The following is a 197,971-nucleotide window of genomic DNA, read 5'->3' on the forward strand; positions in this document are numbered from 1 at the left end:
TTACAGTGCCCGCGAGTCTGGCCGGTAACTTTCCCAATACCACTTTCGATTCCAAGCTGCCTTTGCCCGAGATCCTTACCGTAGGCCTGGGTTATAAATTCACCAGCGACTTGATGGTACAGGCCGACGTGGTGCTTGCTGGCTGGAAAACCTATGATTCGCTGAGCTTCGATTTTGCGGAAAATAAATCAGTGCAGGACACCCACGATCCCCGCTCTTATAAAAATACCGTGGCCTTCAGGCTGGGTGCGCATTACCAGATCGATAACCAGTTTGCGATCATGGCCGGTGGCGCCTACGATCCCACGCCTACACGCGATAACCTGCTGTCGCCCGATGCCGTAGACGGCAACAGGCTTACTTTGTCCTGCGGCGCTACCTACCAGCCCCTGCCAAGGCTCAGCATTATGGCGGCGCTGAATTATACGACTACGCCCAAACGAAATACTTCCTATGATCCCGCAGGAATGCAGGGCGCTTACCAGGTGAAAAGCCTGCTGCCCGCTATCGGCGTATCCTATACTTTTTAACCGCTAATCCAACCAAAGATGAAAAAGTCATATCTTCTTATAGCAGCCTCAGCTGCACTGCTGACCTTCTCCTGCAAATCCAAGATTGATCCTGAGATGCCTTCGGCGGGCCAGGCCGATTTCTCCACTTATGTGGCGATCGGGAACTCGCTCACTGCAGGCTTTGCCGACGGTTCGCTATACCGCAGCGGGCAGGAAAATTCCTATCCCAATATGCTGGCCGGCCAGTTTAAGCTGGTTGGCGGCGGCGACTTCAGGCAGCCCCTGCTGCCCGGCGAATCGGGCTGGCCCATAGCACCGGCAGCAGGTCGCTTTCCCAAGCGGGTACTGGATATCGTGGTGGATTGCAAAGGAGTGGCCTCGCTGGGTCCCAAGCTGTATTCAGGTCTGCCCGATACTGCAGGCAGTGCTGTCAATATCGCTGCCGGAGGTCCCTACAATAACGTAGGCATTCCCGGTATCCGTTGCATCGACTACGATGTAGCAGGTTACGGTATGGCTAATCCCTATGCCGGCCGTTTCTTTTCCAGTCCCATGCAACGCCCGCTTGAAGCGGCATTACAACCGGTGCCCACCTTCTTTACTATGTGGCTGGGTAGCAACGATGTGCTGGGCTATGCCACAGCCGGCGGAGAAGGGGCTAACGGCGGTATAGGCCTGAGCGATATTTCGCCCCTGCCTGTGTTTACGGCCACCTACAACAAAGTAGTTGAAAGTCTGGTCAACAGCGGCAGGAGTCCGAAAGGCGCACTGATCAATATTCCCGACGTAACCGCGATCCCTTATTTCACCACTATCAATCCTAAAGGACTGGTGCTGGATGCTACGCAGGCAGCGCAGCTGAGCGCATTGTATGCCCCGTTGGGTATCTCTTTTACAGAAGGTCCTAATTATTTCATCATCGAAGATTCTACGGCTCCCGGCTTGCGTCGCCAGATAAAGCCGGGTGAATACATCCTGATCACGACACCGGGTGATTCGCTGAAGTGCGGCGGTTGGGGTAGCGCGAAGCCCATTCCCGAACGATTTGTGCTGGACGCTGCTGAAGTGAATAATGTAAAGGTGGCTACTGCTGCTTTCAACCAGGTGATTGCCGACAATGCCAACCGTCATGGCCTGGCCCTGGTCGATGCCAACACTTACCTGAAGAGCCTTCAGTCGGGCATTACCTGGAACGGCGTGACCTATACACCGGCATTTGTGACCGGCGGGGCGTTCTCGCTGGATGGTATTCATCTGACCCCGCGTGGCTATGCGCTGGTGGCGAACGAGATCATCAGGATGATCAACCAGACCTACCAGGCATCGATCCCGAATGTGGATGTCAACAAATATGGCGGTGTCCGTTTTCCGTAAACCGATAGAAACCCCGGGGAGCCACTATACCGGCTCCCCTGCTTTAAATATGGATAAATTCTTTTTGGAAGCGAAAGTATTATGGGCCCAGGTGGATGCCAATATGCATCTGCGCCACAGTGCCTATGCCGACTTTGCCGCGCAGGCAAGGCTGGAGATGCTGGAGCGGCTGGGCATGGACATCAAAGTAATGCAGGAGGTTAAGATAGGACCGATCTTGTTCCGAGAGGAAACTGTCTACCTGCGGGAAGTCTTGCTGGGCCATAGTGTCAGCGTGACCTGCTTGCTCAGCAAGTGCAGGGAAGATGGCTCCCGCTGGTCATTTCTGCAGGAGATCATCCGTAACGATGGAGTACTGGCTGCAAGGGTACAGGTGGACGGCGCCTGGATCGATACCTTGAAGCGAAAGCTGACGGCACCGCCTGAGGCCTTCCGGGAACGCTTCCTGAAGGAGTTGCCCCGCACCGGCGATTTTGTACTGGAACCCGTACCCGATAAAACCGCACAGCAAGGATGAACCGCTTACAACAACAGGTAGCGAAAGCGCGGCATTCCGCTTTTCAGCTATGGCTGCTCAACATGGGCCTGCTGCGTACCGTGCCCTTCAATAAGCCGCATGGCCTGAAGGTGACACGCATCGGCGACGACAGCCTGACGATCACAGCCCGGAATGTGCGCTCCAACCGCAACCATATTAAAGGGATTCATGCCTGCCTGCTGGCTACTTTATGTGAATACGTTTCGGGATTAAGCTTGCTGCTGAAGCTCGATCCCGCTGCTTACCGGATCATACTGAAGAACATTCACATGACTTATCACTACCAGGCGAAGAAAGATGTGTCGGTGACGTTCAGCCTCCCGGAAAGCGATTTTGCGCGGGATGTGCTGCAGCCGCTGGAGCTGGCAGAGGTAATCTTTAAAGAATTCCCGGTAGAGGTGTACGACACGGAAGGTAACCATATCTGTACCGGGCTGATCAACTGGCAGATCAAATCCTGGAAGCATGTGAGGACCAAAACAGATTAAGTAAAACGCTTTTATTCACGTATAAAATGGAGCTTTATGTTTAGAAAAATAATCTTGCTGTCGGCGCTGCTGCTGGGCGTGCTGCTATTCGGAGCCAAAGCCACCTATGCCCAGAAAGACAGGGTGGAAGGCTTTTGGCTGAACCAGGAAAAAGAAGCGAAGATCGAGATCTATAAAGCGAAGAACGGAAAGTTTTATGGTAAGATCGTATGGCTGAAAGAGCCCAATAAGGACGGTAAGCCTAAAACAGATGTCAATAATCCCAAGGAAAGCCTGCGTTCGCAGCCGATCATAGGGTTGCTGATCCTGAAAGCCTTCAATAAGGACGGGGAGAAGACCTACGAAGATGGTACGATCTACGATCCCAAGAACGGGAAGACCTACAGCTGCAAAATTACCTATGAAAACGACAACCAGTTGTCGATACGTGGTTATGTGGGCATCTCGATGCTGGGGCGCACAACCACCTGGACCCGGAGTCCTAACTAATAACTGTAAACTATTTTCTTATTTATCTAATTGAACCGATTATGGCGACCACAGCCGAGTTTGAAGCCGCAGTGGCGGCCAGCAAAAACTTACCTGAAAAGCCGGATAACGATACGCTGCTGCAGCTGTACGGCTTGTATAAGCAAGCCACTGCCGGCGATGCTCCGGAGAAAAAAGATTTCGGTACCTTCGACTTTGTAGCCAGGGCCAAACATGAGGCCTGGGCGGCACAACTGGGTCTGGACAAGGAGGCAGCAATGCAGCGATATGTCGACCTGGTGAGCCGGCTGGCAAAAAAATAACAGCCCAGCCCGGCCGGTGCAATAATGCCCCGGCGAAGAAAATGACAACATATATGGCAATAAGGATAAGCGGCACTGGAAGCTATATTCCGGAACGGATCATCGGCGAAGATGAATTTTTACAGCACCAGTTCTACGACGCATCGCATCGCCTAATTGAAGCCGACCCTGCTGAAATCATCCGCAAGTTCAGGGCCATTACCGGTATAGAAGAGCGGCGCTACGTGCGGCCCGATCAGCAGTCTTCCGACATTGCCACACTGGCTGCGCAGGAAGCGGTCGCGGATGCCGGCATAGATCCCGAAACACTGGATGGCATCATTATTGCCCATAACTATGGCAATATACCGTATGGGCAAAGACAATCGGATACTGTGCCGTCCCTGGCCGCAAGAGTAAAGCACAATCTCAGGATAAAGAATGCCGCTTGTGTGGCTTTCGACGTGCTGTTCGGTTGTCCCGGATGGATACAAGGGATGATCATTGCCAGCCAGTTCCTCAAAACCGGTGCCGCAAAGCGATACATGGTGATCGGTTCCGAGACCTTGTCGCGGGTGCTGGATCCGCACGACCGCGATTCCATGATCTACGCCGACGGCGCCGGTGCTGCAATCATAGAGCGGGGCGAAGGCGACGCCGGTATCTTAGGTATGGCCAGCCGCTCGTATACCTATGATGAGGTCTACTATCTCGATTTCGATACTTCGCTGAAACCCGGCGTAACGCCCGATACAAGGTATATCAGAATGCAGGGAAGGAAGATCTACGAATTTGCGCTCGGGCAGGTGCCGCTGGCGATGAAGGCCTGTATGGACGAATCGGGCGTTGCTATCGATGAAGTGAAAAAGGTATTCCTTCACCAGGCCAATGAGAAGATGGACGAGGCGATCATTAAACGCTTTTTTGCACTTTGCGGAAAAGATACTGTTCCCGAGCATGTGATGCCTATGAGCATTCATAAGCTGGGCAACAGCTCAGTCGCTACGGTACCCACATTGCTCGACCTGGTCCGTAAGGGAAAGCTGCCGGAGCATCAGCTGCATCCGGGCGATGTGATCCTGCTGGCCTCCGTAGGCGCGGGCATGCACATCAATGCCTTTGCTTACCGGGTGTAATACCCCCGTGGCAAGCTTCTTAAATCCTTATAATCTCTAAGATCTTATGTCCCTTTTCCAAAATAGAACCTTCCTGATCACCGGCGGGAGCCGGGGCATCGGGAAAGCGATTGCGCTGAAGCTGGCAGCTGCCGGCGCTAACATTACTATCGCTGCCAAATCGGTAGAAGAAAATCCCAAGCTGGGCGGAACCATCTTTTCCGCCGCGGAAGAGATCGAAAAGGCCGGCGGCAAAGCCTTGCCCGTACCTTGTGATATCCGTAACGAAGAAATGATACAGGATGCTGTAGCCCAGACGGTATCGGTATTCGGCGGCATAGATGGCGTAATCAATAATGCTTCGGCGATATCGCTTACCAATACCGAAGACACGGAAAGCAAGCGCTTCGACCTGATGCACGATATTAATGTGCGGGGCACTTTCCTGGTAACCAAACATTGTCTTCCGTACCTGCTGCGTTCCAGGAATGCCCATATCCTTACTTTATCGCCGCCGGTAGACCTGCAGCCCAGGTGGTTGGGCGCACACATTGCCTATACGCTGAGCAAATACAACATGACCATGATGGCCATGGGTTGGGCCGAAGAATTTAAGCAAGATGGTATCTCCTCCAATTCGCTATGGCCGGTTACAACTATTGCCACGGCGGCCGTGAACAATCTGCTGGGAGGTGAATACCTGATGCAAAGAAGCCGTAAACCCGATATCCTTGCTGATGCAGTATTCTATATCCTGCAGCAGGGCCCGGGCAAGCTCTCCGGCAGGCAGCTGCTTGATGAGACCATACTGAAAGAAGCGGGTATAACCGACTTCGATACCTATGCCGTCAATCCCGGTGGCAGCCTGCAAAAGGACCTTTTCCTGTAACGCTTGCTGCTTTAGTGAAAAAGGGTACATTTACACCCTCAAATCAATAATCATGTCGGTACACAGTGAAATAAAACGCGTAACGACCCACACGTTACAGAAAATGAAAGAGCGTGGAGAAAAGATCTCCATGCTGACCGCCTACGACTACTCGTTCACCAAAATATTCGATGAAGCAGGTATCGATATCCTGCTGATCGGTGATTCGGCCTCCAATGTAATTGCCGGTCATGAAACCACCTTGCCCATTACGCTTGACCAGATGATCTTCCTCGCATCGAGTGTTGTACGGGCAGCCCGGCGCTGCTTCGTGATCTGCGATCTGCCCTTCGGTACTTACCAGGGAAACAGCAAAGAAGCGCTGAATTCTTCTATCCGTATTATGAAGGAATCGGGAGCGCATGCTGTGAAGCTGGAAGGCGGCGCTGAAGTGTGCGAGTCTATTGCCCGCATCGTATCGGCCGGTATCCCGGTTATGGGGCACCTTGGTCTTACCCCGCAATCCATCTACCAGTTCGGTACCTACAGTGTGCGGGCCAAGGAAGAAGCGGAAGCTGAGCTGCTGATCCGTAACGCGCATGCGGTACAGGAAGCCGGCGCCTTTTCGCTGGTGCTGGAAAAGATACCCGCGGCACTGGGCAAGCGTGTGGCCGAGGAGCTGAAAATACCGGTGATCGGCATTGGCGCAGGGATGCATGTCGATGGGCAAGTACTGGTGATGCACGACATGCTGGGCATTACCAAAGATTTTTCGCCGCGTTTCCTCAGGCGCTACCTGAACTTGTACGATGAGATCAAAGCCGCAGCAGGCCAGTATATCGCCGATGTGAAGAGCAAAGACTTTCCCAACGAGCAGGAACAATATTAAAATGAAACAGGTCCGCACGCATCTCCGCTGCGGACCTGTTTGTTTAGCTTGCCTGGTCTAGCCGTGATATACCCTGGAAGCGATGATACCGCCATCGCTGACCTCCAGCACTTCGGCAATCCGCATATCCTCCTCTCCCGGTACCTGCCTGATGTATTCCATAAATACCCTGTCTTCGTTGGCAGTAAGCGAAGTGACTTCATAATGCAGGCCAGGGAGTCGTTCAAAAGCATCCTGCCACCAGGCACGCAAGGCGGCTTTACCTTTGATCAAGCCTTCAGTCTCCGGTTGCCGCTGCTTTAGCTTGGGGCTGTAGTGCTGCGCTTCTTCATCATATAGTGCCAGCAATTGCTCCAGCGCATGCGTGTTGAACGCAGCGAACCATTGCCGGGCAATATGCTCATGTTGCAAAGCCTTAGTCATTTTTTTTTGAGCGCAAAGCTATCCGTTAAAATCCATTTTACCTTTTGTGTTATCACTTTTTTCAGATACCCAATCCACGGCGACATCGATATCCAGCTTATCAAAGCCCCTGAATTCACCAGGCATCAATGCGCTGAATACCTGGGTGAAATGCTGGACGCCGGAAGAGTCGGTGATAATAGCGGCCCGGTTCCATTGCGTAAGGTGCTTGATGCCCAGCAGCACATCCTGCATCCAGGCACCGAAAGTGAATTCCTTCAGCGGTGTATCGAGGATCAGCAGGTAATTCAGTTTGCCGGTCTTTTTAATCAGCCGTTCTACTTCGGGCATCACTACCTGCTCAAAATCCTCCCGGGTCACATTGCCCGTTGCCCTGAAGTCTACTACATTCGACGGCAGATTCATCAATCGCTCTATCATAGAATATGTTGTGTTTCGAGTATATTATCCTCAAACAATCGAATAGATCAATTGTTTGAAATTAAGATATGACAGGACGGTAGTAATGCTATTCACCACTGTCCTGTCCCTGTCGCCAAACACCATTCTTTCAACATAAAAAGGAAAGTTATGAACATCGCACAGCTAGCCGGCGCCCTGTGTATGGTGTTACTGGGAAGTAATGCTAAGTCTTATGCACAAACTCCGGTCAATTTCTACGACCAGCCCTACAAAGAGCGTAATAACGGTACATTCGACCGTGGTACCCAGATACTGACCTTCGGCTATGGCCTGGGCAATACTTCCGGAACAGGCTATCTCAATGTCAACCTCGAAGAAAAGATCAGCCATACCAATATCGGTCCTATATACCTTAAGTACGAATACGGCCTGGCCGATGCTATAGGCCTGGGCGTCTATGGCGCTTACGCCTATGCGAAAGACCAGATGAACAAGGCAGCGCCCAAAGATTACCGTACCAACGCATTGAGCTTCGGGGTCAATGGCTTTTACCACTTTAATAAGCTGATCGAGGTGGAGCATCTCGATTGCTATGCTGGCATTGGCCTCGGCTTTAAAACGGTGAGCGTAAAGTCGCAGCCCAGCGACGGCACCGGTACGGAAACGAAGGTGAGCGACAATACCGGTGTGTTCTCGCTCAGGCTGGGCGCCCGTTACTATATCGTCAAGGGCTTTGGCGCTTACTTTGAGTTCGGACCTGATAAGATGAGCGCGCTCAATGTGGGCCTTTCATATAAGTGGTAGCGGCTATTGCTCGTAAAATTCAATGGGCAGTTGGTCAGGGTCGGCGATAAAGGTAAAACGTCTGCCCGTAAGGGCATCGGTACGTACCGGTTCTGCTGTTATTCCTTGCTCTTCGAGCAGCGCTACGGTATGCTCCAGGTCTGTTACCGCAAAGGCCAGGTGCCGCAGTCCCGCGGCTTCGGGCCGGCTGGCCCTGGGCGGCGGATCGGGAAAGGAGAACAGCTCCAGCACATAAAGGCCGTTGAGCGCCAGGTCCAGCTTATAAGATTGCCTTTCGGCGCGATAGGTTTCATTAAGGACCATAAGACCCAGTATCCGGGTATAGAAATGCTTCGACCGTTCGTAGTCCGAACAAATGAGCGCGATATGATGAATACCTTTGAGGGGGAGCATAAATTTTATTGATTATCTGCATATAGGAAACAAATACGCATTACCGGTCATTATGGTTGACCTGGTTGTTGGTGAAAACACCAACAACGGCGGGTACTTCAAGATAACAGGCGCTTGTTTCCTTCATGCGGACATCCAGGTAATCTTTATTTCCAGAACAATATATTGACACCGGCCTGTAGCACATCGCTGCGTATCATAAAATACGTGTTGCCCGAGGTGAAGTAGGCGCCTGTATTATACTGGACGTAAATATCGAACTTTTGTGCCAGTATAACACCTGCCCGGACAGGAAAGCTTGCCCATAGCGGACTGAGCTTAACTTTCTCCTCCCTGGGATATATGGTGTTGTAGGCATACACCGGCTCGTTTTTGTAAGCCGAGAAATTCATGGCAACACCCACGCCGGCATTGACTTTCAGCTTATCGGTATTATAAATATTAAAGAGCACCTGTGGCGACAGGGAAAGCGAGTATTGGGAAAAATGATGGGAGGAGATTTTGCCGCTGGCCTCCGGGTGGGTAATGCCCATCTTCGCCGCGGTAAGGCTAAGGTCGGCACGGAAAATAATACGCTTGATACGGCTCTTGTTAAAAAGGTCCATCCCCGCCGATAGCTTGGGCATATAAGAGGTCTTTGTGGAAGAACCGTCGGCAAAAAAATAGCCGTTCTTATATACCCCATGACAACGGCTGATGCCAAGACCCGCATAAAAGAAAAGCTTCAGCTTTTGTTCCTTCGCTGTTTTCCCATTAAGCATGTCGATGATCGCGCTGAGCGAGGCCGGAGTATACTCGGCGGTACTCAGCTTCCGGAGCAGCTTTTGCCGTGTAGCTTGCGGTGCTGTTGCCGTAAAGGCCTGCAACTGGTTGCGGAAAAGATTATTGGTAATGACACGGGGCGGCTCATGATAATCGTAATACCTTTGATAGGTTAGCTCCGTGTAAATATTCTTCTCTATGTTCAGCACATAGTACCGGGTCTTGACGGCATCGGTATATCCATACAAAGCAAAGGAAGGGCCGGTCCTGAGCTGCTGGAGAAATACAGTGGCCGTCCTGGAGCTCTTTTCGGGTGGCCCGGTCTGCATGCCCGCTTCTACACGCACGCGCTTGTCCATACTGATCGTCACTAATGCCCTGCGGTAATAAGCTATACCATCCACTTCAAAAGCACTGATATCATCTGCGCCGTAAGTAAGCGCCGCTGCCCCTTCCTGCGCGCGGAAGCGGATGTGCTCGGGGTTCAGCTCCCATTCCCGGTAGTCGATCCAGCCGTTCCCCACGCTGCCGTCGCTGCGGGTAACAGAGCCTTTCAGAAAATGGGACTGGGCTTGTGTGTTGAGGCCGAGGCCCAGTAATACGAGTAATAGCAGATAGGGTGGTGTTTGTTTCATGTGCTAAAAATAATCAATGGGATCTAAATGTCAATAGGGTATCGGGATATACCGGAAAGATGGTATGCGGTAAAGAGCCGTTTATCACAAGCGCGGGCCGGTATTTTTAAATATCTTTATGCAGATACTCTAATACTTTTTCAATTGCTCCGAATCTGTTCACCAAAGCTGAAAAGAACAAGCGGTGAGTGGTCGCCTGTTAATTTAATGCCTCATGAGCTTTCACCTGCTGTTGAAGAACCTGTTTTGCGTTATACTGCTGTTTCTCCCGACGATGGCATCGCTGGCGCAACCGGATGTGACCCATTACGATTGCAGCCGCCAGAAGCGCCTGGATGCCACCCGCGGCAAGGAAAAGCCCATGGTCGCCGACGCGCGCGAGGAGGGCTATGACCTCCGCTATATAAAGCTTGACCTGGCGCTCGACAACCTTAGCCCGCAGCTGAGCGGCAGCGCCTATACAAGGGCTGTGGTGGGCGATGCACCGATGCAGCATTATGTGTTCGAGCTGTCGGAGGGTTATACCGTCGACTCGCTGCGGCTCAACGGGGTGCTGCTACCGGTAAGCACTACCGGTACTGTACGCGAAGTCACACTGCCCACGGCATTGCCTGCCGGGGCCGCATTGGAGGTGCAGGTGTATTATCGGGGACAACCGGCTGCCGGGGCAGGTTTTTTTTCTGCCGGTATACGAACAGAAGTCTCCCCGGAATGGAAGCAATCCATTACCTATACCTTAAGCGAACCTTACTTTGCCAGCGACTGGTGGCCGGTGAAGCAATCGCTGCAGGATAAGATCGATTCTTCAGATGTATGGATCACTGTACCCTCCGGTCTGAGGGCCGGGAGCAACGGCTTGCTGGAACAGGTGACCCCGCTGCCCGGTGGCCGTTCGCGCTTTGAATGGAAGAGCCGTTATCCTATCGATTACTATCTGATCTCGATGGCGGTGGGGCCTTACGACGAATACGCGTACTACATGCATTTTGAGAACAGCAACGACTCAATGCTGGTACAGAATTATATTTACAACGATACAGCGGCCTTTACGCAATACAAGCCGGGCATGGATGCAACGGCAGATATGGTCAGTTACTTTTCAAGCTTGTTCGGCCGCTATCCTTTCTGGAAAGAAAAATATGGTCATTGCACCACGCCGCTGGGCGGTGGGATGGAACACCAGACTATGACCACCCTGAACAATTTCAATACCTCCCTGGTAGCGCATGAGCTGGGACACCAATGGTTCGGCGATCATGTGACCTGCGCTTCCTGGGCCGATATATGGCTTAATGAGGGCATGGCCACCTATCTTGATTATCTCTACCGGTCGCATAGCGAGGGAGAGGCCTCCGGCGCTGCGATCATGAGCGGGCTGCACGATCAGGCCAGGAGCGTACCGGAGGGCTCGGTGTACTGCGCCGATACGACAACGACCGGTCGTATCTTCAGCTACCAGCTCAGCTATGCCAAAGGTGCTGTGATCGCCCATACGCTACGGTATATTTTTGATAACGATACCTTGTTCTTCAGTATGATGAAGCATTACCAGGATCAGTACGCTTACCGGACTGCGGGCACAGAGCAATTCAAATCGGTGGCCGCCGCCTTCCTGGGCCGCACCCTGGACACTTTTTTTGCGCAATGGATATACGGGCAGGGCTTCCCGGTGTACCAGGTGCGGTGGAACCAAACCGGCGGCCAGGTATTCGTGCACCTGGAACAATCCGGCTCTGCGCCGGCTTCCGTGCCTTTGTTTCGTACAAGGCTGCCCATAAGGCTTTACAGCGCGGCGGGAGATACGGTAGTTCATGTTGATAACCGTAACGCTGAAGAGACTTTTGCTTTTGCCTGGGACCGGCCTGTAGACAGTATTGCGCTCGATCCCGGCCATCATGTATTGCTGCGTACCGACAGCACTCGCCGCGATCATTCGCTGCTGTCCGTACAGGGTTCTGATACCACGTTATTCCTGGTTTATCCCAATCCTTCGGCCAGCTCCTGGCTGGTGGAAGGTATGCCGGCAAACTGCAGCCTGGCATTGTTCGACATATTGGGTCGACGCCTGTGGCAGGGTAGTAACGGCAGGAGTAATACGGCACACATTAATGGCCAGATCCTCCCCAAAGGAATTTATTTCCTGCGGGTAACGGACAAGCAGCGCACAGATAAGGTACTCCGCCTGGTAAAGGGATATTAAGACAAGCGCCGGGACATGCGTCAGCATGCGCTATGGGCTTCCCGGTCCGGTAGCCTGCGCTCATTTTTTTACACATTGTTTTTAATAATATTTCAAATTCATAAAAAACTATTGCCTGATACCGCTTAATTTGCATCTTTTCCCTTCTTCCCCAAATGGATAAAGATTACGAGTTAAAGTATCATCAGCAGGAGCACGGTAATTGGTGGTTTGTGAGCAGAAGACGTTTGATCGTTGCCTTCCTGGAAAAATACCACATAGCCAAAGATGCCCGCATTATAGATATAGGCTGCTCCGGAGGTGAGCTCCTGGCGGATCTTATGCAGCTGGGATATGATAATCTTTATGCGCTTGACTATAGTGAAGAGGCAATCAGGATTTGCCGGGAGAAGGGTATCAGCAATGCCTATGTTATGGACGGACACAATCCGGAATTTCCCGAGGGGCATTTTGACCTGATCATTGCGTCCGACTCGCTGGAACATCTGAAAGATGATCAGCTGGCCCTGGCCAACTGGAGCCGGATACTGAAGCCCGGCGGCCTGCTCTTCGTTTTTGTGCCGGCCTTCATGTTCCTGTGGTCGCATCATGATGATATCAACTACCATTACAGAAGATATACCCGCAAAGAACTGAAAACAAAGCTGCGGCAATCCGGCCTGGATATTGTGCAAAGTGGCTATTGGAACACGGCTGTTTTCCTGCCTACCCTGGCTGTAAGGATGCTGGAAAAGATAACAGGACGAAACAAAAAGGCGGCAGAGAAAAGCGATGCCATCGTTGTTATGCCCGAGGCGCTGAACCGGCTGATGATAAATGTGATCAGCGTTGAGAATTTCTTCTGTAAAAACGGTTTGCTTCCGGTCGGTGTAAGCACCTTTGCGATTGCACGCAAATAAAGTTCGACTTCCCCCGTATGGTACAAGGTAGCTTCCGGTCTGATGTGATGTCCTGCGGCGGGCTCCCTTATTGTCGGACGCCGGTAAAAGTATAATGGGTCAGCTTTTCACCGGCAACTACCGAAGCTCCCTCATCTGTCCAGAATTCTATGGTCACCTGGTCGCCGTTAAAGAAGCCGGATGAGCCTTCACTGCGGATATACCGGTTATTGCCCATGAATGACCGGTCCTTTATGGTGAACACCCTTGGATCCTGGGCATTCAGCTGCAGTACCAGGTCGGGAGCCATGCTCAGCTGCCCGATCTCTGGCCCTGCCTGCATTTGCCATTGGGTAATGGATTCCTGTTTATCATCCATTAGCGACGTACCCCGGTATAGTCCGAAAAACCGTGCCCGTTCGGGCGTGTGACAGTCGGGGTATTGCCAGTAAGGGGGGCAGGTTGTCTTGGTGCAGGAGCCGGCAGCCACTGCCAGCAGGAGCAGGAAACCGATAGCAGGAAATCGTTTCATGGGGAGGCTTAGGTTTTACTCTTAATGAATATGATTTTAAACGTATGATGGTCTGATAAAATTATAGACGACATAAAAAAGCCCGCTGTTGGTTCAGCAGGCTTGGGAAATTTTTTTATAAGCGGAGGATTCTTTTCCTGAACTACTCCCCGTCATCAGGCTTGGCGCCGGGAAGCCTTTTCTTGAGAAAGGTGATCTGCCCGCGATGATTGGATTCATGCTCGCATACATGGAACCATTTCCAGTAAGTATTGACCGGTTGTCCGGGCTTTGACCATACCGGGTCTTTAGCCAGCAGCCATGCATCATCCCTTTTCCTGAATTCTTCCAGCGTATGCGTCCTTACCGAGCCAATGAGGTCAAGGTAGTATTGCGCGTCTTTTCCCTTGATTGTTGTCCGGCCTTCCTTGCCGAGGGACATGCCGGCATGCCATAGCTTGTGCTCTTCTGCGTTAAATTCCTGCCGGCCTTCGAAGGTATTGATCTGGTAATATTTTTCTACGGCGCCCAGGTGCATCACCAGCGCGCCAATGGTATTGGCATGACCGTCGTGCAGGTAATCCAGCTGTTCCTGCGTCAATGATTTGATTGACTTGATAATGGTATCCCGGTTATAGTTGAGCATCGATACCAGCGTGCCGATCTGCGGTGTATAGCCTTTTAAAGGGCCGATCGTCAGCAAACCCTCCTCCTGCTCTTCGGGTAGTGCGGCAAGGGTACGGTTTCCCAGCCGACCGAAGAGCGTAAGGCCAAGGGTGAGCGCAGCCGAGGTTTTGAGAAAATTTCTGCGACCGGATGGATGGTGTGTGGTCATAATGGGTGTTTTAGATGTGCGGCTAAGGTAAGGCATTCCCATGTTCAGAAATTCTTAAAAGAGCAAAGGCCCCGGATCGCCGGGGCCTTTGTATTGTATATCAAGTATGAGGACCGGATTAATATCCCATGTCCATACCACCGGGCATAGCGGGAGCGGCGGGAGCGCCTTTAGGCTCGGGCTTGTCGGCGATCACACACTCGGTAGTCAGCAGCATGGAAGCGATAGAAGCAGCGTTTTCCAGGGCTACGCGGCTTACTTTGGTCGGATCGATTACACCAGCAGCAAACAGTTTTTCGAACTGCTCGGTACGGGCGTTGAAGCCGAAGTCAGCTTTGCCTTCCTTGATCTTCTGAACGATGATAGAACCTTCCAGTCCGGCATTCTCAACGATAGTACGGATGGGAGCTTCCAGCGCACGGCGCACGATAGCGATACCGGTTTCCTCGTCGTTATTGGCGCCTTCCAGCTTGGCCAGTGATTCGATAGCGCGGATGAAGGCAGTACCACCACCGGCTACGATGCCTTCTTCCACGGCAGCGCGGGTAGCATGCAGGGCGTCGTCAACGCGATCTTTCTTTTCTTTCATTTCTACTTCGGTAGAAGCGCCTACATACAGTACGGCTACACCGCCGCTCAGCTTGGCCAGGCGTTCCTGCAGCTTTTCGCGGTCGTAATCGGAAGTAGTGGTTTCGATCTGGGCTTTGATCTGGGATACGCGGGCATTGATGTCCGCTTTCTTGCCTTTACCGCCCACAACGGTAGTGTTGTCTTTGTCGATAGTGATACTTTCGGCTTGTCCCAGGTAACTGAAGTCAGCATTTTCGAGCTTGTAGCCCAGATCTTCGCTGATCACGGTACCGGCAGTCAATACCGCGATATCCTGCAGCATTTCCTTGCGGCGGTCGCCGAAGCCGGGAGCTTTAACAGCAGCTACTTTCAGGGAACCACGCAGCTTGTTCAGCACCAGGGTAGAAAGGGCTTCGCCTTCTACATCTTCAGCGATGATCAGCAGCGGACGGCCGCTTTGTACCACTTTTTCCAGGATAGAGATGATATCCTTCATAGTGCTGATCTTTTTGTCGAAGATCAGGACGAAAGGATTTTCCATTTCTACCTGCATTTTTTCTGTATTGGTAATGAAGTAAGGGTTCAGGTAACCGCGGTCAAACTGCATACCTTCTACTACTTCTACTTTGGTATCGGTAGTCTTGGATTCTTCTACAGTGATCACGCCTTCGTTACCTACCTTAGCCATTGCTTCAGCGATCAGCTTACCGATCTCGTTGTCGTTATTGGCGGAGATGGTACCAACCTGCTCGATCTTCTGGTTATCGTTACCTACCTTCTGCGCTTGCTTCTTCAGGTTAGCGACTACAGCGGTTACGGCTTTGTCGATACCACGCTTCAGGTCCATAGGGTTGGCGCCTGCGGCAACGTTCTTCAGGCCTTCGCTGATGATGGACTGTGCCAGTACAGTAGCGGTAGTGGTGCCATCGCCGGCGATGTCGGCAGTTTTGCTGGCCACCTCTTTCACCATCTGGGCGCCCATATTTTCAATGGGATCTTCCAGCTCGATCTCTTTAGCTACGGTCACACCGTCCTTGGTTACGGAGGGCGCGCCGAATTTCTTTTCGATCACTACGTTACGGCCTTTGGGGCCCAGGGTTACTTTAACGGCATCTGCCAGGGTGTCAACGCCTTTCTTCATCCGGTTGCGGGCGTCGATATTGAAAAGGATTTGTTTAGCCATTTTTATTTTAATTCAGAATTTAAAAGGGAAAATTCAAAAAAATGAGATTGAAATGCAGAAAGACCTTTGGTCCTATTGCATTTTTTAATTTTTCATTTTGCGTTAAACAATTGCCAGGATGTCGCTTTCGCGCATGATGATCAGGTCTTCGCCCTCGATGGTGATCTCGGTGCCGGCATATTTGCCGTATAGCACAGTGTCGCCGGCTTTAACGGTTACGGGCTCGTCTTTTTTACCAGGACCTGCGGCTACAACAATACCACGTTGCGGTTTTTCTTTAGCGGTATCGGGGATGATGATGCCACCTGCAGTTTTCGTTTCGGCGGCAGCCGGTTTTACGATCACTCTGTCGTGAAGCGGGGTAATGCTAGCTTTCTTAGCCATAAGAAGATTGATTATAGATATTAAATTGTTTGGAAATGTATCGTGCAGCGGCTGAGCTTACAGCCCTGCAATACTTGTCGCCCACCAAAAATGTGCCAACCAGGAAATCTTGCCAATTTTTCAGGAATTGCCGTCACTATGTGAAAATGACAGTCAAATTTACACACCAATATCCGCTAACTGACAGAAGGAAGCGTTTTTCTTTTTTCTGCCGACAAATAACCGGCCGGGATGCGCGTATGTGAAAGCGAAATAAGGTTCTGGAACGGCATCGTTACTTTTACACCGAATACAAACGACCATATATGAAAAAAAGCATTTTTATCCTTGCTGCGGCGATCCTCTGCCTGATGGCCTCCTGCAACCAGATGAGCGAAAAGAAGTATAATGATACAGTGGCAAATATGTATCAGGGGTACGCCAGCGCATTCACAGCAAAAATGTCGACTTTCGGCAGCAGTGATAATAAAGAGCAGGCTATGGCCGACCTGAAAAGCATGGCGAAAACCACCGATAGCTGTATCGGGGTGATGAACGGCCTTAAGCCCTCCGAAGATGCGAAAGATTTTCACCAGAAAGTGCTGGGTATGTTCCAGCTGATTAAAACAGACTATGTGCCTGCGGCCGAAAAGCTGGTGAGCCTGAAGGGCAGCCAGGATATCGACGCTTATAACAATGCCGTAGAGCAATTCAATCATGTGCTGACCCGTATCAATACCGAAGAGACCGCAACCCAGGCCGCACAGCGGGCCTATGCCTCCAAGGTGGGTATGAAGATCCAGTAAGAAATCAGGGATATAACAGGAATAGGTACGGCCAAGCCGTGCCTATTCCTGTTTAAGGACCCGGCCTTCACTACCGGTTAAGGCCCCATTACGGCATTTCGCTTATCTTTGCGCCGCACTAAATAAGAACCATGCTTTCCAACGATATATTACTGAAAGCTTACCGCCTGATGATGACCGCGAGGGCGATGGCAGATATTTATGAAAATAACCGGCCGGTTTGCAAGTATGTACACTCCACCTCAAGGGGACATGAAGCGATACAGCTGGCAACAGGCTTCCTGTTGAAGTCCTACGATTATGTGAGCCCTTACTACCGCGACGAAAGCCTGATGCTGGGCATGGGCTGGAGGCCTTATGAAATGATGCTGCAGCTGCTGGCCAAAGGCGATGACCCTTTTACCGGCGGACGGGCTTATTACAACCATCCCAACAGTCGCAGGGACAATGTGCCGCAGATCATTCACCAGAGCAGCGCTACGGGTATGCAGGTGATCCCCACCACCGGTGTGGCGCAAGGAGTGGCTTATATCGAATCGCAGCAGCTGAAGGAATTCCCGCAGCCGCCGGTAGTGGTCTGCTCGCTGGGCGATGGCAGTGTAACGGAAGGTGAGGTGAGCGAAGCGTTCCAGTTTGCTGTGCTGAAGAAGCTGCCGGTGATCTACCTGGTGCAGGACAACGACTGGGGTATATCCGTCAGCAGCGACGAAGCGCGTACCATGGATGCTTACGAATATGCTGCCGGCTTTAAAGGCCTGGAGCGGGTGAGGGTCGATGGCAGCGATTTCGAGGCTTCTTATCAATGCATGCAGGATGCGATCGAATGGGTACGGAAAGAACGCAAGCCGATCCTGGTGCATGCCAGGGTACCCCTGCTGGGTCATCACACTTCGGGCGTACGCAAGGAATGGTACCGTACCGAAGAAGACCTGGCCAAGCATTATAAAGATGACCCCGGGCCTAAGCTGAGAGCGCTGCTGCTGAGCCGTGGCGTCAGCGAGACCGAACTGGATAAGATAGAAACAGAAGAGAAAGAATTTATACAAAGAGAATTCGACATGGCCGTAGCGGCGCCGGAGCCCGACCCGGCCACGGTATCCGACCATGTATTTGCACCTACACCGGTTACAGAAGAGAAAGGCAACCGCAGCCCTGCAGGCAAGGAACGGACTGTGATGGTAGATGCTGCGCTGCATGCCGTGGAAGAGATACTGCGCAAATATCCCGAGGCGTTGTTCTTCGGGCAGGATGTAGGACGCAGGCTGGGCGGGGTGTTCCGCGAGGCGGCCACACTGGCCGATAAGTTCGGCGACGCGCGGGTGTTCAACACGGCGATCCAGGAAGCTTATATTATCGGTTCTACCGTAGGCCTGAGCGCGCTGGGATTGAAATCGATCGTGGAAGTGCAGTTTGCCGATTACATTTATCCTGGTCTGAACCAGCTGGTGACCGAGATCAGCAAATCCTGCTACCTGAGCTGCGGCAAGTTCCCTGTGAATATGATCGTCCGGGTACCGATAGGCGCCTATGGCGGCGGCGGCCCTTACCATAGCGGCAGCGTGGAAAGCACACTGGCTACGATCAAAGGCATCAAGATCGCTTATCCTTCCAATGCTGCCGATATGAAAGGACTGATGAAGGCTGCTTTCCTCGATCCCAACCCCGTGGTGATGCTGGAGCATAAAGGTCTTTACTGGAGCAAGGTGCCTGGCACCGACGAAGCACGGACCATAGAGCCCGACGAGGATTATGTGCTGCCCTTCGGCAAAGGCAACGTGGTGCTGGCGGCCGATGAAGAGCAGGTTGCCAGCGGCAACTCACTTTGCATCATTACTTATGGTATGGGCGTTTACTGGGCCAAGGCCGCGGCCAGGCACTTCCCCGGCAGCGTGGAGATCATCGATCTGCGCACGCTTTATCCCCTGGACGAAGCGCTGGTGTATGAAACGGTGACACGTCATGGCAAGTGCATTGTGCTTACCGAAGAACAGCTGAACAACTCTTTCTGCGAAGCGCTTTCGGGCAAAATCGCACAGCATTGCTTCCGCAACCTGGATGCGCCGGTACAGACCATCGGCGCGCTGAACCTGCCGGCGGTACCCATGAATACCGGCCTGGAAGCCGCAATGCTGCCCAATGCCGATAAGGTGAAGGAGAAAATAGAATGGTTGCTGAATTATTAAAAGCAAATAGATAGCAAATGCCCCGGTCTAAACCGGGGCATTTTTTTGGATTCAGATGCTGTCGCATCGGGCTGTGATACCTTGATAAATTAAAAGCCTGCGGTCCTCCGCAGGCTTTTATGTTGATTATGATTTATAGTGAGATCACTGTACCACGATCTTCTTCACCGCCGAAGCATTGCCGCTGCTCATGCGCATCAGGTAAACGCCGGCAGGCAGCTTCGTGGTGCAAGGCACTTTAGTCATGCTGCCCATGCAGCTTACTTGCTGCGACCATACCTTCTGCCCCACAGCATTGGACAGCTCCAGGTCTACTTTACCGTTGAAGCCCTGCATCTGCACCGTGAAGCTTCCGCTGTTGGGATTGGGATAAACCAGCACATCCCTGTTCAGGTCGATCTCGGGCAGGCTAAGGCCGAATACAACAGTGAATGCATAAAAGACCTGTGCGCCAAAATCGGCCTCAAACTTCTTGAGTTCTGTGCCGTTGGTACCATCGATCAGGGACAGGCTGCCTTCGCCCTGGTTGGGATTGGCCCACCATTTCAGCCCGTCATTACCGGCATCGTCCAGCACCAGGGTATAGCAGCCCCAAGGCAGGGTAAGGGTATCGAGATAAGTGGTATTGGCCGTCAGGCCGCTGCGCTCGAGCACCACATTGCCGTCGCTGCTGCGGATACGCAGGGTATTTTCCTGGGGCGCAGCATTGGTAACGAATTTCACCACCACCTTATCGTTAGGTAGTATATCGGGTATGTTGTAAGCGGAGCTGGCTTCATCGTTGCCGGCATATTCGTCGGTACCGCCATTGGCGCCGGCGATGCGGGCGATGAATCGGTTGCCCTGGTCGCCGTTCCAGAAGGCAAGGCTGCTGATGGGTAGGTCCACTTTAGCAGTATCCAGGAACTTAAGGTTGCCGGTCCAGTTAAGGGTTTCTTCCATGCCGCCGGACACTTTGTATTTGATTACCGCAGAAGTAAGCGGGTTCTTACCCGCATTGCGGATGATGACCTGCGGGGTATGGCAAATGGGGTTGATCCTTGACAAGGCGAACGCATCGCTGGGCTTGAGGATGTCGTACAGCTCTGCGTCATTGTTCCTGCCCGGTGTTTTGTATTCGATCACCTGGAGGCCTACATCGTAAACACCGTTGCCCAGGTTGGGGTTACCGGCCGGAACAGGCGCGATCGCATAGTCGAGATTGATAGCGCTGCCGGAAATATTTTCAGTTACATTATAGTCATGGCCCACGATAATATCGCCGGGACACCAGCCTTCCCTGTCATACACCCAGGTGCCGCCCTGCGGATAGATGGGGTTGAGCCCACAATCGCTGCGCTGGATGCGGAACGGATGGATGACTTGTCCGTTGGATTTGTAATAATGGTCGTTGTACATGAACTCGCAGCAGCCGTTGGGGTAGTTGGGCCCGCTGTTCTCGGCGCCGCCATGGCCGGTAATGTAGGACCGGAACTTTACCTGTCCTGTATTGGCGTCCAGCGGTATGGTCAGCGGCCTGAGCGCCGTATCTGCCGCCAGGGCACCGTATTTGTACTGGTTCCAACCCTTGCCCCAGGGTTGGTTGATGCGGTTAACCACTGCTGGTGGGTCGCCTTTAATAAACGCAAACTTCACATCCTGTATCTCCTGGGTGCCACCTACTTCGAGATCTACTGTATCCTGCAGCAGGGGATAGTAATCGGTAACATCATAGATACGGGTGCGGCCGCCGCCGAGATCGAGCCGGATGCCGTAGGGCGATATGCTGCGGCCGATCTCGTATTTTACCGTATTGCTGTACCAGCGTTTGTTCCGGTTGTAATAAACAGAATCCATAATGTTGGGTACCGAATCGGTAAGCACACCGTTGGTATAACGGTAGCTGTAGGGATGTGTCCAGAGGTAACGGGTACCGGTAATCAGCGCAGGATTGGCCGGGTCTTCATCATTGATGACATAATCACCATCGGGATTACCATAGAAATTAACAATGCTGGGCTGATTATAGATCGTATCGGTTACCAGCACTGAATCCAGGTGGGCGTTATAGGTGTATTGCTCTACCTGGATCTGGGGCCGCCAGTACAATTTCTGAGCATTGTAGTAATAATCGGCAGGTTTTACCGGTCGCCACCACAGGTTGCCATGCAGGTGTCCCGGCGGCTGCGACGCTGCCGAAAAATCAGGTACGTCAAGGCCGGCGCCGCCATTGAGGCGGTAATCGCCTTTCAGGTGGGCATATTGCGGATGCGCCGGAGTAACATCCTGGCCGATCCATACCTGTAGCTCGGCCTGGCTCAGCACCTTATCCCATACCCGCAGGTGAGAAAGACGGCCCAGGAGGTTGGCGCCATTATCGCCCCATTGTCCCAACAGGAAATCCCGTGTGGCAGGTGTATTGATACTGGTCTTACGGCGCTGCTGAATCAGGACGCCGTTCACATAGACCCGTATGGTATCGTTGCCGAAGGTGACCGCAAGGTGCTTCCATACCTTCTTCAGGTTAGGACCAGTGAAGGTAAAATCGTTGGAGCCCCAGAAGTTGAACTTGTAATTATTGTCAGGGCTGGTGGTCAGGAAGCTGAAGTCCTTGTTGTTGCTCCAGAGGCTGCCAGCGCTGAATACCGCGCCCCAGCCGGTCTGGAAGGAATCAACCCTTACCCATACTTCATAGGTGCGGGCACTGTTGCCGCCGGACAGGTTCAGGGCCTTGTCAAATTGCACATTGCCTCCCATGTTCTGAAAAGCGCTGATGCTGTAGTTGCCTGTAGTGCTGAATAAGCCGCTGGCCTGGGGCGTGGTATTACCCATCAGCATATTGGCCGTACCGGGAGCCGGGTTGTTGTAGGAGAAGTCGATGAGCAGGTTGCTGGTGCCGTTCCATGCAAAAGGTTGATTGAACCGGAAGTTGTTCCAGCCTGCAGCAGTGATTACGCTATTATAATGATAGCTTTTGGTCAGCGTGTCTTCCGTCATGGCAGTTACCCCAAAGCTATCCACCGGTACTTGCCTGATGCGGATACGCAGGTCATTGAGCATAGCACTATTGCCCTGGAAATTGAGCTTAATACCGGTAATGTTACCGGCGGTAAGCCCGGCTGCCGCCAGCTCACCGGCTTTCCATATAAACTGGCTGCGCTCATTGCCTGCCGCCAGGTTGAAGGGATGAGGCATGGCCGTAGTCGCGGTGCCAACCGTAAAACTATTGCCGCCGGTGATGTTATCGATCACCGTATTGTACAGGTAATAGCGGTTAATATCGTATTGCGGCTGCGGACTATAAGGAAGCGTATCTACATTGCCCCGGCCTTCTATTGTGAAGTACCTGCCGTTTTGCAATGTAGAATCCAGCTTGCCGCGATGGTCGTAGATGCTGTTGAAGTAGATATAATCCCATTCGCCGCAGGCATAGTTGCCATCGCCCGATTTATTGGGATAACATTTGATGTTGAAAAACATCAGGATCTTCCGGTAGCTTTCGTCTGCCGTAGGGAAATGGAATTTGGCCCTGCGCGTCCACAGGGAATCGAAGGTGTAAGTTTGCACCCATGTGGTATCCTGGGCTTTTACCTTCATGGAAGGCAGCAGGAAGAAGATACCGGCCGCCAGTAGAAAATAGTTGAGCTGCTTCATCATTTGATTATTTATCGATCGTTATCCCGAGGGAATAGGAAACATCGAATTTAAAAAAACCGGATGATGTAAAAAGCAAAAACAGCACCTACATAAAGGTGCTGTTTTTTTGTAACAATATATCTTTTGATTTTACCAGCCCAGGAGCCAGGCAAAGATCAGCGGTGCAACGATGGTTGCATCGCTTTCCACTATGAATTTGGGTGTATGAATATCGAGCTTACCCCAGGTGATCTTTTCATTAGGCACCGCGCCGGAGTAAGAGCCGTAAGAGGTGGTGGAATCGGAGATCTGGCAGAAGTAAGACCAGAAGGGCACATCATGCCACTCGAGGTCCTGGTACATCATAGGCACTACGCAAATGGGGAAGTCTCCTGCAATACCGCCGCCGATCTGGAAGAAGCCCAGGCCTTTGCCGGTGCTCATTTCGCGGTACAGTTCGGTCAGCCATACCATATATTCGATGCCGCTTTTTACAGTGCTGGCTTTCAGCTCGCCTTTGATCACATAGCTCGCGAAGATGTTGCCGGTGGTGCTGTCTTCCCAGCCGGGGACAACGATGGGAATATTTTTTTGTGCAGCGGCAACAATCCAGCTGTCTTTGGGATCGATCTCGTAGTACTGCTCCAGCTCGCCGCTCAGCACTACTTTATACAGGAATTCATGTGGGAAAAAGCGTTCGCCTTTGGCTTCTGCTTCTTTCCATGCTTTCTCCAGGTGCTGCTGCAGGCGGCGGAAAGCTTCTTCTTCGGGGATGCAGGTGTCCGTTACACGATTATAGTGATTCTCCAGCAGATCCCATTCGTCCTGGGGGGTAAGGTCGCGGTAGTTGGGGACCCTTTTATAATGCGAGTGGGCCACCAGGTTCATGACATCTTCCTCCAGGTTGGCGCCGGTGCAGGAGATCAGGTGGATCTTATCCCGGCGGATCATTTCGGCCAGCGAAATGCCCAGCTCGGCAGTGCTCATGGCGCCGGCCAGGGAAACCAGCATTTTGCCGCCTTCGGCCAGGTGCGCTTCATAGCCCAGGGCTGCGTCCATCAAAGCAGCCGCATTGAAGTGGCGGTAGTGATGTTGTATAAACTGGGAAACGGGGCCTTTACTCATATGTCGTCTTTAATTTTGAAGGGTGATTGTTTAAGCGCTGCAAAAGTAAGCTTTTCCGGGAGGAGTATGCAGGAATAAGCTTAAAACCTTATCCGGTGCGGAGGACGTTTTCAATGAAAAAGCTGCCGGGATGGGCCCGGCAGCTTGTATCGTTTTCGTTTCCGGCAGGATCTTATTTCACCATAGCTTTAATCGCACCGAACTCGGTACCGTTAGTGATACGGATCACATAGGTACCTGCGCGCAGACCTGTATTGGCCAGGGTGTACACACCGTGTCCGTTGCTGGCGTTCAGCGCCTGGCTGTATACCATACGGCCGGTCATATCGAAGATCTGGGCAGTCAGGTTGGCTGATTTTTGCAGGGAAATACCCAACTGGATCGCATCAGGTGTAGCGTCGCCCAGTACCTGCAGTGCGAGCTGTCCGCGTTGCGTACCAAAGATGCCTACTGTTTTTTCCTGTACTTTGATGTCGTCATAAGTGAGCTCGTAAGCACCGCTGGTGTTGCACTCGTAGGTGAAGGCAAGGTAGAAGTTCGAACCTTTGTAAGGGGTAAGATCGATACCGCTGATCTGCTCCCAGGTATCCGTAGCAGGCATGTTGCTCATAGCAGGTACGCTCACTGTTGTCCAGGCGGCGCTGCTGGGGTTGGTGCCGGCCACGTAGTTGGTAGAAACCTTAACTGTGCGGGTAGCGGCACCATCATAGTGGCGGTATTGCCACAGGCTCAGCTCAGGAGCAGTCATAGCAGAGAAATTGAACGGCGCGTTAGAGATCAGCCAGTCTTCATTCGCTTCTGATGTACCGGGTGCAGAACCGCCGTTAATGTACACGGAGAAGGTATCGGTAGAACCGTGAACGTTACGGCTGGAGCACTTCCAGGTTTTGGTGCCGGCTACACTATACTGTACGAATACGCCCATGGCAGGAAAATTGCAATTAGCAAAGGTTTCGTTCAGTGTGGTCATCGGGGTGGGGGCTGGGGGTGTAGTGGTATCTACTGTGCTGAAAGTCCAGGCGGTATTGCTGGTAATCGCTTCATTAGGTAAGGTACCTCCAGTCTTGGTGAAAGCGCCTGCAGGCATTTTTACGAAATAGCTGGTGTTGTTTTCCAGCGCCAGGCCGTTGATGGTAACAGAAGAATCGGTGTTGATCGTGGCAGCGGTAGTCACATTAAAAGTAGCTACAGGTGTGCCGGGAGCAGATGCTTTATACAGCTCAACATTACCGGTGCCGATGGCCGGCGGATTGTCATATTTGATATGCAGTGTATTGGTAGCCAGGGGAACGTTGGTGCCTGTAGGTGTCTTAGACACTACCTGGATGTTGGTTGCAGTAGCGGCGCCGGTCCAGGTCAGGGTGTAATCGTCAATGCCGGTAGTGGTCCTGTTGCCGGTTCCTGTAGTGTTGTTCAGCGCTACGATACGGATATATACCGGACCTGACTGGTTATCTAATGCCGTGCCGAAATTCACCGTTACAGTGTGATTGGCAAAGGTATTGCCACCTGTGGTCATGGTACCTGTGGTCGTAGCCGGGGTAAAAGTAGTAGGAGTGCTGCCGAAGCCATAATCCACTTTCCAGGTGGTTACTCTTGCAGAGGTTGAATCAAGGGACTGCAGCTTGAAGGAAAGATTGAAGCTGTTCAGGCCGGTAGTATTGGCGAGCTGCAATACAAAAGCGGCGCCGGAATCTGAATTGGGGAAGCTGGTGCTGGTAGCGCCAACCTGCCTTACAGAAAGGGACCTGTTGGTTTCGGACGCCTGCAGCGCAGATGTACCGGAAGCATAATAAGCAAAAGGAGTAGCGGAAGCCGAATTCCTGAAACCGCCTGAGAAAGTGGACCATTCTGTTGCCGTACCCACTGTTCCCGTATATTTGGTCGCCGTAACATCGGTACCCAGTATAGTAGCAGTTGCTCCGGTACGTACGGTCCAGCCTATAGGCAGTCCTCCGGCTATATTATTGAAATCCTGTGTGTAGCTGGTACCCGTCAAGCTCAACTGAGCATTGGCTTCCGTTCCTGATGCAGCTGTCAGCGCCAGGGCCGCCAGACCTGCGGTCAATGTTCTCTTGTTCAATAGTGATGATCTCATACGCACCGTTTTTTGAATATTTAATTATATTATAAAAATAAGTCGGGCAAAATTAGAGAATCCCCTTAACCCCAACCATGGATGCCGGTAGATTTCATATACAGTTAATGTACATGGTTATGTATTTTTTGTAATAATGCGTTACAGCTTAACTATAACCCGCTTTCCGATCACGCGATCATTTCCTTATTTTTGCACGGCTTAAAAGGTAATTCAGAACTCTTATGGCAGAAGAAAAAGTAACAGCAGAATATAACGAAGACAGTATCCGGTCGCTCGACTGGCGCGAGCACATACGCCTGCGCCCCGGTATGTACATCGGCAAGCTGGGCGACGGCAGCAGCATGGACGACGGCATCTACGTGCTGCTGAAGGAAGTGGTGGACAACTGCATCGATGAATACACTATGGGTTTTGGCAAGCAGATCGAAATATCCGTAGCAGACGGCTCGGTGCTGGTAAGGGACTACGGCCGGGGCATTCCCCTGGGAAAAGTGGTCGATGTGGTGAGCAAGATCAATACCGGCGCCAAATACGATAGCAAGGCCTTCCAGAAATCGGTAGGCTTGAATGGTGTGGGTACCAAGGCGGTGAACGCGCTCAGCAGCAGTTTCAGGGTAACTTCTTACCGTGATGGTAAGGCCAAGACCGCTGAATTCGCAAAAGGCCAGCTGGTAAAGGAGTATAAGGAAGTGCCCACGACCGAGCAGAACGGTACCGAGGTCAGCTTTACGCCCGACGATTCGGTGTTTAAGAATTACCACTTCATCCAGGACTACAACATCAACCAGATCTGGAATTATTGCTACCTCAACGCCGGCCTGGCCATTTATCTCAACGGGAAAAAATTCCTCTCCAGGAACGGCCTGCTTGATCTGCTGACGAATAAGACCAATCCTGAAGAGCTCCGTTATCCCATTATCCATCTGAAAGGCGAGGATATAGAGGTGGCGCTGACCCATACCGGCGATTACGGCGAAGAGATCTATTCCTTTGTCAACGGACAGCACACTACGCAGGGCGGTACGCACCAGGCGGCTTTCCGGGAGGCTTTCGTGAAGACGGTAAGGGATTTTTATAAAAAGGATTACGATGCTGCCGATATCCGGCAAAGTATCTGCGCTGCGATCTCGGTGAGGGTGCAGGAGCCGGTGTTCGAATCGCAGACCAAGACCAAGCTGGGCTCGCTCACTACTTATGAGAATGGCCCTTCGATGAAGAGCTTCGTCCTGGATTTCCTCTCCAAAGAGCTGGACAATTACCTGCACAAAAACGCTGCTGTAGCCGAGGCGCTGAAAAAGCGTATCGAGCAGAGCGAGCGCGAGCGCAAAGAGCTGTCCGGCATCCGTAAGCTGGCTAATGAGCGGGCCAAAAAAGCCAACCTGCATAACAAAAAGCTGAGGGACTGCCGTATTCACCTGAACGACGAGCCCCCCGCTAAGAATAAAGACGTGTTTCAGCAACGTCAGCTGGAGTCGACGATCTTCATCACGGAGGGAGACTCGGCCAGCGGATCGATCACCAAGACCCGCAATGTAGAGTCGCAGGCAGTATTCAGCCTGAGGGGGAAGCCGCTCAACTGCTTTGGCCTGACCAAGAAAGTCGTTTATGAAAACGAAGAATTCAACCTGCTGCAGCATGCGCTCAATATCGAGGAAGGCATGGAAGGGCTGCGCTACAACAATATTGTGATCGCCACCGATGCCGATGTGGACGGGATGCACATCCGCCTGCTGATCATGACCTTCTTCCTGCAGTTCTTTCCCGACCTGGTCCGCAATGGTCACGTGTATATCCTGGAAACGCCTTTGTTCCGGGTGCGCAACAAGCAAAAGACCATTTACTGCTACAACGAGGAGGAAAAGCAGAAGGCGATTGCCGAGCTGGGCAACCGCCCCGAGATTACCCGCTTTAAAGGTCTGGGCGAGATCTCACCGGAAGAGTTCGGCAAGTTTATCGGTGAAGACATGCGCCGGGAGCCGGTGATGCTGACCAAGGATGCGCATATCCAGAAGCTATTGCAGGAGTTTATGGGCAAGAACACACCCGAACGCCAGAAATTCATTATCGAAAACCTGATCGTAGAAAAGGACCTGGCCGAAGAAGCCGCTGCCTGATCTGCCTCTATAAAATACAAAACAGACCGGTCGCCGGTCTGTTTTGCTTTTATCCTGCTTATGCTGCATCAGATCACACCGGGCATGGCCCTGGTATTCCTGTTGGGAATGGCGGCCTTAGTGCTTTCCCTGCTCTGTTACCGGCAGGCCAGCCGCAAGCGCCGGCTGGGCGAACCTTTTGAGAAAAAGGCGGCTATAGCCTTTTTTACCTTGCTGCTGGCTGTGGTGTTATTGCTCACCAGCCTTTTTCAGCTGGCGCTTCTTGTCAGGGCCTGACCGAGATACTGTATTAAAGTCTTCGTGTGGACAAAGTCCTTATTCAACGATAGCATTATTGGGTCGGAGGGCAACCGGTTGTTTCCGGCGTATTGCATAAGGGAAGGGCGCAGCTATTCAAACATTTGAGGGTTACGCAGGATGGTAGCAATGTTCCTCCCGCTATTATGGCAATTTTCTCTTTTGATGTCAGTGGCGCGATAGCTTCTTTGTGCAGCACCAGTTTTGGGACGAATGTCAGTTTCGTTTTTTTCATAGCATGTAGTTGAAAGGTAATCTCCCCTGTCTTAACCGCCATGGGGAAAATTCAGCGTTAATATGAAAGGTGCAATATGTTCCCGGCGTTATGTCCTATTTATCCTCATCAGCTAGCCGATGGGGCCGCCGCCTCCGGTACATTTCTGATAGGTAACGACCACATACAGAGATGCCGAGGTTGAGGTAGTGGATACAATAATATCCGGCTTGTACTCGATATAGCGGATAGTATAGCCTGTGGGATTGTTAGCGTTGGCCCAGGTATTGGCTGCCTGGATGATCTGGTTTTGTTCTGCAATAGTAATCGTTTGGTTGCTGCTGATGATCCACAATAACGTTGGCAGGGAAAGATGGGGGCTGGTTAAAACAATGGTCGTAGATGTTCCTGTGCACTGTGGCCGGTCGCAATTGCCTACAGCATTAAGCTCGCTGCAAAGCGCAAGGTAGCCGATAACATTCCTGTCGGGTGCACAACGTAGAGGGAGCGTCTGGGTTACCTGTGCAGGGCGTGGTTGCTGTACAGTAGTCTCTTTCTTGGAGCAGCCGGTCGCTGCGAGCAGCAGGATGGGAAGGGTGCATAGTACACTTGATCTGAATCGTAGCATAGATATTGGGATTTGGAAGTGGATGATTGCGTGTCGGGTTTATGTAAAGCTAACTTATCCGTCATATGACCAAGGTCCCTGCTTTGTAGCGTAGTGCAATGGATTTGTAGCCTGAGGTATTTAATTTGTGGCATCTCATTGGCTTAACGTTCTTTTTAGCAGAAATAAAAATCCCTTCCCGCCGGGGAGTCGTACCTTTGTCGTCAAAAATAATTCCTTGTCCTTCTCCGATACCTTCTTACAGAAGAATCCCGCGCTCGCGGTTAAAGAGTTCCGGTATTACCTCGCTATCCGATTCGGCCTCATCTTTGCCCTGGCCATGCAGTTCTCTATTGTCAGCTACTGGGTGTACCACATTACAGGCCAAAGCAAGCTGGCGCTGGGCTTTGTGGGCCTGGCCGAAGTGATCCCTGTCATCAGCTGCTCCCTGTTCTCGGGACATATCGTCGACCAGCGGGAAAAAAGAGGCATGCTGCTGAAGGCACTTACCGGCTATATCCTGCTGGGCCTGGGATTATTGTACCTGTCCACGCCTTTTGCTATGCAGCACCTGGGCCATAACCTGCGGCTGGGCAGCATCTTCTTTCTTATTTTTATCGGCGGTATCCTGCGCTCTTTCCTGGGGCCAGCCTCCTTCTCCCTGCTGGGCCAACTGGTGCCCCGCAGCGATTATCCCAACGCTACCAGCTGGTCCAGCATGGCCTGGCAGATCGGCGCTGTATTGGGCCCATTGATCGCTGGTACTACGATCGCTGTATTCAGTCCCGCCATACCCGAGTCGACGATCAACGATATGCAGCGTGTGAGTGATCTTAAAGCGAATAGCAGCGGTATTATCATCGCTTCTGCCCTGGTCTTCTTTATTGAGTTGCTGCTGTTGGTCCCCCTGTTGAAAATACAGCCCAAGCCCATATTGAAGCAGACCCGTGAGCCGATATTCAAAAGCATCGGCGAGGGACTGAAATTTGTCTTCAAAACGCCGGCTTTGCTGGGCGCACAATGCCTCGATATGTTCTCCGTATTGTTCGGCGGCGCAGTGGCATTGCTGCCGGCGGTGCAGCAGGAATTTTTTCCGGACAACGGCACTTTCTTCAGTGGCGCCACCGCTTTCGGCTTCCTGCGGGCGGCGCCTGGTATCGGCGCCTTGATCACCCTGGGTTTGCTGGCCTTTATTCCCCTGCGTACGCATCCCGGCAAAAAGCTGTTTGCCTGTGTAGCAGGGTTCGGTGTGAGCATTATTATTTTCGGGCTTTCACGCAATTTTTTCCTGTCCTTCGGTGTGCTGGTGCTCTCCGGTATGTTTGATGCCGTAAGTGTCGTGATCCGGGGCACCATCCTGCAGCTGGTTACTCCCGACGATATGCGGGGCCGGGTAGCCTCGGTCAATACCATGTTCATCAGCTCCTCCAACGAGCTGGGCGATTTTGAAAGCGGTGTGATGGCCAACTGGCTGGGTACAGTGCACGCGATCGTGCTGGGCGGATGCCTCACCCTGGCGGTAGTAGCGCTTACTTTCTGGCGCGCGCCGCAGCTGCGGCTGTTTTCCTTCGCTGAAGAAAGAGGAACGAAGAAAAAAGAAAGCGGAGCTAAAGAATGATACTGAGAAAAGCTTCATACAGAGCACTGTATTCTCTGTGCGGAAGTGTATCGCTGAAAGATTCCTATGGAAACGTTGCACTGCAACGTCTCCACAAATCATTGCTGAAAGAATCAAATAATTTCCCCCACGTGCTTCTTGATATTGGCGGCCATCTTATCCATGGGCAGATCATTGGGATCGAAGCCGAAGGGATCTTCAATTTCCTCGGCCACCAGCTCCAGGCTTGCCAGCACATAGAAGACGAAAGTGACGATAGGGGCCACATAATAACCCAGCAGCACCACATAGCCGAAGGGTAAGGTCATCACATAGATGAAGATGAACTTCTTGATGAAGGAGCTGTAAGAGTAGGGGATGGGTGTATTCTTAATGCGTTCGCAGGCGCCGCAGATATCCGTAAAGGAGGAGAGCTCTCCATTGAGCGTGATCAGCTGGTCGCCGGTAAGCTTACCATGCTTGTATAGCGTATTGATCCGCTGCATCATGAGACCTGCTACCTGGTTGGGCACATGCTTACGGGTATCGATATTGTCCAGCTCAGGATGATCGGTTTCGTCCAGCGCTACGCGCGTTACTTCCGATTGCAGGTGGTCTTTCAGCACCGAAGCATACAGAGGAATAGTTTCCCGGAAGAAATTCCTTGAGCTCTTGTCTTCCGTATCCAGCATCACATCCAGCTTCAGCGCCAGGTTACGGCTGTTGTTGACCAGGGAGCCCCATAGCCTGCGGCCTTCCCACCAGCGGTCATAGGCCGTATTGGTACGGAATACCAGCAGCATCGATATGGCAAAGCCCAGCAGGGTATGCATTACAGGCACATTCTTGACCCAGCTGTTCTGGCTCAGGTGCAGGTATTCGATCTCCCAGAAAGCAATGCCCAGCGAAAAGAGCGCCACAAATACCATATAGGGAAAGAGCCGCCTGAGCGTATCCGATTTTTGGATATGGAACAAGACATTGTACCAGTCTTTGGGATTGTATATCTTCATCGATGCTATGGACTTATAGGCGGCAAATATATACGATTTGCGCTGAAACAGGTTACCGGCACATTAATGTTTTCCGCGAACGATTCTCCCCGGTTATTTCCCTTGTATTATAATTAACATATTCTGATGTTCTGTTTGTCATATGCTTATGTATCTGATGCAGATAATGTGTTTGAGAGCGATAAAAAGAAAAGCGGCTTTTGCTAATTTTAAGTTCACCCCAAACTACCATTCTGATATGAAGAAGAAAATGCAATCTCCCAGGCTGAGCCTGTCTAAAAAGGCAATCGTTAGCCTGAACACGCGCGAAAGCCGCCAGGTTCAGGGCGGTCTCAACACCAATGCGAATTGCCCCCCTTCCGTAGGCTGTACCAAATATCAGCCTTGCATAACCTGCAATTGCCCCGACTGGTAAGGGATGTTTTTGCTCATAACTAAAACCAAAATGATGAAAAAGAAAAGCGCAAGCACCCGTCTGTCTTTAAAGAAAAAGACCATCGTTTCTCTTGGTGAACAGAAAATGCACGTCGTGCGCGGAGGAAGCTCCGATGTCGATCCGTTTACCTGTCTCAGCCAGGTAATGTGTTCTGACTCCAAACATTTGTTCACCTGCAAATGCTGATAAGTACATAAAAGAAAACCTCCGGTCGCTAAGACCGGAGGTTTTCTTTTTATCAAAACAAGCTTGATTAGTCGTTAGTCAGCTCGCCTGCGCGGGCCAGGTATTTATCCACTTCCTGCGCCTGCTGGCTGTAGGGATACTTGGCTTTCAGCTCAAGATACAGCTTCTTAGCCTCATCCGTTTTACCGGTTACATCACTGGCCAGGGCTGCTCGGAACAGGTACAGGGGAGAGATGAAGTTATCTTTCTCGTTAGCGGATGCTTTCTTGTACATTTCGATGCCTTTGGCACTGTTGTTGGTTTCCATGTATGCATCTCCCAGGGCGCCATAAGCCAGGTATTCCAGCGGTGTGCCCTTACCATCAAACTTTTCCAACTGTACGATCGCGTTCTTAGCATCTCCGGTACGCAGGTAGCTCATGCCGGCATAGTAGCGGGCCAGGTTACCGGCTTTGGTATCGCCGTATTTTTTGATCACGCTCAAAGCGCCGCCATGCTGGCCGTCGCCATTGAGAGCATAGTTCAGGGAATCCATACCAAACCATTGCTCTGCGCTGAACAGGGCGTTGGCAGCCTTTTCCTCGTTAGGCTTTTGCACCATTTGCTTGTATCCGAAATAACCGCCTACCAGCAACACCACGGCAACAACAGCACCGACAATTATTTTTTGATTCTTTTCAAAAGAAGACTGCATTTTTTTCAGGGAGTCGCCACCCTTATTCTCTGTAATTATCTGGGCTTCGCCTGGATTCGTTCTGGTAGTATTTGCCATTTGGGGTAATAAAGTAATATAAAGTGAGCGCAAAGGTAAAATATTTTCTCAATTTGTCAAGTGTTGCTCAACAAAAAGAGGAGCCTTTGCCGCAATAAATTATGCTTGAAAGCGGGACGCGGTCCGGGAACGTTTCCCGGACCGCATCAGTCCGGAATAGTTTAGTCTTTGATAAAGGGGTAATCGGCCTGCATGTAGATATCTTCATACAGCGCGCTGTCTTCAGGATAAGGGCTTTCTTCGGCAAAACGTACCGATTCTTCCACTTCCTCTTTTACCCGCTCATTAATGGCCTCGATCTCTTCGTCGGTGGCCCAGTTGTTCTCTTTGATCCTGGCCAGTGTCTTTTCGATCGGGTCCTGCTCTTTGTATTCTTCTACCTCTTCTTTAGAGCGGTATTTGGCCGGGTCGCTCATGGAGTGGCCGCGGTAACGGTAGGTCTTGATCTCCAGGAAGGTTGGTCCGCCTTTTTCGCGGGCGCGTTTGGCAGCACGCTCGATCGCGATGTGTACGGCTTCAGGGTTCATGCCGTCAACTGAGTCGCCGGGCATATCATAAGCGTCGGCCAGGCGGTAGATGTCCAGCACCTTAGAAGTGCGTTCTACCGAAGTACCCATCGCATAATGGTTGTTCTCGCACACGAAGATCACCGGCAGCTGCCATAGCACGGCCATGTTGAACGCTTCGTGCAGCATGCCCTGGCGGGCGGCGCCGTCGCCAAACATACATACAGTCACACGGTCATTGTCATTATACTGGTCGGCAAAGGCAATACCGGCGCCGAGGCCGATCTGCCCGCCCACGATACCGTGGCCGCCGAAGAAACGTTTCTCTTTGGAGAAGAAGTGCATGGAACCACCTTTGCCGCCGGTACAGCCCGTGGCTTTGGCGTACAGCTCGGCCATACAAGCATTGGCAGTGATGCCCTTGGCAATGGCAAGGCCGTGATCGCGGTAAGCCGTGATCAGGTTATCGTCTTCCCGTATAGCCGACATAATGCCCACCGATACGGCTTCCTGCCCTATATATAAATGGCAAAATCCGCGGATCTTCTGCATCCCGTACAACTGCCCGGCCTTCTCTTCGAAGCGGCGCTGCAGCAACATGCTCTCATACCATTTCAGATAAATCTCTTTTCCGAATTGTGTTTGCACAGTTTAGCTATTTTTGTGCGAAAATATAAAAACTTTGCAGAATTGCTTGACGCAGCCGGGAAAAATGACGCCGCCTTTTACCGCCGGCAATTTTGCAGCGTAATTATTGACTTATATCATGCCGGGAAATCGCGCTCCCGGCTGTAACAGCAGCCGTATAGCCAACCACAGCCTTTGTCTTTTTTAGAAAAAATATCAGTTACCCAGTTCCGGAACTTTACAGCCGATACCTTCACCTTTCAGTCGCCTGCAGTGGGCATTACCGGCCTGAACGGGGTGGGGAAGACCAACCTGCTCGATGCAATATATTACCTCTGCTATACCAAAAGCTATTTCCAGAGCCGTGAGCTGAACAATGCGCAGCGCGGTACGGCAGGCTTCCGTATCGAGGGCCGCTTCGGAGAGGAGCAGATCGTCTGCAAATGGAAGGAAGGTAAAAAAACGCTGGAGCACGATGGCGCCTTGTATGAAAAAGTAACGGAGCACATCGGTAAATACACCGCGGTGATGATCGCTCCCGACGATATCGAGCTCATTAACGAAGGCAGCGAGCTGCGCCGCAAGTTCATCGACGGCCTGCTGTCGCAGAGCGACCCCTTCTACCTGGAGCAATTGCTGGCCTACCAGAAATACCTGGCGCAGCGCAATGCGCTCCTGCGTCAGCAGGGCGGACAGCAGCAGCACATCCACAGCCTGCTCGATGTATACGATCAGCAGCTGGCGCAGCATGGCGCCTACCTGGTGCAGGAGCGGGAAAAGCTTTCGGCACAGATACCTGCGCTGGTGCAGCAATACTATGCTGCTGTCAGTGGCGATGCTGAACGGGTAGGGCTGCAATACCGCCGCTGTGCAGGGCCGCAGCAACTGTTTGCTTTGCTTCAGGGCTCCCGTCGGCGTGATATCGAGTACAAGCGCACGCTTACCGGGCCGCATACCGAAGACTGGCTGTTCACGATCGAAGACTGCCCTTTAAAGTCGTATGCCTCGCAGGGGCAAAAGAAATCCTTCCTGGTAAGCCTCAAGCTGGCCCATATCAGCTGGCTGCAGGGCCTGGGTAAAAAGCCTTTTCTGCTGCTCGACGATATCTTTGAAAAGCTGGACCGCCGGCGCTTGCTGCACCTGTTTGCCCTGTTGCAGCAATGTTCCCTTTCGCAGGTGTTTATGACCCATACCTCAGCTGAAGACCTGACGCAAACCGTTCATCCTTACTATAAAGACATGCAGCTGGTACCCTTAGGGTCTTAGTTCCGGCAGTTGTCTCATTGTAAAATAACATAAGAAATAGCCGAATCATTAGGCCAGGTGCCCTGTTTTCGTTATTCTTGTACACATTTTATTGCCTTACAAAATAACAGCGATGACGTTTTTATCTCTTTTTGGTGCAGAAAAAATACCGATGGACCTGATTCACAGCGTGGAGAAAAATGCACCTAATCTGATAATCTGGGCCGTTCCTGCTATGGTTTTTTTCTCCGCACTGGAAATGCTGATCTCTTATCTCCAGGACCGTAAATTTTACGAGAAAAAGGAAACGATCGGTTCTATACTGGTCGGTGTCGGCAACCTTATTGTGAGTGCCGGTGTAAAAGTAGTGCTGCTCTACCTGGTAGTGGGCATTTACAACCTGGTGCCCTGGCGCATGGAGCTCAACTATAAAATGGCTCCCTGGCAATGGACGTCCTACTGGTGGACCTTTATCCCCTGCTACATCATTTACGATCTGTGCAGCTACTGGGCGCATCGTATTTCCCACGAGCAGCGGTTCTGGTGGGCGACGCACGTAGTGCATCACAGCGGTGAGAACTATAACCTGGCGGTATCATTCCGCCTCAGCTGGATACAGCATATCAAAGTCATCTTTTTTCTGCCCATTGCGTTTATGGGCTTTCATCCCATCATCTTTTTCGTTACCAACCAGGTGGCCGTGCTGTTCCAGTTCTGGGTGCACACCGAATACATCCGGAAATGTCCGCGCTGGATGGAGTATATTTTTGCAACACCTTCCAACCACAGGGTACATCATGGCTCGCAGGAACAATATATCGATAAGAACTACGGCGCTACTTTCATTTTCTGGGACCGTATCTGGAAGACATATGAACCGGAGGGCGAAAAAGTGATCTACGGTATCACCACCAATATTGATAACAAAGCCAATCCCTTCTTTATCAACTTCCACGAGGTGAAGGACATGATCAGGGATGTCCGGCAGGCCAAAGGTTTCCGGCGTAAGCTGTTCTTCCTCTTCGGCAGCCCGGTGAAGATCATGCAGGAAAAGGAAAAAGCAAAGGCGGAAGCCCTGGAGCGGCAGCAAACCGGTGAAATGGCGGTGGAAAGCGTCGCCTGAAAATAGTATAGGCAAGGTCCCGGTCCTACCGGGACTTTTATTTTGGGTGCCAGCCGACGTGCCGGAACCATGCAAAAATACTACCGCCGATATTTTACCGTTATTTATTTTTACCTCATTTTTGCGTATATGCAATTGAAACGTTTACGTAGCTGGTTGTTCCCTTTGGCGATACTGGTGCTGGTGATCGCCCTTTCCTCTTCCTGCCGCAAGGAGAAATTCCTGACCTCCGGAGGAGAGATCGCCTTTTCGCTGGATACCCTCACTTTCGATACGGTGTTTACCCAGCAGGGCAGCGCTACACGCAGCATACGCATCTTCAATAAACAGAAGGACAAGATATTGCTGAGCAGCATCCGCCTGGGAAAAGGCGAAAAATCGCCCTATCGCCTCAATGTGAACGGGCAGCCCGGCAAGGAGATCAAAGATGTGGAGATCGCCGGCAACGACAGCGTGTGGGTATTTGCAGCCGTTACCATCGATCCGACCAATGAGAATGATCCCTTCATAGTCGGCGACGACCTGGTAGTGACCCTTAACGGACGGGATTTCACCATACCCCTGATGGCATATGGCCAGAATGCCCATTACATCAGGGACAGTGTGCTGCAAACACAGACCTGGCTTAATGATAAACCTTATGTGATCCTGCATAATGCCCTGGTTGCTGAGGGACAAACCCTTACCATACCGGCAGGCGCCAGGATTTATGTTCACCGGGATTCCCGGCTGTACGTGCTGGGGACCCTGAAGATCAACGGTACCGCTACCGATAGCGTAACCTTCCTGGGCGATCGCCTGGATCCGTTGGTATGGATCGGCGACTACATCGATATTCCCGGACAATGGGGCGGCCTTTATTTCTTCAAGCAAAGCTACGGCAACGTCATCAGCCATACCGTATTCAAGAACGGTGGCGCTGTTACCTCATTGAACGGGCAGCCGGTACAGGGCGCTACCATCCAGATCGACCCTGATACAGTAAAGAATGGCACACCCAAGCTCACCATAACCAACTCGGTCATCCATTCGTCGCTGGGCTACGGCATCCTGGCCTTCAACAGCTCGCTGCAGGCCGACAATTGCCGGATCACCGAATGCGGGGGAGAAAATGTCATGTTCTTCGAAGGAGGCAACTATAAGCTGCGTTTCTGCACGATCGGTACCTATGGAAGCGCTTATCTGTCGCATAGCGAGAACCTGAGCATGGCCGTGCTGAACTACCGACCCACGGGCCAGACCACTTATGTGAGCGCGCCGCTTACGGCCGACATCCGGAATTGTATCATCTACGGTTCCCTTACAGATGAAGTGTTTTTCGATGCCAAACAGGATAACCCGGCAAACCTTACCCTTGCCAATTGCCTGCTGAGGTCATCGGAGCCTATACCAGCTTTCGTAACGCAAAGCAGCAATAAGATCAACCAGGATCCGCTGTTCGTCGACTACAGCAAAGTGAACTACCGTTTGCAGGAAGGCTCCCCGGCCCGGGCGGCGGGCGTGGCTGTTCCCGGCCTGACTGTCGATATAGAAGGCAAGCCCAGGGCCAATCCGCCTTCCATAGGATGCTATGAGTAGCTATAGTAAAAATGTTTTACTTTTGTGAGCCTTGCAGCATGTCTGCAAGGTTTATCGTTATTGTTCACAGCATAGCATCGGTTTGATGCTTCCGGTATTTTATGAAAAAGATTTTTGGCCTGCTGGCCCTTACCGTTTCACTCTCTTTTACAGCGAAGGCACAATACGTAAATACAAAGATGGCTATAGGTCAGCCGGTCCCTGAGCTGGCATTCAGCAATCCCGAGGGAAAAGTGATCTCTCTTAAGGAAGTGAATAAAGGCCGCTATATATTGCTCGATTTTTGGGCCAGCTGGTGCGGCCCCTGCCGTATGTCCAACCCCGAGCTGGTGGCTACCTACAACCGCTTCAAGAACGAGCAGTTTGTTAATGCCCCGAACGGCTTTACCGTATTCAGCGTATCGCTCGACAACCGCAAGGAGTCCTGGATACAGGCGATTGCCGCCGATGGACTGGTATGGCCTTACCATACCAGCGACCTGAAAAAATGGAGCAGCGATGCTGTAGAGATTTACGGCTTACAGTTCATTCCGCAGGCTTTCCTGCTGGGACCCGATGGCAAGATATTGGGTAAATACAACAGCTCTTCCCAGGCCCTTGCCGACATCAGCAAATACCTCGATAAAGGTAAGGTCGCCCCGGTAAAGAAAGCGAAGGCAGCTGCCGCTAAAAGTGGAAAGACCTCCAAGTAATAAAGGCCATTTAACCATAGCAATTGAATAAGATCATTATTATTACCGCACCCTCGGGCTCGGGCAAAACGACCATTGTCAGGCAGTTGCTGCAGCGCTATGCCGGTAGTCTGGGCTTTTCAATTTCGGCCTGCACACGCAGCCCGCGCCCGGGCGAAGTTCATGGCAAAGATTACTATTTTCTCGAAGAGGCCGACTTTAAGCAGAAGATAGAAGAAGATGCCTTCATCGAATGGGAGATGGTCTATACCGGTAAATATTACGGCACCCTGCGTTCCGAAGTCGACCGTATATGGTCGGAAGGGAAGGCGCCGCTGGTCGATATCGATGTGCTGGGCGCTCTGAACATTAAAGCGCAATATGGCGAAAAAGCCATATCCCTGTTCATACAGGCGCCTTCGATCGAAGAGCTGCGGCGCAGGCTTTTGGCAAGAGGAACGGAAACCCCCGAAACCCTGGAAGAACGGCTGGACAAGGCCGCTTACGAGCTCAGCTTTGCCGATCGCTTCGATCGCATTATCGTTAACGACAACCTGGAAAACGCTATAGCAGAAACAATGACCGTAATCAGTAATTTTTTGCAAAAGGGTGTGCTGGTATAAGAAATTATTGCATTTTTGTCGCTCTAAAACATTAAGCTCATGAAAAAATTAAGCCTCGTATTTGCAGTTGTCGCTGCCATCTCCTTTACAGCCTGCAATTCTGAAACGACCACAACAGAGACGACAGACACCACAACGACGCCGGAGGGTACCACAACCACAACAACGACTACCGAAACGACTACTACCGAGCCGGGTACAGTAGGCCAGAACGTAGATACCGCAGTTAAAGACATCAAAGAGACCGCTAAAGATGCCAAAGAAGGCATTAAAGAGACCGCTAAAGATGTGAAGGACGGCGCTAAGGAAGCGGCTAAAGATGTGAAAGAGGCGGCTCAGAAAGGCGCTAAGAAGGTAGAAGAAAAAGCCAAAGAAGTAAAAGAGGACCTGAAAAAATAAGCAGGTTGCTTTAACAAATGCAAGGCTGTCCGGAAGCATCCGGGCAGCTTTTTTCATGGTTTACCAGGCCATCCTCAGGTCGTTCGCCTGCTGCTGCCGATAATGACCAGCAGCAGCGAATGCAGCAACAGCAGCGATACCAGGAAACCCACGGGCTTGTGGTGGATCGCTCCCTGTGTAATGCGCGTCACCGCCAGAAGCCAGGTCAGGGCCAGGAGCCAGTTGCAGAGCATTTGTACCGGGAGCGATCGCTGTTTCAATACCTGCAAGGTGCTGTATCCCACAAGCATGTGCACAAAGTAAAATACCAGGAACTGGGAGCCTTTCAGGAAGAAGGGAAGAGCTTGTCCGAAGAGCAGCCACGCAGCCAGGCAGGGTAACAACAGGTAGGCCAGGCAGCAAAGAAATAAGGCGGCAGAGTTCAGCGGCGTTTCAGGAATCGAGTGCTTCATACAAGTATATTTAGGATTATTATTCAATCGCCACCACCACAGCCACCACATCCGCTGCTGCAGCTGCTGCCACAACTACTGCCGCATCCGCTGCTACTGTATTCTCCGCTGCTGTTATCGCCTTTCTTGTCGCTGGCTTTATGCTTCTTCGAAATATGGTCTGAGAGTATGCCTACAATTATGAAAATAATAAGAGGTAGCGGGTTAAAGTCAAGACTATCACCATTGCACCCGGTAAGGAATAAATAGGGAAGAAAGAAGAGGGAGAAAAAGGAGAAGCGCTTTAACGCATCCCGCCATTTGCTGCTCCGGGAGGGAGGTGAACCGGGCTTGGCGCTCCAGAAAAGCTCAGGCGCCTCATAGCCGAAGGTACGGTGATAAAGGGTCAGGGTATCCGTTTGCCACTGCTCGTGCTTCTTGCTTTCTTCCGGGCCGCCGTTTGACGGATGGTGGTGGATGTCCTGGCCCAGCGTGTCCCGGCAAAACGCCTGCCAGTAGTTTTGTGTGTAAAGGAGATGCAGGTGCCATACTTCGTCGATTACTTCTGACGGGGAGGCGCCGTGCGGCGAAATGCAGCAGAGGAAAATGAATTTCCGGTATTCCTCAATGGCTTCCTTGCTGAAAGCATAGGTCCAGCCGTTTTCACGGGCCAGCTTGCGGGAAAAAGGGAAAGAAGCGCCGCGCTCATCGAACCGGAAGGCAGATATCTTTTGCCATAGTGCCAGTTGTTCCCGGCTGCAGCTGTAAATTGTTACTTGTTCCATAATTTATCTTTTTAGTCAGGACAAAGCTCCGGCAAGACCATAAGATGAACGTCTTGCAATAATCCTGTGAAGCCTTATTTTCGTATTAAAATCGTATTATGAGCAAAGAGGAGCTGGCACACCTGGAACGGCTGATGAATTATATCGCACATCATTTTATCCGCAAGAGTACCTGGGAAGAAGTATCCAAGGCGGAATGGCTGTATATCTCATCAGAGTTCAATAAGCTGCAGCAAAAGCACAAGCACCTGCAACAGGAGGCGGCTTTTCTCGGGGATAATTATTTTTATGAGCATCTTGTCATTAAGCGGCTGAAAGCGGCCAGAGCGGGGAAAGGGCTGCAAGGTATCAGCAGCCCGAACTTTGGTAAGATGAATACGATTGCCGTCCTGCTGGGCTACGACAGCTATATGGACTTTCTCAGCAACGCCGCAGCCAGCTTCAGTTTTCACGAGCTGAAGATCAACATACCTTTGGGAACCATCAACAGAAGTCTGCTGGATCACCTGGTTGGCTATTGGTATTGCTACAACAGCAACCTACCCCTGAGCGGACCGGGTCATAAGGAAGAACGGGTGCGGCGATCTGCCATGGAGATCTATAAATCGGGCGATGAATACCTGGTCGAACGCTCGGGGAAGGATAATCACCTGTACTACGGGAAGATCACAGCCTATGCCGATTATATCTTCATCATCATGAACAGCACCACCTTTATCCGGCAACGGCACTTTATCGGGCGACTCAAAGATGCAACCAGCAAGCTGAAACAAACAGGATTCAGCATAGACCAGATGAATTTCGTGAGCACCTGCGTCAGCTTTAACGGAGACCCGGTAGCCCTGAACGAATTGTTCGACCGCGTGCCTGCCAAAGCTTTTGAGAAAGTATCGGTAGACCTCGCCCTGAGCAGCCCCGAGCTGCCGCCGCATGTGCTGCAGCAGCTGAAGGATAAAGGCTTGCAGCAGATCAGCGACTATTAAGGTGTTAACAGCCAGTCGAGGGTTCCGAAGACAAAACGTTCAATGCCTTTATGGGAAAGCAGGACCAGCTGCCCTTCAGCATCTACTTCCTGCACATAGGCGTCAAAAGACCTGCCGCTTGCCCTTTCGGTAAAACGGGTCTCCTTGCCACAGCGGAACAGCAGTTGGTTATAGCCGGCCAGCAGCGCGGGGCATTGATCAGGGCTAAGCCGCTGCAGTTGGTTGAGGATGCCCGAGCGGATGTCGGTAACGATCTCAAGCAGGTCGAACTGCTTACCAGAGGCGATTGCCAGCGAGGTGGCCAGGGTCAGCTCCGGCGCAAAAGCAGACTGGTTCACATTCAGGCCGATCCCGACTACAGCATAGGCCCAGTGCATGCCCCTGAATACGTTCTCAATCAGTATGCCGCATGTCTTTTTGTCATTAAGGTAAATGTCGTTGGGCCACTTTATGGCAACTTGCCATTGATCATAAAGTGTTTGTAAATATTTAGCAACTGTAAGGGCAACAGCCGCACTCAGCATAAACTGCCGCTCTGTAGGAATTACCGGCTTCAGTATCAGGCTCATCATCACATTCCCGGCATCATTTTCCCATTTTTTGCCCCGCTGCCCCTTTCCCTGCTCCTGGTGCGCCGCCCATACCACCTCGCCCTGCTGTGCCAATCCGTCGTCGATCCGCTGCATGGCATAATTGTTGGTACTATCTATAGTATCAAAGTAGTGAAGCCACTTGGGAAATGTATTTTGTACGTTTTGTGCCAAAAAGATTCCTTAATTTTGAACGCAATATAATTCAATAACGCATATTCGCATTAAGCATTGGAGAAAATCATCAGTTCACTGAAAAACCGTACCAAGTCTGATATACGCCTCAACCGCAACAGCAGATTATTCAAAACCATCATCAAGGCCATCCAGGATAAAAAAGGGGAGCAGATCGTTTCGTTGGATCTCAGGAAGATCGATGAAGCGGTGGCCGATTTTTTTATTTTGTGTGAAGCGCAGTCGCATATCCAGATCAATGCGATAGCCGCCAATGTGGAAGAGGAAGTAAGAAAAGCCTGCGAAGAAAAGCCCTATCATATGGAATCGGGTCAGGCGTGGACCCTGGTTGACTACGTCAACATTGTGGTGCATGTTTTTCAGCGGGACGAACGTAAATTTTACGACCTGGAGGGATTGTGGCTGGATGCTGAAAAAATGGAACATCCTGCTACGGCATAACATTCCCCCTTCAAGACCGGCAATTTTAATTTTAGATAGCGCCCCTCCTGTTCCGGACCAGGAACAGCAGCCGGGCAGAGGAGTGCAATACCGCTTGCTGCTTCCGGCAAAAAAGAAACGGAGGCAATAAGCAAAGTTTGGAGACTATGGAAGATAATAAAAACAGACAGGGTGGTGGGTTGCCACCTGGTTATGATAATAACAACCCTAAACGGAAAGGCCCTAAATTCAACATGTACTGGATTTATGGCCTTATTGTCGTTGCCTTGCTGGGATTGAACATTTTTGGCAGCAATATCCAATCTTCAGAAAAGAAAACCTCTTTCCTGGAGTTTAAGCAGAATTACCTGGACAAAGGCAATGTGAAGAAGGTAGTGATCGTGAACAAGGAGATTGCAGAAGTGTACCTGATCCGTCATGAAGCGCCGGCCAGCAACAACCAGCGCAACCCGATGTTCAACAACCGCAGCGCCGATGAGCCTGATTTCAAGTTCAACATCGGATCCTACGATGTGTTCGACCGCAATTTCCAGGAAGTAATGAAGACCTATGCCGCTGAAGGCAAGCCCCAGGTACCCGTTGAGGTAGAGAACAGAGGCAGCTTCTTCCGCGACTTCCTTAGCACTGCTTTGCTGCCGCTCATCATCCTTATCGCCATGTGGGTGCTCATTTTCCGTAAAATGGGACCTGCTGGTGGTGGCGCCGGTGGCGGTATCTTCAGCATCGGCAAAAGCAAAGCGCAGCTGTTTGAAAAAGGTACCAAAGTCAATATCACCTTTAACGATGTTGCCGGGCTGGATGAAGCCAAGGTAGAAGTGATGGAGATCGTCGATTTCCTGAAGAATCCCAAAAAGTATACCACGCTCGGCGGTAAGATACCCAAAGGAGCTTTGCTGGTAGGCCCTCCCGGTACCGGTAAGACCTTGCTGGCCAAAGCCGTTGCCGGCGAGGCCCAGGTGCCTTTCTTCTCCATGTCGGGCTCCGACTTTGTGGAGATGTTCGTAGGCGTTGGCGCCAGCCGTGTACGCGACCTGTTCAAGCAGGCCAGGGACAAGGCGCCCTGTATCGTATTCATTGACGAGATCGATGCCATAGGCCGCGCCCGTGGTAAGAATGCCGTAATGAGCAACGACGAGCGGGAAAACACGCTGAACCAGTTGCTGGTAGAGATGGACGGCTTCAGCGGCGACAGCGGTATCATTATCCTGGCCGCAACCAACCGCCCCGATGTGCTGGACAGCGCCCTGCTGCGCCCCGGCCGTTTCGACCGCCAGATCTCTATCGATGTGCCCGATGTGAACGGAAGGGAAAAGATCTTCAACGTGCACCTGCAGCCCATCAAGAAAGCTGCCGATCTCGATATCAAAAAGCTGGCTTCCCAGACCCCCGGCTTCGCCGGCGCCGATATTGCCAATATCTGTAACGAAGCCGCGCTGATCGCTGCCCGTAAAGGTCAGAGCGAAGTGCGGATGCAGGATTTCAACGATGCCATCGACCGTGTGATCGGCGGCCTGGAGAAAAAGAACAAGATCATCTCTCCCGAAGAGAAAAAGATCATCGCCTTCCACGAAGCCGGTCACGCCGTATGCGGCTGGTTCCTGGAGCACGCGCATCCGCTGGTAAAAGTATCGATCGTACCCCGTGGCGTTGCGGCCCTGGGTTACGCCCAGTACCTGCCTAAAGAACAGTTCCTGTATACCACCGAGCAGATGAACGATCAGTTGGTGGGCCTCTTCGGCGGCCGTGCTGCAGAAGAGCTGATCTTTGGCCGTATATCGACCGGTGCGCAGAACGACCTGGAGCGTATCACCAAAATGGCCTATTCCATGATATCCATCTATGGTATGAACGGCAAAGTAGGTAACGTTTCCTTCCACGATTCGCAGCAGGAATATTCCATGAGCAAGCCTTATTCCGAGGCAACAGCTGAGATGATCGACCGTGAAGTGCGTACCATGATCGAGACCCAGTATGAAAGGGCTAAAGACCTGCTGCGCCAGCACATGACCGCATTGAACGACCTGGCACAGGAGCTGCTGAAGAAAGAGGTGCTGTTTAAGGACGACCTGGAAAGGTTGATCGGTAAACGTCCCTACGACGATAACCAAGCCACAGATGTGCTGCCCGCTGCCGACAGCCTGCCTGTAAGCGAAGCGTTGAAAAATAAGGAGAGCGCTTCTGCGCATTCACAGGACGGCACCGCCGCTGCAGATGCCACCGCAGACAGCTAATCGAAATAGAAAAAATAAACAACAAAGGCCGGCATTTGCCGGCCTTTGTTGTTATGGCTATCTCCGAAGCTGCGCCATCCCGGCCGGCCTGGGGGAGATAGCAACGATAGCTATGAATCCTTCTAGAACACGTAATCACTAGGTTGGATTGTGGAAGCATAAATATTATTGTTTATCGCTATGCTCTACAAAATGATAATCGTTTGAGAAGCCTAAAATCTTCTTTCTTATAGTAATTAAGTCATTAAAGTCGTCATCAATCTCCATTTTATCTATCAAGTCAATGTAGTGATCTTTTTTAGGTGATTTGACAATGATCAGTTCTCTAGTATAGTTTAATATTGCTGAAATTCTCATGTGATCGTTCTTCAATAATTCAGCGCTTCTGATAGATTGTTCGTAAAAACTTTCGCCAATATCGATTTGACCACTTCTAAATGCCACCAAGCCAAATGTTGCCTGAACTGTAATTTTATTTTCATCCGACAGGCTATGGAAGTCGATGTTTTTTAGGCTATTAAAATAATGTATAGCTTCATCCATCAAATTCGAAATTACGTGGTAGTAGGTAAGATTATTGAGAAGGATAGGGTCGAAAGGATTAGCGTTCATTCCAGCTTTTAGTAAAAACAGTGCGGTTTCATTATCGTCCAAAAGCGATCCCACTATATAGGCCCCAAGCTGCACTGGTCTTTTGGAATAAGGAATATCAAGAAACCATTTAAGGCAATTATTAAAAGCTTCTTTCCAGTTACCCTTTTGGAAATGATCCAATGCAAATGCTTCAAATGGGTTAATGACATTGGTAAAACTCTGCGGATCTATTATTATACGATTGTCCTCTTTCGATAACCATTCCAATTGCGCTAAACTATTGTCATTAGGGTCAAGGGTCGCCTTTTCTATAAAAGGCTTCGCTTTCTTAAACGATCCGTCTTTTAGTTCTAGTGTAGCAAGTGTGCTTGAAAGCTCAGTCAAATCATAGGAAGAAAAGTTACCTCCGATGACAAGGCTTTTTCCTGAGTTAATTAACGTAGAAAATCTTCCCATTATAGAAGATGTCGCGATATGAGCTGATGTTAGCCAAGGGTCAGATTTAGTTCGCGGGCTTTTCTTCAAAAAGTATAAAGCTTTGTCGAATTTCTCGTTATGAATGAATAACCTTGTTGCTGATCGAAGCACAAATCTATTATCTGGTGCTAGATTTAAGGCGACAGAAATTGCTTTTTCTGCCTTTTCTTCTTGTCCTACTATCGAATGAAGCCTCGCTAATTCAACCCATACGATTGGGTTGTTAAATTCGTTATGCGCTTTAATCCTGGTTTTATGTATTAATTTTGGTAAAGTTTTTTTATCTATAAAGGCTTTGAACTCTTCTACCGTTTCAATATCCAATTCAAGTAATGATTTCTGACTATTTGATTTCTCTTCAGCAAAAAAACTATTAGCTAGATCTAACAAACTAGCAGAAGCCTGGTCCCTATTGGCTCGAATAAATTCGACTGCATCTAATACATCCTGTGAGCTTTTTAGTCCTGAGACGTAGGCAGAGTTCACTAAATCGGCTGCATTTCCAATATTGGAATTTGTTTTCCAATCGGAGACTGCTCTCTCCAAATTAAAATTCAGAGGCTTATTGGTTGCCCTTAATGAAGAATTCAATTCACCCAACTGCCAAGTTCTTTTGAAATCTCGCCAATTTGGAATTACCCTCCTCTCATTAATTTCAAATATCATTTTGTAATTTAATTGTATATAAGTGTAAATTTAGCTCTTCGCATAAACAGGTCAAATGTACTTACAATGCGTTCGAAATCATATTGATTTCGAGATACGGTGGTATTCTTAGGGTGACCTCTCTTGTCTGGGTAAGGAAAACAGCAGTATTCAAGAACAGTACCAAGTTCGTCTGCAAGCTTTTTATTTGATAGGCAAGACTTAAATTCTTTAATCCCGACATAAAAGCTATTAATAAGATAATCTTTCACATCCCAATAATCTCCTGACCATTTGTCCCATCTAAAGTCGATATTCATGTTTTTTGAAATGAGAGAAGTCATTGTTGCACCGGTAAAATAGAAAACGATCAAACTTCCAAAAAGGTATAAATCCGTAGCCTTAACTCTTTTGTTCCAGTTCGGCTCAATATATCCGTACAAAAATTCCGGAGGAGCATAATTAATATCGCCCGTGAAACCGTTACCATCATCGTGTGGAGCGGGGATATCTCTACAAAGGGATCTTCCAAGATCACCAATTTTTGAAAGTTCTTTATTGTCGTATAATAATATATTAGATGGTTTTAGATCTTGATGGCCAATCTCGACACTGTGTAGCTGGTTAAGGCCAACGGCGACGTTATGTAGCGATTTAAGCTTCCAAACTACATCAACATCTCTGCTGAAATTGAGGTGTGAACGTATATCTCCTTCAGCCATTTCGAATATTAGGTACGGAACATTTCCAATTATGTAACCTTCTATATTCTCTTCCCCCTCATCCAAGATCATTGAAATTTTTGACAATCGGCTGTTTTTGCATTTTGTCAATAAGTCTTTTTCAAACTGATATGCGTTTGTTTGCTCATTCAATATTTGTACAATTGATCTTCCCGGATGCATCTGAAAAAATGATTGGAAATTTAGTGCTTTGAGAAAAGCAGTAACACCTTCTCTTTCAACAATATAACAGACGCTAAAAAAGCCACCTGTTGATCCAAGAGGTTGTTCTATTCTTTTAATGACCGTCCAGTCATTTTTTAATTTTCTTCCGACAAGGTCATATGCAGCACTTTGTTGATTTATATTCATACGTCATGGAATTGGATTTTCAAAAAAACTATCAAGAAGATCAAAGTTACATCATGTGTTTTTTTAAATGCTTTGATTAATCCACATGTATGTTGATAAGCTATTTGCTTTTTGCTGTAATTTGAGTTGTGTCAGTCTTTGGGTTTGTCTAATGTAATCAACTTAAATCCTTTGGCATATTGTCAAAGATTATACCATGGGAGGCAAAACCTTTACAGCTTGCACGCTTGGATATATCGGCCGGAACCGCCGATTCCACATTCGGTTTTTCATAACCTGTCCTGATAAAAGCAATAGATATCCTGCGGACAAACCAAACCCCGGCGCAGAACGCCGGGGTCTATGAGATGGTTGAACAATCGTATTATTTGCCGGCGGGTTAATGCAGGGAGGACGACAGATCTATTGCTGAACGCGCGCAGCCAGTGCTTTTTTACGCTTATGATAGAAAATATAAGAGCCGAAGATCAACCCATAACCCAGGATGATCGTGAATACCCAGGCTGATGGCGGGTCGCCTACGGCTATGCTGGAATAAACCGCGCCGGTAATATCGAAGGTAAAGCCGGCATAAGCCCACTCCTTCAGCCGCGGGAAGCCGGGTACCAGTATCGCAATCGCACCAAGAAGCTTGGCTACACCAATGAAAGGCAAAAAATAGGCAGGATAATGCAGATGGCCGCAAACCATCTGCACCGCATCGGGCGTGCTCAAAATGTCGGGTATGGCGCCGGCGCCCATAAGTGCTGCCAGCAGCAGCGTAAAAATCCAGTAACCGATATTGATCTTTTTCATAGAAGAAGAATTGAAGTGATCCATGCTTTTTGAGTCAGGGATGGTTATGCAGCCTGTGCCAGGAGCGCTACTTTCCTGTTGAAGAAATAAACCAGCGCCAGCAATGCCAGGGCGATGATGGGGAACACCACATTGCTTGCCTGGCCTACTGCAGCCCAGGAAAACAAGGCGCCGATGAAGTTGAAGGCAAAGCCGGCAAAGGCCCATTCGCGCAGCCTCGGAAAACCCGGTACCAGTATCGCGATCAGGCCGAGTATTTTTAGCACGCCGAAAAAGCGAAGCAGGTAAACAGGATAACCCAATTGATGAAGGGCATCGATGCCGGCCTGTTGCCGGGTAATGCCGCCAATGGCATCCATAAGCATCAGCAGGGAAAAGAGCAGGGCAAAGATCCAGTAAAGGGTTCGGACTGTTTTGGGTTTCATATGCTTTGTTTTAGATTTGATGGGATTGTTGCCGGTATCGGGCAGGTCGCGCCGCCCGGTTTGGTGTAATATTTCTTGCTGTTAAAAATGTCTAAACAATATGCGCCAATGATTATCCGTTTATCGCTTCCGGCGGTTGTTGGCTGGCCTTCTCCGACGGCAGGCCCTGTCTTTTCCGGGCGGCTGGCAGCTGTATATCTCCGTGACAATTTCATTTTGTTTGATTAATTTCGTTGATTATTATCAACACAAAAGTACCACCAATAACCATTTAAAGAAGGGTGTCCGCACGGCAATCTCAGGCGGTGATTGCGACAGCCTTTAACCCATTTGAACCCTTATGAAACACATTTCAATCCTTGTTCCCGATGGAACATGTAGTATTACCAACATCGAGGGGACGCACCAGATCCTCTCTGAAGTCAATGCTGCGCTGCGCACGATGGACAAAGAACCCTTGTTCAATATCCGCTTTGTAGGTCTCGATCATGAAGCCAGCCAGCGCAACGGGCTCTTTACCATTAAGCCCGACGACCTGGTGTCGGAAGTCAGCAAAACAGATATCATTATAATTCCCGCGTTATTTGGCGACCACAGCCAGGTCCGGGAACAGAACAAAGCTTTCCTGCCCTGGATCGTAGAGCAGTACCGGCAGGGCGCCGAGATCGCCAGCTTTTGCGTTGGCGCGTTCTTTCTTGCTGCGACGGGATTGCTGGATGGCCGTCAATGCGCTACTCACTGGCGTTTTGCCAACGAATTCAGGGCAATGTTCCCCGATGCCCGGCTGGTGGATGATAAGATCATGACGGAATCGGAAGGCATCTATACCAGCGGTGGCGCTTATTCTTACCTGAACCTGCTGTTGTACCTTGTCGAGAAGCATGCCGGCCGCGATATGGCGATCCTGATCTCCAAAGCATTTATGATCGATATCGACCGGGACAGCCAGTCTCCCTTTATTATTTTCAGCGGCCAGAAAGCGCATGAAGACGACTCGATCAAAAAGGCACAGGAGTATATCGAACAAAACTTCGAAGACAGGATCACAGTCGATCAGCTCGCCAGTATGCTGGCGCTCGGACGCCGCAGCCTCGAACGCCGCTTCAAGAAAGCAACGAGCAATACGGTAACCGAATACATTCAGCGCGTAAAGATCGAAGCTGCGAAGAAAGACCTGGAAACCGGCCGCAAGAACGTTAACGAGGTGATGTATGATGTGGGCTATGCCGACGTTAAGGCCTTCCGCACAACCTTTCGCAAGATCACCGGCCTTTCTCCTATCGAATACAAGAATAAGTACAACAGGGAAGTCGTCGCTGTATAGCAGGCGTCTTCTGTAATGCCTATACTCTAGAATGCCTTGCGGGTTGCAGGACCGGCAAGGCATTTTGCTTTTTGCGCGGCTTAAAGATCGGTCCACATGCGCATCAGGTTGCTGTACACCTGCATCAGGAGCAGGTTTTCTCCCGATTGCAGGTCTTTGGCCGCGATCCTTTCCTGCACATGCTTCAGCTGGAACAGGAGCTCTCTGCGTTCCGTTTCCCTGATAAGCGATTGCATCCAGGTTACGCAGGCGATGCGCTCGCCTGAAGTTACAGGATTCACCCGGTGCAGCCGGGTGGTGGGATAAATGATGGCGTCGCCTTTTGCCAGCTTGTAAGGAACATAACCGCTGGGCGTATGGATCACCAGCTCGCCGCCCTCATAGCTTTCCGGTGCGGTAAGGAACAAAGTCATGCTGAGATCCGCCCTTATGGTATAATCGATGGTCATGACCGGGCTGTCGGTATGCCATCCATATTCCATGCCATTGTTGTATTTGCTGATCATCGGCGGCAGGATATTTTTAGGCATCACTGCCGACTGGATCAGGGGATGATTGGCCACTGCCTGGAAAACGAGCTGCTGTAAATGACGCTTATGCGCATTCTCTTCGCGGCTGGCCTGCAGGTTGTTCTTGACCTCCCGGGCGGCGCCGGAAGCCGTATTTTTCCCATCTTCAAAGGGGATCTGGGAAAGAAGGAAATCGATCTGGGGGAGATCCTGCTCGGGCAGCAGATGCGGTACTGCTATGATGGACGAAGGGATAGACAGCATTATCGTCTGGATTTGGTTAATGGACAAATCTACATAAAAGGGCGTTCTGGAACCGGCGTTATCATGCGGCTGCCGGAAAATCACGTGATTCTACCTGCTGAAATGACGTATATGTACTGGTGTGGTAAGGTCGGTGTGGTGAGACCTTTGTGGCATACATTTTTTTATTCATCAAAACACTATGCACGATGGCAAAACAATCCAAACCAAAAGCAGGAGGGCGTAAGCTTACCCTCTCGCTGGCGCCGGTAAAGGGTAGCATTACACTGTTCTACGCATTCGTCAACGACGTAAAGGTACTTTGGGACGATGGCACAGCAAAGCGTAGCTGGACCGGCATTATTCCCGACACGCAGGTCAGGATCAAAGTAAGAGTAGTCGGTATCGGTGCAGCGGAATACGGGCTGAACATCGATCTGCCGGGTATCGCAAACGATCAATCTTTAAATTTACAACTCCAGGGAGGCTATCATGAAACAGAAATTACTCTTTAGTTTGTGCTGCCTGCTGCCTGCAGTGATATGGGCACAAAGCACCCGGTTCGAAATACTTCCTTTCGTGAATGGAACAACGACAATTAAAGAAGGACAGCTGGAAGCCGGTCCTTTTTTCTCCTGGAAAAACGTAAGCGCGGGACGGAAGCTGGCGATACAGCCCACTTTGCGGCTGCCATTGACGGATAAAGATAATAACCTGCTGCAGATCGACCGTTTTACCAAAACCTGGCGCAGCATCGTTGCTTTTCAGTATGCGCGCGACTTTACGACGGCGGCCTCGCCTTTAATAACAGGTTATATCCTCTCTTTCCAGGGCGAATACGGGTTTTCTGAATTCAAGTATTATCCGACAGGGAAAAAGACGGATGCGCTGAAAGAGGGGAAGCATTCCTATGCTTTTGAATTGAAGTATATCCGTTACAGGAATGTAGGTGCAGCTCATGGCAAGCAGATCTCCCCTCAGTTCAGATTGCGGTACAGCTATGATTGGGAGGCGGCAGACAAGGTAGGCGTGGTGCGGCCCCCGAATGGCAACGGCCTGGCCACAACCACTGATATGGTAGTCGATCGTCCCTCTGCGACACCGACGCTTTCACCCGCAGCCGCTTTGCAATATTATCCCGGCCAGGGCAATTTTAGTTATGCCCCGGCCCTATACTATGATATGAGCGGCAAGAACAGGCAAAGCAATCCTTTTAACGACCTGCACCGGTTGCGGGTTGAAGCCTGGGCATTCTTCTATCCCCTGGCGGAAGGGAATGTCAAAATAGGACTGTCACCCTTTTTAAGCATACGTACCAAAGGCGATGATGATTATCGTACACTGGAATATGGTGGATTGATTACAGTTAAATTCGGGACAACATTCCTGCAATTTCTATAGTCGATGCAGGCATAAAGCCAACGGGCAGTACTGCAAGGTACTGTCCGTTCTCCATAATCTGAAAAACATGCAGGTGTTGCAATTGTAGTCTGTATTTCCAATATTTGTAAAAAATACCCAGACACCAGACATGAAAAAGATGCTCACCTTTCTGCTGCTCGCCGCAGCAACCTTCAACGCTATTGCCCAGGACAATGGCGTTCCCCAACAATTCAAGCCTGCTAAGGCAGAAGACTATGCCGCTTACAACAAGAATGTGCTGCAATGCGTCGATTGGCTGATGAAGACGCCTTATGATCCGGCTTCTGCACAGCAGCAGGCGGCTAATGCCTTTCTGATGCAATGGATTACCGGCAGCCCCGATGTGAAGATAGCTCTGGCGCCGGGCATCATCAACTTTGTAGGCGAAAACCCCAGCCTGCTGATGATCTTCATGGGCGGCTGGGCGCAATATGCTTTGGAAAGCAAAAAGCCGGAGGATAAGCTGAACGGTAACCTGCGGGGGCTGGAAAAAGTGATCAGCTATTACAACAAGAATAAAGACAAGCTGAAAGAAGATAAGCAGGTAGAAGCCTATGCCGATATGCAGCAGAAGAAGACGCTGAAGCAATATGTCGAAACTCATTTGTAGCAGGGCTGCTATAATCTAAAGTCCCAGCTCTGAAGTAATGAATGGCTTTGTTCCTTCGGGTCCGCTCAAATGGAGCCAGATGAAGGAAGCATCAGCTTGCACCTGCACGGTGAAGGTGAAAAAGCTGCAGCAAAGCCGTTCCGTTTGTATAAACTGCGTCAGCATGTTTAATGTTGCGTCGCTGCCGTCAAACTTAAAGGCAAAGCCATCGGGCAGTTCCTTTTTCTCCAGGACCTGCCGTTGTAAGGCGGCAATCACCGTTGCTTTCCGCATCCGGAGTTCGGGTGCGGTCAGCTTGCAGTTCAGGTTTACAGGAGTGTTATTGGTTGCCTCATGTGCCATAGCATAGAAGTGTGATCATTGTTGTAACGAGATGCAGAAGAATAAAGCTCCTGTAAAAGTAGGGCAAAAAAATAATGGCTGCCGGAGCACTGGCAGCCATTATCAGTAAGATCATTAACGTTTATACAACCGTCAGCAGCGCATAGGTATAGGAGAAGCGCGCGCTCTCGGGTACCATGAGGAATACTTTCTGTCCTTTCTTCAGCTTGCCCTGGTTCATCAGCTCTTCCAGCATAAAGTAGGCTGAAGCGGAACCTACATTACCGAGGCGGTCAAGGTTGGTGTACCAAAGGTTAAGCGGCAGCGGTATGTTACGGCGTTCCAGCTCTTCGGATATCTTTTTACGGAAAAATTCGGATGACAGGTGGGGTAGGAACCAATCGACCTCGCGGGTATCGAAATTCCTTTTCTTCATTACCTGCTCGAGGAAGTCGACACCACGGGGCACAATGTGCTCGCCCAGCAAACGGGTGTCCTGCTTCATAGAAAATACGCTTTGGGTAAGCCAATCGCTTGTCGGAAGCTCATTGTAGCCGATCAGCCGTTCGCCGTCTTTAATGCCGCCGCTGTACATGCAGGTATCGATCTCACCGGCGAAAGAGGTCATGTCGATCCATTCTACTTTAAGCGAAAGGCCGTCTTCACTAGGTTTGTTTTGGAAGAAAGCCGCACCGGCGCCATCGCTCAGCATCCAGCGCAGAAAATCTTTTTCAAAAGCGATATAGCCGTTTTCTTCTATTTCATGCACTTTGTCGATCTCGGCCTGGAATTTATCGGAGGTCAGGTATTTGGACATACGCTCCGAGCCGGTAGCTACAGCATTGTCGGTATCGCCCGAAGCCACGGAGAGATAAGCATATTTGAACGATTGCATCCCGGTATTGCAGGCTCCGGAAAAAGAGAACAACGCCAGCGGGGGAAGGCCCAGCTGCCCGTGCACCATAGAGGCATGCGAAGGCAACGTCTGGTCGGGAGAGGTAGTGCCGCAAGCCAGCAGCTGCACCTGCTCCAGCTCTTTATCATTGTCGAAAAGTGCTTTTACCGCTTCGGCCGTCAGCTCAGCATTCGAAAACGATTTCTGTCCTTCCCGGAATGCATAATATCTTGTTTTGATCCCGTTGTTCCTTAAAATCAACGCTCTTACCTTGGAAGGCTTCCCGTCGACCATGCCCAGTACCGACTCCATTTCGTCATTGCTCACGGGGTCGTAAGGCAGGTATTTTGCCATACGGGTAATATAAACTTCTTGCATTTATTGTTTCCTGGGGTTTTCTGTATTGCTGTTGAACTGGTTCAAGTTCGGAATAACTATCCGGTTCCGGCTGCCCGGTTGAGGCGGCAAAGATAAGCTAAAGCCGTTTAAAAAAGCTATGGCCTCAATTGGCAGGCTGCTGCTTCACCTGCCTCATGTAATCTTCCGTCATTTTCTTATAATAGGGCCGTAGTGCAGGAGGTACGGTCTTGTACAGATCGAGCAGGGCTTGCCTGCTTTGCAGGTATTGTTGCAGCTCTGGCGGCATAGGGCGCTGTTCGTCCCTGCCCGCATTAGCATTGCGTTTGTTGTCTTCTTCCTGTTCGCGGATGGACTTTTCCGCTTCCAGCAGCCGGGTCATGATCTCCTGCTGCCTCCGGAACAATTGCGAGCTTAACCTGCGGTTAACCAGGTCGGTCTCGTTTTTGTCCATTTCCTCCTGGATGGCCCGCAGCTCGCGCGCGTTGCCGCTCATTCCCTTGCTGTTGAGCAGGCTCGACAGCTCCTGGATCTGCCGGCGCAGGGCGGCCTGCTGCTGTGCCAGCCGGGCCAGCTGCTCGGCATCGGAAGGATTACCTTCGTCGCCCTGGCCATTCCCACCATTGCCGCTGCCGCTCTGCCCCCCGCCGGGTTGTTTTCCGCCCTGCTGCCCCTTGCCCTGCTGTTGCCCCTTACCTTGCTGCATGCTGCGGCCCATCTGCTGCTGACCGGTGATGATGTCCTGCATCATTTGTCCGGCGCTGCCGCCTTTGCCAGGTTTGGGGCTCATACCACCGGGCTTGGAGCAGCTGCCGCTGCCCGAAGACATAGCCTGGGCCTGCTGTTGCAGCAGGTTTTCCAGCAGCTCATTCAACATCAGCGCCAGGTTGTTGGCGCTGGTCATGGCATATTGCTGCCGGGTTACGGCTTCGCCCAGCCGCCGGGCTTCCAGTGAGGCCAGGGTGCTGTTGATGTTCAGCTCCATATCGGTGGTCTCTTTGTTGATGCCGGCAGCAATCTGGAACACGCGTTTGCTTAAGGCAAACAGGCTGTCCCTGATCATGCGCGCATTACCCTTCAGGCGGTTCTGCTCCCGGGAATTGGTAATGTAGGCAGGGCTCGACATGGGCGTCTGCTTCACCTTATTCATCAGCTTTTCCTGGTCGAAGGAGAAACGGATAAGATTGGTCAGTATCTGCCGGGTAGCCTTGATATCAATATCGATCTGTTCGGCGTCCATACCCGCCGACATTTTTTTCATGGACGCCGCCATTTGCTGCAGGTTTTGCTGGGCCTTGCTTTGCGACTGGCTGGCCTTTTGCTTCTGGCTTTTCTGCAGCTGCTGATCGCTTTGCTCCATTTGCTGATCTGCTTCTTTGCCCATCTCCTTTACATCGTCGGTCTTCTCCGGCCGCTTTTGTTCATTGTTCAGCTTATCGATTGCTTTCATGTCCTGCTGCATCGCTTCCTTCAGGCTGTTGCGGATATCTTTCTGGTCTTTGGACAGGGCGTCGTCGCTTTTGCTTCCGGCGTCGGTATTTTGCTGCAGCTGCTGTTCCTGCTTGGCAAGCCCTTCCAGCTTATTGGCCAGGTCTTCCATTTTCATCTGCATTTCCAGCTTCTTCATCAGCTCCTGTATCCGCTCCAGGTCCATATTGAACAGCTTGTTTTGCTGATCCATCTGTTGCAGGTTCTGGAAAGCATTGTCCCGGTTCATCTGCTTCATCATTTCCTGCAGCTTGCGCAGCTGCTCGGCCAGCTCCTTGTTCAGCAGGTTGTCGAGCTGCTTCTGCACAGCATCCTGTTTCTCTTTGATCTCTTCGCTGTATTGCTTCTGCTCGCTTTGCTTCTTCTGCTCTTCAAAGCGTTTTTTGATCGACTCCACACGGTCTTTCAGCTGTTCCTGCTTATCGGCCAGCGATTTCAGGTTCTGCTGTTTTTCCCAGCTCATGTTTTCCGACTGCAGCAGCTGGCTCTGCATATCCTGCATTTCCTGCTGCAGCTTACGCGCCTGTTCAGCGCTAGAGCTGAGCCCCTGGTTGATCTGCCTGGAATGCTGATCCATGGCCGAATCCACCTGCTTCAGGTCGTACATGCGGTAGGTATGCACCTCGCTGCGGCCGCTCTTGCTGCCATGTACGGCGTCATTATCCCAGGCTTCTACATAATAGTTTACCTCCTGTCCGGGCAGCAGGTTTAAGGTGCCGAGGTCAAAGTATTGCTGGAAAGGGATCACGGCGCCGCCGCTCTTTATGGCGATGTTCTTTTCCGAAACCACCTGCTTACGGGCATCCAGCACTGTATAGTGAAAGTACAGGCGGGCTATACCGTAATCGTCGCTGGCATTGCCGGTGAGTAATATCTGCTGCCCGCTGATGCTGTCCTTCATTTCCTGGAGCTGCACCTGCGGATGCATATCGGGGATTACCTGCACCATATAACGGAACGAATCGGCCCTGGGCATCTGTCGGCTTGAAAGTAGCAATGTATAGGCGGTGTCGTTCAGGAAGCGGGCGCTATGGGTCCAGGTATCTTTGGCGGTTTGCCGGAGGGGTAAACCATTGCCGGCATTGCCCATACGGATGCTGATGGCATCGGTATGGCGGGCTTTCAAGGTCCAGCGGAATACTGTTCCCGCCGGCACGGTCATATCGCTCAGGCTTTGGAGCACTTCATTCTTCCGGCCGGTATGGGCGGGGTATTCCACGCTCACCCCGAAAGCTTGCAGCTGGGGCTTTTCGATCACGGACAACTTGTAGCGGTCAGAAGATATGCTGGCCGCCGTAAGTCTGAAATCGATCGGCCGGCCGACCCGGCTGAAGGTATAGCTGTACTTTGTTTTGCTGATCTTCTGCATTTCCAGCTGCTCCGAGCCGACCTGTACATAGACCTGGTCGGGAAGCTTATCGCCCTTTACTTCGGCTTCCAGGGTGTAGTCGCCGTAAAGCGGCACGCGCAGGTCGCCGGAAGTGACTTTAAAAGCAAAGGGCGCCGGTGGCGCAAAATCTCTGGAAGGCTGCATCAGGCGGTCGGAGGCATCGCGGAATACATGTGGCGCGAGCCAGAAAATGGCAATCACCGCCAGCACAGGGACCAGCAGGTAGGGAAGGTACCGGCGGTTACGGCGCAGGTCGACAGCCTGGGTAAAGGGTACTATCGCAATCTGGCCTGCTTTCTGATCGATGCTGGCTTCGATCAGCTCACGGCTTTCGGCGCTGCTTTGATTCTGACGCAGCTGCAGGATATTCAGCAGCTTGTCGCTTACTTCGGTAAAATGAAGGCCAATAATGCGTGCTGCCTGTTCGTGGGAAATAATCTTTCCCATCCTGCTTATCTTCAGCAATGGGATCACGATCCAGGCGACCAGGCTCAGGCTTCCGGCCACCAGCAAAACGCCGATAATCCCCAGCTTCAGCCAGGCGGGGAAATACAGGAAGTACTCGCCTACACTCACCAGCAATATATAGATCAGCAGGCAGGACAGGAAAATAAGGCTACCCCTCATCAGCTGATTGAGGTAGTATTTCCGGGTGAAGGCGTCCAGCCGCTGTATCAGTAGGTCGTAATTGTTCATGGGTAGCTCCTTTGCCTGGCTGTCACGGCTTCCTGCTAAAATTGAAGGTATATCGGATCGGTTTGGACGGTATTGCTTTTGTTGCCCGCATCGTCCTGGATGTATATGGTATAGTGAAGCGTATCTTTGCGCAGGGCCAGGTGCAGGGAATCGGTAATGGAAAAGAACTGCCGGCCCAGGTTAATGGTAATGAAGCCCTCCAGGCCACCTTTTGTAGGCCTCATGTAATCTTCGATAAACGGGAAAGGCTGGCGTATGGTAAAAGGTGATGCGCTGGTATCCCTTGAATCCTTGAGGAAGATGTTTTTATTTTGTGCAGAAGCGTCGGTGCCCAGGTCCCCATCGCCGTCGGTAAACTTCAAGGCGATCTGTACCCCTGCGGTATCATTAAGATCCAGCAGCTGTGGTCTCACATATTGATAGTAAATTTGCGGCTCCGGCGGATAATCTTTGGGCTGCTTGGTGCAGGAAACTAAAAAAAGGGCCAGGCTGAACAACAGGAATATTTGCCTTTTCATCTTTGATAATTGCTTTAACGCGGCTCCCACCGGATGCGGCTTCCCTAAGAAGCCGGTCTCTGGCTTCAGCCGCCCGGTAACCGATCTCATTCTTCTCCAAATTTAGTAAATGTCGCTCAATATTGAACATATTATTCAGCAGGATAACTGGTTGCAACGGGTAACAGCGCAAAATTTTGATACTTATGCGCTGGCTTTGTTCCGTTACCAGTACGAGCATTGCGCCGTGTACCGTGCCTTTACCGATGCGATCGGCCGAGATCCGGCCGGCATAGCCACCTGTGCTGCTATTCCTTGCCTGCCCATTTCCTTTTTCAAAACCCATACCGTTGTATCCGGAAGCTTTGTCCCGGAAACGATCTTTGAAAGCAGCGGCACTACTGCCACACAGAACAGCCGGCACCTGGTAAAGGATGCAGGGCTGTACCGGCAAAGCTTTCTTAAGGGCTTTGAACAATATTACGGGGCGCCGGAAAATTATGTTTTCCTTTGCCTGCTGCCTTCTTACCTGGAACGGGGCAACTCTTCGCTGGTGTATATGGCCGATGAGCTGATCCGCCGCAGCGGCCGGTTTGAAAGCGGCTTTTACCTCAATGAATGGGAGCAGCTCGCCGGCTTGCTGCAAAGCCTGAAGCAGCGCGGTACGCCGGTGATCCTGCTGGGCGTCACTTTTGCCTTGCTGGATTTTGCTGAGCATTATCCTATGGACCTTTCCGGTGTCATCGTAATGGAAACCGGGGGCATGAAAGGGCGACGGGAAGAATGGACGCGTGACCAGGTACATCAATACCTGTGCGGACAATGGCAGCTGCAGCAAATCCATTCCGAATACGGCATGACCGAACTGTTGTCGCAGGCCTATTCGAAGGGCGGTGGTGTTTACCAGGCGGCATCGACCATGCAGGTGAAGGTACGCGACGAAAACGATCCTTTCGATATCAGGACTACAGGAGCCGGCTGCCTGAATGTGATCGACCTGGCCAATGTACACTCCTGCGCCTTCATCGCTACCGATGATATTGCTAAAATAGTGGCAGACGGCAGCTTTGAAGTGCTGGGAAGGCTTGACCATTCGGCGCTGAGAGGCTGCAGCCTGATGGTGGTATAAAAGTTTATCAAGCGTCACCGGTGAAGCGTAATAACATCTGTAATTTCTTTTAGTGGTGCGGCGGATATAATACCAAAAGAGAAGTCTTCTTTTCGAAAGAAGACTTCTCTTTTTTTACCCTTCGACTGCGCTCTGGGTGACGATGCGTTATAAGGTATTTACTCTTCCGCGGCCCGTTGCACCGTTTCGGGGAAAATAAGTTTGCCCTTGGGGGCGCGTGCCTGCGGGGATATACATCGCTATCAATAAGAGTAAGGTGGCTTTTTTGTTTCTTGCTGTCTCGTTATCCCTGTTTTTCTACTGAAAGTAATTTGCAGTGCACTCAACGACTTTTACGGATCAAAAACATAGAACTAATGAAAAAGAAAAAAATTGATCTTGGTAGGAAATTGATCCTTGTTAAAGACCAGATAGTCGATTTAAGTCAAGGGGCCAGGGTGACAGGTAGAGGAGATTCAGCAGCAATAAATTGCGCAACAAATCCCCCGGCTGAATCATGCGCCGCCAACTGCCCTACGCTCCAAGACTCACTTGTGGTGGCAAATTGTGGTACCAAGCCGTTTACTTATTATCCGGGGCAAATTTGTCAATCACCTGAGTCGAACAAATGCCAGCCATTTACTCAAATATGTTTAGACACATATACCTGTCTATACTGTATGTAAGGGAGGCTTTTTAATTCGTTACTGCAAATTTTCTGCAGTGCTAACGGGTAATTTAGCAGCACACTAAAGAAATCAGATCCATATGAAAAAGAGAAGCCTCAACCTGGCCCGGAAGCTTATGCTGCAAAAGCAAACGATCACTACATTGGATAACGGCCAGCAGCACCTTGTCGCTGGCGGCGCCACGATCACCGGCGTATGCTGTTTAACGGAGACCTGTCCTGCTAACAGCAATCCTTGCGGCTGTATCGAAACTATAGCTTGTCCTCCTAATACAAACCCGACAGTGGGAAATCCTTGCTGTGCACCTGGATCAATTGCTATAGACTCACGGTGTCCAGGCATTTGCTAAATGAATATCGCCTCTCAGAGGCTAAGCTGAATAAAAAAAGCTACCCTGGCAAAGGGTAGCTTTTTTTGCTTTCGTCAGTTCAGGTACTTAATGGATATGTCGTCAATCTTTAAGGCGCTATCTTTGGCTACTTCAATCGCGAGCTCGTCGCCAGGCAGTTTCTCAAAGCGCAATCTCCGCTGCCTTTTGCCGTTAATGAATATGAGGTATTCGTCTGCTACCTTCCGGATTGAAAGATGAATGGGCGTATCAAGCTTCAGGCGCGGGTATGCAAACACGCTCTTATGCTTATCGTTCTTGTGATCGCCACCCCGGCAGTAAGTGAAGGAGAAAAGTTTTGTTGATAGTCCTACCCAGGTGCCTCCAAGCGAATCAGAAAAGCCCCAGAATAGCCGGCCGGCATTATCGTACTTTCCGGGCTGCTTCAGCACAGTATAGGTTATCTCTATTTCAAAGTCCTGGCTGTTATCGATCTGCTTGGTTATGCTGGTTGCGTGTTTCCCTTTGGTTCCATCCATTATAAGGTTGCCGCCCTCAATCTTTAAACCGGTATTCTCGGTCGTGTCATCAGACAACCAGCCGCTGCGGTTGTCGTCAAAGTGGTCGGAGTAGATATCTCCCGATTGCGCTGCGCAGTTTAAGGATAGGCAGGCCAGGACAATAGCGATTGTGTTTTTCATAGGGTATTTTGTAAAGTTAACAATTGAGTTCCATTTCGCTACGGATTTGCAGAACATAGGCATGCCCGGCCTGTACGTTGAGCAGTATGGCGGAGCTATGGTGTACCCGCGATCGGATCCGGTGCAGAATCCGGTATTATTGCAGACTTTGAAGCCGTAAACGCTCTGGGCCGATACTTTATAAATGACGGCCACACTCTAAAGAAACGGGGATGCAGTCATAGGGGCGCTACATTGCGCTGGCTGGCACGCGCGCTCCGCGTGTGCCCATTAGTAATGATGTGATCTGTATTTTGTCCTACAGCGATAAATGCCAAAAGAGAAGTCTTCTTTCGAAAGAAGACTTCTCTCTTTTCACCCTTTGACTACGCTCAGGGTGGCGACGCGTTATAAAGCAATACTGCTTGTCATCGCTCAAACATATTTCTTGCCAAACAAAGTGCAACAGAGATGCTTCCATTGCTTCGCAGATGTCAGCATGACAATGGGATGTTTATAACCTTGTGCTAACGGCATCCCAGGTATGTGGCTTTATTGTTGCGTTTATCGGAGCCCGGCTACCGTATCAGCGTCACATTGCCTTCCCGGGTAAAGGGCTTGCCCGAGTCGGTTACGGCTTCGATGGTATAGATATAGACGCCCATAGGCTGCGGCTTATCATTGTAGCTGCCATCCCATCCTTTGTCGATGTTGCTGCTCTCAAATACTTTCTGTCCCCAGCGGTTATAAATGTTGAACGATTTCAACCGAGCAATGCCACGTTTGGCAGGCTTGAAGACACCGTTGGAGCCGCCGGGATGGAACGCGTTGGGCATGTCGATCACGGTTTCTTTAACCAGCACATCGATCGAGTCGCGCAGGGTACAGCCCCTTTCGGTTACGGCATTGACAAAATAGCGTGTCCTTACTTCCGGTTGCGCTACCGGGTTGGCGACGTTGGTCGCGCTGAGGCCTGAAGGCGGAAACCAGGTAAAGTAATGGCAATTGGTCACGGGATCGATAGTGTAGCTTTCGCCGGGATAGATGCTGATGCTGTCGGGTATACCCAATATCGCTTCGGGGTATACGGATACCTGCACAAACTGTGTATCGGTACAGCCATGGATATCTTTGGCGATCATGCGGTACTGCGTGCTGGTCTGCGGCGAGGCAACAGGATTAACAATATCCGTGGCGCTGAGGCCATAGGCCGGGTCCCAGGAATAAGATACGCCGCCTTCGGCCTGCAGCTGCACCTGGCCGCCGGGACAATAGCCGGTGTCTGTCGTATTCAGCGCAGCGAAATCGCCGGGAAACACCGTAAGCTTTACGCTGTCTTTTGCCGAACAGCCGATAGGGGTCGAAGCCGTAACCGATACATAAACCGAAGTGTCGCCGGTATAAACATTATTCGGACCGCTGCTGTACATCAGGTCCCCGGCAGGTGTCCAGCTATAGCTGAAATTAAAACTAAGCGGCTCGGCCAGGGCATGAAGCGAAATGCTTTCACCACGGCACATTTCTGTGCGTTCGGCCTGCAGCTTGATATTGGTCGGGTTGGGCTGCACGTCGATCACGATTATATCCGCACTGTCGTTACAGCCGGCATGCGAAGCTACCAGGGTATAGGTGGTGGATGTAGCCGGCGTCAGTACCGGGTTCTTGATATTCGGGTCGGACACGCCTGTAGTAGATGTCCATACATAGGTATACTCGTCGCTGCCGGCCACATTGATGCTTACGGAAGCACCCTCACAGATGGTCGTGTCATTGTTGAGGATGCTGAAGCCCATCAGGTTGTGCACAAACACCGAATCTTTTGCCGTACACATAGAAGGATCGTTGCTGCCTACTGTAACCACGTACCGGGCATCGCCGGCAGGATTGGCGAGGGGTTGTGCTATGGCAGGATCGCTGAGCCCGGCTGCCGGTGCCCATTGGTAAGTATAGTTCAGGGCAGGGTCGTTATTGGTGATTACGAGCGGCAGTACCACACCGGTATTGCTGCAGGTGACGAGGGTATCGCTCAGCTGCAGCCGCGGTTGCGCTTTGGCATTGAAGCTAATGCTGTTGCCCACAGCCTGGAAGGTACCGCAGCTGTCTTCGAGGGTATTGCCGTCACTACCATTCTGGGCCGTCAGTGCGTACACACCCGAGGCAGTTATAGGTCCTGCAAGTTGGAGCGTGATGGTACTGGTATAGCCGTTTACACAACCCACTGCTGTAGCGCTGGTAATGGCCGCCGGGGCCGGGCCGCTGATCCCGAAGTCGGAACCATTGGCGCTGACCGATGCACATTTAATAGGAACATTGGTTTGCACCGTCAGTGTGGTACAAGCCAGGCTGGTGTTGCTGTATTGCGCTGCCGGCGGTACTGTAAAGGTAATGGAGTCGGGCAGGGTCAGGGCAGTATTGCAGAGGTTCAGCAGGGTATTGTTATCCGTGCCGGTCTTGGCGCGCAAGGTATAGGTACCGGGTGCCAGGGCCGGGGCAAAATTAACGACCACATCCTGCGTATAGCCATTGGTGCCGGAGCAATTGATGCCCGATGCGCTGGCAATGACGCCGGCGGGGCTGAGCTGGAAGTCGGAACCGTTCGCCGCAATGGAATTGCAGGCAATCTGGGTATTCAGGTGTACCGTAACCTTATTTTTATACGTGCAGGGCGAGGCCGGTTGCAGGTTGCTGAAATGGGGTGGGGTATTATCGAAAAAGGTAGCTGTTGATCCTGTAAAGTCGATGGTAAAGCCGGAGCTTGGTCCGCCGCCGGCGCCGAAGTTATTGATCATGATCAGGTACACATCGCCGGCTGCCGCGGTAATCTGCTGCAGGAAGGAGCTTCCGGTAGTGCCGCCGGCTACCTGGGTGAGCGTGGATGTGCTGTTAAGGCCCACAACGCCGCCATTGAATACGGGAGCATTGTTGTTGAAATTGCATCGGATCACCTGCGCCTGGGTAATATTGTTACAGTTGCCGTTGGTGATATTGGCGATCGCAAAATCGTAGTCGTCTGCCGTGGCCACGGGTGTAATGGTAAACACAATGGTGCCGGGCGCACTCACCACCAGCTTCAGCCATACCACGTTATCCTCGCCGCAGGGATTAAAAGTGCCGGCACCGCAAGGCGAGCTGGACAGGTCGCTTACAACGCCTATACCCTGGTAGCTGTAGGGGGTAAAAAAGGAATTGCCGCAAAGCTGCAAAGCGCCGCAGGCATCCTGCTCCGGTTGATTGGGCGGAAGCAATTGCGCCCTGGTAGTGCCGAAGGAGAACACAAGGATCGCTGCCCATACCCAGGCGTTCAGAAATGACTTAGACATAGTGTTAATAAATTAGTATGCAAATAAGCAAATATGCCGGAAGCTGAAATATTGTTTACATTAATTAACAAAGGCACAGCATCACGATGTAGTATCCTCTGCGTTGGCAAACGTTAAAGATCAGGCTTTAGTATGATATTGCTTTGCAAAATGTTGTTCTTTTTGTGTATCGTTTTTCTGGTCTGCTTCCGGATGCGCAAATGGCATTCCCTTTTACATAAATCAGCAATATCCTTTCCTCGTTCTTACTATAATCCTGTTCATGTGTATCCTGGTCAAAAAAGCATAAGACATCCGGTGCAGGCGGAAGAGGCTCAGGCAGGAGGCCCCTTGTTTGCAGAATGGGAATGACGCAGTTCCGGGGATTGGCGATGCCCGGTGATGATTGTTTTGCAGAAGACGGCCTGTCGCTGGCTTTCGGTTGGATATGTAAGAAGAAAACATTCCTGCTGCACTCCGGCTTATGCTTCCGGCGGCTTATACGGACAGTGTATAAAAAGACCTTAATTTTTACCGTTTCCGGCTTCTTTCGTTTATTTGTAGCAGGGTTGCACTTACAGCCCGTTTACGTTTTAAAGTATATTCATGCGCATACTGATTGAAAAGATAAAAGAGCTGGTGCAAACCGAGCCCGGCGCTCATCGTAAAGCCAGGGTAGCGGGCAAAGACATGGCCAGCCTGCCTTCTGTAGAACAAGCCTGGCTGCTGATCGAAAACGGCCTTATTCACAGCTTCGGCAGCATGGATCAGATCCCTGACGACCTGCGGGCCGATGAAGTGATCAATGGCGAAGGAAGGATCGTATTGCCCGCCTGGTGCGACTCCCATACCCACCTTGTTTTTGCAGCGCCGCGCGACCGGGAGTTTGTCGACCGCATCAAAGGACTGAGCTATGAAGAGATTGCCAGGAGAGGCGGCGGCATACTCAATTCTGCGAAGAAGCTAAACGAAACTGACGAAGCTATCCTGTACGAACAATCGCTGCAGCGGCTCGAAGCGGTGATCGCGCAAGGCACCGGCGCCATAGAGATCAAAAGCGGCTACGGGCTTTGCCTGGAAGGGGAGCTGAAAATGCTGCGGGTGATCCGCCGCCTGAAAGAGCAGGCTGCAATACCCATTAAGGCCAGCTTTCTTGCTGCTCATGCTTTCCCTCCCGAATTCAGGGAAGACCATGAAGGCTATCTCCGGCTCATTATCGACGAGATGCTGCCCAGGGTTGCCGCAGAAGGTCTTGCCGATTATATGGACGTTTTCTGTGAAAAAGGATTCTTTTCTGTTGAAGAAACAGCACGCCTGCTGGAAGCCGGCTGGAAATACGGGCTGAAGCCCAAAATACACGCCAACCAGCTGCATCGCTCGGGTGGGGTGCAGGTAGGGGTGCAGCACCGGGCCGTCAGTGTCGATCACCTGGAAAGTATGGGCGAAGAAGAGATCGAAGCCCTAAGGGGAAGCGACACCATTCCTACTTTATTGCCCGGGGCAGCCTTCTTTCTCAATATGCATTATCAGCCGGCCCGCATGCTGATCGACGCTGGTCTGCCTGTGGCCCTGGCCTCTGATTATAATCCCGGTTCCTGCCCTTCGGGCAATATGAACTTCCTGTTGTCACTGGCCTGTACGCAGCTGCGGATGACACCGGAAGAGGCGATCCATGCACAAACGATCAACGGTGCTGCCGCTATGGAGCTGGAGCCGGAAATGGGAACGATCGCCGTGGGCAAAAAGGCGAGGCTCATTCTTACCCGGCCCGTACCCTCGGTGGCTTACCTGCCGTATAGCTTCGGCGAAAACTGGATCGAAAGGGTGATCGTATAACCGTTCAACCGAAGGATAGTGGGGCAACCGCGAATCAGTTCCGGTAGATGTCCGTTCCTGGACAAGGGTATGTATTGGGTCGCGCTTCGCTCGGACAAGATAAAAAGACAAGGGCGATTTGTAGTGCAATAACCGTAGCCCGGATCACAAAGACAAGAGGCCATTCCCTGCGGATGGCCTCTTGTCTTATCTTATTATAATCTGGTCCCGATGGAATCTTTATGGACTTAGCGAAGGTCTACTACTTCCACACCAGGGTTCTTTTTTGCATCCCAGGTAAATTCGGTATCTGCTACTTTGGCATTGGGCGTTACGCCGGAAATGGAATAACCATAAGAACCGCCGTTCTTGTCGTACATGGTACCGCCGGTGATCATGGTAGAAGCTTTATCTACATACAGCACCACTTTTTTGAAAGCGCGTGCGCTTACCGGGGTCATTTCAATAACATCGACCTTCTTGCCGCCAACGGTCTTCTCGCCGCCATAAACACTTTTATACTCGCTGTTATAAGAACCGGAGAACAGCTTGGCAGGAGAAATGCTCTGGGCATTGGGGTCATAGGAAGCTACCTGTACCTCTTTGTTGGCCTGCAGGTAAGTCCACACCGTTTTACCATCGCTGATGATCTGCTGTCCGGGCATGTTCACACGGTATTTGTTGCCTTTCATCAGGAAGGTGCCGCTTTTGGTACCTTTTGACTTGCCTTTGGCATCATCCATATTCAGGGAAAAATTGGCTTTCAGGCTGCTCATGCCTTTGAATTTGGCGCTCACCTTGTCCAGTATGGCCTTTGCTTTGGCATCCTGTGCGCTTGTGGTAAAGGAGAGGAAGGTAGTCGCGGTCAACATTAAAGCAAGGAATTTTTTCATATTTGTTTGTTGTTTTAAGACAGTAACATTAATTAGATCTGACGGTATTGTCAGGGGCTGCAAATTGCAGAATAAAGAACAAATACCGGGCCAAAAGTTTAAATAATTTCGACCTAATAACGTTTTATTATGAAAAATAGTTGGCTTTCAATACCGGCGCACATATCGGCGGTCTTTGCTTGTAAAGCCCACAATGCCATAACCCGGCGCTAGGTATACTTTGCGAATGACCCTGCCGGCGGTGTCGGCGATGCTGCGTGTCTGGATCAGCACTCGTTCATAGGTCCTGCCGCCAAGGGCTAAGTTATCGACAATACTGTCGCGGTCCATCTGGGCATTGGCTGCTGTACCGGACATACTCAGTGTTGGAAAGAGCCGGAAACCGCCACCAAAGTCGCCGAGCTGGTACTTTAAGCTGCGGAACTGCTCCTTATCCTCTGTAAATTCGGAAGTGATCGAGAGGTAGTACTCGGTTACCCAGGTCGATTGATTATCTGAAGCCGCCAGGCTGATATTGGCGTCTGCCTCACAATCCCGGGTATAGTAACCGATACCGTAATTGGCGGGTTCCTCTCTATAAGCTTCGCTGGCTTTATTATAGGTTACCGTAAAGCGGATAAGGGAATGGTCAGTCTCTTCTTCAAAAGCGATTGTGCTGCCTGTTTCCTGGGGAAGCCAGCTGCTGCGTGCCGCTTCATCGAAAGGAGGGCATTGAAGGGCCTTACTGCAGGCGCAGAGAAAAACGGGAGCGATCAAAAGGAGGATGTATTTTTTCATGGATATTGGATTGTATGGTTGATTGTGGTTACTCGCTCCAGTACACATCGCCGTTAGCCAGGGCAAAGCCGATAAGGCCCCCGGTATCCCAAAAGGTTTTTACAATGGCATCGCTGCTGCCGGTGGCTTTCCGTGTCTGGATCAGCACCCTTGGATAGACTTTCAGCCCGGTATTCATTTCCCGCAGCGTATCGGCATACCAGGTACCGTCTTCCGCGGTGTGCCCGGCTTGCAGGTCCGGCTGCAGAATGAAGGTGCCTGCCATATCGTTCAGCACATAGTGCATGCGGGTATTGCTGAAGGTTTTGCCCTGGTAATAGCGGACAAGGTTCAGTGTCAGGCTTACCGGCGGTGCACCGACTGTCATTGTTGTGGCGGCGTTAACTTCAGCTGTAGCCATGCAATCATGCTGACAGGAAAATGCCAATACTGTCTCGTCCTTGCCGTAAGATTGGGAAAGATTTTTGTTACGTACTTCGATGGTAAGGGCTGTTCCTGTCTGTGCATTACGGAAACGAAAGCTTCCGCCCGTGGGCGCCGGGTCATGGTCATAGCCGGGACACTGGTGGCGTTCGCATTCGCATGAGGCAAAAAGGCATAGCAATGCCACTGCCAATATGGAGATTTGTTTAGGCATGGAGGAGGATTTGTATGATAGACGGAGCACGCTTTTGATAGCTTGGGTGCAGCCCCGAAGCACAAAAAAAGCTCCCGGTATTACCGGGAGCTTTTACGCATTGCAGGAGCATTACCTGCATGCGCTGGAATAAGGATCGGATTAGGCTTCGGCAGCTTTTTTGCCTTTAGCTTTAGTCACTACTTCTTCCTCGATATTCTTAGGCGCCTGTGCATAGTGGCTGAACTCCATGGTAGAGGAGGCACGGCCGGAAGACAGGGAGCGCAGTTGGGTTACGTAACCGAACATTTCGCTCAGGGGCACTTTGGCCTTGATCACCTGCAGGTTGTTACGGGTATCCATACCTTCCAGCATAGCGCGACGACGGTTAAGGTCACCGGTCACATCACCCATGTATTGATCGGGAGTCAGCACTTCTACTTTCATGATCGGCTCCAGGATGATGGGCTTAGCCATACGGCCTGCTTCACGGAAGCCGGATTTGGCGCAAAGCTCAAAAGACATGGAGTCGGAGTCCACCTGGTGGAAAGAACCGTCGAAGATGCGCACGCGCATATTCTCAACCGGGAAGCCGGCCAGCACACCGCTGGTCATGCAGGACTCAAAGCCTTTCTGGATCGCAGGAACAAACTCCTTAGGGATAGATCCACCGAAGATGTCGTTTACGAACTGGAAGGTGCCTTTGCCTTCTTTCAGGAATTCTTCTTCAGCAGGTCCGATCTCGAACTGGATATCGGCGAATTTACCGCGGCCACCGGATTGTTTCTTGAACACTTCGCGGTGCGTTACCTGCATGGTGAACGCTTCTTTATAGGCAACCTGGGGAGCGCCCTGGTTTACTTCTACTTTGAATTCGCGCTTCATACGGTCAACGATGATCTCCAGGTGGAGCTCACCCATACCGCTCAGTACGGTCTGGCCGGTGTCTTCGTCGGTTTTTACGCGCAGCGTAGGATCTTCTTCCACCAGCTTGGCGATAGCCATACCCATTTTATCCACATCGGCCTGAGTTTTGGGCTCGATAGCGATAGAGATTACGGAATCCGGGATAAACATGTTTTCCAGAACGATGGGATTTTTCTCATCGCAAAGGGTATCGCCGGTCTTGATATCTTTAAAGCCTACTGCAGCTCCGATATCGCCGGCTTCGATGAAGTCGATCGGGTTTTGCTTGTTGGCGTGCATCTGCATGATACGGCTGATACGCTCGTTCTTGCCGGAACGCACGTTCAGTACATAAGAGCCGGCATCCAGGTGACCGGAGTACACGCGGAAGAACGCCAGGCGGCCAACGAAAGGATCGGTCATGATCTTGAAGGCCAGGGCAGCGAAAGGCTCTTTAGCATCAGGCTTACGTACCAGCTGCTTTTCGGCATCATCGGGATCGGTACCGTTGATTGCTTCGATATCCAGGGGAGAAGGCAGGTAGCGGATAACGCAGTCCAGCATCTTCTGTACACCTTTGTTCTTGTAAGAAGAACCGCACAGCATCGGGATGATGCTCAGGTCGATGGTTGCTTTACGTACCGCTTCGTGGATCTCGGCTTCGGAGATGGAATTGGGATCTTCGAAGAATTTCTCCATCAAAGTATCGTCATATTCTGCAACGGCTTCTACCAGCTCGGCGCGGTATTGATTGGCTTCGTCCAGCATATCGGCAGGCACTTCACCTTCGGTATAAGTCATGCCCTGGGTGGAGTCGTCCCAAACGATAGACTTCATAGTGATGAGATCAACCACACCTTTGAAGTTGTCTTCAGCGCCGATAGGCAGCTGCAGGGGAACGGCTTTGGCGCCCAGCATGTCGCGTACCTGCTGAACTACCATCAGGAAGTCGGCGCCGATACGGTCCATTTTGTTGACGAAACCGATACGGGGTACACGATAGCGGTTAGCCTGACGCCATACGGTCTCAGATTGGGGCTCAACGCCGTCAACTGCAGAGAACAGGGCAACCAGGCCGTCCAGCACGCGCATAGAACGCTCTACTTCCACGGTAAAGTCCACGTGGCCCGGAGTATCGATAATGTTGAATTTATATTTTTTAGAATCAGCAACGGGCTTGCCCTGTACGGTAGGGAAGTTCCAGAAGCAGGTAGTGGCGGCAGAGGTGATCGTGATACCACGCTCTTGTTCCTGAGCCATCCAGTCCATTGTAGCCGCACCTTCGTGTACTTCACCGATCTTGTGGTTTACACCGGTATAATACAGAATACGTTCTGTGGTAGTGGTCTTACCCGCATCGATGTGCGCGGCGATACCGAAATTGCGCTGTAAGCGTAAATCTGCCATGACAGTTTAGATTAAAAAACTTAAGATTAAATTTGAGGGTGCAAAGGTAAGTTTTTTATATGAATGTTTGAAATTGATTTTAAGCCTGCATAAATGATCTTTTTGCTAAATTTTTTCCATGTATTGTTTTTGAAATTATTTGAGGGAAAAGCATTGGGGCCGGCAATAAATTACGGTATTTTTGAAGGCATAACCCTGCAAATATGATAAACAGAATTACTGGTCTGGCCTTGCCCTTGCTCTGCTTAGCGGCCTGTACTTCAGCGATCAGAAACGAGGACAAAGATCCTGCCACGGAAACAGCTGCCACAACGGCTCCGGCTGCCGAAACGCCGGCAAAGAGATTGGAACGCCCGGGCAATACCAGCCTGGTCGCCGGCAATGAGGCCGATCTGCCCGGTTACTGGGTGGGTATGTTCGAACCTGACACCGATGCCGGGCATGTTTCGGCGGGGGAAGGCTTTCATTGGGACTATGCCAATAAGATCAATATCGTGATCGAGAAGGCGGACCATGGAGTGGTGACCGGCCACAGCGTGGTCGCCGGCAACGACCGTCCTTTCGAGGGAACGGTGGTGCTGAAGGAAGGCCGGTACATTTTTGCGCTGAAGGAGCCCGGCGATGACAAATACGACGGTGTGTTCTCATTCTCTGTTGCGCAGGGCGATTCGGTGGTCTCCGGCACCTGGGAGGCTTATAAAAAAATAAGGATTCCGCGCCGGAAATTTGAGCTGACGAAAACCCTGTTCCGCTACAATCCGGAGCTAATGCCCGATTACCGCCGCTATGTCGACTGGAACAAGAAAGGCAAACGTATCGAATACGAGCTGGACGAAGACGTGACGGAATACGACTACAGCTACTTTACCACTACCGATGAGGTGAGCCGCTACAATGCATCCACCCGGCTGCTGACGGCAGCAGAAGTGAGCAATATGACCAAGGCCGACCTCTTTGTGCTGCGCAATACGATCTATGCCCGTCACGGCTATTCCTTCCGCAACCAGCAGCTGCGTGCTTATTTCGATGTACAGCCCTGGTATGTGCCGGTAAGCAACGACGTGAAAAGCGAATTTACCGAAACTGAAAAAAAGAATATACAGCTGCTGCTCCGCTATGAAAAGAATGCCCGCGAATATTATGATGTTTTTGGCCGCGGCTAGCATTTTCGCTGCTTGTATAGATCCGGACGTGCAAGAGGCTATCGTACAGAAGGCTTATGAAAAGGCGCTGTCGGGGTCGTCAGACGATAGTCTTGACATACCTGAGCGGCAGGAGGAATGGGTGGAGATCGATGCGGCAGCAGAAGGCTTCTTGCTCAGGATGGCTTATGCTGATACTGCCAATTTTACCCACCGCAAGATATACGATTGCGCCCGCTGCCTGCTGCGCCCTGAAGCTGCCTCGGCCTTAAGCGCTGCAGGAAAGCAGGCGAAGGCCGCAGGATTCAGGATCGTTATCTTCGATGCCTACCGGCCGCTGCCTTACCAGCAAAAAATGTATGATGTGGTGCTCGACAAGCGCTTTGTTGCCGACCCGGTAAAAGGATCGATGCACAACCGCGGGCTGGCCGTTGACGTAGGCCTGGCCGACAGCGCCGGGGTATTGCTGGATATGGGCGGGCACTTCGACGATTTTTCCCCACGCGCAGCTTACCATTTCGCGGCCCTCAGCATGCGGCAGCACAGCAACCGCGTATTGCTTCGGGCCTTTATGCAGAAGGCCGGATTTACCCCTTACGATGCCGAGTGGTGGCATTTCAACTATCGTAAAAAAGATTACCCTTTATCCAGCTATCTATGGCCCTGCCCCTGACCGCATCTTCCCTGCGCTCCCGCCTGGTACGCCTTACCGGGTATGGGCTGCTCCTCTTTTTCGCCTGGCTCATGCTGCTTATCACCTGGCAATATGTGCCGGCACGGCCCGATGTGGCCTTCCTGAGGGTAAAACAGGAAGTAGCCGGCAGGTGGTATTACCAGCTGGCTTTCTTTACCCATGTCTACAGCAGCATCTTCGTATTGCTCGCCGGCATGCTGCAATGTTCGCCGGTGCTGCGTCGCCGTTCTCCATTGGTGCACCGCTGGAGCGGCCGGGTATATGCGGGGCTCATCCTTGGGCTGGCCGGACCTTCCGGCCTGGTGATGGGCTATTACGGCAATGGCGGATGGATCGCGCAAACGGCCTTTTGCCTGCTGGCCCTGTGCTGGCTGTGGTTTACCTTTATGGGCTGGCGGGAAGCGGTGAGAGGACACATCGGTACCCACCGGCGCTGGATGTACCGTAGCTATGCGCTCACCTTGTCGGCAATCAGCCTCAGGCTCTGGAAATGGGCGCTGGTGCTGCTGTTTGCCCCTAAGCCAATGGAGGTGTACCGGCTGGTGGCCTGGCTGGGCTGGGTAGGGAACCTGCTGGTGGCGGAAGGAATTATTTATTATTACCTGTTCAGGAAAAAAGCTGCTCCCCCTGTTTCCTGAAGAAGAATGAAAGTACTTTTTGGGCTGATCAATGTTCATTTTCGTTACCTTTACCCCCTCAAATTATTTTAGATCTGCTATGGCTAACCAATTATTATCTGGTAAAAAGGGAATTATTTTCGGCGCGCTGGACGAGCGCTCTATCGCCTGGAAAGTAGCATTGCGTGCAGTGGAAGAAGGTGCAGAGATCGTGCTTTCCAACGCACCGGTGGCTTTGCGTATGGGTACCATCAAAGAACTCTCCGCCCTGTGTAACAATGCACCCGTGATCGGCGCGGATGCTACATCAGTTGCCGATCTTGAAAGTCTGTTCAACCAGGCTACCGAGCACTTCGGTGGTAAGATCGACTTCGTGCTGCACTCTATTGGCATGTCGCCCAATATGCGCAAAGGCTTTGCCTATGACGGCACCAATTATGATAATTTCCTGAAGACCCTCGATATCTCTGCATTGTCTTTCCACAAAGTGATGCAAACCGCTAAAAAGCTGGACGCCCTTAATGAATGGGCTTCCGTGGTGGCGCTCAGCTATATCGCTGCACAGCGTACTTTCCCCGGCTACAATGATATGGCAGATGCGAAAGCCCTGTTGGAAAGCGTTGCCCGCAGCTTTGGCTACTATTACGGCATGGAAAAGAAAGTAAGGGTGAACACCGTTTCGCAGTCGCCGGTACCCACTACCGCCGGTTCCGGCGTAACGGGCTTCGACGGCTTCTACCATTATGCCGAGAAGATGTCGCCCCTGGGCAATGCCAGCGCCGGCGATTGCGCCAACTATTGCATTACCCTGTTCAGCGATCTTACCCGTATGGTAACGATGCAGAACCTGTTCCACGATGGCGGTTTCTCCTTTACCGGAGTCAGCCACCAGATCATGGAAGAGATGGAAAAGGCGAAGGGCTAAAGGATGGCCCTGCGTCGGAGACACTAAGTTAAAAGGCAAGGGAAGGCTCCGTAAACGGAGGCTTCCTTTTATACAATATAAGTACTGTTATCCCGTTCTAAGGTTTATGAGTAGATTTATACGGCTGGCTGCTGGTCTTGCTATTACAGTTTCGTTCGGTTTCCAGGGCTATGCCCAGATCACGGGCGGACAGCATGCTTTCGAATACCTGCGGATGAGCAACAGCCCGCATGTATCGGCCCTGGGCGGTTATGTACCGGCCAGCCCGGATAAGGATGTTACTTTCACCCTGCAGAACCCTGCACTGCTGAATCCCGGCTATCACAACCAGCTGGCGCTGAACTACAACCTTTATTATGCGGGGATTGGTATCGCCAACCTGCAATATGCCTATCACGTGGCGCCGCTGAATACCGACTTCGGTTTCGGTGTGCAATATTACAATTACGGTTCCTTTCAGAATACAGATGTACAAGGCAACAACCTGGGTGATATCCGGGCCGCAGATTATTCAATCAACCTGTCGGCTTCGCGCCGGTACCTGGAGCGCTGGCGTTATGGCGCTACCCTCAAATGGGCACAATCAATCCTGGGCGACCGATCGGCTATGGCTGTGCTAGCCGATGTAGGCGTGGTGTATGAAGATACGGCTAACCTCTGGACTATTGGTGTCGTAGCCAAGAATATGGGTGTGATGCTGAAAAAATACAATCCCGAAACCCAGTCGGAGCCCATGCCTTTCGACCTGCAGATCGGGGTAAGCAAGCAACTGCGCAACCTGCCCTTACGCCTGTTCATTGTCGGTCATCACCTCTATGAATGGAATGTGCGCTACAATAACCCGGCCGATAAAGTAAACAACAGCCTGCTGCCGACAGCGGACGACACGGCAACCAATAAAAAGTATATTGCCGATAAGCTATTCCGGCACCTGAACTTTGGTGTCGAGCTGATCCTGGGTAAACGTATCACGGTTTCGGCGGCCTACAACCATATCCGCCGCAGCGAGCTGGGCGCGCAGGATGCCAAGGGTCTGGCGGGGTTCTCCTTTGGCGCAGGTGTTAACCTCAATAAGCTGCAGGTACATTACGCACGGTCCTATATGACATCGGCAGGCGCCTACAACGAGCTGGGACTAAGCTTTCAGCTGAATAAATTCTTTGCTATCGGCAAAAAGACCGAAGCCTGGGGTTGGGATAAAACGTATTGATCCGCTGGATCAGAAAAAGAACAAAGGGCTGCCGGAAGGCAGCTCTTTGTTTGTGACATGGTCTTGTTGGTACTCCCTGGATCCGGGTATATTCCAGCTACATATCATCGGGCAACCAACGGGCCATCGCCGCAAGGATGTCTTTGTCGGAAATGGCTTCTATGAAAAGTACTTCCATTCTTCTGCTCTCTCTGGTCCTTTCTTTATCTGCGGGTGCGCAGCAGTTCAGTGTTATCGATTCGCTACCGATAGGGGCCTATGGTACCGCCGCATGGGGCGACTACGATGGTGACGGCCGCAAAGACCTGGTATATATTGCCCAAACCATGACCGAAGGTCAGCCCGATATTTTCCGTATCTATCACAATACTGCATCCGGGATGATCGGTGTTGCAGATATGGGCTTTTTATTCAATCCTGCTGCCCACTGGGCCGATCTGGACAATGATGGCAAAGACGACTTGCTCGTATCCGGGTTTGCGGCCGACACCTTCGCACCTGTTTTCAGGATATATAAAAGTAACGGCAACGGTAGCTTTCTGCTCGTGAACGATACCCTGAAGCGACTTGCAGAAGGGGGCATTGATGTCGCGGATTATAACGGAGACGGTTTAAAGGACATTGCCGCTTCCGGAACAGACACGGCTGGTGAACCCTACTCGCTGATCTGGCGCAATGAAGGCGGATTCCGCTTTTCAGATATCGGCGCCGGGCTTGCCGGTATTCGCGGCGGTGAATTGAAATGGCAGGATTATGATGGCGACGGCAAATCCGATCTGGCCATGAACGGAGTCAATTGGAATGCTTCAAGAACCTATATCTACCATAATGAAGGTAATGACAGCTTTCGCCTGGCCAGCCCTTATATGAAAGGTGGCTTTGGTACCGTCGATTGGCTCGACTATGATGCGGATACGCACCCCGACTTGTTGGTGACCGGTGTCGATAGTGCCGGCCAGCACAACTTTGTTGGGCTCTATCGCAACAATGGCGACGGTACGTTCAGTCAGGTCAACACCAACCTGCCGGCATTCGGGGAGCCCTCGGCGGTGGATATCGCCGATTTTGACCGGGATGGCAAGCCGGATATCTGTTTTGGTGGAGGCAACGACACTTTCTTTAGTTTCTCCGCCATGGCCTTTGGGAATACAACACCTGCTTTTGACAGGATGGGAAGCTTCCGGCAGATGGATGTGACCAATTGTATTGTCGCCGCTGCCGATATCGATAATGATGGTGACTCCGATCTCCTGTTCAGCAACTTCCTGCTACGAAACGACGGGCCTGCCAGTATCGGCAGTCATGAGTTGCCAGGCGTAGTCGTCTATCCCAATCCTGTCCGGAAGCTTCTTCTGCTGCAGCACAGCGAGCCTGATGATGTAGCGCTGATCCTCTCCGATATAAGCGGAAAGGTCGTGTATCAGGGCAAGGCGCCTTCAGGTATCCATATGCTCGACATCAGCGGTTATGCTCCTGGTATATACCAGTTATTCATGCGCTCGGGCGAAAGACAATCGGTAAAGCGCCTGGTGTTCACCGGCCGCTGATCTCTGTTCTGCGGTGGAGCGATATACGCTATTGCAGATCCGTTTTTTTCTGCGCTGTTGTCGCCTTCAGCACGCCGGCGTCCACGATACGAGCCTTGATCACGAAGGTAATCACACCTTCGTCGGTAACCATATCGATCTCCTGGCTATAATCGCCGTAGCGATCTTTGGTGTCAAGTGTGGCAAGAATTTTGCCTGTTGCCAGGTCAAAGCTCCGGATGCCGCTTTTTTCCGGGATGAGGATAGAAGAAATCCTGAACCCGTTCATGAACAGATGATTGGCGGGATAGGCTTTGGGGTCTCCTGTATTTACCCCGAACTGATAGAATTGTCCTTCTGCTATATCGCCAAGATCGGTGATCGTTCTGTGGATCGTTGACTTACTGCGGGGATTGAGGGTAGGATCGATATTGCGCTGTAGCCGGGCTTCTGCTATGGGGTCGTACAAAGGATCATAAACTAACCTGCGGTTTTGGGCCATGGGCCGCCCCTGTCGGTAATTTTGAGCACCTGCTTCCTGCCACAGTAGTGGCAGCATAAAGCATAGCAAGAATATCTTTTTCATAGGATATTTTTTGAAAGAAAAATGATGGGAAATGGATTTTAATGTTTAGCCCTGGCATACCCGAATGAATACTTTATCCAGCTGCTGTCTTTCGATCGCTGATCTCCGTACTGTAATGGCGATATCTTATTGCAAATCCGTTTTTTTCTGAACCGTTGCAGCCTTCAGCACACCGGCGTCCACGATATGCGCGTTAACCACGAATACGAGATTGCCATAGGCGGTAGCGACAGAAAACTGCTGGCTATAGTCGCCGTAGCGGTCTTTAGTATCGAGGGTAACAATAAACTGGTTGTTAGCCGATAAAGACACACTGCTGATGCCGCTGCTTTCGGGAATTGAGATAGACGAGACATCGCTTTGACGTACATATAAATAATCCTGTGGGTAATAATGCCCTTTCGTCGGGCTGGCCTTAAACTGGTAAATCTGTCCTTCTGCGATTTCACCGAGATCGGTAATCGTCTGGTGCACAAGCGCATTATTCGTTCTTGCCGTCGCGTCAGTATTCCTGGACGCAAACGCCCGTTCCATAATTTCAAACGGCTTGTCCGGAGGCCTGTGGTATTGGGCACCGGCCTCCTGCTGCAGGAAGGTCAGCAAAAGCGGTGAAAGCAATATTTTTTTCATAGGATAAATTTTTTATGGTAAGCTTAGCTAAAGATAGGACTTATTTTTATCTCCGGGGTTTAAAACGCAAAGGATTTTCTTTAAGGGATTGTCAAAACGCGCTACCTCGGCACGAAAAGGCTATCTACAATTAGTTGGAAGACCGACTGAAGCAGCCGTTGGCCTGGTCGCGATGACAAGCCTGAACCTGGTGGATACAAAAGAGCTGCTCCGCACAGGAACAGCTCTTTTTATACAGGCCGCAAGCGGCATCTCTATTGCTTTTGCCTAGCCCATTTCGGGGTAGAGGCTGAAGCCGTTCATATATTCGTTCACCTCTCCCTTCACAGCGGCGATCACTTGTTCGTCGTCGGGCGACATCAGCACTTGATCCAGCCAGGATACCACCTGCACCATATCCTGTTCTTTAAGGCCACGGGTGGTAATCGCCGGTACACCCACACGGATACCTGAAGTAACAAAGGGTGACTTATCGTCGAAAGGTACCATATTCTTATTGAGCGTGATATCGGCTTTCACCAGCGTATTTTCTGCTTTTTTACCGGAGATGTTCTTGTTGCGCAGGTCGATCAGCAACAGGTGGTTGTCGGTACCGCCCGAGATGATGTCGTAACCTTTGGCCAGGAAAGCCTCCGCCATGGCTTGTGCATTGCTTTGCATCTGGCGGGCATAGGCTTTATATTCGTCCTGCAGTATCTCGAAGAAGGATACGGCTTTTGCAGCGATCACATGCTCCAGCGGGCCGCCTTGCAAGCCGGGGAATACCGACAGGTCCAGCAGCTGGCTCATCATGCGGATCTCGCCTTTAGGACCAGTGATGCCCCATGGGTTTTCAAAATCCTTGCGCATCATAATGATGCCGCCACGGGGACCGCGCAGGGTCTTATGGGTAGTAGAGGTTACAAAGTGGCAATGGTCGAAGGGGTCGTTGAGCAATCCTGCAGCGATAAGGCCGGCAGGGTGAGCGATATCGGCCAGCACCAGTGCGCCGATCTTATCGGCAACGGCGCGGATACGGGCATAGTCCCAATCGCGGCTGTAGGCCGAAGCGCCGCAAATGATCAGCTTGGGTTTTACTTCCAGGGCTTTTGCCTCCAAAGCGTCGTAATCGACAAGGCCATCTTCCTTGCGCACACCATAGTGATGTGCCTGGTACATCTTGCCGGAGAAGGTAACGGGCGAGCCGTGAGTAAGGTGTCCGCCCATGCTGAGGTCGAGGCCCAGCAATGCGTCTCCATGCTTCATTACAGCAAACTGTACGGCTGTATTGGCCTGGGCGCCGCTGTGTGGCTGTACATTTACATACGCAACGTTAAAGATCTGTTTGGCCCGGTCGATAGCCAGCTGCTCGCTCTTATCCACTACCTCGCAACCGCCGTAATATCGTTTGCCGGGATAGCCCTCGGCATACTTGTTGGTCATCACATTGCCCATGGCCTGCATTACCTGCAGGCTGGTCAGGTTTTCGGAGGCGATCAGCTCCAGGCCGCGGCGCTGGCGGTCCAGCTCTTCCCTGATGAGGCCGAATATTTCAGTATCTTTTTGCATCGGTATGAATTGAAATTTTTAAGCAATCAAAAGTAGGGTGCCAGTCTTTCGTAAAGCACCTCTGGCATCGGGATCTTTCTCCTGGTTTTCGGATCGAAAAAGACCAGGGTTACTACGCCTTCATTCAGCAGCTTGCCTGCCTCATTGTACAGCTCCGAATGAAAGCTGATCTGTGGGTTTTCTTTATCAAGCACTTTCAGGCTGGTCTTTACCGTAACGAGATCATCGTACAATGCAGGGCGGAAGTACTTTGCATTCATTTCGATCACCGGCATCATCACCCCGGCTTCTTCCAGCTGGCGGTAAGTAAAGCCCAGCTGCCTGATGGCTTCGGCCCGGCCCTGTTCATAATAAAGTGCGTAGAAGCCGTAGTAGAGATAACCCATCTGGTCGGTCTCCCCATAGCGGACCCTTATCTGCGTAGTGGAAGTGTACATGTGTCGGACCCTGTATTTCTGCAGCGGGATACGACGTACGGGTACTGGCGCCTGTATCCTGCCTGCCGGTATGCTGTTATGCCATATTGTGGAACACGCGCTGCACGTCGTCATCCTGCTCTACACGCTCGATCAGCTTGAAGACCTCGTCGGCCTGCTCTTCGCTGACTTCAACGGTATTGAGGGGCAGCCATTCCAGTTCGGAAGAGATGGGCGTAATGCCTTTTTCTTCCAGGGCCTTCTGCATATTGCCGAAGTCGGCAAAGTCGCAGCGGATGATAAGATTGCTTTCGCTGTCCTCGCCCAGCTCATCGAGACCCGCGTCGATCAGTTCCAGCTCCAGCTCGTCGGTGCTGAGACCTTCGGGGTTCAGCTTGAATACACCGAGATGGCGGAAGGTAAAGGCTACAGAACCGCTGTTGCCCAGGGTGCCGCCGCCTTTGTTGAAGTGTGAGCGTACATTGGCTACGGTACGGGTAGTGTTGTCTGTGGCAGTTTCTACCAATATTGCTACGCCATGCGGCGCATAGCCTTCATATAATACTTCGTCGTAGTTGCTGGTATCTTTACCCAGGGCATTCTTGATCGCAGCTTCAACGCGGTCTTTGGGCATGTTGATGCTCTTGGCGTTCTGCATGCAGCGGCGCAGGGCAGGGTTGGTCGCCGGGTCAGGGCCGCCTTTCTTTACCGCGATCGCGATTTCTTTACCGACCCTGGTAAAACCTTTTGCCATACGGTCGTAGCGGGCAAACATCTTGGACTTACGAACTTCGAATATACGTCCCATAAATTTGGAAAGAATTGATTTAAAAACTGGTGGCGAAATTACTCAAAATTTACCGGGTTCAAACAGTTTTGTTATAATGAAACCCGCCTGGAACAAGGTCCCCTTTTAAACCTTACATTTGCAGGTAATTTGCAACATCTGATGAATAAAATCAAGATCAACGATCATACAGAGCTTGAAGTGGCTGCAACGGACGAAGCCGTTACCGTAAATGAAAAGGTGATCGGCTGGAACATGAAAGAGTTGCCTAACGGCACTTTCAGCATCCTGGCCAATGGTAAAAGCTATCTTGCCGTGGTCGACCAGGTGGACCGTGCCACCAAGCAGCTTAAGGTAAAGGTGAATGGCAACAGCTACGCTATGGCGGTAAAGGAGCCCATTGACCAGCTCCTGCAGAAAATGGGCCTGAATATAGGAAATGCCCGTAAGGTGGAAGCGATCAAAGCACCTATGCCCGGCCTGGTGCTGAAGGTAATGGTGGAAGAAGGGCAACAGCTGAAAAAAGGTGATCCGGTGCTGATACTGGAAGCCATGAAAATGGAGAATGTGTTCAAAGCCCCGGCCGATGCTACAGTAAAGGCGATCAAAGTAACCGAGCGCAAAGCGGTGGAAAAAGGCGAAGTGCTGATTGAGCTGGCCTGATCCTGATAGAGAACGATTTTAATGCGACTGTCCATGAAACATATCATCAGCCTTATATGCGGTATCGGGTTGCTGCTGCAAAGCGCTTATGCCGGTAATTATTCCTACATCTATATCGAGGGCGACAAGCAAACACCCTTCTATGTCAAGCTGGAAGGGCAGATGCAGCCACGGTTGGGCAAGAACTACTGTATCATCCCCAACCTGGCGGCAGGAGTAAGCTATGTCGAGATCCTCTTCCAGCAGAATGCCTACCCTCCGCAGAAATTTGCGATCAACATACCGGAGTCGGGTAGCCGGGGCTTTGTGCTGCAAAAGGTAAACGACCGGCAGTTTGCGCTCTATGATATCCAGCAGAAAAATTATATCGTATCGGGTAATAAGCCTGAAGAAGACCATATCCCCGATCTGGCGCAACAGCAGGATGCGCTTGCACCAGTCGTAAGCAATACACCGGTAGCTGTTGCAAGTACTCCGGCTGCTACTACTACACCTGTGCCCAGCGCAGGGGATGAAGGTATACCGGCTTTCCGGCCCGAAAAGAAGAAGAGCAAAACCAAGCCTGTAAAGACAAGCGAGGAAGCGACGGTTACGCAGGAATCCAAAAAGGACGACCGGTTTCTCGATAATATAGAGCTGAACAGCGATGGTACGGCCGTGGCTGGCACTGCCACTGGTGCTGCCGTTGATCCGGTGCCGCCTATGCCCAAGCCGGCAAAGAATAAAAAGAAAACACCTAAGAAACCGAAGACAGAGGAGACCAACCTGGCCGCCATCAACGAGGATACCGATTTCACCGATCATGCTGCTGCCAAAGAAGAGGCCGGTGATCCGGGGGTGCCCAACAGCGATTGCAAGACGGCGATGAGCAGCGATGACTTCGAAGATTTCGCGCTGAAGATCCTTGATAAGACCGATGATGATGCCCGCATTAAAGTACTGTCCAGAAGCAAAGGGCGCCATTGCTTTACGACGGAGCAGGTGCGTATTATCGCAAACAACCTGGAAACGCAATCGGGTAGGCTGGATGTGGTGAAAATGCTATACCCGCAAACCAGCGACCAAGGCAATTATCCCAGGCTGGAGAGCCTGTTCAAGACCAGCTTTCTGAAAGAAAAATTTCGCCAGATCATTAATCCTAAATAATAGGAGAAGTTAAGTTTAATAAAACAGAGAAGTCAAGTTTTCATCAAAAAAACCTGACTTCTCTGTTTTATTGACGCTCGGCTACAAAATTGAGCCCGAAGAAAAAATATTCCCTTCGAAACCGGCTCCTGCGCTGTATTTCAGCTTCCCTACGCAACAATGCTTCCGGATCGGCATTGCGGTAACGGTGGGGCAGGTAATACCGCACATATTGTACCGATGCCGGATCTATGTTGAAATGTGCTTTATCCATCAGCGCTGTCCATGCAGCCAGGCTGCGGATGTTCTCATTCCCGATCAGGATATCTTTTTGCAACTTCTCATCCCATTGCTTGATGATCCGTTTGTTGCCGCGGTATTTGTACAGCTTGATGTTCTGGATCACATTGCTGCCATTCTCTTCTATGGCGATCAGCTGTCCGCCGGGTTTCAATGCCTTATGGAAAATGGCCAAGGCGTCGCCGATCGGTTCGAGGTGATGCAGCGTATCCTGCACGATCACCGTATCGTAGCTGCCTGCAGCAGGAGGGTTGTCGAAAAGGTTTTCATAAGAGCAGGTAAACAGGTTGGCGTTGCCAAACTGGTTCCAGTATGCATATCGTCCCGCTACCGTTTCAAAATAAAATTCCAGGGTAGTGCCATGTGTGCTGATGCCATTCATCGCGAGGAAGAGTGCGGTTGTACCATAGCCCGAACCACAGTCCCATACCTTTTTTGAGGGATCATTGATGCGGGCGGCAATGTACCGCAGGCGTTCCAGGAAATAGTTTTTGCGAAAATGAAAGGACGAGGCTTTGCCGAGAAATTTGTAATAACGATGCATTTCTTCGCGCTGCTCCAGCTCTTTAAGGAATAGCTCAAAAAAATGTTCGGGGGTCATCTGCATGGTTTGCTACTGATTTCTGCAAATCTAAGGAACAACGGTAACTAAACCTTAAAAAAGCAGGCGATCACAATACTAGCGGGTGTGGATCATCAGGGGCAGGGTATAGACACAGCGCACCGGCCGGCCCCGAAGCTTTGCCGGCTGCCACCGGGGCATTTTCTGGAACAGGGCTGTCACAGCAGTATCCAACGCGGGATGCATTGACCGGGTTACCTTTACCGTACGGGGATAGCCTTGATTATCGATCTCAAAATACAAGATCATCCTGCCGGCCGTTTCTCCAACGGCTTCGGGGATACGCAGGTTTTGCCAAAGAAATTGCAATGAGGCTGATGTTCCTCCGGGATACACTGGTAAAGTTTCCACCTGTCCGCAGGAGAATAGGGTGTCTGCTGTCGGCAAACGATGTTCCTGCTGCACAGAAGCGGCAGGGTAAAAGCAGGACAGCCAGAAGAAGGAAAACAATAGGCGCATGATCCGGGGGCTTTGACAGAAGACGGCTGCCGTCGCTGATTCCACAAAAACAGGCAACACGGAAAGGTGCTGCCTGTTGTATGGAGTAGCTTATCGTTCTTATAAATGCTTGCCGTGACAGGCTTTGTACTTTTTGCCGCTGCCGCAGGGGCAAGGATCGTTGCGGCCGATCTTAGGCTCTACCTGTACGGGCTGGCGTTTTACCGCGGGCGGTGCGCCGGGCTCCTGGTAGTAATCGTTCTCATCGGCGGCATAGTCTTCGCCTGCCGCTTCGATCTGCGCTTTGTTGTCGTGCAGCTGGCTCATGTCGGTACGCTGCGGCGGCATCTGCGCTGCCTGGGGTGGCGCTTCCTGCATGGGAATACCGGCGCGCCACAGGAACGAAATAATATGCTGGTTGATCTCGAGCAAAGCTTTCTTGAACAGCTCGAAGGCCTCGAACTTATAGATCAGCAGCGGATCTTTCTGCTCGTAGGAAGCCATACGTACCGATTGACGCAGGTCGTCCATAGCCCTCAGATGGTCTTTCCAGGTCTCATCGATCATGGCCAGGGTAATATTCCTTTCGAGGGTATCCACTACCGGTCGGGCTTTCAGGTCTACAGCCTCACGCAGGTTGATGTACAGCTGCATGCCGCGTACGCCATCGGTAAAGGGGATCACGATATTTTCCACGCGGTCGCCCTGCTGCTCCAGTATCTGTGCAAATTGGGGATGGATGTGCTCACAAAGGCTTTCCATCTTGCGCTGGTAGAAATCTTTAGCCTGATGGTACAGCTTGTCCCCAAGCAGGTCGATGCTTTTGAGGTCCTCGTCGCTGAATTCCGGCTCGATGGCGAGCTGGCGAACCACTTCGATCCTGAAGTTCTCCGGATCGTTGCCAAACTCGGCAGCCAGGTTGGCGCACACGTCAATGAGCGCATTATCGAGATCGATTGCAAGGCGTTCTCCGAACAAGGCATGACGACGGCGCTTGTAGATCACATCGCGTTGAGTGTTCATCACATCGTCGTACTCAAGCAGGTTCTTACGGATGCCGAAGTTGTTCTCCTCTACTTTTTTCTGAGCTCTCTCGATAGATCGGGTAATCATGCTGTGCTGCAGCACCTCGCCTTCTTTATGTCCCATACGGTCCATCATGGCGGCAATACGTTCGGAACCGAACAGGCGCATCAGGTCGTCTTCCAGCGATACAAAGAACTGGGAAGTACCGGGATCGCCCTGCCGGCCGGAGCGGCCACGCAGCTGGCGGTCCACACGACGGCTTTCGTGCCGCTCGGTACCGATGATGGCCAGGCCGCCGGATTCTTTTACGCCGGCGCCGAGCTTGATGTCCGTACCACGGCCCGCCATGTTGGTGGCGATCGTTACGGCGCCGCTAAGGCCTGCTTCCGCTACTACCTGGGCTTCACGGGAGTGCTGCTTCGCATTCAGTACATTGTGCGGGATCTTTTTCTGCTGCAGCATACGGCTCAGCAGCTCCGAAACTTCTACCGAGGTGGTACCCACGAGCACCGGGCGGCCTACGCCACGCAGGGCCTCGATCTCATCGATAACCGCTTTGTATTTTTCACGCTTGGTCTTGTAGACCAGGTCTTGCCTGTCGTTACGGGAGATGGGCAGATTGGTGGGGATAGACACCACGTCCAGCTTATAGATCTGCCAGAACTCGCCGGCTTCTGTTTCGGCCGTACCGGTCATACCACACAGCTTGTGGTACATGCGGAAATAGTTCTGCAGGGTAATGGTAGCAAAGGTTTGCGTCGCCGCTTCTACGGTTACATTTTCTTTCGCTTCGATTGCCTGGTGCAGACCGTCGCTGTAGCGGCGGCCTTCCATAATACGGCCGGTCTGCTCGTCGACAATCTTTACTTTCTCGTCGATCACGACGTACTCTACATCTTTTTCAAAAAGGGTATAGGCTTTCAGCAATTGCTGTACAGAGTGGATACGGTCGGCCTTGGCTGCATATTCCTGCAATACGGCATCTTTACGCGCGGCCTGTTCCTCTGCCGGGAGACCCATCCTTTCTATCTCAGCCAGCTCGGAACCGATATCGGGGAGGATAAAGAAGCTGGCATCTTCACCGGTGCCGGTGATCAGCGCAATGCCTTTCTCTGTAAGGTCTACGCTGTTTTGCTTTTCATCGATATAAAAAAACAGCTCTTCATTCACCTTAGGCATATTGCGTTGCTGCTCGCCTATAAAGTGATTCTCCGCTTTCTGCAGGATCTGTTTGTTACCCTCTTCACTCAGGTATTTAATGATCGCCGTATTCTTGGGCAGGCCGCGATAGGCGCGGTAGAGGTGCAGGCCGCCGTTGTCTTTGTCGGTTTTGCCCTCGGCGATCAGCTTCTTCGCCTCGGTCAGCGATTGGTTCACGATCCGGCGCTGGGCCTCTACCAGCTTTTCAATACGGGGCTTCAGGATGTGGAACTGCTGCTCATCGCCTTTGGGTACCGGGCCGGAGATGATCAGCGGAGTACGCGCATCATCGATCAGTACGCTGTCCACCTCATCGACCATGGCGAAGTGGTGTTTGCGCTGCACCATCTCCTCAGGGCTGTGCACCATATTGTCGCGCAGGTAGTCGAAGCCGAATTCATTATTGGTTCCGTAAGTAATATCGGCCAGGTAAGCGTTGCGGCGTTGCGGAGAATTGGGCTGGTGCTTGTCGATGCAATCGACAGTAAGGCCCAGCCATTCGAAGATAGGGCCGTTCCATTCCTGGTCACGACGGGCCAGGTAATCGTTCACGGTCACGACGTGTACCCCGCGTCCGGCGAGGGCATTCAGGTAAGCAGGCAGGGTAGATACCAGCGTTTTGCCTTCACCTGTGGCCATCTCGGCAATTTTGCCCTGGTGCAATACCGAGCCGCCGATCAGCTGTACGTCGTAGTGCAGCATGTTCCAGTTCACCTCTACTCCGGCGGCAGACCAGGAATTATTGTAGATCGCCTGGTCGCCCTCGATACGCAGATAGTTACGTGAAGCGGCCAGCTCACGGTCTTGTGGAGTGGCGGTAGAAACGACCTCTTTATTTTCTTTGAAGCGGCGGGCGGTCTCCTTGATCACCGCAAAGCCTTCGGGCAGCAGTTTTTCAAGAATCTCTTCCAACTGCTCGTTACGCTTCTTGTCCAGCTTGTCTACTTCGTCGTAGATGGCTTCGCGCTGATGCAGGTCGAGTTTGGCATCGGTATCGGCCTCTGCCTTCTTCGCCGCGATCTGCGCATCGATATCGGTAAGGTATTCGGCGATACGCTGACGGAATTCTATGGTTTTGTGACGGAGCTCGTCATTGGAAAGCGATTGGTAGCTTTCAAAATGACCATTGATCTCTTTGACCAGGGGCATGATCTTTTTTACGTCTTTTTCAGACTTGCTGCCCCCGAATATTTTAGATATGAAACCTAACATTGCTTGAATTTTAAGGATGGAAAATAGATATGGAATAAGCAATTGCAACGGGTCTTACCCCGTATTCCATTTCTATTCCAGGAGGATGCGGCTTTTACGTTCGATATCGGTACGTTGATCGAACACAAAATCGGTGAACCGGGCCTGACCGCTGCGGGTATCCAGGCTGACCGCTGTTCTGCCATATTCCTGGTCTTTACTGTCAAAAATCCTGGCGGAAACAGGCCCCTTGTAGTCCTTATCGAAAATGAGGTATACACTGACCACATTCTCGTGACCGTTGCTATCAGTAGTGATCTTGAACTTACCTCCTTTGACCCCTTTGCTCTGCAGCACTTTGGCGAGCTCCACAGTACAGTCAAAAGTCTGGCTCACGCCCTCGGCCACGCCTTCAAAAAATTCGGAGGAGCCTTTGCCGACAACCGTTCCGGCATAGTTGACCGATTGTTTTGCTTTCTCTTTCGCCCGGTTACAGGAGCTCACGGTCGCTATTGTTGTGATAGCGACGATAAACGTGAAATAAGAGATCCTCCTTACGATCATCGGTTTATAAAAGATTGACCTTGTATGAAAAGCAAATTTCGTGCAAAAAATCCCCCGCCTGCCATATCGGCATAGCAAAAGGGCTACAAAGGTAAACAATTTCCCCAAAACCGTCTGGGAAACGCTCTGGCCGGTAAGGGATGAAATAACGGATTCCCATGATAGAATACCCGGAAATAAGGCGTGAACTGGCTTGGCGTGCCCCGATTCATTAAACCGGACATACATTTGCGAAAATAACGGCTTTTAAACCTGGGATTTTTCAATGATCTATAGTTCGATTTAAAACTATTTTGCTTCTGCCGGTTAAGCGAGGAATGAGCTCAACTTGATATAAAAAGTTTCAGTCCTAATAGTATATTAGCATCACGGTTTTACTATATTTGTGAAAACATTTTAACAAAAAAACAAAGAAGTTATGAAAAAAATCTTGACAAGCGTAGCATTAGTAGCAATTGGCGCCAGTGCCAATGCGCAAGGGCGGGAAATAGATCTGAAACCCTTTGCCATTATGATTCAAAATCAGGTGCTTTTACCTGGTAAACCCATCTCAAACACCGGGGTGATCAATAACCTTCCAGCTCCAGCTGACAGTATACAGGGAGCGATTATTTATGGTATCGATTCTGCCGGTGGCGTGCTATTACCAGAAGATACTTTCATATTCTTTGGGCCTTGGGTAGCTATGGGTACGGATGGTACTATGGGCTTTTACAAGGGATTCCGGTCAAATGGAGATGAAGTTGACGCCACTGATGGCTATGCCGTTATCTCTTTTTTGGGAAATGATTGGGTAGCCACTACTGACTCTATCAAAACGTTATTGAATGTTCAATATTTCGAAGAGCATGGTGTGGGTAATCCTTTCGAAGACATGTTATACCGCCGTTCCGAGCTGGTTGCGGGGCAGACATATGGCTGGTATACCCATATGCGGCCTTACCCGAGTTGGGATGAAGCTTCTTATACTGATCCGGACCGGACTAACAACTGGTCGTATACGCCGGTTATCTGGCAGGGCGGTGTCGGCATCAAAGAATTATTGTCCAATACCCGCTATACGGCATTGGACGTATATCCCAATCCTACGGTTGATCAGCTGAACTTCAAGCTCGAATTTGCCAAAGCCAATAAATCGACTGTGGTACGTGTCCTGGACATTTCCGGCCGCGCGCTGAGTTCAAAAGCAATGGGCGCTTCTGCTACAGGTACACAGCAGTTCTCCTACAATGTGGCACAATTGCCTGCTGGCAGCTATTCCCTGCAGGTGATCACAGACCATGCGATCTATGTTTCAAAGTTTGTAAAGAAATAAAGCATTAATTTTTTGAAAGAATGGGGGCTGCCGAATGAAAAGGCAGCCTCTGTTGTTTTTTGACATCCGGGTATAGGGCGCTCTTTTAAAACGCTGCATTTCCTAAGTGAAGAACAGTAAAAACAATTTTTTTCGCTTCTTGTATTTAAAGGCCATAAATTTGGGTAAAATAATTTTTAACCATAACCACACGAATTATGAAACGTATTCTGACATCTATTGCTTTTTTGAGCAGCTTCTCGTTAGCCAGCCAGGCCCAATCATCGACAGGCCCGATCGATCTGCAGGCGCTGATCGCTCTTCCAGCTGCCAACAGTACTTTAAACGGTTTTGGTACCTTGGATACCAACAATATTCTGTGCGGTATTCGCTGTAACACAAACGACTCCATTACCAATACCCAAAGCATTATCTTCTATTCCTCTTTCAATAATTTCCCTACTCCCACTACGGTAAACGCCAGTGGGTTCAGCTTTACCGACGATCAGTTGTTTGAAGACTCAGCCATCATCTTTATATTCCCTAATGCAAACGAGCTTGGCGCGGGGCATGTCAGCCCGTTCAAACTTGGTGCGGATTCCATCAAAGCTTTGTGTAACTGGGCAGATTGGGAAAACGACATATTTACCACGATTAACCGCGCCGATCTTGTGGCCGGGCAGGAATACGGTTTTTTCTTTAAAGTGCTTGGGATACAAGACGAAGAATCCGGTACAGATGAATACCGTGAAGATCCTGTACAGGGTGGCGGTGCTCACAATGGCAACAACCGTACTGCGGTAAAAGTAAAGTGGAATCCTAATGCAACCGGCATTGGCGAAATGTTGGTTAAAAAAGATAAAGTCAATATCAGCGTTTATCCAAACCCTGCCAGCGACCAGATTCACTTCACCTTTAACTTCCCCAAGAACTCCCACGCTACTGCTGTAGTAAGAGATATTACCGGGAAAATGGTGTTTTCCAATAACTATGGCCGGACAATGGCTGGAAAGCAGGAGTTTTCAATGAATACTGCTCGCCTGAGCAAAGGTGTTTATATTCTGCAGTTCGACACGGACGACCAGGTAGCGGTGGCTAAGTTTACCGTGAAATAAGATAAGTTTGATTCTTATAAAAGAGAGTGCCCCGAATTTTTTCGGGGCACTCTCTTTTATAACAGTAGCGGAGGGGATTATTGCTTTACGAATTTGAAGACGGCCTGTTCCTCGTTGGCGATAAGTTTCAGCAGGTAAACGCCGGCTTTCAATTGTGTAAGACCGATGGTCACATGACCGGAACGATCTTTAAGCGTAAAGATCCTGATGTTGCGACCGGTAATATCCATGATCTCTGCTTTGTCGAAAGGCAAAGCGCTGCTGTAGCCGATGTTCAGCTGACCAGAAGCCGGGTTGGGGTACAGTTGGATATGTTTTGCAAATGCAGGCTGCACGATACCGTTCAGGTTTACGTTCTGGCACATTGAGGTATCGCTGCAGCCATTAAGTGTTACTACTACTTTATAGTCGCCGGAAGCGGTGGGGCTGAAGCTTTTTCCATTGGCGCCGCTGATCTCGGTATTGTTGCTGCAGTCAAGCCACTGGTAAGTTGCACCGTTCGCGTTCGCAGTAAGAGTACCACTGGTCTGTGCAACGGTAACATCGATCGATACGGCAGAAAGCTCAAGAGATACGACAGAATCGCAGTCGCCGCCCAGGCTGATCTGCTGAACATAGCTTCCTGGTGCACTTAGGGTTTGTGTACCGAACTGGTACGTGGCCCCGGGACACAGCGCTGCTGTCGTAGCCGTGTAATTTTCAGGGCATGTGTTATATTTTACCAGGAAGCCGGATTGGCTGCTGGTAACAGGCGGCTGCAGCTCACCCAGTGGTGTGAACGGATCGAAGTCGTAGCCTTCGTGGAGGAAGCCCATGAAATAAACCTCATTATTATAGGCTTTCAGCTTACTCCAGCCCATATGATCGTAATCGGCAACAGAAGTGATGCTCTTATATTGCAGCAGGTTGGCAGCCGTATCATACAAGGTAATAAAACGCCCGTTGGTATCTACCGTGTTGTTGACAATATCCAGGGGACCATTGGAGATAAAGGGCATTACGGTACCGATGCCGGTATGGCACACCAGCCGGTTGCCGGCATCGATGGCCAGGACCGTAACGCGGCCGGGCCCCGAATTGCCAACCTCTTTAGCCCACATAAGGCTTCCGTTATTATTATACTTGGCCAGGAAACCGTTGCCGCCGTTGATGGAGGTCGGTGCGCCATTGATCACAGCGGTTCCGGCTCCGGGATCGAAGTCGATAAAGCCGCTCATAGGTATAGCGCCGTCAATGTAAACCTTGCCGGCCTGGTCCAGGTGAATGCCGTCGATATGTGCAATGATCGGTGATCCGGCGTTGGTCGTTGCAAGCGAGTCGAACCAGATGGTATTGCCGGGATTATCGACCTTGGCCAGGAAAATGTTGGAAGTATTGGTAACAGAAATGTGCTGGGTGCCGGCAATGTAAGTAGCCTGCAAAGAAGGGTCGATCTGAAGGCTACTTACATGTGCATCGCCGATAGCGGAGCCGCCGATCAGGTTGTAGCTGTTATCATATTTCAGTACGAAGCCGGCGCCTGTTCCCATATCATACACATTGGTAAAATCGCCGTTCAGGTCGAGATCGACATAACCCGAAAAGCTGCCGCAGAGATAGATATTACCCAGGTTATCGACATCAAGCGTATTGCTGCCTTCCATCACCATACTGCCGGGAAATGAAGAAGCATTTTCAACCGTCTGGAATTGCTTTGCTGAAACAAAAGAACCGTCGGCGGCAGAATAGCTCACCAGCACCAGGTCGTTGCCGTAAGCGGTAAGCAGGACAGTGCCGGCGCCGGGATCCAGGTCAATACTGTTACCGCCGTAATTGCCGGCCATCAGGAGGTTCCCACCGGGCGTTACTTTGATCTTGTTATAAACGAGATCCAGCTGCTTTGCCCATATAAAATGGCCGTCAGCATCATACTTGGCATAAAAGCCGATACCCTGGACGGCGTTCAGGATGTGTGTTCCGGGGCCCGGGTCGAGATCGACAGTACCGTTGGTCTCAAAAATACCCCCGATAATATACTTATTGCCCGCATTATCAACATCAAGATCGTTGACCGTTACGGAGCTGCCGTTGAACAGGTCGCCCCATTTGTACTGCTGTGCTTTAACCGTCAGGGTCGCCAGGGCAGCCATGGATAGGAATAGGATTTTTTTCATAGAATAGTTGATTTTTCTTTAACAATTTGCTTTTGGGCGCGCAAAGTTCTTAAAAAGATAATAAATACCGCGACTTTCCTTTTTAGCGGTAAGAAAAAGTTTATAAAAGGTATTTAACCGGATAAACGACTCAGCGCAGCTTTACCCGGGGATCAATGCGGGTATAGAGAAGGTCGGTGAGGAGGTTGACGATAATGAAAATGGTGGCTGTGACCAGGATGGCGCCCATCACTACCGGGAAATCGAATTTGTCAAGCGAATCGACGGTAAGCTTGCCGATGCCCTTCCAGCTGAAAATAAATTCCACAAAGAAAGAGCCTGCCAGTAGCTCAGCCAGCCAGCCCGAGATCGCGGTCACTACAGGATTCAGCGCATTGGGCAATGCATGCCGCCAGATCACCTGCCGCTTTTTCAGCCCTTTGGCATAGGCGGTACGGATATAGTCCTGCGACAGTACATCGAGCAGGGAGCTGCGGGTCAGCTGGGCAATAATCGCCAGCGGACGTATGCCCAGGGTAAGAGCAGGCAGCACAAGGTTTTTCAATGAAAGAAATCTTCCGCCGAAGGTATTGTAATCCCAGAGGCTGCCCACCATATTGAGACCGGTAATATTGCTGAGCAGGTAACCGAAGACATACGCCATGATCAGCCCCGCAAAAAAAGAGGGTGCGGATATACCAGCAACACTGGCCAGTATGGCCGAGGTGTCCATCCAGGTATTTTTTTTTAGTGCAGCCAGTACGCCCAGCGCGATACCGGTCACCGTGGCGAAAAGGATGGCGCTGAAGGCCAGGATCACCGTGCCGGGCAATGCATCGGCCAGCACTTCCCATACCAGGCGTTTGCTTTGGTACGACCGTCCCAGGTAGGGATTCTTAAGCACCAGCGCATGCCTTTGACCCAGCGGGAGCACAGCATAAGGTTTGTATTTGGAGGCGAGGTCTGTGCTGTTGTAATAAAGGCCCGCAGGCGAAAGGTCGTTGAGGTAAAGGATATACCGTTTCCATACCGGCTTGTCGAGGTTCAGCTCTTTGCGCACATGCTCAACCGAAGCCAGGTCGCTACGCTGACCCAAGGTAAGCCGCGCAGGATCGTCGGGCAGCACATTGAACAGCAGGAACACCAGGCTGATGACGCCCCAGAGAACGGCAAGGCCATACAGAAGCTTACGTATGAAATAGCTTAAGGTCAAATGCTAACAATTAATAAGGGAACTCAGCAGGCAGCAAGATAGGAAAATTGTACTTATCATTTCCTGTTACAGGCAGAGCGATCCGGTATACCAAGGCTTTTTATTCTTATACCTTCATGCCTTTATCTATAGTATAAATGACTGTCGTTCCTTTTGCATACAGGCTTTGCAGCAGATCATTTTCGGCTGCGCTCGTATGTTTTGTCGCCTGCTGGTGTTCAGGCTTATACTTTGGAATAATTTTTGCTGCAACATTTTGAAATTTTTTAAAGGAACTTGCTTTTATAATCTAAAAAAAGGCACTACCTTACTCTCCCTTTCTCATATGGTTACGAAACCTCATATTTCGCCTTCTTTTTCCTATATTCCACTGGAAGAAACGCTGGAAATCATTCCGCGCAGGCAACGTTTATTTATCGGCATTCCTAAAGAGACTTCCTTCCAGGAAAACAGGGTCCCGCTTACACCCGAAGCGGTCTCGATCCTTGTGCAGAATGGACATGAAGTGGTGGTGGAGCATAATGCGGGCGAGCATTCCTTTTACTTCGATACGGATTTCAGTGAAGTGGGCGCACGTATTGTTTACGATAAAGCTGAGGTGTATAAGGCGCAGATGATTATCAAATCGGCGCCCATCTCCGAAGACGAGATCGCTTTGCTGCAGCCCAATCATGTGGTGATTTCGCCCATACACCTGCCCTTTCTTAAAGCGAGCATGGTGGAAGCGCTCATGAAGAAAAAGATCATCGGTATTGCCTTCGATTCGATCAAGGACGATTCGGGCATTTATCCGATTGTGCGTTCGATGAGCGAGATCGCCGGCAGTTCGGCTATTTTAACCGCTGCCAAATACCTGGGCAATGTGCACAACGGCAAGGGGATTCTGCTGGGTGGTATTTCCGGTGTGCCGCCGGCCCGCGTTGTGATCATCGGCGCAGGTGTGGTAGGAGAGTTTGCCTCCCGTACGGCGCTGGGTCTCGGTGCTTCTGTCAAAGTATTCGACAATTCCATATACCGGCTGATGCGCCTCCAGAACAATATCGGGCGACGGCTGTTCACCTCCGTTATCGATCCCAGGGAGCTGGGCAACGAGCTTAAAAATGCAGATGTGGCAGTAGGCGCGCTGAAACCCGTAAACGGCGTTACGCCCGTAGTGGTAACGGAGGAAATGGTGAGCCATATGAAATCGGGTTCCATTGTGGTTGACGTGAGCATAGACCGAGGCGGCTGCTTTGAAACGTCCCGGGCTACCTCTCACGAGCATCCCACCTTCAAAAAATACGACGTGATCCATTATTGCGTCCCCAATATCGCATCGGGCGTATCCCGTACCGCTTCCAGGGCTATCAGCAATGTGCTGATGCCTATCGTGCTCGAATGCGCGGATATGGGCGGTGTGGAGCACCTGCTGCAAGCCAAAGCCGGCATCCGTAACGGTGTATACCTGTACCGGGGCTGTGTGACCAATGCTCCGATCGCACGGCGTTTTGACATTAAGTATACCGACCTGAACCTTTTAATGGCTAATCCTATATAGCCTGCCACAGCACTGCTCTGCGGCGAATACCGATAAACCTTAAGCGCTATCACGAAAACCAAGCAAATGCCCAATAACAGAACGAACAAGACCATAGCCGGCTACCACCTTTTAATGATCCTTGCTGCTGCCGATTTTCGCTTTAAAGCATCAGAAGACATGGTCATTCGGGATTATCTCGAACAGGAGTTTCCCTTTCATGTCAACCTCGACCGGGAAATGGAAAAAATCAGCAGCCTCACACCCGAAGAATGGGAAGGGCATTTCCTGAAGTATATGGATGATTTCTACGACGACGCTACGCCGGAAGAAAGGAACAATCTGCTGCAATTCGCCCTGGACCTGACCAAAGCCGATGGGGTGATCACCACCGAGGAAAATCATTACCTTCAGTTACTGTTCGACACCTGGCACAGCGAATAAGCCTGCGCCGGGAACAGCTATTCAGTTGATGGGAATTCGCTGTTCTCTACAGGTATGGTGCCCCGCTGGTTCTTAATCTTCACATAGCTGAGGTCCTGCGTGGCCTCCAGGCCTGATCCATATGATATCTGGTCGTCTTTGGTAATGCGTACGAATTTGTCGGTATAGAAACGCTCCAGCTTTTTGTTCCAGATAAGCTCTTCCGTCTGCAGCTTTTCACCTTTACGGTTCCGGACTACCACGCTGTCGCGGGCGATCACATTCTCATCCTGGGTATAGTAGCGGGCAGTGCGGGCGGTAATGGTGCTTTCGATCTGCAGCGTAGTATCGTACATATCCATCTTTACGCCCTTCAGAAAATCGACGTAAGGTGGTTTGGCATTCTCATTACCCACGAATTCCTTAGTGTAAAGCCTGGCTTTTACCCTTCCTTCTTCGCTGTACACAAAAACAACCTCGGAGGCCCGGTCATTATCCAGGTCCTTCAGGGGGGAATTGCCCGGAAGCTTGCTGAGATCATTTTCGCAGGAAGCCAGGAGCAGCAGAGCGCCCGCTATGGCAAAGGACAAAAGCAATGGAGCTGCTCCGCGCTTGCGGACAGCTCCATTGCGAAAAAAAGATAAATATCCGGAACAAAAGTGCTTCATCATATCAGCAGACCGGCTGCAGATTAATCGTATTTACGTTTCTGGAACCAGATATCGTTGAGCGCAATACCCAGGGTAAAGCGTATATAGAATTCCCTGGCCAGGCCATTCTGTATGGTGCCGCGTTTACCGATATCCAGTGCTGTGTTGATGCGGCCAAACTGCGTGAAGCTGCGTTTCAGCGGGAAAGATGCGCCCACGGTACCACCGATGAAATCGACATTGGTACCGTTCAGCTCGATATAATCTTTACCATAGTAAGCGCCGGCACGGTAGGTGGTTTGCGCAAAGAATTTTCTTGAGGTAGGGTCGGGCGTTACTTCGCCGCCTATGGCCGCCCGCCAGGCATTCTTGCCTACGCCGGTACGGTCGCCGAAATTGCTGAACTTGCTCCAGTCGGTGTACACAAAGTCGGCGCCCAGATCCCAGTTGAACAATTTGCCGTAATGTATACCGAAGGCATATTCGGCAGGCAATTCGATCTTACCGTCCACGCCGGTGCGCTTGGTTTGCGACAGGGTATCCACTACTGTACCGTCGGAGGTATAACGATAACCCAGGTCATAAATATCCTGCGACCCGTTCAGCTTTTGCGATAAGGTAATGGCAGCGCCGATATTGATGTATTGGTCTTTCTTTACCTTGGCTTTATAAAGAATGCCGCCTTTCCAGTACAGGCCGCCCACATTATTGTAACGGGTGAAGGCCGAGTTGCGTACCGATGTCGTGTCCAGGTTCTCCAGCGAGCTGATGTAGGAAGCATCGCCAAAAACGTAACCGCCATTGAAGCCTATGCTGAAACCTTTGTATTGGCCCGAAAGGCCCAGGTAAGCATACTGAAGGCCGCCGGAGCCGACATACTGGCGGGCCGCCTTGCCGATACCGGCGATATTGGTTGTATCCGTAGCCCTGTAATAAGTATTGGCCATAGGCGCAATACCTGCGGCCATACCGGCGTATTTGCCGAGAGGGATACCCAGGGTTACATAAGATATAGTGGCCGTACCCGATGAGGTGCTCACATCATTCATAAAGATGCTGCGGGAGCGGGCCTCCAGGGCAAATTCCAGCGTGGTCACCTTCAAAAAGCTGTAAGTAGCGGGGTTGAACGAATTTACAGAATAAATGTCGTTGTAGGCCGTGGCAGTTCCACCCATGCCCCTGAGAATAGCATTACGGGGGTTGCCAAGGTCGCCTATTCCATAGCGGGAATAGGGTGAGTTCTCTTTGGTGGACTTAGGTCCCGAGGCATCGTTCAATTGAGCAGTCGCCCGGGAACCGGTTGCTAAAAGAGCGGTCAGTAATAAAAATTGCGTCTTTAGTTTAGCGCACATTATATCGTAAAATTGTATTAAGTCCCTTCAAAAGAAGTTGAGAATCTGCAAATATCCGATTTTTTAGCTTGCCGGCAAAAATCGGGGCATTGCCACCCGTTAAAACGATATTCAGACCGGGATATTGCTCCCCGTAGAAATTTATCATGCCATCCAGCTCAGCTATGATCCCCAGGACTACACCGCTGCGGATGCTGGTTTCCGTATCATAGCCCAGCAGCACCACCTCGCCCTGCGCCTCGACCAGTGGCAATTTGTCGGTGTAAGCATTCAGGGCCCGGAAACGCATTTCCATACCAGGGGTAATATTACCGCCCCTGAAGGTTTTATTTTTATGGATAAAATTATAGGTAATGGCCGTGCCCACGCTGATCACCAGGTTATTGGCATCGGGATACTCGCTGTTGGCGCCTATGGCCAGGGCAAGGCGGTCGGCGCCGAGTGTATCGGGGCTATGATAAGCATTCATGACCGGCAGGGGTGTTTGGGCGTTCAGCACCAGGAGCCGCGTCTTTTCCTGCAGCAGCACCTTTAGCTCGGGCGGATGATGGGCTACCGAAGAGAGAATAGCAGACTGTGGCTGCTGGCTGTCTGCAATGTCTATAAGGCCGGTAAGCGCCTCTTCTTCGGAAAAGTTATAGTCCTTTACCAGCTTGTTCTCCTGGAAAAGTGCAGCTTTGACGCGGGTGTTGCCCCAATCGATACATAGTTGCATAAGCAAGTGATTTGGATGAATAAAAGGTATTGAAAAATTGGTTCTGGCTTTCAGGTATGCCGCTCAGTTCAGGTTGATCCTGGACTTCAGGATGTCCAGGTCGTCAACTTCGGGCATAATGGAATTGAAATACCGGCGCAGGTATTCCATGCGCTGCACTTCGTTAAAAATACTGAGCAGATCGTATTCCTGCTCACGTGTAAGGCCCAGCTTGTGCGCAATATCGTACGAAGACCACTGCTGCTCTTCTTCAGGCATCCTGTTCTCTATGTTCAGCAGGGTGTATAGCCGCTTTACCTCATCATGGATCAGCCGCGACAGCTTGGGATGCACCTTCATCTTATCGTTTTCGGGATAGCTGACAATAGCGCCCGAGTAGGGTTTTTCCGGCAGACTTTTGACTACTTCCAGTATGCGGAAGACCTGCTGCCCTTTGATACGCACTTCCAGCGCGCCGTTATCGTATTCTTTTACGATCGCAAGTATTTCCATAAGGGTCCCGTATTCTCTTATCTTTTCGTCGTGCAGGAGCGGGATGCCGAATTGCTTTTGCTCTTTATAGCAGTCGCGGATCAGCTGGATATATTTGAATTCGGAAAGGTGTAAGGTAAAAGTTTCGTCTGGGTACACTACTGCATCCAGGGGCACTATAGGAATGAAATTCGTCATTATCAGGTCAGGAACCGCTTGGGTGTTATGAATCAAAACAGGAAGGCAATATAACACAATTTTGAAAAAAAATTTGGACAAATGAAAGCTATTCCTATCTTTGCCACCATTGCGGGAATACCAGTCGTGCTCCCGGCTATGCAAAAACAATGGCTTCTTTACACGCAACTGCAAATCAATATTGGTGGCTTTCACGATGGCAACACGTGAACAGCACTGATATGCGCTAGTTGTATCAGAATATTCCCTGACCGGTCTGCTGTTCGCAGACCGGTTTTTTTATTCCCCTTTTTCAAAAAAAAATCTTATTGGATTATGGTGTACCATTTTAAGGTACGGTCGCGTGCGCTGCCTGCCGATACCTTGACCCCCGTAAGCGTCTATCTGAAGCTGAGAGACCTGTTCCCCGACGCCCTATTGCTCGAAAGCGTCGACTATAACGGCAATGAGAACAGCTATTCTTATATCTGCTGCGCACCGGTAGCCGGGATCATTGTCCGGCCCGAGGGAGCGGAAAGCTGTTTACCTGATGGGACAAAGCAAGTGAGCACAGCCTTAAATGAAGCTCTGACGGCCTTTCCGCAGCAATTCTCTTTTGAGCCGGCAGCTAAGGATTATTGCCGGGGCCGATTGTTCGGGCATATCAACTATGACGCTGTCGGTCTTTTCGAAGATATTGTTTTTCGGGAACGGGATGAAGCAGCGCCTGAATTGCTGGCCAGGCTGCATGTGTATCGTTACATGATCGTATTCGATCATTTTCATCATACCGTTTACCTTACCGCGCATTTCACGGAGAACGAAGATGAACCCTCCTTTGCGGCCATGGAAGCGGCTTTACGACGGCCGGCGCCGGCAGGTTTCCGTTTCCGGATCTCCGGCCCTGAAGAAGCAGAAGAGACCGGTGAGGCATATAAAGAAAAAGTGGCCCAGGCCATAGAACATTGCCGGCGCGGCGATATTTTCCAGGTAGTCTTATCACGCACCTTCTCGCAGGCGTTTACCGGCGACGACTTCAACGTGTACCGTGCTTTGCGCATGGTCAATCCTTCTCCCTATCTCTTTTATTTCGATTACGGCGACTACCGTTTGTTCGGCTCCTCTCCCGAAACCCAGCTCCGGGTAAAGGACGGCGTCACCATGGTGTATCCGATCGCCGGTACCTCCCGCCGTACCGGCGATGAGACTGAAGACGAAGAGCTGATCGCCGCGCTGATGGCCGATCCCAAGGAGCAGGCCGAGCATACTATGCTCGTTGACCTAGCCCGGAACGATTTGAGCAAAAGTCATGATGAAGTTGCCGTGGAATCTTATAAAAAGGTGCAGCGCTTTGCCCATGTCGTTCATATTGTCAGCGAAGTGAGGGGCGACCGGCCGCTGCACAGTAACGCTATCCGGATGCTCGCCGATACTTTTCCAGCGGGGACCTTATCGGGTGCACCCAAGCACCGGGCCATGCAGCTGATCGATCAATACGAGCACAGCCGCCGCGGCTACTACGGAGGCGCTATCGGTTTCCTGGAACCCGGCGGGCAGCTGAACCAGGCGATCATGATCCGCACCTTCATGAGCCGGAACAATCAGCTGCATTACCGGGCCGGAGCCGGTATCGTAGTGTCTTCCGTTCCGGAGAACGAATTGCAGGAGATAGCGCATAAGCTGAGAGGATTGCGCACAGCTATCCGGGCTGCGGAAAATATCGGCATGGCATAAACAAAATCCTATTGATCATTTCCCTAAAAGCAAAAGACATGAAAATACTGATCCTGGATAATTACGACAGCTTTACGCATAACCTGGCGCTGATCGTAGCAGACCTCAGCGGTACTCGTCCCGATGTAAGAAGGAACGACACTATTACAATCGAAGAGGTGGCCGCTTACGATAAAATCCTCCTTTCTCCCGGACCCGGTCTACCCGCTGAAGCCGGTATCCTGTGCGCGCTGATCGAACGCTATGCCCCATCAAAAAGCATACTGGGCATATGCCTGGGGCACCAGGCTATAGGCCAGGTCTTTGGCGCCACGCTGCAGCAGCTGGATATGGTTTATCATGGTGTAGCTACGCGGGTGGAGCGGCTGCAGCAGGACGATCTCTTTGAAGGCCTACCGCCCCAGTTTGAAGCCGGCCGGTATCATTCCTGGGTAGTGGCGAGGGAAGCCTTACCTGCCTGCCTGGAGGTGCTTGCAGCTGATGCCGGGGGGCAGATCATGGCGCTGCGGCACCGGAGCTATGATGTGAAAGGCTTGCAGTTCCATCCTGAAAGCATTATGACACCGGCAGGCCGGCAGCTGATACACAACTGGCTACAACCCTATGCTCCGGTCACTTCATCTTCCATTAAAAACAATTAAGCTCATGAATACCTTATCCCCGCCCGATGGCGCCTTGCCTTACCTGATGAAAAAGGTGCTGGATCGCCTGAGTAGCTATGAAACCCTTTCTTATACCGAAGCCAGGGAAGTGCTGCTGGGCATTACCGGCGGCATGGTCAACGAAAGCCAGATGACAGCTTTTATCGCTGCCTTTATGATGCGTCCGCTCACACCCGATGAGCTTTCCGGCTTCAGGGATGCGCTGCTGGAACAGGTGGTGCAGCCCGGTTTGCCTGCTACCGATGCGATAGACATTGTCGGTACCGGCGGCGACGGCAAGCATACCTTCAATATCTCCACCCTGACTTCCTTTGTGGTAGCAGCCTGTGGCTATCGTGTGATCAAGCATGGCAATTACGGCGCCACTTCGGTTAGCGGCTCTTCCAATGTGATGGAATACCTGGGTTATCGTTTTACCGCAGATGAATCGGTGCTCCGGCGTCAGCTGGATGCCTGCGGTATCTGCTTCCTGCATGCGCCGCTTTTCCACCCGGCTATGCGGCGTGTGGCCACGATACGGAAAAACCTCGGGCTCCGCACGTTCTTCAACCTCCTGGGGCCGCTCACTAATCCCGCACAGCCGGCGCATCTGCTGCTGGGCGTCAATACCCTGGAAGCGGCGCGTATGTTCCATTACCTGCTCCAGGAAAGCCCGGTGCAATACAAAGTCATTCATAGCCTGGATGGTTATGATGAGCTGTCGCTCACCGGCCCTGCAAGGATATTCACACCGCTGACACAGGAAGTGGTCACGCCCGAAACGCTTGGCTTCCCGCAGCTCGACGCCGGTGCCCTGGCCGGGGGAAAAGAGATCAGAACGGCAGCTGCGATCTTTATGAATGTGCTCCGGGGAGAGGCTACAACAGCCCAGGAGCAGGTGGTGATCGCCAATACGGCCATGGCTATCCGTACGCTCCATCCCACGATTTCTTTCGCCGATGCTGTGGCGGCAGCTACAGAAGCGCTGTGCTCGGGAAAAGCACTGGACACTTTTAACCGGACCCTCCAAATTCAATAAGCGATGAACAATATACTGGAAACAATAGCAGAACATAAAAAGCGGGAAGTGGCCGGCCGCAAGAGAGCCCTGCCCCTTGCCAGGCTGGAAGCTATCGCCCTGGAACAACAGGCAGTGCTGCCCCTGGATGCCTTCATCAGGGATAAGCGGAAGACCGGCATCATTGCTGAGTTCAAACGGCGCTCTCCGGTAAAAGGCCTGCTGAACGATACCGCCGCCGTTGCCGAGGTAACCGCCGGCTATGCGCAGCATGGCGCCAGCGCGCTGTCGGTGCTTACCGATCAGGATTTTTTCGGCGGCGGCAGTTACGACTTCAGCCAGGCGCGGAGCAATGACATCCCCCTTCTGCGCAAGGACTTTATCATCGATGAATACCAGGTGATCGAGGCCAGGGCTATGGGCGCCGATGCGATACTCCTTATTGCCGCGATACTGACACCCAGGCAGGTGCAGCGCTTGTCGCAGCTTGCAGTATCGCTACAGCTGCAGGTAGTGCTGGAGGTGCATAGCCGGGACGAGCTGGAGCATTACTGCCCTGAAGTGACTGTAATAGGTGTAAATAACCGTGACCTGAGGACGTTTACGGTCGATCTGGAGCACGCCGCAAACCTTTGCTCCTATCTGCCTGAAGCAGCAGTAAAGATCTCTGAAAGCGGTATCAGGAGCGCATCGGACCTGAAGGTGCTGCGCCAGGCAGGATACGAAGGCTTTCTGATCGGTAGCTTATTTATGAAAGAAGCAGCGCCGGCAGCGGCTTTCGCCCGCTTCGTACAATCCCTTGAGCCATGAAGATCAAAGTTTGCGGACTGACCGGAACCTATAATATGGAAGCCGTTGCAGGCTTGGGTGTCAATCGCTGCGGCCTCATCTTCTATCCCTCCTCTCAGCGGTACGCAGGCCGGAATGCGGCATTGCAGGCTCGCTGCGCCGCTGCTCCTTTCCCTGGGCTGACAGGCGTCTTCGTCAACCAGGATGAAACATATATCCGGGAAATAACGGCAGCATTCCGGTTGAGCTTTATACAGCTGCATGGCACTGAACAGCCTGCGTTTTGTGCCCGTATCAATGCCATACGTCCCGTGATCAAGGCTTTTGCGATGCATGAGCAATTTAACTTTGATCGCTTAAAGCGGTATCAGCACAGCTGCAACGCCTTTCTCTTTGATACGCCCGGTAGCAGCCATGGTGGCACGGGGCGCACGTTCAACTGGAGCCTGCTACAGGATAAGGATATTCCCTTGCCCTTCTGGCTTGCCGGTGGTATCGGCCCCGGCGATGTTGCCAAAGTAAAGGCATTCCACCACCCGGCTTTTACAGGTATCGATCTCAACAGCCGCTTTGAAAGCAGCGCCGGTGTTAAAGATATCACCTTGCTCAAAGCATTTATTAACGATTTACGCAAAAGCATATGACCTACGCAATTGATAAAAATGGCTACTATGGCTATTATGGAGGCGCTTATATTCCCGAGATCCTGCGGGCTAATATCGTTGCCCTGAAGCAGCAGTTCCTGGCCCTGCGCGACGACCAGGCATTTAATGCCGCCTTCTTCGGCCTGCTTAAAGACTATGTAGGCCGGCCCTCTCCGCTATATTATGCTTCCCGGCTATCGGAGCGCTATGGTGCAAAGATCTACCTGAAACGCGAGGACCTGAACCATACCGGCTCGCATAAGATCAACAATACCATTGGCCAGGTATTGCTGGCACAGCGTATGGGTAAGCGGCATATACTGGCCGAGACCGGGGCGGGGCAGCATGGCGTGGCTACCGCTACCGTTGCGGCCCTGATGGATATGCAATGCACCGTGTTTATGGGGGAAACGGATATGGCAAGACAGCAGCCTAATGTGGAGAAGATGCGTCTGCTGGGCGCTACGGTAGTGCCGGTGACCAGCGGCAGCAAAACCCTGAAAGATGCTGCCAATGAAGCCATACGCTATTGGATCCATCATCCGGTTGATGCCCATTATGTTATCGGTTCCGTTATTGGCCCCGATCCATATCCTGCTATGGTAGCGCATTTCCAGAGCGTGATCAGCGGTGAGATCCGGAGGCAGCTGATGGAGCAGGAAGGTACCCCCTTCCCACATGCCGTGATTGCCTGCGTGGGAGGAGGTAGCAATGCTGCCGGCGCCTTCCATCATTTTCTCAATGATAAGGAGGTACAGTTGATCGGCGTCGAAGCCGCAGGCAAGGGCGTAGATAGCGGGTATACCGCCGCTACCATTGCCACAGGCAGCACCGGCGTGATCCATGGCAGCAAGACTCTACTGATGCAGGACAGCGACGGCCAGATCCGGGAACCCTATAGTATCTCAGCCGGATTGGATTACCCCGGTATAGGCCCCTTACATGCTTACCTGCATGAGACCGGTCGCGCCACCTTCATGCAGGTAACCGATGAAGAAGCCCTGCAGGCGGTCTTCCTGCTGATGCATCTTGAGGGTATCATACCTGCTATCGAATCGGCGCATGCCCTGGCGGCGCTGGAAAAGCTATCTTTCACCCATGCCGGCCCCGTGGTGCTCTGCCTTTCCGGAAGAGGAGACAAGGACATGGATACTTATATCCGTGAGGCGCCGGCCGCACTTAAAACGCATTTGCCATGAACCGTATCAGGTCTTTATTTGAACAAAAGGAAAAGGATATTCTTTCCTTTTATTGTACTGCGGGCTATCCCCGCCTGGAAGATACCCTGCCTGTATTGAAAGCGTTGCAGGCCGCCGGCGCCAATATGATCGAGATCGGTATACCCTTTTCCGATCCCCTGGCCGATGGCCCTGTGATCCAGGAGAGCAGCGCTGTTGCGCTAGCCAACGGTATGAACCTGGCCGAGCTCTTCCGGCAGCTGAAGGATGTGCGCAAGGAGATCGGTATTCCACTGATCCTGATGGGCTACCTGAATCCTTTGCTGCAATATGGCGTATCCCGCTTCTGCAGGGACGCCGCCGCCTGCGGCATCGATGGCCTCATCATTCCCGACCTGCCCCTGGAAGAGTACAGGAGAGAATGGCAGCATAACACGGAGGCATACGGGCTGGACATGATCTTCCTGGTAACACCCTTTACGTCGCAGGAGCGGTTGCGGGAGATCGACGATTGTAGCACCGGATTTATTTATATGGTGACCGCAGCCGGAACAACCGGCGGCAGCATCGGCTCCGATCCGGAAACCCACCGGTACTTTTCCTTCATCCGGGATCAGCAGCTGAAGCATCCTGTAATGGCCGGCTTCGGTATCCGCGACAAAACCGGTTTTGAACAGGTCTGCGCTTTTGCGCAGGGCGCGATCGTCGGAAGCGGGCTTATCAGGGTGCTGCAGGAGTATCCGGCTAAAGGCGAGCCGGTGATCCGGGAATTTGTACAATCCTTTCTTTAAAAACTATTGACGTTACTTGACACAGATCAAGACCGGCAGGCCGCTGCAGCATAAGCTGCGCAAAAGGCTTTATCTTTGAATGGTCTTGATGTGAACAGTAACGCTCACAACGATTGATCTATCGACAATGGAAACGCTTCCGGAAGAAAAACAGGAAATGAAGGCCCTGCTGCAACGGCGTCCGCTGGTGATTGCCGGGCCTTGCAGCGCAGAAACAGAGGAACAGGTAATGGAGACGGCGCTGCGTCTTAAAGCAACAGGAAAAGTGCACGCCCTTCGGGCCGGCATATGGAAGCCCCGTACCCGCCCCGGCAACTTTGAAGGTGTGGGAGTGCAGGGACTGCCCTGGCTGCAAAAGGCGGCGGCAGCTACCGGTCTGCCTTTCGGTGTAGAAGTGGCAACCGCCCGGCAATTAGAAGACGCGTTGCGTCATGAAGCCGACTTTGTATGGATCGGCGCCCGTACGACAGCAAACCCTTTCAGTGTACAGGAAGTCGCCGATGCGCTTAAAGGATTGGCTTTGCCCGTGCTCATCAAAAACCCGGTAAACCCGGATATGGAGCTGTGGACCGGCGCCCTGGAAAGGGTGATGAAAGCAGGTATCACGCAGGTTGCGCTTATCCACCGCGGCTTCTCTGCTTATGGTCAGACCGACTTCAGGAATGCACCCATGTGGCAGCTCGCGATCGAAATGAAGCGGCGCTTTCCCGCCTTGCCTTTTCTCATCGACCCTTCGCATATTTGCGGCAACCGCCACCTGTTGCAGGAAGTGATGCAGAACGCTATCGATCTCGATTATGACGGCCTTATTATTGAAAGCCATCGTGATCCCGACCAGGCCTGGAGCGATGCCAGCCAGCAGATCACGCCGGAGCGGCTGACACAAATGCTGGACGGCATCGTATGGCGTAAGGAAGAAGTGCTTTCCGAAGAGCAGCACCTGCACCTGCAAAAGCTGCGCAGCCAGATCGACCGCCTGGACGACGAGCTGCTGCGCCTGCTGCACGACCGGATGAAAATCTCGGAGCAGATAGGGGAGTATAAAAAAGAGCATAACATTACGATCCTGCAGACCGAGCGCTGGAACCAGATCCTGGAACGGGTTTGCCGGAACGGCGAAAGGGCGGGGCTGAGCAAGGAATTTATTACCCAGTACTATGATGCCATTCATATGGAAAGCATCAAGCACCAGGACGCCATCATGAATGCTCATGAATAGCCCTGGTCTCAAGCCCATACAACGCAGATGGCTTTACACAAAGCCGCTGTTCCTCAGCTCCGTTTTTGTTGCCGTTACCACAGTCGTGGCCGTATGGCTGCTGGGCTTGGGCAGTCACCGTACATTATTCGTCAACTCCCTGTTGTCGGTTTCTGTACTTTCCTTCTTCTTCCTCCTGTTCCTGGTCTCGGGGCTTTATCGCGGGGTCAAGCTGAAAGATGATATGGGTCGGGTAATTGACCGGTTCAAGCTGGTAGACTGGGTTCCTGACATTGATGTCGGTGATGGCTGCAGTCCCGATGGAGAAGGCATCCTGGTTTGGCTGGTAGCAGGCATCGCGGCCGCAGTATTGATATGGATACTGGGCAATGTGCTTTGGATGCTGATTCTTGTCTTTGCGGCGATGCTTTATTGGATTTATTTCCGGGCTTTGCGGCTTGTCTTCCGAAGGGGGCCAGTATGCCGCGGCAATTTCTGGCGCAGCGTGCTATTCGGTTTGTTCTACACAATGCTGTACAATTGCTGGATCTATGGCATCATTCTTACCGGGCATTACCTGGTCAATCACTTATAAGACGAAATGATTTTTCGGCAAAGCCGGCTGCTACGGTCGCTGCTTATTTTTTTATCCGGATATTTGTATAATCCTTCCCAAACCCGAAAAAATGTTACAGGAAACTATAGCCTACACTTCTGCCAGCACGGCCTTTTACTTTGACGCTTCGCTGGACAGGCTGAAAGCGCTGGCGCCAACGAACAACAGCTTTATTCTTACCGACGAGAACCTGATGCTGCATTGCCAGCAGGTATTTAAGCCCTGGCAGGCCATTACCATACCTGCCGGGGAGCGTTCCAAAAGTCTAGACACGCTGGACGATGTGATCCGGCAGCTGATTGCGCTGGATGCCGGTCGCGATGCGACCCTTATCGGCGTCGGCGGCGGTGTGGTTACCGATATTGCAGGCTTCGTGGCCGGCATCTATAAAAGAGGCATTCGCTGCGGCTTCGTTCCGACCTCGGTGCTGGGTATGATTGATGCCGCTATCGGGGGGAAGAACGGCCTCGATATCGGGGAATACAAGAACATGATGGGCCTCGTACGGCAACCGGAATTTATTCTTTACGATTATACTTTGCTGGATACCCTGCCCGAAGAAGAATGGATCGGCGGATTTGCCGAAGTGATCAAGCATGCGGCGATCAAAGATGCCGGGATGTTTGCCCTGCTGGAGCAGCATACCCTGGCCGATTTCCGGAAAGACAAAGCGCTGCTGGCCGATCTCATCCATAGAAATGCGTTGCTCAAAGCGAACGTAGTAAGGGAGGATGAATGGGAGAACGGCGACCGCAAGCTGCTGAACTTCGGTCATACCCTGGGACATGCGATAGAGAACAACTACGAGTTGTCCCATGGGCAGGCGATCAGCATCGGTATGGCTTTTGCCGCAAAAATATCGGAAGCCTGCACCGGCTTTAAGGAGACAGAGCGGCTGACCACGCTTCTTGAAAGATACCAGCTGCCGGTGCAGTTCGCCTTCGACAGCCGGCAGGCGCTGCATTACATGATGGCCGATAAGAAGAAGGCGGGAGAGAAGATCAGTTATGTGCTGCTTGATGCCATCGGATCGGCTGTAGTACAACCTTTATCCATTGACGAGATCAGAACTTATTTGAATTCATAAATGCAGGTACTTGTTCATCCTTCCCCGGTTAAAGGGATACTTACCGCGCCGGCATCCAAAAGCGTGATGCAGCGTGCCTGTGCGGCAGCCTTGCTCCGTGGCGGGCAAACCACGATCTGCAACTATGGCCGTTCCGATGATGACCAGGCTGCTTTACGCATCATACAGGCCCTCGGGGCTATCGTGACTTACCTCGACGGGCAAAAGCTACGCATCGATGCTCCGGCGAAGCTTCCTGCAGGCGCTGTGCTGGATTGCGGGGAGAGTGGGCTTTCCCTGCGTATGTTCAGCGCTATCGCCGCGATGGCAGACGGCACAACGGAGCTTACCGGGAGTGGTAGCCTGCGCACGAGGCCGGTGGCTTTTCTGAAAACGGTGCTGACCGGCTTGGGTGTTGACGTAGCGCTCACCGGAGATGCTTTACCCATCCGCATTACAGGCCCTTTGCAGCCGGTAGATATTACCATCGACGGCTCGCTGACCTCTCAAATTCTTACCGGCCTGCTGATGGCCTTCTCTGCCTCGGAACATGAGGGCGCCACCATAACGGTCGACCAGCTGAAAAGCAAGCCCTATATCGAACTTACCCTGAAAGTGATGTCGGATTTCGGTATGCAGTTGCCGGTACAGGACGGCTATGAACGCTTTCATTTCCCCGCAGCGGCGCCGCTTCCGGCGCCGGCGCCCTTATCCTATACGGTAGAAGGCGACTGGAGCAACGGGGCTTTTCTTCTGGTTGCCGGTGCCCTAGCCGGCAATATTGTCGTAAAAGGGCTTGATGTTTTTTCGGAGCAGGCAGATAAGAAGGTGCTGGAAGCGCTCCAGGACTGCGGCTGCCGGCTGTCGATACAAGCCGACCAGATCGAGGTAACGCGGCAGGCCCTGAATGCTTTTCATTTTGATGCTACAGAATGCCCCGACCTCTTCCCGCCGCTCGTAGCACTGGCAGCCTGCTGCAAGGGAACTACCGTGCTGGAAGGTGTGCACCGCCTGGAGCACAAAGAAAGTAACCGGGCGCTCAGCCTGCAGCAGGAAGGACAGAAGCTGGGCATCATAATCACCTTACAAGACGATAAAATGCTGATTGCAGGCGGACAGCCCATGGTGTCGGCTACCGTACAATCGCACCACGATCACCGCATCGCTATGGCCTTTGCCGTGGCTGCTTTAAGGGCGGAAGGCCCGGTTACCATACAGGATGCCGAAGCCGTGGAAAAATCTTATCCGGCCTTCTGGGAAGATCTTTCCCTGATCACGGAACAACCTGTTGCCTGTTTACCCGCTTAAAAAAATGGTATGAATTCATTCGGAAGACTTTTCAGGGTTACCTTGTTCGGTGAATCGCATGGCCCGGGCGTGGGTGTCAGCATCGACGGCGTATTGCCGGGGATCGCCTTAACGGAAGCCGATTTTCTGCCCGACCTGGAACGCCGTAAGGGCGGTCTGCAAAAGGGGACGACACCGCGTAAGGAGGATGACTATCCGTTGCTGAAGAGCGGCGTATTCAACGGACATACTACCGGTGCGCCATTGACCGTTTTTTTTGAGAACAACAACGTCCGCAGCGCAGACTATGAAAAGCAGCGCGCCATACCGCGTCCCGGTCATGCCGACTGGGTAGCGCATTATAAATACGGCGGCTTTGAAGATTATCGCGGCAGCGGGCATTTCAGCGCAAGGCTCACGGTCGGTATTGTTGCGGCAGGCGTGGTCGCCAAAAAAATATTGCAGGGCATTACCATTAATGCCTTGCTTACAGAAGTAGGCGGCGAGGCCGATATTGAGAAAGGTCTTCAGAAAGCGATCGATGCCAAAGACAGTGTGGGCGGATTGATCAGCTGCCGGGTAGAGGGTTTGCCGGCAGGCCTCGGAGAGCCTTTCTGGGACAGCGTGGAGTCGTTGATCGCCCATGCTATGTTTGCCATTCCCGCGGTAAAAGGCGTAGAATTCGGCGCGGGGTTCCGCGCAGCGGTAATGATGGGCAGCGAGCACAATGATGCCCTTGAGGATAACAGCGGTAAAACCAGGACCAACCATGCCGGGGGTATTGTCGGCGGTATTGCCAACGGCAACCCGCTTGTATTCCGCATTGCCATAAAGCCGACTGCCTCTACGCCGAAAATGCAGCAATCGCTGAATTGGGAAACCGGTGCGCAGGAGGCCTTCTCTGTCAAAGGCCGGCATGATCTCTGCGTTGCCTTAAGGGCGCCCGTGATCGTCGAAGCCATGACAGCGCTGGTGCTGGCCGATCTGCTGCTCATCAGCCGGTCGCTCTGCCCTGTGTAGTATAAGGCTTCCGGCCGGCCGGGCCTTTATTGAAGAATTAGCCTTAATTTTGCGTCCTTATGAAGCATTTCCGTTTGTGGTTGCTGTGTTGCGCCGGCATTTGCATGTTGCCTTGGCTCAGTGGCTGTTATAGCCTCAGCGGCGCCAGCATCAGCGGCAAGACAATCAACCTGCGAACCCTGGAGAACCGGGCGCTCAATGTAGCGCCTACGCTCAGTACAACGCTGACGGACAAGCTCAGGAACCGTATCCTTTCGCAGACGGGCCTGGCATCCGTCAACACAGAAAATGCAGATTACGATCTTAAAGGGACGATCACCGGCTACTCGGTAGGGCTTTCCGGTACACAGACCACCGGTAACGGCGTGCCACAGGCCGCCCAGAACCGATTGACCATAACGGTCGAGGTCGACTTCAAGAACCGGCTCGATGAGAAAGCCAGCTTCAAGCAGTCTTTCAGCCGCTTTTTCGACTTTGACGCGCGGCAGCAGCTACAGTCGGTAGAAAGTGCGGCGATCGAAGATATCGGCAACCAGATCGCTGACGATATTTTCAATAAGGCGTTTGTGAACTGGTGATCCGGTGGTGGCAAAACAAGTAAAAAGAAAAGTATATTGATCACTACAGAAAGAATATCGGCATGGCTCGGGGAGCCGCATCAGCTGCAGGAAGTGGCGTCCAAAGCGCTGGTGCAGCTGGTTAAGGAGTATCCCTACTTTGCCCCGGCCCATTACCTTAAATGGATGGGTACCTTGCAGGTGCCGGGGGATTTAGCTGCGCTGCAGCAGTTGCACCCGGTGAACCCTGTGCTGCTGGCCGGTTTGCTGAAGGAAACTACGGCTTATCCTTTGCCGGAAGCAGGGCCCGTACAGCTGCCGGCAGAAGCAGAACCGCCTGCTGAGGGCACTACAGCAGCGAAGGCTGGTGATGAGTTCTTGATGCAGCCGGTATCTGCCGAAGATTATTTTTTACAGCAGGGTATCCATGTATCCGGCGACCTGCCGGAGCTGAAAGAGGTATTGACGCCCCTGGAATCCCCTGCCTCCGAAAACGAAGAAGAAAAAGAAAAATCATTAATGGTAGTTATGAGTTTTGCTGAATGGTTGAAACATATCAGCTCCAAAAATCAGAAAGCAAAAGAAGAGGAAGCCGAACAGAAGGCGCTGAAGACGATGTGGCAGCAGCAAAAGCTGGCGGCAGCCATCGAAGAAGAGAATGAGGAGATACCCGAGCAGGTATTCGAGATGGCGGTGAACTCTATTTCCCGGAAAGAAGAGCTGATAAGCGAATCGCTGGCAGAAGTTTATGTGAAGCAGGGTAAGAAAGGAAAGGCGATTGAAATGTACCAGAAATTAAGTTTGCAGAATCCTGAAAAAAATGCTTATTTTGCTGCCAAAATTGAAAATTTACAAAAAGATATATAAACAATGACGAGTTTATTAATTATCGTGATCATCCTGGCCTGTGTGGTGCTCGGCTTTTTTGTACTGGTTCAGAAACCCAAGGGCGGCGGTCTTTCCGGCACATTCGGCAGCCTCGGAACGCAGGTGATGGGTGTGAAGCAATCGGGAGATGTGATGGAAAAAGGTACCTGGTATACCATGACGATCATTGCCGTGCTGTGCATCGCTACCGTATTCTCTCTCGATATCATCAGCCCCGCTAAGGCTGCGAAGGAGCAGCAGAAGACCCAACAGCAGCAACAGGGCCAGCAGCAAGGCGAAGGTCAGCAAGCCCCTGCCAAATAAGCTACAGACATTATATTTCAGGACGAAACCCGCTTGTTCCAGGCGGGTTTTTCCGTTCCCGCGTTAAACGACCCCCGGGTTCAGGCGTCTAATGTCGTCTATAGTTATAGCTGCAATTCCAAAAAAAATTGCGTAAACAAAAAACATATGAAATTGATCTTATCGGTATTGGCTGCGCTGGTCCTGATCTCTTTTGCCGCAAAGGCGCAATCGACTCCCAGCCCGGTTCATTGGCAGTTCTCCGTGAAAAAAATAGAAAACGACCTTTACCGTTTCGAAGCCAAAGCAACGCTCGATAATGGCTATCATATCTGGGCGCAGGACCCCGGTGGCGACGGCTCCCTCATCCCCACAAGCTTCACGGCCGAAGCCGTGCAGGGCGGCTGGGTAGGCGACTGGAAGGAAAATGCGCAGCCGAAGACACAGAAATTAGATTTTATTGACGGCGCTATTCGCTGGCATGAAAAAAGCATTGTTTTTTTCCGTGATTTCAAAGGAAAACATGGCGACAAGATCAAAGGTGCGGTACAGTATCAGACCTGCAACGATAAAATGTGCCTGCCGCCTGCGATAGAGAATTTTGTGGTACCGGTAAATTAATGCCGAAACAGAAAACAGCACAATGCAGGAACGGTCAGCAATTGCTGGCCGTTTTTGTTAGTTGGAAATGAAGATTTGAAACCCGGAATTTCACTAAGGCCTTTCCGTCCCTAATCTCCTCCTGGTCATTTCCCACAGGACAATACCCACCGCTACAGATATATTCAGGGAGTGCTTGGTACCCCATTGCGGAATTTCGATTCCTCCGTCGCAAAGGGCAAGCGCGGTATCGCTGACGCCGTCGACCTCATTGCCGAAGACCAGTGCTATTTTCTCTCCGGGACCGAAAGCGATATCCTGCAGCGGCATGCTGTTGTGCACCTGTTCCACGGCCCATATGCGGTACCCTTCGGCTTTCAGGCGGCCAAGCGCAGCCGAAACATCCTCCTCGAAAGTCCAGGGTACCGTTTCCGTAGCACCCAGAGCCGTTTTATGAATGTCGCGGTGCGGCGGGCGCGGCGTATAACCGCAAAGGACAATGCTTTGTACATGAAAGGCATCGCTGCTGCGAAAGACCGAACCTACATTATGCATGCTGCGCACGTCGTCGAGCACGACCTGCACCGGGAAGCGGGAGCTGAAGGGTAAGGCCCCCGCTTCGGCCCGGTTCAGCTCCTCCATGCTCTTTTTTACAAAAGCCGGTAATTCCATAGGCTGCAAAGAAAAGAAATGTTGTCCGGTAAACATATTGTTTCCTAATTTTGTAGCAGTAAAACCGCAAAAGGCAATTTACAACCACGTAAAAGACTGCTATTATGGAACCGTATCAAAAAACAATGTCGGAATTCAATCCCTGGAAACAGGAAGAATTCGATACCGATGTGTTGGATGCGCAATTACATCACCTCATCCTTTGGAATGATGAGGTGAACACTTTCGACTGGGTGATCGAATCGTTGATGGATATCTGTTCCCATACGCAGGAACAAGCGGAGCAGTGTGCGCTGCTTATCCATTACCAGGGGAAATATGCGGTAAAACGGGGTGACTTCGAAACCCTGAGACCCATGTGCGAAGCCATGATCGACCGGGGGATCAACTCTACTATAGATAATTGAAAAAAGACGCGGCAGCCACCGCGTCTTTTTTAATGCTTCTCTTTTTCTTTCCTGCTCAGGCAACTGCTGCCCGGGAACGGACCAGCGTCTCCTGTGTACGCCGGGACGCGGCGAGCAGCAGCAAAAAGGTAATGCCCGCATTGACGATCAGCAGCTCCACGCCGATCTTGTACTGCCCGAAAATGCCTTCCGACAGCCGCTGCAGACCCAGCCTGCTTTCTTCAGACAAGCCGATCTTGGGGGCGTACCATTGGTAGTTATTGATCACATCGATCACCAGCGTAAGGAAAAGCGCAACCAGGCAAACGATCAGCGGCGATTGCTGCGCCACCTTCCTGCGGGTTAGAATGCCGAAGGCGAAAAGGCCCAGCAGCGGCCCGTAGGTGAAGCCGGCGAGCTTGAGCAGGATATCGATCAGCGATCCGTTGTCCACTTCCCTGAAGAAAAACACACAGACCAGGAAAATCAGTGCAAAGACATTGTGCACGATGAGGCGGGTGCGGGTCTGCTTCTTTTCAGCCGCTTCGGTATTGCCGGGCTGCCCCTTCTTTTGCATGCCGAGTATATCGATGCAGAAGGAAGAGGTAAGCGCGGTAAGCGCCCCGTCGGCGCTGGGAAACAAGGCGGAGATCAGGCCGATCACGAAGCAAACTGTGATAAAAAAAGGTAATTGGCTTTGCAGCGCTATGGCCGGGAAAAGATTGTCTCCTTTTTCCGCAATGCCGTTAGCCGATGCATACAAGGCCAGCACGCCGCCGAGGAAGAGGAAGATGAATACGACCAGCATCTGCAGTGTACCCATCACCACCATATTCTTCTGTGAATCTTTCAGGTTGGAAACGCTGATGTTCTTCTGCATCATTTCCTGGTCGAGTCCCGTCATGGCAATGGTTATAAAAGCACCGCCAAGGATCTGTTTCAGGAAGAAATTGCCGGGTAGGGGATCGGTAGTAAAGATCCTGGTCATGCCCTGGCCCGATACTGCCGTCCAGGCCTGGCCCAGGGACAGGTCGAGCTTGCCGGCCAGGTAAAACAGGCTCACAACAAGCGCCAGCAGCATAAAGGTCGTTTGCAGCGTATCGGTCCATACGATCGTTTTCACGCCGCCTTTGAAGGTGTACAGCAGGATCAGCCCCAGGATCACGACCGCTGTCACTTCAAAAGAAATACCCAGGTCCTTGAGCACGAAAAGCTCCAGCACCTTGATCACCAGGTACAGCCGCAGCGTGGCGCCCAGTGTGCGCGAAAGAATGAAAAAGAAAGCGCCGGTCTTGTGCGCATTCACGCCCAGCCGTCTTTCCAGGTAAGTATAGATAGAGGTCAGCTGCATCTTATAGTACACCGGTAACAATACATAAGCCACAATAAAATAACCCAGCCAATAGCCGATCACCACCTGGAAATAGCCGAAGCCACCGGAGCCAACTGTTCCGGGAACGCTGATAAAGGTCATGCCCGAAAGTGAGGTGCCGATCATACCGAAGGCTACCAGCCACCATTTGCTGTTACGGTTACCGACAAAAAAAGATTCATTATTGCTGCCCCGGGCGGTATAAAAAGCCACACCCAGCAACAGCAGGAAGTAAGCGAGAATAATGGCAAGCAGGATCTGCTGATGATTCATTCCTTGATAAATTTATACTTGACAGGAGCAAATGTAATGGAAACGGGCGATAATGAACCCGGTCGAAAAAAGCCCGCAGCGGGGGCTGCGGGCTCTGCCGTAATGAAATAAGCTTAAAATCCTATAGTAAAGCCAACCCTGAAGTCGACGCGGTTGGCATAGGGACTGATGGAGTATTTGTCACCGTACTGATCGGTACGGGTATTGCCGGGCAGGTTCTGCAGCACATCATAAAAAGCCATGATGAAGATGGAAGAGTATTCTGCTATCGGTTGGCGATAGCCCGCGCCCAGAAGCAGGCAGGGAACGGTTACCCTTTCTTTTACCGGTTTGCGCCAGCCGTCACGGTCGGGGACAAAGCCGCGATCGAGGTTGTAGAAGCTCAGGTTGTTGACCTCAAACTCGGCTTGCACCATGATGTTGGGAATAATGATGTATTTGCCCCATACGCTGCCGCTGTAGATCGATTGGGACAAAGGGAAATACTTGGTCTCAAAAGTGTTGATGTTGTCGGAGAGGAAAGCATCCTTCTGGCGGTAATAATTATAGCCCAGGGTAATACCCGCGGCGAAGTTATCGGTGATCCGGTAGCCTACGGAAGGAGCGACATAGATATTGGTAATGGAGCCGAAAGTGAGCCCCAGTCCGCCGCCGAAGACCATACGGTTGATATCGAACCCTTTCTTTTTCTGATTCTCCTTGTACCTTGCCTGGCCGGACTTACCGCTGCTGTTGTATATCTCCTGGGCCTGCGTCGTGACAAAACCGGTGCACAGCAAGGCCAGTAATATGATCCTTTTCATAAAGTATTTTGAATGTATTCCGTACAAAGGTACAGCAATTCAGTATTCGGCTACACTACTTTTCCCGGGTTCATGATGCCTGTAGGGTCGAACAGGGTCTTGATCTGCCGCATAATACCCATTTGCGCTTCGTTGAACACGATATCCATATATGGCCGCTGTACCAGGCCTATGCCATGCTCGCCCGACAAGGTGCCCTTTACCGAATGCACATAGGTAAAGATCTCCCTTATGGCATCAGGCAAACCGTCGTGCCAGAAGGCATCGGAAAGCGTGCCTTTTACAATATTTACATGCAGGTTGCCATCCCCGGCATGTCCATAGCAAACGGAGGAAAAGCCGTATTTATTGCCTGTTTCCTTCACTACTTTCAGCAGCTCGGGCAGGCAGGCCCTGGGTACTACGGTATCTTCTTCTTTGTAGATAGAGCCGCTCTTCACTGCCTCGCCCACGACCCGGCGCAGACGCCATAGCGCCGCTTTCTGGCTGCTGTCTTCGGCCAGGAGCAGCTCACCGGTGTCGAAGCTTTCCATCAGTGTGGCGATGCCTTCCATTTCCCGGAACAGAACATCTTTGTCTTTGCCATCTACCTCTACTAGCAAGTGTGCCTGTACCGCGTCGGGAATGGCGATTGTATTGTCGTTCAGGTAACGCTGCGCGCAGGTAAGCGCATCCCGCTCCATAAATTCAAGCGCCGAAGGAGTATAGCCCGCCAGCATGATCCGGTTCACGGCCCTGGCAGCATCGCCAGCATCATGGAAAGGGATCAGCAGCAGCAGGTTTTCGGTGGGGTAGGGCAGCAGCTTCAGTACGATCCGTGTCACTATCGCCAGGGTGCCTTCGCTGCCGACGATCAGCTGTGTGAGGTTGTATCCTGTGGCATTCTTCAGCGTATTGGCACCGGTCCACATCGTTTCACCATTGGGCAACACGATCTCGAGGTTCAGCACATAATCTTTTGCCGTACCGTACTTTACCGCCCTGGGGCCGCCGCTGTTCTCGGCGATATTGCCGCCGATAAAGCAGGAGCCCCGGCTGGCCGGGTCGACCGGGTAAAAAAGGCCTTTCCCGATCACGGCATTTTGCAGCTCCTCGGTGATCACACCCGGCTCGGTGATCACCAGGAAGTTTTCCGTATCGATCTGCATGATCCGGTTCATCCGGCGCATATCCAGGCATACCCCGCCATGAACAGGCAGCGCGCCGCCGCTGAGGCCGGTTCCTGCTCCCCTTGGCGTAACAGCAATATGCTGCTCGTGGCAATAAGCCATGATGCGGCTGACTTCTTCCGTAGTCTCGGGCTGCAGCACGACCTCGGGAGGAAAATAAAGGTCTTCGGTCTCGTCGGAAGCACAACGGTCGATATGCTCCCGGTCGGTCAGCACGCGAGCCGGCGATAATATTTTATGGAAAAAGTCCAGGTCGGACGTCTCTGTTTTTTTGAAAGGTATGTGTGGGCGGGCGTTCATAATATAAAGAAACCGGAAATGATATGCTGCAAAAATCAACTTTTTCCCAGGCATTCAAAAGAATAATTTTCCCCGGCGGCCTCGTCCTGGCCTGCCTGCTGGCATTATCCTGCGGCGCTGCCGGCGCCGATGAAAAGCCAACGGTACAGCAGCTGAAGCGGCAGGCGCTCCGTGGCCGCCAGCCTGCGCTACGGGTTGCCGTCGATAGCCTGGTGGTCTGTAAAAGCAAGCGGGAAATGACCGCTTTCCGTCATGGCATCAGGGTAAAGACCTATATCATTTCCCTGGGCACCGCTCCCGAAGGGAAGAAACGCATGCGCAACGACAACAGGACGCCCGAAGGACTGTACACTATTAATGGGAAAAATGCTGCCAGCAGCTATCACCGCAACCTCGGCATTTCCTATCCCAATGCAGCCGATCGCCGGTATGCGCGGGCGCAAGGTCTCGATACCGGGGGCGATATCAAGATCCACGGCCTTCCTAACCAGCCCCGTTACAGCACAGAAGACTACCTGTACCACGACTGGACCTGGGGCTGCATTGCGGTTGCCAACGAAGAGGTCGAAGAGCTCTATCGTTACGTTGCCGTCGGAACACCCATCCTTATCCTTCCCTGACTTTTATCTTTGCCGGCCCATACGGAGGCCTGGTTCATATAGCAGCTACCGGTAAAACACCGCCGGACCTGCTTTTTGCAGGCCTGAAGCCTGCTGGAAAATGGTAATGTTTATTTTTTGCCCTTTTTTATCATTTCCTTTGCGCGCATCCCTTATCTTTGCAGCCTCAAAAAAATCCCGTACGAATCTATGATGGATTCATTGACTCAGAATACCCTCTCTATGCAATTTAATCCCTGGCATACAGTTAGTTATGGTGATATTTCCGGCGACCTGGTCAACGGTATCATCGAAATACCGAAAGGTTCCCGTGCCAAATATGAGCTGAATAAAGAAACCGGCCTGCTGATGCTGGACCGTGTGCTGTACTCTTCCGTATATTATCCTGCGAACTACGGCTTCATTCCCCAGACCTATTGCGACGACGGCGATCCGCTGGATATCCTGATCCTTTCCCAGATCGAGATCCAGCCGCTGTGCATGGTTCCTGCCAAGATCATCGGCGTGATGCGGATGCTTGACCAGGGCGAAGCCGACGATAAGCTGATCGCCGTATGTGCCAATGATATGAGCGTAGCCCACATCAACGATATCGGTGAGTTGCCCGCCCATTTCCTGGCCGAAGTACGCCAGTTCTTCGAAGAGTACAAGGTGCTGGAGAAAAAGGTGGTGAAGATCGAGGAGTTTCAGGGCGCCAAGCTGGCGAAAAAGATCTTCCAGCATGCCGTAAACGATTACAACGAAAAAATAAGGCCAACACTGGATCTGTAAGGTTGCGGAGCACCGCTCCTGCCACGCTTTTCCGGTAATCATTCAACATACACAAGCATACGGCTGGTCCGTATGCTTGTTCGTTTTTGATGAATAGCTAAGGCGCCTGGCTGAGGAAGCGGACGCCGGTGCGGCTATCGGTGCGAAGCACGCTTTGCTGGTGAAAACGGCGCAGGTAGCGTTGTGCAATGCTGTCGATATTGCGGCTGCGCTGCTTAGTCCGCTTTCCCAGGAAGGTGACGACCCTGGTGGGTTCCGTAATGGTGATGCCGGTCTTCGTGTCCTTCCAGCGGCCCCGGGCTTCCCACTCGGTATACCCCTCGGGGAAGTAGCCGCTGATCACACTGTCGCTGAAGGCTTTCCATTCCTGGTCGCTTACCTGCCCGCCGCCGGGTATATCCCTGCCGAAGTAGAGATCGCTGCGCTGGTAGCTGGCGCAGGAAGCAATACCGATGATGCTGCAAAGCAGCCAGGTCTTTATGAAATGCTTTTTCATTTGTTTTGAATGTGCTTGGTGTGGCCGCAAAGCTAAAGTTTAATCCGGACTGGTTCCACATGCCATCGTCGGTCCCGCGTTCCTTTTCTTCGTATTTTTGCAAGCCTTTTCAAAAAGACAACGATATATGTCCGACAACCCTAAAAAGCTTTTTCTCCTGGACGCCATGGCGCTGGTGTACCGGGCCTACTATGCGCTGATCCGCAGCCCGCGGCTCACCAGCAAAGGCCGCAATACCAATGCCCAGTTCGGGTTTACCAATACCTTGTTCGACCTGATCCAGAAAGAGCGGCCTACGCATATGGCGGTGGTATGGGATACCCATGCGCCTACTGAACGGCATACCGATTTTACCGACTATAAAGCCAATCGGCAGGAAGCGCCCGAAGACCTGATGGATGCGCTCCCTGACATCAAGCGGATCATAAAAGGGTTTAATATTCCCAGCCTTGAGCTCGATGGCTACGAAGCCGACGATATTGTAGGCACCCTTGCCCTGGAGGGCGCAGAAAAAGGCTATACCGTTTATATGGTGACGCCGGATAAGGACTATGGCCAGGTGGTGCGGGAGAATGTCTTTATTTATAAGCCGGGTTATAAGGGCGGTACTTTCGAAATATTGGGAGAAAAAGAGGTGTGTGAAAAGTGGGGCATTAACCATGTCAGCCAGGTGATTGATATCCTGGGATTGATGGGTGATGCCGTCGACAATATTCCCGGTATCGCCGGTATCGGCGAAAAGACAGCCGCCAAGCTGCTGGCCGAATACAGCACCCTGGAAAATGTACTGGATAATGCCGACAAGATCAAGGGTGCGCTGGGCGAGAAGATCCGTAACGGCAGGGAAAGCGCTATCATCTCCAAAAAGCTGGCGACCATTATTACCAATGTGCCGATAGAATTCCACGAAGAAGATTTCCGGTTAAAAGAGTGGAATGAACCGGAGCTGATGGAAGTTTTCAACGAGCTGGAATTCCGTACGCTTGGAAAGCGGATCTTCGGAGATGCCCGTCCGCAGGGCGATCCGGCCATTGCCAGCGGACAGAAGGATCTGTTCGGCAATGATGTTACCATTCTGCCCTCTACGCAATCAGAGGCGGGACAAGGCGATCTGTTTGCCAGCCTGGAAGGTTTCGGGACCATACAGAATACACCGCACAATTATATCCTGGTCGACACACCGGAGGCATTGCAGCAATTCCTGGCGGCAGCGCAGCCGCAAAAGGAAATATGCTTCGATACGGAAACGACCGGTACCGACGCTATGCGCGCCGAACTGGTAGGGCTCAGCTTCAGCTGGAAAAAGGGAGAAGGTTATTATATTCCCTGCAGTGCCGATGAGCAGGAGGCAAAGGCCCTGCTGGAGCAGCTGCGGCCGCTGCTGGACCGGGAGGACGTGCTTTGGATAGGACAGAACGTGAAGTATGATCTGCTGATGCTGAAGAACTATGGCTTCGGGCTGAAGAGCGCGCACTTCGATACTATGCTGGCCCATTACAGCCTTGAGCCGGAAGGCAAGCGGGGCATGGATTTACTGAGTATGAAATACCTGCAGTACCAGCCGGTAAGCATTGAAACCCTGATTGGAAAAAAAGGCAAAGGGCAAGGTAATATGCGCGATGTGGAACTGCCGCTGATCAAGGAATACGCTGCGGAAGACGCCGATATTACCTGGCAATTGAAAGAAGTGTTCGCACCGATGCTACAGCAATCGGGCGTATCCGATTTGTTTGAGAAAGTGGAGAATCCCCTGGTGCCGGTATTGGCCGATATGGAGTTTGAAGGTGTGGGCATAGATGTGGGCTTCCTGGAAGAATATTCGAAAGAGCTGGGCCGCGAGATCAGGGAAGCGGAAGAGAAAGTGTACCGCCTGGCAGGTGTGGAATTCAACCTGGCTTCGCCCAAACAATTGGGCGAAGTGCTGTTTGAGAAAATGAAGCTGGACGAGAAGGCGAAGAAGACCAAAACAGGGCAGTATGCTACGGGTGAAGATGTGCTGCAGAAGCTGCGCGCGCGCCATGAGATCGTCGACAGCATCCTGGTATTCCGGGAATACAGCAAGCTGAAATCGACCTATGCCGATTCCCTGCCACTGATGGTCAATCCGAAGACAGGACGCATACATACTTCGTTCAATCAGTCGGTGGTGGTAACCGGCCGCCTGAGCAGCAATAATCCCAACCTTCAGAATATTCCGATCCGTACCGACAGGGGGCGGGAAATCCGTAAAGCCTTTATCTCCTGCGATGAGCAGCATGTGCTGCTCTCGGCTGACTATTCGCAGATCGAGCTGCGTGTAGTGGCGGCTATCAGCGGCGATGAAGGAATGATCCGGGCTTTCCGTGAGAATAAAGATATTCACCGGGCCACTGCTGCCAAGGTCTACGGCGTAACGGAAGAAGAAGTAACTTTTGAGCAAAGGCGGAATGCCAAGGCCGTTAATTTCGGCATCATTTACGGCCAGTCGGCTTTCGGCCTGGCCGATAACCTGGGCATCAGCCGCACGGAGGCGAAAGAGATTATTGAAAATTATTTTAAAGAATATCCTGCTATCAAGCAATACATGGATAATTCCATTGCCTTTGCCAAGCAGCATGGTTATGTGAAAACACTAATGGGGCGCAGGATACGGCTGGCCGATATCAATTCTTCCAACCAGACCGTGCGGGGCTTTGCTGAAAGAGTGGCGATCAATGCGCCGATACAGGGCTCTGCCGCCGATATGATCAAGCTGGCGATGATCAAAATCGACAAGGCGATCAAAGCTGCAGGCGTAAAAGCCCGCATGATCCTGCAGGTACATGACGAACTGGTATTCGACGTACCTTTGCAGGAGGTAGAGCAGGTGAAGACCATCGTGCTGGACAATATGCAATCGGCCCTGGCCCTGCCCAATGATGTGCCGGTAGTGGCAGAATCGGGCACCGGCCGCAACTGGCTGGATGCGCACTAAGCCAGCTTTAAAAAAAGAACTAAATAAGTAGCGATGCGAACAGAGAGCAGGAAAAAGGAACTGCCGGCGATGGAAACAGAGGAGATGGAGCAGCAACCTTTCCTGATGTGTGCCCGGCTTTGCGAGTTCAAAAAATGCTGTAAGAAATACAAGGAGGGCAAACGATGTAAGAAATGCCCCAAAAAGCATTAAGCTAAACAAAAAAAGGAAGTCAAGTTCTAAAAACTTGACTTCCTTTTTTTCGTTCATACTTATTTCCGCTTCATCGCAGGCATCCGGGACAGGTTTTCCTTTTTCAAGTTCACCGGCGCCTTATTGATCTTCAGCGCAGGATCCTTTTTCAATTCAACCGGGTTCAGGTATTTGCCTTTGTTCATCGCTTCTTTTTCTACTTCGGGCTTCACCCTGTGGGCATCAGCATAAGCATCGTGGCGGATACCGGTCACCTGCCAGCTTACTTCTGTATTGGGTTCGCTGGTGCGGATCTGGAACTTATTGCCGGATACTTTTTTGCTGATGATCGCCTGGGCAAAAGTACCGCCGATTACGGTCAGCTGGTAACGGAAATCTTTGTTCAGCGCCTCGAAGTAATCGGGCAGGGTTACGGTCACATAGCCGCTGGCATCGGTAGTTGCATTGCCGTTGTATACGTTCATCATATCGGGACTCTCCACGAAAGAGTGGTACAGGTATTTGTTCGCCGGATCGAGCGGGTGATCGATCTTGAAAGTACCCATAGCCTTGCTCAGGCTACCGGTTACCTGCACATCGCCGTCGAAGTAGCCGGCATAACCGACACCAAAACTGCTGGTCGCACCGCTGGCGCCGTAAACGCCGAAGTTGGCATCGCCCCCCTGTGCAAAACCCAGCAGACCATATTTGGCACCGCCAAATACAGGGTTGCTTTCATCGAAGACAGAGGCTACACCGTAAACAGCTATGCCGGTATCGGAGCTGAATGAAGAAGCATGTACGCCGAACACCTGGCCGATACCATCGCTGGCCTCACCCTGTGCCCTGACGCCGACATTTCCGCCATAGCCCAGTATACCGGTTCCTTGTGTGAGAACGTTATTAGCGGGAGTCGACTGACCCCATATGCCAAAGCCCAGGCCAGTACTATCGATGCTTCTGATTGCCCCGATGGGGTAGAGGCCTGCACTATTGAAGGTAGCTACCAGGGGAACCGTGTCGGTGGAGATAATGTGTAATCTTGCTCCTGGAGCAGTAGTGCCTAAGCCCAGCTTGCCATCAGTCTCATACAGTTTGGAATTACCTACAGCTGTAGCGCTGGTGAACTTCGGTATATAATTGAGCGTGCCATTTACGCTGCCACCACCGCCGGAAGGAAGGGTAACGTTGTTGCCATTGGATATAGTAAGAATATTGCCGCTGATGCTGAGGGTCTGTGCATCGGGACCCGCGGGGCCTTGAGGACCCGCAGGACCGGCAGGCCCTTGGGGGCCAGCTGCGCCGGGAGCACCTGTAGCGCCAATTGGACCTATTGGCCCCTGAGGACCGGCTGCACCGGTAGCACCGGTGATACCTATAGGGCCGGCAGGACCCTGAGCGCCGGTTGCACCGGCAGGACCGGCAGGACCAACAGGGCCAGCTACACCTTGTGCACCTGCCGGACCGACAGGTCCGATAGCACCCGTTGCACCGGTAGGGCCGACAGGACCAACAGGGCCGGCTACACCTTGCGCACCTGCCGGACCGACAGGTCCGATAGCGCCCGTTGCACCAGTAGCACCTGCCGGGCCTGCAGGACCCTGGGGACCGGCAGGGCCTTGCGGACCAACGGGACCTCCGGCAGGGCCGGCCGGACCAACAGGACCCTGGGGACCCACCGGGCCGACGGGACCTGTCAAACCTTGCGGACCAGCAGGTCCGACAGGACCTATAGCGCCCGTTGCACCCACAGGACCGGCCGGACCTGCAGGCCCCTGGGCTCCGGTAGCACCTGTAGCGCCGGCAGGTCCTACGGGACCAATAGCACCAGCGGGACCAGCCGCTCCCACAGGACCGGTAGCACCTGTAGCGCCGGTAGCGCCGGGTGCGCCGTCAACACCGTTGGTGCCATCAGCACCTGCAGGGCCGGCAGGACCAACAGGTCCCTGGGGGCCGGTAGCGCCCGATTGCGCGTACAAGGCATAAGGAACGCTAAGCAATTGTGCAGCGCCCAGGTCGGTATAGCTGGTACCTCCAGCAGGATCGATCTCTACTTTGACATATTTATTGCCCAGGCTCCAGTCGATGGCCGCCATATCGCCGGAAGCTACGGTGCCACCGCCTATGGCTACGTTATAAAGCCCGTAGGTGTTGGTGCTTACAGCATGTGTTTCGCTATACTCAACGGTGCCGGTCGCAGAGCCATCCAGGATAGAGATACGCAGCCCGATAGCCTGGCCGGAAAGCGGCTCGCCGCTGTTATTGCGGGCGATACCCTGGTAATTGAATTTGCCTGGCGCTTGGGCCATAGCGCCCCGGCCGGTGAGCAGGGATAAGGCCAGAAGCGGAATGAGAATACGGAGTTTTTTCATTTGGATAGATTAAAAAAAGGTTGAATTGCTAAGGTTAAACGCAAGCCAATACCTTCTGCGGCAAAGCAAAAGTGTAGAGGATATGGCTGGACGATAATTAATGGATTTTCTGAATCTTATAGGCGGTGCGGTAAAGCTTTCCTTTCTGGCCGAAGCTTACTTCAAGCGAATAAGTGCCGGAAGCCAGGCTTTTCAGGCTTATGGATTGCTTTTCTTTACCCGTGCTCAGCGAACATTCTTTGTGCTCCATGCACCGGCCCAGTACATCGTACAGTGCATAGGAAAGCACGCCGCCTGTAGTGAAGCGAGGTTGCAGGAAGACAATTTCTTCTGTAGGATTGGGATAAACATCGAGGGTGCCGGCGAAAAATTGCCGCCCATCGATACCTACGGTTTTTTTAACGGGCTGCAGCGCTCCGGGCGTGATGATAATGCCGGGGCCGCTAAGGGTCGGAGGCAACAGGTCGCCGATGGCGTACTCATGTGTATTGCCGGCAATTACCGTGCTGCCGCCGGTCGCATTTACCGTGCTGGGGCCAATACTTTGCGCCCGCGCGGTAATGGTTCCCAGGCACAGGGAACACATAACCATAATGGTTTTTTTCATGGGATGAGTGATTTAAGCTAAAGACAGCAGTATTGCGACAACTGTCTTAACAATATGTAAAATTAACTATACTTTTAACTTTGCCAAGCTGCCGACCCTTATCCTGCAATATTTTTTAATTCTTCTTTTATTACACGCGTAAAATCTGCATCTCAGGTGTGCTGGATTGTCTGCACGAAAAACTGCATTGCCAAGTAAAATTTTACCTTGATCTTTGCGTTATCTTATATGATGTCAACGAAAGTAAAAGGAACGCTGCTGTTGCTGCTGATGGGAATGGCAGCCGTATTGTATGCCTGCTCGAAATATAAGGACCCGCCTCCGGCCGTGCCTAATGACGAGCTGAAAAACCGCAAATACTGCAACGATCCCCTGGCGGTCAACTTCAATTGGGGCTTTCCCGGCACTCCCGATAGCACGATCTGCATTTATCCGGTCGATTCGTTCCTGGGCTCCTGGGCGCTTACCGATACGGCATTTTTACCGGACGGAACCATTAAGTCGACACAGACCAGAAACCTGGTTTTCACGGCAACGGAAGACACTTTGAAAACGCATCTTTCAGCCACCGGCTGGTGCGGGAATACCTTCCCCTTTTTCGCTACCGCCAACAAATACCGGAGAGCGGTCATCGATACCTTGCTGGAAGGCTCGCCAGGCCAGCATATTTGCAACAATACGGATACGCTGAGCGGAAGCCTGCTTCTTGGAAATGACACGATGCATATCGATTTTGCCATTACTGATGCGGAAGGCACGCTTTATCACAAAGGGACGGCTATAAGGCAATAAGTCCCGATTTTTAATCTTTAATTTTAGCTGCTCCTGATGTTTACAGGAATTATAGAAGCCAAGGGTAATATAACCCGGGTAGTCAAAGAAGGGACCAATATCCATTTTACCGTAGCCAGTTCTATCAGCAAAGAGCTAAAGGTGGACCAGTCGGTCGCGCATGATGGCGTATGTCTTACGGTAACGGCCTGCGATGAGCATACGCATACGGTAACGGCTGTGGAGGAAACGCTGAAGAAAACCAATCTTGCAGCATGGCAGGAAGGCCGCATCATTAACCTGGAGCGGGCCATGAAGCTGGGCGATCGCCTCGACGGCCATATAGTTCAGGGGCATGTGGATACCCGCGGAACCTGCCTCAGCAGGGAAACGCTGGAAGGCAGCCATTTGTTCCGCTTTGAATTTCCCGAAGCCTTTGCTGCCCTGGTCATCGAAAAAGGATCCATCTGCATCAACGGGGTCAGCCTCACCGCTTTTGAAGTAGGGCGCAACACCTTTTCGGTAACGATCATTCCCTACACCCTGGAACAGACGACTTTCAGCGACCTGCAGGCGGGCGATGCCCTCAACCTGGAATTCGATATCCTGGGTAAATATATGCTGCGCATGAAAGCAGTAGCCTAGCGTCTTTTTTTATCTGATCTTATCTGTCACGCCGCATGATTGCTTTGTCCTTTCCCCCTCATGAATTCCGGTTCCGGCAGCAGGAAGGGAAGCGTTATGTGTTCGACTTCATCCGGAAAAAATATGTGGTGCTTACCCCGGAAGAATGGGTACGGCAGCATCTGCTGGTATATTTCTGCGAAGTGATGGCCTATCCCAAAGGCCTTATTTCTGTCGAGAAGGAGATCAAGGTCAACCAGCTGAAGAAGCGCTATGATATTGTCGTCTACGACTATGAGCATCGTCCCTGGATGCTGATCGAATGCAAAGAGCCGGCTGTCCCGGTAAGCGAGCATACGCTGCAGCAATTGCTCCGCTACCACAGCAGTCTTCAATGTCCTTACTGGATGTTATCCAACGGTACACAGCATTTTTGTGCTACTGTGAGAGAACAGCAAGTCAGCTGGCTGGACCAGCTACCCGCCCACGATGGCCGTGTATTCCTTTCCCCGGAGAATGCCCAGGGCTCTTAAGATGACATTGTCCGTCTTATTGATCTGCTGGTAGTAGCCATTGCTGCGGAAGAGCATCCTGGCTATGATCGCTCTCGCCCGCTGCCTGATGAAGTCGAGCGCCTTGTTATCATTCCATACCTTGGCTACCTGTGCGGCATGTTCCTTGCCCAGGTTGGTTTTCAGCGCAGTCATCAGCTGGGGCGTAATGGTAAAGGAAGCATCGAACTGGCTGAAAGAGGTGTAGACGCTCATTTCTTTGCTGTTCCGGGAATAGTATTCGTACACCGTGTTGCTCAGTGCCGGAGAGGACAGCAGCTCGTAAAGCTCGGCAGCCAACGGACTACTCTCGTAAGGGGTGATGATGTCCGGCTTGATGCCACCGCCGCCATAGACAATACGGTGCTTCTCTTCGGTAAAATAACGAATGGTATCTGCCGGTCCCAGGGTATCGGGGCCGTTAAGCGAGCCATTGTGGAAGCGGTTCTCAAAATCCTCTTCATAAACCTCCCGGCCTTTGTCGTAAGGTCTTTGAATACTGCGCCCCGAAGGGGTGTAATACCTTGCTACAGTCAGCCTTAAGGCCGAGCCGTCGCCGAGCTCAAACTGTTCCTGCACCAGGCCTTTGCCATAGGTGCGTCGCCCGATCACCACGCCCCGGTCCCAGTCCTGCACTGCGCCGGCAAGGATCTCGCTGGCCGATGCGGAACCCTCATCGACAAGTATGGCCAGGCGTCCCTTCTCGAATTTCCCTTTCTGACCGGCCATGTACTTTTCCTTGTCGGAGGCCCGGCCCTGGGTATAGACAAGCAGCTTATTGTCGCCGATAAATTCGTCAGCGATTGCCGTAGCGGCATCCAGATAGCCCCCGGGATTTTGCCGCAGATCAAGTATCAATTGCTTCATTCCCTGTCCCAGCAAGGCATTCAGGGCTTTCATAAACTCACGGTAAGTAGTGGCGCTGAAGCGGTTGATACGGATATAGCCCGTTACCGGGTCGATCATATAGCTCGACTCCACGCTGAAGATGGGGATCACGCCTCTTTTTACCTTCGCCTCCAGCAGCCGGTTCTCCGACGGGCGCAGTAAGCTCAGCTTTACGATGCTGCCTTCAATGCCCCTCAGCTTGCTGATGATACCATCGCTGGTAATGCCGATGACTGAGCTGTCGTTGACCTTGAGTATCTTGTCCCCGGTTTGTACGCCGGCATCGGCCGAGGGACCGTTTTTCAGCACAGACGTGATCATCGGGGTATCGTTGAGGATATAGAATTCGACACCGATGCCTTTGAAATTACCTTCAAGGTCTTCGGTTACCGAAGTCATATCACGGGCCGGAATGTAGACAGTATGCGGATCGAGATGCTTGAGAATACCCGTTACCGCATCTTCGTACAGCGAATCGGCATTGACCGAATCCACATACCGCGCATTCACAATATCGATGATCTCTTCGAGCCGGTCGTTACGTTCTATAGCATTGGAAATAGGCCTTTTGTTACTCAGGTATTTATTCAGCTGAAAACCGATCAGTATGCCCAGGATGAGGATTACAGAGAAGGTGAGGGGTGTCCAGATGTTAAAACGCTTCGGTGAGTCAACAGACATATCGCATAGGAGTAGGCTGCAAAATTAGGTATTAAATAGGGGAATATTCAAATGTCTGTCGGAAAAGAAAACCATCCTATAAAGGATGGCTTTAAGCAATTCAGAAAATATAATTACAGCCGGCTCATAAAAGCGTTAATGCTGTCTTTCATGTGGTCGATCTGTGCCTGGTCGAGACCATGATGGCAGGCGATCAGCATACCCCCGCGCATGACCTTGTCGGCTTCTGGATAGCCTGCTGCTGCGGCTTTGTGGGCGATGTGCTTAAAGCCGGGCTGACGCAGGATATTACCGGTGAACACCGTGCGGGTCTGGATGTTCCTTTGCTCAAGGAAGATCTGGAGGTCGCGGCGGATAAAAGGCGCATTTTCCCTTACGGTGACAGCAAAAGCCAGCCATCCCGTACGGGAGTCGGGCAGCTGCTGCGGCAGGATAAAATGTTCTTCGTATTGCTCAAAAAAGCGGCGCAGCTGGGTATAATTGGCAGTACGCTTATCGATATTGTCGGCCAGCTTGCCGATCTGTACCATGCCGAAAGCCGCGCCCAGCTCGGAAGGCTCGATATTGTATCCCGGCTCTTCAAATACAAATTTAGCATCGTAAGGAATGCCGTCTACCATTACATTGAAGCGGTTCTCGATCTTCTCCGATTCGACAAAGAGCGAAGAGCTGCGTCCCCAGCTGCGCAGCAGGCGGCCGCGGTCGTAAAAGGCTTCGCTGTTCACACACAGCATGCCGCCATTGCCGGCGCAGTTCACGATGTGAGACCCGTAAAAGCTGGTGGTGCTCATGTCGGTATAGCGTCCCGAAGAGGCGTCGCCGATCTCGGCGCCCAGCGTATCGGCCGAGTCTTCCAGCAGAAAGAGCTGATGCCGGTCGGCGATCTCCCGCAGCACCTTCCAGTCAGGCAGGTTGCCGATCAGGTTGGGAATAATCATCGCTTTGGTCTTCGGCGTGATCATAGCCTCCACCTTGCTGACGTCGATATTATAAGTGCCTTCCTCCACATCTACAAAAGCCGGGATCCAGCTGCGCTTCACCTGGGGCGCTACCGTGGTGGAAAAGGTAAGCGCCGGCGTAATGATCTCGGTACCGGCCTCATAGTTGAGCAGGTCGGCAGCAAGGTACAGGGCCGAGGAGCCTGAGTTGACACCGATGCCGTACTTTTTGGCGTACAGCCCGGCCACAGCCTCTTCCAGGGCTCTTACATTCCGCCCCATCTGGGTAGAGGTCTGCAGTACCCGCACTACAGCATCTATTTCTTCCTGTCCATGCACGGTCTTGCCGTATGGGACATGTGGATAGGTATTCTGTATCGTTTCCATTTTTTGAATTGTTGGTATTTTCAGGAAGGTAAAAGTACGGGTCCGGGCGCTAAAACGGAAAAGAATCCGACAGGTCGATGTTGGGAAATAAGGTGAGCAGGCCTGTTTATCATCATGAGGTTGGTTATAAAATCATGAGGTTGGTTATAAAATAGTCCCGTGGGAATACCGACGGGACTACCTTAACAAAGAAAATGATGGTTTATTATTTGCCCGGCGGGGTCACGATCTTAGAGGTCTGGGCAATAGACATCAGCTCTTTCATGGTGCGTTGCATGCCGTCGTTGCTGCCGTCGAGGAAGATGGTATTGCCTTTGCCGTTCTCTGCAAAATGCTTGATCGCATCGGTCCACATGGAGAACAGGATAAAAGAGGCATCCAGGTTGGCCTGTTCCATTTCCTTGGCGGCACGGGCCATACCATGCGCCACTTCTTCTCGGAAGAGCGCTACGCCCTGACCGCGCAGCTGCGCCGCCTGCCTTTCGGCTTCGGCTTGTATTTTGATGGCATTACCATCGGCTTCAGCAGCCTTGGTCTTGGTGATCAGCAGCGCCTGACCTTCGTTTTCGGCGGCGGCTTTCAGGTTGTTGGACGATACCACCTGGGCCATGGAGCGCATGATCACCTCGTCGAAAGTAATGTCGTTGATCTGGAGGTCGATAAGGTGGTAGCCCCATTCTTCCAGCACTTTATCCAGCTGGTCCTTTACGTGCAGGATGATCTCGCCGCGCAGGCTCAGGATCTCAGCTTGTTTTTTGGTGGCCACAAAAGCCCGCACCGAGCCTTCTACAGAGCGGACAAGGGCCTGCATCAGGCTGCGTTCGTCCATGAATTTAAAAGCCACGTTCTTGATCGTTTCGGCTTCCTGGTTGAATACGGCATACAGCAGCATGGCCGAGAAGTTAACGTTGGCCTGGTCCTGGGTGATGGCCTGGAACTTCAGTTCGATAGAGCGGTTCTGGATGGAAATGCGGCGGAAGATCCGTTCGATCAGCGGGATGCGGAAGTTAAGCCCCGGCCGCAGGATGCGCTGGAACTTGCCGAAAATGGTAATCACAGCTACAGTGCCCTGCTGTACGGTGACGAAGCACAGGAACAGCAGCACAGCGATGACGATAAGGATAATGTAGATGGGAGACATGAAGCGATGCGTTTGTTTTCGGTGGGAAGTTACAGAAAAAGAATGAATCGGCCCGCTGCCGGCACCTTAGCCGGCGGCAGCAAGGCTTTGCCGGGACGTAAATTATTCCAACCTTTGCAGCAGGAACCGGCATGGCAAAATTTTTACTCAATACTGCATTCGTTGAAGAAGACTTTTTTTCAGACAGCCGTCTGATCGCCATCGGCTCTGCGCTGAAGGGGCATAGCCTCTGCTGGTGGATCAACCAGCTGTTCGGCCTTAATTTCGTCCGGGAACCGGAAATGGACATCTGCATTCATGAAGGCAAAATACTGACCGGCAGCGGCGGTACCCTGTTTGACGAGATGCCAGAGGAAGTGAAGCGCAAATATCACTTCCCGGTGTACCGCCATGCCCTGCCTTATTTTGATGCCGCCATTTATCTCTATGCCAATCGCTGCTCGGTCAAGAAGCTGATCCCTGAACTTAAGCATGCCGATTACCTGCTGCTGATGCAATATGCCTCTTACCTTGAGCCGGAGCAGGACTTTTCCTTTAATCTTGCCGAGGTCAACGGCATCGCCTGGACCAGCGAGCTGGAGATTACTTCCCTGAAATCACGGCGCAACCTTATTATCTGAATGAGCAAGCTACTATGATCTCCTGCCCGGACGCCGTGCCCGTGGCGGTTTGTGTCAATTTCTACCTGACATTTTATTTAAAAGAACCATTTTTGTTACTTTTGCCCGATTCTTTTTTTCAACAAACAACTTAATACCTGTTTAGCACAATGGCTGAAAAAATCAAAGTAGCGAATCCCGTTGTAGAATTGGATGGCGACGAAATGACGCGCATCATCTGGAAATTCATCAAAGACAAGCTGATCCTGCCCTACCTGGATTTGGATATTAAATATTTCGACCTTGGCGTAGAGCACCGTGATGCTACCGACGACCAGGTTACCATCGATGCGGCCAACGCCATCAAGCAATATGGCGTGGGCATCAAGTGTGCTACAATTACCCCCGACGAAGCGCGTGTTACAGAGTTTAACCTGAAGCAAATGTGGAAATCACCCAATGGTACCATCCGTAATATCCTGGATGGAACCGTGTTCCGCGAGCCTATCGTAATCGATAATATCCCGCGCCTGGTGCCCAACTGGACCGCTCCCATCTGCATCGGTCGTCATGCCTTCGGCGATCAGTACCGTGCTACCGATTTCGTTACCAAAGGCAAAGGCAAGCTGACCGTTAAGTTTGAAGGCGAGGACGGTACCGTGCAGGAATTTGAAGTGTACAACTTCAAAGGCGACGGCGTGGCCCTTACTATGTACAATACGGATGAGAGCATTGCCGGCTTTGCCCGCGCCTGCTTCAACCAGGCCCTGATCAAGCAATGGCCTTTGTACCTCTCTACGAAAAATACTATCCTGAAAAAATACGACGGCCGCTTCAAGGACATCTTTGAAGAGATCTACCAGAACGAGTTCAAAGGTAAGTTCGAGGCAGCAGGCATCACCTACGAGCACCGCCTGATCGACGATATGGTGGCTTCAGCGCTGAAATGGCACGGTAATTTTGTTTGGGCCTGTAAGAACTACGACGGCGACGTACAGAGCGATACTGTAGCTCAGGGCTTCGGTTCGCTGGGACTGATGACTTCAACGCTCGTAACGCCTGACGGTAAAACAATGGAAGCCGAGGCCGCACATGGTACTGTAACCCGCCACTACCGCGAGCACCAGAAAGGGAAACCTACCTCTACCAATCCTATTGCTTCGATCTTTGCCTGGACACGTGGCCTCGAGTTCCGTGGTAAGCTGGACGGAAACCAGCAGCTTATCGATTTTGCCCATGCGCTCGAAGCGGTATGCATCGAAACCGTGGCCAGCGGCAAAATGACCAAGGACCTTGCGGTATGCATCCATGGCAATAAAGTGAACCATGGTGAGCACTACCTGTACACCGAAGAATTCCTCGATGCGTTGGATAACAACCTGAAAGCCAAGCTGGGCTATAACTAATCCATATTTTTGTGCTGAGAAGGGCCGTTTCCCGGAAGGGAAGCGGCTCTTCTTGTATCGTTTAAAACCGCACCAGCTGTACAATTGGTAACATAGAATTATTATGAAAAGACAAATAGGTATGGGCTTTGTTTTGTTATTTTGCAGCCTGTTTTAATCAAAAATTATGAAGCGAATTCTTACCGCGGCATTGAGTATTTTAACCATTGGCGCATTATTCAGCGTAGGTTCCTGTGTGAAAAAGGATTTTGACGCTCCCCCGGATAACAGCGGTTACGATCCGCAGATCCCGGTTACGCATACCATCGCGCAATTGCAGGCCAGACCCGCAGGGATCATCGATATCGATATGGTGATCGCAGGTATTGTCGTTATGGACGATAAAAGCGGTAACTATTATAAAAAGATCGTGATACAGGATAGTACAGGCGGCATGGAGATCCTGGTGGATCAATACAGCCTGTACAATGATTATCCCGTTGGCCGCAAGGTATATGTAAAATGTAAAGGCCTGTTTGTAGGCGCTTACAACAACAATCCGCAGCTGGGCTATACTCCCGACAATACCGGTAACCTGTCCGGCATTCCCGCAGTGCTGTCCAGCGATTACCTGGTAAAAGCCAACTATCCTAATCCCATCGTGCCCGATACGCTAACGCTGATGGACCTGGCAGTTCCCAACAATGCCAAAAAATACCTGAACAAGCTGGTTGCGATCAAGAACGTTGAGTTCATAGCTTCCCAGGCCGGTATTCCTTATGCGCAGCTGGCCAACCTCGCTTCGGTGACCGAACGTAAAGTAGAAGATTGCGACGGCAAAAGCATGGTAATGCGTAACAGCGGCTATGCCAAATTTCAGCCCTTGCTGACGCCCGCCGGCAAAGGTACCCTGCTGGCAATATACACCCGTTACCGCGATGTGCCGCAGCTCTATATCCGCGATACTACCGACGTTCAGTTCTACGGCAAGCGTTGCGATGGCAGCGATCCTTCTGCCTATGTGATCAACGACGGTTTCGAAAGCCTGGACAACTGGACTCCTGTAAGTGTGAGCGGCGATCAGAAATGGGCGATCGCACAGTTCGGTAATCCCAAGCCCTGCGTCGTAATGTCCGGCTATTCCGGCAGCAATTTTATCAATGAAGACTGGCTGATCAGCAAGGCGCTGTCCCTGACCGGTCATAATACCTTCACCCTGACCTTCGAATCCGCAGCTAAGTATACCGGCAATCCCCTGGAGCTGTTTATCTCTACCGATTACGCTGGTAGCGGCTCACCTGCCGCAGCTACCTGGGCGCCGTTGTCAGCCACCTACGATCAAAGCAACAACTTTACCTTTACGCCTTCCGGCAACATCAACCTGAACACCTATAAGGACAAGACGGTTTACATTGCCTTCAAGTACACTTCTACTGCCAGCGCAGCGAAGACCTGGGAAATCGACAATGTCCGCATCAAAGGCGAATAACCTAAGCGATCCATACAAAAAAAATCCCCCGGCAAAACCGGGGGATTTTTTTGTATCCTTTTCCCGGTAGACAGTGAACTAAAGTTAACCGGAGGCGGCTTTCCGGTTCAAAAAGTCTTTAGCAGGAGACAGGCTCACCACATAAACTACAGGGTTTAATCTGTCAAAAATCATGGTTTACCCTTGGTTTTAGCGATGGGATAATTTGTAGCTTGCATACTTAAAATCGATAATGTATGAAAAAGAAAAACCTGACCACAAAATTGTCTTTAAAGAAAAAGACGATCACCTCACTAGCAGCCGGCGCGGGTCAAGTCAAAGGCGGTAACACCGGAACGCCTTCCTGCATTGCCTGCATTCCGCCAACGGAGCCGGAAGGTTGCAGCAATGGTTGTCCTACTGTTGTTGCCGATAAAACATCGCAATGCGGCCAATGCATTACCGAGCCGCCGACCTGGATATGGAATTGCGGCGCTACCGCCTGATAGAGCATCTTTTTATGAAATTAGCAAACACCAAATACTTTTTTATGAAAACAAAACCTTTAGATCTGAAGAAAAAGTTGGTCCTGAATAAAGAAAAGCTGGCGCAGCTGACTTCCGACAGCCAGGCTAATGTATGGGGCGGTGCAGGGTCCTTAATCGTGTCCTGCGTGACAGGCGATGTCTGCATTCGCCCTACCTATGAATATAAGACTTGTCTTTGTCCTACCTGGGCGCCCGGTTCCTGTTATCCCGACACCCGTTGTATCGGGTAGCGGGTTTGCATGGCTACAGGCATCCCGGGATGTTCCCGCCAGTGAATTTTATTTTATTCCTAACCCCAATCCTTAGTATATGAAAAAGAAAAACCGGAGCATCAGACTATCTTTACAGAAAATAAGAATTACCCGGCTCAGCAACCAGGAAGCCGTAACAGGAGGATTAACGGCCCAAACCACCTGCTGCACTACGCTGCCCGGACAAAGGCAAACGACCTGTTGTTCCCTGGCTTCCTGTCCTCCCGATATCTGCTAAAGCATAACGGCCGCCGGCACGCGGTCTTAACGGGCGACAGGATCGCCAAAACAAAAGCGGCATAGCTGGTCTGGAATACCATAGCTATGCCGCTTGATTATCTGTTGAAAAGATCAGTCTTTCTCTTCCAGCGAGAAGAGGCTATCGACAAATTCGTACTTGTTGAAGATCTGCAGGTCCTGCATTCTTTCGCCTACACCGATATACTTCACCGGTATCTTGAACTGGTTGGCGATCGCCAGCACCACACCGCCTTTGGCCGTGCCGTCCAGCTTGGTGATGGCCAGGGAAGTCACCTCCGTAGCCGCCGTAAAGTGTTTGGCCTGCTCCAGCGCATTCTGGCCGGTGCTGCCGTCAAGCACCAGCAATACTTCATGTGGCGCATCGGGTATGTTCTTGCTTACGACACGCTTGATCTTGGACAGCTCATCCATCAGGTGTGCCTTGTTGTGCAGGCGTCCCGCCGTATCGATAATGATCACATCTACGTCGCGCGCCATGCCGCTCACGACGGTGTCATAAGCAACGGAGCTGGGATCGCTGCCCATCTCTTTCTTCACAATAGGTACATCCACACGTTCGCTCCATATGGTCAGCTGGTCTACTGCCGCTGCCCGGAAAGTATCGGCGGCGCCCAGCAGTACGCTTTTGCCGTTCTTTTTAAAGTTATAGGCCAGCTTGCCTATGGTTGTCGTTTTGCCTACACCGTTCACGCCAACGACCAGGATCACATAAGGCTTCTTGCCCGCGGGTAGTTCAAAAGTCTCGAATTCATTCCCGGGTGCGGCGGTCAGGATGCCGGCGATCTCCTCCTGCAGGATGCGGTTCAGCTCAGCGGTGCCTAGGTATTTGTCCTTGGCTACTCTTTCCTCGATACGGTTGATGATCGCGACGGTAGTATCCAGGCCCACATCGGCTGTGATCAGCGCTTCTTCCACGCTGTCCAGCACCTCTTCGTCTACAGAGCTCTTACCGGCGATGGCCTTGGTGAGCTTGGAAAAAAAGCTTTGCTTGGTCTTCTGAAGACCTTCGTCGAGCGCTACCTTCTGTTCCTGCTGCTCTTTGTTCCGTTTAAAAAGCTTATCGAAAAATCCCATGTGATTGCATTGCCGCCGGGTTAATCCGGTCGGGAGGCTGCAAAAATACTTTTTTAGAGGGGGAAGGAAAACTTTTTCTTATTCGTTACTTTTGATCTGCGCTTAAAGAAAAACAAATGGAAGAGTATATACCGGTCACTTTGTGGATCGCGGGCAGAGGCTACCGCATCAGGATCAAAAGCCAGGATGAAGCAGCAGTACGTCTTGCCGCAAAGATCGCCGATGAACGCATTACGGAGCTACGGACCAGCTTTGCAGGCAAAGACGACCAGGACTTTATCGCCATGTGCCTGCTGATGTATGCCACCGACCAGGTGACCGAAAGCAATGAGCTGAACCCGGTACAAAAGGAGCTGGTAAAGCAGATGACCGAAAAGATAGAACGGGTGCTATAAGCTATAGTACGGAAGACAGCGAAGAGCAATCATTCTCTGTCTTTTTATTTTTTACTTTTTGTAAAGTTTATTTTACTTTTTGAAAAGAATAATTTACTTTTGTAAAAAACTTTAAAAAACGATGAAAAACAAACTGCTTTTGCCTGCCTCCTTCCGGATCGCCGGTCTTGTATTGCTGTTGCCCAGCCTGGCATTGCTGATCGCCTGGAACAGGGGATTTGAATTCGGCTTCCTGGATACCCGGGGCGCTGCCGCTGCCAACCTTGTCGGTTTCTTTAACGACTACAACTTTACCAATGAGCTGGCTATCCTTGGAACGCTCGCCAGCCTTACCTTCATTGCCTTCGCCCGTGTGGCGCATGAAGACGAACGCAGCACAATGGTACGCCTGCAGTCGCTGCAGCTCAGCCATTATTGCAACTACCTGATCCTTGCAGGGCTCGTCGTGTTTGTCAATGGTATAAATTTCCTGTTGTGTCTTTTCGCACTGCCGTTTTTATTCCTGGTCACTTTTATCGTTATTTTTTACAGCAGATGGTATCTGCTCCCTAAATTTGCAGCACATGAAGAATAGCCTTAAAGTGGAGCGTGCCATAATGGACCTGACACAAGGAGAGCTGGCCGATAAGATCGGCGTATCACGCCAGACGATCCATGCTATCGAAGCGGGCAAGTACGTGCCATCAACCGTGCTGGCCTTAAAGCTGGCCCGCCTGTTCGGCAAACCGGTAGAGGCTTTCTTTATGCTTGAAAGCACTGATTAAAAACAACAGGACCATGCGTATTCTTTTCCTACTGTTACTGGGTAGTCTTTCCTTATGTTCCCATGCACAGGACAGCACAGCGCTAGTTGACGATACCGCCGCCATACCAGTCGTAGCGCAGAATGCCTATCAGCCGGGCCAGGACTCCCTGTTGCTGCGCGGCTATATCAACGCGCTTTGCGCCAAGGGTTTTGCCGGAAGGGGTTATGTGAACCGGGGTATGTATAAAGCGGCCCAGTACATAACGACGCAGTATGGCGCTGTCGGTCTCCGTTTTTTCGGCGCTGGTTATAACCAGTCTTACTGTTATCCCGTTAATACCTTTCCCGGTATTGTAGACCTGAAGATCAGCGACCGGACGCTCAAGGGTGGGGAAGAATACCAGGTCTACCCGGCCAGCGGCAGCTGCAACGTAGAAGCGCTGAAGCTGGCCGTCGCCGATGGCAACGACTTTGCCCGCAAGCTGCAGGGCAAGCTAGAGAAGTCTGGTGCGAAAGAGAAAGCCTGGCAGAAATGGTATAAGACCCTGAGCAAAACGAAGAGCGCTTACCTGCTGAAGCAGGTAGATACCGTATGGAGGCTGATGGGATGGAGCGGCCGGGCCGAGCTGCTGGAGCGCCTGCCTGCCGGCGTATTCCTGCTGCCGCAAAGCGGGAAACCGGTATGGTCGGTGGCGCAGAAAGCCATCGCTGCTACCGTGATCGAGCTGTACGACAGCAGCCTGGTGTTCCGGAAGAACCGGAAAGTCACTGCGATCGTACAGAATAAATGGGTGGAGAAATTTGCCGCGGCAAACATCATCGGCTATGTGCCCGGCACCACGCATCCTGATCGCTTCATCGTGCTGACCGCACATTACGATCACCTGGGCAAAATGGGCAGCAGGGCTATGTTTCCCGGCGCCAGCGATAACGCCAGCGGTACCGCCATGCTGCTGACCCAGGCCCGTTATTATGCCGCGCACCCCCAACCTTATTCGATCGCTTTCATCGCCTTCAGCGGGGAAGAAGCAGGCCTGCTGGGCTCTACATACTATACAGAGCATCCGCTGTTCCCCTTATCGCAGATCCGTTTCCTGCTGAATATGGACATTATGGGCGATGCTTCGGAGGGCATTACCGTTGTGAATGGGACTGAGCATAAGCCAGCCTTCGACCTGCTTACCCGGCTGAATGCTGAAGGAAAATACCTGCCGGAGATTAAAGCCCGGGGCACGGCCCGCAACAGCGATCATTATCCCTTCAGCGAGCTGGGTGTGCCGGCTTTCTTCTTTTATACCAATGGGGGAAAAGGATATTACCACGATATATGGGATAAGGCCGACCAGGTAAGCCTGAAGCAGGTACCGGCTCTAAGCGAGCTCATCCGTCAGTTTGTAGCCGGTATACAGTAGCGATACAGGCGGTCGGGACGCCATAGCGGTCTGAATGAAGAGCTTCCAGGAGTAAAATTAATTTTCAGAAAATTTTGAAAATATAAAAATAGGCTGTAGCTTTGGTCTATGAATCTTGCAGAAGCAAAGCAACAGTTTATCCAGAGTTGGGGTGTGTTCGGGTCTTCCTGGGGCATTAACCGTACTATGGCGCAGATACACGCCCTGCTGCTGATTGCTCCTGAGGCCTTGAATGCCGACGAGATCATGGAAGCGCTGCAGATCAGCAGGGGCAATGCCAACATGAACATCCGGGAGCTCATCAACTGGGGTATCGTGGAAAAAGTATTGAAGCCCGGCGACCGCAAGGAGTATTTTGCAGCGGAAAAGGACATCTGGAAAGTGGCTATGCGCATCATGAAGGAGCGGAAGAAACGCGAGCTGGACCCTGTGCTCAGCACAATGGAGCAGATCAGGGAGGTAGACGCGCCCAAAAAAGATGCAGAGACCAAAGCTTTCCTGGATACTGTGACCCAGATCCAGAAGTTTGCCAAGCAGGCCGATAATGCATTGGCGGGATTGCTTAAGGCCGATGAGCATTGGTTTACCGGTACTTTGCTGAAGCTCTTCAAATAAATCGCCGTGACAGCAGCGGCAGACCGGGTAACCGGTTTTTATTTGGAATTAAAATTTCAATTATTTCTGAAAATATAGTTTTTATTATATAGTCAGGTAGGCGTGAAACAGACTTTCGGAAATCTTGCCCTGGGCAAAAAGATCGATCTCGGCTTGCAGGTGCTGGCTTTTGGAGGCGTGCTGCTGCTTTATCAAACCAAGGGGATCGGGCTTTTTGTCTTTTATTTTGCCGGCGCAGCACAAACGGTCAGTGCATTGTTGTGGACCCTTTACTTCCACAAGGGGCCGCCGGCATATTCCAGCGCGGTTACGATCCGCTATATCTTTCTGTCGGTGGCGCCTTTCCTGGCGCTGACCTGCCTGGCCGGCGACGGTGCGATCCTCCTGGTCAATTGTATCATGCTTTTCGCAGGTCCTTTGCTGGGTGTATCTTACTTCATCATTACCATCCTCGAGATCCGCTACTACAGCAAAGCCCGCAAGCCTTACTATCTCTTATAAACAGCCATCCTGATGATCCCCATATTCCGAATGCAGTGCTTAAAGAGAGAGATGCATGAGCAGGTTAGGGTTGCTATGCTGATGCTACCCTAACATGAAAAACAAAATAAGTCGCATGACACACCATAAATATCGGCACATTGCACAGCTCAAGACAACCGATGCCTGCCTGCAGGTCCTTTGTTTCTTCTTTATGATCGGCTGCGTCTGTGTGTCGTCTGTATTCGCAATGCAACGGAATGCCGTGGTGATCATGGCTGGCAGCCAGGTGCTCAGCGCTGTATTATGGTGCCTGGCCTTTGCAGGGGGCACCGTTACCACGAGGGCCGGCCGGTTTATCCGTGTTGCTTTCATCGTGGTGCCGCTGTTGCTGGCGACGGCTTTCAGCATCGGTAACGTGCTGATCCTCTACGTCGCTTATGCGATGATCTTTGTCGGACCTGTGCTGGGTTTTTCCTACTTTCTGATTACCCTGTTCGAAATCCGTTTCTATCGCGGTCTGGCCCGGAGCGATGACTAAGGGCGGAATCGTATTGTGTATAGCAAAAACAAAGCAGCTTGTGTATGCCGAATCATAAGTATCGCCGTATCGTGCAGCTTAAGGCTGCTGATCTCTGTCTTCAGCTATTGTGTTTCCTGTTGATCCCTGCCAGCTTTATTGTTGACGGCGCTGCATGGATCGGTGTCAGCATATTGATCATGGCGGGTATCCAGGTATTCAGCGCCATTTGCTGGCTGATGATCTTATTTTCTGAGCGGGAACAAACCATAGGCGGAAAATTGATCCGTATTGTGTTTGTTGTGGTACCGGTGCTTCTGCTGGCTTTGTCGAATACGCCTGTTATCCTGTACCTCCTTTACCTGATGATCTTTGCGGGGCCGGTGCTGGGCTTCTTTTACTTTTTCATTACCCTTTTTGAAATTACTTTCTACCACAAGCTGGCCCGGAGCACGCAATAATATTGCTGACAAGTCACAAGGTCCTTTGATTTAAAAAGTCGGTACAACCTTTTTGTTTCTGATCTCATCTAATATAAAAAAACAATCCATAGCCTATGAAAAGCCGTTACCGTTTGATCGGAGAATTAAAGAGAATGGATGCCTGTTTCCAGTTCCTGTGCTTTCTCTTCTTCTGTGGTGCGATGCTATCAGCACATGAAGCCATCAACGTCAGCGTATTGCTGGCAGGAGGCTACCTGCTGTTCAGCGCGGTGTTCTGGCTGCTGGCGCTATGGAAAGAGCCCAATATAGTGAAAGGCGGCCTGGCATTACGTATCCTGATGCTGGTCCTTGCGCTGTGCATCTTCGGGGCCTGCATCGGCAATCGTATGACGCTGCGGGTAATGGCCATGCTGCGCAGCTCTGCCTTCCTGCTGGCCGTGCTTTATTTTTTCATCACGCTGGCTGAGATCAGCTTCTATAAAAAAACAGCCCGTTGAAGGGCTGTTTGTATATTAATGTTCAACTGTATTATTTAGCCGGTACCGGTGGCTCCATTACGGTACCGCATTGCTTGCAGGTACGTTTGTCGAGGTCTGCATAAAAGGCATTCATTACCGGCGGTAGCTGGTTCACGATATCATTTACCGGCAGGAATTCCTCATAAAGCTTATTGGAACAGTTTTCACAATACCAGGCAAAAGAATCCTTCATGTCGCCGGGACGTACTTTCTCGATCACAAGGCCTACGGTATTGGGACCGCGCTGGGGAGAGTGGGGCACCCTTGCCGGCAGCAGGAACATATCGCCTGCTTTGATCTCGATGGGAACGATCTTACCATCTTCGATAATACGCACAACGATATCGCCTTCCAGCTGGTAAAAAAGCTCTTCTGTCTCGTTATAGTGAAAATCTTTCCTGCTGTTGGGGCCGCCCACAACCATAACGATAAAGTCCCGAACATCTTTATAAACCTGCTGGTTGCCTACAGGTGGTTTCAGTAAATGGCGGTGCTCATCGATCCAGTTTTTTATATTAAAGGGGCGTGTTACGGACATGGTCTTATATTTGCCCTAAAGGTAGAAAATTTTGAAAGAACGGATAATCGCCTTATATTTATTTCAACATGAAGCAGACGAATTCCGAAGAGAGTAAGTATGGCAATGCTATGAAATATGCAGCTGTAGGTACACAGATGATGGTGCTGTTAGGATTGGGTGTATGGGGCGGCCTGAATCTGGATAAGCAGGTACACAGCTCGCCGCTCTTTCTTATTGTGCTGCCGGTGCTGGCTTTGTTCATCAGCTTGTACCAGCTGTACCGCCAGCTGATGAAGCCGAAGAAATAGGCTGTGATCTTTTCCCGTCTTACAGCATTAATTTGATCCCTACGGCATTTGAATTGCTCCTTTACGGCCAGGCCGGTTGGGATGTGCAACGGCCTGAACGGCAGGCGGATGCGGATATTGTTTGCCGTCCTGGTTTTGCTCCTACGGAGCAAGATTATGTTTGTTTCTGGCCGCGCTACAAACGTTCGGCTCCTACGGAACTTTTTAGCGTGGATAAGGATATAATTAGCTGCAGAATCATGGCTTGCAAGGCTGCCCGGAATTCCAGGCAGCCTTTTCTGATTAAAAAAGGAATATTTTAAGCATGAAATATGTATATTTGGTGGCCAACATCGCTAAGCTGCACTGAAAAATATTTTTCAGAATGGCACCGACAACAGATGATTTCCGTTTTTCGCGTCGCTCGAGAATGGGCGCGTTGGTTTTATTGGGTTTACTGCTGGCAGCCCTGGTGATCTGGCGCCTGCTGCCAGCCTTGCAGCGACCAGAAGAAGATACGGAGGAGAAGGCCCTGCAGCAGGCCTGGACAGCATTCAGAAAAGAACATATTGCCGATGATAGGCCGGATGACAGGTCTTATACGGCCGATTACGGAGAGGATAGGGCGACAGGCGAGGGCGTCCGGCCGGTATCGCTAAACCTGCAGCCTTTCGATCCCAACACAGCGAGCGAAGCAGTATTGACAGGCTTGGGACTGCCGCTGCGCACGGCCCGCACACTGATCAAATACCGCAGCAAAGGTGGACGCTTCCGGAAGAAGGAAGACCTGCAGAAGCTGTACACCCTGCGCCGGGAAGATTATGAGCGTATTGCACCTTATGTGCGTATCCCCGGCGGGGAAGAGCAGCAGGCGTTCCGGAAGGAATACCCGGAATGGGAAAAGGAAACGCCTGCGGTGCCTTCCGGTCCGCTGGAGCTGAATACGGCGGACGCCGGTGCTTTAATTGCCCTGCGCGGGATCGGACCGGGATACGCGCGGCGCATTCTGAGCTTTCGGGATGCGTTGGGGGGATTCATCAGAGTGGAACAATTGAAAGAGGTGTACGGCTTTCCCGACAGTACTTATCAGCAGCTGAAAGACCAGTTGGCCGTCACTGCCGATCTGGTTAAAAAGATCAATGTGAACCTGGCAACAGAAGAAGAGCTGGGGCATCACCCCTATATCGGGAGGAAGCTGGCCGCAGGCATTGTAAAGCTGCGTCATGATCTTGGAAGCTTCGCTGAAATTGAACAATTGCGGCAGGTTCCCTTGATAAATGAAGAAAAATATCGTAAAATTGCGCCTTATTTGGCAACCCGCTGACATAGCTTACTATTAATAAATAACATTATGGATTTTAATTTCACCGAGACACAGACACAGATCGCCGAGATGGTTCGCGACTTTGCCAATAAGCATATCCGCCCGAGCATGATGGAGTGGGACGAAAGCCAGACCTTTCCTGTAGAGCTCTTCCACAAAATGGGTGAACTGGGCCTGATGGGTGTGCTGGTACCTGCCGAATATGGTGGTTCAGGTCTGAGCTATTTTGAATATGTTACTGTGATCAGTGAGATTGCCAAAGTGTGCGGCTCTATCGGACTATCCGTAGCAGCCCACAACTCTCTTTGCACCGGCCATATCCTGTATTTCGGCAGCGAGGAGCAAAAGAAAAAATACCTGCCGAAGCTGGCCAGCGGCGAATGGATCGGCGCCTGGGGCCTTACAGAAGCCAATACCGGCAGCGACGCCGGCAATATGCGCTGTACGGCTACCCGCGACGGCGACGACTGGATACTGAACGGTACCAAGAATTGGATCACACATGGTAAGACCGGGAGCGTAGCCGTGGTGCTGGCCCGTACCGGTGAGCCCCGTGCCAAGAATAATGTAACCGCGTTTATCGTTGAGCGCAGTACGCCGGGCTTCAGCGCGGGTAAGAAAGAAAACAAGCTGGGTATGCGCGCTTCCGAAACCACAGAGCTGGTATTCGACAACTGCCGCATCTCCGATACCCAGCGCATGGGCGAAATAGGCGATGGCTTCAAGCAAGCCATGAAGGTGCTGGACGGCGGCCGTATTTCCATCGCCGCCTTATCTCTGGGCATTGCCAAAGGCGCTTATGAAGCCTCTGTTAAATATGCCAAGGAACGTCAGCAATTCGACCAGCCGATCGCCAACTTCCAGGCCATTGCCTTCAAGCTGGCCGACATGGCGACCAAGATCGAAGGCGCTGAGCTGCTGATCTACCAGGCTGCCGATATGAAGAACCGCGGCGTGAAAATGACGAAAGAATCGGCTATGGCCAAATACTACGCTTCTGAAATATCCGTTCAGATAGCTACCGACGCAGTTCAGGTATTCGGCGGCTATGGCTATACCAAAGATTTTCCCGTGGAGAAGTATTACCGTGATTCCAAGCTCTGCACTATCGGCGAAGGCACTTCCGAGATCCAGAAGCTGGTGATCTCCAGGGATATCCTCAGCCAGTAATTTCTAAAACAAAATGCGCAGCAAAGGGGCCGTTCAGCTATCGAACGGCCCCTTTGCTGTGCTGCTATGTGCCGGCCGGAACAGTCTAATAGTTAAGAAGAGGTATCGCTCACGTACGATTGATCAGAACAATGGAGACAAAGCAACGGGTGAACTGCTGGCGAAAAACGGTATCGCCGCTGATAACGGTAAGAGAACACGGTTTCTTTTTGTTCTATCAGCCTTGCAGTATCGCCAGGTAATTTTCGCGGGAGATCATTTCGGCGCCAAGGCTCATGAGGTGCGGATTGGGCAGCTGGCAATCGATCAGGCGATAGCCGCCGTGGCGGCAAAGCCATATCAGGGCCGCTTTTGAGGCATTGCTGACCTTGCTGAACATGCTCTCTCCGCAAAAGACGCCGTTCACGGCGAGGCCGTAAAGGCCGCCTGCAAGCACGGCACCGTCCCAGGCTTCTATACTATGGGCTATGCCCTGCCGGTTCAGGTTGAGATATGCCTGCTGCATGGCGCCGGTGATCCAGGTGCCGTCTTGCCCTTTGCGGGGTACGGAGGCGCAGTTGCGGATGACCGCTTCGAAGGCCGTGTCCTGCCGGATGCTGAAGCGATTTTGCCGGAAAACCTGTTGCATGCTTTTGTGCACACGGACCTTGTCGGGGAAAAGCACGCAGCGTTCATGAGGCGCATACCATAGTATCGGATCGTCTTCGCTGAACCAGGGAAAAATGCCGTGGGCATAAGCCAGGCGCAGGCGCTCGCTGCTCAGGTCGCCACCTACGGCCAGCAACCCGTCCTCTTCAGCCAGGGCCGGATCGGGGAACCATATCTCTTCATCGGAAAGCCGGAAAATCATTTGCAATGATACAAAAGAATGAATGATACAAAAGAATGTCTTTCCTGCAGGACAGCCGGCTTACCGGCCGGCCATATAATAAAGAGGGATCGCGTTAGCGATCCCTCCCGGTATATTTCGTTTAAGTCATTATTCAGCTTGTGCGGGGCTCATCTTTACCACTTTTGCAGTGCTGGTGATCCAATCGTTGAGCACATTGGTTGTTTCAGCGATATAAACATCTTTTTTCAGCGCCTTCAGCCACTCGTTGTTCTTGGTACGGGAACTCGAATCCATATTCACACGGCTCATGTCGGACCTCAGGTTTTGTACCGTAATGGGACTGGCGATCTTATCCAGCTCTTCGATCTTTTTGCTCAGCGCTTCCGATTCCTTTTGCTTGGCTACAAACTTGGCCTCATTCAGCGGCATAATATTGTTGTCCTGCTGTATTTTCAGGCGGTCGCCGGTTTGCTTGATGATCTTGAAGGTCTCGTTGGCTTCCACGCGTTTTTTGCTGTTGGCCCGCAGCGCCGCCAGTGCAGGAGGATAGTCCCATATCTTGTAGTTGGAGGGATTGATTTTATCCCAGGGCAATGCAGCTTTATCGCGGCGTTCGCCTATATTGTCCAATTGCTCGTAAGCATCGGGCAGGATAATGTCAGGCGTAACGCCTTTAAGCTGGGTAGAGCCGCCGTTTACGCGGTAAAATTTCTGAATAGTCAGCTTTAGCGAGCCGATGCCGTCGTAAGTCGCCTCTCCGCCTTTAGCGCGGTTGAAGGCTGCAATGATCTGATCGCGCATAGAAGCATTTACAAACTGGTCGAGGGCCACGAGCTTTTGTACTGTACCCTTACCAAAGGTATTGGTACCGATGATCACAGCTCTGCCATAATCCTGCATGGCTGCTGCCATGATCTCAGATGCCGAGGCGCTGCCGTTGTTGACCATAATTGCCAGAGGACCGGTATACAGCGGGGTAGACTCCTGGCTCTTCAGGGTCACGCTCTGGTTGCCGCTGGCGCGTACCTGCACTACAGGACCTTTGCCCACAAAGAGGCCGGCCATGTCCACTACGTCGGTCAGAGAGCCGCCGCCATTATTGCGCAGGTCGAGCACAATGCCGTCAACATTCTCTGCTTTCAGCTTGGTCACTTCTGCAGCAACGTCTTTGCCGCTGTAGTGGCCGCTGCCGTTACCGCTGAAGTCAGCATAGAACTCAGGCAGGTAAATATAGCCGATCTTCTTGCCATGGTTCTCGATGATCGCCGATTTGGCAAAAGCATCTTCGTAGTCTACGGTACCCCTGATGATCGGAACCACTTCTTTGGTGCCATCATTGTGCTTCACGCTCAGCCTTACTTCCGTGTCTTTCGGTCCGCGGATCAGCTTGACCACTTCGTCGGTCTCCATGCCTTCCACATCGACCGGTGTCTGCTCACCCTGGGCTACTTTCTCAATCACATCTTCTGCTTTCAGGTGTCCCTGCTTCCAGGCCGGGCTTCCGGTAATGATCGAAGCCACTTTGATCTTACCATCTTCCTGCTGCTGCAGAGAGGCGCCGATTCCGATGAAGCTGCCCGACATCATTTCGTCAAAGCGCTTCTTGTCTTCCGGAGGCAGGAAGTCTGTATGCGGATCTTCAGAGCCGGTAATGCTGTTCATGAATACAGCAAAGCGATCGTTGTCGTTCATTTTCTTCAGCCGCTTGAAAAAGCGGTCCTGTACTTTACCAATCGTTTCACGGGCTTCTTTTTCCAGGGTCGCAAAATCCCTTGGCTTATATTTTGTAGAGTCTTTCGCCTTTTTATCCTCGGCATTCTTCAGGTCGATGTATTTGGCCAGCACCCTGTATTTGAGGTATTTTTCCCAGCGGGCCTTCATGTCATCTTCATTCTTGGCATAGCTCATTTTCTTACCGTCGAGTTCGATCTCTTCATTGCTGCTGAAGGTAAAGGGTTTGCTCAGGATCGTTTTATAATAGCCTTCCGACACATTTACGCGCTGCAGGAAAAGACTGTTGACTTTATCGAAAAATTCAAGGGAATTGTCTTTGATCTCGTCGTCGATCTTATCGCGGTAAGCGCTGAGATTATCTACATCCGACTGAAGGAAAAAACGTTTTTCATAATCGAGACTCTCCAGCGTCTTATCATAAACCGACTGGGAAAATGCATCATCGATAGGCCTGGGTGCATAATGCCCCTGGGACAACACCGCCATCACTGTATTCAGTATTGTTTTGTGTTCCGCATCATTGCTGTCGCCGCCGCTATCACCACCGATGTACCGGAACGAAAAGAACACAGCCAGGGCAGTAATGATAAGGGTGGGTATCAGGATCTTGTTTCGCATGAATCGCAGCATATCTGTATTAAATAGTTGATTGTTAGTTTAACGTCAAAAGCAAATGTAAAGTATTTTTGAGTTAAGAAAAGGTGAACCGGCAAAATACCCCGCATAGGGGTATAAACCATAACAATCAAGGGTTTCGGCCAATTTATTTACCTTAAATTAACAGCATACGGAGGCTCTTTTACAGCGCTTTTGCTGGTCGTAAAACAACAAAAAAACCTGCATAGAGTTGTGCAGGTTTTTATTCTTTTCCCGGAAGGAGCGTCTTCCCGTTAGTCTTCGGTATCTGTTTCCGGCGTTTCATCGTCCTCCGTCACAGCGAACATTTCCTTAAGCTGCTGATCCTTTTCCGGAGGCAGGTCGCCATTGATGCGGAAGCGCAGGTAATGCACGCGGTTGCTTCCTGCAATGTCAAGCCCCTCATAATGTGTTTTAATGGCGAGCTCAGGGCTCACCTCGCCTTTGGCATAAATGTTGTCATCATCGGCCAGCAGCTCGAGATCGTAAAGGCCGATCACGGCTTTGGTAAACCCGTAAAGATCGGGGCTGTCCGTTTTCAGGTTGACGGGACCGCCGGGCTGCAGCACCTGGCGGTACAGCCGCAGAAAGCGGGGGAATGTCAGCCTTTTCTTCATACGCGAGTTCCGTAGCTGGGGATCGGGAAACGTGATCCATATCTCAGCTACTTCTCCCGGTTCGAAATAATCGGCCAGCTTGTCGATATGGGAACGCAGGAAAGCGACATTGTTCAATCCCTCTTCCAGCGCGGTTTTGGCGCCGCGCCAGATACGGTTGCCTTTAAGGTCGATGCCGATAAAGTTTCTTTCAGGGTACAGGCGGCCCAGCCCTACCGAGTATTCCCCTTTGCCACAGGCCAGCTCCAGCGTGATCGGATGGTCGTTCTTAAAAAAAGTATGCCATTTACCTTTCATTTCTTTCGGGTATTCCAGCACATTCTCAAATCCTTTGATCGCTTCGAAGCGGATCAGTTTTTTTTGTCCCATGAAAAATGCAATAATATCCCCTCGGGGAGGCGCGAAATTAAGATAAATGGCGGAATGCGCCGGCGGGAAGCTAGCGCCCCTGTTTGAAGGCTTGGGTATCAAAGCGGTTGGGCGCGTCGGGATGCGTCCTGAAATAATCGTCGGCCGCTTTCAGCTCCTGCTGCAGCCACGCGCCGAAAGGCCGCGGCGCTTCAAAGGGAGGATTGTAGAACCATTTTCCGTTGGCGTCGACGATGAACTGCATCTCGTCTGCTGTGCTGTACACGCCGTCGTTGTAACGGTAAGCCTGGACCAGGTAACCGGAACGCTGCGGCGGCTTTTCGGTCAGCTCGAAACGGAGCTGTGCCTCCTGTCCGGTCACTTTAGGGCTGTAATTCATGAATGCCAGCCGATGCAGCACCTCCATCTTGTTAAAGCTGTCCAGCAGCTGCTGTTGGGCGGCAGTATAGCGGAAAGGGTAGGGGAGGTAACCTTCATCGGTCTTCTGGTCCAGCGGAGAGGCAGGCGCATCTGCAGGCTGCACCACTTCGCCTTTTCTATTGATCATGACCCGGCCGGCTCCCGGCTGGAACAGGATATCGGGATGCTCGGCGTCGCGGCTGTAGTCGAGGTAGCAGCCCTTGCAGGCCCAGGCATAGCCATAGCTGAACGGGCCGGCCCAGTCCCATTGCGGCTCGATAACGATAACACCGCGGCGATCGGCAAAGCCTACCTTGTCGTTGTCCACGCAGCGGGTCAGCCCTTCTTCAAAGTAGTCGGGACCGTTGTCAAAGACAAGCGGATGATAAAGCAGCTTGCCGTTCCGGTCGAAGGCGTCGCCATAGCTGGCGGCCGGCGTTTCTTTGCTGCTCCAGTGGCCATCTGCCATGATAATGATGGAATCTTTGATCGGCTGGCGCGTATCGTGTTCAGGAAAGTCGCGGTAACGGGCAGGAATAATGATCTTGCCGCGGCTGTCTTTTACACCAACAAGCGTGGAGGAGTCGGTGTTATGGATAAAGTAGTACAGGTGCGCCGCCTGCTGGCCGGCCACTTGCAGATCCAATGAAAGAAGCGACAGGAAAAAGAGCAGTTTTTTCATCGGCGTTCATTTATTACATAACGGCTTCCTGCGGCTTTTGTTTTACATCAGGATGCCGGCGATGCTGGCGCTGAGGTAAGATGCAAGCGTGCCGCAGAGCAGCGCCCTGAGGCCCAGTTTGGCCAGGTCTTCGCGGCGTTCGGGCGCCAGCGCGCCGATACCGCCAATCTGCATTCCCACACTGCTGAAGTTGGCGAAGCCGCAGATGGCTGTGGTCACGATCAGCAATCCCTTTTCGGTCATGATGGGCACTTCTTTGGAAGTAAGGCTTTTGAAGGCCAGGAATTCGTTTACGGTCAGCTTCTGCCCCAGCAGGGTAGCGGCATTGCCCACATCTTCCGAAGGCACGCCCATCGACCAGGCAAAGGGATAGAACAGCTTGCCGAAGACCCAGTTGAGCGAAAGGTTGAGGTCGGGATTGAACAGGTGGCCGAGCTTCAGCAGCGACCAGTCGACGAGGGCGATGAGGGCGATGAAGCCGATCAGCATAGCGATCACGTTCATGGCGATCTTAAAGCCGTCGGCTGCAGCATGCGAAATGGCATCGATCAGGTTGGTATATTCGCTTTTGACTTCGAGCTTTACCTTACCCATGGTCTGCGACTCTTCGGTCTCCGGGAAAACGATCTTGGAAATGACCAATGCGCCGGGGGCCGCCATCAGACTGGCCATAATCAGCTTTGGCGCGAGGTTGAGGCCGGCCTGTGCGCCCATGTTGGCGTAAACAATAAGAATGCCGCCGGCAATGCAGGCCAGGCTGCCGCTCATCGAAGCCAGCAGCTCGCTTTTGGTCATGCCCTTGAGGTAGGGACGTATCATCACCTGGGCTTCCACCTGGCCTACAAAGGCACTGGCAACATTGCTGAGCGCTTCGGCGCCGCTTACCCGCATCACGAAATTCATGCCCCTGGCGATCAGCGATACGATGCGCTGCATGAGTCCTATGTGATAAAATATGGCTACCAGCACACAAACCAGTATGATGGCTGCGGTTACGCTGAAGCCGAATACAAAAGGATTGTCACGCTCAATAACGGTACGGTAAGGCACATTGCCATGAGAGCCGGTTTGCGTAATGATACCGCCGTAAACAAAGGCGGCGCCTTCTTTTGCGAAGCCTTCGATCTTTTGCATGCCTCTGCCCAGCAGTGCAAAGAACTGCTGCACCTTTTCGATCTTCAGGATGAGCAGGGCAATGACCGTCTGCAGGAAAAGGCCGCTGAACACCAGCCGTATATTGATCTTCCTCTTATTGTTGGAGCACAAAAAAGCGATACCGAGAATCAGTACGATGCCGATCAATCCCGTGAAACGTTCCATCCAGGAAAAAATTTTTAAAAAATTGCCTGCAAAGTAAATATTAATGGCAATATTCCTGTATTAAATAAAACTGGTCTGTGAATAATAATCGTACCCCGGCAGTTTTCGGGAAAAAGCAGGCGAATAAATAAATCGGGTACGCAGGCCGCGCCGAACGGATACTTTTGGATCAAAGCCCCCGGCAAATGACGAAGAAAATCATCTATGGCATCCTGGCCTTTTTTGTTATCGCAACCCTGCTTACCTTCTGGCTCTTTAAAGGGATCGATAACGTAGGCAAAGAAGAAGCCGCACGTACGGAAGCTGATTTTACAATACAGCAGTTTGTGATCAGCGAATTGTGGGAGATGCAGCAACAGAAAAGAAACCAGGTACTGGCCTCTTATCTATTCATTAAAGTACACGGCGAAAAGATCAACCTGCGCCTGCCCTGGCAAGGCGGTCAGGACCGGGATGGGATCACCGCACAGCTGAACAGCGGCGATACGATCGAAGTAAAGGTGCTGAAAGCTCAGTTGGCCGCGGCCCGTAAAGAGGGTATGTTTAAGGGAGTAGAGCGTTTCTTTATGGGCGACAAAAGGGAAGTTACCCTCTACGGGCTCAAAGCGCATGGGCAAGTGCTCCTGGACCGGGATATACATGACTGGGATGTAGCCCGGGTGAGCCTGCTGAACCGACTGACCGATCAGCCCTTCCTGCTGCTGATCCCATTTTTCCTCATTATATTCCTTATCGGCTGGATCAAGCGGAAGGCCGGTACTAAAAAAGCAGTTTCCTGATGGCCGTATTTTTCCAGGTTGGGCCGGACCGGATCAGCATCAGACCCCTGGCTTTCCTGAAGCCGGTAAGTATTGTGCTTATCGTCATGCTGGTACTGATGCCCTTCGTGATCATCCTGCTTGCGCACCAGGGTGATCCCGGCCAGCTTAGCTACAAAGATCTTGCTGCCGCGCTGATCATGCTGCCACTGATCCTGGCTTGCATTCCGCTACTGGTGCTGAGCCGGCGAACCCTTATTTTTGACCGTATCAGCCAGACTATATTTACCCAAACCCTGGGACGCAAACGTACGTTAATGCGCTTCGACGAAGCAGGGGAAATCGTATTGATGACCGCTATCGGTTTATATTACCGGCTCAAAAGCAAGGGTGATCGTTATGGTAAGGGCTATCGCATCTCTCCTTACTTCCAGGGGCAGGATAAGGATAAAGATACTTTTGATAACACTCTGCTGCCGGCTATTAAGGCCATGCTGCAGGAGCGACCTGCTGTGCCGGCGACCGACTATGCCCTGCAGGATGCCGGCCTGCTGCAATGGTACGAGCAATGCCGGGAAGGTTACCGGCTCAAGACAGGTAAGGCCCGTAAGCAATATCTCCCGGCGCTTATCCTACTCCTGGCTGCGCTGCTTTATTTCTGGTACCGGAGATATTTTCAGGCTGTGCCTGCTGATGCCGAACGTCCATATACCATCATCCTTATCTTCCCCTTCCTGCTGGTGTTGGCTGCTTTCACCAAACGGATCTGTTTCGATTCCTCCACCCGGCAGATAATCGTCTATCGCCTGGGCTTTGCCATGGCGCGTTACAGCAGGGATGCCTTCAGCGGATTTAATATCGTGCGGAAGACCTATAATGGCCTGTACAATGGCACCGATGTACGGCTCAAATTCCGTAAGGCAGGAAGCAGTAGAGAACAGGAGCTTACCCTGGAAACCTTCAATAAAACCGTTCCTATTGAGGCTTTCCTTAAAGAGACGGAATGGGTGCTGAACCATTAAGCTATTCTTTCTTTTATGCCCGTACAGGCTGCTTCGCGGCGATGGCGGACCGTATTTAAAGGCGGGTCGACGCATAAATGTAAAAAGATTCCGACCTTTGCCCCCTTTTTGAGCCCTTGCCCGGAACCGGCAGGGCTTCAACCAGTTCCATAAACGACAATGAAATATCTCAACGAAATCAATCGTCGCAAGACCTTTGCTATCATATCGCACCCTGATGCGGGTAAGACCACACTGACGGAAAAATTCCTGCTGTTTGGCGGCGCTATCCAGACCGCAGGCGCCGTAAAAAGCAACAAGATCAAAAAGGGCGCAACTTCCGACTTTATGGAGATCGAACGCCAGCGCGGTATCTCCGTGGCGACCTCTGTAATGACTTTTGAGTACAAAAACGTACTGATCAACCTGCTGGATACGCCGGGTCATAAGGACTTCGCCGAAGATACTTATCGCACGCTTACTGCCGTGGACAGCGTTATCCTGGTGATCGACAGCGTTAACGGGGTGGAAGAGCAAACGCGGAGGCTGATGGAAGTATGCCGTATGCGCGACACCCCCGTGATCGTGTTCATCAATAAGATGGACCGCGACGGTAAATTCCCTTTCGACCTGCTGGACGAGATCGAAAAGGAGCTGAATATTTCTCTGCATCCCCTTACCTGGCCGATCAATATGGGCAAGGAGTTCAAAGGGGTGTACAACCTGTACGACAAGAGCCTGAACCTGTTTACCCCGGGCCAGAAAGGAACGGATGAGAACAGCGTGCCCATCAACGACCTGTCCGACGAGCTGCTGGACAGTAAGGTAGGCACGCGCGATGCCAACCAGCTGCGCGAAGACGTAGAGCTGCTCGAGGGCGTTTACGGCGACCTGGATACCGGCGATTACCTGAAAGGAAAAGTAGCGCCGGTCTTCTTCGGCTCGGCCGTGAATAATTTCGGTGTCAAAGAAATGCTGGATACTTTTATCCGCATTGCGCCCACCCCCGAGCCCCGGAAAACGGATAAGGGTGTGGTAGCGCCCACCGACGATCGCTTCAGCGGCTTCATCTTTAAGATCCACGCCAACCTCGATCCGCGCCACCGCGACCGTATCGCCTTCCTGCGTGTGTGCAGCGGCAGGTTTGAGCGGAATAAGAATTACCACCATGTACGGCTGGATAAAGATGTGCGGTTCAGCGCGCCTTACAGCTTTATGGCCCGGCAGAAAGAGGTGATCGACGATGCTTATCCCGGCGATGTGGTCGGCCTGTTCGATACCGGCAATTTCAAGATCGGCGATACGCTGACCGAAGGCGGGAACTTTTACTTTACCGGTATGCCCAGCTTCTCGCCCGAGATCTTTAAAGAGGTGATCAATAAAGATCCCATGAAGACCAAGCAGCTGGAGAAGGGCTTGCGGCAGCTCACAGACGAGGGTGTGGCGCAGCTGTTTACCCAGCATGGCGGCAACCGGAAGATCATCGGTTGCGTGGGCGACCTGCAATTTGAAGTGATTCAATACCGCCTGCTGCAGGAGTATGGGGCTTCGGTTAACTTCGTGCCGCTGGCCTTTTACAAAGCCTGCTGGATCACAGGTGAGAAAAAGAAGATTGAAGATTTTGTCCGTTTTAAGCAGGCTAATGTGATGGAGGATAAAGACGGGCACCTTGTTTACCTGGCGCAGAGCGAATGGTTCCTGAATACGGAACGACAGAACAACCCGGATATTGAATTCCACTTTACCAGCGAGTTCTAGCTATGGCGCGGCAGATCTGATATAGCAAAAAGAGGTAAGAAAGCTGTTTTTTGATATGGTTGCCTTTTTTTGCTGCGCTTGCCTTTTGGAACATCAGTGTAGCAAGCAATGACCGCCATGGCTCCGTTCCGGTTTTGAATGGCATGAACGTGTTCCTGTTAATTCCTTATTGGGGCGCCTGCCTGGTGTATTCGCTGGTCTTATTTGTATTCCTGAGAGACGGTCAACGATTTTGGCGTTTCCCTGTATTTATAATGCTGCAATGGCTATGGCTTGTGTATGATCAGGGAGCGGACGCTCTTGGCTTTGTCCGGGACACCTGGCCAGAAACCCTAAAAACGGCAACTTTGCCATGGATTACAGAATATGGATTTTTCTGAAGCTGTCATAAAAGGAGTATTATTGGGGCTGTTTATGGCGATTTCGGTGGGGCCTACGCTTTTTGCCGTGATCCGCTACAGCATGCACCATAGCTACAAAGCCGGTATTGCCTTTATCCTGGGCGTATCGGTCAGCGATATTATCTACGTAGTGCTGGCCAATATTGCGACCAACTGGCTTCAGTTCCTGGAAGATCATCAGCGTATAGTGGGCTATATCGGCTCCAGCTTATTCATCGTGATGGGGCTTGCCAGCCTGCTGCGTAAATACAAGCCCCGGAGGCCCAAGCAGGGTAAGGCATTGGACATCAGCGCCGGCGCCTATTTTAAAATATGGGGCACCGGCTTTTTGATGAACGCCCTTAACCCGGCTGTGATCCTGTTGTGGGTGGGTGCCGCGATCTCGGTCGCCGGCGCCACGATAGCCCCCCGGGCCGTGTTCTTCGGCGTGTGCCTGGCCATTGTGCTGGGTTTTGATATGATCAAGGTCTTCCTGGCCGATAAGATCCGCCGCCAGCTCACACTGCGCCGCATTATGTACCTCAACCGCATTTCGGCCATTTGTATCCTCGTCTTCGGCTTCATCCTCCTGGCCAAGATCTATTTCAATATCGAGCTGAGCCACTAAGCTATTCCGGGGCGGCCTCCGGCAGAGATTAGGGTAATTGGAAAATACTGCCGTAACTTTGCATTTTCTGTACCCGAAATTGAAAATGGAAGTTTGAAATCCACGATTAAGTTTCATTAAATCTTAATTTATTTCATGCTGAACACTATTGAAGAAGCATTAGAAGACATCAGGCAGGGCAAGCTTGTGATCGTCGTTGACGACGAGGACCGGGAAAATGAGGGCGACTTTGTTACTGCTGCCAGGAATGTGACCCCCGAGATCATCAATTTCATGTCGAAGCATGGCCGCGGGCTCATCTGCGCGCCCATTACCGAAGAACGGGCTGCCGCGCTCAACCTCAATTTAATGGTGGAGAACAATACCGTGCTGCACCAGACACCTTTCACCGTTTCGGTCGATCTCATCGGGCAGGGCTGTACTACCGGTATTTCGGCGCATGACCGGGCCAAGACCGTACAGGCGCTGATCGATCCCAATACCCGCCCGGAAGACCTTGGGCGCCCGGGGCATATCTTTCCCCTGCGTGCCAAGCCCGGCGGCGTACTGCGCCGCATCGGGCATACGGAGGCTACTGTCGACCTGGCTCGCCTGGCCGGTATGGAGCCCGCCGGTGTGCTGGTAGAGATCATGAACGATGATGGCACCATGGCCCGCCTGCCGCAGCTGGTGGAGATCGCGAAACAATTTGACCTGAAGATCATTACCATCAAAGACCTGATCTCCTACCGCCTGGAAAAAGAAAGCCTGATCGAGGAAGAGGTACGGGTGCACATGCCCACCAAGCATGGTGACTTTGAGCTGGTGGCGTTCCGGCAAAAGAATACCGGCGAGCAGCACCTGGCCCTGATCAAAGGTAGCTGGACAGAAGACGAGCCGGTATTGACACGGGTGCATAGCTCCTGCTTTACCGGCGATATCCTGCATTCGCTCCGTTGCGACTGCGGCGAGCAATTGCAGGCCGCGATGGAAATGGTGGAACGCGAAGGTAAGGGCTGTGTGCTCTACATGAACCAGGAAGGCAGGGGCATAGGCTTGTTCAATAAGCTGAAAGCCTATAAGCTGCAGGAAGAGGGTAAAGACACGGTAGAGGCGAACCTGGCGCTTGGCTTTAAGATGGATGAACGCGATTATGGCGTAGGTGCGCAGATCCTGCGCCACCTGGGTATCACCAAGTTGCGCCTGATGAGCAACAATCCACGCAAACGCGCAGGATTGCTGGGCTATGGCATCGAGATCGTCGATACCGTGCCCATCGAAATTAAGCCCAACGAATACAATGAATTTTATCTCAAAACCAAAAGGGATAAGCTGGGGCATGAGATATTGAAATAACCGGCGTCAATTCATACGCAAAACGGAGCTATGGTATCATAGCTCCGTTTTGCGTATACGGTCGTGGCTACTCCTCAGCGGCTGCTACGCATAGCTTTCACCACTTTCAGGCTTTTGTCGTTGCGGTATTGTTCGTACTCTGGGCTGCCCTTGGCAACAAGGGCTATTTTTCCTTCGGTATCGCAATGCAGGCCCCAGCCGTACCTTTTGGTGAGGGGTGACGCGCGGAAGCAAGGCTGGCCTTTGGAAAAGAAGGCTTCTCTTGCTGTTTTCCATTCGCTTTGGGGAAGATTATTTTTTTCGGCATGGACCCGGAACAGCACATCATCGGAAGTGTAGCGGTAGGGATGCCTTATGATCAGCTCGAATTCAATAGTAGCCACCGATCTTTTATCGCCTTTTTGCGGTGGTATCTCACCTTCGGTGGCAGGGCAGTCTTCAGCAGCTTCGATAAAGGTGTCCGTATAATTGGTGGTATGCAGCTTCATGCTTATCCGTATAAAGGTCGGATACAAATTTAAGCCTTCGCGAGTAAAGCCGGCAGGCGCTAATCTTCTTTTCCGAAAAAGAAAGATATTTGCAGCCGACTCATGAAATTGCTGTTTACCGCCAATCGCTTCCCGTACCCGCCCTACCGTGGTGATAAGCTCAAGATCTATCACCTGGCCAAAAGGCTGGCCGCCCGTCATGAACTGCACTTAGTGACCTTTCTGCAGGATAAAACAGACCTGCAATACCTGCCGGAGCTGCAGCGGATCTTCAAAGAAATCCACCTGGTACCCCTGAGCCGCCTGCAGTCCTATGGTAACAGCCTGATGGCATTTTTTCACAAGGAACCTTTCCAGGTGCGTTACTTCCATTCAAAAGCAATGGCGGAAAAAATAACCTGGCTGCGGCAGCAGCATCGTTATGACGCGGTGCATGTGCAACACCTGCGGATGGCGCAATACTGGGCAGATTACAAAGACACGCCCCGTATTCTCGACCTGCCCGATGCTTATTCGCTGTACTGGAAGCGCCGGGTGAACGGAGCCAGAGGCCTGCTGAAGGCTTTTAACCGAATGGAGCAGCGGCGCGTTTCGGCATATGAGCAGGTATTGAAGGCCTACGAGTTGTCGCTGGTCTGCTCGCGCGAAGACCTGAGCTACCTGGAGCAGGAGCAGGGGATCGGCAATGTGCGGCTGCTGCCCAATGGGGTGGACCTGGATACTTTCTCGGCAGATGCGCACGACTATACCCAAAATAAAACCATCCTGTTTACCGGCAATATGGATTATGCGCCCAACGTAGACGCAGTCCTTTACTTCGTCCGGGAGATCTTCCCACTAATCCGGGAGCAGGCGCCTGGCGTCGAATTCGTGATCGCGGGGCAACGCCCGGTGAAGAAAGTGCAGGCGCTGGCCGCCGCCGATATCCGGGTCACCGGCTTTGTGAAAGACCTGGCCGAATGGTATGCCCGTGCGGCGATTGTGGTCGCCCCGCTGCGTTTTGGCGCCGGCACACAGAACAAGGTATTGGAGGCCATGGCGATGGGCGTGCCTGTGGTGAGCCGCAACATCGGCTTCAACGGGCTCAACATTGCTTCGGGCGAAGGCGTGGTACTGGCTACCGAAACACAATCTTTTGCCGATACCTGCCTGGCCTTGCTGCAATCGCAGGACTACCGGCAACAAGTAGGAGCGGCCGGTCGCCAGGCGATCCGCAGCCAGTTTGACTGGAACGTAGTGGCGGTCTTGCTGGAGCAATATTTTATGGAGATCACGGGCGCCTGAAACCGGTGTTTTTCCTTGATACCGGGCCTTATCAACCTCTTAACGACGGGGGCCTCGACATATCGATATATCGGCTTAACTTTGCAGCCCTATGCAAAACACATTCGATACCGCCCTCCCGCTGGCGATCGGCAGCGATCATGCCGGTTTTCAATACAAAGAGCAGCTGAAAGCCTGGCTTACAGGCCTGGGCTGGACCGTAGAAGACAAGGGTACGCACTCCACTGATTCCACTGACTATCCCGACTATGCCCATCCGGTAGCACAGATGGTAGAGGAGGGTAAGGCGGCGGCTGGCATCCTGATCTGCGGCAGCGGCAATGGTGTGTGCATGACCGCCAACAAGCACCAGGGCGTCCGCGCGGCACTTTGCTGGAACGAAGAGCTGGCGACGCTGGCCCGCCAGCACAACAATGCCAATGTGCTGTGCATGCCCGAGCGCTTTGTCGATTATACCGTGGCGCAAAAGATGACTGAGCTTTTCCTGTCCACCCCTTTCGAAGGCGGCCGCCACGAGCGCCGTGTTGAAAAGATCCAAGGCAGCTAAAGCCGCAACCTTTTTCCTTCCAATCGCTAAACGGCATATTCCTTGAGTATCATCGATAAATTCCTGGCCAAGCGGAACGGTGGCAATCCCACGGCCGAGATGGGCTTCACCGATCATATCGAAGCACTGCGTTGGCACCTGGTCAGGGCACTGATCGCGATCATCGCCGGTGCGCTGATCGTTTTTTTTAATATTGATTTCGTTTTCCAGAAGATCATCCTGGGGCCGGCCAATAACGATTTTATCTCCTACCGACTCCTGTGCCAGTTCGGAAAGTCGATAGGCGTAGATGCGCTTTGCATGGATCCGCTGAAGATCAAGTTCCAGAACAACGAGCTTTCAGGCCAGTTCATGATGAGCTTCTCCGTATCCTTTATGCTGGGCTTTATCCTGGCCTTCCCCTATGTTTTCTGGGAATTCTGGAAGTTTGTCAAGCCGGCGCTTAAGCCCGGCGAGCTCAAATATGCGCGCGGTATCGTCTTCTGGTCCTCGCTGCTGTTCTTCATCGGCGTGTTTTTTGCCTATTTCCTGATTGCACCGTTCACGATCAATTTCTTTGCCAATTACCAGCTTAGCCCGCAGTTTGAGAACATTATTACGATCACGAACTACTACGATACCATGAGCGACCTCATCCTGGGGCTGGGCATTGTATTCGAGCTGCCGATCATTGTTTATTTCCTCTCGCGGGTCGGCATCCTTACGCCTAAATTTATGCGCGACCAGCGCCGTATCGCCATTGTGGTGATCATGGTAATTGCCGCTGTGATCACGCCGCCCGACTGGTTCAGCATTTTCCTCGTCGCCATACCCCTGGTGCTGCTGTATGAAGCAGGCATTATCGTCAGCGCTCGTATCCTGAAAGAGAAAAAGCTTAAGGAGAAAGAAACCCTGGACTGGTAGTTGCCGTTGCAGGTGAAGTTTATACCGGGGAAGCCGGTCGTTCTAGCAGGACGACCGGCTTCTTTTTTATGTGAGCCATCGGACAAAATCGTCTTTGCCGGCCGGGATGGCTGTTTTTGTTAATTTTTATCCCGGGCGAAAAAAAGGAATTCATAATCCCTGCCGCATTATTTACCTTTGACACTCTTTTAGTTGCACTACATTCATTATGAAGAAAAAAATTGCGTTGGTTGCCGGCGGCTATTCCGGAGAATATGTGATATCCCTGGGCACCGCGAAAACGATAGAGCAAAACCTGGATACGGAACAATATGAAGTATACAAGATCATAATCGACCGTAATGAATGGTACCACGAAACCACAGCGGGCGATAAGGTTATCGTCGATAAGAATGATTTCTCCCTGCAACTGAACGGGGGAAAGGTAACTTTCGACGCAGCATTTATCGCTGTGCATGGTTCTCCCGGCGAAGATGGCCGCCTCCAGGGCTATTTCGATATGATCGGGCTGCCTTATACCACCTGCAATGCCATCGTATCGGCCCTTACCTTCAATAAGAGCTTCTGTAATAAAGTGCTGAAGGATTATCATATCGTTCATATCGCCAATTCGGTGGTGCTGTACAAAAGCCAGCCCTACTCGCTGGGCGCGATCATGGAAAGCCTGAAGCTGCCGGTGTTTGTAAAGCCCAATGAGAGTGGCTCGAGCCTGGGTGTCAGCAAGGTAACCAGCCCCGAACAGCTGATGGGCGCTATCGATAAAGCATTTGCCGAGGATAACCAGGTGCTGATCGAGGAATTTATCGAAGGCCGCGAATTAACGATCGGTGTTTATGCGTTGAAAGGAAAGATACATACCTTGCCGCCGACCGAGATCGTCAGCAAGAACGATTTCTTCGACTACGAAGCAAAATATACGCCTGGTGTTACCAATGAGATCACCCCGGCTGTTATCGATCATGATGTGCTGATGCAGCTGAACCGGAAAGCCGAAGGTATATACCAGCATCTCAATTGCAGGGGCATCGTGCGCATGGACTTTATCTTGCATAAAAAGACGAATGACCTGTTCTTCCTGGAAGTGAACACAATGCCCGGACAAAGCGAAAACAGCATTGTGCCGCAGCAGGTGCGCGCCGCCGGCCTGAACCTGAAGACCTTTTACGGCAACCTGCTGCAGGAAGTGCTGGCAGGGTAGCATCCTATGCATGATACGATTGCTATCCCGGTTTAAACCGGAGAAAATATAAGTACAAAACATGTCGAAACCGTTTCATAAAAGCCTGCTCGGAACCCTTATTATCATCGCGCTGATCTGTATCGGTATCTACTGGCTTTTTTTCGCCTCGCTGGGCTGGATCACAGGGCATGGTAAAGAGCTGTCCGTACCGTCTTTGAAAGGCAAGAACCTGAATGAAGCACTGAAAGTGCTGGAGGGCGCCGGTTTCGAAGTGGACCTCGATTCCACTTACAGTCCCGATCAAAAGCCGCTGGTCATACTTGATCAGCAGCCCGAGGGTGGCGCCACGGTAAAAAACGGGCGTACGATCTTCCTGATCTACAATCGTGTAAGCCCGCCTAATACCCGGATGCCCAACCTGGTCAACATGTCGTACCGCAGTGCGGAAATGTTGCTGAAAAGCAGCAAGCTTCTCCTTGGCGATACCATTATGAAACCCGATATGGCCCAGGGCGCTGTGCTGAGCCAGCTGCTGAACGGCAAGGAGATTGCGGCCGGCACACAGATCCCGCAGGGAAGCAAAATATCGCTGGTCATCGGCGACGGACTGGGTAACAAGCAGATCAATGTCCCAGACCTGAGCGGTATGACCTATCCCGAGGCCATCGCAGTGCTGAGCGGCTCCAACCTGAATTATTCTGCTGTATTCGACGGTACCATCAGCGATACGACTACAGCCGTGATCTACCTGCAGCAACCCGAGGCTTTCAACGAATTCAACGAGCCCAATAAAATACAGGAAGGGGACAATGTCGATATCCGTATCAAGCAGAGTATAGAAAACGGCGAATAGCTATACCGCGATTAATACCAGCAAAGAAGGCGGCCCTTGGGCCGCCTTCTTTGTTACAATGCTTTTTTTATTGCCGGCCTATTGCTTTTCTCTGGGCAGATTCACTTCCATCTTCGGTTTCGTCATAGGGCGTATGTCCCTGTTTCTTTCGATCACTTTTTCATTCGCTTTCTCAACAAGAGGCATGGCTACCGGTCTGCTGAAGGCTTCTTTATCGGCAAGCTTTTCATCGCCAAGGTAATTCCAGCGGATACCGGTAGCATAGCGGTTAAACACTTTCTGTACGGTTTCCAGGGGAATACCCTGCAGGTCGCTCAGCATGGTCTCTTCATCTTTCCAGGTACCGTTGATCTCGGCAGTTCCCAGCGAGTAGGCCATGGAGTAGGTCGATTGTTTGCCCATAAAATAAGAAGTGGCAAACTGGGCCTTGGCATCACGCAGGTCGGTTTCGGTAAAGCCGTTGTTGTGCAGCCTTTTCACTTCGTTGACCATAACATCTACAGCCTCTTTGGGCTTCGTAGTCGTTACGTAGATGGCGGAATAAGGCTTGAACGTAGCCACAGCATAGGCTGAGGGGGCATAGGACAAATTTCTTTTGGTACGCACTTCCTCAAACAGCTTGTCGTAGAGGATCTGGAAGCCCAGGTTGAAAGCATAGCTTTCTTTCTTGTTCTTCAGAGAAGGTGCGCCCATAATGCCCTGGATATAATTGGTAGCCAGGTTGCGTTCCACCGTGTTCAGGCTGTTGCTGTTGAAGGTTGATTCTTCTGCAGCCGGCAGCTGCACCGGCGCAGCAGGTAGGGTGCCGAATGCTGCTGCGACCTGCTGTTTCAGGGCATTGATGTCGAGGTTGCCCACCACCACCAGCAACATCCTGTTCTTGTTGAGCAGCGTATTGTAATAGTAGTCCCTGGCCTGCTCTCGGGTCAGCTGCTCCATGGTCGATGCATTGCCGCCGGGGCGATAGGCATAGCGGCTGCCGGTAAAGGCATTATCCAGCGACATACGGTTGAGCATCGCATCGGGATCGCTGTCGCGTTCCTTGATACCGCTGATCAGCTTTTGCCTGGTAATGGCAAATTCCGCCGCCTCGAAAGCCGGGCTCAGCACGGCCTGGCTGAACAGGCGCCAGCCTTCGCTGAAATAAGGTTTTACGCAGGACAGGCCGATATAGCTGTAATCGTAGGAGGCGTCGCTGCCGATACTTACGCTGTATTTGTCGGCAAGGTCGCGGAACTGGTCTTTGGTCAGCTCCCTGGTGCCGCAGGCTACCGCAGCATTCAGGGCGAGGTCTTCTATGCCCTGCCGGGAAGCATCGTAGTTGGCTGTGCCGCCTTTGTAGAACATCACCGCACTGACGGCATATTTATCGGAATGCCTGAAGATCACCTTCAGGCCGTTTACGTCAAACTCCGTGGTTTGGGCATACGCTCCGATACCGGTTAAGGCTATCATCAGGAACGTAAAGCAGAACTTTATTTTCATTATAGCATATTTTAGGATAAATAAATGATTTGAATGCATGTCTCATCAGCTTTTCCAGAAGGAAGAGGGGTTCAGCTTACCTTTCTCGGCGGCATTGATCAGCAGGCCTGCGCTGTAATGCTTGTCCTTGATATATTTCTTTACATAGTTCTTGATATCGTTCCTGGTCACCTTTTTCAGGTTGGGAATATAGTCGTACATATAATCAAGATCGGCGCTGCACCACCAGTAAGCAATGGAGTGGGGCAGGCTGCTGGCGATATCGTATCCTTGCAGGGTCTGGATCTCCAGCTTGCGCTTGGCGGTTTCCAGCTGTTCGTCGGTAATGTAGCCATCGGTGTCCCAGAGGCTCACCTGCTTCTTTACTTCCGCAAGGCATTCGGCCAGCTTATCGGCCACGGGCACTACCTGCAGGGTAATAGGACCGGTGTGCTTCAAAGTCTCGTAGCCGAGCGATGCCTGCAGGGCAAGGCCTTTATCCACGAGGTTCTTCTGCAGCTGAGAAGAATTCTGGGAAAGGATATATGAGAATACATCGGCCACATGGGTATCGTACCGGCCGCTGCGGGTATCGGGGCCCAGCCAGCAGAACATCATAAAGGGCACGGAAGCGATCGGCGATTCCGTAATGAAATAATCGGTCTTGCTCAGCGGTTTGAATTCGGGAACCGGCCATTTCTCAAAAGGATCGAAGCCCGAGGGTTTCCAGTCGCTGTACAGGTTCTTTACTTTTTCCAGCACTTCGGTATGGCTCACATCGCCGCTGATGATCAGCATGGAATTATTGGGCCAGTAATATTTGTTCTTGATGGTATTCATCTTTTCCGGCGTGGCCGTATTGATGATATTGTGGTCACCGATCACATTCTTGCGGCTGTAGAGCTCGCCCCAGAGCGAATGGTTCATTGCGTCGAGCAAAGGAAAGTAGGGATTGGATTCGTTGCGCTGGAATTCACCGTCTACCACCACATTTTCCTTTTTCATTTCTTCAGCCAGGAAAAGGGGGTAGCGGATAGCCGAATTCATGAAGGAGAGGCCCTGGTCCAGGTTGGTCCTGGGCAAAGTGAAAAAGTAGTTTACTCTTTCTTCGCTGGTGGTGCCGTTAAAAGAGATGCCCAGCTCGCGCACGCGTGCCATGTATTGTTCCTGGCTGGGATAGTCTTTGTTGGCCTTAAAGAACATGTGCTCGTACAAATGGCTGAGGCCGTTGAATTCCGCTGGTTCGGTGTAGGAACCGTTGCGGGTAGTGATCTCGACGGTAACCAGGGGAACGGAATGGTCTTCTACCACGAGGACCTCGAGTCCGTTATCCAGCTTGGCCGGGAAAAAATTGGCGGGGCGCTGCGCCGAAAGCTGGGCGCCGCAAAGCCCCGTAAGGCTTAGGGTAAGCAAAGGTTTGATCAACATTAATTCCAGTGTTTAAGGTGAATAATCAATTGCGTGGTAGCGTCTTCGAATGAGCAAAGAAAAGGAATTCCCTCTTCCCCAAAAGGGTGAGATTTGCGAATAATCAGGGAAAAGAGATACCTAAAAACGCTGTTACAGAGGTGGTGATGCTTGTATAAAAAATGGCTGCCTTACCGGCTATTTCTGGAGTGAATATCCTGTATTATATTTAGCATCCTGAATCAGTGGATTTTGATAATTTAACTTTTTAACAACAGTTATTTGATTTAAATAACTAAACGTTAACCTAAATTTTATACAATTTAATGTTAAATTTGAATTGATTCTTGCTTAAGTTCGAAAAATTTGCTCATTAAAAATATGTTCCTTAATTTTGCTGTCCCTTAATCGGGAAAACGTACGTGCAAAATCTCTTTTGGTCCGGAATTTTTAAATTTTATTGGTAAACCTATTTCAAAAAGTAAAGCGCTTTTTGAGGTGGGATTATTTTGTCTTTTACAAAATCGGTGTAAAATACTATGTCTAACGTAACAAAACGCACACAATCAGGCCGTGTGAACTTTGCCAAGATCCACGATGTGGCAGACACGCCTGATCTGTTGGCCATTCAGCTTCAGTCTTTCCAGGATTTCTTCCAGCTCGAAACCACGCCCGATAAGCGTGACGTAGAGGGACTGTTCCGCGTGTTCAAGGAAAACTTTCCTATCACCGACACCCGCAACATCTTTGTGCTGGAGTTTCTCGATTACTTTATCGACCCGCCCCGCTACACCATCGAAGAGTGTATGGAGCGTGGCCTGACTTATTCTGTTCCGCTGAAAGCCAAGCTGCGTCTGAGCTGTAATGATGAGGAGCACGTTGACTTCGAAACCATCGTTCAGGATGTGTTCCTGGGTAATATCCCTTACATGACGCCCCGCGGTACTTTCGTGATCAACGGCGCCGAGCGTGTAGTGGTTTCCCAGCTGCACCGTTCTCCCGGTGTGTTCTTCGGACAGAGCACGCACCCCAACGGTACCAAGATCTACTCTGCCCGTGTGATCCCTTTCAAGGGCGCCTGGATGGAGTTTGCTACCGATATCAATAATGTGATGTACGCTTACATCGACCGTAAGAAGAAATTCCCGGTAACGACCCTGCTGCGTTCCATCGGCTACGAGAACGATAAGGACATCCTGAACCTGTTCGGTATGGCTGATGAGGTGAAGGCCGACCGCAAATCGCTTGAAGCCAATATCGGTCGTCGCCTGGCCGAACGCGTACTGCGCAGCTGGACGGAAGACTTCGTGGACGAAGATACCGGTGAGGTGGTATCCATCGAGCGTAACGAGGTGATCCTCGAGCGTGACAGCGTGCTGAGCGAAGAGCATGTGGATACCATCATCGAAATGGGCGCCGAATCCATCTATATCCAGAAGGAAGAGCTGAGCGGCGACTACTCCATTATCTACAATACCTTAAATAAAGATACCTCCAACTCTGAGCTGGAAGCGGTGCAGCACATCTATCGTCAGCTGCGTGGCAGCGATGCACCCGATGATGAGACCGCCCGTGGCATTATTGAAAAGCTGTTCTTCTCCGACAAGCGTTATGATCTCGGTGAAGTAGGCCGTTACAAGATCAACCGCAAGCTGGAGCTGGACCAGGACAACGATAAAAAAGTACTGTCCAAGGAAGATATCATTGCGATCATCAAATACCTGGTAAGGCTGTCGAACGGTAAAGCGGAGATCGACGATATCGATCACCTCAGCAACCGCCGCGTGCGTACTGTGGGTGAGCAGCTGTATGCCCAGTTCGGTGTAGGTCTGAGCCGTATGGCCCGTACCATCCGCGAGCGTATGAACGTGCGGGACAACGAGGTGTTTACACCCATCGACCTGATCAACGCCCGTACCCTGAGCTCCGTGATCAACTCGTTCTTCGGTACTTCCCAGCTGAGCCAGTTCCTGGATCAGACCAACCCGCTTTCCGAGATCACGCACAAGCGTCGTATCTCCGCCCTCGGACCAGGTGGTCTGAGCCGTGAGCGTGCGGGCTTTGAGGTACGTGACGTTCACTATAGCCACTACGGCCGCCTGTGTACGATCGAAACGCCGGAAGGTCCGAACATCGGTCTGATCTCTACCTTGTGCGTGCACGCCAAGATCAACGATATGGGCTTTATCGAAACACCTTACCGTAAAGTAAAAGATGGTAAAGTGGACCTGAAGCACGAGATCTACCTGAGCGCCGAAGAAGAAGATGATAAGAAGATCGCCCAGGCCAATGTGCCGCTGGACGAAAAAGGTAAATTCCTGGAAGAAAAGATCAAATCCCGTGAAACCGGCGACTTCCCGATCCTGGAACCCGAAGAAGTGGAATACATGGACGTGGCGCCCAACCAGATCGTGGGCCTGTCTGCTTCCCTGATCCCCTTCCTCGAGCATGACGATGCCAACCGTGCCCTGATGGGTTCGAACATGCAACGTCAGGCAGTACCGCTGATCCGCCCCCAGGCACCGATCGTAGGTACCGGCCTGGAGGCCAAAGCGGCGCGTGATGCCCGTATCCAGATTCATGCCGAAGGTAAAGGTGTGGTAGAATATGTGGATGCCAACGAGATTCACGTACGCTACGATCGCAGCGAAAAGCAACGCCTGGTGTCCTTCGAGGATGACCTGAAAATATACAAACTGACCAAGTACAAGAAGACCAACCAGAGTACCAGCATCAACCTGAGCCCTGCGGTACGGAAAGGTCAGAAAGTGGTGGAAGGCGACTTCCTCACTCAGGGTTATGCTACCCAGAACGGTGAGCTGGCCCTGGGCCGCAACCTGAAAGTGGCATTTATGCCCTGGAAAGGTTACAACTTCGAGGATGCGATCGTGATCAACGAAAAAGTGGTACGCGAAGATCTCTTTACTTCCGTGCACATTGACGAATACGAACTGGAAGTACGCGATACCAAGCTGGGTGAAGAAGAACTGACTGCCGATATCCCCAACATCTCTGAAGAGGCGACCAAAGACCTCGACGAGAACGGTATTATCCGTATCGGCGCACATGTGAAGGAAGGCGATATCCTGATCGGTAAGATCACGCCTAAAGGCGAAAGTGACCCGACACCTGAAGAGAAGCTGCTCCGCGCGATCTTCGGCGACAAAGCCGGTGATGCGAAAGACGCTTCCCTGAAGGCCTCTCCCTCTGTGGAAGGGGTGATCATCGGCAAGCAGCTGTTCCAGCGTGCCAAGAAAGATAAGAATGCGAAGGTGAAGGAGAAAGGTGAACTGGAGAAGATTGAAAAAGTGCATACGCAGAATACCGACGAGATCAAGAAGCTGCTGCTGGAAAAACTGTCCGTGCTGCTGTCCGACAAGGCCTCTGCAGGGGTGACCAACACCTATGGCGAGCCGGTGATCAGCAAAGGCGGTAAGTTCTCGACCAAGGTGCTGAACTCTGTTGACTTCCAGAGCGTGAATCCCCTGGGATGGACCGGCGAAGAAGAAACAGATGCCCTGGTGAATCAGCTGCTGCACAACTACAACATCAAGTATAACGAAGAGCTGGGCCGTTACAAGCGTGAGAAGTTCAACCTGTCTATCGGTGATGAGCTGCCCACAGGCGTGCTGAAGCTGGCTAAAGTTTACCTGGCCGTGAAGCGTAAGCTGAAGGTAGGAGATAAGATGGCCGGTCGTCATGGTAACAAGGGTATTGTAGCCAAGATCGTACGTGCGGAAGACATGCCGTTCCTGGAAGACGGAACCCCGGTAGATATCGTGCTGAACCCGCTGGGTGTACCTTCGAGGATGAACCTTGGACAGATCTACGAAACCATCCTGGGATGGGCAGGCGAAAAGCTCGGACTGCGTTTTGCCACGCCGATCTTCGATGGCGCTTCTTCCGACGAGATCAAGCATTATATCGAAGACGCCGGCCTGCCGAGCTTCGGACACACTTACCTGTATGACGGTGAGACCGGCGACCGCTTCCACCAGAAAGCAACCGTGGGTATTATCTATATGATCAAGCTGCACCACATGGTGGATGATAAGATGCACGCCCGTTCGATCGGACCTTACTCGCTCATCACGCAGCAGCCCCTGGGTGGTAAAGCCCAGTTTGGTGGCCAGCGTTTCGGTGAGATGGAGGTGTGGGCGCTCGAAGCCTACGGCGCCTCTAATATCCTGCAGGAACTGCTGACCATTAAGTCGGATGACATTGTGGGCCGAGCCAAAGCTTACGAATCTATCGTGAAAGGCGATAACATTCCGAAAGCCGGTATACCCGAATCGTTCAATGTATTGGTGCACGAGCTTCGTGGCCTGGGCCTTGAGCTGACCTTCGACGCAGAGAAAGCATAAAATTACCGATAAGCGGCGGGTGAAATACCCGCCGCCCATTCAAAACCTATTTTTTTAATTCATTTTTGAGCGGGTTGCCGGCCCTGGTTTGCAGCCCCAATACTCAAATTTCAATATCGATAAAATGGCCATTAAAAAAGACAACCGTCCCCGTTCAGGTTTCGATAAGATCACGATCAGCCTGGCTTCTCCCGATGGGATACTGGACCGTTCCTACGGCGAGGTGTTGAAGCCCGAAACCATCAACTATCGTACCTATAAGCCTGAACGCGATGGTCTTTTCTGTGAAAAGATATTCGGACCGGTAAAGGACTACGAATGTTATTGCGGAAAGTACAAGCGTATCCGTTACAAGGGTATCGTTTGTGATCGTTGTGGTGTGGAAGTAACAGAGAAGAAAGTACGCCGTGAGCGCATGGGCCACTTGAAGCTGGTGGTGCCCGTAGTGCATATCTGGTATTTCAAAAGCCTGCCCAATAAGATCGGTTACCTGCTGGGCTCCAGCTCCAAAAAGCTGGAAAGCATCGTGTACTACGAGCGCTATGTGATCGTGCAGGCCGGTGAAGCAGAAGAGCTGATCCGCCAGAAGCTGAATATGAAAGACAGCGAAGACACCTATATGGCTTTGCTGTCGGAAGATGAATACCTGGACATTGTTGATGCATTGCCCAAGGAAAACCAGTTCCTGTCTGACGATGATCCCAACAAGTTCATCGCGAAGATGGGCGCAGAAGCCGTACAAGACCTGCTGAGCCGCCTGAATCTAGACCAGCTGTCCTACGACTTGCGTAATGCTGCTGCCAACGAAACTTCCCAGCAGCGTAAGCAGGAAGCCCTGAAGCGCCTGGGCGTGGTGGAAGCTTTCCGCGATGCCAATACCCGCGTGGAGAACAAGCCCGAGTGGATGGTGATGCAGTATATCCCCGTGATTCCGCCCGAGCTGCGCCCGCTGGTGCCCCTCGACGGTGGCCGTTTCGCTTCTTCCGATCTGAACGACCTTTACCGTCGTGTGATCATCCGCAACAACCGTCTGAAAAGGCTGCTGGAAATTAAAGCACCCGAGGTGATCCTGCGTAACGAAAAACGTATGCTGCAGGAAGCCGTGGATTCCCTGTTCGACAACAGCCGTAAATCCAATGCCGTTAAGGCTGAGGGTGGCCGCGCGCTGAAATCCCTTTCCGATGTGCTGAAAGGTAAGCAGGGTCGTTTCCGTCAGAACCTGTTGGGTAAACGCGTGGATTACTCCGGCCGTTCGGTGATCGTGGTAGGGCCTGAAATGCAGCTTCACGAGTGTGGTATCCCCAAAGATATGGCAGCCGAGCTGTTCAAGCCGTTCATCATCCGCAAGCTGATCGAAAGGGGTATCGTAAAAACCGTGAAGAGCGCCAAGAAGCTTGTTGAGCGTAAAGAAGCCGTAGTTTGGGATATCCTGGAAAATGTGCTGAAAGGCCACCCGGTGCTCCTCAACCGTGCCCCTACGCTGCACAGGCTTTCTATCCAGGCTTTCCAGCCCCGTATGATCGAAGGTAAAGCCATCCAGCTGCACCCGCTCGTATGTTCTGCGTTCAACGCCGACTTTGATGGTGACCAGATGGCGGTACACGTGCCTTTGAGCAACGCTGCCATTATGGAAGCCCAGCTGCTGATGCTGGCTTCGCACAATATCCTTAACCCGCAGAACGGTACGCCGATCACTCTGCCTTCACAGGACATGGTACTCGGTCTGTACTACCTGACCAAGGGTAAGAAAACCATGGCCAATGAAGTGATCAAAGGTGAAGGCAAAGCCTTCTACTCCGCCGAAGAGGTGATCATTGCCCATAATGAAGGTCGCGTAGACCTGCATGCCTGGATCAAGGTAAAAGCGATCGTTCGTAACAAAGACGGACAGCTGGAAAACAAGCTGATCGAAACGACCGTAGGCCGTGTGATCTTCAACCAGGTCGTTCCTAAGGACAATGGCTATGTGAATGCGCTGCTGACCAAGAAATCACTGCGTGAGATCATCGGTGCGATCCTGAAAAACACCAATATCCCGCAAACAGTTAAATTCCTTGATGATATCAAGACCCTCGGATTCCGTACGGCATTCCGCGGTGGTCTGTCCTTTAACATCAACGACCTTACCATTCCTGAAGTGAAGGAGCAGTTGGTTGAAGGCGCTCAGGCCGAGGTTGACGAAGTATGGGACAACTACAACATGGGTCTGATCACCAATAATGAACGTTACAACCAGATCATCGACATCTGGTCCCGCGTAGATACCCGCGTTACAGAAACGCTGATCCAGGAAATGGCAACAGACAAGCAGGGCTTCAACTCTGTGTACATGATGCTGGATTCCGGTGCGCGTGGTAGCAAGCAGCAGGTAAAACAGCTGGCCGGTCTGAGGGGCCTGATGGCGAAACCCCGCCGTAGCGGATCTACCGGTTCCGAGATCATCGAGAACCCGATCCTTGCGAACTTCAAAGATGGCCTGAGCGTATTGGAATACTTTATCTCTACCCACGGTGCCCGTAAGGGTCTGGCGGATACGGCCCTGAAAACGGCGGATGCGGGTTACCTGACCCGTCGTCTGGTGGACGTAGCCCAGGATGTGGTGATCAACGAAGAAGATTGTGGCACCCTGCGCGGCCTCGCTACTTCTGCGCTGAAAGACAATGAAGAGATTGTAGAACCACTGTTCGACCGTATCCTCGGCCGTACTTCCCTGCACGATGTGTATCATCCACATACCGAGCAATTGCTGGTATCGGCGGGTACAGAGATCGACGAGGACATTGCCAATGCGATCGAGGACGCCGGTATCGAGACTGTTGAGATCCGCTCGGTGCTGACCTGCGAATCACAACGCGGTTGCTGTGCAAAATGCTACGGTAAGAACCTGGCTACCGGTTATATGGCGCAGAAAGGTGATGCCGTGGGTATCATCGCTGCCCAGTCCATCGGTGAGCCTGGTACACAGCTGACCCTGCGTACCTTCCACGTGGGTGGTACAGCGAGCTCTACCGCCATCGAATCGCAATTGCTGGCCAAGTTCGACGGTACCGTTCAGTTCGACGGTCTGCGTACCACCAAGCATACCAATGACGAAGGCGAAGAAGTGAATGTGGTTATCGGCCGTACCGGTGAAATGAGGATCATGGACATCGAAAACGACCGTCTGCTGATCACCAACAACATCCCTTACGGTTCTACCCTGAAAGTGAAGAACGGTCAGAAAGTGAAGAAAGGCGATCCGATCTGCTCATGGGATCCGTTCAATGCCGTTATCATTTCTGAGATTGAAGGTGCGGTTAATTTTGAAAGCGTTATTGAAGGTATCACCTACCGCGAAGAGGCCGATGAGCAAACCGGTCACCGCGAGAAAGTAGTTATTGAGACCAAGGACAAGACCAAGATCCCTTCTATCCTGGTAGAAGGAAAAGAAAGCAAGACATACAACTTACCCGTAGGTTCGCACATTGTGGTGAACGTAGGTGAAAAAGTAAGGAGCGGCCAGGTGCTGGTGAAGATCCCGCGTGTGATGGGCCGTTCACGAGATATCACCGGTGGTCTGCCCCGCGTAACCGAGCTGTTTGAAGCCCGTAACCCGTCCAACCCTGCTGTAGTGGCCGAGATCGACGGTGTGGTAAGCTTCGGCAACATCAAGCGTGGTAACCGTGAGATCCTGGTAGAGTCTAAAGAAGGTATGGTGAAGAAATATCTCGTACCGCTGTCCCGTCAGATCACTGTACAAGATGGTGACTTTATCAAAGCCGGTAACCCGCTCTCCGATGGTTCTACAACGCCGAGCGATATCCTGGCCATTAAAGGACCTCATGCCGTACAGGAATACCTGGTGAATGAGATCCAGGAAGTATACCGTCTGCAGGGCGTGAAGATCAACGATAAGCACATCGAGGTGATCGTGCGCCAGATGATGCGTAAAGTGCGCATTATCGACCAGGGCGATACCCGCTTCCTCGAAGACGATACCGTAGATAAGAACGACTTTATGGACGAAAACGATTGGATCTTTGACAAAAAGGTAGTGATCGAAGCCGGCGACTCTGAAAAGCTGCACCCGGGCCAGATCGTTACCCTGCGCGAGATCCGCGAAGAGAACAGCGCACTGCGCCGCAGCGATAAGAAAGTGGTGGAATACCGTGACGCCAACCCGGCAACATCGGCTCCCCTGCTGCTGGGTATCACCAAAGCCTCGCTGGGTACACAAAGCTGGATTTCTGCCGCATCGTTCCAGGAAACCACCAAGGTACTGTCTACAGCTGCCATCACCGGTAAATCCGACAACCTGCTGGGTCTGAAAGAGAACGTGATCACCGGCGGCCTTATCCCGGCCGGTACCGGTATCCGCGACTACAACGATATGATCGTAGGTTCAAGAGAAGAATACGAGCTGCTGCTGGCCAACAAGGACGTGCTGGAGTTCGACGAAGAGGAATAATCTCTTCTTTAAAAGAGTAAGCATAAAACCGCAGCGCCCGGCGCTGCGGTTTTTCTTTTTTACCAGCTTAAAGAGACACTGCGATGACTTTTGTTCCGGTATTTTTACTTGCCGCATCGTCTCCCGAAGGGGACGTTGCGGAACGCCGGTGTAAAGAGAGCATCGATGCTAAGAAAGCAGAATCGCTGGGTCCCTTCGGAGACCCTGCGATGAAGAATACGTTTCACTTTATAATAGAAAGCGGGTTTACAGGGTCCGTTGCAAGTTTTGAAAACACACTACAGATACCTTTTGTTTCGGTATTTTAATTTATATCGGTATTATTTGACTTTTATACGCAAATGAATATTTTTGTGCGGACGCGATAAGTCCTTTACCCCGCATTGCAAGCCGACACCTTTCTGTCACCCTGCCAGGAAGATCTCTTGTCTTTGCCCGCCGCCGGAGACACTATGAAGAGAATACTATTGTTGCTTGTATGCCTGCTGCCTTTGGGTCTGTACGCCAGGGAAACTCCCAAAACAGATACGCTGGACCTCGGGAAAGCCGTGCCGGAAACGGTGTACGATGGCTTCGGCTTCAACTTAAACTATGACGAAGGTGAGCAGCACCTCTGGCGCTTCAGCACGAACGACAGCGCCATCTTTGTGAGCGCAGACTATGATGATGCTACCTGGACACTGCATCCATCCCTGTTTCCTGATGAGGAAATGCAGAAAAGGGGCCTCGCCGGCCACACCGGCTGGTTACGCTTGCGGATAAAGGGCGATTCGGCTATGGCAGGCAAACCTGTTGCCCTGGTCTTCAACGGGAATGGTGCTATGGCCGTTTACCTCAATGGTACGCTGATCGGTCGTGCAGGCAACTTTAGCGATAAAGGCAAGGGCAGCTATGTCAGTCTTTCCTCGCGGCCGGTGTTCTTCTCGCTTCCCGCTGCCGGTACTTATGTGCTGTCTGTACGCTACGAGAACAAGGACGCGACGCGGTTTGAAGATCCCAGCTGGGGCTTTTCCCTGGCGATACAAAGGGTAGGCGTTTTTTATCATATGTTCAGGGGCAACCTGATTGTTACCTCTGTAGCGCTTATTGGTGTCGGTATGGTATTCACCACCTTGTTCCTGGTGCATTTCCTGCTTTTTCTTTTTTACCGGAAAGAAATATCCAATCTTTATTTTGCGCTCTTCTGCCTCAGCGCCGGCCTGTTGCTGCTTCTGCTGTATTATGGTTACGTATCAGAACGGGTGTTCCTGCACAATTATACCAATGCTGTTGTCTTGCTGATATGCTGTATCACCAGCTGTTTCTCGCTGACCGCTTTTACCGTCCAACTGTTCAGCCGGAAAAAAGCATTCCTGTGGATCATGCTTGGGCTGAGTGCCGTGGTGACAGCCCTTTCGCTGTCGGATGTTTTTTATAATACCGATTATTCATCGACAGGCATGCTGCTCCTGGTAGTCCTGTCGTTCGGCTATGCCATCGTCCGGATTGTGATCGCGATATTCCGCCGCGTCCCCGGCGCCCTCATCCTGGGTGCAGGTGTGCTGCTCTTTGTCTGTACCTTCCTGGTCCTTTTCCTGCAGGTCATCTTTATGGGCTCCGTTGGGATTAACAACCTGGTATTCCTGTTCTTTGTTCTTGCTGTATTCAGTATTCCCTTGTCCATCTCCTCTTATCTTGCCTGGCGCTTTGCTGCTATCAATAAGAACCTGTCGAAGCAGCTGGTTACCGTGGAACAGCTCTCTTCTGAAAAGCAGGTCATATTGCAAAACCAGAAGGAATCTTTAGAACTGGAGGTAGCTGAACGGACGAAGGAAGTACTGCGGCAAAAAAAGGAGATCGAAGCAGAAAAGCAGAAGTCAGATGAGCTATTGCGAAACATCCTGCCTTCGGAAATTGCAGAGGAGCTGAAGCTACGGGGCGAGTCGAAGGCGCAGCTCTATGATGAGGCATCCGTACTCTTTACTGATTTTGTCAATTTCACCCGCATCTCGGAACAGTTGGGTGTCGAGGAGCTGCTGCAGGAGCTGAACATCAATTTCACTGCCTTTGATCGTATTATGGAAAAGTACGGCCTGGAAAAAATAAAGACCATCGGCGATGCTTACCTGGCAGTCAGCGGCCTGCCCGTAGCGCATCCCCGTCATGCGCAGCTGGCCGTGCTGGCCGCATTGGATATTCTCGATTTCGTCGCTGCCAGGAAGAAGCAGGTGCCCTACGGCCTGGATATCCGGATAGGAATCAACTCCGGCTCCCTGATCGCCGGTATCATTGGTGTCAAGAAGTTTGCTTATGATATATGGGGTGACACGGTCAATACTGCCGCACGCATGGAGCAGAACAGCGAGGCCGGGAAGATCAATATCTCTGAAAATACGTATCAGCTGATCCGTACGGAATTCATCTGTGTGCACCGCGGAAAGGTCGGGGCCAAGCATAAAGGTGATATGGACATGTATTTCGTGGAAAGCAGTATAGACGGGCCGGCACCGGTGCTGTAATTTAAAATGAACGACCTATGAAACCTGTTTTATTTTTGTTCCTGCTGCTGTGGTGCACCGGTTATGCCATGGCGCAGCCATCGGGTAGTGCCGATTACTATGTAACAGGGGAAGTGTATCGTGGCAAAGCCCAGGGCATACCGTTAAACAAGCCCTGGCGGTTTCATGCCGGCGACAGCGTACAGTGGGCCGGCTCCGATTACGACGACAGCCATTGGACAAAGATCAACACCAGCTTTGAAGAAAAGGAAATAAAGACCCTGAAGCAGGCCGGCTTTAAACAGATCGGCTGGTTCCGTACCACGGTCTTTTTTGATTCGGCTGCTATTCAAAAATCGCTGGCCATAAAGATCACCAACAGCGGAGCCATGAGCATCTACCTGAATGGGGTGCTGCTGGATACTTATGGCACTTTTGAACAGAAGGGCAAATCAGTGTATGAAAACCAGGAGCAACCTTTGCTGCTCAATATAAAATCGCCTGGAAAGTATACGCTGGCCGTCCGCTATGAAAATAAAGATGTCTACAAAGACCAGATGATCTTCGTAGATGCAGGGTTTCAGGTGGGGATTACTTCCTCTGAGATAGCAGTATGGAGTGCCTTGAAAGCGTTATATACCCTTTCTGTAATGCTGCTCCCCACGGGTTCTGTTTTCCTCGCTCTTTTTGCGATACATTTCCTTTTGTTCCTCTTCTATAGGGAAGACCGTTCCAATCTTTACTTTGCCTTATTCAATCTCGGTGTGGGCCTTATGCTTATGCTGCTGTTTGTGCTTACCGATACCATAAGCGTGCGCCTGCAGCAGCAACTGAGCCCGGTATGGGTATTCTGTGTGCTGCTGGCTGTATTCGGGCTCAGCACATTTATCAACCACTTGTTCGGCAGCTTCGGCTGGCGCTACCGTATCATCACCCTGCTCAATATCCTTAGTCTTTTTACGTTCATCTTCTTTCTTGACAGCGGTATTATTTCCTATATACCACTGGCTTTATTTTTGCTGGTAGCCCTGGAAACGATCGTGCTCATCATTGTCGCTATCGTGAAAAAGCGGCCCGGCGCCCGTATCCTTGGCCTGGGTATCCTGTTCTTCTTCGGCTCGATCGTCTTTATTGCGGCTGTGGCAGCGATTACCGGCGGCTTCAGCGTCAACGGCAACGACACCTGGGCGCTGGCGCTGATGGCCGTTTTCCTGGTGCTGTTCATTTTCAGCATACCCCTATCCATATCCGCCTATCTCGCCTGGAAGTTTTCCAACACCAATAAAAGCCTGAAGGACCAGGTGGCAGCCGTAGAGCGGCTTTCGGGGGAGAAGCAGACCATTCTCGAGAACCAGAAAGAAGCCCTGGAAATAGAGGTGACAGCCCGTACCCGGGAGGTGCTGCATCAGAAGCAGCAGATCGAGCAGGAAAAGAAGAAATCAGACGACCTGCTGCTCAATATCCTGCCGGCTGAAGTAGCGGAAGAGCTGAAAGAGAACGGCGCTACCAGGGCCCGCTATTTCGATCATGTCTCCGTGCTGTTCACCGACTTCGTCAACTTCACCCATATTGCCGAGCAGCTTACACCCGAGGAGCTGGTGCAGGAGCTGCATGAATGTTTTCGCGGCTTTGATGAGATCATCGAGCGCAATCATATGGAAAAGATCAAAACCATAGGCGATGCTTACCTGGCCGTTAGCGGTATGCCCTCTAACGACGAGCGGCATGCCTATCATGCTGTAAAAGCCGGCCTGGAGATCATCGAATTTATCCAGGCCCGCCAGCAGAAAAAGGCCGCGTTTGAAGTGAGGGTAGGGATCAACTCGGGCTCGCTGGTGGCCGGTATCGTAGGCGTAAAGAAATTTGCCTACGACATATGGGGCGATACCGTCAATATGGCTTCCCGTATGGAAAGCAACAGCGAAGCGGGCAGGGTGAACATCTCCGAGAGCACGCATGAGCTGGTAAAGAACGATTTCAGCTTTACCTATCGGGGAAAGATCCATGCCAAGAACAAAGGTGAGGTGGACATGTATTTTGTACGGAGTAAAAAGTAATATTGCAGCAATGAAGTATTGGATTGTGTTTTTCATAGGGTGCTTATTGCAGGCGACAGGTATGGCGTGCTATGGTCAGCCCGGTGATACAACGGCACAGCGGATTGCGGAGATCAGGAATAAGCTTGCAAGGACCGCCAATGACAGCGCAAAAGCGTATTGGCAGATGGAATTGGGCCGCAGGCTGCTGTCCGGAAAAGCCTATGACGAGGCGATCGCTTCATTTAGACAATCACTCGCCTACCAGGAACGGATAAAAGATTACAGGGCGATCGCAAAGGTGAAAACCAGCATTGCACAGGGCTATAATGTAAGACTGGATACTAAAAATGCATTAGCCTACCTGGAAGAGGCCAGGATAGCGGCGGAGAAAAGCAGCGATAAGCGGCTGCTGGCAACGGGCTATACCAACCTGATCGCTGCTTATAACAGGGCGGGCATTACAGCAAAAGGTTGGGACTATGCCCAGAAGCTGCTGCGCCTGGGACAAACGGAAGACGACGCGAAAATGATGGGTGCCGCTTACTATTATTCCGGTTATTTCTATCATCTGAACGGTAATATGGATAAAGCAATGGAGCAATACGCCGCTGCACTGCATCAATACACCGTAGCCCGGGACACACCGATGATCGCCAGCCTGCAGATCAATATGGGCGAATACTATAACAGCATGGGACAGCTGGATAGTGCGAAGCGTTATTATAACCGTTCGCTGCAAACTTATACCCGCCTGAATGATAAGGCGAAGCTTGCGGCATTATACCTGCGATTGGGCGGGCTTTATACAGCCGGAGATGATGCGAAGAGCATTACAGAGCTGAGCGGTAAAGCGCTCTCACTGGCCAGGGAGCTGGATGATAAAGAGCTGATCGCCTTTTATGGTTTCAATGTGGAGCGTATCCGCTGTGCCGAACTTTTTCAATCGATCGGGCTGGCAAACGGCAAGCCGGCGCCCAGTGCGGCGCAGCGTAAAATACTGGAAGAGGCCATTGGTAAAATGGAAGCTTACGAACAGGATTACCGGAAAGTTACTGTCAACTATGTAGAGCTGGCGCGGATGTCTCAGACGATGTCCTATGTGCGTCAGGCTTTGGGTGACTATGAGGGCGCGCTAAGTGACTATACCGCCTATATTGCTTACAAAGACAGCTTTTCCAGTGCAGACAACCAGAAGCAATTTGCTGCAGTCGAAGCTAAATATGCTTTTGAAAAATCGAGGGATTCTCTTCGCCTGAAAGAAGAGCAAAAGCGGATCGAGCTGGAAAAGGAAATGGAGCTGCATGCGCTCCGGTTCGAATACGACAAGAAGCGTGCCCTGGCCAGAACAGAAGCAGAACGTAAGCAATTGCTGTTTGAAGAAGAGCTGAAAAGAAAAGCTATAGAAACAGAATATGTCCGCAGCAGAGAAGCGGCACAAACGAAATATGAGCAGGGCATAATATTGGCCAAAGCCAATGAAGAAAAGGAACGGGCGCTTTCGCTCGCAAGGCTCAGGAAGTCGCGCAATACCCGGAATATGTCGCTGCTGGGAGCAGGCGTGCTGCTGGTGCTGGCAGGCATTGCAGGATATGGATATGCCCAGAAGCGAAAGGATAACCGGAAGATCGCAGAGGAAAAGAAACGAAGCGATGATCTGCTGCTCAATATACTGCCTGCCGAAGTAGCAGAGGAGCTGAAGTCCAGCGGGCATGCGGTGGCACAGCAATATAACCATACAACCGTCCTGTTCACCGATTTCGTCAGCTTCACCCAGGTGTCGGAGCGGTTGGGCGTACAGGAGCTGGTCAACGAGCTGAATATTTATTTCACTGCCTTTGATGGGATCATGGAAAAACACGGCCTTGAAAAGATCAAAACGATAGGAGATGCTTACCTGGCGGTAAGCGGCTTGCCGGTAGAGAAGGAAGCGCACGCCCGGAACGCAGTAAAGGCAGCGCTGGATATTATTGAATTCGTAACGCGGCGAAAACAAACAGCGGCGAACGGATTGGATATCCGGATCGGGATCAACTCGGGGAGTCTTATCGCCGGCATTATCGGCGTGAAGAAATTTGCTTACGACATATGGGGCGATACTGTGAATACGGCGGCGCGCATGGAGCAAAGCGGCGCGCCGGGCAAAGTGAATATTTCCGGGAGCACTTACGAGCTGGTCAAAGATGATTTCGCCTGTACCTACCGGGGAAAGGTAGATGCCAAAAACAAAGGTGGCATGGATATGTATTTTGTGGAAGGTATAATGTACAGCAATAACTAATTTTATGGATCGCATTCATTGAACACTATAACTATGCAATACGAAAAGGTAAAGACATTTATCCTCGACAAGCTGGCACAGGAGCTGCCACAGCATCTTTCTTATCATAGCGTAGGCCACGTAAAGGATGTTTGCCAGGCGACGGAAGCCATCGCGGGGCAGGAGGGCATTGCAGGCGAAGGCCTTACCCTGCTGCTGACTGCAGCTCTGTTCCACGACTCGGGTTTCCTGTTCGGCGCAGCCGAGCATGAGAAAAAGTCCTGCGAGATTGCCCGGCAATACCTGCCCGGCTTCGGCTATACGCCGGAGCAGATCGTGAAGATAGAAGGCATGATTATGGCCACACGTATCCCGCAAACGCCGCATAACCTGCTGGAGGAGATCCTGGCCGATGCCGACCTGGATTACCTGGGCCGCGACGACTTCTTTACGATCGGTAACCGCTTGTACGATGAGCTGGCCATGTATGGTATCGTCAACGATAGGAACGACTGGAACCGGCTGCAAATCCGGTTCCTGGAAAATCATCATTACTTTACCCAGACGGCGATCCGCAACCGGAAAGCTAAAAAAGACGAACACCTGCAATATATAAAAGCGCAGCTCGATAATGGATAAAACGCATCATTCTTCCCCCGCTTCGATCGTCCAGGATACGGTCTACCTTATCCTGGGCATACTTTCTGCCAGCCTGGGCCTGAAAAGCTTCCTGGTGCCCAATCACTTCCTGGACGGCGGCCTTACGGGTACCTCGCTCCTGCTCCACGAGGTCTTTCACTGGCCCCTGGGCCTGGTGCTTATCCTCATCAATATTCCCTTTATCATCATGGGCGCGGTCCAGGTGGGCAAGCATTTTGCCATTCGTACCTCGCTGGCCGTGATCGGCATAGCGTTGTGCCTGCAGTTTGTACACTTTCCCGAGATCACGCACGATAAGCTGCTGGTTGCGATCTTCGGCGGGTTTTTCCTGGGGCTTGGTATTGGCCTGTCCATGCGCGGCGGCGGCGCCATAGACGGCATTGAGGTGCTGGCTTTATTTACCCTGAAACGAAGCAGCTTCAGTATCACAGAAATTATACTCGGCATGAATATTATCATTTTCCTGATCGCCGGTATTTATATGCGTTTTGAAGTGGCCCTGTATGCGATGCTTACTTACTATGTAGCCAGCCAGACCACCAAGTATGTGATCGAAGGGATCGAAGCTTATACTGGCGTTACCATTATCTCGGCCGAAAGCGAAGAGATCAAGAAAGCCCTGGTGATGACCATGGGACGGGGTATTACGGTATACAAAGGTGAGCGCGGCTTTATGAAAGAGAACTTCGACCTGAGCAATGATGTCGATATCGTATTCACCATCATTACCCGCCTGGAAGTGCGCCGCCTGAAGAACCTGGTAGCCGATATCGATCCCAAGGCCTTTGTCTTTACCCATACGATAAGAGAAGCCTCTGGCGGCATTCTCAAGAAGATCGTGAAGCACTGATACAACCTTTTTCTCCCTTCACCATCCGGCAGAAGCAGCAATGCTTCTGCCGGATTATTTACAGGCTTACTCAGCGTACAGGCTATAGATCTCCCTGATGTCCTTCAGTATCTTGTCGAAGTCGATCTTCAGGTCGATCAGCTTGCCGGTGCGGATATCGAATACCCAGCCATGTACCCGCAGGCCGCGCTCTTTATACGCTTCCTGTACGGCCGCGGTCTTGATCAGGTTCACGCATTGCTCCTGCACATTGAGCTCGACCAGGCGATCGTAGCGCTTTCCTTCATCGGTTATCGCATTCAGCTCATCCTTATGGAGGCGGTACACATCCCTTATGTTTCGCAGCCAGGGATTGAGTATGCCCATGTCGGCGGGTTGCATCGCGGCCTTTACGCCGCCGCAGTTGTAGTGCCCGCATACGACGACATGATTGACTTTAAGGTGGCGCACGGCATAGTTCAATACCGACATCACACTCAGGTCCACATTATTGACCAGGTTGGCGATATTACGGTGCACAAAGGCCTCGCCGGGCTGCAGGCCCATAATGTCTTCCGCTGTTACCCGGCTGTCGGAGCAGCCGATGTACAGCAGTTCGGGCGTCTGTCCCTGTGCGAGGTGCTCAAAGTAGGCAGGATCGGCTTCCAGCCTGGCCTTGATCCATTGCTCATTGTTCCGGAATACGGTTTCTATATTCATAGGATGTAAAATGAAAGTACAGTCAAATGTAAGGAAGATACGGCGCAATAAAAGGATATCCGGGCAGGTATCCGGATTGCCCCGGGCCATCGGCGTGAGCATGAATAACAATTTTATACCATTGTTTGCGCCTGTTTTGGCGGGCCAATGCTTACCTTTATGCTTTAAGGCCCCCGGAATACAAGCCGGTAGCCGTTTTCAATATATAAAGCTTATGTCAAAAAAGAAGAGTCATAAACAACATATACCTAAAAAACAAAAGGCCGCCGCCAAAAACAGGAGCGGTGGTAAAACCGTAGTAGGCAAGCTGGACGTTTCGCGCTCAGGCCTGGGATTTGTAGGCGTGGAAGGCCAGGAGCAGGACGTGCTGGTAAGGCCGGAAGACATGCTGAACGCCTTCAATGGCGACGAAGTGAAAGTAAGGATCACCTATATATCGGGCAAAGGACGGCCTGAAGGCGTGATCACCGAAGTGGTGAAAAGAGTCCAGACCGAATTTACCGGCAGGCTCGAGGTCAGCGACAAGTTCGCTTTCCTGCTGCCCGACAATGAAAAAATGCGTACCGATATTTTCATTCCCCTGCATGCGCTCAATGGCGGCCGTAATGGCGAAAGAGCTATTGCCAGAGTGATGGAATGGCCCTCGGGATCGAAGAACCCGGTAGGGGAGATCGTGGAGGTGCTGAGCAACGAAAGGGAGAACGAGATCGCGATGAAAAGCATTCTTACCGAAGCGGGCTTCCCCCTGCGGTTTTCAGACGATGCGCTGGAAGAGGCTGCCCGTATCCCCGACCTGCTCGACAGCGCGGAGATCAAAAAACGGAAAGATTGCCGCGACGTGCTCACTTTTACTATCGACCCGGTGGATGCCAAGGATTTTGACGACGCCATTTCCATCCGCCCCCTGAAAGGCGGCTATTACGAAGTAGGCGTGCATATCGCCGACGTGAGCTATTATGTGCCGCCCGATACCCAATTAGACAAGGAAGCTTACGAAAGAGCCACCTCGGTGTATCTGCCCGACAGGGTGCTGCCGATGCTGCCTGAGCATATTTCCAACGTACTGTGTTCGCTGCGGCCCAATGAAGATAAGTTTACTTTCTCTGCCATCTTTCAGATCAATAAAGAGGCAAAGATCAAGCAGTACTGGATCGGCCGCACCGTGATCCATTCCGATCGTCGCTTCACCTATGAAGAAGCGCAGCAGGTAATCGAGACCGGCCAGGGCGACCATGCTGAAGCAGTCCTGCTGCTGCACAACATCTCCCAGAAGCTGCGCGCAGAGCGCTTTAAAAAAGGCGCCATCAACTTTTCTTCCCAGGAAGTACGCTTCAAGCTGGATGAAAAGGGTATTCCTATCGGGCTCGAGATCAAGGAAAGCAAAGAAGCCAACCAGCTGATCGAAGAGCTGATGCTGCTGGCCAACAGGACCGTCGCGGGTTTTGTGGAGAAAAGATCGGTAAACAACAACCCGATCCCTTTCCCTTACCGCGTGCACGATGTGCCCAACGAAGATAAGCTGGCCGTGTTTGCGGCGTTTGCTTCCCGGTTCGGCTATAAGTTCAACCTTAACGATCCCGCTAAGATTGCCCGCTCCTTTAACGAGATGCTGGCTGCTGTGCAGGGAAAGCCTGAGCAACATGTGCTGGAGCAGCTGGGCATCCGTACCATGGCCAAGGCGATCTATACAACAGACAATATCGGCCACTATGGCCTGGGCTTCGACAGCTATTGCCATTTTACCTCTCCCATACGCCGCTATCCCGACGTGATGGTGCACCGTATCGTGCAGCAGTGTATCGATGAAAAAGTAAAAGTCGACAAGAAGATGGAGGCCAGGTGCCGTCACTGCAGCGACCAGGAACGCAAGGCTATGGAAGCGGAACGCGCTGCCAATAAGTATAAGCAGGTGGAATATATGCAACGCTTCGTCGGCGATACATTTGATGCTGTTATCAGCGGTGTGTCCACCTTCGGTTTTTGGGCCGAGACGGTGGAGCACAAATGCGAAGGCCTGGTTTCCGTTGCCGACCTGGCCGAGCTCGACGAATTTACCTTCCTGGAGTCAGATTATGCGCTGGTGGGGCTTCATACCGGAAGGCGGTTTCGCATCGGCGATAAAGTGCAGATACAGGTAACGGCCACCAGTCTGGAAAAACGGCAGATCGATTTTGCCTATGTGCCCAACCAGCCGGCAAAGGCTGCACAGCCAAAAGCCGCCCGTAAAAGGAAGGGGGCAGATACGCAGAAAACGGGCATAGATAAAAAAGCAAAGAAGAAATAAACGGCACTAAGGGTTTTTTACAGGGTATCGTCTCTTATAGGAGAAAGGGTAATTTTACTTTAAAAAAATTAGAGAAAATAAAAATTATCATTACATTTACTCCCATTCTGAAAAACGTATTATTGAAATGAAAAAAATACTCCTTGTCGGTGCTGCCTGCGCTTTGGTCTTTGCTGCCTGTCAGAAAAAAGAAGATACGGATCCTATCGACGTATCCAAAACGACTTATCTGAAAAACGGCAAGTGGCAGCTGAAAGGCCTGATGTGGCTACCTGATATCGACGACAGCATGGGAGTGCCTGTAGATCAGTATACGCCGCTGCCCGGCTGCAAAAAGGACAATTATTATGTTTTTACTTCTATCAACAGGACCACTTATTATGAGGGAGATACCAAGTGCAATATAGCCGATCCGGATACTGTTGTTCTGGGCTATACCTTGTCGGACAATGATAAGCACCTGGAGCTGTATGACAATCCTGATGATGAAAATCACAATATCCTGCTTTCCGGCGACGTAGCCTATCCTTCGATAGATACGTTTGTGGTAACCTATATGAAGCGCAATCCGATCGATACGACTAAAACTTCCCGCTATACGGAAAAGTACGTTAAGATACCGTAACCAGGTTTAAGCAGCATTGCTTGCAAAAGTTTCAGAAAGCCGGGCTTAGCCCGGCTTTCTTATTGTTCCCATCTTTCCTTCCTGTAACCTTGCTCCGTGGGAGCAAAACAGGGCAGCCTGGGAAATATCTGCATCCAGCAGCTTTATGTCGGCGTGTACAACAGTGAAGGAACTGGCTAATAGCCGGAGCAATTCCCTTTCGCTCCAATTTCAGCCAGGACTTATTTTGTATGTACTGTCGCAATGTGGTAATATATTATGTTTTTATATTTGTCTTGTTACTTTTGTTTAAATTCAGGCCAACTAATATACTTTTTACACAGCCAAATGTGTTTGGCCTCATAAGATTCAACAGTTAGTGCATCTGCTAAATCCTGTTTTTAAAATTACTAGAAAATGAATACAGCCTACCTTTTATTTAGGTAGGCTATTTTGTCCCATCAAGGGTTAACTGGTGAGGTGGCGTTCCTAAAAGAGAAGGGGAATAAAACCAACCCCGTTATTTATTATGCGGAGCGCATTTTTACCAAGATGGGACAATGTTTCAAACTGATCTTCTGCAGATGCAGAAGAGATCCTAGAAGTGGGAAAACTATTTGCACTAAGAGAGAAGGTTCATTCTTCAAGTTCTCTGTGAAAGCGGATTGTCACCATCGGGGAGCTATAGCTATTATATCGAGATTGTCTTCCTGGATGGAAAGAAGTGAAGCTCAGGGGAGATGTTACACTGATTCGCTAGGGGAGACTGGTTATAAAGAGGCTCATTGCTAAAAGAATAAGCCTTACTCCATGAATAAAGCGTCCCGGCTACCCGGGACGCTTTATTTATAATAAAACATTTAGCAACGCTTATTCGTCATCGCTATCATAAAACAGCTGATCTGCTTTGGCTTTCGCTATCCTTTTGCCGTAGGCGATACGGGTGATCACCACAAACAGCACTGGTACGATAAAAATCGCCAGCAGGGTAGCGGCCAGCATACCGCCCAGTACTGTCCAGCCGATTGTTTGCCGGGAGATGGCGCCTGCACCGGAAGAGAAGACCAGGGGCAGGATACCCAGGATGAAGGCCATAGAGGTCATAATGATCGGGCGCAGACGCAACTTCACCGCATCCAGCGTAGCCGGTACCACGGCAATACCATGATCCACACGCTCCTTGGCAAATTCCACGATCAGGATCGCGTTCTTCGCCGCCAGGCCGATCAGCGTAATCAAACCGATCTGGGCATATACGTTATTGGTCAGCTTCGGCAGGAAGTACAAGGTAAGGATCGCGCCGAATGCCCCAATAGGCACCGCCAGCATTACCGAGAAGGGGATCGACCAGCTCTCATACAGGGCCGCCAGGAACAGGAATACGAACACAATGGACAGGGAGAAGATCAGTACGGTGCTGTTGCCCGACAGGATCTCCTCGCGGGACATACCGGCAAATTCGTAACCGTAGCCCTCCGGCAGAGTCTTGTCTGCCAGGTCTTTCAGCGCCTCAATGGCCTGGCCGCTACTGTAGCCGGGCGCAGCATTACCATTGATCTCCGCATTCCTAAAGATGTTGAAATGCGACAGTACCGGTGCATTTTCGATCACTTTATAGGTGGTTACAGCGCTTAGCGGCACCATAGTGCCCTGGCTGTTCTTTACATAGTATTTACCCAGGTCCTTAATATCGCCACGGAAGGCTTCGTCTGCCTGGGTCACCACGCGGAAGTTACGGCCATAGGTTGTGAAGTCGTTGATATAGGCACTGCCCAGGAAGGTTTGCATGGTCTGGTAAACGTCGGCGATATTAACGCCCAGCTTCTTCGCCAGCTCACGGTCCACATCCACCTGATAAGCCGGTGTCTTGGCTGTAAAGAAAGAAAATACGCCTTTCAGCTCCGGCCTTTGGTTGGCAGCCATTACAAAGTTGTTTATCACTTTTTCAAACTGCTTTACATCATCGGTGCTGGATCGCTGCTGCAGCTCGAAGGTGAAGCCGCCGGTCTGGCCGAGACCAGGGATCGCAGGAGGAGAGATCACCAGCACCCTGGCACTTTTGATGGCGGCAAATTTTTTGTTCAGTGTATCCATTATACCCTGCAACTTCAAGGCATCGGTCTTACGTTCATCCCAGGGATCGAGCGAGGTAAATACCGTACCGGCGTTGGGTTTCATAGAGAAGTTGATCACATTTAAGCCGCCAAGGCCGGCATAGTGCCTGACGCCTTTCGTGCGGTCAAGGATAGACATGATGGTGTCCAATACTTCGATGCTGCGGGTGGTAGACGAAGCGTCGGGCAGCTCGTAGGTAATGAACAAACGGCCTTCGTCTTCAGTAGGGATAAAGCCTGTGGGCTTGGACTTGAACAGGAATACGGTACCCACGATGATGCACAGCAGCAGGATCAGCGCATAACGGGCGCCCTTAATGGTACGGCGTACGCCGATCGTGTATTTCAGGCTGACTTTGCGGAACCATTCGTTGAACAGGTAGAAGAACTTGTTCAGTCCCCTTGATTCCTTACGAACCTCGCTGGGCTTCAGCAACAGGGAACACAATGCCGGCGTCAGCGTAAGGGCTACGAAAGCCGAGATCAGCACCGATACGGCAATGGTAATGGCAAACTGCTGGTACAGGCGGCCCACAAGGCCGGGGATAAAGCCTACGGGTACGAATACTGCGGCCAGGATAAGCGCGATAGCAATTACCGGCGCCGAGATATCCTTCATTGCCTTGCGCGTTGCTTCCTTAGCCGGTATACGCTCATGATCGATATAGTGCTGCACCGCTTCCACCACCACGATGGCGTCATCCACCACGATACCGATGGCCAGCACGAAGCCGAACATGGTCAGCGTATTGATGGTAAAGCCCAGCGGAATGAAGAAGATAAAGGTACCCAGGATCGATACCGGGATTGCCAGCACGGGGATCAGCGTAGCGCGCCAGTTCTGCAGGAAGAGGAATACCACCAGGGTTACCAGCAGCAGGGCTTCCACCAGGGTATGCACCACTTCTTCGATCGATACCTGTACTACGGATACCGATTCGAAGGGTACCACATAATCGATATCCTTGGGGAAGGTCTTTTTCAGCTCTTCCATTTTCTTGGTGATGCCTTCGGCAGTTTCCAGGGCATTGCTTCCAGGCGCCTGGTATACCAGCAGGTAAGACGCCCTTTTGCCATCTACAAAGGAATTGCTCGCATAGGAGAACTTACCCAGCTGCACACGGGCAATGTCTTTGAGGTAGACGATATTGCCCTGGCCGGGATTGTTGCGTATTACGATGTTCTCAAACTGCTTTGTGGTATTGAGACGGCTGTTGGTGAACACCGTATATTCAAAAGTCTGTGTATGCTGCTGGGGCGGTGCACCTACCGAACCGGCAGCAACCTGCAGGTTCTGCTCCTGCAATGCGGCAGCCACTTCCGAAGTGCTCATGCCCAGCTGGGCCATCTTCTCCGGATCGAGCCAGATACGCATACTGAAATCATCGGCGCGGGTAAAGATGTCGCCCACACCTTTCACGCGCAGCAGCGCATCCTTTACGAAGATATTGGTATAGTTATCCGTAAAAGTCACGTCGTGTGTGCCTTTGGGCGAAAAGAGCGCCACCAGCATCAGGATGCTGGGATTACGTTTACGGGTGGTAAGGCCCAGGCGTTTTACTTGCTCGGGCAGGGTAGGCTCGGCAATGCTCACGCGGTTCTGCACATCGAGCGTAGCCACATCGATATTGGTGCCCAGCTCAAAATTGACCGTAATGGAGCTACGACCGTCGCTGGTGCTGGTGCTCGACATATAGGTCATGCCCGGCGTACCATTGATCTGCGTTTCGATGGGTGTCGTCATCGTTTGCTCCACCGTAAGGGCGTCGGCACCGGTAAAGGCGCCCGATACCTGCACAGTGGGTGGTGTGATCTCAGGATATTGGCCTATCGGGAGGTTCATAATGGCGATTATCCCTACCAGCGCGATCACCAGTGAGATCACGATAGCGGTCACCGGGCGTTTAATAAAAGTTTCTGCGATCATCTTTAGGAATGTTTTTCCGCGTACAGCGGGGCGCTGCTGCAGTTATCAATTCATCGGTTGATTAATGAGCTTGCAAATGGAAAGGCCTAGCCTTTCTTCGGCGGTGCTTGTCCGCCCTGTTGTGGTGCTCCGGCTGCTCCGGGCGCGCCTACCTGTATCCTGGCGCCTTCCCTTACCCTTTGCAGGCCTTCGGTCACGATCTTCTGTCCCGGCTTCAGCCCGTCCTTGATCACCACTTTATCTTTAATAGGCGTGCCCAGCGCCACCTTGGTCTGGGTTACGGTATTGCTGTCGGTAACCACATACACAAAGTACTCGCCCATCTGTTCCGTTACGGCCTTGTTGGGGATCAGTACTTCCTGGCCGCCCTGGCTGTGGTAAAGCCTGAGTGTGGCGCTCATACCAGGACGCAGCTTTTTCTCGCTGTTGGGGAAAGCCAGTCGTACCCTTATAGTCCCGGTACGGGCATCTACGGCGCGGTCTACAGAAGCGACTCTACCGGGAAGATCATACAAAGTCTGATCCGCCAGCTTAATGGTAAAGAGCGAATCTTTCTCAGGATTCGGATTGGCCTGCAATGTAGCAAAGCCCGGCAGGTCTTTCTGATCGAGGAAGAAGTCTACGGCAATCGGATCGTCGGTAGAAATGGTATTGAGCAAAGTGCTTCCCGGCGATACTGCGGCGCCCAGCTTCACCAGCGAGATACCGATCGTACCGCTGAAAGGCGCTACAATATTGGAATATTTCAGATTGGTCTGGACGCTTCTTACACCGGCTTCCGCAGCGCGTACTTGCATTTTAGCACCTTCCAGGTCGGCCAGGGCATGGTCCAGCACCTGTTTGGCAATAGCGTCTTTTTTATCCAGCGCAGTATAGCGGTCGGCATCCTGCTGGGCCTTGTTCAGGTTGGCTTTGGCCACGGCCAGGTTGGCCTGTGCTTCGTTGACACCGGCCTGGTAGGCTTGCTGATCGATGGTGTACAGCAGCTGTCCCTGGTTTACATGCTGACCATCTTTGAAATGGATCGCAGTAATATAACCGGATACCTGTGGCCGTAGTTCGACCTCGTTAAGCGCGGTCACCGTTGCGGGATACTCTTCATGATAAGCCGTATGCGCTTCGGCTACGGTCTCCACTTCCACCGAGGCCGGGGGCGGAGGAGGAGGGGTGTCGTTTTTGCCACCGCAGGAAGCCAGGGCAAATGCGGCGCCCAGGAAAACGGGCAGGGATATATAAGCGGAACGTTTCATAATATGTTGTTGTGTTTTCGGATCAGAGAAAAAGGATTAATGTACCTGCACTACACCCAGCGCGCGTTCAAGATCAAGCTTACTGCCCAGCAGCTGGTAGAGCGCGTTGCTGTAGTTGAGCTCGGCCGTCCGCAGATCGGTTTGCGCCGTGATCACTTCCAGGTAGGCTTTAATGCCTGACCGGTACTGCAGCTCGATCGTATTGAATACTTCCTGCGCAATGGCCACATTTTGTCTTAAGGTATAAAAATCGTTGAGGTAGCCCTTATAGGCGGCCAGCGCCTGGCTTACCTCTGTGCTGATGCTGTTCCGCATCTGCTCCAGGTCGAAGTTCACGCGCTCCGATTGAAGCTTGGCCTGCTTCATATTCTGTACCCTCCTGAAGCCCTGGAACAGCGGGATGCCTACACGTACACCGGCAAAAGAGTTGGGGTAGTTGTCGCGGTAGAGTTTGTCGAAATCGTTGTTCAGGTAGTTCAGGTTATAGTTGCCGTAAGCTTGTACGGTGGGAATGAACTGCCATTTATAATAGTTGTAATTGATCTCCTGCAGGCGTTTCTGGGTTTCCAGCTGTTGGTATTCCACGCGGTTTCTTGCCAGTGCGCTGGCCGAGGTATCCATAATGGCCAGGGTCTCCAGCCTGGACGAATCGTAGCTGAGCTGGAGTGAAAGGCTGTCGGGAAGCCCCATTTGCAGCTTAAGGAAAGAATACTTTGCCTTAAGGGCCTCTTCAGCCGTTTTGCGCTGGGCCTTGGTGTTGTTCAGCGCAATGGTTGCTCTTTTATAGTCTACCTTATCCACGATGCCGCCCTCGTACTGGTTGTAGGAGTCGCTGAGACTGCGGTTAAGGCGCACCAGGTCTTCATCCAGCACGCGCAGCTGGTCGCGGGTCAGCAATACATCGTAAAAAGCCTTGCCAACATTCACGGTAAGATCGATCTTGTTGAGGACCACATTCTGGGAAGCCTGCCTGCGTACCTCTTTGGCGCTGTTGCTGGCCAGCAGGGCATCGCTGCTGAAGAGGTTCTGCGTTAAGCCAAATTGCCCGGCCGAAGTATTGCGCAGGCCCAGCGGAATCAGCTGACCATTGATATTGGATACCTGCAGCTGGAACGCATGTTGCACATTATAATCAAAACGCAGCTGCGGATACCAGTCAGCCAGCTTGCTTTTAATACCATGCTCGGCAATCTGCTGATCCAGCAGGGACTGCTGCAGGGCTGGGCTGTGCTCATAGGCATACTGAAGACATTGTTCCAGGCTGAAGGTAGCCGGCGTTGCGTTTTGCTGCTGCTGCGCCTTACCCGGTGTCGTGCAAGTCAGAAGCAGAAGCAAAGCTGGAATGGAAGATAACCTCATCAGGATATTGGATTATTTTATTTTTTGAAACGCCTCTGTAGGCAATTGAAGCGCCGTACCGCGCCGCAAAGATACGTACTCCTGAAAATTAATTAAACGTTTGTTTAAATAATTAACGTCACTTGCAACGATTCTGATACCCCAACCGCGATTTATTGACTTAAATCAGTTCGCAACTAATGAATATCAATTGCTTCTGTTAAATTGGGGTTATCGATAACAACTATAGGATTTATTGATAGGTAAATTTTCTGCTGGACTAAGCCTGGCTGCTGCATTAAACACGGAAAGCCGGCCCTATAGACCGGCTTTCCGCTGATTCGTTTAATGAGATCTTATTCTTCTTCAAAAAATTCCTGAAGCGCCTCGAAGTAAACCTCGTTCCAGCCCTCCACCATATCTTCATAAGCCTCATCGGGTATATTGGTATGCCGCAGCTCTACGGAAGTACCTTCTTTGTGCTCGTGAAGTTTGATGGTCACTATGGACGCCGCTTCGGCCTCATCTCCGAAGTACCATTCCTGCACGATCTTTTTGCCGGGATCGAATTCCAGGTTACGTCCCTCTATGCTGCCGTCAAACAAGGAGAACTCCGAGCCGGGCTCAGTGCTCATTTCAGCCGGCTCGCCGGTCCACAGGCGTATGGTATGCGGTGTGGTCAGCGCCAGGTAGACGGCTTCGGGCGCTGCAGGCAGAATAAAATATTTCTTATAATCTTTCATAGCAGGTTCGGTGGTTAAAGGCTGCTGATCACTTTATAACGGATGATCCTTTTGATAGAAGCTTCTATCTGGCGGCTGAGGGCATCGTTGCCGGCGAGCGCAGCGACGATCTTCTTGTTCAGTGCGGCGGCATTCTTGGGCATCAATACCAGGTCTATACCGGCCTCAACGGCTTTCCAGTCGGCATCGGGCACTTTAGCGGCAGCTTCCATATTAAGCGCGTCTGTAGTGATAATACCGTTAAACTTCAGCTGCTCCCGCAGCAGGCCGGTCACGATCACACGGGACAGGGTAGAGGGGAGGCCGCCGGTATTATAGGTTTTATTGTTCCTGACCACGATGTGACCCACCATAACGGCCACGGGCGGTGTAGCCGACTGGATAATACGTTTAAAGGTAGGCAGCTCCGTCAGCTCGCCGTCGATAAAGACGGACTGCTTGTGCGAATCGCCTTTAACGGCGCCATGACCCGGGAAATGCTTCAGCGTAGCGCCGATGCCTGCCTCCTGCGAGGTGGCAACAAATTGCTCAGACAGTGTGCTGATCTCTTCGGGATCGCTGCCGAAGGAACGTTTGTTGATCACCGATTTGTTGAGCGCGATATCGACCACCGGGGCAAAGTTGAGCTGCACGCCTGCTTTCTTCACCACTTCGTTGATCTTCTCCGTATTCTCTGTTACTGCTGCTGCATCCTTTTGTTCTGACGCGGGTTTGATGCCTGTGACATCGGTCCACTTGCCGGGGAGCAGGGTAGGCTCGCAATCGCAGGCAAACAAGGGCTTCAGCTTGCCTTTCTGTGCTTTCAGCTGGTTCAGCTCGCGGGTCTCCTGCCTGAACTCGGTCGATTGTCCTTTAAGAAAAACAACGTTGGCGGCGATATCCTGCAGCACAAGCGCTTTTGCGGCGCTGTAGGGATAGCCCAGCTTTTCCGAAGTGCTGCTGGCCGTCATGATCATCTGCGCGGCCTTTTCCTGCACGCTTAAGGAGCGGTATATGGAATCGACCATAGCATTGATGCGGGCATCGGGATGAAAGAACTGACCGGCAAGGGATCTTTCTGTTTGCGGTGGTTCCGGTATGGCTTCTTTGCCTGTTTCATCCGGGGCGCCGGCATTGCCTTTGCAGGCAGCGAGCATCAGGCAGCAGAAGAGCAGTTGTTTCAGCATAGCATCTTTTTATTAACGACGGTAAAAGTAACGCCGGTCTCGGCCGTGAAGGTAAATTGATTTTCATGAACGAAAAAGAGAAGCTTGTCTTAACCCCGGAAGGGAGCTGCCCCGCGAAGGGGCAGCTCCTGCTCTATATAAAACAATAAACGAAAAAGCTTATTTTCTTTTGCGCGTCGATGACCTTTTGCAGGTCGCGCCAGTCGTAATAATGGATCAATCGTAAAATCTGGGGGATTAGTAAAAAAGCGTTTGCTTTGCGAGCTAAAAAATAACTGTTTTGTCCGATCCGTATTTGGAGCTCATCTCCCTGACCCTACCCGAAGGCCTTC

The 197,971-nt window shown here is 51.6% G+C and carries 184 protein-coding genes (1 of these 184 running past the window's edge); 109 read left to right on the forward strand and 75 right to left on the reverse strand.

The features are described from left to right. The 9 genes in view from DZC79_RS13630 to panB are tightly spaced (at most 53 nt apart) and all read left to right on the forward strand, a layout consistent with a single transcriptional unit that may run on beyond the window. On the forward strand, positions 1–530 hold the final stretch of the coding sequence (locus DZC79_RS13630; protein ID WP_118952150.1) for an OmpP1/FadL family transporter. 700 nt of this gene lie to the left of the window's left edge; only the last 530 of its 1,230 coding nucleotides appear in the window; the start codon falls outside the window, past its left edge; the stop codon is at positions 528–530. 18 nt (positions 531–548) lie between these two features. Next, positions 549–1,886 (forward strand): SGNH/GDSL hydrolase family protein, encoded by a 1,338-nt coding sequence (locus tag DZC79_RS13635; protein ID WP_118952151.1) that lies wholly within the window; start codon positions 549–551, stop codon positions 1,884–1,886. Between the two features lie 49 nt (positions 1,887–1,935). Further along, positions 1,936–2,403 carry an acyl-CoA thioesterase gene (locus tag DZC79_RS13640; protein ID WP_118952152.1) on the forward strand — a complete coding sequence of 156 codons (468 nt, stop codon included), beginning with the start codon at positions 1,936–1,938 and terminating at the stop codon, positions 2,401–2,403. Continuing rightward, positions 2,400–2,912, forward strand: coding sequence for a DUF4442 domain-containing protein (locus DZC79_RS13645; protein WP_118952153.1), 513 nt, complete (start codon positions 2,400–2,402; stop codon positions 2,910–2,912). Before DZC79_RS13640 ends, DZC79_RS13645 begins: the two co-directional genes overlap by 4 nt. Before the next feature lie 36 nt (positions 2,913–2,948). Beyond that, positions 2,949–3,401: a DUF2147 domain-containing protein gene (locus tag DZC79_RS13650; protein WP_198666892.1), complete on the forward strand. Its 453-nt coding sequence runs from the start codon at positions 2,949–2,951 to the stop codon at positions 3,399–3,401. 41 nt (positions 3,402–3,442) lie between these two features. Continuing rightward, positions 3,443–3,703, forward strand: coding sequence for an acyl-CoA-binding protein (locus tag DZC79_RS13655; RefSeq protein WP_118952154.1), 261 nt, complete (start codon positions 3,443–3,445; stop codon positions 3,701–3,703). A gap of 53 nt (positions 3,704–3,756) precedes the next feature. Beyond that, a complete protein-coding gene (locus DZC79_RS13660; protein WP_118952155.1) occupies positions 3,757–4,818 on the forward strand; it encodes a 3-oxoacyl-ACP synthase III family protein in 1,062 nt (353 codons plus the stop codon). Between the two features lie 46 nt (positions 4,819–4,864). Beyond that, entirely contained in the window at positions 4,865–5,686 is an 822-nt protein-coding gene (locus DZC79_RS13665) for an SDR family oxidoreductase (RefSeq protein WP_118952156.1), read from the forward strand. A 52-nt stretch (positions 5,687–5,738) separates the two neighbouring features. Continuing rightward, a complete protein-coding gene (panB, locus tag DZC79_RS13670) occupies positions 5,739–6,554 on the forward strand; it encodes a 3-methyl-2-oxobutanoate hydroxymethyltransferase (protein ID WP_118952157.1) in 816 nt (271 codons plus the stop codon). 57 nt (positions 6,555–6,611) lie between these two features. On the opposite strand, the gene DZC79_RS13675 is transcribed toward panB, so the two are convergent. Both DZC79_RS13675 and DZC79_RS13680 read right to left on the reverse strand, forming a co-directional pair. Continuing rightward, complete coding sequence (locus DZC79_RS13675) at positions 6,612–6,977, reverse strand: nuclear transport factor 2 family protein (RefSeq protein WP_118952158.1); 366 nt, start codon at positions 6,975–6,977, stop codon at positions 6,612–6,614. Between the two features lie 18 nt (positions 6,978–6,995). Next, complete coding sequence (locus DZC79_RS13680) at positions 6,996–7,397, reverse strand: SpoIIAA family protein (protein WP_118952159.1); 402 nt, start codon at positions 7,395–7,397, stop codon at positions 6,996–6,998. Positions 7,398–7,547: 150 nt separating this feature from the next. On the opposite strand from DZC79_RS13680, the gene DZC79_RS13685 reads away from it, so the two are divergent. Next, on the forward strand, positions 7,548–8,183 hold the full coding sequence (locus tag DZC79_RS13685) for a hypothetical protein (protein WP_118952160.1): 636 nt from the start codon (positions 7,548–7,550) through the stop codon (positions 8,181–8,183). Positions 8,184–8,186: 3 nt separating this feature from the next. Here the strand turns inward: DZC79_RS13685 and gloA2 are convergent, their stop codons facing one another. Together gloA2 and DZC79_RS13695 are read right to left on the reverse strand one after the other, a co-directional pair. Continuing rightward, positions 8,187–8,576 carry an SMU1112c/YaeR family gloxylase I-like metalloprotein gene (gene gloA2 / locus DZC79_RS13690; RefSeq protein ID WP_118952161.1) on the reverse strand — a complete coding sequence of 130 codons (390 nt, stop codon included), beginning with the start codon at positions 8,574–8,576 and terminating at the stop codon, positions 8,187–8,189. Between the two features lie 146 nt (positions 8,577–8,722). Next, positions 8,723–9,973 carry a hypothetical protein gene (locus DZC79_RS13695; RefSeq protein ID WP_118952162.1) on the reverse strand — a complete coding sequence of 417 codons (1,251 nt, stop codon included), beginning with the start codon at positions 9,971–9,973 and terminating at the stop codon, positions 8,723–8,725. Between the two features lie 214 nt (positions 9,974–10,187). Between DZC79_RS13695 and DZC79_RS13700 the strand changes: the two genes are divergently transcribed. Together DZC79_RS13700 and DZC79_RS13705 are read left to right on the forward strand one after the other, a co-directional pair. Then, positions 10,188–12,173 (forward strand): M1 family aminopeptidase, encoded by a 1,986-nt coding sequence (locus DZC79_RS13700; RefSeq protein WP_118952163.1) that lies wholly within the window; start codon positions 10,188–10,190, stop codon positions 12,171–12,173. Between the two features lie 212 nt (positions 12,174–12,385). Beyond that, the gene (locus DZC79_RS13705; protein ID WP_157977136.1) at positions 12,386–13,072 is read left to right on the forward strand and encodes a class I SAM-dependent methyltransferase; all 687 of its coding nucleotides are present in this window, start codon (positions 12,386–12,388) and stop codon (positions 13,070–13,072) included. Between the two features lie 67 nt (positions 13,073–13,139). Here DZC79_RS13705 and DZC79_RS13710 read toward each other — a convergent pair whose 3' ends face one another. The 4 genes from DZC79_RS13710 to DZC79_RS13725 form a co-directional block, all read right to left on the reverse strand. Then, a complete protein-coding gene (locus DZC79_RS13710) occupies positions 13,140–13,583 on the reverse strand; it encodes a hypothetical protein (protein ID WP_157977137.1) in 444 nt (147 codons plus the stop codon). Positions 13,584–13,725: 142 nt separating this feature from the next. Next, positions 13,726–14,397, reverse strand: a complete 672-nt coding sequence (locus DZC79_RS13715) for a DinB family protein (protein WP_198666894.1) — start codon at positions 14,395–14,397, stop codon at positions 13,726–13,728. 118 nt (positions 14,398–14,515) lie between these two features. Continuing rightward, complete coding sequence (gene groL / locus DZC79_RS13720) at positions 14,516–16,150, reverse strand: chaperonin GroEL (RefSeq protein WP_118952166.1); 1,635 nt, start codon at positions 16,148–16,150, stop codon at positions 14,516–14,518. A gap of 102 nt (positions 16,151–16,252) precedes the next feature. Beyond that, positions 16,253–16,534 (reverse strand): co-chaperone GroES, encoded by a 282-nt coding sequence (locus tag DZC79_RS13725; protein ID WP_118952167.1) that lies wholly within the window; start codon positions 16,532–16,534, stop codon positions 16,253–16,255. Between the two features lie 305 nt (positions 16,535–16,839). Between DZC79_RS13725 and DZC79_RS13730 the strand changes: the two genes are divergently transcribed. Beyond that, the gene (locus DZC79_RS13730; RefSeq protein ID WP_118952168.1) at positions 16,840–17,319 is read left to right on the forward strand and encodes a hypothetical protein; all 480 of its coding nucleotides are present in this window, start codon (positions 16,840–16,842) and stop codon (positions 17,317–17,319) included. Between the two features lie 131 nt (positions 17,320–17,450). Next, entirely contained in the window at positions 17,451–19,502 is a 2,052-nt protein-coding gene (locus DZC79_RS13735; protein ID WP_118952169.1) for an alpha-ketoacid dehydrogenase subunit alpha/beta, read from the forward strand. 144 nt (positions 19,503–19,646) lie between these two features. Here DZC79_RS13735 and DZC79_RS13740 read toward each other — a convergent pair whose 3' ends face one another. The 3 genes from DZC79_RS13740 to DZC79_RS13750 form a co-directional block, all read right to left on the reverse strand. After that, positions 19,647–23,138 (reverse strand): LamG-like jellyroll fold domain-containing protein, encoded by a 3,492-nt coding sequence (locus tag DZC79_RS13740; RefSeq protein WP_118952170.1) that lies wholly within the window; start codon positions 23,136–23,138, stop codon positions 19,647–19,649. A gap of 129 nt (positions 23,139–23,267) precedes the next feature. Further along, positions 23,268–24,242 carry a deoxyhypusine synthase family protein gene (locus DZC79_RS13745; RefSeq protein WP_118952171.1) on the reverse strand — a complete coding sequence of 325 codons (975 nt, stop codon included), beginning with the start codon at positions 24,240–24,242 and terminating at the stop codon, positions 23,268–23,270. A gap of 172 nt (positions 24,243–24,414) precedes the next feature. Further along, positions 24,415–26,340 (reverse strand): T9SS type A sorting domain-containing protein, encoded by a 1,926-nt coding sequence (locus DZC79_RS13750; RefSeq protein WP_118952172.1) that lies wholly within the window; start codon positions 26,338–26,340, stop codon positions 24,415–24,417. 224 nt (positions 26,341–26,564) lie between these two features. Here DZC79_RS13750 and DZC79_RS13755 point away from each other — a divergent pair, with 224 nt between their 5' ends. Then, entirely contained in the window at positions 26,565–28,457 is a 1,893-nt protein-coding gene (locus tag DZC79_RS13755) for a DNA topoisomerase IV subunit B (protein ID WP_118952173.1), read from the forward strand. Between the two features lie 60 nt (positions 28,458–28,517). Beyond that, entirely contained in the window at positions 28,518–28,733 is a 216-nt protein-coding gene (locus DZC79_RS13760; RefSeq protein ID WP_118952174.1) for a hypothetical protein, read from the forward strand. Positions 28,734–28,788: 55 nt separating this feature from the next. Here DZC79_RS13760 and DZC79_RS21870 read toward each other — a convergent pair whose 3' ends face one another. Continuing rightward, positions 28,789–29,031 (reverse strand): class I lanthipeptide, encoded by a 243-nt coding sequence (locus DZC79_RS21870; RefSeq protein ID WP_118952175.1) that lies wholly within the window; start codon positions 29,029–29,031, stop codon positions 28,789–28,791. A 70-nt stretch (positions 29,032–29,101) separates the two neighbouring features. Beyond that, complete coding sequence (locus DZC79_RS21260; protein ID WP_157977138.1) at positions 29,102–29,596, reverse strand: hypothetical protein; 495 nt, start codon at positions 29,594–29,596, stop codon at positions 29,102–29,104. A gap of 217 nt (positions 29,597–29,813) precedes the next feature. Between DZC79_RS21260 and DZC79_RS13775 the strand changes: the two genes are divergently transcribed. After that, positions 29,814–31,193 carry an MFS transporter gene (locus DZC79_RS13775; protein ID WP_232831830.1) on the forward strand — a complete coding sequence of 460 codons (1,380 nt, stop codon included), beginning with the start codon at positions 29,814–29,816 and terminating at the stop codon, positions 31,191–31,193. 113 nt (positions 31,194–31,306) lie between these two features. On the opposite strand, the gene DZC79_RS13780 is transcribed toward DZC79_RS13775, so the two are convergent. Further along, complete coding sequence (locus DZC79_RS13780; RefSeq protein ID WP_118952177.1) at positions 31,307–32,185, reverse strand: bestrophin family protein; 879 nt, start codon at positions 32,183–32,185, stop codon at positions 31,307–31,309. A gap of 238 nt (positions 32,186–32,423) precedes the next feature. On the opposite strand from DZC79_RS13780, the gene DZC79_RS21265 reads away from it, so the two are divergent. Then, positions 32,424–32,600, forward strand: a complete 177-nt coding sequence (locus tag DZC79_RS21265) for a class I lanthipeptide (protein ID WP_157977139.1) — start codon at positions 32,424–32,426, stop codon at positions 32,598–32,600. A 33-nt stretch (positions 32,601–32,633) separates the two neighbouring features. Continuing rightward, positions 32,634–32,807, forward strand: coding sequence for a class I lanthipeptide (locus DZC79_RS21875; protein WP_198666896.1), 174 nt, complete (start codon positions 32,634–32,636; stop codon positions 32,805–32,807). Between the two features lie 67 nt (positions 32,808–32,874). On the opposite strand, the gene DZC79_RS13785 is transcribed toward DZC79_RS21875, so the two are convergent. Beyond that, positions 32,875–33,579: a tetratricopeptide repeat protein gene (locus DZC79_RS13785; RefSeq protein ID WP_118952178.1), complete on the reverse strand. Its 705-nt coding sequence runs from the start codon at positions 33,577–33,579 to the stop codon at positions 32,875–32,877. 161 nt (positions 33,580–33,740) lie between these two features. After that, positions 33,741–34,733: a pyruvate dehydrogenase (acetyl-transferring) E1 component subunit alpha gene (gene pdhA, locus DZC79_RS13790; RefSeq protein WP_118952179.1), complete on the reverse strand. Its 993-nt coding sequence runs from the start codon at positions 34,731–34,733 to the stop codon at positions 33,741–33,743. Between the two features lie 174 nt (positions 34,734–34,907). On the opposite strand from pdhA, the gene recF reads away from it, so the two are divergent. The 6 genes from recF (at position 34,908) to DZC79_RS13820 (ending at position 40,351) form a co-directional block, all read left to right on the forward strand. After that, on the forward strand, positions 34,908–35,978 hold the full coding sequence (gene recF, locus DZC79_RS13795; RefSeq protein ID WP_118952180.1) for a DNA replication/repair protein RecF: 1,071 nt from the start codon (positions 34,908–34,910) through the stop codon (positions 35,976–35,978). A gap of 214 nt (positions 35,979–36,192) precedes the next feature. Beyond that, a complete protein-coding gene (locus tag DZC79_RS13800; RefSeq protein WP_198666897.1) occupies positions 36,193–37,080 on the forward strand; it encodes a sterol desaturase family protein in 888 nt (295 codons plus the stop codon). A 135-nt stretch (positions 37,081–37,215) separates the two neighbouring features. After that, positions 37,216–38,658: a right-handed parallel beta-helix repeat-containing protein gene (locus DZC79_RS13805; protein ID WP_157977140.1), complete on the forward strand. Its 1,443-nt coding sequence runs from the start codon at positions 37,216–37,218 to the stop codon at positions 38,656–38,658. A 101-nt stretch (positions 38,659–38,759) separates the two neighbouring features. Continuing rightward, positions 38,760–39,350, forward strand: coding sequence for a TlpA family protein disulfide reductase (locus DZC79_RS13810; protein ID WP_118952183.1), 591 nt, complete (start codon positions 38,760–38,762; stop codon positions 39,348–39,350). Between the two features lie 23 nt (positions 39,351–39,373). After that, a complete protein-coding gene (gene gmk, locus DZC79_RS13815; protein ID WP_118952184.1) occupies positions 39,374–39,952 on the forward strand; it encodes a guanylate kinase in 579 nt (192 codons plus the stop codon). A 39-nt stretch (positions 39,953–39,991) separates the two neighbouring features. Further along, positions 39,992–40,351, forward strand: a complete 360-nt coding sequence (locus DZC79_RS13820) for a YtxH domain-containing protein (protein WP_118952185.1) — start codon at positions 39,992–39,994, stop codon at positions 40,349–40,351. A gap of 74 nt (positions 40,352–40,425) precedes the next feature. On the opposite strand, the gene DZC79_RS13825 is transcribed toward DZC79_RS13820, so the two are convergent. Beyond that, complete coding sequence (locus tag DZC79_RS13825) at positions 40,426–40,803, reverse strand: hypothetical protein (RefSeq protein WP_118952186.1); 378 nt, start codon at positions 40,801–40,803, stop codon at positions 40,426–40,428. A 23-nt stretch (positions 40,804–40,826) separates the two neighbouring features. Further along, positions 40,827–41,567, reverse strand: coding sequence for a glycine-rich domain-containing protein (locus DZC79_RS13830; RefSeq protein WP_118952187.1), 741 nt, complete (start codon positions 41,565–41,567; stop codon positions 40,827–40,829). A 98-nt stretch (positions 41,568–41,665) separates the two neighbouring features. Here DZC79_RS13830 and DZC79_RS13835 point away from each other — a divergent pair, with 98 nt between their 5' ends. Beyond that, positions 41,666–42,550 (forward strand): hypothetical protein, encoded by an 885-nt coding sequence (locus DZC79_RS13835; RefSeq protein WP_118952188.1) that lies wholly within the window; start codon positions 41,666–41,668, stop codon positions 42,548–42,550. On the opposite strand, the gene DZC79_RS13840 is transcribed toward DZC79_RS13835, so the two are convergent. Further along, positions 42,547–43,314, reverse strand: coding sequence for a biotin--[acetyl-CoA-carboxylase] ligase (locus DZC79_RS13840; RefSeq protein ID WP_118952189.1), 768 nt, complete (start codon positions 43,312–43,314; stop codon positions 42,547–42,549). The genes DZC79_RS13835 and DZC79_RS13840 overlap by 4 nt on opposite strands. A 57-nt stretch (positions 43,315–43,371) precedes the next feature. On the opposite strand from DZC79_RS13840, the gene rsfS reads away from it, so the two are divergent. Beyond that, on the forward strand, positions 43,372–43,776 hold the full coding sequence (rsfS, locus tag DZC79_RS13845; protein ID WP_198666898.1) for a ribosome silencing factor: 405 nt from the start codon (positions 43,372–43,374) through the stop codon (positions 43,774–43,776). Between the two features lie 146 nt (positions 43,777–43,922). After that, entirely contained in the window at positions 43,923–46,007 is a 2,085-nt protein-coding gene (ftsH, locus tag DZC79_RS13850; protein ID WP_118952190.1) for an ATP-dependent zinc metalloprotease FtsH, read from the forward strand. Between the two features lie 165 nt (positions 46,008–46,172). On the opposite strand, the gene DZC79_RS13855 is transcribed toward ftsH, so the two are convergent. The 4 genes from DZC79_RS13855 to DZC79_RS13870 all read right to left on the reverse strand — a co-directional run bounded on the left by DZC79_RS13855 (position 46,173) and on the right by DZC79_RS13870 (position 50,037). Further along, the gene (locus DZC79_RS13855; RefSeq protein WP_118952191.1) at positions 46,173–47,744 is read right to left on the reverse strand and encodes a tetratricopeptide repeat protein; all 1,572 of its coding nucleotides are present in this window, start codon (positions 47,742–47,744) and stop codon (positions 46,173–46,175) included. An 8-nt stretch (positions 47,745–47,752) separates the two neighbouring features. Continuing rightward, complete coding sequence (locus DZC79_RS13860) at positions 47,753–48,817, reverse strand: protein kinase domain-containing protein (protein WP_118952192.1); 1,065 nt, start codon at positions 48,815–48,817, stop codon at positions 47,753–47,755. Positions 48,818–49,219: 402 nt separating this feature from the next. Continuing rightward, positions 49,220–49,612: a DoxX family protein gene (locus DZC79_RS13865; RefSeq protein ID WP_118952325.1), complete on the reverse strand. Its 393-nt coding sequence runs from the start codon at positions 49,610–49,612 to the stop codon at positions 49,220–49,222. Between the two features lie 44 nt (positions 49,613–49,656). Then, complete coding sequence (locus tag DZC79_RS13870) at positions 49,657–50,037, reverse strand: DoxX family protein (RefSeq protein ID WP_118952193.1); 381 nt, start codon at positions 50,035–50,037, stop codon at positions 49,657–49,659. Between the two features lie 340 nt (positions 50,038–50,377). Between DZC79_RS13870 and DZC79_RS13875 the strand changes: the two genes are divergently transcribed. Then, positions 50,378–51,361 carry a GlxA family transcriptional regulator gene (locus tag DZC79_RS13875; protein WP_118952194.1) on the forward strand — a complete coding sequence of 328 codons (984 nt, stop codon included), beginning with the start codon at positions 50,378–50,380 and terminating at the stop codon, positions 51,359–51,361. 80 nt (positions 51,362–51,441) lie between these two features. On the opposite strand, the gene DZC79_RS13880 is transcribed toward DZC79_RS13875, so the two are convergent. Next, on the reverse strand, positions 51,442–52,134 hold the full coding sequence (locus tag DZC79_RS13880; RefSeq protein ID WP_157977141.1) for a Fe2+-dependent dioxygenase: 693 nt from the start codon (positions 52,132–52,134) through the stop codon (positions 51,442–51,444). A gap of 188 nt (positions 52,135–52,322) precedes the next feature. Here DZC79_RS13880 and DZC79_RS13885 point away from each other — a divergent pair, with 188 nt between their 5' ends. The 3 genes from DZC79_RS13885 to DZC79_RS13895 all read left to right on the forward strand — a co-directional run bounded on the left by DZC79_RS13885 (position 52,323) and on the right by DZC79_RS13895 (position 54,145). Continuing rightward, on the forward strand, positions 52,323–52,628 hold the full coding sequence (locus DZC79_RS13885; RefSeq protein ID WP_118952196.1) for a hypothetical protein: 306 nt from the start codon (positions 52,323–52,325) through the stop codon (positions 52,626–52,628). Beyond that, positions 52,606–53,514 (forward strand): hypothetical protein, encoded by a 909-nt coding sequence (locus tag DZC79_RS13890; protein WP_157977142.1) that lies wholly within the window; start codon positions 52,606–52,608, stop codon positions 53,512–53,514. Before DZC79_RS13885 ends, DZC79_RS13890 begins: the two co-directional genes overlap by 23 nt. A gap of 130 nt (positions 53,515–53,644) precedes the next feature. Continuing rightward, complete coding sequence (locus DZC79_RS13895; protein WP_118952198.1) at positions 53,645–54,145, forward strand: hypothetical protein; 501 nt, start codon at positions 53,645–53,647, stop codon at positions 54,143–54,145. A gap of 15 nt (positions 54,146–54,160) precedes the next feature. Here DZC79_RS13895 and DZC79_RS13900 read toward each other — a convergent pair whose 3' ends face one another. The 4 genes from DZC79_RS13900 to DZC79_RS13915 all read right to left on the reverse strand — a co-directional run bounded on the left by DZC79_RS13900 (position 54,161) and on the right by DZC79_RS13915 (position 59,810). Then, positions 54,161–54,487 carry a hypothetical protein gene (locus DZC79_RS13900; protein WP_118952199.1) on the reverse strand — a complete coding sequence of 109 codons (327 nt, stop codon included), beginning with the start codon at positions 54,485–54,487 and terminating at the stop codon, positions 54,161–54,163. Positions 54,488–54,608: 121 nt separating this feature from the next. Beyond that, positions 54,609–55,739, reverse strand: a complete 1,131-nt coding sequence (locus DZC79_RS13905; RefSeq protein WP_118952200.1) for a beta-ketoacyl-ACP synthase III — start codon at positions 55,737–55,739, stop codon at positions 54,609–54,611. Between the two features lie 124 nt (positions 55,740–55,863). Continuing rightward, complete coding sequence (locus DZC79_RS13910) at positions 55,864–59,292, reverse strand: DUF4175 family protein (RefSeq protein ID WP_118952201.1); 3,429 nt, start codon at positions 59,290–59,292, stop codon at positions 55,864–55,866. A gap of 35 nt (positions 59,293–59,327) precedes the next feature. Beyond that, the gene (locus DZC79_RS13915; RefSeq protein WP_157977143.1) at positions 59,328–59,810 is read right to left on the reverse strand and encodes a hypothetical protein; all 483 of its coding nucleotides are present in this window, start codon (positions 59,808–59,810) and stop codon (positions 59,328–59,330) included. 109 nt (positions 59,811–59,919) lie between these two features. Here DZC79_RS13915 and DZC79_RS13920 point away from each other — a divergent pair, with 109 nt between their 5' ends. Both DZC79_RS13920 and DZC79_RS21880 read left to right on the forward strand, forming a co-directional pair. After that, entirely contained in the window at positions 59,920–60,918 is a 999-nt protein-coding gene (locus tag DZC79_RS13920; RefSeq protein ID WP_232831831.1) for an acyl transferase, read from the forward strand. Between the two features lie 747 nt (positions 60,919–61,665). After that, positions 61,666–61,935 (forward strand): class I lanthipeptide, encoded by a 270-nt coding sequence (locus DZC79_RS21880; RefSeq protein ID WP_198666899.1) that lies wholly within the window; start codon positions 61,666–61,668, stop codon positions 61,933–61,935. Between the two features lie 74 nt (positions 61,936–62,009). Here DZC79_RS21880 and DZC79_RS13925 read toward each other — a convergent pair whose 3' ends face one another. Beyond that, the gene (locus tag DZC79_RS13925) at positions 62,010–62,615 is read right to left on the reverse strand and encodes a hypothetical protein (protein ID WP_118952203.1); all 606 of its coding nucleotides are present in this window, start codon (positions 62,613–62,615) and stop codon (positions 62,010–62,012) included. A 557-nt stretch (positions 62,616–63,172) separates the two neighbouring features. Further along, on the reverse strand, positions 63,173–65,914 hold the full coding sequence (locus DZC79_RS13930) for a T9SS type B sorting domain-containing protein (protein ID WP_118952204.1): 2,742 nt from the start codon (positions 65,912–65,914) through the stop codon (positions 63,173–63,175). A gap of 585 nt (positions 65,915–66,499) precedes the next feature. On the opposite strand from DZC79_RS13930, the gene hutI reads away from it, so the two are divergent. After that, entirely contained in the window at positions 66,500–67,729 is a 1,230-nt protein-coding gene (hutI, locus tag DZC79_RS13940; protein ID WP_118952206.1) for an imidazolonepropionase, read from the forward strand. A gap of 227 nt (positions 67,730–67,956) precedes the next feature. Here the strand turns inward: hutI and DZC79_RS13945 are convergent, their stop codons facing one another. From DZC79_RS13945 to fusA, 4 genes are all read right to left on the reverse strand, one after another. Continuing rightward, positions 67,957–68,601, reverse strand: a complete 645-nt coding sequence (locus tag DZC79_RS13945) for a LolA family protein (RefSeq protein ID WP_118952207.1) — start codon at positions 68,599–68,601, stop codon at positions 67,957–67,959. 147 nt (positions 68,602–68,748) lie between these two features. After that, positions 68,749–69,378, reverse strand: coding sequence for a hypothetical protein (locus tag DZC79_RS13950; protein WP_118952208.1), 630 nt, complete (start codon positions 69,376–69,378; stop codon positions 68,749–68,751). Between the two features lie 28 nt (positions 69,379–69,406). Continuing rightward, positions 69,407–70,015 (reverse strand): hypothetical protein, encoded by a 609-nt coding sequence (locus DZC79_RS21270; RefSeq protein ID WP_157977144.1) that lies wholly within the window; start codon positions 70,013–70,015, stop codon positions 69,407–69,409. A 141-nt stretch (positions 70,016–70,156) separates the two neighbouring features. Continuing rightward, complete coding sequence (gene fusA / locus DZC79_RS13960) at positions 70,157–72,307, reverse strand: elongation factor G (protein ID WP_118952210.1); 2,151 nt, start codon at positions 72,305–72,307, stop codon at positions 70,157–70,159. A 203-nt stretch (positions 72,308–72,510) separates the two neighbouring features. On the opposite strand from fusA, the gene DZC79_RS13965 reads away from it, so the two are divergent. The 6 genes from DZC79_RS13965 (at position 72,511) to DZC79_RS13990 (ending at position 78,442) form a co-directional block, all read left to right on the forward strand. Continuing rightward, complete coding sequence (locus DZC79_RS13965) at positions 72,511–73,470, forward strand: YARHG domain-containing protein (protein WP_118952211.1); 960 nt, start codon at positions 72,511–72,513, stop codon at positions 73,468–73,470. 28 nt (positions 73,471–73,498) lie between these two features. Then, positions 73,499–74,122 (forward strand): M15 family metallopeptidase, encoded by a 624-nt coding sequence (locus DZC79_RS13970; protein ID WP_157977145.1) that lies wholly within the window; start codon positions 73,499–73,501, stop codon positions 74,120–74,122. Then, entirely contained in the window at positions 74,107–74,781 is a 675-nt protein-coding gene (locus tag DZC79_RS13975; protein WP_118952213.1) for a DUF2306 domain-containing protein, read from the forward strand. Before DZC79_RS13970 ends, DZC79_RS13975 begins: the two co-directional genes overlap by 16 nt. A gap of 79 nt (positions 74,782–74,860) precedes the next feature. Continuing rightward, on the forward strand, positions 74,861–75,685 hold the full coding sequence (locus DZC79_RS13980; RefSeq protein ID WP_118952214.1) for an enoyl-ACP reductase FabI: 825 nt from the start codon (positions 74,861–74,863) through the stop codon (positions 75,683–75,685). 106 nt (positions 75,686–75,791) lie between these two features. Further along, entirely contained in the window at positions 75,792–76,895 is a 1,104-nt protein-coding gene (porQ, locus tag DZC79_RS13985) for a type IX secretion system protein PorQ (RefSeq protein ID WP_118952215.1), read from the forward strand. Positions 76,896–77,056: 161 nt separating this feature from the next. Beyond that, positions 77,057–78,442, forward strand: a complete 1,386-nt coding sequence (locus tag DZC79_RS13990) for an FG-GAP-like repeat-containing protein (RefSeq protein ID WP_198666900.1) — start codon at positions 77,057–77,059, stop codon at positions 78,440–78,442. Between the two features lie 28 nt (positions 78,443–78,470). On the opposite strand, the gene DZC79_RS13995 is transcribed toward DZC79_RS13990, so the two are convergent. The 5 genes from DZC79_RS13995 to DZC79_RS14015 form a co-directional block, all read right to left on the reverse strand. Continuing rightward, complete coding sequence (locus DZC79_RS13995; protein ID WP_118952217.1) at positions 78,471–79,007, reverse strand: hypothetical protein; 537 nt, start codon at positions 79,005–79,007, stop codon at positions 78,471–78,473. Between the two features lie 126 nt (positions 79,008–79,133). Next, positions 79,134–79,637: a hypothetical protein gene (locus DZC79_RS14000; RefSeq protein WP_118952218.1), complete on the reverse strand. Its 504-nt coding sequence runs from the start codon at positions 79,635–79,637 to the stop codon at positions 79,134–79,136. A 267-nt stretch (positions 79,638–79,904) separates the two neighbouring features. Further along, positions 79,905–81,185 (reverse strand): serine hydroxymethyltransferase, encoded by a 1,281-nt coding sequence (locus DZC79_RS14005; protein WP_118952219.1) that lies wholly within the window; start codon positions 81,183–81,185, stop codon positions 79,905–79,907. Between the two features lie 26 nt (positions 81,186–81,211). Then, positions 81,212–81,622 (reverse strand): acyl-CoA thioesterase, encoded by a 411-nt coding sequence (locus tag DZC79_RS14010; RefSeq protein ID WP_118952220.1) that lies wholly within the window; start codon positions 81,620–81,622, stop codon positions 81,212–81,214. A 76-nt stretch (positions 81,623–81,698) separates the two neighbouring features. Continuing rightward, the gene (locus DZC79_RS14015; protein ID WP_118952221.1) at positions 81,699–82,409 is read right to left on the reverse strand and encodes a YebC/PmpR family DNA-binding transcriptional regulator; all 711 of its coding nucleotides are present in this window, start codon (positions 82,407–82,409) and stop codon (positions 81,699–81,701) included. 141 nt (positions 82,410–82,550) lie between these two features. On the opposite strand from DZC79_RS14015, the gene DZC79_RS14020 reads away from it, so the two are divergent. Both DZC79_RS14020 and DZC79_RS14025 read left to right on the forward strand, forming a co-directional pair. Next, positions 82,551–83,051 (forward strand): acetyl-CoA carboxylase biotin carboxyl carrier protein subunit, encoded by a 501-nt coding sequence (locus DZC79_RS14020; RefSeq protein ID WP_118952222.1) that lies wholly within the window; start codon positions 82,551–82,553, stop codon positions 83,049–83,051. A gap of 33 nt (positions 83,052–83,084) precedes the next feature. Continuing rightward, a complete protein-coding gene (locus tag DZC79_RS14025) occupies positions 83,085–84,197 on the forward strand; it encodes a DUF4476 domain-containing protein (protein ID WP_157977146.1) in 1,113 nt (370 codons plus the stop codon). A 67-nt stretch (positions 84,198–84,264) separates the two neighbouring features. Here DZC79_RS14025 and DZC79_RS14030 read toward each other — a convergent pair whose 3' ends face one another. The 4 genes from DZC79_RS14030 to DZC79_RS14045 all read right to left on the reverse strand — a co-directional run bounded on the left by DZC79_RS14030 (position 84,265) and on the right by DZC79_RS14045 (position 89,517). Continuing rightward, entirely contained in the window at positions 84,265–85,077 is an 813-nt protein-coding gene (locus DZC79_RS14030) for a class I SAM-dependent methyltransferase (protein ID WP_157977147.1), read from the reverse strand. A 78-nt stretch (positions 85,078–85,155) separates the two neighbouring features. Further along, positions 85,156–85,557: an energy transducer TonB gene (locus DZC79_RS14035; RefSeq protein ID WP_157977148.1), complete on the reverse strand. Its 402-nt coding sequence runs from the start codon at positions 85,555–85,557 to the stop codon at positions 85,156–85,158. 99 nt (positions 85,558–85,656) lie between these two features. Next, on the reverse strand, positions 85,657–88,974 hold the full coding sequence (gene secA, locus DZC79_RS14040; protein WP_118952226.1) for a preprotein translocase subunit SecA: 3,318 nt from the start codon (positions 88,972–88,974) through the stop codon (positions 85,657–85,659). Between the two features lie 72 nt (positions 88,975–89,046). Then, positions 89,047–89,517, reverse strand: a complete 471-nt coding sequence (locus DZC79_RS14045) for a hypothetical protein (protein ID WP_118952227.1) — start codon at positions 89,515–89,517, stop codon at positions 89,047–89,049. A 418-nt stretch (positions 89,518–89,935) separates the two neighbouring features. Here DZC79_RS14045 and DZC79_RS14050 point away from each other — a divergent pair, with 418 nt between their 5' ends. Continuing rightward, complete coding sequence (locus tag DZC79_RS14050; protein ID WP_118952228.1) at positions 89,936–90,832, forward strand: T9SS type A sorting domain-containing protein; 897 nt, start codon at positions 89,936–89,938, stop codon at positions 90,830–90,832. A gap of 197 nt (positions 90,833–91,029) precedes the next feature. After that, positions 91,030–91,926 (forward strand): T9SS type A sorting domain-containing protein, encoded by an 897-nt coding sequence (locus tag DZC79_RS14055; protein ID WP_118952229.1) that lies wholly within the window; start codon positions 91,030–91,032, stop codon positions 91,924–91,926. 77 nt (positions 91,927–92,003) lie between these two features. On the opposite strand, the gene DZC79_RS14060 is transcribed toward DZC79_RS14055, so the two are convergent. Both DZC79_RS14060 and DZC79_RS14065 read right to left on the reverse strand, forming a co-directional pair. Beyond that, a complete protein-coding gene (locus DZC79_RS14060; RefSeq protein ID WP_118952230.1) occupies positions 92,004–94,079 on the reverse strand; it encodes a T9SS type A sorting domain-containing protein in 2,076 nt (691 codons plus the stop codon). A gap of 130 nt (positions 94,080–94,209) precedes the next feature. After that, positions 94,210–95,271 (reverse strand): ABC transporter permease, encoded by a 1,062-nt coding sequence (locus DZC79_RS14065; RefSeq protein ID WP_118952231.1) that lies wholly within the window; start codon positions 95,269–95,271, stop codon positions 94,210–94,212. Positions 95,272–95,596: 325 nt separating this feature from the next. Between DZC79_RS14065 and DZC79_RS14070 the strand changes: the two genes are divergently transcribed. Further along, complete coding sequence (locus tag DZC79_RS14070) at positions 95,597–96,808, forward strand: alanine dehydrogenase (RefSeq protein WP_118952327.1); 1,212 nt, start codon at positions 95,597–95,599, stop codon at positions 96,806–96,808. A 66-nt stretch (positions 96,809–96,874) separates the two neighbouring features. Next, the gene (locus DZC79_RS14075) at positions 96,875–97,231 is read left to right on the forward strand and encodes a tellurite resistance TerB family protein (protein WP_118952232.1); all 357 of its coding nucleotides are present in this window, start codon (positions 96,875–96,877) and stop codon (positions 97,229–97,231) included. A 17-nt stretch (positions 97,232–97,248) separates the two neighbouring features. Here DZC79_RS14075 and lptC read toward each other — a convergent pair whose 3' ends face one another. The 4 genes from lptC to DZC79_RS14095 all read right to left on the reverse strand — a co-directional run bounded on the left by lptC (position 97,249) and on the right by DZC79_RS14095 (position 100,596). Further along, positions 97,249–97,800 carry an LPS export ABC transporter periplasmic protein LptC gene (gene lptC, locus DZC79_RS14080; RefSeq protein ID WP_157977149.1) on the reverse strand — a complete coding sequence of 184 codons (552 nt, stop codon included), beginning with the start codon at positions 97,798–97,800 and terminating at the stop codon, positions 97,249–97,251. 101 nt (positions 97,801–97,901) lie between these two features. Further along, positions 97,902–99,212: a hypothetical protein gene (locus DZC79_RS14085; protein WP_157977150.1), complete on the reverse strand. Its 1,311-nt coding sequence runs from the start codon at positions 99,210–99,212 to the stop codon at positions 97,902–97,904. Then, positions 99,202–99,927, reverse strand: coding sequence for a type III pantothenate kinase (locus DZC79_RS14090; RefSeq protein WP_118952235.1), 726 nt, complete (start codon positions 99,925–99,927; stop codon positions 99,202–99,204). Before DZC79_RS14090 ends, DZC79_RS14085 begins: the two co-directional genes overlap by 11 nt. 63 nt (positions 99,928–99,990) lie before the next feature. Further along, on the reverse strand, positions 99,991–100,596 hold the full coding sequence (locus DZC79_RS14095) for an LON peptidase substrate-binding domain-containing protein (RefSeq protein WP_118952236.1): 606 nt from the start codon (positions 100,594–100,596) through the stop codon (positions 99,991–99,993). 81 nt (positions 100,597–100,677) lie between these two features. On the opposite strand from DZC79_RS14095, the gene DZC79_RS21740 reads away from it, so the two are divergent. From DZC79_RS21740 to DZC79_RS14175, 17 genes are all read left to right on the forward strand, one after another. Next, entirely contained in the window at positions 100,678–100,806 is a 129-nt protein-coding gene (locus tag DZC79_RS21740; protein ID WP_262607309.1) for a hypothetical protein, read from the forward strand. A 105-nt stretch (positions 100,807–100,911) separates the two neighbouring features. After that, a complete protein-coding gene (locus tag DZC79_RS14100) occupies positions 100,912–102,309 on the forward strand; it encodes an anthranilate synthase component I family protein (RefSeq protein WP_118952237.1) in 1,398 nt (465 codons plus the stop codon). Between the two features lie 38 nt (positions 102,310–102,347). After that, complete coding sequence (locus tag DZC79_RS14105; protein WP_118952238.1) at positions 102,348–102,950, forward strand: anthranilate synthase component II; 603 nt, start codon at positions 102,348–102,350, stop codon at positions 102,948–102,950. A gap of 4 nt (positions 102,951–102,954) precedes the next feature. Continuing rightward, positions 102,955–103,989, forward strand: a complete 1,035-nt coding sequence (gene trpD / locus DZC79_RS14110; RefSeq protein WP_232831832.1) for an anthranilate phosphoribosyltransferase — start codon at positions 102,955–102,957, stop codon at positions 103,987–103,989. Between the two features lie 3 nt (positions 103,990–103,992). Beyond that, a complete protein-coding gene (gene trpC, locus DZC79_RS14115) occupies positions 103,993–104,778 on the forward strand; it encodes an indole-3-glycerol phosphate synthase TrpC (protein ID WP_118952239.1) in 786 nt (261 codons plus the stop codon). Continuing rightward, entirely contained in the window at positions 104,775–105,401 is a 627-nt protein-coding gene (locus DZC79_RS14120) for a phosphoribosylanthranilate isomerase (protein ID WP_118952240.1), read from the forward strand. Before trpC ends, DZC79_RS14120 begins: the two co-directional genes overlap by 4 nt. After that, on the forward strand, positions 105,398–106,600 hold the full coding sequence (gene trpB, locus DZC79_RS14125; protein ID WP_118952241.1) for a tryptophan synthase subunit beta: 1,203 nt from the start codon (positions 105,398–105,400) through the stop codon (positions 106,598–106,600). The genes DZC79_RS14120 and trpB overlap by 4 nt, the downstream gene beginning before the upstream one ends. Continuing rightward, a complete protein-coding gene (gene trpA, locus DZC79_RS14130; protein WP_118952242.1) occupies positions 106,597–107,370 on the forward strand; it encodes a tryptophan synthase subunit alpha in 774 nt (257 codons plus the stop codon). The genes trpB and trpA overlap by 4 nt, the downstream gene beginning before the upstream one ends. A gap of 127 nt (positions 107,371–107,497) precedes the next feature. Further along, complete coding sequence (locus DZC79_RS14135; protein WP_118952243.1) at positions 107,498–108,589, forward strand: chorismate mutase; 1,092 nt, start codon at positions 107,498–107,500, stop codon at positions 108,587–108,589. Further along, positions 108,582–109,163 carry a hypothetical protein gene (locus DZC79_RS14140; protein WP_157977151.1) on the forward strand — a complete coding sequence of 194 codons (582 nt, stop codon included), beginning with the start codon at positions 108,582–108,584 and terminating at the stop codon, positions 109,161–109,163. The genes DZC79_RS14135 and DZC79_RS14140 overlap by 8 nt, the downstream gene beginning before the upstream one ends. Before the next feature lie 91 nt (positions 109,164–109,254). After that, on the forward strand, positions 109,255–110,271 hold the full coding sequence (gene aroB / locus DZC79_RS14145) for a 3-dehydroquinate synthase (RefSeq protein ID WP_118952245.1): 1,017 nt from the start codon (positions 109,255–109,257) through the stop codon (positions 110,269–110,271). Then, positions 110,272–111,558, forward strand: a complete 1,287-nt coding sequence (gene aroA / locus DZC79_RS14150; RefSeq protein WP_118952246.1) for a 3-phosphoshikimate 1-carboxyvinyltransferase — start codon at positions 110,272–110,274, stop codon at positions 111,556–111,558. 9 nt (positions 111,559–111,567) lie between these two features. After that, on the forward strand, positions 111,568–112,557 hold the full coding sequence (locus DZC79_RS14155) for a chorismate synthase (protein WP_118952247.1): 990 nt from the start codon (positions 111,568–111,570) through the stop codon (positions 112,555–112,557). A gap of 59 nt (positions 112,558–112,616) precedes the next feature. Further along, positions 112,617–113,135 carry an LptE family protein gene (locus DZC79_RS14160; protein ID WP_118952248.1) on the forward strand — a complete coding sequence of 173 codons (519 nt, stop codon included), beginning with the start codon at positions 112,617–112,619 and terminating at the stop codon, positions 113,133–113,135. 36 nt (positions 113,136–113,171) lie between these two features. Further along, complete coding sequence (locus DZC79_RS14165) at positions 113,172–113,981, forward strand: hypothetical protein (protein ID WP_118952249.1); 810 nt, start codon at positions 113,172–113,174, stop codon at positions 113,979–113,981. 3 nt (positions 113,982–113,984) lie between these two features. After that, on the forward strand, positions 113,985–114,305 hold the full coding sequence (gene secG, locus DZC79_RS14170; RefSeq protein ID WP_118952250.1) for a preprotein translocase subunit SecG: 321 nt from the start codon (positions 113,985–113,987) through the stop codon (positions 114,303–114,305). Positions 114,306–114,452: 147 nt separating this feature from the next. Next, the gene (locus DZC79_RS14175) at positions 114,453–114,905 is read left to right on the forward strand and encodes a protein-disulfide reductase DsbD domain-containing protein (RefSeq protein ID WP_118952251.1); all 453 of its coding nucleotides are present in this window, start codon (positions 114,453–114,455) and stop codon (positions 114,903–114,905) included. A gap of 93 nt (positions 114,906–114,998) precedes the next feature. On the opposite strand, the gene DZC79_RS14180 is transcribed toward DZC79_RS14175, so the two are convergent. Further along, on the reverse strand, positions 114,999–115,592 hold the full coding sequence (locus DZC79_RS14180; RefSeq protein WP_232831833.1) for an RNA methyltransferase: 594 nt from the start codon (positions 115,590–115,592) through the stop codon (positions 114,999–115,001). A 68-nt stretch (positions 115,593–115,660) separates the two neighbouring features. Between DZC79_RS14180 and DZC79_RS14185 the strand changes: the two genes are divergently transcribed. Further along, entirely contained in the window at positions 115,661–115,963 is a 303-nt protein-coding gene (locus tag DZC79_RS14185) for an ATP-dependent Clp protease adaptor ClpS (RefSeq protein ID WP_232831834.1), read from the forward strand. Positions 115,964–116,018: 55 nt separating this feature from the next. On the opposite strand, the gene DZC79_RS14190 is transcribed toward DZC79_RS14185, so the two are convergent. From DZC79_RS14190 to DZC79_RS14200, 3 genes are all read right to left on the reverse strand, one after another. Next, entirely contained in the window at positions 116,019–117,587 is a 1,569-nt protein-coding gene (locus DZC79_RS14190) for a sodium:solute symporter (RefSeq protein ID WP_118952253.1), read from the reverse strand. Positions 117,588–117,700: 113 nt separating this feature from the next. Next, complete coding sequence (locus DZC79_RS14195) at positions 117,701–118,390, reverse strand: hypothetical protein (protein WP_118952254.1); 690 nt, start codon at positions 118,388–118,390, stop codon at positions 117,701–117,703. A 50-nt stretch (positions 118,391–118,440) separates the two neighbouring features. After that, the gene (locus DZC79_RS14200) at positions 118,441–119,859 is read right to left on the reverse strand and encodes an FAD-binding oxidoreductase (protein WP_118952255.1); all 1,419 of its coding nucleotides are present in this window, start codon (positions 119,857–119,859) and stop codon (positions 118,441–118,443) included. Between the two features lie 23 nt (positions 119,860–119,882). On the opposite strand from DZC79_RS14200, the gene DZC79_RS14205 reads away from it, so the two are divergent. Then, a complete protein-coding gene (locus DZC79_RS14205; RefSeq protein WP_118952256.1) occupies positions 119,883–120,479 on the forward strand; it encodes a L,D-transpeptidase family protein in 597 nt (198 codons plus the stop codon). 189 nt (positions 120,480–120,668) lie between these two features. After that, complete coding sequence (locus tag DZC79_RS14210) at positions 120,669–121,250, forward strand: inorganic diphosphatase (RefSeq protein WP_232831835.1); 582 nt, start codon at positions 120,669–120,671, stop codon at positions 121,248–121,250. A gap of 97 nt (positions 121,251–121,347) precedes the next feature. On the opposite strand, the gene DZC79_RS14215 is transcribed toward DZC79_RS14210, so the two are convergent. Further along, positions 121,348–121,746, reverse strand: a complete 399-nt coding sequence (locus DZC79_RS14215; RefSeq protein WP_118952257.1) for a DUF3574 domain-containing protein — start codon at positions 121,744–121,746, stop codon at positions 121,348–121,350. A gap of 127 nt (positions 121,747–121,873) precedes the next feature. Between DZC79_RS14215 and polA the strand changes: the two genes are divergently transcribed. Next, positions 121,874–124,699: a DNA polymerase I gene (gene polA, locus DZC79_RS14220; RefSeq protein WP_118952258.1), complete on the forward strand. Its 2,826-nt coding sequence runs from the start codon at positions 121,874–121,876 to the stop codon at positions 124,697–124,699. A 251-nt stretch (positions 124,700–124,950) separates the two neighbouring features. On the opposite strand, the gene DZC79_RS21275 is transcribed toward polA, so the two are convergent. Next, entirely contained in the window at positions 124,951–127,242 is a 2,292-nt protein-coding gene (locus DZC79_RS21275) for a collagen-like domain-containing protein (RefSeq protein WP_157977152.1), read from the reverse strand. A 97-nt stretch (positions 127,243–127,339) separates the two neighbouring features. Further along, positions 127,340–127,849: a T9SS type A sorting domain-containing protein gene (locus tag DZC79_RS14230; RefSeq protein WP_118952259.1), complete on the reverse strand. Its 510-nt coding sequence runs from the start codon at positions 127,847–127,849 to the stop codon at positions 127,340–127,342. Positions 127,850–128,077: 228 nt separating this feature from the next. Between DZC79_RS14230 and DZC79_RS14235 the strand changes: the two genes are divergently transcribed. Genes DZC79_RS14235 through DZC79_RS14245 form a run of 3 tightly spaced genes read left to right on the forward strand, consistent with a single transcriptional unit; the run spans position 128,078 to position 129,777 of the window. Then, positions 128,078–128,641 carry a hypothetical protein gene (locus DZC79_RS14235; protein WP_157977153.1) on the forward strand — a complete coding sequence of 188 codons (564 nt, stop codon included), beginning with the start codon at positions 128,078–128,080 and terminating at the stop codon, positions 128,639–128,641. 36 nt (positions 128,642–128,677) lie between these two features. Continuing rightward, the gene (locus DZC79_RS14240) at positions 128,678–129,265 is read left to right on the forward strand and encodes a riboflavin synthase (protein ID WP_118952261.1); all 588 of its coding nucleotides are present in this window, start codon (positions 128,678–128,680) and stop codon (positions 129,263–129,265) included. A 35-nt stretch (positions 129,266–129,300) separates the two neighbouring features. Beyond that, positions 129,301–129,777 carry a type I restriction enzyme HsdR N-terminal domain-containing protein gene (locus DZC79_RS14245; RefSeq protein ID WP_118952262.1) on the forward strand — a complete coding sequence of 159 codons (477 nt, stop codon included), beginning with the start codon at positions 129,301–129,303 and terminating at the stop codon, positions 129,775–129,777. Here DZC79_RS14245 and DZC79_RS14250 read toward each other — a convergent pair. The 3 genes from DZC79_RS14250 to DZC79_RS14260 form a co-directional block, all read right to left on the reverse strand. Continuing rightward, positions 129,721–131,364 carry a S41 family peptidase gene (locus DZC79_RS14250; protein WP_118952263.1) on the reverse strand — a complete coding sequence of 548 codons (1,644 nt, stop codon included), beginning with the start codon at positions 131,362–131,364 and terminating at the stop codon, positions 129,721–129,723. The two genes, DZC79_RS14245 and DZC79_RS14250, sit on opposite strands and share 57 nt — an antisense overlap. A 113-nt stretch (positions 131,365–131,477) precedes the next feature. Beyond that, positions 131,478–132,689 (reverse strand): DegT/DnrJ/EryC1/StrS family aminotransferase, encoded by a 1,212-nt coding sequence (locus DZC79_RS14255; RefSeq protein WP_118952264.1) that lies wholly within the window; start codon positions 132,687–132,689, stop codon positions 131,478–131,480. Between the two features lie 205 nt (positions 132,690–132,894). Then, the gene (locus DZC79_RS14260; RefSeq protein ID WP_118952265.1) at positions 132,895–133,830 is read right to left on the reverse strand and encodes an SPFH domain-containing protein; all 936 of its coding nucleotides are present in this window, start codon (positions 133,828–133,830) and stop codon (positions 132,895–132,897) included. A gap of 131 nt (positions 133,831–133,961) precedes the next feature. Here DZC79_RS14260 and DZC79_RS14265 point away from each other — a divergent pair, with 131 nt between their 5' ends. The 6 genes from DZC79_RS14265 (at position 133,962) to DZC79_RS21285 (ending at position 138,319) form a co-directional block, all read left to right on the forward strand. Continuing rightward, positions 133,962–134,450, forward strand: coding sequence for a hypothetical protein (locus tag DZC79_RS14265; protein ID WP_118952266.1), 489 nt, complete (start codon positions 133,962–133,964; stop codon positions 134,448–134,450). 149 nt (positions 134,451–134,599) lie between these two features. Next, entirely contained in the window at positions 134,600–135,835 is a 1,236-nt protein-coding gene (locus tag DZC79_RS14270; RefSeq protein ID WP_118952267.1) for an NADP-dependent isocitrate dehydrogenase, read from the forward strand. A 166-nt stretch (positions 135,836–136,001) separates the two neighbouring features. Continuing rightward, positions 136,002–137,303 (forward strand): DUF5689 domain-containing protein, encoded by a 1,302-nt coding sequence (locus DZC79_RS14275; protein WP_118952268.1) that lies wholly within the window; start codon positions 136,002–136,004, stop codon positions 137,301–137,303. A gap of 236 nt (positions 137,304–137,539) precedes the next feature. After that, positions 137,540–137,788 carry a hypothetical protein gene (locus DZC79_RS21280; protein WP_157977154.1) on the forward strand — a complete coding sequence of 83 codons (249 nt, stop codon included), beginning with the start codon at positions 137,540–137,542 and terminating at the stop codon, positions 137,786–137,788. Between the two features lie 44 nt (positions 137,789–137,832). Next, positions 137,833–138,060: a class I lanthipeptide gene (locus DZC79_RS14280; RefSeq protein ID WP_157977155.1), complete on the forward strand. Its 228-nt coding sequence runs from the start codon at positions 137,833–137,835 to the stop codon at positions 138,058–138,060. A 79-nt stretch (positions 138,061–138,139) separates the two neighbouring features. Then, on the forward strand, positions 138,140–138,319 hold the full coding sequence (locus DZC79_RS21285) for a hypothetical protein (RefSeq protein WP_157977156.1): 180 nt from the start codon (positions 138,140–138,142) through the stop codon (positions 138,317–138,319). Positions 138,320–138,432: 113 nt separating this feature from the next. On the opposite strand, the gene ftsY is transcribed toward DZC79_RS21285, so the two are convergent. After that, positions 138,433–139,416 carry a signal recognition particle-docking protein FtsY gene (gene ftsY, locus DZC79_RS14285; protein ID WP_118952270.1) on the reverse strand — a complete coding sequence of 328 codons (984 nt, stop codon included), beginning with the start codon at positions 139,414–139,416 and terminating at the stop codon, positions 138,433–138,435. Positions 139,417–139,532: 116 nt separating this feature from the next. On the opposite strand from ftsY, the gene DZC79_RS14290 reads away from it, so the two are divergent. The 9 genes from DZC79_RS14290 to DZC79_RS14330 all read left to right on the forward strand — a co-directional run bounded on the left by DZC79_RS14290 (position 139,533) and on the right by DZC79_RS14330 (position 144,523). Next, positions 139,533–139,811, forward strand: coding sequence for a cell division protein ZapA (locus DZC79_RS14290; RefSeq protein ID WP_118952271.1), 279 nt, complete (start codon positions 139,533–139,535; stop codon positions 139,809–139,811). Between the two features lie 121 nt (positions 139,812–139,932). Continuing rightward, a complete protein-coding gene (locus tag DZC79_RS14295) occupies positions 139,933–140,385 on the forward strand; it encodes a hypothetical protein (protein WP_118952272.1) in 453 nt (150 codons plus the stop codon). Next, a complete protein-coding gene (locus DZC79_RS14300) occupies positions 140,375–140,575 on the forward strand; it encodes a helix-turn-helix transcriptional regulator (protein ID WP_118952273.1) in 201 nt (66 codons plus the stop codon). The genes DZC79_RS14295 and DZC79_RS14300 overlap by 11 nt, the downstream gene beginning before the upstream one ends. Before the next feature lie 13 nt (positions 140,576–140,588). Further along, positions 140,589–141,968, forward strand: coding sequence for a M28 family metallopeptidase (locus tag DZC79_RS14305; protein WP_157977157.1), 1,380 nt, complete (start codon positions 140,589–140,591; stop codon positions 141,966–141,968). A gap of 108 nt (positions 141,969–142,076) precedes the next feature. Next, entirely contained in the window at positions 142,077–142,583 is a 507-nt protein-coding gene (locus DZC79_RS14310; RefSeq protein WP_118952275.1) for a GbsR/MarR family transcriptional regulator, read from the forward strand. Positions 142,584–142,685: 102 nt separating this feature from the next. Continuing rightward, entirely contained in the window at positions 142,686–143,084 is a 399-nt protein-coding gene (locus tag DZC79_RS14315) for a hypothetical protein (RefSeq protein ID WP_118952276.1), read from the forward strand. Between the two features lie 115 nt (positions 143,085–143,199). Beyond that, on the forward strand, positions 143,200–143,604 hold the full coding sequence (locus DZC79_RS14320; RefSeq protein ID WP_157977158.1) for a hypothetical protein: 405 nt from the start codon (positions 143,200–143,202) through the stop codon (positions 143,602–143,604). 44 nt (positions 143,605–143,648) lie between these two features. Further along, positions 143,649–144,044 (forward strand): hypothetical protein, encoded by a 396-nt coding sequence (locus DZC79_RS14325; RefSeq protein ID WP_157977159.1) that lies wholly within the window; start codon positions 143,649–143,651, stop codon positions 144,042–144,044. 95 nt (positions 144,045–144,139) lie between these two features. Then, positions 144,140–144,523: a hypothetical protein gene (locus DZC79_RS14330; protein WP_157977160.1), complete on the forward strand. Its 384-nt coding sequence runs from the start codon at positions 144,140–144,142 to the stop codon at positions 144,521–144,523. Positions 144,524–144,554: 31 nt separating this feature from the next. Here the strand turns inward: DZC79_RS14330 and DZC79_RS14335 are convergent, their stop codons facing one another. Further along, on the reverse strand, positions 144,555–145,082 hold the full coding sequence (locus DZC79_RS14335; RefSeq protein WP_118952280.1) for a 3-hydroxyanthranilate 3,4-dioxygenase: 528 nt from the start codon (positions 145,080–145,082) through the stop codon (positions 144,555–144,557). Positions 145,083–145,150: 68 nt separating this feature from the next. Here DZC79_RS14335 and DZC79_RS14340 point away from each other — a divergent pair, with 68 nt between their 5' ends. From DZC79_RS14340 to DZC79_RS14355, 3 genes are all read left to right on the forward strand, one after another. Further along, positions 145,151–145,372, forward strand: a complete 222-nt coding sequence (locus DZC79_RS14340) for an AtpZ/AtpI family protein (protein ID WP_118952281.1) — start codon at positions 145,151–145,153, stop codon at positions 145,370–145,372. 364 nt (positions 145,373–145,736) lie between these two features. Further along, a complete protein-coding gene (locus tag DZC79_RS14350; protein ID WP_118952283.1) occupies positions 145,737–146,675 on the forward strand; it encodes a ComEA family DNA-binding protein in 939 nt (312 codons plus the stop codon). Between the two features lie 27 nt (positions 146,676–146,702). Then, positions 146,703–147,845 carry an acyl-CoA dehydrogenase gene (locus tag DZC79_RS14355; protein ID WP_118952284.1) on the forward strand — a complete coding sequence of 381 codons (1,143 nt, stop codon included), beginning with the start codon at positions 146,703–146,705 and terminating at the stop codon, positions 147,843–147,845. A gap of 217 nt (positions 147,846–148,062) precedes the next feature. On the opposite strand, the gene aat is transcribed toward DZC79_RS14355, so the two are convergent. From aat to DZC79_RS14380, 5 genes are all read right to left on the reverse strand, one after another. Then, complete coding sequence (aat, locus tag DZC79_RS14360) at positions 148,063–148,695, reverse strand: leucyl/phenylalanyl-tRNA--protein transferase (RefSeq protein WP_118952285.1); 633 nt, start codon at positions 148,693–148,695, stop codon at positions 148,063–148,065. 129 nt (positions 148,696–148,824) lie between these two features. Then, positions 148,825–151,029, reverse strand: coding sequence for a carboxy terminal-processing peptidase (locus DZC79_RS14365; protein ID WP_157977161.1), 2,205 nt, complete (start codon positions 151,027–151,029; stop codon positions 148,825–148,827). A gap of 272 nt (positions 151,030–151,301) precedes the next feature. Continuing rightward, positions 151,302–152,033 carry a tRNA (guanosine(46)-N7)-methyltransferase TrmB gene (gene trmB / locus DZC79_RS14370; protein WP_118952287.1) on the reverse strand — a complete coding sequence of 244 codons (732 nt, stop codon included), beginning with the start codon at positions 152,031–152,033 and terminating at the stop codon, positions 151,302–151,304. Positions 152,034–152,103: 70 nt separating this feature from the next. After that, positions 152,104–153,114 (reverse strand): WG repeat-containing protein, encoded by a 1,011-nt coding sequence (locus tag DZC79_RS14375; RefSeq protein ID WP_118952288.1) that lies wholly within the window; start codon positions 153,112–153,114, stop codon positions 152,104–152,106. A gap of 42 nt (positions 153,115–153,156) precedes the next feature. Next, entirely contained in the window at positions 153,157–154,434 is a 1,278-nt protein-coding gene (locus tag DZC79_RS14380) for a NupC/NupG family nucleoside CNT transporter (RefSeq protein WP_118952289.1), read from the reverse strand. 185 nt (positions 154,435–154,619) lie between these two features. Here DZC79_RS14380 and DZC79_RS14385 point away from each other — a divergent pair, with 185 nt between their 5' ends. The 6 genes from DZC79_RS14385 to DZC79_RS14410 all read left to right on the forward strand — a co-directional run bounded on the left by DZC79_RS14385 (position 154,620) and on the right by DZC79_RS14410 (position 160,294). Then, complete coding sequence (locus DZC79_RS14385; protein ID WP_118952290.1) at positions 154,620–155,213, forward strand: hypothetical protein; 594 nt, start codon at positions 154,620–154,622, stop codon at positions 155,211–155,213. Further along, positions 155,213–156,214: a hypothetical protein gene (locus DZC79_RS14390; protein ID WP_118952291.1), complete on the forward strand. Its 1,002-nt coding sequence runs from the start codon at positions 155,213–155,215 to the stop codon at positions 156,212–156,214. Before DZC79_RS14385 ends, DZC79_RS14390 begins: the two co-directional genes overlap by 1 nt. Before the next feature lie 159 nt (positions 156,215–156,373). Beyond that, the gene (locus DZC79_RS14395) at positions 156,374–157,951 is read left to right on the forward strand and encodes a peptide chain release factor 3 (protein WP_118952292.1); all 1,578 of its coding nucleotides are present in this window, start codon (positions 156,374–156,376) and stop codon (positions 157,949–157,951) included. Positions 157,952–158,001: 50 nt separating this feature from the next. Then, a complete protein-coding gene (locus DZC79_RS14400) occupies positions 158,002–158,331 on the forward strand; it encodes a hypothetical protein (protein WP_157977162.1) in 330 nt (109 codons plus the stop codon). A gap of 34 nt (positions 158,332–158,365) precedes the next feature. Then, positions 158,366–158,959, forward strand: coding sequence for a LysE family translocator (locus DZC79_RS14405; protein ID WP_157977163.1), 594 nt, complete (start codon positions 158,366–158,368; stop codon positions 158,957–158,959). A gap of 135 nt (positions 158,960–159,094) precedes the next feature. Further along, positions 159,095–160,294, forward strand: a complete 1,200-nt coding sequence (locus tag DZC79_RS14410; protein WP_118952295.1) for a bifunctional 3,4-dihydroxy-2-butanone-4-phosphate synthase/GTP cyclohydrolase II — start codon at positions 159,095–159,097, stop codon at positions 160,292–160,294. A gap of 74 nt (positions 160,295–160,368) precedes the next feature. Here the strand turns inward: DZC79_RS14410 and DZC79_RS14415 are convergent, their stop codons facing one another. Further along, positions 160,369–160,782, reverse strand: coding sequence for a DUF6157 family protein (locus DZC79_RS14415; protein ID WP_118952296.1), 414 nt, complete (start codon positions 160,780–160,782; stop codon positions 160,369–160,371). Between the two features lie 102 nt (positions 160,783–160,884). Here DZC79_RS14415 and DZC79_RS14420 point away from each other — a divergent pair, with 102 nt between their 5' ends. The 5 genes from DZC79_RS14420 (at position 160,885) to DZC79_RS14440 (ending at position 165,549) form a co-directional block, all read left to right on the forward strand. Next, positions 160,885–162,066 (forward strand): TIGR03087 family PEP-CTERM/XrtA system glycosyltransferase, encoded by a 1,182-nt coding sequence (locus DZC79_RS14420; RefSeq protein ID WP_118952297.1) that lies wholly within the window; start codon positions 160,885–160,887, stop codon positions 162,064–162,066. A gap of 91 nt (positions 162,067–162,157) precedes the next feature. Further along, the gene (gene rpiB, locus DZC79_RS14425) at positions 162,158–162,613 is read left to right on the forward strand and encodes a ribose 5-phosphate isomerase B (RefSeq protein WP_118952298.1); all 456 of its coding nucleotides are present in this window, start codon (positions 162,158–162,160) and stop codon (positions 162,611–162,613) included. 42 nt (positions 162,614–162,655) lie between these two features. Further along, positions 162,656–163,516 (forward strand): twin-arginine translocase subunit TatC, encoded by an 861-nt coding sequence (tatC, locus tag DZC79_RS14430; RefSeq protein ID WP_232831836.1) that lies wholly within the window; start codon positions 162,656–162,658, stop codon positions 163,514–163,516. Between the two features lie 208 nt (positions 163,517–163,724). Then, positions 163,725–164,714 (forward strand): D-alanine--D-alanine ligase, encoded by a 990-nt coding sequence (locus DZC79_RS14435; protein ID WP_118952299.1) that lies wholly within the window; start codon positions 163,725–163,727, stop codon positions 164,712–164,714. A gap of 61 nt (positions 164,715–164,775) precedes the next feature. Next, on the forward strand, positions 164,776–165,549 hold the full coding sequence (locus DZC79_RS14440; protein WP_118952300.1) for a PASTA domain-containing protein: 774 nt from the start codon (positions 164,776–164,778) through the stop codon (positions 165,547–165,549). A gap of 78 nt (positions 165,550–165,627) precedes the next feature. Here the strand turns inward: DZC79_RS14440 and DZC79_RS14445 are convergent, their stop codons facing one another. Continuing rightward, positions 165,628–167,034, reverse strand: a complete 1,407-nt coding sequence (locus tag DZC79_RS14445) for a M16 family metallopeptidase (RefSeq protein ID WP_157977164.1) — start codon at positions 167,032–167,034, stop codon at positions 165,628–165,630. Between the two features lie 45 nt (positions 167,035–167,079). After that, positions 167,080–168,441, reverse strand: a complete 1,362-nt coding sequence (locus tag DZC79_RS14450) for a M16 family metallopeptidase (protein ID WP_118952302.1) — start codon at positions 168,439–168,441, stop codon at positions 167,080–167,082. A gap of 518 nt (positions 168,442–168,959) precedes the next feature. Here DZC79_RS14450 and rpoB point away from each other — a divergent pair. The 7 genes from rpoB to DZC79_RS14490 all read left to right on the forward strand — a co-directional run bounded on the left by rpoB (position 168,960) and on the right by DZC79_RS14490 (position 185,514). Then, the gene (gene rpoB / locus DZC79_RS14455) at positions 168,960–172,784 is read left to right on the forward strand and encodes a DNA-directed RNA polymerase subunit beta (RefSeq protein WP_118952303.1); all 3,825 of its coding nucleotides are present in this window, start codon (positions 168,960–168,962) and stop codon (positions 172,782–172,784) included. Between the two features lie 124 nt (positions 172,785–172,908). Then, complete coding sequence (gene rpoC / locus DZC79_RS14460; RefSeq protein ID WP_118952332.1) at positions 172,909–177,231, forward strand: DNA-directed RNA polymerase subunit beta'; 4,323 nt, start codon at positions 172,909–172,911, stop codon at positions 177,229–177,231. 452 nt (positions 177,232–177,683) lie between these two features. Further along, on the forward strand, positions 177,684–179,729 hold the full coding sequence (locus DZC79_RS14470; protein WP_118952305.1) for an adenylate/guanylate cyclase domain-containing protein: 2,046 nt from the start codon (positions 177,684–177,686) through the stop codon (positions 179,727–179,729). 17 nt (positions 179,730–179,746) lie between these two features. Further along, the gene (locus DZC79_RS14475) at positions 179,747–181,765 is read left to right on the forward strand and encodes an adenylate/guanylate cyclase domain-containing protein (RefSeq protein ID WP_118952306.1); all 2,019 of its coding nucleotides are present in this window, start codon (positions 179,747–179,749) and stop codon (positions 181,763–181,765) included. A gap of 10 nt (positions 181,766–181,775) precedes the next feature. Beyond that, the gene (locus DZC79_RS14480) at positions 181,776–184,025 is read left to right on the forward strand and encodes an adenylate/guanylate cyclase domain-containing protein (protein WP_198666901.1); all 2,250 of its coding nucleotides are present in this window, start codon (positions 181,776–181,778) and stop codon (positions 184,023–184,025) included. Between the two features lie 33 nt (positions 184,026–184,058). Continuing rightward, positions 184,059–184,643 carry an HD domain-containing protein gene (locus tag DZC79_RS14485; RefSeq protein ID WP_118952308.1) on the forward strand — a complete coding sequence of 195 codons (585 nt, stop codon included), beginning with the start codon at positions 184,059–184,061 and terminating at the stop codon, positions 184,641–184,643. After that, the gene (locus DZC79_RS14490) at positions 184,636–185,514 is read left to right on the forward strand and encodes a YitT family protein (protein ID WP_118952309.1); all 879 of its coding nucleotides are present in this window, start codon (positions 184,636–184,638) and stop codon (positions 185,512–185,514) included. The genes DZC79_RS14485 and DZC79_RS14490 overlap by 8 nt, the downstream gene beginning before the upstream one ends. A gap of 66 nt (positions 185,515–185,580) precedes the next feature. On the opposite strand, the gene DZC79_RS14495 is transcribed toward DZC79_RS14490, so the two are convergent. Further along, the gene (locus tag DZC79_RS14495) at positions 185,581–186,213 is read right to left on the reverse strand and encodes a carbonic anhydrase (protein WP_118952333.1); all 633 of its coding nucleotides are present in this window, start codon (positions 186,211–186,213) and stop codon (positions 185,581–185,583) included. Between the two features lie 214 nt (positions 186,214–186,427). On the opposite strand from DZC79_RS14495, the gene rnr reads away from it, so the two are divergent. Both rnr and DZC79_RS14505 read left to right on the forward strand, forming a co-directional pair. Further along, a complete protein-coding gene (rnr, locus tag DZC79_RS14500) occupies positions 186,428–188,497 on the forward strand; it encodes a ribonuclease R (RefSeq protein ID WP_118952310.1) in 2,070 nt (689 codons plus the stop codon). Between the two features lie 127 nt (positions 188,498–188,624). Continuing rightward, complete coding sequence (locus DZC79_RS14505; protein ID WP_118952311.1) at positions 188,625–189,122, forward strand: hypothetical protein; 498 nt, start codon at positions 188,625–188,627, stop codon at positions 189,120–189,122. A gap of 849 nt (positions 189,123–189,971) precedes the next feature. Here the strand turns inward: DZC79_RS14505 and DZC79_RS14510 are convergent. The 5 genes from DZC79_RS14510 to DZC79_RS14530 all read right to left on the reverse strand — a co-directional run bounded on the left by DZC79_RS14510 (position 189,972) and on the right by DZC79_RS14530 (position 197,639). Then, on the reverse strand, positions 189,972–193,142 hold the full coding sequence (locus tag DZC79_RS14510; protein ID WP_118952312.1) for an efflux RND transporter permease subunit: 3,171 nt from the start codon (positions 193,140–193,142) through the stop codon (positions 189,972–189,974). 86 nt (positions 193,143–193,228) lie between these two features. Continuing rightward, a complete protein-coding gene (locus DZC79_RS14515) occupies positions 193,229–194,392 on the reverse strand; it encodes an efflux RND transporter periplasmic adaptor subunit (protein WP_118952313.1) in 1,164 nt (387 codons plus the stop codon). 36 nt (positions 194,393–194,428) lie between these two features. Continuing rightward, positions 194,429–195,727, reverse strand: coding sequence for a TolC family protein (locus tag DZC79_RS14520; protein WP_198666902.1), 1,299 nt, complete (start codon positions 195,725–195,727; stop codon positions 194,429–194,431). Between the two features lie 359 nt (positions 195,728–196,086). Continuing rightward, positions 196,087–196,473 carry an SRPBCC domain-containing protein gene (locus DZC79_RS14525; protein WP_118952315.1) on the reverse strand — a complete coding sequence of 129 codons (387 nt, stop codon included), beginning with the start codon at positions 196,471–196,473 and terminating at the stop codon, positions 196,087–196,089. Between the two features lie 14 nt (positions 196,474–196,487). Continuing rightward, on the reverse strand, positions 196,488–197,639 hold the full coding sequence (locus DZC79_RS14530; protein ID WP_118952316.1) for a glycoside hydrolase family 3 N-terminal domain-containing protein: 1,152 nt from the start codon (positions 197,637–197,639) through the stop codon (positions 196,488–196,490). Positions 197,640–197,971 lie beyond the last annotated feature (332 nt).

Source organism: Taibaiella helva (assembly GCF_003545695.1).
In the GTDB taxonomy this organism is placed as follows: Bacteria; Bacteroidota; Bacteroidia; order Chitinophagales; family Chitinophagaceae; genus Taibaiella; species Taibaiella helva.

Bases quoted from the DNA above. Each gene is read 5' to 3' on its own strand.
- DZC79_RS13635 (WP_118952151.1), top strand. From the start codon at position 549: ATGAAAAAGTCATATCTTCTTATAGCAGCCTCAGCTGCACTGCTGACC.
- DZC79_RS13640 (WP_118952152.1), top strand. From the start codon at position 1,936: ATGGATAAATTCTTTTTGGAAGCGAAAGTATTATGGGCCCAGGTGGAT.
- DZC79_RS13645 (WP_118952153.1), top strand. From the start codon at position 2,400: ATGAACCGCTTACAACAACAGGTAGCGAAAGCGCGGCATTCCGCTTTT.
- DZC79_RS13650 (WP_198666892.1), top strand. From the start codon at position 2,949: ATGTTTAGAAAAATAATCTTGCTGTCGGCGCTGCTGCTGGGCGTGCTG.
- DZC79_RS13655 (WP_118952154.1), top strand. From the start codon at position 3,443: ATGGCGACCACAGCCGAGTTTGAAGCCGCAGTGGCGGCCAGCAAAAAC.
- DZC79_RS13660 (WP_118952155.1), top strand. From the start codon at position 3,757: ATGGCAATAAGGATAAGCGGCACTGGAAGCTATATTCCGGAACGGATC.
- DZC79_RS13665 (WP_118952156.1), top strand. From the start codon at position 4,865: ATGTCCCTTTTCCAAAATAGAACCTTCCTGATCACCGGCGGGAGCCGG.
- panB (WP_118952157.1), top strand. From the start codon at position 5,739: ATGTCGGTACACAGTGAAATAAAACGCGTAACGACCCACACGTTACAG.
- DZC79_RS13675 (WP_118952158.1), bottom strand. From the start codon at position 6,977: ATGACTAAGGCTTTGCAACATGAGCATATTGCCCGGCAATGGTTCGCT.
- DZC79_RS13680 (WP_118952159.1), bottom strand. From the start codon at position 7,397: ATGATAGAGCGATTGATGAATCTGCCGTCGAATGTAGTAGACTTCAGG.
- DZC79_RS13685 (WP_118952160.1), top strand. From the start codon at position 7,548: ATGAACATCGCACAGCTAGCCGGCGCCCTGTGTATGGTGTTACTGGGA.
- gloA2 (WP_118952161.1), bottom strand. From the start codon at position 8,576: ATGCTCCCCCTCAAAGGTATTCATCATATCGCGCTCATTTGTTCGGAC.
- DZC79_RS13695 (WP_118952162.1), bottom strand. From the start codon at position 9,973: ATGAAACAAACACCACCCTATCTGCTATTACTCGTATTACTGGGCCTC.
- DZC79_RS13700 (WP_118952163.1), top strand. From the start codon at position 10,188: ATGAGCTTTCACCTGCTGTTGAAGAACCTGTTTTGCGTTATACTGCTG.
- DZC79_RS13710 (WP_157977137.1), bottom strand. From the start codon at position 13,583: ATGAAACGATTTCCTGCTATCGGTTTCCTGCTCCTGCTGGCAGTGGCT.
- DZC79_RS13715 (WP_198666894.1), bottom strand. From the start codon at position 14,397: ATGACCACACACCATCCATCCGGTCGCAGAAATTTTCTCAAAACCTCG.
- groL (WP_118952166.1), bottom strand. From the start codon at position 16,150: ATGGCTAAACAAATCCTTTTCAATATCGACGCCCGCAACCGGATGAAG.
- DZC79_RS13725 (WP_118952167.1), bottom strand. From the start codon at position 16,534: ATGGCTAAGAAAGCTAGCATTACCCCGCTTCACGACAGAGTGATCGTA.
- DZC79_RS13730 (WP_118952168.1), top strand. From the start codon at position 16,840: ATGAAAAAAAGCATTTTTATCCTTGCTGCGGCGATCCTCTGCCTGATG.
- DZC79_RS13735 (WP_118952169.1), top strand. From the start codon at position 17,451: ATGCTTTCCAACGATATATTACTGAAAGCTTACCGCCTGATGATGACC.
- DZC79_RS13740 (WP_118952170.1), bottom strand. From the start codon at position 23,138: ATGATGAAGCAGCTCAACTATTTTCTACTGGCGGCCGGTATCTTCTTC.
- DZC79_RS13745 (WP_118952171.1), bottom strand. From the start codon at position 24,242: ATGAGTAAAGGCCCCGTTTCCCAGTTTATACAACATCACTACCGCCAC.
- DZC79_RS13750 (WP_118952172.1), bottom strand. From the start codon at position 26,340: ATGAGATCATCACTATTGAACAAGAGAACATTGACCGCAGGTCTGGCG.
- DZC79_RS13755 (WP_118952173.1), top strand. From the start codon at position 26,565: ATGGCAGAAGAAAAAGTAACAGCAGAATATAACGAAGACAGTATCCGG.
- DZC79_RS13760 (WP_118952174.1), top strand. From the start codon at position 28,518: ATGCTGCATCAGATCACACCGGGCATGGCCCTGGTATTCCTGTTGGGA.
- DZC79_RS21870 (WP_118952175.1), bottom strand. From the start codon at position 29,031: ATGGCGGTTAAGACAGGGGAGATTACCTTTCAACTACATGCTATGAAA.
- DZC79_RS21260 (WP_157977138.1), bottom strand. From the start codon at position 29,596: ATGCTACGATTCAGATCAAGTGTACTATGCACCCTTCCCATCCTGCTG.
- DZC79_RS13780 (WP_118952177.1), bottom strand. From the start codon at position 32,185: ATGAAGATATACAATCCCAAAGACTGGTACAATGTCTTGTTCCATATC.
- DZC79_RS21265 (WP_157977139.1), top strand. From the start codon at position 32,424: ATGAAGAAGAAAATGCAATCTCCCAGGCTGAGCCTGTCTAAAAAGGCA.
- DZC79_RS21875 (WP_198666896.1), top strand. From the start codon at position 32,634: ATGAAAAAGAAAAGCGCAAGCACCCGTCTGTCTTTAAAGAAAAAGACC.
- DZC79_RS13785 (WP_118952178.1), bottom strand. From the start codon at position 33,579: ATGGCAAATACTACCAGAACGAATCCAGGCGAAGCCCAGATAATTACA.
- DZC79_RS13800 (WP_198666897.1), top strand. From the start codon at position 36,193: ATGGTTTTTTTCTCCGCACTGGAAATGCTGATCTCTTATCTCCAGGAC.
- DZC79_RS13810 (WP_118952183.1), top strand. From the start codon at position 38,760: ATGAAAAAGATTTTTGGCCTGCTGGCCCTTACCGTTTCACTCTCTTTT.
- DZC79_RS13820 (WP_118952185.1), top strand. From the start codon at position 39,992: ATGAAAAAATTAAGCCTCGTATTTGCAGTTGTCGCTGCCATCTCCTTT.
- DZC79_RS13825 (WP_118952186.1), bottom strand. From the start codon at position 40,803: ATGAAGCACTCGATTCCTGAAACGCCGCTGAACTCTGCCGCCTTATTT.
- DZC79_RS13830 (WP_118952187.1), bottom strand. From the start codon at position 41,567: ATGGAACAAGTAACAATTTACAGCTGCAGCCGGGAACAACTGGCACTA.
- DZC79_RS13835 (WP_118952188.1), top strand. From the start codon at position 41,666: ATGAGCAAAGAGGAGCTGGCACACCTGGAACGGCTGATGAATTATATC.
- ftsH (WP_118952190.1), top strand. From the start codon at position 43,923: ATGGAAGATAATAAAAACAGACAGGGTGGTGGGTTGCCACCTGGTTAT.
- DZC79_RS13855 (WP_118952191.1), bottom strand. From the start codon at position 47,744: ATGATATTTGAAATTAATGAGAGGAGGGTAATTCCAAATTGGCGAGAT.
- DZC79_RS13860 (WP_118952192.1), bottom strand. From the start codon at position 48,817: ATGAATATAAATCAACAAAGTGCTGCATATGACCTTGTCGGAAGAAAA.
- DZC79_RS13865 (WP_118952325.1), bottom strand. From the start codon at position 49,612: ATGAAAAAGATCAATATCGGTTACTGGATTTTTACGCTGCTGCTGGCA.
- DZC79_RS13870 (WP_118952193.1), bottom strand. From the start codon at position 50,037: ATGAAACCCAAAACAGTCCGAACCCTTTACTGGATCTTTGCCCTGCTC.
- DZC79_RS13875 (WP_118952194.1), top strand. From the start codon at position 50,378: ATGAAACACATTTCAATCCTTGTTCCCGATGGAACATGTAGTATTACC.
- DZC79_RS13880 (WP_157977141.1), bottom strand. From the start codon at position 52,134: ATGCTGTCTATCCCTTCGTCCATCATAGCAGTACCGCATCTGCTGCCC.
- DZC79_RS13885 (WP_118952196.1), top strand. From the start codon at position 52,323: ATGGCAAAACAATCCAAACCAAAAGCAGGAGGGCGTAAGCTTACCCTC.
- DZC79_RS13890 (WP_157977142.1), top strand. From the start codon at position 52,606: ATGAAACAGAAATTACTCTTTAGTTTGTGCTGCCTGCTGCCTGCAGTG.
- DZC79_RS13895 (WP_118952198.1), top strand. From the start codon at position 53,645: ATGAAAAAGATGCTCACCTTTCTGCTGCTCGCCGCAGCAACCTTCAAC.
- DZC79_RS13900 (WP_118952199.1), bottom strand. From the start codon at position 54,487: ATGGCACATGAGGCAACCAATAACACTCCTGTAAACCTGAACTGCAAG.
- DZC79_RS13905 (WP_118952200.1), bottom strand. From the start codon at position 55,739: ATGCAAGAAGTTTATATTACCCGTATGGCAAAATACCTGCCTTACGAC.
- DZC79_RS13910 (WP_118952201.1), bottom strand. From the start codon at position 59,292: ATGAACAATTACGACCTACTGATACAGCGGCTGGACGCCTTCACCCGG.
- DZC79_RS13915 (WP_157977143.1), bottom strand. From the start codon at position 59,810: ATGAAAAGGCAAATATTCCTGTTGTTCAGCCTGGCCCTTTTTTTAGTT.
- DZC79_RS13920 (WP_232831831.1), top strand. From the start codon at position 59,920: ATGTCGCTCAATATTGAACATATTATTCAGCAGGATAACTGGTTGCAA.
- DZC79_RS21880 (WP_198666899.1), top strand. From the start codon at position 61,666: ATGAAAAAGAGAAGCCTCAACCTGGCCCGGAAGCTTATGCTGCAAAAG.
- DZC79_RS13925 (WP_118952203.1), bottom strand. From the start codon at position 62,615: ATGAAAAACACAATCGCTATTGTCCTGGCCTGCCTATCCTTAAACTGC.
- DZC79_RS13930 (WP_118952204.1), bottom strand. From the start codon at position 65,914: ATGTCTAAGTCATTTCTGAACGCCTGGGTATGGGCAGCGATCCTTGTG.
- hutI (WP_118952206.1), top strand. From the start codon at position 66,500: ATGCGCATACTGATTGAAAAGATAAAAGAGCTGGTGCAAACCGAGCCC.
- DZC79_RS13945 (WP_118952207.1), bottom strand. From the start codon at position 68,601: ATGAAAAAATTCCTTGCTTTAATGTTGACCGCGACTACCTTCCTCTCC.
- DZC79_RS13950 (WP_118952208.1), bottom strand. From the start codon at position 69,378: ATGAAAAAATACATCCTCCTTTTGATCGCTCCCGTTTTTCTCTGCGCC.
- DZC79_RS21270 (WP_157977144.1), bottom strand. From the start codon at position 70,015: ATGCCTAAACAAATCTCCATATTGGCAGTGGCATTGCTATGCCTTTTT.
- fusA (WP_118952210.1), bottom strand. From the start codon at position 72,307: ATGGCAGATTTACGCTTACAGCGCAATTTCGGTATCGCCGCGCACATC.
- DZC79_RS13965 (WP_118952211.1), top strand. From the start codon at position 72,511: ATGATAAACAGAATTACTGGTCTGGCCTTGCCCTTGCTCTGCTTAGCG.
- DZC79_RS13975 (WP_118952213.1), top strand. From the start codon at position 74,107: ATGGCCCTGCCCCTGACCGCATCTTCCCTGCGCTCCCGCCTGGTACGC.
- DZC79_RS13980 (WP_118952214.1), top strand. From the start codon at position 74,861: ATGGCTAACCAATTATTATCTGGTAAAAAGGGAATTATTTTCGGCGCG.
- porQ (WP_118952215.1), top strand. From the start codon at position 75,792: ATGAGTAGATTTATACGGCTGGCTGCTGGTCTTGCTATTACAGTTTCG.
- DZC79_RS13990 (WP_198666900.1), top strand. From the start codon at position 77,057: ATGAAAAGTACTTCCATTCTTCTGCTCTCTCTGGTCCTTTCTTTATCT.
- DZC79_RS13995 (WP_118952217.1), bottom strand. From the start codon at position 79,007: ATGAAAAAGATATTCTTGCTATGCTTTATGCTGCCACTACTGTGGCAG.
- DZC79_RS14000 (WP_118952218.1), bottom strand. From the start codon at position 79,637: ATGAAAAAAATATTGCTTTCACCGCTTTTGCTGACCTTCCTGCAGCAG.
- DZC79_RS14005 (WP_118952219.1), bottom strand. From the start codon at position 81,185: ATGCAAAAAGATACTGAAATATTCGGCCTCATCAGGGAAGAGCTGGAC.
- DZC79_RS14010 (WP_118952220.1), bottom strand. From the start codon at position 81,622: ATGTACACTTCCACTACGCAGATAAGGGTCCGCTATGGGGAGACCGAC.
- DZC79_RS14015 (WP_118952221.1), bottom strand. From the start codon at position 82,409: ATGGGACGTATATTCGAAGTTCGTAAGTCCAAGATGTTTGCCCGCTAC.
- DZC79_RS14020 (WP_118952222.1), top strand. From the start codon at position 82,551: ATGAATAAAATCAAGATCAACGATCATACAGAGCTTGAAGTGGCTGCA.
- DZC79_RS14025 (WP_157977146.1), top strand. From the start codon at position 83,085: ATGAAACATATCATCAGCCTTATATGCGGTATCGGGTTGCTGCTGCAA.
- DZC79_RS14030 (WP_157977147.1), bottom strand. From the start codon at position 85,077: ATGACCCCCGAACATTTTTTTGAGCTATTCCTTAAAGAGCTGGAGCAG.
- DZC79_RS14035 (WP_157977148.1), bottom strand. From the start codon at position 85,557: ATGCGCCTATTGTTTTCCTTCTTCTGGCTGTCCTGCTTTTACCCTGCC.
- secA (WP_118952226.1), bottom strand. From the start codon at position 88,974: ATGTTAGGTTTCATATCTAAAATATTCGGGGGCAGCAAGTCTGAAAAA.
- DZC79_RS14045 (WP_118952227.1), bottom strand. From the start codon at position 89,517: ATGATCGTAAGGAGGATCTCTTATTTCACGTTTATCGTCGCTATCACA.
- DZC79_RS14050 (WP_118952228.1), top strand. From the start codon at position 89,936: ATGAAAAAAATCTTGACAAGCGTAGCATTAGTAGCAATTGGCGCCAGT.
- DZC79_RS14055 (WP_118952229.1), top strand. From the start codon at position 91,030: ATGAAACGTATTCTGACATCTATTGCTTTTTTGAGCAGCTTCTCGTTA.
- DZC79_RS14060 (WP_118952230.1), bottom strand. From the start codon at position 94,079: ATGAAAAAAATCCTATTCCTATCCATGGCTGCCCTGGCGACCCTGACG.
- DZC79_RS14070 (WP_118952327.1), top strand. From the start codon at position 95,597: ATGGTTACGAAACCTCATATTTCGCCTTCTTTTTCCTATATTCCACTG.
- DZC79_RS14075 (WP_118952232.1), top strand. From the start codon at position 96,875: ATGCCCAATAACAGAACGAACAAGACCATAGCCGGCTACCACCTTTTA.
- DZC79_RS14085 (WP_157977150.1), bottom strand. From the start codon at position 99,212: ATGTGCGCTAAACTAAAGACGCAATTTTTATTACTGACCGCTCTTTTA.
- DZC79_RS14090 (WP_118952235.1), bottom strand. From the start codon at position 99,927: ATGCAACTATGTATCGATTGGGGCAACACCCGCGTCAAAGCTGCACTT.
- DZC79_RS14095 (WP_118952236.1), bottom strand. From the start codon at position 100,596: ATGACGAATTTCATTCCTATAGTGCCCCTGGATGCAGTAGTGTACCCA.
- DZC79_RS21740 (WP_262607309.1), top strand. From the start codon at position 100,678: ATGAAAGCTATTCCTATCTTTGCCACCATTGCGGGAATACCAGTCGTG.
- DZC79_RS14100 (WP_118952237.1), top strand. From the start codon at position 100,912: ATGGTGTACCATTTTAAGGTACGGTCGCGTGCGCTGCCTGCCGATACC.
- DZC79_RS14105 (WP_118952238.1), top strand. From the start codon at position 102,348: ATGAAAATACTGATCCTGGATAATTACGACAGCTTTACGCATAACCTG.
- trpD (WP_232831832.1), top strand. From the start codon at position 102,955: ATGAATACCTTATCCCCGCCCGATGGCGCCTTGCCTTACCTGATGAAA.
- trpC (WP_118952239.1), top strand. From the start codon at position 103,993: ATGAACAATATACTGGAAACAATAGCAGAACATAAAAAGCGGGAAGTG.
- DZC79_RS14120 (WP_118952240.1), top strand. From the start codon at position 104,775: ATGAAGATCAAAGTTTGCGGACTGACCGGAACCTATAATATGGAAGCC.
- trpB (WP_118952241.1), top strand. From the start codon at position 105,398: ATGACCTACGCAATTGATAAAAATGGCTACTATGGCTATTATGGAGGC.
- trpA (WP_118952242.1), top strand. From the start codon at position 106,597: ATGAACCGTATCAGGTCTTTATTTGAACAAAAGGAAAAGGATATTCTT.
- DZC79_RS14135 (WP_118952243.1), top strand. From the start codon at position 107,498: ATGGAAACGCTTCCGGAAGAAAAACAGGAAATGAAGGCCCTGCTGCAA.
- DZC79_RS14140 (WP_157977151.1), top strand. From the start codon at position 108,582: ATGAATAGCCCTGGTCTCAAGCCCATACAACGCAGATGGCTTTACACA.
- aroB (WP_118952245.1), top strand. From the start codon at position 109,255: ATGTTACAGGAAACTATAGCCTACACTTCTGCCAGCACGGCCTTTTAC.
- aroA (WP_118952246.1), top strand. From the start codon at position 110,272: ATGCAGGTACTTGTTCATCCTTCCCCGGTTAAAGGGATACTTACCGCG.
- DZC79_RS14155 (WP_118952247.1), top strand. From the start codon at position 111,568: ATGAATTCATTCGGAAGACTTTTCAGGGTTACCTTGTTCGGTGAATCG.
- DZC79_RS14160 (WP_118952248.1), top strand. From the start codon at position 112,617: ATGAAGCATTTCCGTTTGTGGTTGCTGTGTTGCGCCGGCATTTGCATG.
- secG (WP_118952250.1), top strand. From the start codon at position 113,985: ATGACGAGTTTATTAATTATCGTGATCATCCTGGCCTGTGTGGTGCTC.
- DZC79_RS14175 (WP_118952251.1), top strand. From the start codon at position 114,453: ATGAAATTGATCTTATCGGTATTGGCTGCGCTGGTCCTGATCTCTTTT.
- DZC79_RS14180 (WP_232831833.1), bottom strand. From the start codon at position 115,592: ATGTTTACCGGACAACATTTCTTTTCTTTGCAGCCTATGGAATTACCG.
- DZC79_RS14185 (WP_232831834.1), top strand. From the start codon at position 115,661: ATGGAACCGTATCAAAAAACAATGTCGGAATTCAATCCCTGGAAACAG.
- DZC79_RS14190 (WP_118952253.1), bottom strand. From the start codon at position 117,587: ATGAATCATCAGCAGATCCTGCTTGCCATTATTCTCGCTTACTTCCTG.
- DZC79_RS14195 (WP_118952254.1), bottom strand. From the start codon at position 118,390: ATGAAAAGGATCATATTACTGGCCTTGCTGTGCACCGGTTTTGTCACG.
- DZC79_RS14200 (WP_118952255.1), bottom strand. From the start codon at position 119,859: ATGAACGCCCGCCCACACATACCTTTCAAAAAAACAGAGACGTCCGAC.
- DZC79_RS14205 (WP_118952256.1), top strand. From the start codon at position 119,883: ATGCTGCAAAAATCAACTTTTTCCCAGGCATTCAAAAGAATAATTTTC.
- DZC79_RS14210 (WP_232831835.1), top strand. From the start codon at position 120,669: ATGATGGATTCATTGACTCAGAATACCCTCTCTATGCAATTTAATCCC.
- DZC79_RS14215 (WP_118952257.1), bottom strand. From the start codon at position 121,746: ATGAAAAAGCATTTCATAAAGACCTGGCTGCTTTGCAGCATCATCGGT.
- polA (WP_118952258.1), top strand. From the start codon at position 121,874: ATGTCCGACAACCCTAAAAAGCTTTTTCTCCTGGACGCCATGGCGCTG.
- DZC79_RS21275 (WP_157977152.1), bottom strand. From the start codon at position 127,242: ATGAAAAAACTCCGTATTCTCATTCCGCTTCTGGCCTTATCCCTGCTC.
- DZC79_RS14230 (WP_118952259.1), bottom strand. From the start codon at position 127,849: ATGAAAAAAACCATTATGGTTATGTGTTCCCTGTGCCTGGGAACCATT.
- DZC79_RS14235 (WP_157977153.1), top strand. From the start codon at position 128,078: ATGATGTCAACGAAAGTAAAAGGAACGCTGCTGTTGCTGCTGATGGGA.
- DZC79_RS14240 (WP_118952261.1), top strand. From the start codon at position 128,678: ATGTTTACAGGAATTATAGAAGCCAAGGGTAATATAACCCGGGTAGTC.
- DZC79_RS14245 (WP_118952262.1), top strand. From the start codon at position 129,301: ATGATTGCTTTGTCCTTTCCCCCTCATGAATTCCGGTTCCGGCAGCAG.
- DZC79_RS14250 (WP_118952263.1), bottom strand. From the start codon at position 131,364: ATGTCTGTTGACTCACCGAAGCGTTTTAACATCTGGACACCCCTCACC.
- DZC79_RS14255 (WP_118952264.1), bottom strand. From the start codon at position 132,689: ATGGAAACGATACAGAATACCTATCCACATGTCCCATACGGCAAGACC.
- DZC79_RS14260 (WP_118952265.1), bottom strand. From the start codon at position 133,830: ATGTCTCCCATCTACATTATCCTTATCGTCATCGCTGTGCTGCTGTTC.
- DZC79_RS14265 (WP_118952266.1), top strand. From the start codon at position 133,962: ATGGCAAAATTTTTACTCAATACTGCATTCGTTGAAGAAGACTTTTTT.
- DZC79_RS14270 (WP_118952267.1), top strand. From the start codon at position 134,600: ATGGCTGAAAAAATCAAAGTAGCGAATCCCGTTGTAGAATTGGATGGC.
- DZC79_RS14275 (WP_118952268.1), top strand. From the start codon at position 136,002: ATGAAGCGAATTCTTACCGCGGCATTGAGTATTTTAACCATTGGCGCA.
- DZC79_RS21280 (WP_157977154.1), top strand. From the start codon at position 137,540: ATGAAAAAGAAAAACCTGACCACAAAATTGTCTTTAAAGAAAAAGACG.
- DZC79_RS14280 (WP_157977155.1), top strand. From the start codon at position 137,833: ATGAAAACAAAACCTTTAGATCTGAAGAAAAAGTTGGTCCTGAATAAA.
- DZC79_RS21285 (WP_157977156.1), top strand. From the start codon at position 138,140: ATGAAAAAGAAAAACCGGAGCATCAGACTATCTTTACAGAAAATAAGA.
- ftsY (WP_118952270.1), bottom strand. From the start codon at position 139,416: ATGGGATTTTTCGATAAGCTTTTTAAACGGAACAAAGAGCAGCAGGAA.
- DZC79_RS14290 (WP_118952271.1), top strand. From the start codon at position 139,533: ATGGAAGAGTATATACCGGTCACTTTGTGGATCGCGGGCAGAGGCTAC.
- DZC79_RS14295 (WP_118952272.1), top strand. From the start codon at position 139,933: ATGAAAAACAAACTGCTTTTGCCTGCCTCCTTCCGGATCGCCGGTCTT.
- DZC79_RS14300 (WP_118952273.1), top strand. From the start codon at position 140,375: ATGAAGAATAGCCTTAAAGTGGAGCGTGCCATAATGGACCTGACACAA.
- DZC79_RS14305 (WP_157977157.1), top strand. From the start codon at position 140,589: ATGCGTATTCTTTTCCTACTGTTACTGGGTAGTCTTTCCTTATGTTCC.
- DZC79_RS14310 (WP_118952275.1), top strand. From the start codon at position 142,077: ATGAATCTTGCAGAAGCAAAGCAACAGTTTATCCAGAGTTGGGGTGTG.
- DZC79_RS14320 (WP_157977158.1), top strand. From the start codon at position 143,200: ATGACACACCATAAATATCGGCACATTGCACAGCTCAAGACAACCGAT.
- DZC79_RS14325 (WP_157977159.1), top strand. From the start codon at position 143,649: ATGCCGAATCATAAGTATCGCCGTATCGTGCAGCTTAAGGCTGCTGAT.
- DZC79_RS14330 (WP_157977160.1), top strand. From the start codon at position 144,140: ATGAAAAGCCGTTACCGTTTGATCGGAGAATTAAAGAGAATGGATGCC.
- DZC79_RS14335 (WP_118952280.1), bottom strand. From the start codon at position 145,082: ATGTCCGTAACACGCCCCTTTAATATAAAAAACTGGATCGATGAGCAC.
- DZC79_RS14340 (WP_118952281.1), top strand. From the start codon at position 145,151: ATGAAGCAGACGAATTCCGAAGAGAGTAAGTATGGCAATGCTATGAAA.
- DZC79_RS14350 (WP_118952283.1), top strand. From the start codon at position 145,737: ATGGCACCGACAACAGATGATTTCCGTTTTTCGCGTCGCTCGAGAATG.
- DZC79_RS14355 (WP_118952284.1), top strand. From the start codon at position 146,703: ATGGATTTTAATTTCACCGAGACACAGACACAGATCGCCGAGATGGTT.
- aat (WP_118952285.1), bottom strand. From the start codon at position 148,695: ATGATTTTCCGGCTTTCCGATGAAGAGATATGGTTCCCCGATCCGGCC.
- DZC79_RS14365 (WP_157977161.1), bottom strand. From the start codon at position 151,029: ATGCGAAACAAGATCCTGATACCCACCCTTATCATTACTGCCCTGGCT.
- trmB (WP_118952287.1), bottom strand. From the start codon at position 152,033: ATGGGACAAAAAAAACTGATCCGCTTCGAAGCGATCAAAGGATTTGAG.
- DZC79_RS14375 (WP_118952288.1), bottom strand. From the start codon at position 153,114: ATGAAAAAACTGCTCTTTTTCCTGTCGCTTCTTTCATTGGATCTGCAA.
- DZC79_RS14380 (WP_118952289.1), bottom strand. From the start codon at position 154,434: ATGGAACGTTTCACGGGATTGATCGGCATCGTACTGATTCTCGGTATC.
- DZC79_RS14385 (WP_118952290.1), top strand. From the start codon at position 154,620: ATGACGAAGAAAATCATCTATGGCATCCTGGCCTTTTTTGTTATCGCA.
- DZC79_RS14390 (WP_118952291.1), top strand. From the start codon at position 155,213: ATGGCCGTATTTTTCCAGGTTGGGCCGGACCGGATCAGCATCAGACCC.
- DZC79_RS14395 (WP_118952292.1), top strand. From the start codon at position 156,374: ATGAAATATCTCAACGAAATCAATCGTCGCAAGACCTTTGCTATCATA.
- DZC79_RS14405 (WP_157977163.1), top strand. From the start codon at position 158,366: ATGGCGATTTCGGTGGGGCCTACGCTTTTTGCCGTGATCCGCTACAGC.
- DZC79_RS14410 (WP_118952295.1), top strand. From the start codon at position 159,095: ATGCTGAACACTATTGAAGAAGCATTAGAAGACATCAGGCAGGGCAAG.
- DZC79_RS14415 (WP_118952296.1), bottom strand. From the start codon at position 160,782: ATGAAGCTGCATACCACCAATTATACGGACACCTTTATCGAAGCTGCT.
- DZC79_RS14420 (WP_118952297.1), top strand. From the start codon at position 160,885: ATGAAATTGCTGTTTACCGCCAATCGCTTCCCGTACCCGCCCTACCGT.
- rpiB (WP_118952298.1), top strand. From the start codon at position 162,158: ATGCAAAACACATTCGATACCGCCCTCCCGCTGGCGATCGGCAGCGAT.
- DZC79_RS14435 (WP_118952299.1), top strand. From the start codon at position 163,725: ATGAAGAAAAAAATTGCGTTGGTTGCCGGCGGCTATTCCGGAGAATAT.
- DZC79_RS14440 (WP_118952300.1), top strand. From the start codon at position 164,776: ATGTCGAAACCGTTTCATAAAAGCCTGCTCGGAACCCTTATTATCATC.
- DZC79_RS14445 (WP_157977164.1), bottom strand. From the start codon at position 167,034: ATGAAAATAAAGTTCTGCTTTACGTTCCTGATGATAGCCTTAACCGGT.
- DZC79_RS14450 (WP_118952302.1), bottom strand. From the start codon at position 168,441: ATGTTGATCAAACCTTTGCTTACCCTAAGCCTTACGGGGCTTTGCGGC.
- rpoB (WP_118952303.1), top strand. From the start codon at position 168,960: ATGTCTAACGTAACAAAACGCACACAATCAGGCCGTGTGAACTTTGCC.
- rpoC (WP_118952332.1), top strand. From the start codon at position 172,909: ATGGCCATTAAAAAAGACAACCGTCCCCGTTCAGGTTTCGATAAGATC.
- DZC79_RS14470 (WP_118952305.1), top strand. From the start codon at position 177,684: ATGAAGAGAATACTATTGTTGCTTGTATGCCTGCTGCCTTTGGGTCTG.
- DZC79_RS14475 (WP_118952306.1), top strand. From the start codon at position 179,747: ATGAAACCTGTTTTATTTTTGTTCCTGCTGCTGTGGTGCACCGGTTAT.
- DZC79_RS14480 (WP_198666901.1), top strand. From the start codon at position 181,776: ATGAAGTATTGGATTGTGTTTTTCATAGGGTGCTTATTGCAGGCGACA.
- DZC79_RS14485 (WP_118952308.1), top strand. From the start codon at position 184,059: ATGCAATACGAAAAGGTAAAGACATTTATCCTCGACAAGCTGGCACAG.
- DZC79_RS14490 (WP_118952309.1), top strand. From the start codon at position 184,636: ATGGATAAAACGCATCATTCTTCCCCCGCTTCGATCGTCCAGGATACG.
- DZC79_RS14495 (WP_118952333.1), bottom strand. From the start codon at position 186,213: ATGAATATAGAAACCGTATTCCGGAACAATGAGCAATGGATCAAGGCC.
- rnr (WP_118952310.1), top strand. From the start codon at position 186,428: ATGTCAAAAAAGAAGAGTCATAAACAACATATACCTAAAAAACAAAAG.
- DZC79_RS14505 (WP_118952311.1), top strand. From the start codon at position 188,625: ATGAAAAAAATACTCCTTGTCGGTGCTGCCTGCGCTTTGGTCTTTGCT.
- DZC79_RS14510 (WP_118952312.1), bottom strand. From the start codon at position 193,142: ATGATCGCAGAAACTTTTATTAAACGCCCGGTGACCGCTATCGTGATC.
- DZC79_RS14515 (WP_118952313.1), bottom strand. From the start codon at position 194,392: ATGAAACGTTCCGCTTATATATCCCTGCCCGTTTTCCTGGGCGCCGCA.
- DZC79_RS14525 (WP_118952315.1), bottom strand. From the start codon at position 196,473: ATGAAAGATTATAAGAAATATTTTATTCTGCCTGCAGCGCCCGAAGCC.
- DZC79_RS14530 (WP_118952316.1), bottom strand. From the start codon at position 197,639: ATGCTGAAACAACTGCTCTTCTGCTGCCTGATGCTCGCTGCCTGCAAA.